Genomic DNA, 197,049 nt, shown 5'->3' on the forward strand with positions numbered 1-197,049 from the left:
AGTGTTTCGGCGGCCATAGCGTGAGGGAAACGCCCGGTCACATTCCGAACCCGGAAGCTAAGCCTCACAGCGCCGATGGTACTGCAGGGGGGACCCTGTGGGAGAGTAGGACACCGCCGGACTTCTTCTGTGAAAGAGCCACCCATCGTTGGGTGGCTCTTTTGCGTTAACGCCCGTGGAAAGCCCCGCGCTCGGGCGTCAGCGCCTGTCGAAGCCGAGCCGGCTTTCCAGCACACGGGCCGCCGCCTGGACGGCGGCGGTCGGGTCGGGGTCGAGATCGCCTTCCCACGTGACGGCGATGGAGGCCGCCGGCCATCCGGCATGGTCGAGCACGGGCGCCGCGACCGAGCGGAACCCCGCCGTCACCTCTCCGTCCTCGGTGGCCACGCCGTTCTGCCGCACCTGGCGCAGCAGTTCGCGCAGCTCCGCCGGCCGGCCCGGCCCCCGCCCGGTTCGGTTCGTGAATGCGGACGCATCCGGATAGAGCGCACGCACCTGGGTTCGGGGCAGGGCCGCCAGCATCGCTCTCCCCGTCGCGGTGAGGTGCGCCGGCAGCCGCACACCCACCTCCGTCACCAGGGCCGGACGTCTCGCCGCGCGCTCCTCGACGATGTAGAGCACGTCACGACCGCTCATCACGGCGAGATGTGCGCTTTCGCCGAGGCGGTCGGCGAGCGAGGCGACCAGCGGTCGTCCCAGCCGGGCCAGGGGCTCCTGTCTCGAGTATCCTCCTGCCAGCTCGAACGCGCTGGTGCCCAGCCCCCACCGCCGCTCCTGCGCAAGGTGCACCACGAATCCGTGTGATTGCAGCGTGCTGAGCAGGTGGTAGATCGTAGACCGCGGGATCCCCAGGTCGCGGGCCAGAGCCGACGCGGCGACCGGCGCAGGCCGCCGAGCCAGATGCCTCAGGATGCGCAGCGTCTGGTCCGCCGCGGGAACCTGCGCCCGCCGGTGCTCGTCCTGTGTCGCGCGCTCGTCTGGGATCACAGACACAGTCTGCCAGGATGCCGTACCGTCGGGCCGCTGCACGGTGTGGAATCGAAACATGCAGCATTCCTCTCCCGTCATCGTCGGCACCGCACCCCTCACTCCGGCGGAGGTCGTCGCCGTCGCGCGCCACTTCGCGAAGGTCGACATCGCGGACGCCGCGCTTGAACGCGTCGTGAAGGCGCGGGCGGTCGTCGACGGAATGGCGGCAGATCCCGAGCCGCATTACGGGGTGTCCACCGGGTTCGGTGCGCTGGCGACCACGTTCATCGCGCCGGAACGACGCCGCCAGCTGCAGCTGAGCCTGATCCGCTCGCACGCCGCGGGCACGGGCGCTGAGGTGGAGACCGAGGTCGTGCGCGCCCTTCAGCTGCTGCGCCTGCAGACTCTTGCATCCGGCCACACCGGCGTACGCCCTCAGGTCGTCGAGACCTATGCGGCGATGCTGAACGCCGGTATCACGCCGGTGGTGCGCGAGTACGGCTCCCTCGGATGCTCCGGCGACCTGGCGCCGCTCGCCCACGTCGCCCTGGCCGCCATGGGCGAGGGGGAAGTGCGTGTCATTGCCCCTGACGGTACGCCTTCGGAGAGACAGCCCGCCGCGGCAGCCCTCGCGCATGCCGGCATCGAGTCCCTCGCACTCGTCGAGAAGGAGGGCCTTGCGCTCATCAACGGAACCGACGGCATGCTCGGCATGCTCGTGCTGTCGCTGCATGACCTGGAGAACCTGGTCGGAACGGCCGACCTCGCCGCCGCGATGTCGATCGAGTCGCAGCTCGGCACCGACGCGGTCTTCGCCGCCGACCTCATGTCGCTGCGCCCGCAGACCGGGCAGGCGGCATCCGCCGGCAACCTCCGTGTCTTCCTCGGCAGCTCGCCGATGGTCGCGAGTCACAAAGGCCCCGAGGACGGACGCGTGCAGGACGCCTACTCTCTTCGCTGCGCTCCTCAGGTCCACGGAGCCGCGCGTGACACGATGTCGCACGCGCAACTCATCGCCGAGCGCGAGCTCGCAGCCGTCATCGACAACCCCGTCGTCACCTCTGACGGCCGCATCGAGTCGAACGGGAACTTCCACGGCGCGCCAGTCGCCGCCGTACTCGACTTCCTGGCGATCTCGGTCGCGGATGTGGCATCCGTCTCAGAGCGCCGCACCGACCGCGCCCTCGACCCTGCGCGCAGCCACGGGCTGCCTCCGTTCCTCGCGCATGAGGTGGGCGTCGACTCGGGCCTCATGATCGCACAGTACGCCGCCGCGGGGATCGTCTCGGAGCTCAAACGTCTCGCCGTCCCCGCATCCGTGGACTCCATCCCGTCCTCCGCCATGCAGGAGGACCACGTGTCGATGGGCTGGGCGGCGGCGCGCAAGCTCCGCCGTGCCATCGACGGCCTCACCAGGGTGCTCGCCATCGAGATCCTCACCGGTGCAAGGGCGCTCGACCTGCGCGCGCCGCTCGAGGCCGGGCCTGCCACCGGCGCGGTCCGCGACCTTGTGCGCACCGTGGCCGATGGCCCCGGGCCCGATCAGTTCCTCTCACCCGATATGGAGGCGGTCACCGAGCTCGTGCGCTCGGGCGCCGTCCTCGCCACTGCGAAGGAGCACGCGAATGTCTGACACCCTCACCGACAAGTCCGTCAGCGACAGCGATCGGCGGACCGTGCGAGCCGCCCGCGGCAGCGAGCGCACCGCGAAGAGCTGGGGCGCCGAGGCAGCCAAGCGGATGCTGATGAACAACCTCGATCCCGAGGTCGCAGAGCACCCCGAGGATCTCGTCGTCTACGGCGGTACCGGGCGGGCGGCGCGCAGCTGGGAGGCGTATGACGCGATCGTCCGCACTCTCGACGAGCTCGAGCCCGACGAGACGCTGCTCGTGCAGTCCGGCAAGCCCGTCGGGGTCTTCCGCACCCACGAGTGGGCGCCGCGCGTGCTCATCGCGAATTCCAACCTCGTCGGCGATTGGGCGAACTGGCCGGAGTTCCGCCGCCTCGAGGCGCTCGGGCTCACGATGTACGGCCAGATGACCGCGGGCTCGTGGATCTACATCGGCACCCAGGGGATTCTGCAGGGCACCTACGAGACCTTCGCGGCTGTCGCACGGTCCCTGGGGCGGGACTCGCTCGCAGGCACGCTGACCCTCACCGGCGGAGCCGGAGGCATGGGCGGAGCGCAGCCGCTCGCCGTGACGCTCAACGAGGGCGCGGTGCTGATCGTCGACGTGGATGAGTCGCGGCTGGCGCGGCGAGTGAACCACGGATACCTCGACGAGTACACCACCGACCTCGACACCGCCATCGCACGCGTCGTCGCAGCGAAGGATGCGGGGGACGCGCTCTCGGTCGGCGTGCTCGGCAACGCCGCGGAGGTGTTCCCCGAGCTGAAGCGGCGGGGAGTGCCGATCGACATCGTCACCGACCAGACGAGTGCGCACGATCCGCTCGCCTACCTGCCGAGCGGCATCGCGTTCGAGGACTGGAAGGCCGAGGCCGAGCGCGATCCCGAGGAGTTCACGCGTCGTTCGCGCGAGTCGATGGCCGTGCACGTCGCCGCGATGGTCGCCTTCCAGGACGACGGCGCAGCCGTGTTCGACTACGGCAACTCGATTCGTGCCGAAGCGCAGCTGGGAGGCTTCGACCGCGCCTTCGAGTTCCCCGGTTTCGTGCCGGCATACATCCGTCCGCAGTTCGAGGAGGGTCGCGGTCCGTTCCGCTGGGCAGCGCTGTCGGGCGACCCCGAGGACATCTACGCCACCGACCGCGCCATAGCCGAGCTGTTCCCCGAGGACAAGGCGCTGCACCGCTGGCTCGAGAAGGCCGGCGAGAAGGTGCACTTCGAGGGCCTACCAGCCCGCATCTGCTGGCTCGGCTACAAGGAGCGTCACCTCGCCGGGCTGAAGTTCAACGAGATGGTCGCCTCGGGCGAGCTCAAGGCGCCGATCGTGATCGGACGGGACCATCTCGATTCCGGGTCGGTCGCCTCGCCGTACCGTGAGACCGAGGCCATGAAGGACGGCTCCGACGCGATCGCCGACTGGCCGCTGCTGAACGCGCTGCTGAACACCGCCTCCGGCGCGAGCTGGGTGTCGCTGCACCACGGCGGAGGAGTCGGGATCGGCCGCAGCATCCACGCCGGTCAGGTCACGGTCGCAGACGGCTCGGAGCTCGCCGCACAGAAGCTGGAGCGAGTGCTCACCAACGACCCCGGCACCGGAGTGATGCGTCACGTCGATGCCGGTTACGAGCACGCCCGCGACATCGCTCGCGAGCGCGGTCTCAAGGTGCCGATGCTGTGACCGCCACGCTGATCACCAACATCGGCGAGCTGACGACGAACGCCGGCTCGTCCGAGGACCGCTTCGGCACGATGATCGATGCGGCTGTGCTCATCGAGCGCGACCGCATCGCCTGGACGGGCGCCACCGCGGACGCCCCCGATGCCGACGAGATCGTGGACGCCGCTGGACGCGCCGTCATCCCGGGATTCGTCGACAGCCACAGCCACATCATCTTCGGCGGCGACCGTGCCGCGGAGTTCGAGGCGCGCATGGCGGGACAGAGCTATGCCGCAGGCGGCATCCGATCGACCGTGGCGGCCACCCGCGCAGCGACCGACGAGGAACTGCGCACCCGTGTCCGCGGCATGGTCGACGAGATGCTCGCGCAGGGCACGACCACGATCGAGATCAAGAGCGGCTACGGGCTCGACGTCGCCGCCGAGGAACGGCTCGTGCGGCTCGCCGCCGAGGTCACCTCCGAGGTCACGTTCCTCGGTGCCCACGTCGTGCCGGCGGAATACGCGGGCCGTGCAGATGAGTACGTCGACCTCGTCACCGGGGAGATGCTCGACGCCTGCGCACCGCATGCGAAGTGGATCGACGTGTTCTGCGAGACCGGCGCCTTCACGGTCGAGCAGTCCCGGCGCGTCCTCGAGGCCGGCATCGCCCGCGGGCTGATGCCACGGGTGCACGCCAGCCAGCTCGGTCCAGGGGAGGGGGTGCGGCTCGCGATCGAACTCGGCGCGGCATCGGTCGACCACGGCACGTACCTGACGGCCCCCGACATGGAGGCGCTCGCCGCGTCCTCGACCGTGCTGACCCTGCTGCCAGGGGTGGAGTTCTCGACACGGCAGCCGTACCCCGACGCGCGCCATCTGATCGATTCAGGAGTGACGGTGGCGCTGGCCTGCGACACGAACCCGGGGTCGAGCTTCACCTCTTCGATGCCGTTCTGCATCGCGGTCGCCGTGCGCGACATGGGGATGACGCCGGCCGAGGCGATCTGGGCGGCCACCGCCGGGGGAGCCCGTGCCCTGCGCCGCGACGATGTCGGCGTCCTCGCGCCCGGCAAGCGCGCCGATCTGGTGCTGCTCGACGCGCCGACCCGAGTGCACCTGGCATACCGGCCGGGAGTTCCGCTGGTGCGTCAGGTGTGGAAGGACGGCGTGGCCATCCGCTGAACACCGAGCCGGGTGCCGTCCGCCGGGAGTAGCGTGGACGGATGGCACGGACACTCATCATCGGTGGCCACGGCAAGGTGGCCCTTCTGCTCGCTCCACTGCTCTCCGCTCGCGGCGACGAGGTCACCGCGGTGATCCGCGATCCGGACCAGCAGTCCGATGTGCGCGAGGCCGGCGGCTCACCCGTCGTCTTCGACATCGAGCGAGAGAACCGCGATTCACTGCAGCAGCTCATCGCGGGACACGACGCCGTGGTCTGGTCGGCGGGTGCCGGCGGCGGGAACCCCGCGCGCACGAGGGCCGTCGATCTGGAGGCGGCGACACGATCGATGGACGCGGCGGCGGAAGCCGGTGTGCGGCGATACGTGATGGTGTCGTACTACGGCTCGTCGGTCGACCACGGTATCGACCCGGCCGATCCCTTCTTCGCCTACGCGGAAGCGAAGGCCGAGGCAGACGAGCATCTGCGCTCGTCCGGGTTGGACTGGACGGTGCTGGGGCCCAGCAGGCTTACGCTCGGGCCCGCCACCGGCACGATCGACGTGGCAGCATCCGAATCCGGCGAGGTCTCGCGTGCCGACGTCGCGCAGGTGATCGCGCAGACCCTGATCGAACCGGCCACGATCCGCCGCACCATCCGGTTCAACGGCGGCGGGACGCCGATCGCTGAAGCGCTGAGAGGCTAGATCGCACTCACACCCGATCGGTCAGCTCGGTCTCGCCGGTCTGCCGCGCACAGTTCGCACAGCAGAAGATGCGGCCGTCCGCTTCGACCCCGTGGCCGATCACGCGGCATCCGCAGTGCTCGCACTCCGGAGCCATCGCGTGGATCGCGCACTCGAAGCTGTCGAAGGTGCCCACGGCGCCGCCGCGTGTCACCACGATCATCTTGTCGTAGACGTTCCCGCACACGTCGCAGACGCCCTTGGTCGTGCCGCTGTCGGTGGGTGCGATGCTCATGCGGCATCGCCTCCGACCTGAAGACGCTCCAGCAGCATCCGTTTGCCCTGCTCGCCCGCCTTCACGCTGTTGTGCTGGATCTTGCGGAACCACTCGGCGAGTTCGGCGTCACCGGCGGCATCCGCGTCGTCGATGTAGGTCTGCATCTGCCACGCATTGCGCAACGATGCCTCGACGACGCACACCAGGTTGTAGTCCTTGTCCTTCAACGGGCTGTTCGGACCGGTCATGTCTCCTCCTCTGTCGTGACCTGTCAGCATGCATGCCGGACCGCAATCGCGGGAGGGGGTGGCGCGGGCGAGCGGGGCGACGTAGCCTCGCGATGGATCCTGCGCACTACACGCCGCCGGGTTCGACGGGGAGCACCGCACGAGCAGTGCGATGGCCCGCCGGCGTCGTCAACTGCGCCGTCGGGACGCGAGTCCTGCGAGCAACTCCAGCACGCACAGCGCGGTCAGTCGCACAGTGCGATGATCGGCGGCATCGGCGGCGGCGTCGACCTCGACGAGGTCGGCGCTGACGACGCGGTGATCAGCGGCCACCGCGCGGGTCAGCGCACGCAGCTCCCATGCCTGCAGGCCGCCCGGGAGGCTCGCGGGACATCCGGGCGCCACCGAGCGATCCGCGACGTCGACGTCGACGTCGAGGTGGATGCGGGCCTCGCCGCCGCCACCGGCGATCTCGACTGCTTCGGCCACGACATCGTCGATGCCGCGTCGTCGCAGCTCGTCGAGGGCGATCACGCGGATGCCCCAGGCGGCGGCACGTGCCGCATAGGCGGCGGAGTTCGCGAAGTCGGCGATGCCGATCTGCACGATGCGGCGTGGATCGATGCGCTCGCTGAGCGGAGCATCCTCCACGAGGCGTCTGACCGGTGAGCCGTTGGAGACGCCGTCGCGCAGATCGAAGTGGGCATCGAAGGTGATGAGGCCCGTCGCACCCGCGCCCCGTGCGGCCGCGTAGGTGACGGAGTTGTCGCCGCCCAGCGCGATGACGAACGCCGGCGCCAGTTCCCGCACGCGCGCGACCACTGCTTCAACGCCGTCGGCGGTGTCAGGATCGGCGACGTCACCGGCATCGGCGATGCGAAGGACGCTGTCGAGCTCCACGACGGGCGGTCCCATCAGCGTGGCGCTGTAACGGCTCAGCGCGTCGCGCACCGCGGCAGGGGTGGCGTGCGCACCGGTGGGGGAGAGCGACGTGCGCCAGGCCGGGACGCCGAGCAGCACGGCATCGGCGGCGCCGTCGAAGGCGGGCCAGGAGCCGGCGCGGGGCCAGAGCGGGTCGTGGGACAGAGCCATTTCGGCCTCCAGTTCGTGGTCGGAATCAGATCCCGGGGATCAGCGCGTGCGCGACGGCGAAGATGGCCAGGCCGGCCATGGCGCCGACGACCGTGCCGTTCAGGCGGATGTACTGAAGGTCGCGTCCCACCATCAGCTCGATCTTCTCGGTCGTCTCGGCGGCATCCCACTTCTCCACCGTGTCGGTGATGATCGACGCGATGTCATGCCGGTAGCGGTCGACGAGGAAGACGGCGGCGTCGGTCACCCAGCCGTCCACGCGAGCCTGCAGCGCAGGTTCGCTCGCGAGGCGTTCGCCGATCTCGCTCAGGGCGGATGCGGCGCGCCGACGCAACCCGCTCTGCGGATCGGCGAGCGCGTTGAGCATTCCGGTTTTGGCGGTCTCCCAGGCCTGCGCTGCCAGCGCGATCACCCGCGGACTGTCGAACAGGGCGGACTTCGCCCCCTCGAAGCGGTCTCGTACGGCCGGATCGTGCTGCAGTCCCTCGGCGAGGCGCCCGAGGTAGCCGTCGAGTGCGAGGCGAGCGGGGTGCTGCGGGTCGGCCTGCACGGCGGCGACGAATCGCACGGCCTCGTGATACACAGTCTCGTCGACGAACCGGTGCGCGAGCTTGGGCACCCAACCGGGCAGCCGTCGCGAGACCAGCCCGCTGAAGGTGTGGGCGTTGGCGTCCAGCCAGCCGGCGATGCTGTCGACGGCCAGATCGACGGCACCCCGATGCGCGTCGGCCTCGACGATCCTCTGCAGCCACCCGCCGGCCGACGGGGCCCAATCGGGCTCGACGAGATGCTCGCGCGCGAGGTCGGCGATCAGGTCCTGCACGTCGTCGTCGCTGAGAGCGCGCAGCACCGCTGACGCCACCGTCGACGCCTCGGCGGCCACCCGCTCGGCGTGCGCCGGCTCGCGCAGCCACTCGCCGAATCGCCGTGAGACGGCAGCGGTGGACAGCTTGGCCCGTACGACGTCGCCGGACAGGAAGTTCGTCTCCACGAACTCTCCGAGCGTGCGGCCGATCTCGTCCTTGCGGTTCGGGATGATCGCGGTGTGCGGGATGGGCAGCCCCAGTGGCCGACGGAAGAGCGCGGTCACAGCGAACCAGTCGGCCAGCGCCCCGACCATGCCGCCTTCGGCGGCGGCGCGGACGTACTCGAGCCACGGATGCTGGTCACGCAGCCAGAAGGCGACGACGAACAGCGCGGCCATCAGGATCAGTGCGCCGAGGGCGACGGCCTTCATCCGGCGCAGGCCGCGCAGCCGCTCCTGATCGGCGGGCGAGAGCAGCGCCATGGGGGTACGCGACATGCCGACATCCTTTCACGCCGACTACGCTCGAAGCGTGATCGACGACATCAAGAAGCGCGCTCTGCATCGCACCAGCATCCTCGAAGGTCAGCTGCGCGGTATCGCGCGGATGATCGAGAGCGAGGAGTACTGCATGGACATCCTCACTCAGACCCGCGCCGTCCAGCGTTCCCTGGAATCGCTGAACCGGCTGCTGCTCGAGAACCACCTCCGCACGCACGTCGCGCACATGTTCGAGCACGGAGGCGAGCAGGGTGATCAGGCCGTCGACGAGCTGCTGAAGGCCTTCGACTTCGACCGCAAGTGACTCGCCGTCAGGCCTCGAGCGGTCCGAGCCATGCGCTCGCCGCGGTGGAGTGGGCGGACTCGGGATCGGAGGGGTGGAACATCCCGGCGAGGACGTCTCGGTACAGGCGCGACAGCTCGTTCGAACTGAAGTAGGACCCGCCGCCGGCGACCAGCATGGCCTCGTCGACCACCCGCTTCGCCATCACGACTGCGCGGTGCTTCACACCCGACAGCAGCGTGAACCAGCGGGAGCCGTGGTCGGTGAGTACATCGACGTCCCGCGCAAGCGTCGCGATCTGCGGCGGCAGGGCGTCGTATGCGAGCGCCATGTCGGCGATGCGCCACCGGATGTCCGGGTCCTGGCTGTATGCGGCGCCGCTCTTCTTCGACCGCCGTCGCTGAGCCGTGCTCACCGCCAGTTCCAGGCCACGGCGGGCGATGCCGGTGTAGACCGAGGCGAGAAGCAGCTCGAACACGCTGAAGATGCCGAACACGATCGGATCCGGGTTCGGGCCGGGATCGATGCGGCGCACCACGCGCTCAGGTGCGGCGACCGCGCCGTTCAACCGGGTCGTGCGGCTCTGCGTGGCACGCATGCCCAGCGTGTCCCAGTCGTCGCCGGTCGTGACGGCGTCCGTGCGATCGATGAAGGCGAAGACCAGCTTGGGGGCATCCGGACTGGTGGTGTCGAGCCCGTGCAGGCCGAGCATCGTCCACACCGGAGCGAGGGACGTGAAGATCTTCGTGCCGGTGAAGGCGTAACCGCCGTCGGTCTGCGGCGCTGCATCCGTGTCGCTGCCGAACAGCACCAGATCGTTGCCGCCCTCGCTGATGCCGAATGCGAACACCTCGCCTGCCGCGGCGCCGTCCTGCACGAACTCGAGCCCTGGTACGCCGCGGTCGGAGAACACCTTCGCGACGCCGGTCCAGACGAGATGCATGTTGATCGCCAGCGCCGTGGCCGGAGCAGCCGTCGCCAGCCGCTGCTGCAGTACGGCCGCCTGCTCCAGGCCGAGCCCTGCACCACCTCTCTCGACGGGCACGAGGATCGACAGGTAGCCCGCGTCGCGCAGCTCGTCGAGGTCCCGCTGGGGGAAGGTATTCTCGCGATCATGCTCTGACGCGCGCTCGCGGATGCGCGCGAGCAAGTCGTCCGGAAGGAATGCTGCGGGATCGAACGTGCTCATCTCAGGGCCTCCAGGATCTGACGGATGGTCTCTTCGGGCTTGTCGCGGTGCGGGGAGTGGCCCGCCCCCGCGACGGTCGACGTCGTGACGTGGGGGTTCTCGAGCACCGCCGTCGCCAGATCGCCCGTGAACAGGCTGTAGACCTTCGGATCGGCGCCGATGATGTGCGTGGGAACGGCGATGCGGGCCGCATCCGACCGCACGTCCCAGGGCTGGTTCTGCGCGCTGGTCTGCTCGACCGCCCACGCGCTCGCGCGGAGAACCGCGTCGACCTTCAGCTCGACATCCTGCGGATGCCATCCCGGATGCTCCGAGCGGACGGTCTCCACGGTCGGAGTCGCGAAGGCGCGCTCCTGGCTGCGCCGGATGATGCCGGCATCCCGACCGGCCACCTGGATGGCGGGGTCGATGAGCACGAGGCGCCTCGTCCAGCCGGCGGTGGACGCGGCCGCCACGACGCCGGCCGCACCGCCGAGGGAATGCCCGACCACCGCATCCCACGTCCCGCCGTCGTCTGGACGCGTCGCTGCGACATCCGCACCGTAGGCGGCGACCGAGTAGTCGAGAGCACGCGGGGCGCTTCCGTGCCCGCGCAGGTCGACCGCCGTCGCCCGCCAGCCGGCTTCGGCGAGCTCGGCACCGATGCGCCACATCAGTGCCGCGGATGAGCCGAGGCCGTGGATGAGCAGAACCTGACGAGACCCTTCGCCCCAGGTGAGGCGGGGGAGCGTGATGGGTGCGGACACGGATCCAGCCTATTCCGCGGTCCGCCGACCGTCTCAGGACGTGATCGCCTGCACGGGCTCGGTGTCAGGATGGGGGCTCGGATCGCGGTGGCGCAGATCGGGGAAGCCGCGGACGAAGACGATCGAGACGATGAGGCCCGCGAACGCGAAGAGAGCGGCGGCCAGGTACGCGCCGACAGGGCCGCCTGCGTCGATGAGGATGCCGGCGACAGCCGAGCCCGCGGCCGCGCCGATGAGCTGACCTGTGCCCGCCCATCCGAAGGCCTCGGCGGTCTCACTGAACTTCACGCTCGCGGTCGTGATCGCGAACAGCACGGCCAGGGCGGGGGCGATGCCGATGCCCGCGAGCAGCAGCGTGCCGCCGATCCAGTAGATGTTCAGCGTCACCATCGTCAGCGACAGTCCGATCGTCACGATCAGCAGCCGCCTCGCCATCGCCCACCTGCCGATCGGGATGTGCCCGAAGGCGAGTCCGCCGGCGAGGCTCCCCACCGAGAACACGGCGAGCACCAGGCCGGCCTCAAGCCCGCCATGTCCGAAGGTGGCCACCACTCCGACCTCGACCGCCGAGCAGGCGCCGATCAGGAGGAACCCGATCACGGTCGCGAGCATGACGGGCGGCTTGAGCACCACGCGACCGAAGGCGCGCCGGCTGCGGGGGATGCGCACGCGTCCGACCTCGGGGGAGAGGATGAACCACGTTCCGCCGACGATCAGGATCGCGGCGACCAGCAGCAGTCCCTGCATGGTGCCGACCTGAGTGGAGACGACGGTGATCACCACGGGGGCCAGGATCCAGATGATCTCCTGGAGAGAGGCGTCCAGGGAGAACAGCGGGGTGAGTTGGCCGGCGTTGACCAGCTTGGGGTAGATGGTGCGCACGGCGGCCTGCACCGGGGGAGTGGAGAGGCCCGCCAGCAGCGCGAACGCCATGTATCCGGCGAGATCGAGCGGAAGCAGGGCGAGACAGAGCACCGAGAGCACGCAGACGACGAGAGTGAGGCCGAGCACGCGGCGCATCCCCCATACGCCCATCCAGCGGCTCGTCACGGGGCCGGCCACGGCCTGGCCGACCGACGCCGCGGCTAGCACGATGCCCGCCGCGCCGTACGATCCGGTCTGCTGCTCGACATGGAGGAGGATCGCGAGGCTGGTCATGCCGTTGGGGAAGCGCGCCACCAGCTGCGCGGCGATCATCCGCCCGACGCCCGGTGTGCGAAGAAGGTCCCGATATCCCGCCACCAGAGAACTGTATCCGTGGTCACCGACGGGCGCGACGGGCGGGATGCCGCGACACGCCGCGACACGCCGAGCGAGGTTCTCCACAGGAAATCCGATGTCGGAGGGCGGGCGTACCGTCGCGCCTGTGGATGGATCCGGCGGGCGGCTCCGGAACCCGCGGGAACACGCGGCTCGCGAGGCGTCGGATGGTCTCGCGATCTGTGGAAGGAATCGTGGACAACATGTGTTTAACCAGTGGAGAGCGGTGGAAAACTACACGGATGTAACTACTATCCCTAGTGGTCGGTCGCAATGTCCGTCCCTATATGTAGTATTGAAGTCCCGGCGGGGGTCTGTCCGGGAAAACCTGAGATCTGAGGGGAAGAAGACGGGAATCATGTCGATCACGGTCTACACCAAGCCTTCGTGCGTGCAGTGCAATGCGACCTACCGTGCCCTCGATGCCAAGGGCATCGAGTACGAGATCCACGACCTCTCCGAAGACGCCTCGGCGCTCGAGCAGGTCAAGGCCCTCGGGTACATGCAGGCGCCGGTCGTCGTCACCGACGAGGACCACTGGTCGGGCTTCCGTCCCGACAAGATCGACGAGCTCGCGGCCCGTCTGGCGTGAGGTGAGCGGCCATGAGCGCAGTCGCGACCACCGCGCCGCTCCTGGTCTACTTCTCGAGCGTCTCGGGCAACACCGCACGCTTCATCGAGAAGCTCGGGCTTCCCGCCCGCCGCATCCCTCTGCACCGCAGCGACGAGCAGCTCGTCATCGATGAGCCGTTCGTGCTCGTCACCCCCACTTACGGGGGCGGTCAGGGACGCGGCGAGGAGAAGGGGGCCGTTCCCAAGCAGGTGATCCGGTTCCTCAATGACGAGCGCAACCGTCGTCACATCCGCGGAGTCATCTCCGCGGGGAACACCAATTTCGGCGAGGCGTTCTGCCTGGCCGGAGAGATCATCAGCCGCAAGTGCCACGTGCCGCACTTGTACAGGCTCGAGGTATTCGGCACGCCGGATGATGTCGATCGCGTGAGCGACGGATTGGAACGATGGTGGACATTGCAGTTGAGCATGCAGAGCATGACGCGGTGACGGAGCAGGCGGACTTCAAGATCAACCCCGCGTACGAAGGGCTCGATTATCACGCCCTGAACGCGATGCTGAACCTGTACGACGCGAACGGGAAGATCCAGTTCGAGGCCGACAAGCGCGCCGCGCGGGAGTACTTCCTGCAGCACGTGAACCAGAACACGGTGTTCTTCCACTCCCTCAAGGAGCGCCTCGACTACCTGGTCGAGAAGCAGTACTACGAGGGCGCCGTCATCGACAAGTACTCGTTCGAGTTCGTGCAGAAGCTCAACGACCTCGCCTACTCCAAGAAGTTCCGCTTCGAGACCTTCCTCGGCGCGTTCAAGTACTACACCAGCTACACGCTGAAGACGTTCGACGGCAAGCGCTACCTCGAGCGCTTCGAGGACCGTGTCGTGATGACCGCCCTCGCCCTCGCCGATGGCGATGAGAAGCTCGCCGTGAACATGGTCGAGGAGATCATCTCCGGCCGCTTCCAGCCCGCGACACCCACCTTCCTCAATGCAGGCAAGGCGCAGCGCGGGGAGCTCGTCAGCTGCTTCCTGCTGCGCATCGAAGACAACATGGAGTCGATCGCCCGCGGCATCAACTCCGCTCTGCAGCTGTCGAAGCGCGGCGGCGGCGTCGCGCTGTCGCTGTCGAACATCCGCGAGGCCGGCGCGCCGATCAAGCAGATCGAGAACCAGTCCTCCGGCATCATCCCCGTCATGAAGCTGCTCGAAGACAGCTTCAGCTACGCCAACCAGCTCGGCGCGCGTCAGGGCGCCGGCGCGGTGTACCTGTCGGCGCACCACCCCGACATCATGCGCTTCCTCGACACCAAGCGTGAGAACGCCGACGAGAAGATCCGCATCAAGACGCTTTCGCTGGGTGTCGTCGTGCCCGACATCACGTTCGAGCTGGCGAAGAACGATGAGGACATGTACCTGTTCTCGCCGTACGACGTGGAGCGCGTCTACGGTGTGCCCTTCGGCGACATCTCTGTCACCGAGAAGTACCGCGAGATGGTCGACGACTCGCGCATCAAGAAGACGAAGATCAACGCGCGCGAGTTCTTCCAGACCATCGCCGAGATCCAGTTCGAGTCGGGTTACCCGTACATCATGTTCGAGGACACGGTGAACAAGGCCAACCCGATCAAGGGCCGCATCAACATGTCGAACCTGTGCAGCGAGATCCTTCAGGTCAACACCCCGACCACCTACAACGACGACCTGTCGTACAAGGAGATCGGCAAGGACATCTCCTGCAACCTCGGCTCGATGAACATCGCCCTGTCGATGGACGCCGACGACCTCGGCCAGACCGTCGAGACCGCCATCCGCGCGCTCACCGCCGTCAGCGACCAGAGCCACATCGGCTCCGTGCGCTCGATCGAGGACGGCAACGACCGCTCGCACGCGATCGGTCTGGGGCAGATGAACCTGCACGGCTACCTGGCTCGCGAGCACGTGTACTACGGCTCCGAAGAGGGCATCGACTTCACGAACATCTACTTCTACACGGTGCTGTTCCACGCGCTGCGCGCTTCGAACAGGATCGCGATCGAGCGCGGCGAGACCTTCGACGGCTTCGAGGACTCGAAGTACGCCTCTGGCGAGTTCTTCGACAAGTACATCGACCAGGCCTGGCTGCCTGCGACCGAGAAGGTCAAGGAGCTCTTCGCCGGCAAGCACATCCCGACCCAGCAGGACTGGATCGAGCTGAAGGAGAGCATCCAGAAGCACGGCATCTACAACCAGAACCTGCAGGCCGTGCCGCCGACCGGCTCGATCTCCTACATCAACAACTCGACCTCGTCGATCCACCCGATCGCGTCGAAGATCGAGATCCGCAAGGAGGGCAAGCTCGGCCGGGTCTACTACCCGGCGGCGTTCATGACGAACGACAACCTGGAGTACTACCAGGACGCCTACGAGATCGGCTACGAGAAGGTCATCGACACCTACGCGGCGGCCACCCAGCACGTCGACCAGGGTCTTTCGCTGACGCTGTTCTTCAAGGACACCGCCACCACGCGCGACATCAACAAGGCGCAGATCTACGCGTGGCGCAAGGGCATCAAGACGATCTACTACATCCGTCTGCGGCAGCTGGCGCTGGAGGGCACCGACATGACCGAGTGCGTCTCCTGCATGCTCTGAGCCGCCGCCGGAATCTTCGAGAAGGAACGAGATGACCCCCGAGCAGATCAAGCTTGCGACCCAGGTGCAGGCGATCAACTGGAACCGTATCCAGGACGACAAGGACCTCGAGGTCTGGAACCGTCTGGTGAACAACTTCTGGCTGCCCGAGAAGGTGCCGCTGTCGAACGACATCCAGTCGTGGAACACGCTCACCGCCGAGGAGCAGACCCTCACCATGCGCGTGTTCACCGGCCTGACCCTGCTGGACACCATTCAGGGCACGGTCGGCGCCGTCTCGCTGCTGCCCGACGCGCTGACCCCGCACGAGGAGGCGGTGTACACCAACATCGCGTTCATGGAGTCGGTGCACGCGAAGAGCTACTCGTCGATCTTCTCGACGCTGTGCTCGACGAAGGAGATCGACGAGGCGTTCCGCTGGTCGGTGGAGAACGAGAACCTTCAGAAGAAGGCGCAGATCGTGCTGCACGATTACCGGGGTGACGAGCCCCTGAAGCGCAAGATCGCGTCCACGCTGCTGGAGTCGTTCCTGTTCTATTCCGGCTTCTACCTGCCGATGCACTGGTCGAGCCGGGCGAAGCTCACCAACACCGCCGACCTGATCCGCCTCATCATCCGCGACGAGGCCGTGCACGGCTACTACATCGGCTACAAGTACCAGCGCGGGCTGGAGCAGGTCGATCAGGCCAAGCGGGACGAGCTGAAGGACTACACATTCTCGCTGCTGTACGAGCTCTACGACAACGAGGTGCAGTACACGCAGGACCTCTACGACTCGGTCGGCCTGTCGGAGGACGTCAAGAAGTTCCTGCACTACAACGCCAACAAGGCCCTGATGAACCTGGGCTATGAGGCGATGTTCCCGTCGAGCGTGACGAACGTGAACCCGGCGATCCTCTCGGCTCTGTCGCCGAACGCCGACGAGAACCACGACTTCTTCTCTGGCTCCGGCTCCTCGTACGTCATCGGCAAGGCCGAGGCCACCGAAGACGACGACTGGGACTTCTGACAAGCGCAGGTCAGGCTCGAAGTCTGGCCGAACGCAGGCCCCCGGCTACTGCTCATCGCGAGCAGAGAGACGGGGGCCTTCGCCATGTCGGCCACGTTCACGCAGAAGCAAGCCAGGTTTGTCATACTATTACAGACATAGTATGTTGATTGTAGTAAACAAGGAGATGAGCCATGTCGATCAGTGCTGACGCGATTCGCGGGTACGTCGATCTCATGGTGCTGTCTCTGCTGCGCACCGATCCGTCGTACGCGTACGAGCTCGCCCAGCGGATCACTGCGATCAGCGGCAGCGACTACGCGATCAAGCAGACCACCCTCTACTCCGCCGTGAAGCGGCTCGAGATCAGCGGCTTCGTCAGCTCGTTCGCCGGCCTCTCGCCCTCCGGTAAGGCGCGCACCTACTACCGCATCACCGAGGCCGGGCGCACGCATCTCGACGCCAAGGTCGAGGAATGGCTCAGCACCAAGAATGTCGTCGACAGATTCATCAACGGAACCCTTGAAGGGGGCACCACGTGAACGTGATCACCGCCTACCTGGACACGATGTTCAGTGCTCACCCGCAGACCCCTCGGATGCTCGAAGCGAAGGCTGAGCTGCAGGCGATGATGGAGGACGCCTACGCGAGCCTGATCGCCGCGGGTCGCTCCGAGAACGAGGCGGTCGGACAGGTGATCAGCGATTTCGGCAACATCGACGAGGTCGCGCCGGTGCTGGGCATCTCTTCCGATGTCGCAGTCGCGGCCGGAGGCACCGACCGGGGGAGCGTTCCCGCGACCGCCGCGCACCCGCCCGTCACCCTGGACGAGGCGCACCTCTTCGCCGACGCGCACCAGCGCACTCGCTTTCGCTTGACCGCGGCGGTGATCCTCCTTGCGCTCTCACCGGCCGCAGTCGTCTTCCTGCCCGCCGCCGCTCGCGCGGGGATTCTGCCGTTCGAAGAGGACGCCGCCGTGTTCACCGGGACACTGGTCGTGCTGCTGCTCGCCGCGATCGGCCTGCTGCTGTTCATCTCTGCAGCGCGCATCCACGCGAGCCCCCGGCGCATCGCCGAGGGACGCTTCTCCACCAACCCTGCCGTGAGTCGATGGGCGGAGGCGCTGGCCGAACGGCATGAGCACGGCCGCATCCGCGCACTGCAGCTCGCCGTGCTGCTCAGCATCCTCTCGCCGCTCCCGCTCATCGGGGTGGTGCTCTTCTGGGGCGACTCGCCGCAGCACGAACTCTGGATCGCGATCGGGGTCGTGATCATCCTGTTCGTCGTCGCGGTCGCGCTGGGTATGCTGCTTCCGCGGGCCTGGGCGCACACCGTCGCCGATACGCTCACGCGAGGCGCTTACGGTCGAAAGAGGAGCGCGCCGACCCGGCGAAAGTAGCTCAGCTCACTGCTGCTGCGCGCTGTAGTCGGGCAGCTCTTGGAGCGTCCAGCTGTTGCCGTCGGGGTCGTCGAAGGTGACGAACCGGCCCCAGGCGAGCTCATCGACACCCTGCGCCTCCACGCCGAGGTCCTGCAGATGCGCGAGTGCCTCGTCGGCGTCGGGCACGACCACCTGGATGGTGTTCTGCTGGCCAGGCTCGAGGTCGATGCGGAGTCCGGTGCCGAAGGCGATCGAGCACGCCGATCCCGGCGGCGTCATCTGCACGAAGCGCAGTTCCTCGTTGACCTGCTGGTCATGGTCGGCGTTGAAGCCGATCTTCACGTAGAAGTCCTTCGCCCGGTCGACATCGGTCACCGGCACGAAGATGAGCTCGATCTTCCAGTCCATGTTCCTGCGCCTTTCTCGAGATCACGAGAGCGGCCGCTCCCGCGGTCACGCTACACCCGGGCGCCGACAAACCGGCAGGCTCCCGGACACATGCCGTCGGTCGTATATCGACCCGCGTAGCCTGGAGAACAGCGATCGGCATCCGCCCTTGGCTTCCATGGCTCAAGGGCTCCCGATCAGCAGGAGAAGATCATCACTCTCAATCAGATCGACACTCAGGTCGACACCACCACGGCGACCCTCGGGCCGGTCCGCCAGACCTACTCCGGAACCGCCGAGTTCCCGCCGATGGCGCACGCCTACAAGCAGGTGTCGCAGGTCGTCCGCGAGACAGGGCTGCTGCAGCGCGCCTCGTGGTTCTACATCTTCGTCGCCTCGGGCATCGCGCTCGCGTTCCTGGGCTGCGTCGCCGGCTTCATCCTCCTGGGCGACAGCTGGTTCCAGCTGCTCATCGCGGGTGCGCTCGGCATCGTCTTCACCCAGGTCGCATTCCTCGCCCACGAGGCCGCCCACCGCCAGATCCTCAGCGCGGGACCGGCGAATTTCCGGCTCGCACGCATCCTCGCCGGCATCGTCGGCATGAGCTATTCATGGTGGGACTCCAAGCACACCAAGCACCACGGCAACCCGAACCGCGTCGGCAAGGACCCCGACATCGAGGTCGACACGATCTCCTTCCTCGACGCGGACGCCGCACAGTCCCGCGGCATCGTCCGCCTGATCACCCGTAAGCAGGGCTGGCTGTTCTTCCCCCTGCTCACCCTCGAGGGCCTGAACCTGCACTACCTCAGCGTGAAGCACCTCGTGTCGCAGCGCGGGGTGAAGGGACGCTGGACGGAACTCGGCATCATCGCGCTGCGCTTCGCTGTCATCCTGTTGCCGGTCTTCCTGATGCTCCCGCTGGGCATGGCGTTCGCCTTCATGGGCGTGATGCTCGCCGTCTTCGGCGTGTACATGGGCGCCTCGTTCGCCCCGAACCACAAGGGCATGCCGATCATCCACCCCGACGCCAAGCTGGACTTCTTCTCCAAGCAGGTCCGCACCTCGCGCAACATCTCAGGCGGCTGGTGGGCGACCTGGCTGATGGGAGGCCTGAACTATCAGGTCGAGCACCACCTGTTCCCGAACATGCCGCGGCCGCACCTGTCCAAGGCGCGCGCGATCGTTCGCGAGTACTGCAACGCCAACAGCGTGCCGTACACCGAGACCAGCCTGGGGCGTTCCTACGCGATCGTCATCGAGTACCTGAACCGCGTCGGCCTCGCCGCGCGCGACCCGTTCGACTGCCCGGCCGCCTCCCAGTTCCGCCGCGCCTGATCCCCGCTCAGGCGGCGGGGTACCCCTGCTGCTTGAGCAGCCGCGCCAGATGAGCAGCGTTGGCCGCTGCCGTGGCGGTCGCCTGCGCCACCTTCTCCGGCGTCTCGGGCAGGTCCTTGTAGTCGGTGGCCTGCATCGCCTCGCCGTTCCAGTAGATCGATGCCTGCGCGGGAAGCGTGAACCCGACATCGTTCAGTGCCTGGAACAGCACCGCTGAGATGTGGTGCGCACCATCCTCGTTGCCGACCACGACCGCCAGCGCGACCTTGTCGAAGAGGATCGGGCGGCCCTGCTCGTCTGTCTCGGAGAGCTCGGCGTCCAGCCGTTCGAGCACCCGCTGCGCCACGCTGGAGTGCTGACCGAGCCAGGTGGGAGTGGCGAAGACGATGATGTCGGCGGCCAGCACACGAGCTCGGAGTTCGGGCCATTCGTCGCCAGCGCCCATGTCGGTCTGCACGCCGGGAAGGATGCGGTGGTCGACGGCGCGGATACGATCGGCCGTCACGCCGTGCTCCGCCAAGGCGCTGAGGACCTGTTCGCCCAGCACGTGGGTGCTGGAACCGGCCGGTGACGGCTTCAGAGTGCAGTTGATCAGAAGTGCGCTGAGCTGTTCGTCCATGTCCGCACGGTAACCACACCGCACGGCCCCGCCGGAGGGGGTTCCGCGCGCCGGAAGGATGCGCTACCCGCGAGCGATCAGAGTCCGCGGCGCCGAGCCCACCGCTCGGCCGCTGCCGTCGCAGCCCCGGGGATGGGCACGTCAGCCCTGGCGGTTCGCGTGATAGTAAGCCAGCAGCGCCTTCGTGGAAGCATCCTGCGCAGCCACGGCATCCTCGTCGCCCTCGATCGCGGGCGCGATCTGCAGGGCGAGCTGCTTACCGAGCTCGACACCCCACTGGTCGAAGGAGTTGATGCCCCAGACCACGCCCTGCGTGAACGTGATGTGCTCGTACAGGGCGATCAGCTGGCCCAGTACGGCGGGGGTGAGCGCGGGCGCGAAGATCGACGTGGTCGGTCGATTGCCGCTGAACGTGCGCGCTGCGATGAGGGCGCCGGTGGTGCCCTCCGCCTCGACCTCGTCCGCAGTCTTGCCGAACGCCAGCGCCTTGGTCTGTGCCAGGAAGTTCGCCAGGAACAGGCCGTGGACGTCTCGGCCGTCGTCGCGCAGCGGATACGCGGGGTTCACGAAGGCGATGAAGTCGGCGGGGATGAGCCGTGTGCCCTGATGGATGAGCTGGTAGAACGCGTGCTGGCCGTTGGTGCCCGGTTCGCCCCAGAACACCTCGCCGGTGTCGGTCGTCACGGGGGAGCCGTCCCACCGGACCGATTTGCCGTTGGATTCCATGGTGAGCTGCTGGAGGTAGGCGGCGAAGCGGCTGAGCTGTTGCGCGTAGGGCAGCACTGCGTGCGACTGCGCGCCGAGGAAGTTCACGTACCAGACGTTCAGCAGACCCATCAGCACGGGGACGTTCTGCGCCAGAGGCGTCAGGCGAACGTGCTCGTCGACGGCGTGGAAGCCCGCGAGGAGCTCACGGAACCGCGAGGGGCCGAACACGATCGCGAGAGAGAGGCCGATTGCCGAGTCGACGGAATAGCGACCGCCCACCCAGTCCCAGAAGCCGAAGGCGTTCTGAGGATCGATGCCGAACTGCTCGACCTTGTCCAGGGCCGTGGAGACCGCGACGAAGTGGTGTGCCACGGCACCCGTGCGGCTGGCGTCGTCGTCGCCGATCGCGCCGGATGCGGTGAGCCCCGCCCACAGCCAGTCCCGTGCCAGGCGCGCGTTGGTCAGCGTCTCCAGGGTGGTGAAGGTCTTCGAGGCGACGACGAACAGCGTCGTCTCCGGGTCGAGATCGGCAGTCGTCTGCGCGAGATCGGTGGGGTCGATGTTCGACACGAAGCGGGCTTCCACCCCGGCATCCGCATAGGGCTTGAGCGCCTCGTAGACCATCACCGGTCCGAGGTCGGACCCGCCGATGCCGATGTTCACGACGTGCGTGACCTTCCTGCCGGTGACGCCCAGCCAGTCACCCGAGCGCACGCGGTCGGCGAACGCCGACAGCGCGTCGAGAACCGACTGCACATCGGCATCCACGTCCTGCCCGTCGACGACCAGCCCGGGGGAGGCGTCCGCCGGGCGGCGCAGCGCGGTGTGCAGCACGGCGCGATCCTCGGTGGTGTTGATGTGAGCGCCCTCGAGCATGGCGGCGTAGCGCTCGGCGACGCCGGTCTGCTCTGCGAGCCGGACGAGCGCTGCGAGGATCTCGTCGGTGACGAGGTTCTTCGACAGGTCGACGTGCAGGTCGGCGAGCGGAAGGCTCAAGCGCTCGACGCGGCCGGCCTCGGCCGCGAACCAGCCGCGCAGATCGGGGGTGAAAGTCTCGCGCAGCGCGGTGAGCTCGGCCCAGGCGGGGGTGGTCGTCGCATCGATCGGAGCGGTCATGCCCCCACGTTAGCGCGGTGGGTGCTCAGGAGCGTTTCGTGAGTCGCATCTCGAGATTCGCCTTGACCGCCGGCCATTCCGGTTCGATCACCGAGTACTCGACGCTGTCTCGCAGAGCGCCGTTGCGGTAGCGGCTCATCGCTCGCATCACGCCGTCCTGCTTGGCCCCGAGGCGCTCGATGGCGGAGCGGGACTGGAAGTTCACCCACTGGGTGGTGAAGCCGACCCGGAAAGCGCCCAGCGTTTCGAAGGCATGCGTCATGAGCAGCAGCTTCGACTCGGGATTCGTGCCCGTGCCGTGCGCGGAAGGCCGGTTCCAGGTGTAGCCGATGTGCAGTCGCGGCACCTCAGGCCCGAAGTCGTACAGACTCGTCATCCCGAGGATGCGGCCGGTGACGTCCACGGCTGTGAACGGCACCATCTCGCCCTTCTCGAGCAGTGCGAGCCTGCGCTCGATCTCATCCGCCATGCCCTCGGGCGACGGCACCGAGGTGTACCAGGCATTCCTGTGCAGGTCGCCCTCTTCGACGGCTTCGATCAGGCCGTCGCGATGCTGCCGGCTCAGAGGGCGGAGCTCCACGAGCCGCCCGCTGAGCGTGACGGCGGACGGTGCGATGAGGAAGGCCATGCAGTCATTCAACCAGCCCGGTAGCGTGGGCTCGGACATCCAGGAGGATTCATGAAGACAGTGCCCTTCGGTGCAGAAGGCGCCCCCGCGGTGATCGCAGGGATGATGCGCATTCCCGACAAGACGGATGCCGAGGTGCGCGAGCTGTACGACACCGCGCGCGCCGCCGGCATCGACTTCTTCGACCACGCCGACATCTACGGCGGTGCGATGCACGTCTGCGAGGACCGGTTCGCCTCAGCCCTGCAGCTCAGTGCCGCCGAAAGGGCCGAGATCGTGCTGCAGACCAAGTGCGGCATCGTGCCGTCGGCGCAGATGTTCGACTTCTCGTACGAGCACATCGTGACGCAGGTCGAGGGGTCGCTCAGGGCGCTGCGGACGGAGTACATCGACGTGCTGCTGCTGCACCGCCCCGACGCGCTCGTCGAACCCGAGGAGGTCGCGCGCGCATTCGACGAGCTCTCCGCATCCGGCAAGGTGCGCGCCTTCGGCGTCTCCAATCACACCCCGCGGCAGATCGACCTGCTGCGCACCGCCGTGGTGCAGCCGCTCGTCGCCAACCAGCTGCAGCTGTCGATCACGCACGCGCCGATCATCGCGCAGGGCGTCGCCGCGAACATGGCCGGTGCCGAGCAGAGCGTGCAGCGCGACGGCGGTGGAATCGTGGAGTACTGCCGCATCAACGGCATCACCATCCAGGCCTGGTCGCCGTTCCAGGCTCGCTTCTTCGACGGCGTCTTCCTCGGGCACCCCGACTATGCGGAACTCAACGCGGTGACCGACCGGCTCGCGGCAGCGTACGGCGTGGAGCCGATCGCCATCGCCACCGCCTGGATCACCCGGCACCCCGCGCAGATGCAGGTGGTGCTCGGCACGACGACCCCGCAGCGCGTGGCGGATGCGGCGAAGGGCGCCGACGTCGTGCTCACCCGCTCGGAGTGGTACGAGTTGTTTCGCGCAGCAGGGCACATCGTTCCGTGAGCGCGCGGGACGGGAGAGCAGATGGGGGAGCGAACCCGCTGATCTCGGTCGCCGAGCTGCGCGACCGGCTCGACGAGGTGCGCGTGCTCGATGCGCGCTGGGAGCTCGGCCGGGACGACGGCCGCGAGCAGTACCTGGCCGGGCACATCCCCGGTGCTGTGTTCGTCGACGTCGAGAACGAGCTGTCGCGTCACGGCGAGCCTGCTGAGGGCCGGCACCCGCTGCCGGCCGATGCTGACCTGGCGACCGCCGCCCGCCGCTGGGGCATCCGCGGCGGTGTGCCGGTCGTGGTCTACGATGACCACCGGATGCTCGCGGCATCCCGTGCCTGGTGGGCGCTGCGCCGTGCCGGACTCGCCGACGTGCGCGTACTCGACGGCGGTTGGCCGGCGTGGCAGGCCGCCGGCGGCGCAGTCCAGACGGACGATGTCGTGCCGGAACCGGGAGACATCGCACTGGGATCACCGGGCGAGCGGGGAACGATCGACACATATGGCGCGGCTGCCTGGCCGGATAAAGGCGTGCTGCTCGACGTGCGCGCGGCGGAGCGGTATCGCGGCGAGACCGAGCCGTTCGACCCCGTGGCCGGACACATCCCCGGTGCGCGGAACCTGCCGATCGGGCGGCTGCTCACGGATGACGGTCGCTTCCGGCCTGCCACCGAGATCGCCGCCGCGTTCGCCGACGTCGGTGCCGGAGAGGGGGTCGCTGTCGCCGCCTATTGCGGGTCGGGGATCACGGCTGCGCAGCTCGCGCTCGCCGGCGCGCTCGTCGGGCGGGATGTCACGGTGTACCCGGGATCGTGGAGCGCCTGGTCGAACACGCCCGGCCGCCCCGTCGCGTCCGGCGACGCGTGAGTCGTTCCCGCGCCGCAACCCCTCGCGCCGCGCGCGGCGTCGTCTACCCTGAGACCATGCCGTTCCTGTTCTCGCTGATCGTCCTGGTGCTGATGGTGTTCTCGCTCGTCGACATCATCCGACGCGACGACTCTCAGGTGAAGCACATGCCGAAGTTCGTCTGGCTGCTGCTGGTGGTGCTGCTGCCTCTCGTGGGCAGCGTGCTGTGGTTCGCTATCGGGCGGGAATACCCCGAGAACGGCATCCAGCTGGGACGCGAACCCCGTCAGCGCACGGCGCCGTCATCGCAGCCCGCCGCGCCGCCGGCTCGCGTGGACACTCGCACCACCGAGGAGCAGATCGCCGATCTCGACCGGGAGATCGAGGAATGGCGGCTGCGTCAGGAGATCGAGAAGCGCAAACGCGATCGAGGCGAGGCGACCGACTCCGGAACCCACGCGGAGTAGGTCAGGCGCTCTCGAGCGCCGTGAACGAACCCCGCACCGCCTCCTCCAGCTCGGGGTGACGGAACTCGTAGCCGGCGTCGATCAGCTTCCCGGGCAGCGCCCACCTGCTCTTCAGGATGAGCTCCGTCTCGGTGCGCATGCCGATCGCGCCCAGCTCCAGCATCCATCTCGGCACCGGAGGTCCGACCCGCACGCCCAGCACGCGACGGACCGTCGCCATGAACGTGCGGTTGTCGCTCGGGTTCGGCGTCGCCGCGTTCACCGCACCGTCGAGCTCGGGATGCGTCTCGAGGAAGTCGATGATGCCCACGACGTCGTCGACGTGGATCCAGCTGAACCGCTGGCGCCCGCCGGAGGCCCCGGGAGCATGCGCCGTCCCGGCGGCGATGCGACGCCGGGAGACGGGCCACCATCCGTCGAGCTGCGCGCCGCCCAGGCCGAGTCGGGCGAGGGTGCGCACAGGTCCCAGCACTCCGCCGTCGCCGAGTACGATCGCCGTGCGAAGCGCCACCCGGCGGGTGAACGCCAGCTCGTTCTCGAACAGGGCGCGCTCCCAAGCCTTCGCGACCTCGACGGAGAACCCCGTGCCGAGTTCGCCGTCCGCTTCGGTCATCGGACGGTCCTCGGCATGCCGGTAGATGGTCGCGGTCGAGGAGTTCACCCACAGCGGCGGCGGAGACGAGGCTCGGCCGATCGCACCGGCGAGTGACGCGGTCGTCTCCAGGCGGGAGCGGAGGATCTCGTCGCGATTGCGGGCCGTGTAGCGGCAATTGACGCTCTTGCCCGCGAATCCGACGACCAGCGCCGCACCGTTCACGGCGGCGTCGATGCCGGCCTGATCGCGCCAGCTCAGATCGGCGCCGGAGCGCGAGATCGTCACGACCTCCCTGCCCCGCGCGCGGTACGTGCCCTGCAGATGTCGGCCGATGAAGCCGGTCGAGCCTCCGATCACGACTCTGCTCATACGCTCTCTCCGGTGCCGTCTGCGCTCTGTTCGACGCGGTATGCGAACGTGCCGTCGTACTCGTACACCCGGCCCAGCAGGGGCACGTCGACGCTCAGCTCCACTCGCTGACGCCGGGTCGCGTCGTCGAAGCTCTCACGCAGCCGGATGACCGGGGAGATCGCCTTCGGCATCCGGATCCGCAGGCGGCCGACGCGGATGCCGACGGCGGTGCTGCGCAGGAGGAGGGCGCCGGCCTCGACCCTCACCCGGAACGCCGCAGCCACCATCTGCGGCTCACCGAGCTGATCGACGACCGTGCCGTTCGCGCGCGCGCTCACGACATCCCTCATCACCCAGTCGCCCTCGGGAAGGTGGAAGGTGCGCCGGGCGACGGCACTGCCGTCGACGGTGCGGTTGCGCACGGTGAAGGGCACGTCCTCATGCCATCCGGCCAGCACCGCCCCGCGCGCCTGCAGCATCCGGTACACCGGCCACAGCCAGCGCCGCCGGGTTCCTGCCCGCTGGAACACGCCCTCGCCGATGCCGATGCCACCAGGCGGGACCGCCTCGAAATAGGTCGACAGATTCGGATGCAGGCCTGCGCGCCCCGTACCCAGCGCCCGGAGATACGGGGACGGAGCGGTGTCGGGCATGCCCCGATCCTATCCGCGGGGCGTGCGCTCGCCGACTACAGGCGGGGACCCCCGTAGAGCAGATAGGGACGGGTGTCGTCGACGAACTGCTTCAGCTCGGGCTGCCAGGCGGCGATGATCTCATCGGCCGAGGCGCCCGCCTCCAGCTGCTGCTGGAAACGGCCGGAACCGGTGAGAAGGCCGATCCATCGTCCCCCGTCACCGCGCCAGGCGAAGTCGTCGTAGAGTCTGCGGGCCTCGACCAGCATGTGCGTGGCGACCTCGATCGCGTCGACCTTCTCGGCATCCATGATGTGGATCTGCACGCCGGCGCACACCTGACCTGCGTTCTTCGAGAAGGTCGGGGTGAAGTACGCTTCGCGGAACTCGACTCCTGCCAGCCGCTTCTCGTTCAGCGCCGCCGCCCAGCGATGGTCGAGGTAGGGTGCGCCGATCAGCTCGAACGGGCGGGTGGTGCCGCGGCCCTCCGACCAGTCCGTCGCCTCGACCATTCCCGTTCCCGGATACAGCGTCGCCGTCTGGGGAGTGGGCATGTTGGGCGACGGGGGGATCCACCGGTCTGCCTGATCCGGCCCGACCATCTGCCGCCGCCAGCCCTCCGCCTTCACGACCTGAAGGTCGGACAGCTTCTGCTGGCCCGCGCGCTCCATGAACGTCGCGTTGAAGAACAGAGCCAGCTCGCCGACCGTCATGCCGTGCTGCTGTGAGATCTCCAGCAGACCGACGCCCGAGGTGAAACCCTGCTGCAGCACAGGCCCGCGAGCTCTGCCGCCCAGCGGATTCGGGCGGTCGAGCACCACGAAGCGGAGGTCGCCCGCGCTCGCCGCCGCCTGCATCGCGGTCCACATCGTCCAGATATAGGTGTAGAAGCGCACGCCGACATCGCGGATGTCGAACACGACCGTGTCCACACCGGATTCGGTGAAGAAGCCCGACAGTTTCGCGACCGTCGCGCCGTACGCGTCGTAAACGGTCACGCCGGTGCGCGGGTCGACGAAGGTCTCCTCGGCCTCGCCCGCCTGGGCGGTGCCACGGAATCCGTGCTCAGGACCGAAGACGGCCCCGACGTCCACGCCCGCGGCGACCATGGCGTCGACGATGCTCGTGAAATCCTCGAGCACGCCGGTCGGGTTGGTGATCACCCCGACCTTGCGCCCCGAGAACAGCCGCCACCGCTCCGCCGCTGCCACATCGGCGCCGGTGCGCAGCCGGCGGCCGTGACCGTTCGCGGCGACCGTGCTCGCGCTCGCCGCGGCGGCCTCGCCCGCGACGCCGATGCCGGCGGCTGTCGCCGCCGCCACACCGGCCGCCCGGAACACTCCACGCCTGCTGAGGGTCATCTCATTCTCCTTCCACGGCGCCGAGCGTCACCAGCTCAGCCCATGTCCGATCGGGTAGAGGATCTCGTCGGGGTTCTCCGTGGAACGGATGTCGACGGGCAGCGTGCCGCTCGGGCTGATCTCACCGGTGATGACCCTGGCGAGGGAGGCGAGCGCAGGAGCGGCGTACGAGTAGGTGGCTACGAAGCCGTCCACGTCACCCAGGCGGTTGATGTCGTACGGGTTGCGCACCGCTACGACGATCAGGTGCGTGTCGGTCGCATCCAGTGCGGCGACCAGCTGCCTCTGCGAGCTGGTGGCGGAGACGTTGTTCGTCAGCACGACCGTGACGTCGCTGTTCTGCGCAGCGGCGACGGCCTGATCGATCTGCGCCGCTGTCGGTGCCGTGCCGGTCGCGAACGCCGTCGCCTCGGCGCCCCGCGCGGTGAGCTCGCCGGCGAGCGTCTGACCCGTTGCCACGCCGTAGCCGGTGACCAGCACCGACTTCCCGTCGACGGCGACCGGCAGGGCGTCGTCGTCGTTGCGCACCACCGTGGTCGTGGCGTCGGTGATCTTCTCGGCGGCGCGCAGGTGCGAGCGCTTACCGACGGTCTTCATCACCCGGTCCACATCGACCATCGCCTCCTGCGTCACGCCCTGCTCGTGCTTCATGATCAGGATGCGGCGCACCGATTCGTCGATGCGGTCCTCGGTCAGCCGCCCCGACTCCAGTGCCTCGTCGATCGCGGCGTACGCCACCTGCGGCGCGGCCGGCAGCAGCAACTGGTCGACACCCGCCTCGATGGCGCGGACGGCCACCTCGCCATCGCCGTACTGCTGCCGCACGCCTGCCATCTCGAGGCCGTCCGTGACGATCACGCCCTCGAAGCCGAGAGCTTCTCGCAACTGACCGGTGACGATCTTCTTCGACAGGGTCGCAGGATCGCCGCTGTCGTCCAGCGCCGGTACGACGATGTGCGCGGTCATGATCGAGGCGACTCCAGCGTCGATCGCCGCCTGGAACGGCGGAGCGTCGATCTGCTGCCACTCCTCGAGCGTGTGCGTGATGACGGGCAGGCCGGTGTGGGAGTCGGTGGCGGTGTCGCCGTGACCGGGGAAGTGCTTGGCCGTCGCGATGATGCCCGCGTCGTCCTGGTAGCCGCGCACGGTGGCAGCCGTGAGCCTCGACACCAGATCGGGGTCGGAGGAGAAGCTGCGCACTCCGATCACCGGGTTGTCCGGATTGACGTTGACGTCGGCGTCGGGGGCGTTGTTCTGCTGGATGCCCATTGCGAGCAGCTCCTCGCCGGTGATCGCGGCCGCCTTGCGCGTGTCCTTCTCGCTCCTGCCCGCGCCGAGTGCCATGTTGCCGGGGAACAGCGTCGCCGGCGACCCGATCCTGGTCACCAGTCCCTGCTCCTGGTCGGTGCTGATGAGCAGGGGGATGCCGGCCCCGGCATCCTCGGCGGCCTCCTGCAGGCCGTTCGAGAGCGTCGCGACCTGCACGGGATCGGTGACGTTGTCGCGCGCGGAGAAGAGGATGAATCCGCCCGGCTCGTACTCCTCGATGATGTCGGCAGCGCTCGCCTCGCCGTACAGCGCCGTGTTGCGGGCGTCCTCGCCCTCGGCAGTGGGGCCGTAGGCGAACAGGATGAACATCTGCCCGACCTTCTGCTCGAGGGTCATCGACTCCAGCATCCGGTCGGCGTACTGCTCCGCCGAGCCGTTCGGTCCGCGCTGATCGGCGTGCCGCGCGGCGGCAGGTTCCGCCGCCGCGGCCATCATCGGGCTCGCACCGATCGCCAGGGCCAGCGCCGTCGCCACCGCCAGACGACGTCGGATAGGAGAGTTCTGCATGACGCACCGCCTCATCGAGATTCGTCCGAAGTCACCCCTCATCGGGCAACGGGGCCGAGCCTAACAACGCGGTGCGCGTTTTGGAAGGGGGGCTTACTTTCGCGGTGCGCCGTGCGAAGCGCGACCGTTCCGCACCGTCAGGACGAGCTCTCGCGCAGCCGGATCAGCCGCTCGTGCCCGGTCTCCTCGAGCTCGGCCAGGTCGTCGCGCGACTTGAGGAACTCCGAGAACGACCGGTAGCCGAGCGCCTTCTCGCTGAACGACGGATCCATCCGGCGCATCTGGGTCTTGACCGCGGAGCTGTGCAGCCATTCGTCGGCATCCGCCTTGTCGTGCCCAAGCCGCAGCGCCCGCTCGAGCAGCCTGGTCGCCTCGCCCTGGTCGTCGACCTTCGCAGCCGCCTTCGCCTTGCGGGTCGCGGCAGCGCTCTTGGCCGAGGGCTTCTCCTTCGCGGAGGACGCCTCCGGCTTCGCGGGACGCGCCACTCCGGGAAGCGAGTCGTACGACTCGAATTCGTCGCAGGCGGCGGCGAGGGACTTCGCCGTGGAACCCGCGACACCGACGCCGATCACGTAGCGCCCCAGCCGCTTGCAGCGCTGAGCCAACGGCACGTAGTCGCTGTCGCCCGCGACGATCACCACGTGCGTGAGGTCGGGGAGGCGGAACATGTCCTCGACGGCGTCGACCGCGAGCCGGATGTCTGCGCCGTTCTTGGCATATGCCGCCGCCGGGAAGAGCTGCACCAGGTCGACCGCTCGGGCGACCAGCTGGGTGCGGTACTCGGCGTTGACCGGCGACGACCAGTCCGCGTACGCGCGGGTGAGCACGAGCGTGCCGAACGACGAGGCGTAGTCGATGATCGCGCCGACCTCGATCATCGCCTGCTTCAGGCGTTCGGCGACCTCGGTGTCGTTCGGATCGTCGGTGATGCGCTGCCTGTCCTTGCCGTAGGCGTTGCGGCCGTGCACCCGGTCGTACCAGGAGATGACGATGTTGTCGAAGTCGAGGTAGACGGCGACGCGCGGATTCACGATGTCGACCATCGGGTCACTCCTCACCGGGGTACGTGACGCCGATCTGGCGGCGGATCTCGTCGAGGGTTCCCATGATGCCGACGCTCTCGGCGACCGGCAGTGGAAGCAGTTCGCCGCTGACGTCGCCGCGCTCGACCGCTCCCTCGGCGGCGAACGCCTGATACTGCATCCCGCGCCCAGGCACTTCGGATCGGTACTCCTCGATGACCGTGCCGTCCGGACCGACGACGCGGAACGACGTCGGGCTGTACCAGACCCGGTCGATCTCGACCCTCGCCTTCGTCCCGATCACGTACGCGGTGTTCGGACCGGCGGCACGCGAGGACGACAGGGTCGTGGAGATCGCGCCGCCCGCGTGGGTCATCACCGTGGCGACCTCGGCGTCGGCGCCGGTCTCGATGAGGCGGGCCGACGCTTGGATGCCCGTCGGTTCTCCGAGGACGTTCCACGCGAACGAGATGGGGTAGATGGCGAGGTCGAGCAGCGCCCCGCCGCCCAGCTCCATCGCGTTCAGCCGGTGCGCGGGATCGGTGGGCAGGCTCTGCGTGTGATCGGCCATGACGGCACGGATCTCGCCCAGCGTGCCCTCCTCGATGATCTCGCGCAGGCGCACCATGTGCGGCAGGTACCGCGTCCACATGGCCTCCATGACCAGCAGACCCTTCTCGGCGGCCAGCCGCTGCAGATCCCCCGCCTGCGCGCGGTTGATGGTGAACGCCTTCTCGACCAGCACGTGCTTGCCGTGCTCGAGGGCCAGCCTGGCGTTCTCGTGGTGCATCGGGTGCGGGGTCGAGACGTAGATGATGTCGACGTCGGGGTCTGCGGCGAGGGACTCGTACGAGGCGTGCGCTCTCGGGATGTCGAAGCGCGCAGCGAACGCGTCGGCCGACTGCTGCGATCGCGAGCCCACGGCGACGAGGTCGAGCCCTGCAGTGCGCAGGTCGGATGCGAATGCGGTGGCGATGCCGCCCGTGGCGAGGATGCCCCAACGAAGACCGGTCATGGTGATCAAGCGTAGTGGCGGACGTCCTCGCGATCAGCCGCGCTCCGCGTCGGGATGAGCGGCGCCAGTGCGCGGTCGAGGTCGGCGATCAGGTCGGCGGGGTCCTCGAGACCGACCGACACGCGGATGGTGCTCGGCGAGATGCCGGCGGCGGACAGCTGGCCGGAGCTCAGGTGCGAGTGGGTCATGGATGCCGGATGGGCGACGATGCTGCGCGCGTCTCCGATGTTCGCGACCAGGCGGAACACCTCCAGGCCGTCGATCACCTGTGCGACCCTGCCGATGTCGTCTGCGGCATCCGCGTCGTCCTGCGCGATGTCGAACGAGAACACCGACGGCACACCGCGAGGCAGGTACCGCTGCGCCAGCTCATGCCACTGGTTGCCGGTGAGACCGGGATGATGCACCTGCGCGACGGCCGGATGCTGCGCGAGGTGGCGCGCGATGGTGAGGGCGCTCGCGCTCTGCCTGCCGACGCGCAGATCGAGCGTCTCGATGCCCTGCAGGATCTGCCACGCGTTGAACGGCGACAGCGAGGGGCCCAGATCGTGGACGTACTTCGACTTCACCAGCACGGCGAACGCCAGCCCGATGCCGAAGCGCTCCCAGAGCACGAGGTCGCCGAAGCGCGGGAATGGCCGGGTGAACTGCGGCCACCGCTCCGGCTCCGCACCGAAGTCGAAACTGCCCTGATCGATCACCACGCCGCCGAGCGAGGTCCCGTGCCCGGCGAGGAACTTCGTGGCCGAGTGCACGACGAAGTCGGCGCCGTGCTCACCGGGGCGCACCAGGTAGGGGGTGCCCACCGTGTTGTCGATGACCAGCGGCACGCCCGCCTCGTGGGCGATGTCAGCGACGAGACGGATGTCGAGGACCTGGGCGATGGGGTTGGCCACCGACTCTGCGAAAAGCAGCCGGGTCTGCGGGGTGATCGCGGCGCGCCAGGCGTCGGCGTCGTCCTGGTCGACGAACGTCACCGAGATGCCGAAGTCGTCGAGAGTGTCCTGCAGCAGGTCCACGGTGCCGCCGTAGAGCTGGTTCGCGGCGACGACGTGCCCGCCGCGCCCGGCAAGGGCGAGGATCGTGACGGCGACCGCGGCCTGGCCCGAGGCCACGGCCACCGCCGAGGCGCCGCCTTCGAGCGCGGCGACACGCTCTTCGAGGATCGTCTGGGTGGGGCTCGCATTGCGGCTGTAGATGATGCCCGGCTTGCGGAGCGCGAACAGGTCGGCTGCCTCGGCCAGGCTGGCGAACTCGTAGGCGGCGGTCTGGTGGATCGCGGGCACGGCGGTGCGGTGGGCGGCGCCGGGGGTGAAGCCGTGCTGAACCTGGTTCGTCGCGAAACCGGCAGCGGGCGCCTCTGGCACGAGTCGGGAGGTCATCGACCCATCTTCCGGCGCGCGCCGGGAGGATGCCGGGATGTGTCGAACTGTTGCGTCCCCCGAGCCGCAGGGCGGTCCGGTCCCGGGGCTCAGGGGATCAGGACGATCTTCCCGTCGGCGGCGTGCTGCTCGATCAGCTGATGGGCGCGCGCAGCCTCGGCGAGCGGCAGCTCGGGGCCGAGCTCGATCTGGAAGTCGCCAGCCTCAATGAGGTTGATGGTCACCCCGACGGCTTCGCGCCGCCAGCCGAGCTCCTCCTCGGTGAGCGGCACCGGGTTCCCGCCCGAGAAGGCGCGGATGCCCAGCTCGGCCGCATCCGGTCCGCGCACGATCGTCGCGATCCGGTCGCGGTCGGCGACGAGCGCCTTGGAGACCTCGATCGCCTCGTCGGTGCCCGCACAGTCGAGCGCCACGGTGACACCGTCCGGCGCGGCCTCGCGCACCCGCTCCAGCAGACCGTCGCCGTAGGCGATCGGGATGGCGCCGAGCGCACGGACCTGGTCGTGCCGCGCGGGACTCGCGGTGGCGATGACGGTGGCGCCCCAGAGCGCGGCGAACTGCACGGCGGCCTGCCCGACCGAACCCGATCCGGCGTGTACCAGCAGCACGTCCCCCTTGCGCACCCCGAGCGAGCGCAGGCACTGGTAGGCGGTCCCGGCAGGGATGCCGATCGCGGCGCCCTCGGCGGAGGTCACGCCGTCGAGCATCCGGGCGATGTTGCGCACAGGCACCGCGAGCGACGTCGCGTACGTGCCGCGGGTGTCGTGGATCGCCACCCGGTCGCCGACGCCGAACCCTGTGACGCCGTCACCGAGCGAGGTGATGACGCCAGCTCCGTCGAAGCCGACATGGCGGGGCTCGACGATGGGCGGGAGCGGGCGGATGCCGGCACGCTGCTTGACGTCGATCGGATTCACACCGGCCGCCTCGATGCGTACGACGACTTCGCCGGGACCGGCGACCGGGTCCGGCACCTCGACGAGATGCAGGACGTCAGGGGATCCGAGTTCCGTGTGGACGATCGCGCGAGCCATGACCCCAGGCTAACCCGGGCCGGAGGGGAGCCGCGTACGGCGCCGGGTGAGCGGCTCAGCGCAGTTCGGCGAGCACCTTCTGGATGCGCTGGGGGGACACCGGCTGCGCAGTGCCCAGACGCTGCGCGAACACGCTGATGCGGTACTCCTCGAGCAGCCAACGCGCCTCGACGAGCGCGGGCGATGCGTCAGCCGGGAGCGGGATGCTGCCGCCCGCGTCCTCGTACGCCTTCGCCATCCGCTCGTACTCCGTCATGCGCGAGCGGTCCTTGCCAGGGTCGTTCGCGAGCGTGTTCAGGCGTTCGAGCATGCCGTCGAGATACCGCGGGAGATGCGCCAGCCGATCCACCCCGGTCGCCGAGATGAACCCCGGCCGGATGAGCCCGGCGAGCTGCGAACGGATGTCGTTGAGCGGGCCGAGCAGGGCGAGGGAGTTCTGCGACTTGAGGCCGCGCTCGACATCGCGACTCTTCGCCAGGATGCGTGACACCAGCGAGACGCAAGCGAACAGGCGGTCGACGAGGCCGGCGTTCACGGCATCCCGCACGCGCCGGAACTCCGCCTCGGTGTGAACGATCGCCCCGTCGGTCGTCTCGTCCATCATCTGCCGGACGACGGCCGTGCGGGCGTCCTCGATGAGCGCCGCCACGTTCTGGTACGGGGAGGCGGCCAACGCCAGCTTCTCGGGAGCGGTCAGATGGCTCTGCACGTACGACGCGGGGGAGGGGACGTTCAGCAGCACGAGGCGCAGCACGCCGTCGCGCGTCGCGGATGCCGCGGCGTCGGCAGTCGCCTCCAGCCGCACCGAGACCGTCCTGCCGCGGTCGACGATCGCGGGGTAGCCGCGCACGACGCCGCCTGCGACCCTGGTGTCGAGGACCTCGGGCAGATCGCCGAAGGTCCAGTCCGTGAGATCGTCGCGTTCGATGGGGCCTCGCGCGCTCGCCGCGGCCACAGCGGTGGCTTCAGGGCGACGCGTTCCGGCGTTGCGCTCGGGGCGCGCGATGGAACGCGCGACGCTCGCGCGGGAGCGGTCCGACAGCGAATCCTGCAGGGCGGCGAGGTCGCGATCCGAACCGGCGACCCTGCCGCGCTCGTCGACCGCGCGGAAGTTCATCCGCAGATGCCCTGGCACGCGCTCGTCATCGAAGTCGGCGGCTGTCACCGGCTGATTGGCCAGCGGCTGGATCAGCTTCGCGAGCGCCTCCTTCAGCGAGCGCTGCGGTAGGCCGGCGTGATGCTCAGGCCCCTCCTCGGCGAGCTGCTCGCCGAACTTCTCAGCCCAGTCCGCTGCGGGGACGACATGTCGGCGGATCGCCTTCGGCAGGGCGCGCAGCAGCGCCGTGATCAGCTCGGCCCGCAGCCCCGGCACCTGCCAGTCGAAGCCCGCGTCGCGGACCTGCTGCAGCAGTGCGAGAGGGATGACCGCGCTCACGCCGTCGTCGGGCGCGCCGGGCTCGAACCGGTAGGCCAGCCCGAGCACCTGGTCGGCCTGCGCCCAGCGGGTCGGGAACTCGGCCCGATCGGCCCTCTCCTCCTCGTCGACGAGGTCGCTCTCGCGCATCACCAGCAGCTTCGGCGTCTGCTGCAGCGCTTCACGCCACCAGGTCTCGAAGGAGCGCACGTCGAACACCTCGTGCGGGATGCGCTGATCGTAGAACGCGAAGACGGCCTCGTCGCCGGCGAGGATGTCGCGTCGTCGCTCGCGTTCCTCGAGCTTCTCCAGGCGCCGGCGCAGCTCGGCGTTCGCGCGCCAGAAGGCGCCGACCCGCCTGTCGATCCGCGACGGATCCCACTCGCCGTCGACGAGCGCGTGCCTGACGAACAGTTCGCGGGCGCCGGGGCGGTCGATGCGGGCGAACTGCACACGCCGCCTCGGGATGATCTCCACCCCGAACAGCGTGACCTTCTCGTAGGCGACCGCCGCACCCGCGTCCTTCGACCAGTGCGGCTCGGTGACCTGCCGCTTGGCAAGGTCGCCGGCGAGAGCCTCCGCCCAGGCGGGATCGATGGCGGCGACCGTGCGCGCGAAGGTGCGCGAGGTCTCCACGATCTCGGCGGCCATGACCGCCTGCGGTGACTTCTTGCGCAGCCCCGACCCGGGGAAGATGGAGAAGCGGATGCCGCGCGCCCCGCGGTACTCCGTGACCCTCCGCTTCTGCTCCTTCGACGGCGTCTTGTTCGCGCCCTTGGCGGCGGTGCGCTCGTCGAGAACACCGATCTGCGAGAGCAGGCCGGCGAGGATCGCCCGGTGGATCGCATCCGGATCGGATGCCGTCGCAGACGGCGTCTTCGGCGACTTGACCAGTGTGCGCAGCTGCCGGTGCACGTCGAACCATTCGCGCACGCGCACGTAGTTGAGGTGCTCGCTGCGGCACATGCGCCGGAACACGCTGGAACCCAATTCGGCCTGTTGCTGGCGCAGGTGGTTCCACAGCTTCAGCAGGCTCAGGAAGTCGCTGGTCGGGTCGGTGAAACGCGCGTGCATGCGCTCCGCTTCGTCCCGCACCGACTGGGGGGCGTCCGCCGAGGGGCGCTCGCGGACGTCCTGGATGGACAGGCCGGCCACGATCGGCATCACGGCGGCGAGGACGCCGGGGCCCGTGCGGGTGGCCTCGACGAGCATCCGCGCGAATCGCGGGTCCATCGGCATGCGCGAGATCTCGCGGCCGATGCGGGTCAGCCGGGGCTGCGCGCCGCGAGCCAGGTCGACCGCTCCGATCTCGGTGAGCAGCTCGAGGGCGGCCTTGACCCCTCGCGAGTCGGGAGGGGTGAGGAAGGGGAACTCGGCGATGTCGCCGAAGCCGAGAGACAGCATCTGCAGCACGACCGAGGCGAGGGAGGTGCGCAGGATCTCGGGCTCGGTGAACTCGGGGCGCTTGTCGAAGTCGTCTTCGCCGTACAGACGGATCGCGATGCCGTCGCTGGTGCGACCGGCACGGCCCGAGCGCTGGTTCGCCGAAGCCTGCGAAACGGCCTCGATGGGAAGCCGCTGCACCTTCGACCGCGCGCTGTACCGGGAGATGCGGGCGGTTCCGGTGTCGATCACGTACTTGATGCCGGGCACCGTCAAGCTCGTCTCGGCGACGTTCGTCGCGAGCACGACGCGGCGTCGCAGTCCTGCCACGGTGGATCGCTCGAACACGCGGTGCTGCTCGGCGGCGGACAGCCGGCCGTACAACGGCAGCACCTCCACAGGCGCGGTCGACGAACGATAGGCGGCGCGCACCGCATCGGCCGCATCGCGGATCTCCGCTTCGCCCGGCAGGAACACCAGAACATCGCCAGGGGCCTCCCTGTCGAGTTCGCGCAGCGCGGTGACGATCGCCGAGACCTCGTCCTCCGGCTCGGCGGCGGCGTCTTCCGTCGTCTCATCCATCAGCGGCCGGTAGCGGATCTCGACCGGGTAGGTGCGACCGGAGACCTCGACGATCGGCGCGGGTTCGCCCGACGCGTCGGCGAAGTGCGCGGCGAAGCTCTCGGGATCGATGGTCGCCGAGGTGATGATCACCTTCAGATCGGGGCGCTCGGGCAGGATGCGGCGCAGGTAACCGAGCAGGAAATCGACGTTGAGCGAGCGCTCGTGCGCCTCGTCGATGATGATCGTGTCGTAACGGCGCAGCAGCCTGTCACGGTGGATCTCGTTCAGCAGGATGCCGTCGGTCATCAGTGCGATGCGGGTGGCGTCCGACACCTGGTCGGTGAAGCGCACCTTGTAGCCGACCAGCCCGCCCAGTGCGACGTGCAGTTCCTCGGCGACGCGCTCGGCGATGGTGCGTGCCGCAAGTCGGCGCGGCTGCGTGTGAGCGATGCGCTCGCGGCCGAGTTCGAGGCAGATCTTGGGCAGCTGAGTGGTCTTGCCCGATCCCGTGGCGCCGGCGACGATCACGACCTGGTGGTCGCGGATCGCGTCGGCGATCTCGCCGCGGGCGGCGCTGACCGGCAGCTCGGGCGGATAGGAGATCACGGGCGAGGACATAGCCCTCCATCGTATTCCGTGCTCCGACGGCACTGGCGCCCGCGGAGCGTACCTGTCATCACAAGCCGTACGCTGGGGGCATGACGATCCCCACTCTGGAACTCAACGACGGAAACAGCATCCCCCAGCTCGGGTTCGGCGTCTTCCTCGTGCCGGCCGACGAGGCTGAGCGCGCGGTCAGCGAGGCGCTCGAAGCCGGCTACCGCCACATCGACACCGCGGCGATCTACGGCAACGAAGAGGGTGTCGGCGCAGCGATCGCCAAGAGCGGCATCGCTCGCGACGAGCTCTACATCACGACCAAGCTGTGGAACGACCGCCACGACGCAGACGAGCCCGACAAGGCCATCGAGGAGAGCCTCTCCAAGCTCGGGCTCGACGCGGTCGACCTTTACCTCGTGCACTGGCCGACGCCTGCGAAGGACAACTATGCCCACGCGTGGGAGAAGATGATCGGCATCCGCGAGCGCGGTCTCAGCCGGTCGATCGGCGTGTCGAACCACCTCGTGCCGCACCTCGAGCGCATCGTCGCCGAGACGGGCGTCACGCCCGCCGTCAACCAGATCGAGCTGCACCCCGCCTACCAGCAGCGCGACATCACCGCATGGGGCGCTGAGCACGGCGTGCTCATCGAGTCGTGGGGCCCGCTCGGCCAGGGCAAGTACGACCTGTTCGGCACCGAGGCCGTCGCATCGGCCGCATCCGAGACCGGCAAGACACCCGCCCAGGTCGTGCTGCGCTGGCACCTGCAGAAGGGCTTCATCGTGTTCCCGAAGTCGGTGCGCCCCGAGCGCATGCGCGAGAACATCGACGTCTTCGGCTTCGAGCTCAGCGACGCCCAGATGGCCGCGATCGACGCCCTCGACCCGCTCGACGGCTCGGGGCGTGTGGGCACGCACCCCAACGACATGAACTGAGCCGCCGCTCGCTGCCGAGACCGCCAGCTGCCGCCGGCACCCCGTGGTGCCGCGTGCGCAGCCGGGGGTCTCGGCGCGTAGGGGGCCTCGACGATGGATGGCGCGACGAGGCCGCCCGGTGCGGGGGACAGCGGCGTAGCGTGGAGACATGACCAACCGGCTCGCGGACACCCTCAGTCCCTACCTGCGCGCCCACGCCGACAATCCGGTGGACTGGCAGCCGTGGGGACAGGCCGCGTTCGACGAGGCGCGGAAGCGCGATGTGCCGCTGCTCATCTCCATCGGGTACTCGACCTGCCACTGGTGTCACGTCATGGCGCGTGAGTCGTTCGCCGACGCGGAGACCGCACGGCGGATGAACGAGGGCTTCGTCGCGGTCAAGGTCGACCGTGAGGAGCATCCCGACGTCGATGCCGCGTTCATGGCCGCAGCCTCGGCGTTCACGCAGAACCTCGGCTGGCCGCTCACTGTCTTCACCACGCCCGGGGGAAGCGCGTTCTACGCCGGGACGTACTGGCCGCCGGAGGCACGGGGTGGCATGCCAGGCTTCCGCGAGGTGCTCGCTGCCGTCGGTGAGGCGTGGACCGAGCGGCGGGCGGCTGTACTGGAGTCGGCCGACGCCGTCTCGGACGCCTTGCGGCAGGCCGCCCGTTCCGCTCCTGGCCGCCTGCCGGATCCGGCGGCTCTGCGCACGGCGGCGGAGAGGATCGTGGAGCGCGAGGACCGGCTGTTCGGAGGCTTCGGAGGAGCGCCGAAGTTCCCCATGGCCACGACGCTGCGGTTCCTGCAGCATCCGCTCGCTGGTGAGGCGGATGCCGCCACCCGGGCTCTCGACGCGATGGCCGCGTCAGAGCTGAGGGACGCCGTCGACGGCGGCTTCTTCCGCTACGCCACCCAGCGCGACTGGACCGTTCCGCACTACGAGCGGATGCTCACCGACAATGCGCAGCTCCTCGAGGTGGCGCTGGACGCCGGGCGAGAGGAGGTGGCGCGAGGCATTGCGGGATTCCTCCTCAGCGTGCTGCGCCGCGAGGGCGGAGCGTTCGGCGCCGCGCAGGACTCCGAGTCGTGGATCGACGGGGAGCGCAGCGAGGGCGGCTACTACCGGCGCCCGCCCGCGGAACGCCGCGCACTCGAGCCGCCCGCAGTGGACGGTAAGGTGCTGACCGGCTGGAACGGGCTGGCGATCGGCGCGCTCGCACGCGCAGGGGCGGTGCTCGGCGAGTCAGGCTGGGTGGAGGGCGCGGCCACCGCGGCCGGACACGTGCTGTCGGTCAACCGGGGCCCGCGCGGGGAGCTCGTCCGATCGTCGCTCGACGGCGTCGCCGCTGCGGCGGTGGCGACCGCGGGGGACGTCGGCCTGCTCGCCGAGGGCCTGTTCGCGCTGGCGCTCGCCGCGGGCGATGTCGCCTGGGCCGTGCATGCGATCGAGGTGCTCGGCGCTCCGGTCATCGCCGACCCCGTGCTGTCGGCGCAGGGCATCGTGCCGGCCGGTGACGACGGAGACGGCGACCTGCCCTCCGGCCCGGCCGCGCTGGCCTCCGCCCACCTCACAGCGTGGCTGCTGGGGGCAGGAGAGGAGCACCGCTCGCGCGCCGAGACCCTGGTGTCCGACGTCACGGCGCGCGCGGCGCAGCATCCCCTCGCCCACGGCTCACTGCTGAGGGTGGCGGCGGGTCTGGCGCGGCCGCCGCGGCAGGTCGTCGCCGTGGTGAAGCGGCACGACGGGCCGCTCGCACTTGCCGCGCGCCGGGTCGATGCCGACGTCGTGGCCGTGCTGAGCCCGGAGCGGGCGCAGGCGTTCGCCGACGCGGGCTTCTCACTGTTCGAGGGAAAGGGTGCGTCGTCCGACCTTGCGTACGACTGCCGCGATTTCGTGTGCCGGCTGCCGACCGCTGACCCGGAGGCGATCTCGCGCTCGCGCTGAGCAGAGTGGTTGGTGATGCCAGCCTTTGAGGTGCCGGGCTGCGCAAGGTGCACGATCACCCCGCACCACATTGCATCGGGCAGTTCGGCCATCTAGTGTTTCGCATCGGTGCTGGCAGCCTTCGGCGCAGCATCCCGCCGCAATCCGGACGAGGAGGTCCGCTCGATGACCGAAGTGCCGACGATCACCACGACGACGAGGGGCCTGCATCAGGGGCTCACTCGCCGGCAGATCTCGATGATGGGCCTCGGCGGCGCGATCGGCGCCGGACTCTTCGTCGGCTCCGGACAGGCGATCAGCATCGCGGGCCCCGCCGTGCTCGTGTCGTACCTCGTGGCAGGCACCATCGTCATCCTGGTCATGACCATGCTCGCCGAGATGGTCGCCGCGCGGCCCAGCTCCGGCGCGTTCAGCTCGTATGCCCAGCGCGCGATGGGCCGAAGCGCCGGCAGCGCCGTCGGCTGGCTGTACTGGATTCAGCTGGTCGTCGTGATCGCCGCGGAGGCGACAGGGGCCGCTGGCATCATCGAGGGATGGGTCCCCGGCATCCCGGCCTGGGCCTGGGTGCTGATCTTCGTCGTCGCGCTCACCGCCGTGAACCTTTTCGGCGTGCGCAACTACGGTCGGTTCGAGTTCTGGTTCGCCGCGATCAAGGTGTTCGCCATCGTCGCGTTCCTCGTGGTGGGCGTCTGCGCCATCGTCGGACTGATCCCCGGTGTGCCGGCGACCGGCATCGGCAACCTCGTCGCGCACGGCGGATTCGCCCCGCACGGCGTCACGGGAGTCGCCGCAGCGCTCCTCGCCGTCGTGTTCGCGTTCGGCGGCACCGAGGTCGTAGCCATCGCCGCTGCGGAATCCGACGATCCGTCGCACAACATCCGCCGGATCGTGCGCGAGGTGATGGTGCGCATCCTGGTGTTCTACCTGGGCTCGATCTTCGTCATCGTGGCGGTGCTGCCCTGGAACGACGCGGCGGTGACCGAGGGACCGTTCTCGGCCGTCCTCGCCACGCTGCGCGTGCCAGGCGTCGACCTCGTGATGTCGCTCATCGTCGTCATCGCTCTGCTCTCGGCGATGAACGCCAACATCTACGGCGCCTCGCGCATGGCCTACTCGCTGGGCGAGCGCGGTCTCGCTCCCACCGCGTCCATCCGCACCAGCGAGAAGGGCGTGCCCTATGTCGCGGTGCTCGCGTCGGTGGCGTTCGGGTTCGTGACCGTCGGGCTGAACTGGGCCTTCCCCGGAGTGGTGCTGGGCGCGCTGCTCAACGTCGTCGGTTCTACGGTGCTCGTCATCTGGACGTCCACCGCGATCGCACAGATCATCCTGCGTCGCCGGGCCGACCGCGACGGCACGACCCTGCCGATGCGCATGTGGGGCTTCCCCTGGCTGTCATGGCTCTGCCTGGCGCTGCTGGCCGGCGTGATCGCCCTGGCGATGACCGATGCAACCGCGCGCACGCAGCTGCTGCTGACGCTCGGGCTCACCGCAGCGCTGCTCATCGGCGCCCGGCTCACCCGCGGGGTGTCGCGACCTGGTGTGCTGAAGGAGCCGATCGACCCGCGCGCCTAGTAGCGTTGTCCCCCGGAGCGCGGTTGCCGATCGCGCGAGGGAGGAAACCGCATGTCTGTTGGTCTGCTGGCCGTCGTAGACGACATCCTCAGCGCCGCCATGAAGGCCTCCGCGAAGGCGGCGGGCGTCGTCATCGACGATGCGGCCGTCACCCCGCAGTACGTACAGGGGCTGACTCCGGCGCGGGAACTGCCTGTGGTCGCCAAGATCGCACTCGGCTCGATCGCCAACAAGTTCGTCATCATCATCCCGATCGCCCTGCTGCTGACGGCGTTCGCCCCGTGGGTGCTGCCGTACCTGCTGATCCTCGGCGGCGGATACCTCTGCTTCGAGGGCGCCGAGAAGGTATTGGAGTGGTTCGGATTCGGCCACGGCCACGCTGATGAGGGCGAGCGCAACGAGAACAGATTGGTGTGGGGTGCCATCCGCACCGATCTCATCCTGTCGACGGAGATCATGCTCATCTCGCTCGCGAATCTCGAAGCGGGGATGGGCATCTGGCAGACACTGCTCGTGCTCGCCGTGATCGCCGTGGTGATGACCGGCGTCGTCTACGGCGCCGTGGCGCTGCTGGTGAAGATCGACGACATCGGTCTCGGCATGGCGAAGAGCCCGGTGCGCCGGGTCCGGCACACGGGTACGCGCATCGTGCGCTCCATGCCCGCCGTGTTCCGGGTGATCAGCGTGATCGGCACCGTGGCGATGCTGTGGGTCGGCGGTCACCTGGTGATCGTGAACCTCGGAGAGATCGGCTGGCATGTCCTCTCGGATCTGCTGCACGGCGTCGAACACCTGCTCGAGCCGCTGGGCGGAGTGGTCGTCTGGGTGGGCGACACGGCGGTCTCGGCCGTCGCCGGCCTGATCGCGGGACTCATCATCGTCGGGGTCGTGCTCGGCATCAGCCGACTGCTGGGCAAGCAGCCGAGCTTCGACGAAGGCCACCAGAAGGTTCCCGGTACCCAGCACTGACCTTCACGCCCCGCGCTGAGCGCTCCCGGCGGGCTCAGATCCAGCCGGGCATCCAGTTGTGGATGAGCCAGAACGGGTAGGGCACGCTCCAGCCCGTCCACACGGGGTAGTAGAACGCAGAGACGCCGACGACGAACACGAGGAACACCACCACGGTGCGCTGGCCCGCCTGCCGGCGGCACAGCGCGTCGTCGGCCGCGCCGGCGATCGCGCGCAGCGCGACGACCAGTGCGAGGATCAGGAACGGCGCCATCACGACTGTGTAGAACTGGAAGATCGTGCGCTGGGGGATCAGCAGCCACGGAACGTAGGTGGCGAGCAGTCCGACGAGCGGGTAGGTGACCGCCGGGGAGGCGGGGGCGCGGTCGATCAGGCCCCGGACGAACAGGTAGAGAAGGAAGACGACCGCAGCCACGCCGCCGTACCAGATCAGCGGATTCGGCACCGACGAGGTCACGGCGATGCAATGGCCGGTGCCGCACGGCGCCGGGTCGTCGGCCACCCAGATCGCAGTGGGGCGCAGCAGCAATGGCCACTGCCAGGCGGGGCTGGCGTACGGGTGCCCGCTGACCAGGCCGACGTGGAAGCCGAACATCGCCTCGTGGTAGTTCCACAGCGCCGCCAGGGGGTTGGCGTCGGAGCCCCGGTCGTAGCCTCCTGAGGTCGCCAGCCAGCCGGTCCAGCTGGCCAGGTACGTGAGCAGCGCCGGGCCCACCAGCAGCAGGAAGGAGACCGGACCCTGGCGGAAGGCGGCATCCGTCGGCCACAGCACGATGCCGGCGCGGCGTCGTGCCAGCGCATCCGTCACGACCGCGTACACACCGAGAACGGCCAGCGCGTAGAGGCCGGACCATTTCACGGCGGATGCTGCGCCGAGCGCGACGCCTGCGGCGATCAGCCACGGTCGCGCCCACAGCACCGGGCCCGCGAGCGGATCGACCTCCCCGGCACGCGCCGTCTCGAGCAGCGGTATGGTGCGCTCGCGATCGATCAGCACGAACAGGAATCCGAGCAGCAGGAAGAACGTCAGGATGCCATCCAGCAGTGCGATCCGGCTCATCACGATGCCGAGTCCGTCGATGGCCAGCAGCCCGCCGGCGATCGTGGCGTAACCGCGTGAGCCGGTCAGCCGCAGCGCGATCAGGTACACCAGCAGCACGGTCAGCGTGCCCAGCAGGGCGGTGGTGAACCGCCAGCCGAAACTCGATCCCGGGCCCGCGATCGCCATGCCGAGCGCGATGATCCACTTGCCGAGCGGAGGATGCACGACGAACGAGCCCGCCGTCTGCAGGGCGGAGGTGTCGCCTTGCGGCAGCTGCGCGTCGGCGTCATCCCCCCATTTCGCCTCGTAGCCGAGCGACCACAGCGACCAGGCGTCCTTCACGTAGTACGTCTCGTCGAACATGATCTCGTGCGGATGCCCGAGGTTCGTCAGCCGCAGCACGGCAGCGAGCAGCGTCACCACTGCCGGTGCGAGCCAGCCGAGCATCCGGTGCAGCACCGGGTCGGCCGCGGCTCGCGCGCGTGCCCTCTCGAGCCAGGTGCGCCGCGCGTCGAGCGGCGGCAGCAGCGGGGCGGGAGAGGTCACCCGATCAGCCTATGGGCTCCTGGCGGGGATGCCCGGGAGACCTAAGCTGGGCGGATGATCATCCTCGCGGCGACCCCGATCGGCAATCTCGGCGACGCGTCACGCCGCCTGGTCGAGGTTCTCGAGAACGCTGAGATCGTGGCCGCGGAGGACACCCGGACGACGCAGCGGCTCCTGCAGGCGCTGCAGATCGAGAACCGGCCGCGGCTCATCGCACTGCACGACCACAACGAGAAGCAGAAGGCCGGCGAGCTCGCCGAGCTCGCCGAAGAGCACGACATCGTCGTGGTGAGCGACGCCGGGATGCCTGCGGTGAGCGATCCGGGATACGGGCTGGTGGCCGCGGCGGTGGAGCGCGGGGTGACGGTCACCGCGATCCCCGGCCCCAGCGCCGTGCTGATGGCGCTCGCGATCTCGGGCCTGCCCACCGACCGGTTCACCTTCGAGGGGTTCCTTCCGCGCAAGCCCGGGGAGCGCAGGCAGACACTGGGTCTGCTCGCGTCCGAATCGCGCACCATGGTCTTCTTCGAATCCCCGTCGCGGCTGGCCGCGTCGTTGGCAGATCTCGGCTCGGCGTTCGGCGACCGCCGCCGCATCGCCGTGTGCCGCGAGCTCACCAAGCTCTACGAGGAGGTGCGTCGGGGAACCGCCTCCGAGCTGGAGGAATGGGCCGCGGCGGGAGTGAAGGGCGAGATCGTCATCGTCGTAGAGGGCGCGCCGCCCGTGGAGGTCTCGGCGGAGGACGCCCTGGCGCAGGTGCAGACGCTCGTGGCATCCGGCGCCCGGCTGAAGGAGGCCTGCGCCGAGGTCGCCGCTGCCACCGGCCTCAGCTCCCGCGACCTCTATCAGGCGGCGCTGGCCGCGCGATGACGGAGGCCGGTGTCGCGCACGCGTACGACGCGCGGGCCGCGGAGTACATCGCGCTCCTCGGCGAAGTGGATCGACTGGCGGCGCAGGACCGCGAGGAGATCGGCGCGTGGGCCGATGCCGCAGCGGGACGGATGCTGGATGCCGGCTGCGGGCCCGGCCTGTGGACGCGCTTCCTGCACGACCGGGGGCATGACGTGCTCGGCGTCGACCTGTCGCAGCGGTTCGTGGCGCACGCGAGGACGCAGCATTCGCATCTCGAGTTCGTGCACGGCAGTTTCGCGGAGCTTCCGCTGCCCGACGGCTCGCTCGGCGGCATCCTCGCCTGGTACTCGCTGATCCACACACCGCCGGACGACGTCCCGTCGGTTCTCGCGGAGTTCGCGCGCGTGCTCGCGCCCGGCGGCAGCATCCTGTTCGGGTACTTCGACGGCCCGGCGCGCGAGCCCTTCGCTCACGCCGTCACGACCGCGTACTTCTGGACTCTGGATGCCCTGGCACCCCTGCTCGCCGACGCGGGCTTCACCGTCGCCGCCGTCGAGCGTCGCGATCGCACTCCCGACGAGCCCAGCACCCGCCCGCACGCCTCCCTGACCGCCGTCCGCCGCTGATCCACCGACCCTCCCACCTCCGCGCGCCGAGGAGATGGCGCGCCTCGGCGCACAGGAGGGCGGAGGACGTTCCCGGAGCGAGCATCGGGAGGGGCCCGCGCAGCGGGAGGGAACCCGCTCTGCGAGCCCAGGGAAGGTCCGCAGCCCGCCCCGACAGCAAGAGTCACGAAACAAACCCGCCCCCGCTTCCCGCCTAGAATCGATGCCATGCCCGCAGGCGACTCGTTCTACATCACCACGCCCATCTACTACCCGTCCGACGTGCCGCACATCGGACACGGGTACACGACGGTGGCGGTCGACACGCTCGCCCGCTGGCACCGCCAGGCCGGCGATGACACCTGGATGCTCACGGGCACCGACGAGCACGGCCAGAAGATGCTGCGTGCGGCGGCTGCGAACGACGTCACCCCGCAGGAGTGGGTCGACAAGCTCGTCGGCGAGAGCTGGTTCCCGCTGCTGAAGACGCTCGACGTCGCGAACGACGACTTCATCCGCACGACCCAGGAGCGGCACGAGAAGAACGTGCAGGTGTTCTTCCAGAAGCTGTACGACGCGGGCTACATCTACGCCGGCGAGTACGAGGCGCTCTACTGCGTGGGCTGCGAGGAGTTCAAGCCCGAATCCGAGATCGTCGACGGCACCGGTCCCTTCGAGGGACTCAAGGTGTGCGCGATCCACTCCAAGCCGCTCGAACTGCTGCAGGAGAAGAACTACTTCTTCAAGCTGAGCGAGTTCCAGGGCCGGCTGCTCGAACTGTACCGCACGCAGCCCGATTTCGTGCGTCCTGATTCGGCGCGCAACGAGGTGGTCTCGTTCGTCAGCCAGGGGCTGAAGGATCTCTCGATCTCGCGGTCCACGTTCGACTGGGGCATCCCGCTGCCGTGGGACGAGTCGCACGTGATCTACGTGTGGGTCGACGCGCTGCTCAACTACGCCACAGCCATCGGCTACGGTGCCGACCAGGAGACGTTCGACCGCCGGTGGCCCGGCTACCACGTCGTCGGCAAGGACATCCTGCGCTTCCACGCCGTGATCTGGCCGGCAATGCTGATGGCCGCGGGCCTCGAGGTGCCCAAGGGCGTCTTCGCGCACGGCTGGCTGCTGGTGGGCGGCGAGAAGATGTCGAAGTCGAAGCTCACCGGCATCGCGCCGACCGAGATCACCGACGTATTCGGCTCTGACGCGTACCGGTTCTACTTCCTGTCGGCGATCGCCTTCGGCCAGGACGGCTCGTTCTCGTGGGAGGACCTCTCGGCCCGCTACCAGGCCGAGCTCGCGAACGGCTTCGGCAACCTCGCCTCGCGCACGGTCGCGATGATCGAGAAGTACTTCGGCGGCGTCGTGCCCGAGGCGGCCGAGTACACGGAGGCCGACCTCGCCATCCAGCAGACGGTGGCGGATGCCGCATCAGCGGCGGACGCGGCTGTGGACAGTTTCCGCCTCGACGAGGCCATCGATGCGATCTGGACCATCGTCGACGCCCTGAACGGCTACATCACCGAGAACGAGCCGTGGGCGCTGGCCAGGGACGACGAGAAGCGCTCCCGCCTCGGCACTGTGCTGTACACCTGCGCCGAGGGCCTGCGGGCGCTCGCCGTGCTGCTTTCGCCGGTGATGCCGCAGGCGACCGCGAAGCTGTGGGAGGCGCTCGGAGCCGAGCAGTCGCTCGGTGCGCTCACCGACCAGCCGCTGCGAGAGGCCGGTGCGTGGGGCATCCTGCAGCCGGGCACGACGGTGGCCGCACTGGCGCCGCTGTTCCCGCGCGTGGAGCAGACCGCTTAGCGACATGGCGGAGACGTACGTGCAGGCGCGATCCAGCGAAGGCCGCAAGGATCTGCGCTACCCGTCGGCGCCCGAGCCGCTCGCGGTCGCGGTGTACGACAACCACGCGCACCTCGAGATCACCGACGGCATCGAGCCGCTGAGCCTCGGCGAGCAACTCGACCGTGCGCAGGCTGTCGGCATCGCCGGGGTCGTTCAGGCGTCGGGCGACATCGAGTCCTCACGCTGGGCTGTGGATGCGGCGGCATCCGACCGGCGTGTGCTCGCCGCCGTCGCGATCCACCCGAACGACGCCCCCGCATACGCTGCGGAGGGCCGACTGGGTGAGGCGATCGCCGTCATCGACGAGCTCGCCGCGCACCCGCGCACGCGGGCGATCGGCGAGACGGGCCTCGACTACTTCCGCACCGACGAGCCCCGCCGACCCGCTCAGCACGAGTCCTTCGAGGCGCACATCGCGCTGGCGAAGAAGCACGGAATCGCCATGCAGATCCACGACCGCGATGCGCACGACGACGTCCTCGAGACGTTGCGGCGTGTCGGCGCACCGGAGCGCACGGTGTTCCACTGCTTCTCGGGCGATGAGGCGATGGCGCGGATCGCGGCCGACGCCGGCTACCACCTCTCGTTCGCAGGCAACGTCACCTTCAAGAACGCACAGAGCCTTCGCGACGCCCTCAAGGTCACGCCGCTCGACCGCATTCTCGTCGAGACGGATGCGCCGTTCCTCACGCCGGTGCCGCTGCGCGGCCGGCCGAACGCTCCCTACCTCGTGCCGATCACGGTGCGCTTCATGGCGGCGGAGCTCGGCATGGACGTCGACGAGCTGTGCGCGCAGCTCGCGGCGAACACCCTGGCCGTCTACGGCGCGTTCGACTGAGAGTCCTCTGCACGCGCTTCGTCCCCTGCGACGGCGACGGAGCCGGTCTCCGTCAGCACGGGCCGCGCACTGACGATGTGCGAGATCGGGCGCCACACCAGCACCAGGGTGAGCGCCGCCCCGGCGAACGCGAACCACCACGGCGCCGTCAGCCCCCAGGTCTGGGCGATCACGCCGCCGAGAGCCTGCCCGATCACCATGCCGCCGAACACGCCGACCATGTTCACCGATGACACCCGGCCCTGCAGCTCGTGCGGCACGAGCCGTTGGCGCACCGTGGTGGAGATCGTGCCCCAGACGAAGGCGTAGAAGCCGAAGCACACCATGATCACCAGCGCCACCCACCCGGTGGTCGTGAGCGCGAAGGCAAGGTGCATGAGCACTTCCAGCGACAGGCACACGCGCATCAGCGTCGCGAACGAGACATGCCGCTCCAGCCATCCGAAGCTCATGGTGGCCAGCAGGCCCCCCGCGGCGGATGCCGTGGTCAGTGCGCCGTAGCCGATCGCGCCCATCTGCAGATGCTCGGTGGCGTACAGGACGAGGACGCCCCACGGGGCTGCCCAGGTGATGTTGAACAGCAGGATGATGAGCACGAGCATCCGCACAGGCGGGTTTCGCCACAGCCAGCGGATGCCATCGGCGATGTCTGTGTGCACCGGTGTGCGCACATCGGTCTCGGCGCGGGCCGGCACCGGAGTCGCGGCCATGCGCGAGACGAGCACGATCGCGAGGAGCACGCAGAGCACCTCGAGCAGGAACGGCCATGCAGCGCCGGCGGCGAACAGGAACGCCCCGAGCGGAGGGCCGGCGAACTGATTCGCGACGAGGTAGCCGGCCTGGAGCCGAGCGTTGCCGATACCCAGGTCGGCGGGTTTGACGAGCATGGGAAGCAACGTGCTGGCGGCCGTGTCGACGAACACCTCGGCCGTGCCGTAGAGGAAGGCGACGGCGAGCACGATCCAGATGTTCGCGGTGCCCGTGACCAGGAAGGCGCACAGCGCGATGAGCACGACGGCGCGTGCGGCGTTGGCGAACATCACCATGCGGCGCCGGTCGAAGCGGTCGGCGATCGCGCCCGCGTGCAGACCGAAGAGCAGCCAGGGCAGGAACTGCAGCACCGCACCCGACGCGACCAGGATCGGCGATGAGGTCATCGAGGCGATCAGCAGCGGAGCGGCCGCCAGAGCCACGCCGTCGCCGACGTTGCTCGTCCAGGAAGAGGCCAGCAGCCAGCGGAAATCGCGCCCCATGCGGCGCGGCGCCATGAGCTCTCCGAGTGCGGTCACCCGGTCGAGCATAGGGCCATCACCGGACATGCGTGAGAATGGGGGGATGACCGTCTCTCTGCTCGGCGCGACCGAGATCCGCCGTCTTGCCGCCGAGCTCGACGTGACGCCGACGAAGAAGCTCGGTCAGAACTTCGTCGTCGACGCGAACACGGTGCGCAAGATCGTGCAGGCGGCGTCCGTGCGGCCGGGCGAGAGGGTCGTCGAGATCGGGCCGGGGCTCGGTTCGCTCACGCTCGCGATCCTCGAGACGGGAGCCGCGGTCACGGCCGTGGAGATCGATCACCGTCTGGCCGCTCGCCTGCCGCAGACGGCCGCTGAGCACGGCGTGCCGGATGGTGCGCTCACGGTGGTGGATGCCGATGCCATGCGCGTCACCGAGCTGCCCGGAGAGCCGACGGTGCTCGTCGCCAACCTGCCCTACAACGTCTCGGTTCCCGTGCTGCTGCACTTTCTCGAGACCTTCCCCGCGCTCGAGCGCGGGGTGGTGATGGTTCAGGCCGAGGTGGCGGAACGGCTCGCCGCGAAGCCGGGCTCGAAGATCTACGGCGCCCCCAGCGTCAAGGCCGCCTGGTACGGTCCATGGCGTCTCACCGGCAACGTCTCGCGGCAGGTCTTCTGGCCGGTGCCGAACGTCGACAGTCTGCTGGTGGGCTTCCACCGCGACGCCGATCCGCGCGGGGATGAGATCGAGCGTCGGCGCACCTTCGAGATCGTGGATGCCGCGTTCAACCAGCGCCGCAAGATGCTGCGCCAGGCGCTGTCTGGCGTCTTCGGCGGATCCGCCGCCGCGTCCGAGGCGCTCGAGGCCGCCGGCGTGGCACCCACGGCTCGCGGGGAGGATCTCACGGTGGATGACTATCACCGCATCGCGCGCGTCGCCCCCGTCGCGGCCTGACTCGCAGAGGGCGGGCATGGCCGTATCCGGATAGCCTGTCAACGTGACCGAACCGCGCTACCGTCCCGACGTTCCCGAGCTCCACCGGCCTTACACCGCCGCTCCCGGTCGCTACCAGCGCTACGGATATCGTCAGGTGGGATCCTCCGGGCTGTACCTGCCGCCGATCTCCCTCGGGCTGTGGTGGAACTTCGGAGACAACATCCCGCTCGACAACCAGCGCGCTCTGCTGCGGCATGCCTTCGACAGCGGCATCACGCACTTCGACCTCGCCAACAACTACGGCCCACCCTATGGTTCCGCAGAGAAGAACTTCGGCCGCATCCTCGCCGAGGACCTGCGTGCCTATCGTGACGAGCTGATCATCTCGTCGAAAGCCGGCTGGGACATGTGGCCTGGCCCGTACGGCGACCTCGGCAGCCGAAAGTACATCCTCGCCAGCGCCGAGCAGTCTCTGACCCGAATGGGCCTCGACTACGTCGACATCTTCTACTCGCACCGCGTCGACCCGGTCACCCCGGTGGAGGAGACGATCGGAGCGCTGGACGCGCTCGTTCGTCAGGGCAAGGCGCTGTACGTCGGGATCTCGTCGTACAGTGCGGAGCGCACGGCGGAGGCGGTCGCCGTCGCCCGTGACCTCGGCACCCCGCTGGTGATCCATCAGCCCTCGTACTCGATCCTCAACCGCTGGATCGAGGACGGCTTGACCGACACGCTGCGCGCCGAGGGGCTCGGGGCGATCGCCTTCACGCCGCTGGCACAGGGCCTGCTCAGCGGGAAGTACCTCGCCGACGGCAGAGCCGACCGTGCGCAGAAGCGCCGTTCCCTGCCTGATGCGCCGGTGTCGGAGGAGGGACTCGCGGTCCTGCGCGGGCTGAACGACATCGCCGCCGACCGCGGGCAGTCGCTGGCGCAGCTCGCGCTGCAGTGGACGCTGCGGGATCCGGTGGTCGCCTCGGCGCTGATCGGTGCGTCGCGGCCGGAGCAGCTCGACGAGAACCTCGCGGCCGTGGACGGCCCGGAGTTCAGCGACGAGGAGCTCACGGCGATCGACGCGCTCGCGCACGGGATAGATGTGAACCTGTGGGCGACCTCCTCGGAGCTGTGAGCGCACGATGACCATGGCGCATCGATCGGATGCCGTGCACGTGCGCGCACCGGGGAAGATCAACGTCTACCTCGGCGTCGGGCCCCGGCACGACGACGGGTATCACGCGCTCGCGACGGTCTTCCAGGCGGTGTCGCTGTATGAGGACGTCTACGCACACCCGTCCGACGGATTCTCGATCGAGGTCATCGGCGATGTGAACGTCGCCGACGTGCCCACAGACGACCGGAACCTCGCGATGCGCGCCGCCAAGCTGCTCGCCCACACCGCCGGAGTCGCCGATGGTGTGCACCTGATGATCCGAAAGGGCGTTCCGGTGGCCGGCGGGATGGGCGGCGGCTCGGCGGATGCGGCGGCTGCTCTCGTCGCATGCGACGCGCTGTGGGGCACAGACCTCGGTCCGCACCGGCTGCATGAGCTGGCCGCGCGGCTCGGCGCCGACGTGCCGTTCGCCCTGCACGGAGGCACCGCCGTCGGAACCGGTCGCGGCGATCAGCTGACGCCGGCGCTCGCGCGCGGACGCTTCGACTGGGTGCTCGTTCTGAGCGATGAAGGCCTGTCGACGCCTGTCGTCTATGGGCGGCTGGACGAGATGCGCAGTCAGGGGGAGGGGCTGGCGGACGACGCGGCGCCGACGCTGGAGGTGCCCGTCGCGATGCTGCACGCTCTGCGCGTCGGCGATGCGCAGGAGCTCGCTCCTGTGATGATGAACGACCTCGAGCCGGCGGCGATCTCCGACCGCGCCGACCTCGCGCTCGCGCTGGCCGACGGCTTGCGCTTCGGCGCCCTGACGGGGATCGTATCGGGGTCTGGCCCGACTCTCGCGTTCCTCTGCGCGGGTCCGGAGGTGGCGCGCACGGTTCAGGACGAACTGCGCGCGACGGGCCGCGATGCGCTGCACGTGCACGGCCCTGTTCCAGGGGCGCGGATCATCCCTTGACCGACGCCGCGACCGGTCCGCGGATGCGGGCCGCGGCGGCAGCATGCCATGATGGAAGCGCTGATGTGAACGTGCACATGCGAGGAGGCATGCAGTGACCGCCGCCTCCGAACGTGCCAGGACGCCGAGCATCCGCGACGTGGCGCGTCTCGCCGGCGTCTCGCATCAGACCGTCTCGCGCGTGCTGAACGACCACCCCAGCATCCGCCCCGAGACCAAGGCCAAGGTGCTCGACGCGATCTCCGTGCTCGACTACCGCCCCAACCTCGCCGCCAGAGCGCTCGTCACCAGCAGATCGAACACGCTCGGAATCCTGTCCGCGACGATCGGCGAGTTCGGACCGACCTCTTCGATCGCCGCGATCGAGGAGGCCGCCCGTGACGAGGGCTACTCGGTGTCGACGCTGAACCTCACCGAGACGACTCCCGAAGCGATCGGCGCCGCTGTGCGCCAGCTCGGACGTGAGCACGTCGACGGCATCGTCGTGCTCGCGCCGCAGGTGCGCGTGTTCAACGTGCTCCGTGGAATGGCGGCATCCGTCCCCTACGTCAGCCTGCAGACGGCCTCCGGCTCGGATGGGGTGACCCTCTCGGCCGACCAGGTGTCCGGAGCGCGCATCGCCACCGAGCATCTGATCTCCCTGGGGCACTCGGACATCCTGCACCTTGCCGGACCGCAGGACTGGATCGAGGCCGAGTCGCGCATGCGCGGCTACCTCGACGCGCTGCGTGACGCCGACCTGCCCACGTTCCCGCCGATCCGCGGAGACTGGACCGCCGACTTCGGCTACTTCGCCGGGCAGGAGCTCTCGAGGCGGCCGGACTTCACCGCCGTCTTCGCCGCCAACGACCTGATGGCCATCGGCCTGATGCACGGCTTCCGTGACGCCGGCCTTCGAGTGCCGGACGACATCAGCGTCGTCGGCTTCGACGACATCCCCGTCGCCGCCCATGTGTCGCCCACGCTCACCACCGTGCACCAGGACTTCACCGAGGTGGGCCGACGCGCGGTGCACATCCTGCTGGCGCAGATCCGCGGGGAGCGGGTGCCGGTCTTCGGCGCCCTCGAGCCGGAGCTGCGGCTGCGCGAATCCTCCTCGTCACGGTGAGATCGCGAATACCTCGCATCCACTTGACACCGCGGGCGGCGCGATGCACCATGGGTTAGCCAATGTGAACGGTCACATTGGTGCATGCGGGAGCATGACGCCTGTATCGAGGAAGATTCGTGAGCATCACCACATCGCAGCCGGCGGTCTCGGGCCCGATCCTCGAGATGCGTCGCATCACCAAGGAGTTCCCCGGGGTAAAGGCGCTCTCGGACGTGTCGATCACGGTGCGCACCGGTGAGGTGCACGCCATCTGCGGCGAGAACGGCGCAGGCAAGTCCACGCTCATGAAGGTGCTCTCGGGCGTCTACCCGTACGGCACCTACGAAGGGGACATCGTGCTGTTCGGCGAGGAGCAGCGCTTCAGGGACATCGCTGCCAGCGAGGCCGCCGGCATCGCGATCATCCATCAGGAGCTCGCACTGATCCCAGAGCTGTCGGTCACGGAGAACATCTTCCTCGGCAATGAGATCCGCCGCCTCGGCGCGATCGACTGGCGTGCCCAGAAACAGCGTGCGGTCGAGCTGCTCGCCCGCGTAGGGCTCGACGAGGACCCTGACATCGCGATCAAGCACCTCGGCGTCGGCAAGCAGCAGCTGATCGAGATCGCCAAGGCGCTCAACAAGGACGTCAAGCTGCTCATCCTCGACGAGCCGACGGCAGCCCTGAACGAGAACGACTCGCAGCATCTGCTCGACCTGATCCTCGGCCTGAAGGGCAAGGGGATCACGTCGATCATCATCAGCCACAAGCTCAACGAGATCGAGCAGATCGCCGATGAGATCACGATCATCCGTGATGGCCGCACGATCGAGACCCTCGACATCTCGCGCGGCGAGATCAACGAGGATCGCATCATCCGCGGCATGGTCGGCCGTTCCCTGGAGAGCCGCTACCCCGACCGCACGCCCGAGATCGGCGAGGTGTTCTTCGAGGTCAAGGACTGGTGGGTGCAGCACCCGACCGTCTCCGAGCGGATGGTGGTGAAGGGCTCCAGCATCGACGTTCGTCGCGGCGAGGTGGTCGGCATCGCCGGTCTGATGGGCGCCGGTCGCACCGAGTTCGCCATGAGCATCTTCGGCCGCTCTTACGGGCTGTTCCAGTCGGGCACGCTCATCAAGGACGGGCAGGAGATCTTGCTGCCGGATGTCGCAGCCGCGATCAAGCACGGGCTCGCCTACGTGAGCGAGGACCGCAAGGTGCTCGGCCTCAACCTGCTCGACACCATCAAGCGCTCCATCGTGGCGGCGAAGCTGTCGAAGATCGCCAAGCGCGGGGTCGTCGACGATCGCCAGGAGTTCGCGGTGGCCGAGCGCTACCGCAAGGCGCTGCGCATCAAGACGCCGAGCGTTGAGGAGGGCGTGGGCAAGCTGTCGGGCGGAAATCAGCAGAAGGTCGTACTGGCGAAGTGGATGTTCACCGACCCCGATCTGCTGATCCTCGACGAGCCCACCCGCGGCATCGATGTCGGAGCCAAGTACGAGATCTACTCGATCATCAACGAGCTGGCTTCGCAGGGCAAGGGCGTGATCGTCATCTCCAGTGAGCTGCCCGAGCTGCTCGGCATCTCGGACCGCATCTACACCGTCTTCGAGGGGCGCGTCACCGACTGCATACCCTCCTCCCAGGCCACTCCGGAGGCGCTCATGCGCAGCATGACCTCCGCTAACCAGAAAGCGAACGCATGAGCACCGACACGACACCGGCGCGCGAGGGCTTCCACTTCGGCGACATCAAGAAGATGTTCGGCGGGGGAGGCCGCTCGGCGCTTCGCCAGTTCGGAATCCTCGGCAGCCTGATCGTCATCCTGATCGTGTTCCAGCTGTGGACCTTCCTCGAGAAGGGCCAGGGGCTGACGCTGTCTCCCGGCAACCTGATCAACGTCGTCAACCAGTACTCCTACATCCTGATCCTCGCGATCGGAATGGTGATGGTCATCATCATGGGGCACATCGACCTGTCGGTCGGGTCGGTCGCCGCGTTCACGGGAATCATCGTGGCGAAGGCCATGGCCGAATGGAACGTGCCGTGGTGGGGCGGCGTCCTGATCGGCCTCGGGGTCGGCGTGCTGGTCGGGGCGTGGCACGGCGTGTGGGTGGCGTACGTCGGGGTGCCGGCATTCATCGTGACGCTGGCCGGCATGCTGTTCTTCCGCGGCGCCAACCAGTGGATCGGGCAGTCGACGACGGTCGCCGTGCCGAGGGAGTTCACCTACATCGGCGCCGGATACCTGCCCGAGGTCGCCCTGCCCCTTCCGTTCAACGTGCCGACCATGATCCTCGCCATCGCCGGCATCGCGTGGATCGTCTTCCACGAGGTCTGGACCCGCCGTGCTCAGCGGCGGATGGGATCGGAGATGGCGCCGGGCTGGGTGAGCGCGACGAAGGTGGCGCTGCTGTCGGTGATCATCCTTCTCGCCGGCTGGCAGTTCGCCACCGGCCGCGAGGGCACCAGCTTCCCCGTCTCGGGCATCATCCTGCTCGTGCTGGTGATCCTGTACAGCTTCGTCACGAACAACACCGTGTTCGGTCGCCACATCTACGCGGTCGGCGGCAACAGGCAGGCTGCACGCCTCTCCGGCGTGAAGGACAGGTGGGTCGACTTCTTCGTCATCATGAACATGTCGGTGCTGGCGTCGCTGGCCGGCATGCTCTACGTGGCCCGCGCGACCGCCTCCGGTCCGCAGGACGGCAACGGCTGGGAGCTGGACGCCATCGCGTCGGTGTTCATCGGTGGCGCGGCCGTCTCGGGCGGCATCGGCACCGTGATCGGGTCGATCATCGGTGGTTTCGTGATGGCGTTCCTGAACAACGGCCTCGCACTGCTCGGCTTCGGCGCCGACGTCGTCGCGATGATCAAGGGTCTCGTGCTGCTGGTCGCCGTCGGAATCGACGTCTGGAACAAGCAGCAGGGCCGCCCGTCGGTGATCGGGTTCCTCACCCGCCGCTTCTCGAGACGCGATCCCGATCCCTTCCCGGCGCTCGCCTCCGAGCTCGACGACGCGAAGAAGCGCGAAGTCGTCAAGAAGTAGGCGCCCGCGCACGGACGCCTCGCATCCCGACCGCCAGCGGTCATCACACCAGAGAGAGAAGATCACATGAAGAAGATGCTTCTGACGGCGACAGCGATCGTCGCCGTGGGCGCGTTCGCACTGACCGGATGCTCGTCCGAGCGCGGTGGCGGAACCGGAGGCGAGGGCGGCGCAGGCGGCTCCGGCGAAGAGGCCAAGGGCTTCGCGGCCGACGCCACCATCGGCGTGGCCCTTCCCGACAAGACCAGTGAGAACTGGGTGCTCGCGGGCAAGCTGTTCACCGACGGTCTCGAGGAGGCCGGTTTCCAGGCCGACGTGCAGTACGCGCCGGCGTCCAACACCGTCGCCGAGCAGCAGAACCAGATCCAGGCCATGGTGACCGGCGGCGCGAAGGTGATCATCATCGGCGCCAAGGACGGCAAGCAGCTTTCGACGCAGGTCGAGGCGGCGAAGGATGCGGGTGCCTACGTCATCGCCTACGACCGCCTGATCGAGAACACCGAGGCGGTCGACTACTACGTCGCATTCGACAACTTCAAGGTCGGTCAGCTGCAGGGTCAGGCCCTCCTCGACGGGTTGGCGGAGCGCGCCGACCACGAGGCGCCGTACAACATCGAGCTGTTCTCGGGCTCGCCCGACGACGCGAACTCGGCGGTGTTCTTCAACGGTGCGATGGACGTGCTGCAGCCGAAGATCGACGACGGCACGCTGAAGGTGCTCTCGGGCCAGACCGAGATCGCGCAGACCGCGACCGACGGCTGGAAGGCCGAGAACGCCCAGCGCAGGATGGACTCCATCCTCACCTCGACCTACAGCTCCGAGACGATCGACGGCGTGCTCTCGCCGAACGACACGCTCGCGCGCGCGATCATCACCTCGGCGCAGCAGGCCGGAAAGCCCGTGCCGGTCGTGACCGGTCAGGACTCCGAGGTCGAGTCGGTCAAGTCGATCATGGAGGGCGTGCAGTACTCCACCATCAACAAGGACACCGTGCTCCTCGTCGAGCAGGCCATCAAGATGGTCGGCCAGCTGCAGAAGGGCGAGGACGTCGAGGTGAACGACACCGAGCAGTACGACAACGGCAAGAAGGTCGTTCCGGCGTACCTGCTCGACCCGGTGATCGTCACGAAGGACAACGCTGAGGAGGCGTACGCGAACGTGCCGAGCCTGCTCGAGATCGTGCAGTCCTACAAGTAATCACTGCGCAACCCGCGGGCCGCTCCGGATGCTCCGGAGCGGCCCGCTCGCATGCACACAGGGCGCCCTCCGCCGTTCACCTCCCGTCAGCGATGATGTCGGACGAGACGCCTACGGTCGAAGCATGGCACCCGGAAGCGATCCCCAACTCCGCAACGACGCCGACCTCCGTCAGGACGCCGAGCTCGGATACGATTCCGGCTTCCTCGCCGTAGTCGTGCCGCTCCCCGTGTCGTCTGCGCCCCCGGCCCCTGAGGCGGTGACACTCGATTACGTGCACTTCACGGTCGTGCTCGACCGCCGTCGTCGCCTCGCACGGCTGACCGCCGTGAACATCGACGGCGCGGCGCTCGTCGATGTGGAACGTGGCGACGATTGGCGTCTCGACGACAGGATCCCCGCCGACTGGCAGGCAGGTCCGGAGGTGTACGCGCGGAACGACCTCGACCGCGGCCACCTCGTGCGCCGACGTGATCCCGTGTGGGGCTCCAGGGCACGAGAGGCCAACAGCGACACCTTCCACTACACGAACGCCGCGCCGCAGGCCTCCGCCTTCAATCAGTCCGCCGAGCTCTGGGTGGGCCTGGAAGACCATGTGCTGCAGTTCGCGGACGCGCACGATCATCGCGTCTCGGTCTTCACGGCTCCGGTGCTCGGTGCGGCTGATCCGCCGTACCGCGGCATCCGCATCCCGCTCCGCTTCTTCAAGATCGCGGCCTGGGAGCGCGATGGGGTGCTCAGAGCGGCCGGTTTCGTCCTCGACCAGACGCCTGCGCTGGACGCCGAGGAGATCGAGCGGGGGGCCGCAGGCGGACGTACTCCCGACCTCGGTCCGTTCCGCACGTTCCAGGCACCCATCTCCGACATCGCCGCGCTCGCCGGGATCGGCTTCGACCAGCTCTCGGCCGCCAACGTGCTGCCCGAGACGGCCGCGGCCGAGCCGTGGCGGCGTCTGCGCACCTTCGCCGACATCCGCCTCTGAACCTGGCTCCACCGCGTCCGCACGTCGCCTAGCCTTGAGAGGACATGGCACACCTCCTCGGAGCCGAAGGGCTCCACCTCGAATACCCCACCCGCGTCGTCTTCGACTCCGTCACCCTCGGCATCGAGGAGGGCGACCGCATCGGCATCGTGGGCCGCAACGGCGACGGCAAATCCAGCCTGCTGGCGATGCTCGCGGGGCGGAAGGAGCCGGATGCCGGACGCGTCACCATGCGCGGCGGCACCACGATCGGAGTCCTCGACCAGGCGGACACTCTCGACGACGATCTCACCGTCGGCGGTGCGGTCGTGGGGGACACCCCCGAGCATGAGTGGGCGGGAGACGCCAGGGTGCGCGACGTGATCGCCGGCCTGGTCGCCGACCTCGACTGGGACGCGTCGGTCTCCTCGCTCAGCGGCGGGCAGCGCAGGCGGGTCGCACTGGCGAGGCTGCTCGCAGAGGAGTGGGACGTCATCGCCCTCGACGAGCCCACCAACCACCTCGACGTCGAAGCGATCACCTGGCTCGCCGGTCACCTGAAGACGCGCTGGCCGAAGAACGCCGGAGCACTGCTCGTGGTCACGCACGACCGCTGGTTCCTCGATGAGATCTGCACGGCGACGTGGGAAGTGCACGACCGCATCGTCGAGCCGTTCGAGGGCGGCTACGCCGCGTACATCCTGCAGCGCGTCGAGCGGGATCGGATGGCGGCCGCATCCGAGGCGAAGCGGCAGAACCTGGCGCGCAAGGAGCTCGCCTGGCTGCGCCGGGGCGCGCCCGCCCGCACCAGCAAGCCGAAGTTCCGGATCGACGCGGCCAATGCCCTGATCGCCGACGTGCCGCCTATCCGCGACACCGTGTCGCTGCAGTCGCTCGCGGTCGCCCGCCTCGGCAAGGACGTCGTCGACCTCCTCGACGCGGGGGTCGAGTACGGCGACCGGGAGGTGCTGAAGGATGTCGAGTGGCGCATCGCTCCCGGCGAGCGCACCGGCATCCTCGGCGTCAACGGCGCGGGCAAGTCGACCCTCCTGGGGTTGATCGCAGGCACCGTCCAGCCGACCAGCGGCAGGGTCAAGCGGGGCAAGACCGTCCAGGTGCGCACGTTGACTCAGCGCATCGACGAGCTGGCGCAGCACTGGAACGACCCCGTGCGCACCGTGATCAACGGACTGCGCACCTCGTACACGTTCGGCGCCGGATCGAAGGCGCAGGACCTGACGCCGGGTCAGCTGCTCGAACGCCTCGGATTCACGTCCGCGCAGCTTTCCACTCCCGTGAAGGACCTCTCCGGTGGTCAGCAGCGCCGCCTGCAGCTGCTGCTGGTGCTTCTCGACCAGCCGAACGTGCTGATCCTCGACGAGCCCACCAACGACATGGACACCGACATGCTCGCCGCGATCGAGGATCTGCTCGATTCCTGGCCGGGAACCCTCCTCGTGGTCAGTCACGACCGGTACTTCCTCGAGCGTGTCACCGACCAGCAGTTCGCGATCCTCGACAGGCACCTGCGGCATCTGCCGGGAGGGGTCGACGAGTACCTGCGGCTGCGGTCCCTGGAGCAGAAGACGGGGGCCGCCGCATCCGCCTCCCGTGTCTCGACCGCGGCAACCGAGCCCGAGCTGGACGGCGCGGCCCGCAGGGCCGCCGAGAAGGAGCTCTCCGCGCTGGAGCGGAAGATGCAGAAGCTGAACGACCAGATCGACCGTGCCAAGCACGCCCTGGCCGATCACGACCAGTCCGACTACGCCGGCCTCGGCGAGAAGATGAAGGAGATCCAGGCGCAGCAGGGCGAGGTGGAGGAGCTGGAGCTGCGCTGGTTCGAGCTCACCGAGCAGCTCGACTGAGCGGCGTCTGCCGCCTTCGGATCGCTCTGTCGCGCGACGCGTGACGGTGAGATCCTTCTCTTGGAAGAGAGGACGCGGCCATGGGTCAGGGGATGTTCCACGCTGCAGACGGATACGACCGTCTGATCGGCCGTTTCCTGCCTTCTCTGGCGCCGGCGTTCGCGGACTTCGCCGAGGTGCGGGCGGGAAGCGTGCTCGATGTCGGATGCGGCCCGGGCGGGCTCACCGCCGAACTTGCTCGGCGTGTCGGCGCGGGGAACGTCTCGGCGATCGATCCCTCTCCGCCCTTCGTCGTGGCCTGCCGCGAGCGTGTTCCTGGTGTGCAGGTGGTGGAGGGCGTAGCCGAGGGGCTGCCCTTCCCTGACGGATCCTTCGACGCGGCGCTGTCATCGCTGGTGGTCGGCTTCATGTCCGATGCGCAGCAGGGCGTCCGGGAGATGGTTCGCGTGACCCGACCCGGCGGAACGGTCGCGCTCTGCTTCTGGGATCACAGCCGGATGCAGAGCATCGCACGCTTCTGGCGGGCCGCGCATCGCGCGATCGGGGCTGAGCCTGCCGGTGATCGGCTGCTGGGCACGCAGCAGGGCGATCTGGCCCAGCTCCTCGAAGGCGCAGCGCTGCGCGACATCCGCGTCACCGAGCTCGTGGCCACGGGCGGCTATCGCGATGTCGACGACCTGTGGTCCGGATACACCGCCGGGATCGGGCCGATCGGACAGTACATGCAGGGACTCGATCAGGATGAGATCGAAGCGGTGCGTGGTGCCGTCCGCGAGGATCTCGACACTCCAGACCGTCCGTTCACCCTCTCGGCCGTTGCCTGGGCGGCACGTGCCACCACCTGATCGGGGTGGCACGCTACCGACGGCAGCCGATCCTCACGCGGTCCTCATCGCGAACAGGATCAGCAGCAGGGTGACGACGAACCCGCAGGCGTAGTTGATCCAGAGGAAGTGCCGCCAGCCGCGGTTCGCGCGGGCGGAGTCGGCATCCGTCACGCGCGCATATGGCGCGGCCGCGACCAGGTAGGGCACCGCGAGCAGCGCCGCGAATGCTCCGGGCAGGCCGATGGTGAGCACGAGCAGCCCTGCGATGGTCCAGCAGGCGAGGGCGAGGCGCACCGTGTTGGCGGCACCGAAGACCGTGGCGATCGATGAGATCCCGCCCTCACGGTCGGGCACGACGTCCTGCACCGCCCCGAACGCGTGGCTGGCGACGCCCCACAGGAAGAACGCCGCCAACACGGCGATCAGCCCAGGGGTCGGCGATCCACCGGCCAGAGCGATGCCGTAGACAGCGGGGCTCACGAAATGCACGCTCGATGTGAGTGAGTCGAGGACGGGGATCTCCTTGAACCGGAAGGGAGGCGCCGAGTAGGCCACGACGGCGAACAAGCCGATCGCGAGCACGATCCACGATGCGCCGCCGCCCAGGAGGACCAGCGCGATGACGAACGGCAGAGATGTGAAGACCGCAGCGAGCAGGACGCTCCGATGACGCTCCGGCGCCAGCACCGCGCCCTCCATGCCTCCCTTGCGCGGGTTGGCGAGATCCGAGGCGTAGTCGAAGACATCGTTCACGCCGTACATCGCGAGGTTGTTCGGGATGAGGAAGAACAGTGTGCCGACGATCAGCGCGACGTCCACCTCGCGGGCGGACAGGAGATAGGCGGCGGCGAACGGGTACGCGGTGTTCACCCAGCTCAGCGGCCGGGAAGCGGTCAGCAGGTCAGCGATCATCACGCCGCCTCATCCGGCTCCAGAGGGCGGGGAGAAGAATCACCGCGGCGAGCGGATAGGCGAAGTCCTCGATGGGGGCGGTGCCGATGCGCAGACCGGAGACGTGTGCGTCGGAGTAGGCGAAGAGTCCGGCGGAGATCATGAGGTTGTCGAACAGTGCGGTCAGCAGCAAGAGTGCGGCGGCCGCGATCGCCAGCGCAGCCGGCGATGATCCTCCCGGCCGGCGCAGAACGAGAGCGGCGACTCCGGCGGCCATCAGGAACGCCGCACACAGCAGCAGATAGGTCACCGTCGCTCCTTCCGTCGATGCGTGAGCAGGCGCTCCGCGCCGCAGACGAGCACCATGGTGAGCTCGCACAGGAAGAGCAGGAAGACCGGCTCTTCGAGCGGAAGCTCGGGTGCGAGCAGGATGCCGGTGGCGAAGGGTCCGTCGGCCCTGAAGAAGATACCCAGTCCGATGCCGGCGAGATCCCACAGCAGGAAGAAGGCGACCCCGATGGCCAGCACCGCCAGGGCGCTGCGCGGATCGCGGCCGAGGAACAGCCGGTGACGCACGTCGAGAGCGGTCACCCCGGCGAGCGAGATGAGCAGGAACGTCAGGTAGATGATGCTCACAGCGGCTCCGGCAGCGGTCCGGCCGATCGGTCGCCGCGCAGTCGTTTGACGACCAGCTCGGCGCTGATGAGGCACATCGGAAGACCGATCCCCGGGATGGTCGTCGCCCCGGCGAACAGCAGCCCGTTCACTTTGGACGAGGCGTTCGATCCGCGCAGGAGTGCGCTCTGACGCAGCGTGTGAGCCGGTCCCAGAGCGCCGCCCCGCCATGCCCCGTACTCCCGTTCGAAGTCGGCAGGGCCGATGCTGCGCCGAACGACGATCCGATCCGCGAGGTCGGGGATGCCGCACCAGGTCGAGATCTGAGCGATCGCGGCGTCGACTGCGCGCTCCACGGCGGTGGAGCCCTTGCCGTCCACGCCGCCGACGCCGATGGCCGTGTCGGCGGGCACGGGAATCAGCACGAAGAGGTTCTCGTGGCCGTCGGGGGCGACGTCGTCGGTGGCGCTGGGGCGGCACACGTAGATCGACGCGGGGTCGGGGATGCGTGGCCGATCGCCGTAGATGGCCTGGAACCCCGCCTCCCACTCCCGCGTGAAGAACAGCGTGTGGTGCGCCAGCTGGGGCAGTTCGCCGCGAACGCCGAGCAACGCGAGCACCGCCCCTGGCCCGGGGTCGCGCGACCTCCACCAGCGCTCGTCCCTGCTGCGGTGCTCCCGGTCGAGCAGCTCATGTTCGGTGACGTGCAGGTCTGCGGTCGACACCACGACGTCTGCCGGCAGGTGCTCCCTGGTGCCGGCCGGTCCCTCGACCTCGACGCCGACCACTGCTCCGTCCTGCACGGCGATCCGCTGCGCGCGGCATCGGGTGCGTATGCTCACCCCCCGCTGCGCGGCGAGTCCGGCGATCGCGTCGATCACCGCGGAGAACCCACCGCGCGGGTACAGCACGCCCTGGCCGATGTCGAGGTGGCTCATCAGGTGGTACATGCCGGGCGCCGCGGATGGGGAGGTGCCGAGGAAGACCGCGGGGTAGCCGAGCACCTGCTGCACACGAAGGTCACGAGAGTGGCGGCGGATGCGGCGGTCGAGCGGCTCGCTCAGCAGCCGGGCGAGCCGGGGGAGTCCGCGCAGGGTGTCGCGCGTGAAGAGGGGGCGCAGCGACTCGTAGGTGCTGTAAAGGAAGCGCGAGGTGGCGAGTTCGTACGTCTCTGCGGCCGAGGCGAGGTAGGAGTCCAACTGGTCGGAGGCCGCCGGGTCGAGTGACACGAGAGCATCCCGTGCTCCTTCAGCCGGCAGATCGAACGGCTCGTCCTCATCCTCGAAGTACACGCGGTACGCGGGGTCGAGGCGCACGAGGTCGAGCTGCTCGGCGGCCGACGTTCCCAGGAGCCGGAAGAAGTGGTCGAACACCTCGGGCATGAGGTACCAGGACGGGCCCGTGTCGAAGCTGAAACCGTCGGATCGCCAGCACCCCGCTCGTCCGCCGAGTTCATCGCGCGCTTCGACGAGGGTGACATCGGCGCCTTCGCTCGCCAGGAGCGCGGCCGTGGCCAGCCCCGAGATGCCGCCGCCGATCACCACGGTGCGCGAAGCCGCGGTCATGTGTGCACCCGGCCCAGTGCAGCTCCGGCGAGCAGCCGCAGTTTCACCGCGGTGGGCACCGAGACACGGCTTCGCCGGAGCTCCGCCGCCGGAGTGGCGCGCAGCTGCTCATTGAGCCGGCCGAAGAGTGCGGCCGCGGCGGCGGTCGCGCGGCGCGAGCCGCGCGGGAGCCGTGTGATCGCGACCCAGGCGGATGTCAGGTCGTCCGCGATCTCGTCGACCACTGCGTCCTTCTGGGCGTCGGTGAGGGTGCCGGCGGTGATCCCCGGGATGTACGACCTGCCCAGGCGACCGGCGTCCTCGGAGAGATCGCGCAGGAAGTTCACCTTCTGGAACGCGGCCCCCAGCCGGCGAGCGCCCTCCTCCATCTCGGCATCCAGTTCCAGACCCGGACTCTCGAGAGTGAGGACCCGCAGGCACATGGAGCCGACGACTTCGGCGGAACCGTGGATGTACCGGCGGTAATCCTCGCGATCGAGGTGCACGTCGCCTGCGTCCATCCGCATGGAGGCGAAGAACGGACGCACCAGCGACGCGTCGATGCCGGTCGCCCTCGCCGTGGTCGCGAAGGCGTGCACGACGAGATTGGCACTGAAACCCCTGGCGAGTGCCGCCAGGGTCTCCTGCTCGAGGTCATCGAGAAGCTCTCGTGTCGCAGCGGCTCCCATGCCGGCCTCGGACGCGGGTCCGTCGACGATCTCGTCTGCCACTCGAACGAGGGCGTACACGTCGGCGATGCCGGCTCGCACCTCTGCCGGCAGCAGCCTGCTGGCCAGACCGAACGACGTGGAGTAGGCGCGGATCACTCGAGAGGAGGATGCGCGCGCCGTGCGCGTGTAGAGCGCGAGCCCCGTGCGTCGGGTCATGCGTCCCGCTCCACGCATTCGGTGGCGATGCGCGTCAGCTCATCGCACAGCGGACCCGGCAGCTCCGACTCGGCGATCGCGTCTCGCACGTGGTCGCCGTGCGCGGAGATGGTCGCCTGCATCCGCTCTGTCGCCCCCGAGGTCACCAGTGCGGCCCGGAGCCGCTCGGCGTCGTTCTCGTCGAGCGACGCGCGCCCGAACAGGTGCTGCACCTCGGGCCAGTCCGCGCTGTCCTCCGCGAAGGCGACCAGCAGAGTGCGCTTGCCCTCGCGCAGATCGCCGATCACGGTCTTGCCGGTGCGACTCTCCGTGCCGAACACCCCGATGACGTCGTCGCGCATCTGGTACAGCAGCCCGAGGCCGGCGCCGATCCGGGCGAGAGATTCGAGCGTCTGCGACGAGGCGCCGGCCAGCATCGCCCCGGCCTGAAGGGGTGCGGCGAAGGAATAGCAGGCCGTCTTCTGCTCCATCATGCGCAGGATAGCGGCCTCGTCGGAGGAGATCACGCCCAGTGCGAGACCGACGTCCGCATGCTCTCCCGCTGCGGTCACAGCGAGGCAGTCGTCCACGAGGGCGTGCAGCGCGGCACGGGCGGGATGCTCGACGCGGGCGAGCAGAGCGTGCACGCCGCTGATCAGCACGTCGCCTGCGAGGATGGCGGAGGCTGCGCCCCACGCCATAGCCGCGCCCGCCGCGGAGCCGTGCTCGATGGCGTCGGCAGCGAAGCGGCCGGCCAGATTAGGTCGCCCGCGGCGCACGAGGTCGCCGTCGAGCACATCGTCGTGCATCAACAGGGCGGTGTGCAACACCTCCAGCGCCGCCGCCACGGTATCCGCATCGACGCGGTGCTCTCCGCCGAGGTGCTCGTGCGCGAGGTGAAGCAGGCGCGGGCGCAGCCGCTTTCCTCCGTCAGCGGCCTCCGCCGCCCGCCGCCACAGATCGGCATGCGGCTGTCCGAGGCGCTCGCCGCGCGCGATCCTCTCGGCGAAGAAGTCGCCGATCGTTCGTTCGACGCCCTGGCCGGCGGTCGTCGCAAGGCCCGTCACGCGGCCGCCCGCCACGCCTCCGGGCGGATCTCGCCGCCTGCCCCCGACATCTGCTCGGCCTGCATGACCAGCCAGGGGCTGAAAGCCCACGGAGCAGAGGTGAGTGCGCCGGCGAGGTCGGCGGGCTCGACCCAGCGATGCTCCATAGCCTCCGAAGGGTCGGGGTGTACTTCGCCTGCCGCCACCGCCGTATACACAGGACAGACCTCGTTCTCGACGATGCCGGACGCGTCGACCGCGCGATAGCGGAAGTCGGGCAGTGCGAGCCGGATGCCGCGAAGCGCCAGGCCGAGCTCCTGGTGTGCCCTCCGGGTGACGGCGTCGGGGATGTGCTCGAACGGCTGCGGGTGACCGCAGAACGCGTTGGTCCAGGTGCCGGGCCACGTCACCTTCCCGAGTGCCCGACGCGTCAGCAGGATGCGTCCGCGCTCGTCGATGACATGACAGGAGAACGCCAGATGCAGGGGAGTGTCGGCGTGATGCACACCTTCTTTCGGTGCGACACCGCGCGGGCTGCCGTCTTCGTCCAGCAGGATCACGCGTTCTTCGTGGTCCATCCTCTGTCTCCTCAATCGCTAGCTAAGCTAGATACATGCTAAATATATATCTTTGCCTTCGATAGGGTGTCATCATGGCCAAGCGGAATGCGCCTGGGCAGGAGCGCGTGGTCCTCCACGACCCGGTCACGATGGATCCCGACGAAGAGATCGTGCGGCGATCGCACCTGTCGGATGACGAGCTCGCCGGCGTCATACGCGTGCTCGACGCCATGCAGCGCTGGCGTGAGACGGAACGCAGAATGAGCGAGGCGTCCCGCCGCTACATGAAGCTCGGCGACACGGACATGCGTGCCTTGCGCCTGCTGATCGCCGCGCAGCGACAGGGGATGGTGGTTACGCCCGGGTTCATCGCCGGTCACCTCGGCATCTCCACCGCGTCCACGACGAAGCTGCTCGACCGTCTCGAGGCCGGGCGGCACATCACCAGGACGCCGCACCCGAGCGACCGGCGCAGCCTCGCGATCGAGGTAACTGAGGAGACCCGTCGCGTCGCGCGTGAGAGCGTCGGGCGCGCACACGCACTCCGGTTCGACGTGGTCGCCGCACTGACCGATCAGGAGCGTCGTACGGTCGCCGACTTCTTCGACGCGATGACGGCGACGGCCGTTCCGGAGGCGCGTGGTTCCGCCGAGAGCCCGGGCACAACGGACGGCTCGGTTCACTGACGTCGTTGTGACGCTGTGTGTCGGGCTGATTGGGACGCTGCGGAGACTCGCGCGTAACGTGACGGAGTCCACCACGAGAGGAACCCGTACCACCATGTCCCGCCGCACCACCTCTGTCATCGCCGCGCTCGCGGCTGTGCCCCTCTTCGTCGCCCTCGCAGGGTGCGCCTCCTCGCCCGCGTCCGACGGCTCCGGTGAAGGCGGCGGTGCCGCAGGCGAGACGGTCCGCATCGGCGTGGTGGGCAAGAGCGACCCGCAGTGGCCGGCGTTCGTCGAGGCCGCCAAGGAGGAGGGCATCGATGTCGAGCTGGTCGACTTCGCCTCCTACGAGCAGCCGAACCCCGCCCTGAGCGCGGGGGAGCTCGACCTCAACCAGTTCCAGCACATCGTGTACCTCGCCGGTTACAACGTCGCCTCGGGCGACGACCTCGTGCCCATCGGCTCGACCGGCATCTACCCGCTCGGGCTGTACTCGCAGAAGGTCGACGACGTCGATGAGATCGAGAAGGGCGAGACGGTCGCCGTGCCCGACGACGCCTCCAACCAGGCACGCGCCCTGCTCGTGCTGCAGTCGGCCGGCCTCATCGAGCTGAAGAGCGGCGGCACCATCTTCTCGGACCTCGCCGACGTCGACGAGGCGAAGTCGAAGGTCAAGGTCACCGCGCTCGAGGCAGCGCTCATCCCGAACTCCCTGCCCGACGTCGCCGCGGCGATCATCAACAACGACTTCGTCACACAGGCCGGGCTCAAGTTCGAGGATGCCATCGCCCAGGACGACCCGAGCGATCCGAACGCGCTGCCCTACGTGAACATCTTCGCCGCCCGCGCCGAGGACAAGGACAACGAGACGTACCTCGCCCTGGTCGACATCTTCCAGAACGACCCTGAGGTGCAGGCCGGCCTCGCCGAGGCATCCGGCAACACCATCGTGCCGCTGAAGACCCCCATCGCAGACCTTGAGACTTCGCTGCAGAAGGTTGAGAAGGACACCCAGGAACAGGGCTGAGCCTGCCGATCAGACGAGTGCGAGAGAATCGGGCGGTGCGCTTTCGCGCCGCCCGATTCCCGCGTTCACAGGGAGAGAAGACATGACAGCGATCGTGACCCTCACCGATGTCACGAAGACGTACCCTCCGGCAGCGAAGGGCGACGACGTCGTCACCGCGGTCGACGGCGTCGACCTCGAGATCGAGCGTGGTGACGTGTTCGGCATCATCGGGTACTCCGGCGCGGGAAAGTCCACCCTCGTCCGGCTGATCAACGCGCTCGAGCCTGCCACAAGCGGATCGATCCATGTCGACGGCGTCGACATCACCGCGCTGCGGGAGCGCGAACTGCGCAGGGTGCGCGGCGGCATCGGCATGATCTTCCAGCAGTTCAACCTCTTCTCAGCGAAGACCGTGAAGGCCAACATCGCCTACCCCCTCAAGCTCGCCGGGTGGTCGAAGGCCGACATCGACGAGCGGGTCGCAGAACTGCTGCGCTTCGTCGGGCTGAGCGACAAGGCGAAGGCGTACCCCGAGCAGCTGTCCGGCGGGCAGAAGCAGCGCGTGGGCATCGCCAGGGCGCTCGCCACGCGCCCGGCCATCCTGCTGGCCGACGAGGCCACCAGCGCGCTCGACCCGCAGACCACGCACGAGGTGCTGGCATTGCTCAAGCGCGTGAACGAGGAGCAGGGCGTCACGATCGTGGTGATCACCCACGAGATGGATGTCATCCAGACGATCGCCACGAAGGTCGCCGTCATGGAGCAGGGGCGCGTCATCGAGCAGGGTGACGTCTTCCAGGTGTTCTCCGACCCGCAGAATCCCGCATCGCAGCGGTTCGTCGGTACCGTCATCAAGGGCATTCCGTCCCCGGCCGAGGCGGCCGCACTGCGCGCCAGGCACGAGGGCAGGCTGGTGACCTTCTCGTTCCGGGACGGCGATTCGTCCCAGGCGCAGGTGTTCCTCGATCTGGCCGAGGCGGGTATCGGATTCGAACTGGTCTACGGCGGAATCAACGACATCCGGGGCCGAGCCTTCGGCCACCTCACACTCGCGCTGCGCGGATCGGATGCGGCCGTCAACAGCGCCCTGGACAGGATCCGCGTGCATGCCACGGTCACCGAGATCGAGCGGGAAGGGGCGCTCTGATGGATCGGCTCAACGAACTGTGGCCCGAGTTCTGGGATGCCGCGATCGAGACGCTCTACATGACCAGCTTCGCGCTGGTGCTCGCCGGCGTGCTCGGCACGGTCATCGGCGTCGGCCTGTACGTCACCCGGCCCAGCGGGCTGATGCAGAACCGGGTGGTCAATGCGATCCTCGAACTGCTGGTCAACTTCTTCCGGCCCATCCCGTTCGTGATCTTCATCGCCGTGCTGCAGCCGGTGACACGCGCTGTGGTCGGCATCGGCATCGGCACCACCGCAGGCGCCTTCGCGATCGGAATCGCGGCCGCGTTCGCGATCGGGCGCATCGTCGAACAGCACCTCGTCTCGGTCTCACCCGGTGTCATCGAGGCTGCGCGTTCGATGGGTGCCGGTCCGTGGCGCATCCTCTTCACGGTGGCGATCCCCGAGTCTCTCGGGCCGCTCATCCTCGGCTACACCTTCATCGTCGTCGCGCTGATCGACATGACGGCCATGGCCGGGATGGTCGGCGGCGGCGGGCTGGGCGCGTTCGCGCAGATCTACGGCTTCCGCCGCTTCGAGCCCATCGTGATGTGGGCCGCGATCATCCTCATCGTCGTGTTCGTGCACCTCGTGCAGTCGCTGGGCACCCGCCTCGCCCGGGTCATCATGCGACGCTGACCTCAGCGGGCCGGCGCCTCCTGCAGTATGCGCCTGGTGCGGAACTCCCGCTGCTCGCCGGTGAGCGGATCGGTGAAGCGCAGCTCGCGCGCCAGCAGCTGCAGGGGCTTGCCGAAGTCGTCGGGCGCCTCCGGCAGAAGCTCCGGGTAGAACCCGTCGTTTAGGATGCCGGCGCCCAACGCCGCCAGGTGCACCCGCAGCTGGTGCATGCGCCCGGAGTGCGGGCGCAGCAGCGTGTGCAGCACCCGGTCATCGTGACCGATCAGCTCGATCAGCGTCTCGGAGTTCGGTTCGCGATCGGCATCCGCCCGCACGCACACGTGCGCGCGGAGCTTCTCGATGTGGTTGCGGTACACGATCGGGAACGGCCGGCCGTCGAGGGCAGGGGATGCCGCATCCCAGCCCGCAGGCAACGCCGAGACGGCCTCGTACACCTTCTCGACCCGGCGGTTCTCGAACAGCAGCTGATAGGCGCCTCGGGTGGCGGGACGCACCGAGAACATCAGCAGGCCGGCGGTCGCGCGGTCCAGCCGATGGATCGGCGTGAGCTCGGGGATGCCGAGCAGATTGCGCAGCCGCACGAGCGCGGAGTTCTGCAGATACTTGCCGCCCGGCGTGGTCGGCAGGAAGTGGGGTTTGTCGGCGACGACCAGGTCGCGGTCCTGGTGCAGCACCTCGATCTCGAACGGGATGGCTGTCTCGACGGGCGGCTCACGGTAGTACCAGACGAACTCATGGTCGCCCAGAGGCGTCTCCCTCGTGAGCGCCGTGCCGTCGAGCGCCACGATCTCGCCGCGGTCGAAGCGGCGCATCAGACGCTCCGGGTCGAGATGGAAGAAGCGCTCGGCCATGTACGCGCCGACCGTCGGCCACGGGCCGGTCATCGGCAGGTGCAGGCGCGTCGCGCCGACGCCGTCGCGCACCGGCAGCGGAGAGCGCATCGCCATCAGGTCCGCCCGCCGGTCAGCCGGGGCCTCATGAGTCGAAGCTCAGGCTGAGTTTGCGCAGCAGGCCGGCAAGGCGGTCGCGATCGCCGCGGGGGAGGGCGCGGAGCAGTTCCGCCTCGGCGTCGACCAGTCGCGTGATCGCGGCGTCGACGCGCACCCTGCCGTCGTCGGTCAGCGTCACCAGCACGCTGCGCCCGTCGCCGGGGTCGGCTTCGCGGCGCACGAAGCGCCGGCCGACGAGGCGATCGATGCGGTTGGTCATGGTGCCGCTGGACACGAGCGTCTGCTGCAGCAGCTGCTTGGGGCTCAGCTGGAAGGGGTCGCCGGCGCGGCGCAGCGCCGAGAGCACGTCCCACTCCCACGGTTCGATGTCGCTGCGTCGGAACACCTCGCGACGCGCGCGGTCGAGGTGACGCGAGAGCCGGTCCATGCGCGAGAGCACCTCGAGGGGCGAGAAGTCCAGGTCGGGGCGCTGGGTGTTCCAGGCGCCGACGATCCGATCGACCTCATCCGCCTGGCTCATGCCCCCATTATCCCGCTTCAGCGTGCCGCCGCTCGGCGGGTTCACGGCCTCGCGCGTGGCAGACTTGTCAGGCGGCCGACGCTCGACAACGAGCAGGGGTCGCGGTCCGCCGTGGTGTAATGGCAGCACGACAGCCTTTGGAGCTGTTAGGTCCAGGTTCGAGTCCTGGCGGCGGAGCATGACGGAGAACACCGCGTCCACCCCCGGCAAGCTCGCCATCATCGTCCTCGCCGCCGGCCAGGGAACCCGTATGAAATCGCGGCGGCCGAAGGTGCTGCACGAGATCGGCGGCCGAAGCCTCGTCGGGCACGTGCTCACCACCGCCCATGCCCTCGGCGCCGATCACATCGAGGTCGTCGTGCGGCACGAGCGCGACCAGGTCGTCGCCGCCCTCGCGGAGCAGCACCCCGACGCGGTGATCGTCGACCAGGACGAGATCCCCGGCACCGGCCGCGCCGTGCAGGTCGCCCTCGACCGGCTGCCCGATGATTTCGACGGCGATGTGCTCGTGCTCTCCGGTGACGTGCCGCTGCTGCAGGCCGACACGCTGCGGACGCTGCTCGAAGGTCACCGTGCCGCATCCGCCGCGGCGACGGTGCTGAGCGCGTATCTCGACGATCCGACCGGTTACGGCCGCGTGATCCGCGGGGCCGACGGCGTCGTCGAACGCATCGTGGAGCAGAAGGACGCCACCGACGACGAGCGTGCGGTCACCGAGATCAACGCCGGCGTCTACGTCTTCCGCGCCACCGCCCTTCGCACCTTCATCACTCGCATCGGACAGGACAACGCCCAGGGCGAGATGTACCTGACCGATGTGATCGGTCTGCTCAGGGCGGCATCCGAGCCGGTCGCAGCGGAGCCGGCATCCGATGTGGCCTCCACGTTCGGCGTGAACGACCGCGCCCAGCTCGCGGAGGCAGGGCGGGTGCTCAATCAACGCATCGTGCGCAACTGGCAGCGCGAGGGCGTCACCATCGTCGATCCCGCCACGACGTGGATCGACGACGACGCCAAGCTCGCGGCCGACGTCACGATCCTGCCGAACACGCAGATCCTGCGCGCCACGGTGATCGGACCCGGGGCCACGATCGGCCCCGACACCACCCTCGTCGACTGCGAGGTGGGTGAGGACGCCGTGGTGCGCCGCTCCGACGCGACTCTCGCCGTGATCGGCGCGAACGCGACCGTCGGCCCCTTCTCGTTCCTGCGCCCTGGCACGGTGCTGGGCGAGGGGGGCAAGATCGGCGCCTACGTCGAGACGAAGAACGCTCAGATCGGCGAGGGAAGCAAGGTGCCGCACCTGTCGTACGTGGGGGACGCGACCATCGGCCGCGGCGTGAACCTGGGCGCGAGCACCATCACCGCGAACTACGACGACGTGAACAAGCACCGCACCGAGATCGGCGACGAGGTGCACACCGGCTCGCACACGGTGCTCGTCGCGCCCGTTAGGCTGGGTGCTGGTGCGAAGACCGGTGCAGGCGCCGTCGTCCGCAAGGACGTCCCCGCTGGTGCCCTGGCCATGAGCGTCGCCCCCCAGCGCAACATCGAGGGGTGGGTCGAGAAGAACAGAGCAGGTACTGGTGCGGCGGATGCTGCCGCCCGGGAACGATCGGCGGAATAGGCGGACCGATGGGGCGCAAGAAGAAGACCGTGGAACTGGATCGGGACAACGGCGTCGCCCCCGGCCTGATCGCGAAGACCAAGAAGCGGCTCGTCGTCGCCGGCGGGCGCTCCCACCCGCAGCTCACCGCCGAAGTCGCCAAGGCGCTCGGCACCGAGATCGCCCCCGTCGAGCACCGAACGTTCGCCTCGGGTGAGATCTACGCCCGCTTCGAGGTGTCGATCCGCGGCTGCGACCTGTTCATCGTGCAGTCCTTCGGTGAGCCGGTGAACGAGTGGCTCATGGAGACGCTGATCATGCTGGATGCCGCCAAGCGCGCGTCGGCCAAGCGCATCACCGTCGTCGCCCCGTACTACCCGTACTCGCGTCAGGACAAGAAGGGCCGCGGTCGCGAGCCGATCAGCGCCCGCCTGGTCGCCGACATGCTGAAGACCGCCGGCGCCGATCGCGTCATGAGCGTCGACCTGCACGCCGCACAGATCCAGGGCTTCTTCGACGGTCCGGTCGACCACCTGTTCGCCAAGCCGGTGCTGCTCGAGCACTTCCGCAGCTCGCTCACGGCGGAGGACCGCGAAACCCTCACGATCGTCTCGCCCGACATGGGCCGGGTGCGCGTCGCCGACACCTGGTCCGACAGCCTCGGCGCACCGCTCGCCATCATCCACAAGCGCCGCGACCCGAAGGTCGCCAACCAGGTATCCGTGCATGAAATCGTGGGCGCCGTCGAGGGACGCACCTGCCTGCTCGTCGATGACATGATCGACACCGGCGGCACGATCGTGAAGGCCGCTCAGGCGCTCAAGGCGAACGGCGCACGTCGTGTGATCGTCGCGGCGACGCATGCGATCTTCAGCGATCCGGCATCCGAGCGCCTGCAGGATCCGTCGATCGACGAGGTGGTCATCACCGACACCATCCCGCTGACCGAGTCGCGCCGCTGGGAGACGCTGACCATCCTGCCCATCGCGCCGCTGCTGGCCACAGCCATCCGACAGGTGTTCGAGGACGGCTCGGTCACGAGCATGTTCGGCGGCGACGCCTGAGCATTCGCGGGTTCCTCATAGGACGATGACGAATGCTGGGGACATGACCGCGCATCCCGCCATCCGCACCGCACACGCCCTGCGCACGGGAACGGCCCTCGCCGGCCTGGCCGGTGCGCTCGTGCTGACAGCCTGCTCCGGTGCCGCCGACGCCGAGGATCGCCCGCAGCAGGACGGTACGGCCTCCGACGCAGCGGCGCCCTACAAGGACGGCGAGTACACCGCCGAAGGCTCGTACCAGACGCCCGAGACCGTCGAGACGATCTCGGTGACCCTCACGCTGAACGACGACGTCGTCACCGAAGTGGCGGTCACCGGCGAGCCGCAGGCGCCCGAGACCGAGCGCCTCCAGGGCCAATTCATCGACGGTGTCGCCGACGTCGTCGTCGGCAAGAAGCTCGACGAGCTGCAGGTCGACAGAGTGGCCGGATCGTCGCTGACCAGCGGCGGGTTCAATCAGGCCGTCGAGGCCATCAAGACCCTCGCGGCGGAGTGAGTCCCGTCCACGGGGCAGCGGATGCGGTGAGCGTATGGCGCTTCGACGCGATCGGCACACCGTGGGAGATCGAGTCCGAAGCCCCCTTGCCTGCGGCGGCACGATGCGCTGTCGAGGCGGTGATCGAGCGGTTCGACGCGGACTGGTCGCGTTTCAGGGCCGACTCGCTGGTCTCCGCACTGCGTTTGGGCGGCAGCGCCCCGGCCCCACCGGACACCCGGGCGATGCTCGACGCCTACCGCGAGCTGGCGGCTGCGACCCACGGTGCCGTCAACCCGCTGGTCGGTGCGGGACTGGAGGCACTCGGCTACGACGCCGCCATCTCGCAGCGTCCCGCTGAGCCGCGTCCCGCGCCGGCGGAGTGGACCACGACGCTGCGCTGGACGGCATCCGAGTTGACCCTCGACGCTCCTGCGGTGATCGACGTCGGGGCGCTGGGGAAGGGCCGTCTTGTCGACCTCGTGCTCGCCGCGCTCTCGGACGTGCCGGGAAGGGTGGTCATCGACGCGAGCGGCGACCTGCGGGTCCGCGGCGGCGCGATCCGCGTCGGGCTGGAGCATCCGTACGACGCGTCGCGGGCGATCGGGGTCGTCGAGGTCGGTGACGGCGCCCTCTGCGCCTCGGCTGTCAACCGCCGCGCCTGGGGCGACGGACTGCACCACGTGCTCGACGCTCGCACCGGGGTGCCGGTGCGCCGCTGGGCGGCGACGTGGGCGGTCGCCGGCGAGGCCATGCGTGCGGATGCCGTCGCCACGGCATTGTTCTTCGAAGGAGGAGAGCGCCTCGCCGCGCACTGGGGCGTGCAGTGGGTGCGGATGACCACCGACGGGCGGGTGCAGCGATCGCCGGAGTTCGGCGGCGAGGTTTTCACCGGTGATCGAGCCCGCTGATCTCCGCGTGCGGAAGAGTAGAGGTGTGACAAGCTTCCTCACGGCGCCGCGGCAGCGAGTGCTCGCCGTCCTCGGCGCGATATCGATGTACCGACTCGTCCTGTTCGCCTTGCTGACTTTGGCGGTGATCTCCCTCGCGCTGTCGACCGCCGGTCTGATCGGGCCGGCGCCGCTGGAGATCCTGGCCTCCTTCGCGGTGCTCGCGGTGGTCATCTCGGTCGTGGACGCCATGGCTCAGCGCATACTCCGGCTGCCGTGGCGGGTGGAGTCCTCGCTCGTGACATCGCTCATCCTGCTGTTCGTGCTGCAGCCCTCGCTCACCGCAGCGGGGCTGTCGGGCACCGCACTCGCCGGTGCGCTGGCGAGCCTTTCGAAGTACCTGATCGCCTGGCGCGGGCGACACATCCTCAACCCTGCCGCCTTCGGCGCCGCTGTGGTGACGATTCTCGGGCTCGGGTCGTTCTCATCGTGGTGGGTGGGGACGCCGGCGCTCGCCGTACCGGTGGCGGTGCTCGGACTCGCGGTGCTGTGGCGCACCGAGAAGGTGCGCATCGTGCTGGTCTTCCTGATCGCGGCGATCGGCGTCTCGCTGGTGCGCCAGGCAGCGCAGGCGCAGCTTGCGGGCCTCGAGTTCGCCGTGCCGGACGCCCTGCTGTTCGCCGTGGCGCAGTCGCCCTTCCTGTTCCTCGGTGCGTTCATGCTGTCCGAGCCGCTCACCCTTCCACCGCGCCGCTGGCAGCAGTTCAGCGTCGCCGCGCTGGTCGGAGTGCTCGCCGGCTGGCCGATCTCGGTCGCCGGGCTGTTCACGCTGGGGCAGGAGCGGGCGCTGCTGATCGGCAACCTCCTCGCCTTCGCCTTCGCCGTGCGCGGCTCGGTACGCCTCGTGCTCGAGAAGCGGCAGTTCGTCACACCCACCGCCCAGGAGCTCACCTTCCGGGTGAAGAGCCGGCTGAGCTTCATCGCCGGGCAGTACCTCGAACTCGACGTGCCGCATCGCCGGCCCGATGCGCGTGGCACCCGTCGTGAGTTCAGCATCCTGTCGGCCCCCGCCGACCTGCCCACACTGCGGATCGCCTACAAGGACGGCGACCAGAAGCATCCCTCCAGCTACAAGCGCGCACTGGCCGCCGCCGAGCCGGGCGCCGTGCTGGCCGTGACCGGAACCTGGGGCGATTTCGTGCTGCCCCGCGGCGGAACACCCGTGCTCATGGTGGCCGCGGGCATCGGCGTGACGCCGTTCGTGTCGCAGCTGCGTCAGCTGCGCGCCACCGGCGCGGACCGCGACGTCGTGCTGGTCTACGTGGCGTCCGAGGCAGCAGAGCTCGCGTTCCGCGACGAGCTCGCCGCGACGGGAGTGCGGGTGGCCGTCTTCACGCGCGACGAGCCCGCCGACCTGCCGGCGCACTGGACGTGGGGTGGAGGCGCCCGTCTGGATGCCGCCGGCCTAGAGAGCGCGGTGCCCGATCTCGGAGCGCGGCACGCATTCATCTCCGGTCCGCCCCGGCTGATCGCCGATCTCGCCCCCGCCCTGCAGAGGGCGAGGTCGCTCACCACTGACGCGTTCGCCGGTTACTGATCCCTGCCCCCGTCCTCGCCACGGCTCTGGGGGGCGGCGGAGTCGCCCGGCAACCGCACCGTGAAGGTGGTGTTCCCGGGTTCGCTGGCGACGGAGATCGTGCCGCCGTGCCCCTCGACGATCGCCTTCGCGATCGCCAGGCCGAGGCCCGTGCCTCCAGTCTGCCTCGCCCGGGAGACGTCGCCCCTGGCGAAGCGCGCGAACAGCTCCTCGCGCACCTTCGGGTCGATGCCAGGACCGTCGTCGTGCACGCGCAGCTCGGCGCCGTCCCCCACAGCCGCGACCGCGAGGGTGATCGAGGTGCCCGGCGGGGTGTGCGTGCGGGCGTTCGCGAGCAGGTTGGTCACCACCTGGTGCAGACGCCCCGCGTCGCCCGTGACGCGCACCGGATGCTCCGGCACGTCGATCTGCCAGGAATGATCGAGCGCGGTGGGCTGTGCGTCGGCGATCGCCTCGACGGCGAGCTGGGTGAGATCGACGGGGCCGCGCACGAGCTCGCGCCCCTCGTCGAGCCTGGCCAGCAGCAGCAGGTCCTCGACGAGACGGGTCATGCGCACCGACTGAGCCTGGATGCGCTCCAGCGCCGATGTCGTGTTCTGCAGGGTCTCGGCACTCTGGCCCTGTCCGAGAGCCTTGAGCGACAGTTCGGAGTACCCGCGGATCGAGGCCAGAGGTGTGCGCAGCTCGTGACTGGCGTCGGCGACGAAGCGCCGCATCCGCTCCTCGTTGCGCTGACGCGCGGCGAGCGAGGTGTCGACGTGGTCGAGGAGCGTGTTCAGTGCGGCTCCGACGAGTCCCGTCTCGGTGCGCGGATCCGCCTCGGTCTCCGGCACGCGCTCTGTGATAGAGACCTCTCCACGATCCAGCGGCTGGTTGGCCACTCTCGTGGCGGTGGCGGCGACCGCGCGCAGCGGGCGCAGGCCGACGCTGATCGTGACGGCGGTGGTGAGGGCGAGCAGCACGAGCCCGCCGAGGGTCGCCAGGGCGATGACGGTGAACAGCGATCCCAGAGTCCGCTGCACCTCTGCCCGCGACATGCCCGTGACGACGATCGTGCCGTTCTCTGTCTGCGCGATGTTCACGCGGAACGACCCGTGGTCGGAGAGTGACACCGTCGCGTCCCTGGCGTCCCTGAGCGCCTCGGTGAGTTCGAACAGCTCGCCGTTGTCGAGCGTCCGGCCCCGGGTGGTGGTGACGATGATGCCGGTGGCCGACCTGTCAGGCGGCTGGATCGCGAGCAGCAGACCCGGCGGAACCCTCTCGCCGATGAGTACGCTCTCCGCGGTGAGGTCGGCACCCGTGCGAAGAGAGACGTCCTCCGCCTCCGCCACCAGGCGCCTCGTCGCCGCCGAATAGGAGTTCAGCTGCTCCTGGACCCGCTCCTCGAGGGCGGCGCCGAGGGTCGCGCTGGTGATGATCGCGACGATCACCAGGATGAGCGAGACGAACCCGATCACCGCGGCCATGAGCCTGGCCTGCAGGCTCAGGGGTCGGGGGAGCATCACGACGCCCTACTGCGGGGACTTGATCATGTAGCCCACACCACGCACCGTGTGCAGCAGGGGCGTGCGGCCGGCATCGATCTTCTTGCGCAAGTACGAGATGTACAGCTCAACGACGGAGGACTTGCCTCCGAAGTCGTAGCTCCACACGCGGTCGAGGATCTGCGCCTTCGACAGCACGCGCCGCTCGTTGCGCATCAGGAAGCGCAGCAGCTCGAACTCCGTCGCGGTCAGCTCGATCTCGTCGTCCCCGCGCATGACCTCGTGGCTGTCCTCGTTGAGCGACAGGTCGGCCACCCGCAGGATGGCCTGTTCGTCGTCGGCGCGCACCTGCCCGGCGCGGCGGATCACCGCACGCAGCCGTGCGATGACCTCCTCGAGGCTGAACGGCTTGGTGACGTAGTCGTCTCCGCCGGCGGTGAGTCCGGCGATGCGGTCGGCGACGGCGTCCTTCGCGGTGAGGAACACGACGGGCACGAGGTTGCCCGATTCGCGCAGCCGGCGAAGCACGCTCATACCGTCGAGGTCTGGCATCATCACATCGAGCACCAGCGCATCGGGCTCGAAGTCGCGTGCCACCTGCAGCGCCTCCAGGCCCGATGCCGCGGTGCGTACCTCCCAGCCCTCCATGCGCAGTGCCATGGCGAGCAGGTCGGTCAGCATGGGCTCATCGTCGACGGCGAGGATGCGCAGGGGCGAACCGTCCGGGCGGCGCAGATCGGGATGCTCGGTGCTCATGCGTCCATTGTGCGCGTCCAGGCGCCGGAGAACCTAGGGGAACCCTATGAGCAGTCTGTGAGGTTGGCGTTCGTCTCGGTCCGGACGCCGATCACATGGCCGACCTGTCGCAACGTCGGTCCTCGGCGCTACCGTGTGCGTCATGGAATCAGATCAGACACTGCGGCCCCGGACCGCAGAAGACGTCGCCGCCCTCGTGCGGCGCGCGCAGGCGGGCGCTCAGCCCGTCACCGTGATCGCGGGCGGTCACGGCCCCTGGTCGCACGCCGCAGCGGACGGCGTGCGCATCGATCTCTCCGCCCTCACCGAGATCCGCGTGACCGGCTCCCGGGTGAGCATCGGCGGCGGTGCCACGTGGGGTGCGGTGGCGGACGCACTCGCCGAGCACGCGCTCGCCATCAGCTCCGGTGATACCCGCAGCGTCGGCGTCGGCGGGCTCACACTCGGCGGGGGAATCGGATTGATGGTGCGCGCCTGGGGACTCGCCGCCGACCAGCTCGTCGGCGCCCAGGTCGTCACGGCGGACGGGGCCATCGTCGAGACCTCCGAGACGGCGAATCTTGAGCTGTTCTGGGCGATGCGCGGCGGCGGGGGCAATTTCGGCGTGGTCACCCGCTTCGACTTCGAGGCGCATGCGCTGACGCGCGTCGCGCTGGGGGAGTTCCTCGTCGGCGACGGTGCCGACCGTAGCGCGGTGCTGCGAGCGATGCGCGACATCCTGAGCGACGCACCGCAGGAGCTGACCGTGACCTACATGGACGTACCGGCGATGGATCCCAGTGCACCGGCAGGGGCCCGTCTCGTCGCGGTCTGGGCCGATGACGACCCGGACGCGCTCAGCCGCGTGCTGGCTCCCGTCGCCGACCTGGAGGGCGTCGTGGGCGACGTGTCCTCGACCGCGTACCCGGACATCCTGATGGAGCTGCCGCAACCTGCCGATCCGGACGCGGCACCCCCGCGTCTGCTCGGGGGCAACGGCCTGTTCCGCGAGCTCGACGATGCCCTCATCGACAGGCTCGTGGCGTTCCGGTCGGCGTACCCCGCTTCGGTCGTGTTCCTGCGTTCGCTCGGTGGGGCCTTCGGCGACGTCCCGCAGGACGCGTCGCCGTTCCCCGCCCGTGATGCGACCTGGTTCGTGATGGCTGGGGGATTCGATGTGCCGGGGATGCTCGACGACGATGCGCGTGCGGCGATACTCAGCGACAGCGGAGCGATCACCGCGGGGAGGCTCGCTGAGTACGGCAACTTCGCCGATTCGGAGCGCCCCGACGCGGTGGCGGGCATGTTCACGGAGGCGGCGTACCGGCGGCTGCGTGAGCTGAAGACGCGGTGGGATCCGCAGAACACCTTCCGGCGCAATCACAACATCGTCTGACCGTGGATATGGCGAAGGGCCCGGTCTCCCGGGCCCTTCGTCATGAGAACGGTGCGGAACTCAGTGGGTGTCTTCGGCTTCGATCTCGGAGCGGTCGCCTGACCACAGCGTGTGGAAGGTGCCCTCCTTGTCGACGCGCCGGTAGGTGTGTGCGCCGAAGAAGTCGCGCTGTCCCTGGATGAGCGCGGCGGGCAGGCGGTCGGCACGGATGCCGTCGTAGTACGACAGCGATGACGAGAACGCCGGGGCAGGGATGCCGGCCTGCGCGGCAGCAACGACGACGCGCCGCCACGAGACCTGTGCGCGCGTGAGCGCCTCGGCGAAGTACGGCGCCGCCATGAGCACGGGCAGGTCGGGGGTCTCGTCGTACGCGTCGGCGATGCGGTTGAGGAACTGTGCACGGATGATGCAGCCGCCGCGCCAGATCTTCGAGATGGCGCCGAGATCGATGTTCCAGTCGTACTCGGCCGCGCCAGCGCGGATCTCGTCGAAGCCCTGGGAGTACGCGACGATCTTCGAGGCGTACAGCGCCAGGCGCACGTCTTCGATGAACGCATCCACCTCGTCCGCTGGCACGGCGAAGACATCGTCCGGGCCGGGGAGGTCGGCGGCCACGACACGCTGCTCGGGGTGCGAGGACAGCGAGCGGGCGAAGGTCGCCTCGGCGATGCCAGAGACCGGCACCCCCAGCCCCAGCGCGGTCTGCACGGTCCAGGCGCCGGTGCCCTTGGCGCCGGCCTGGTCGAGGATGACGTCGACCAGCGGCTTGCCGGTCTCGGCATCCACCTGGCGCAGCACCTCGGCGGTGATCTCGATCAGGTACGACTCGAGCTCGCCGCGGTTCCACTCGGCGAAGATCTCGGCGATCTCAGCGGGCGACTTGCCGGTGCCGCGGCGGATGAGGTCGTACGCCTCGGCGATGAGCTGCATGTCGGCGTACTCGATGCCGTTGTGCACCATCTTCACGAAGTGGCCGGCACCGTCGTGACCGACGTGCGTCACGCAGGGCTCGCCCTCGGCGACGGCCGCGATCGACTTGAGAATCGGCCCGAGCGTGACCCACGACTCGTCCGATCCGCCGGGCATGATCGACGGGCCGGTGAGCGCGCCCTCCTCGCCGCCCGAGATTCCGGCACCGACGAAGTTGATTCCCGTTTCGCGCACCTGCTTCTCGCGCCGGATGGTGTCGGGGAAGTATGCGTTGCCGCCGTCGACGATGATGTCGCCTGGTTCGAACACGCGCGCCAGCTGGTCGATCACGGCATCCGTGCCCACCCCGGCCTTGACCATGATGATCGCCGTGCGCGGCTTCTGCAGGCTGGCGGCGAACTCCTCGTATGAGAACGCGGGAACGAAACCCGCCTCGGGGTGCGCGGCGATCAGCTCATCCGTCTTCGCGCGGCTCCGGTTGAACACCGCGACGGTGTTCCCCTCGCGGCTGGCGAGATTGCGGGCCAGGTTCGAACCCATGACGGCGAGTCCGACGACTCCGATGTTGGCTGATGCTTCGGGCACTGAGAGCTCCTCGATGGCAGCGGGTGGGACGGCTTTCAGCGTACCGTCGCCCGTTCAGCCGGAGCGCATCTGTGTCGGCGTCAGTCCTTGCGATAGCCCGAGCGGCCCATCGCGAACATCGCGGCGAATGACGAGACGACGCCGCAGACGGCGATCGCGCCGATGACCCAGAGGACGACGTGGGAGAGGAATGCACCATCGAGCATGGCAACAGCCTACCGGCGATTCGGGTACCATGGAGGAGTTCCTCGGCGAGGGGTGGCGCGCGTGCGCGTTCATCCGTTATCGACGCGGCGATGTGAGCCCAGTGGTCAGTTGAGCATCATGGCTTCGCCTCCTCGTGTCCGCTCCGAGGCGCCGAGACCCCACGACCACCGCGCGGCCCATCCCGCGCGTCCTTAAGGAGAACCACATGTCCGACGACAACAAGGTCAGCGCCGAGCTGCGCACCGAGTTCGGCAAGGGCTTCGCCCGCCGCCTTCGCGCGGCAGGCAAGATCCCCGCCGTCATCTACGGCCACGGCACCGAGCCCGTGCACGTCGCGCTGCCCGGACACCAGACCGCGCTGATCATCCGCCGCGCCAACGCGCTGCTCGACCTCGACATCGAGGGCCGCAGCGAGCTCGCCCTGGTCAAGGACGTGCAGAAGGACCCGGTGCACCAGATCATCGAGCACATCGACCTGCTGGTCGTGAAGAAGGGCGAGAAGGTTTCGATCGACCTCCCCGTCGTGCTCGTCGGTGAGTCGTTCGCCGGCACCATCGCCAACCTCGACGCCACCACCCTCGCGGTGGAGGCCGAGGCCACGCACATCCCCGAGCACGTCGAGGTCTCGGTCGAGGGCCTCGAGGAGGGCGCTCACATCACCGCCGCCGACGTGAAGCTTCCCAAGGGCGTCACCCTGGTCGCCGACCCGGAGACGCTGATCGTCGCCATCTCGGTGCCGGCCGTCGCCGCCGAGCCCGAGTCCGAAGAGGGCGCCGCCGATGAGGCTGCTGCCGAGTCTTCGGCCGAGGAGGCCGCCGCGGAGTGATCCGCAGCAAGCGGATGGAGGGGGCGCGAGCTGATCGCGCCCCCTTCTTCGTACTCGCACGAGAGGAGAGGCCATGGCGACCACCTGGCTCATCGTGGGACTCGGCAACCCCGGGCCCCGCTACGAGACGACTCGCCACAACATCGGGCAGATGGTGCTCGACGAGCTCGCGCAGCGGCGCGGTGAGCGCTTCCGGGAGCACAAGGCCGGCGCGCGAGTGATCGAGACCTGGCTGCGCCCGGGCGCCGAGAAGATCGTGCTCGCCAAGCCGAACACGTACATGAACACCTCCGGTACGCCCGTCGCCGCGCTCGCCCGGTTCTACTCGGTCGATCCCCAGCACGTCGTCGTCATCCACGACGAGCTCGACATCCCGTTCGACAGCATCCGTCTGAAGATCGGCGGGGGACACGGCGGCCACAACGGCGTCCGCGACATCGCCCGCGCTCTGGCCACCCCCGAGTTCCCGCGGGTGCGGGCGGGCATCGGCCGTCCACCCGGCCGCCAGGACCCGGCGGACTGGGTGCTCTCGCCGTTCGGCACGGCCGAGCGCGACACCCTGCCGATCTTCGTCTCCGACGTGGCCGACGCGGTCGAGCAGCTCGTGGACGAGGGGCTGCTCGCCGCACAGCAGAAGCACCATTCGCGCGGCTGACCGTCCGTGCGGGATGCGCGCCGCTCACGGCGCGGGATGCTCAGGGCGCGGGATGCTCAGGCGGCAGGGAGCACGCTGGCGGCGGCACCGACGCCGAACAGCACGAACGTCGCGGCGAAGAACAGCACAGGACCGAGACCCGCGAGCACGATGGCCGTGATGCCCTGGCCCCGACCGCGGCGCTTCACGGCGGCGACGATGCCGAGGGCGATGGCCGCCACTCCGAGCACGGTGCCGACCCAGAACGCGATCTCCGCCCACAGCACCTGCGTGCGCGCCGGACTGAGGAAGGAAAGGTCGCTCCTGGCCGTGTCAGCGAGGTCTGCCGCCGGAACGAGCGCGCCGATCTGATACCCGAGCACTCCGCCGATGACAGGGACGACGAGAGCGGCGACGAAGGCCGCGATGAGGGCCAAGACACCCATGGCCGCGGACGCCGGCGGAGCGGTCGGCGGCACGCTGTACCCGCCGGCGGGTGCCTGGTAGCCGCCGACCGGAACCGCGTACGCGCCAGGAGGTGCCTGATAGCCGGGAACCGGCGTACCGGTACCGTCGTGGGCGAGACGATCCGGTGAGCCCGGTGCGGGAGGGGGCGGCGGAACCGCCCCATACGGCGGAACGGGTGGCGGGCTCGGCTCGGTCACGTCACCCATCCTACGGCGGCGCCGTCACGGGGACCGTGCTGTCAGACGCGGCGCAGCAGACCCACCTTGTCGTACACATCGGCCAGGGTCACGTCGGCGACGGCATCCGCCTTCGCGGCGTTCACGGCCAGGAGCCGGTCGAGCTCCGCGGGGTCGGAGAGCAGCTCGTTGGCGCGCTCGCGCACGGGACCGAACTCGTTCACCACCACGTCCGCGAGACCCTTCTTGAAGTCGCCGTAGCCGCGTCCGGCGTACTCGTCCTCGATGGAACCGACCTGGCGCCCTGTGAGCGCGGCGTAGATGGTGAGCAGGTTCGAGACGCCGGGCTTGTTCTCACGGTCGTAGCGCACCGATCCCTCGGCGTCGGTGACCGCGCGCATGATCTTCTTCGCCGACTTCGCCGGGTCGTCGAGAAGCCACAGCACACCTGCGTCGCTCTCCGCCGACTTCGACATCTTCGACGTCGGATTCTGCAGATCGTAGATCCGGGCGGTCTCCTTCTGGATCACCGGCTTCGGGATGGTGAACGCCTCTCCGAAGCGCTTGTTGAACCGCTCCGCCAGATCGCGGGTCAGCTCGACGTGCTGCTTCTGGTCATCACCGACGGGCACGAGCTCGCTCTGGTACAGCAGGATGTCGGCGGCCATGAGCACGGGATAGGTGAACAGCCCCACCGACGTGGAGTCCTGCCCGTATCGCGCCGACTTGTCCTTGAACTGGGTCATCCGCCCGGCCTCTCCGAAGCCGGTGATGGTGCTGAGGATCCAGGCGAGCTCCGCGTGCGCGCGAACATGCGACTGCACGTACAGGGTCGAACGGGACGGCTCGATGCCCGCAGCGATGTACTGCGCCGCGGTCCGTCGGGTCTTCTCACGCAGTTCTTCGGGCTTCTGTGGAACCGTGATGGCGTGCAGGTCGACGACCGAGAAGAACGCGTCGTACGACGCCTGCATGTCACGCCACTGCAGCAGTGCGCCGATGTAGTTGCCGGCCTGGAGGGAGTCGGCGGAGGGCTGCATTCCTGAGTAGAGGCGTGGTTTCGTCACGACGACAATCCTATGGGCACGCCGGCGAACGACTCACCCGCGCATCCTCTACGCTGGCGTCATGGGGGAGCGGGTCCGACGTTCGGCACGGAGCGCCGTCGGCTCGCGGCGTGCACTGTACGTCGAGATCCTCATCGACGCGCCGCTCGAGACCGTGTGGGAGCTCACCCAGACACCCGAGCAGCACGTGCGGTGGGACGCGAGGTTCACCGCGATCGTCCCCACCGCCCTGCGCGACGACGGCGCTCAGGAGTTCCGGTACGAACTCGACCTCGGCATCCACACCATCCGCGGCACCGGTGTCTCGCTGGGCGAGCGCCGCGGGCGGGATGGGGAGCGCACCTCCGCCCTCGTGTTCGACACCGCTGACGCGCTGTCTCCGATCGGCGCCGGTCGCGGTTACTGGCGCTACATTCCGACGGCGCGCGGCGTGCGCTTCCTGACGGGCTACGACTACGCACCGGGATGGGGACCTGTCGGGCGGATGCTCGACCCTGTGGTGACCCGCCCCTTCATCTGGTGGCTGACCGCCAGGAGCTTCGATCGGCTGCGGATCTGGGCCGAGGACGGCGTGCCGCCGGAGAAGACCGCATGGTGGCGATCCCTGCTGCCGGGCTCGCACCCGCGCGCCCGCGCGAGTCGCTGCCTGTCCCGCCCATCCCATGCCGGCCGTGATTCCGTGATGCGCGACGCCCCCGCGTCGCTGGCGGAGCTGCGGCCGTGAGCGCGGAGCAGGGCGTCTTCCAGCGCGCGCTCGGCGCGGACTTCGCGCGCCTGCACCCACAGCTGCAGCGGCGCTTCGGCGTCGGTGTGGCGGCCGGTTACGCCTGCGTGGGGCGCGGCGTCATGACCGAGATCCGGCGCGGACCGTGGTGGACGCTGCCGTTCCTCGCGATCGGCACGCTGCGCAACATCATGTTCCCGGAGAAGGGCAGGCAGGTGCCCTTCCAGATCGACAATTACGCGTACGTGGACAGCCTGGGCCGGGAGACCGTCACGTTCGTGCGCACCATGACCCTCCGTCCCGGTCGCCGGCGCCGGTTCGACGCGACCATGATCTACAGCGACACCCGGAGAAAGGTCGTCGACTATCTCGGGACGCACCAGCATCTTGCCGTTGACCTCGACCTCGCTGTCACCGACGACGGAGCGCTGCGGCTCACGTCAGGGGAGCAGCGCTTCTACGAGGGACCCATCGCCTTCCGCTTCCCGATGCTGTTCAGTGGCCGGGCGCACCTGGTCGAACGCTTCGACGACGAACAGGGTCATTACACGATCGACCTCGAGGTGCGCAACGACCTGCTGGGACTGCTGTTCGGCTACCGCGGCATGTTCGAATGCGAGTTCCTGCCGGGCGAGGATGCGCCTGCGGCGGTGAAGCCCTATCGCGAGGAGGCTCGCGAGTGACTGCTCGCGGCGAGGTGTTCCTGCTTGCGCTCGGTGAGGATGCGCACCGTCTTCATCCGCAGGTGCTCGCGCGGCTGCGGGCGCCCGCCCGCGAAGGACGTGCCGAAGGGGTCTTCGAGGTCGTCGGCGGCCGCTTCGGTCGGTTGGCCGCGTTGGCCCGGCCGCTGACCGGCCCGCGGATCATCCTCACACGCCTCGCGCACGAGGTCCCCTTCACGCTGGTGACCCGTGCGGGACGGAGCGACGACGGACGCCCCGTCCTCGACGCCGTGCGGGAGGTGCGGTATCCGCGATCGTCGCAGTGGGTGTCGGACCGGGTGACCGCCGGGGTCGCACCACGCACCGTGGAAGGCACGCTCGGAACCAGAGGCCGGATCGAGCTGCTCAGCGACTGCAGCGTGGACGCGGGAGGGGCGCTGCGCATGCGCTCACGACACGTCGCACTGCGGCTGGGCCGATGGCGCGTCAGGCTGCGGGGCATGTTCTCGCTGCGAGTGACCGTCGACGACGGCTGGGATGCTGCCCGCGGTCGCAGCACCATCGACATGCGCGCCGTCAGCCCGCTGCTCGGGACGGTCATGGAGTACCGCGGCTGGTACAGCGAGGCTCGAGTCGTAGGCGGTCCGCACCGCCGCGAGGACAGAGCGGATCAGTAGGTGTAGTCCACGATCACCGGTGCGTGATCGCTCCAGCGCTCGGCATAGGTCGCCGCACGGGCGATGGTGTAGCCGGTCGCCCTGGCGGCGAGGGCCGGCGTGGCGAGGTGATAGTCGATCCGCCAGCCGCTGTCGTTGTCGAACGCCTTGCCGCGCATCGACCACCAGGTATACGGGCCGTCGACCTCACCGTGGTGCGTGCGCCCGATGTCGACCCACCCGAGCCCGGGACCGGTCGAGCCGTCGACGCCCGTGATCTGGGCACCGGCCTCACCGAGGAAGCGGTCGAAGTACGCGCGTTCGCGCGGAAGGAAGCCGGCCTTGGTGCGGTTACCGCGCCAGTTCCTGATGTCCAGCTCGCGGTGGCCGACGTTCAGATCGCCGGTGACCAGTGCCAGCGCGCCGTCCGCCGCCAGCTCACCGAGGCGCACCGTCATGGCGTCGAGGAACTTCCACTTCTCGTCCTGCTTGGGCGTGTCGGCTTCACCGCTGTGCACGTACGCGCTCACGACGGTCAGCGGCTGCCCGCCGATCTCGAAGTCGGCCTCGATCCAGCGGCCCGCGGAGTCGAAATCGTCGGCCCCCAGCACCGTGCGCGACACCGTGGCCGGCTCGCGACTGAGGATCGCGACGCCGGCGCGGCCCTTCGCCGTGGCCTCGTGATGCGCGATGGACCAGTCGGGGAACGCGGCCTCCAGATGCTCGTCCTGCCCCCGCACCTCCTGCAGGGTGAGGATGTCGACGTCGGCGGCGTCCAACCAAGTGCGCATCCCGTTGCGCACGGCGGCGCGGATGCCGTTGACGTTGATCGAGGCGATACGCAAATGGGGCATGGTTCCAGCCTAATGACGACTGCCGACATCGGCGGACCTGCGGAGCCGGCCGGCCCGCCGCGTGCGCCGGGAACGACGAAGCGCCCGGCCGAACAACAGATCGACCGGGCGCCCAGACGGGGAGAGGTGTCAGCGACCGCCGCGCAGGACGGCCTGCTTCACCTCCGCGATGGCCTTGGTGACCTCGATGCCGCGAGGGCACGCCTCCGTGCAGTTGAAGGTCGTGCGGCAGCGCCAGACGCCTTCCTTGTCGTTGAGGATGTGGAGGCGCACGTCGCCCGCATCGTCGCGCGAGTCGAAGATGAAGCGGTGGGCGTTCACGATGGCGGCAGGACCGAAGTACTGGCCGTCCGTCCAGAACACCGGGCACGACGAGGTGCACGCCGCGCACAGGATGCACTTGGTGGTGTCGTCGAAGATCGCGCGGTCGGCGATCGACTGCACCCGCTCCTTGCCCTTCTCGGGCGCGGAGTTCGCGATGAGGAAGGGCTGCACCTCGCGGTAGGAGGCGAAGAACGGCTCCATGTCGACGATGAGGTCCTTCTCGAGCGGCAGGCCCTTGATCGCCTCGACGTAGATCGGCTTCGAGATGTCGAGGTCCTTGATCAGGGTCTTGCACGCCAGCCGGTTGCGGCCGTTGATGCGCATGGCGTCGGAGCCGCAGATGCCGTGCGCACAGGAGCGGCGGAACGACAGCGAACCGTCGACCTCCCACTTGATCTTGTGCAGGGCGTCGAGCACGCGATCGGTGGAGTACAGCTCCACGTCGTAGTCGACCCACCTCGGCTCGGCGTCGACCTCGGGGTCGAAGCGGCGGATGATGAAGGTCACCAGGAAGGACTGCACACCCGTGTCGGCGGTGGGTGCCTCTGCGACGGCGTTCGACATGCTCAGTACTTCCTCTCCATCGGCGGGTACCGCAACTCGCCGTTCTCGTTCTTCGCGAACACCACCGGCTTCGTGTCGAGCTTGATGTGATCGCTCGGGTCGGACGAGTGCGCGTCTCCGGTGAGATACGCCATCGTGTGCTTCATCCAGTTCTCGTCGTCGCGGTTCGGGAAGTCGTCGCGCATGTGGCCGCCGCGGCTCTCCTCGCGGTTCTGAGCGGCGTAGACGACGACCTCGGCGATGTCGAGCAGGAAGCCCAGCTCGACCGCCTCGAGCAGGTCGGTGTTGAAACGGTGGCCCTTGTCGTCGACGTGGATGTTCTTGTAGCGCTCGCGCAGCTCCGCGATGACGCCGAGCACGTGCTGCAGCGACTCCTGGGTGCGGAACACCTGAGCCCCCCTGTCCATCTCGTCCTGCAGCGTCTTGCGCAGCACCGCGATGCGCTCGGTGCCCTGGCCGTTGCGCAGGCCCTCGATCATGTCCGAGACGAAGGCGGCGGGGTTATCGGGCAGCGGCACGAAGTCGGCGGTCTTCACGTACTCGACGGCGTTGCGGCCGGCGCGCTTGCCGAAGACGTTGATGTCGAGCAGCGAGTTGGTGCCCAGACGGTTCGAGCCGTGCACCGACACGCAGGCGCACTCGCCGGCCGCGTACAGGCCCGGCACGACGGTGTCGTTGTCGGAGAGCACCTCGGCGTTGTTGTTCGTCGGGATGCCGCCCATCGCATAGTGCGCCGTCGGCATGACCGGCACCGGCTCGACGACGGGGTCGACACCCAGATACGTGCGGGCGAACTCGGTGATGTCGGGAAGCTTCGTCTCGAGGATCTCGGCACCGAGGTGGGTGCAGTCCAGCAGCACGTAGTCCTTGTGCGGCCCGGCGCCCCGCCCGTCGAGCACCTCCTGCACCATGGATCGTGCCACGATGTCGCGCGGGGCGAGGTCCTTGATCGTGGGGGCGTAGCGCTCCATGAACCGTTCACCCGAGGCGTTGCGGAGGATCGCGCCCTCACCGCGGGCGCCTTCCGTCAGCAGGATGCCGAGGCCGGCGAGGCCGGTCGGGTGGAACTGGAAGAACTCCATGTCCTCGAGAGGCAGGCCCTTGCGCCACACGATCCCGACGCCGTCACCGGTGAGGGTGTGCGCGTTGGAGGTGGTCTTGAAGATCTTGCCGAAGCCGCCGGTCGCGAAGACCACGGCCTTGGAGTGGAACACGTGCAGCTCGCCCGTGGACAGGTCATAGGCGACGACACCGGCGATCTGCGTGGCGCCTGCGGCATCCTTCACGGTGATCAGATCGAGCACGTAGAACTCGTTGAAGAAGTTGATGCCGAGTTTGACGCAGTTCTGGAACAGCGTCTGCAGGATCATGTGGCCGGTGCGGTCAGCGGCGTAGCAGGCGCGACGGACGGGCGTCTTGCCGTGCTCGGCGGTGTGCCCGCCGAACCGGCGCTGGTCGATCTTGCCGTCCGGGGTGCGGTTGAAAGGCAGACCCATGTTCTCGAGGTCGATGACGGCGTCGATGGCCTCCTTGGCGAGGATCTCGGCGGCGTCCTGGTCGACGAGGTAGTCGCCGCCCTTGATCGTGTCGAAGGTGTGCCACTCCCAGCTGTCCTCCTCGACGTTGGCGAGCGCAGCCGCCATGCCGCCCTGTGCCGCACCGGTGTGCGAACGGGTGGGGTACAGCTTCGAGATGACCGCGGTCCTCGCGCCGGGGCCTGCCTCGATCGCGGCTCGCATCCCGGCGCCTCCGGCGCCCACGATGACGATGTCGAACTGGTGGTAGTGCACACCGTCGCGGACGACGGAATCCTGGGTCTGCGTGGTCACTCGTATGCCTCTTCTTCGTTACTTGCCCAGAGCCTGGCAGGTCTCCCACATGGCGCCGTCCTCGAGGACGCCGCCGCACGGGTCGAACGTGAACACCACGAGGGTGCCCAGGATGATCAGCAGGGCCGCGGCGAGACCGAGGGCCCACACCAGCGCCTTGCGCGCCTTCTCGTTGGTCACGTAGTCGTTGACGATCGTGCGCATGCCGTTGGCGCCGTGGATGAGGGCCAGCCAGAGCATCAGCACGTCCCACCACTGCCAGAACGGATTGGCGAACTTGCCTGCGACGAAGGCGAAGTCGAGGGCGTGGATGCCCTGGCCGACCATGAGGTTCACGAACAGGTGGCCGAAGATGAGCACGACGAGCAGCACCCCGGAGGCGCGCATGAACAGCCAGCCCCACTTCTCGAGGTTGAACCCGCGCTGACGGCGAGCGGCGGGTGCGACGGTCTGCGCCGACATCAGTGTCCTCCTCCGAATCCGGCGAACGCGAGGGCGAGGTGGCGTGGCACGAAGCCGGCCATGATGACCGCCCACACGCCGATCACGATCCAGAACAGCTGGCGCTGGTACTTCGCGCCCTTCGCCCAGAAGTCCACGAGGATGATCCGCAGGCCGTTCATCGCGTGGAACGCGATGCCGGCCACGAGCACCACCTCGCCGAACGCCATGATGGGGTTCTTGTAGGTGCCGATGACCGCGTCGTACGCCTCGGGCGAGACGCGGATGAGCGCCGTGTCGAGCACATGCACCAGGAGGAAGAAGAAGATCGCGACTCCGGTGATGCGGTGAAGCACCCACGACCACATGCCTTCGCGGCCCCGATAGAGGGTTCCGCGCGGCGTCTTCGATGTGGTTTCCGAAATCGACGGTGTCAAGCGAGTGCTCGTGGACACGGTCGTCCTCCCTGATCGATGCGATGCCGGGCGCGCGCACCGAGGGCGGGCCCGATCCCCAACATCCTATTCCTGCAGGAACACCGGGTGCGACGAAGGCGACCCTAAGGCGGCCGGCTGTCATTCGGATCCCGCATCGTCTCCATGTCGAGCGCCTATCGTGAGCTCCCGGTGCCGCGCGGGCGACGGATAGGTTAGGGGGCATGGGGCGAATCGACGACTTCTACGCAGTGATCCCGGCGGGCGGCATCGGCAGCAGGCTGTGGCCGCTCTCGCGTGCGGATGCGCCGAAGTTCCTGCACGATCTGACCGGGTCCGGCAAGTCGCTGCTGCGCGACACGTGGGACCGGCTCGAGCCCCTCACAGGTCCTGATCGGATCGCCGTCGTCACCGGGCGGGCGCACCGCGCCGCGGTCGAGGAGCAGCTGCCGGGCATCGCCGACCTCAACGTCTTCCTCGAGTCGGAGCCACGTGATTCCGCCGCCGCCATCGGACTCGCTGCGGCGATCCTGCATCGCAGGGAGCCCGACGTGATCATCGGCTCCTTCAGCGCCGACCACGTCATCCGCGGCACCCGGGTGTTCGAGTTCGCCGTCCGCGACGCCGTGGAGGTGGCGCGCGAGGGATACATCTGCACGATCGGCATCTCGCCCACCGAGCCTGCGGTCGGCTTCGGCTACATCAAGCGCGGACCCGAGCTGATCATCGAGGGAGCGCGCGAGGCGGCGCTCGTCGAGCGCTTCGTCGAGAAGCCCGACCTCGAGACGGCGAAGTCCTATCTGGCCGAGCGCACCTACCTGTGGAACGCGGGCATGTTCATCGCGAAGGCGAGCGTGCTGCTCGATGAGCTCGCGGTCAACGAGCCCGAGCTGCACGCGGGCCTGCTCGAGCTCGCCGAGGCCTGGGAAGATCGTGATCGCCGCGGACCGGCCGTCGATCGCATCTGGCCGAGGCTGAAGAAGATCGCCATCGACTACGCCGTCGCCGAGCCCGCCGCCGAGCGGGGCAGGCTCGCCGTCGTGCCAGGACATTTCGACTGGGACGACGTGGGGGACTTCGCATCGCTCACCAAGCTCATCACCCACGGCCGCAAGAACGATCTCGCGGTGCTGGGGCCGAAGGCGCGGGTGCTCACGGATGCGGCGAGCGGGATCCTCGTCAGCCAGACCTCGCGCGTGATCAGCCTCGTCGGCGTGCAGGACATCGTGGTGGTCGACACGGAGGACGCGCTTCTGGTCACCACGGTCGAACACGCCCAGCGGGTCAAGGGCGTCGTCGAGTCGCTCAAGCTCACCGGGCGCGGCGACGTGCTCTGACGCCGTCCGCCGCGACTGTGGCCGGTGGCCAAGCGCTCCGCGCGGCCATCATTGCAGGTTTGTAACCTTTCGCCAGCACAACGGGGGCGAGCGTGCACTGTTCGCGTAACCGTAGGTAACTTATATCGATCCGCGATGTCCGCGGGAATCTCTTCAGGGGAGGCAAGAGTGCCCATCTCTACGACCAGGAAGCTGCTCGGCGCGACCATCGCCGCCGGCGTCATCTTCGCGCTCGCCGGCTGCGGCCAGGCGCCGACCGAGAACAACCCCGGTGGCGGGGGCGACGCCGCTTCCGACTTCCAGACCTGCATCGTCTCCGACTTCGGCGGCTTCGAGGACAAGTCCTTCAACCAGCTCTCGCTCGAAGGCACCGAGAAGGCCGCCGAGGAGATCGGCGTGCCCGCCAAGACGGCGCAGTCGAACACCGAGACCGAGTACGGCCCGAACATGGACAACATGGTCAGCGCCGGCTGCAACGCCGTCGTCGCCGTCGGCTTCGCGCTCTCGCAGGCGACCGTGGACGCCGCGACCGCCAACCCCGACACCGACTTCGTCCTCGTCGACGACGCCGGTGGCGAGAACAAGCCCGACAACGTCAAGCCGCTGCTCTACAACACCGCTGAGGCGGCGTTCCTGGCCGGCTATCTGTCGGCCGGCTACTCCGAGTCGGGCAAGGTCGGCACCTTCGGCGGCATGGAGTTCCCGACGGTCACCATCTTCATGGACGGCTTCAAGCAGGGCGTCGACCACTACAACGAGCAGAACGGCACCTCCGTTCAGGTCGTCGGGTGGGACGGCACGACCGGCTCGTTCACCGGTGGCTTCGAGGCCAACCAGGAGGCGAAGACCGTCGCGAAGAACGTCATCGACCAGGGCGTGGACGTGCTCTTCCCCGTCGGCGGACCGATCTACCAGTCGGGCCTGCAGGCCATCAAGGAGTCCGGCAAGGACATCGCGCTGATCGGCGCCGACGCCGACCTGTTCGAGACCGACCCGACCACGGCCGACTTCGTGCTCACCTCGGTGCTGAAGGCGATGGACCTCTCGGTGTACGAGGCCCTGATGTCGGCCGCCGAGGGCGAGTTCAGCGGCGAGCCGTACGTCGGCACGCTCGAGAACGAGGGTGTCGGCATCGCGCCGCTGCACAACTTCGAGGACAAGGTCGACGCCGAGCTCATGGAGCAGGTCGACCAGATCAAGCAGGACATCATCGCCGGCGAGATCACCGTCACCTCGTACCTGAGCGAGTAACGACAACACGCAACGGGGAGGCCGGCCGAGCCGGCCTCCCCGCTGTCGTCTGCTCGGGCGATCCCTGGGAGACGCAGCATGTCACGAATAGGATCGGACACATGAAGCTCGAGCTGCGCGGCATAACGAAGAGGTTCGGCGCACTGACGGCCAACGACCACATCGATCTGGTCGTGGAGCCGGGGGAGATCCACTGTCTCCTGGGGGAGAACGGCGCGGGGAAGTCCACGCTGATGAACGTCCTCTACGGCCTGTACCAGGCCGACGAGGGGCAGATCCTCATCGACGACGAGGTGCAGCACTTCGCCGGCCCCGGCGATGCGATGAACGCGGGTATCGGCATGGTGCACCAGCACTTCATGCTGGTGCCGGTCTTCACCGTCGCCGAGAACGTGATGCTCGGCCACGAGCAGACCACGTTCGGCGGCCGTCTGGATCTGGCGGCGGCGCGTCGGCGAGTGAAGGAGATCTCCGACCGGTTCGGGTTCGACGTGAACCCCGATGCCGTCGTGGAGGACCTTCCGGTCGGCGTGCAGCAGCGGGTCGAGATCATCAAGGCGCTGTCGCGCGATGCGAGCATCCTCGTCTTCGACGAGCCGACGGCGGTGCTGACGCCACAGGAGACCGACGAGCTGATGGCGACCATGCGCCAGCTGCGCGAGCAGGGCACAGCGATCGTCTTCATCACGCACAAGCTGCGTGAAGTGCGCGAAGTGGCCGACCGCATCACCGTGATCCGGCTCGGCAAGGTGGTCGGTGAGGCGGAGCCGACGGCCTCCAACGCCGAGCTCGCGTCGCTGATGGTCGGCCGCGCGGTCGAGCTGACCGTGCACAAGGACGCCCCGCAGTACAGCGGTAACTCGCTGGTCGTGCAGGACCTCACCGTGACGGATGCCGCCGGCACCGTGCTTGTCGACGCGGCCTCGTTCGAGGTTCGCGGGGGAGAGATCCTCGCCGTCGCCGGTGTGCAGGGCAACGGACAGACCGAGCTCACCGAGGCGCTGCTGGGGCTGCAGGATAAGGTGCGCGGCAGCATCCGCCTGAACGGGCAGGAACTGGTCGGGCGCAGCGTCAGGCACATCCTCGACGCCGGTGTCGGGTTCGTGCCCGAGGACCGCGGCGTCGACGGCCTTGTGAAGGAGTTCTCGATCGCAGAGAACCTCATGCTCGATCGCTCCAACGGCGCGCCCTTCGTGAAGGCAGGAGCCCTGCAGCTGGGGCTGCTGGACGAGTTCGCGAAGGAGAAGATCGCCGAGTTCGACATCCGCACGCAGGGGCCGTCGCAGGCAGCGGGCCGTCTGTCCGGCGGCAATCAGCAGAAGGTGGTGCTCGCTCGCGAGCTGAGCCGTGACCTGTCGCTCTTCGTCGCCGCGCAGCCCACCCGCGGTGTGGACGTCGGCTCGATCGAGTTCATCCACAAGCGCATCGTCGAGACGCGCGATGCGGGCGTGCCCGTGATCGTCATCTCCACCGAGCTGGACGAGGTCTCGGCGCTGGCCGACCGCATTCTCGTGATGTACCACGGCAAGATCGTCGGGATCGTGCCCGGCGACACCCCGCGCGAGCAGCTCGGCCTGATGATGGCCGGCGCCGTGAACGAAGGAGCCTCCGCATGACCGCCGCTGAGACGCAGACCGTCGCGCCGCAGCAGGCGCCTCCGCCCTCGCGCGCCCGGCAGGCGCTGATGCGTGTGGTGACGGGGAACTTCACCATCTCGCTTCTCGCCGTCATCGCCGCCGTGATCGTCGGATCCCTCATGATCGCGGTGACGGACAAAGAGGTGCAGACCGCTGCCGGTTACTTCTTCCAGCGCCCCGGTGACACCTTCCAGGCCCTGGGCAGCGCCATCGGCGGCGCCTACGCGGCGCTGTTCCGCGGCTCGATCTATAACTTCAACGCCGACTCGTTCGCGATCGGCATCCGTCCCCTCACCGAGACGCTGAAGTTCGCCACGCCGCTGATCGCCGCGGGGCTCGGCGTCGGGCTCGCCTTCCGCGCCGGCCTGTTCAACATCGGCGGGCAGGGCCAGATGCTCATGGCCGCCGCCGCGGCGGGGTACGTCGCCACCTCCTGGCAGCTGCCGTTCCCGCTGCACATGCTCGCCGCGCTCGCAGCCGGGCTCGTCGCCGGAGCCGTCTGGGCCGGCATCGCCGGACTGCTCAAGGCGCGCACGGGGGCCCATGAGGTGATCGTCACGATCATGCTCAACCACATCGCGGTCTATCTGCTGGCGTGGATGCTCGCGACGCAGGGGATCCTGCAGGCGCCTGGTTCGAGCAACCCGAAGACCGAGCCGATGGCCGACAGCGCTGTGCTGCCGCAGATCCTCGGACCGATGTACAAGCTGCACCTCGGCTTCCTCTTCGCTCTGATCGCGGTCGCGATCACCTGGTGGCTGCTGGAGCGCTCCAGCCTCGGCTACCGGTTCCGGGCGGTCGGCGAGAACCCTGCCGCTGCTCGTACCGCGGGCATCTCGGTGGGGCGGATGTACTTCCTCGTGATGGTCATCGCCGGCGCACTCGTCGGCCTCGCCGGCGTCAGCCAGGTGCTCGGCACCGAGCCCAAGGGCTTCGGCGGCGGCATCGACGCCGGAATCGGCTTCGATGCGATCACCGTCGCGCTGCTGGGACGCTCGCGCCCACTCGGCATCCTGTTCGCAGGACTGCTGTTCGGCGCCTTCAAGACGGGCGGCTTCACGATGCAGGTCGCGGAGGGCGTGCCGATCGAGATCGTGCTCGTCGTCCAGTCGCTGATCGTGCTGTTCATCGCCGCCCCGCCGCTGGTGCGCGCCATGTTCGGCCTGCCGCAGCCGGGACGGCTCTCGCGACGGCAGCGTCGCGCTGCCGAGCGTCGTTCCGAATCCACCGAAGGAAGGAAGGTGGAGGCATGAGCGCCCAGACTCTCGAGGCGGAGCCCCGCACCGTCGCCGTCGTCTCCTGGAAGACGCCGATCATCCTCGGGATGATCACCGTGCTGGTCGCGATGCTGCCGCTCTTCGTTCCGCGCGCAGGCGACGCGGTATTCCGCTTCGCCGCTGGCAGGGAGATCATCGGCGTGCCCGACCTCGTCGTCCCCGGTACGGCCACCGCCTGGATCGGCGTCGCCGTCGGCGCGGTCATCACCGTGGTGGCGGCGCTCCGATCGGCTGCGCGCCGGACCGTACCGCTCTGGATGATCGCGGTCTACGCTGTCGCCCTGATCGTCGGCTTCCTCGCGTGGGCGGCCGCGGGCAGCTCGGGAACCCTGCCGATGATCAGCCTCCTCAGCGGGGCGCTGGCGCTGGCCACCCCGCTGATCTTCGGCGCCCTCGGCGGTGTCATCGGCGAACGGGCTGGTGTGGTGAACATCGCGATCGAGGCGCAGCTGCTGGCGGGCGCCTTCACCGCGGCGGTCGTCGCCTCCCTGGTCGGCACGCCCTGGGCTGGGCTCGTCGCCGCGATGGCGGCGGGAGTGCTCGTCGCGCTCGTGCTGGGCGTGTTCGCCATCACCTACTACGTCGACCAGGTCATCGTCGGTGTGGTGCTGAACGTGCTCGTCATCGGGCTGACGACGTTCCTGTTCCGCCAGGTGCTCTCACCCAACGAGCAGACCATGAACACCGTCGAGCCGTTCCGCGAGATCGCGATCCCGCTGCTCAGCGACATCCCGGTGATCGGTCCCATCCTGTTCCGCCAGACGATCGTCGTGTACCTGATGTACGTCATCGTCTTCGTGGTCTGGTACGGCATGTACCGCACCCGGTGGGGCCTGCGCATGCGGGCGGTGGGCGAGCACCCGCAGGCCGCCGACACCGTGGGCATCAACGTCGCACGCACCCGCTACATGAACGTGCTGATCGCAGGCGCGATCGCCGGCATGGGCGGAGCCTTCTACACGCTGGTCTCCGTTCCCCGGTTCAACCCCGAGATGACGGCGGGAGCGGGCTTCATCGCGCTCGCCGCTGTCATCTTCGGAAAGTGGGACCCGATCCGCGCGACGCTGGCCGCACTGCTGTTCGGCTTCGCGACCAACCTGCAGAGCGTGCTGAGCGTGATCGGCTCGCCGGTGCCCAGCCAGTTCATGCTCATGCTGCCGTACATCGTGACGATCTTCGCGGTCGCCGGTCTGGTCGGACGCTCCCGCGCTCCGGCCGCAGACGGCGAGCCGTACATCAAGTCCTGATACCACCCGAGGAGCAGAAACGTGACCGACATCGACTGGGACGAACTGCGTCAGGTCGCCACCGACGCGATGCGCAGGGCCTACGCGCCGTATTCGCAGTACAAGGTCGGGGCGGCCGCACTGGTCGACGACGGCCGCATCGTCGCGGGGTGCAACATCGAGAATGCGTCGTACGGGGTCACGCTGTGCGCGGAGTGCGCCCTGGTCGGCGACCTGTTCATGTCGGGGGGCGGCCGCCTTGTGGCCTTCAGCTGCGTGAACGGCGACGGCGAGACGATCATGCCGTGCGGCCGCTGCCGTCAGCTGCTGTTCGAGCACGCGAGCCCGGGCATGCTGCTCGAGACCGTATCGGGAGTGCGCACCATCGACGAGGTGCTGCCGGACGCCTTCGGGCCGTACGATCTGCGCCACTCGGCCGCGCGGGAGGCCGCACGATGAGCATCGAGCCCTTCGACGCCGTCGACGTCATCCGCGCGAAGCGCGACGGGGGAGCGGTGGCCGAACCGGCGCTGCGCTGGATGGTCGACGCGTACACCCGCGGTTACGTGTCTGACGCGCAGATGGCGTCGTTCGCGATGGCGGTCTTCCAACGCGGCATGCAGCGAGACGAGATCCGCGTGCTCACCGACGCGATGATCGCGTCGGGAGAGCGCATGGACTTCCGCGGGCTGGGCAAGCGGACGGTCGACAAGCACTCCACCGGTGGTGTCGGCGACAAGATCACCCTGCCGCTGGCCCCGCTCGTCGCCGTGTTCGGCGTCGCCGTACCGCAGCTGAGCGGTCGCGGCCTCGGCCACACCGGTGGCACGCTCGACAAGCTCGAGTCGATCCCGGGATGGCGCGCGGCGCTGTCGAACGACGAGATGTTCGCGCAGATGAAGGGGGATGTCGGTGCGGTGATCTGCGCGGCCGGTTCGGGACTGGCCCCCGCGGACAAGAAGCTCTACGCGCTGCGCGACGTCACCGGCACGGTCGAGGCGATCCCGCTGATCGCATCGAGCATCATGTCCAAGAAGATCGCCGAAGGCACGGATGCTCTGGTGCTGGACGTGAAGTTCGGAAACGGCGCCTTCATGCAGGACATCGACAGGGCGCGGGAGCTCGCGCGCACGATGGTCGCGCTCGGCACCGATTCGGGAGTGGCCACCACCGCCCTGCTGACCGACATGAACACGCCGCTCGGTCTCGCGATCGGCAACGCGAACGAGGTGCGTGAATCGGTCGAGGTGCTCGCCGGCGGCGGCCCTGCCGACGTGCGCGAGCTCACCGTCGCTCTCGCCCGTGAGATGCTCGCTCTCGCCGGACAGCCGGACGCCGATGTGGAGCAGGCGCTGGACGACGGCCGCGCGATGGACTCGTGGCGTGCGATGATCCGCGCCCAGGACGGGGATCCGGATGCGGCGCTTCCCATCGCCCGTGAGACCCACGTGGTGCGCGCGGCCGTCGACGGCGTCGTGTCGCGCATGGACGCGCTGCCGTTCGGTATCGCGGCGTGGCGTCTGGGCGCAGGGCGCGCCCGCGCCGAGGATCCCGTGATCCACGCGGCGGGTATCGATCTGCACGCCAAGCCCGGCCAGCGGGTGAGCGCCGGTCAGCCGCTGTTCACGCTGTCTGCCGACGACGACGCACGCTTCGCCCGCGCGCTGCAGGCTCTCGACGGCGCGTACGAGGTCGGACAGACCGCACCGCCGGCGACATCGCTCGTGCGCGAACGCATCACCGCCGAGAGCTGAGACGAGGAACACCATGAGCATCGATCAGAACGCCGACCGGAAGGTCCAGGGTGTCTCGCTGCGATCCCTGCCGAAGGTGTCGCTGCACGACCACCTGGACGGCGCGGTGCGCCCCGCCACCATCATCGAGCTCGCGGACCAGGTGGGCGTGCAGACACCGGCTCATGACGCCGAGGCGCTGCGGCGCTGGTTCGCCGAGAACTGCGATTCGGGTTCGCTGGTCGAGTACCTGAAGACCTTCGACGTCACCAGCTCGGTCATGCAGACCGAGCAGGCGCTCATCCGCGTGACACGGGAGTTCGTCGCCGATCTCGCGGCCGACGGCGTGATCTACGGTGAGGTGCGCTGGGCGCCGGAGCTGCACCTCGCGGGAGGGCTGAGCCCTCAGCAGGCGGTGAACGCGGTCCAGCGCGGTATCGAAGAGGGCGAGGACGAGGCGGACGCCGCCGGCCACAGCATCCGGATGGGACAGATCCTCTCCGCGCTGCGGCACACCGACCGCTCGCTCGAGATCGCGCGCCTGGCGGTGGCCAACCGCGAACGCGGTGTGGTCGGCTTCGACATCGCAGGTCCCGAGGACGGCTTCCCGGCCTCCGGACACCGTGCGGCCTTCGACCATCTCGCCGCGGAATTCATGCCCGTGACGGTGCACGCCGGTGAGGCGGCGGGCGCCGCATCCATCCGCTCCGCCCTCCTCGACGGCCGCGCGCTTCGCCTCGGTCACGGCGTGCGCATCGCCGAGGATCTGCAGATCGTGGAGCGTGAGGGCGACGAGGTGCAGGTGCAGTTCGGTGACCTGGCACGCTGGGTGCGAGACCGTGAGATCCCGCTCGAGCTCTCGCCGTCGTCGAACCTGCAGACCGGTGCGATCGCACAGTGGGGCGATGAGCTCGCCGACCACCCGTTCGACCTGCTGTACCAGCTCGGCTTCGCGGTCACCGTGAACGTCGACAACCGCACCATGAGCGCCACCTCGCTGACTCGTGAACTGGGCCTGCTCGTCGACGCGTTCGACTACGACCTCGACGACCTCGAGACCTTCCAGTTCAACGCCGCGTCTGCAGCCTTCCTCCCCGTCGAGGAGCGCGAGGAGCTGGTCGAGATGATCTCCGAGGGCTTCGGGCGCTGAGGCGCCGATCGGATACAGCGGAACCGCGCATGTCGTCGATCGCCGTCGTCGGGGCCGTGTCGTGGAACACGCTCGTCCTGCTGGACGCTCTCCCGGACCCGGTGCCGCACATGCGTTTCGCACGCGATGACTGGCAGACGCTCGGCGGCACGAGCGCGGGCAAGGCGCTCGCTCTGACGGCTCTGGGCCGGCGAGTGCGACTACGCGCACGCGTCGGGGCCGATGCCGCCGGATCTCGAGTGCGCGCCGCGCTCCGCGACGCCGGGGTCAGCCTGGACGACCTCGTCCCCACTCGCACGTCCGAGCGGCATCTCAACCTGATGGCCCCGCTGGGCGAGCGCGTCTCGCTGTATCTGTCGACGCCTGAGGCTCCGGCGGCAGGGGCGGCGGCGGGCCTCGAGGGACTTCTCTCCGACGCGGATGCGATCGTGCTCGATCTCTCGGACGAGGGTCTGGCGGCGATTCCCGCGGCGCGCGCCGCAGGGCGGCCGATCTGGGTCGACCTGCACGACTACGACGGTGTGCAGGAATTCCACCGCCCCTTCCTCGACGCCGCGCACGTCGTGCTGTGCAGCGCGGATCGGCTCGACGATCCCGAGTCCTTCCTGCGCTCGTGCATCTCGGGCGGTGCGACCCTGGCGGTGTGCACGAGGGGAGCGGACGGCGCCATCGCGGTGGATGCGGCAGGGGAGCTCCACTCCGTCGCTGCGGAGCCCGTCGACGTGGTCGACACGAACGGCGCCGGCGACGCGTTCTTCGCGGGCATGCTCGACGCAGCGCTGCGAGGTGCCGCGGTGGATGCTGCGCTGTCGGCCGGCGCCCGCTCCGCCGTGTCGGCGCTGCGCTCGCGGCATCTGCATCCGCTGCTGGACGACGTCGTCGTCTGAGCCGCACCCGCAGTGCGATGGCGGGCGGGTCGGCGTGATCAGCCGAGGAGCGCGACGGTCGCCCTGACCAGCACCACCAGCGTCCCCGCCCACGCGCACAGCAGCATCACGCGCCGGGCGAGCGCGACGGGGACCCTGCGCGCGACGAACGCTCCGGCGAGGATGCCGGCGGCCGTGCATGCTCCCAGCACGATCAGCTCGAGCGGCGGCGTGGCGGGAAGACCGCGCAAGGCGACCGAGACGGCTCCGTACCCGAGGAAGATGACCTGAGCGCTCGCAGCGAATCGCCTCTGCGGCCAGTCGTCGCCCATTGCGTAGGCGGCCAGCGCCGGCCCGGAGAGACCGCTGGACGCGTGCATGAACCCCGCCAGGGCTCCGGCCCCGATCGCACCTCCACGGCCGCGCAGGTGCCGTGCCACCCTGCCGAGTCGCTGCGCGCTGAGCGCGATGACCCCCATCACGCCGATGAGCAGGAGCAGCGCGGGCTCGGGGAGGGTCAGCGACACGAGAGCGCCGAGAGGCGCTGCGACCAGTCCGGCGGCCAGCAGCCAGAGGGTGCGCGGCCATTCGATCTCGCGCCACGCGCCCGGCACCGCGAAGAGCGAGGCGATGACCGCGAGGAAGACGGCGACGGTGACTCCCTCGACCGGGCCGTAAGCCAGCACGACAGGGCCGATCAGCACCAGGACGAACGCGAGCCCGGTCACTCGCTGGATGACGGCGGCGATCAGGGTCGCCGCGACGGTGAACGCCAGCATGCCTCAGCGCACCCGGACGGGCGGCGCGGTGCATGCGTGCAGCATTGAGTCTCCTCGGCCCGGCGGATCCGGGCATCCCACGATCCTAGGCGCTCGCGACCTCCTTCGAGCGCCGCACGAAGCACTCGCGCACGGCGGCGAAGAGCGGATGCTGCGCATCCAGCCCCGTCACCTCGGCTGCGAGTTCCACAGGGTCGCCCGTGCGCAGCCGGCTCTGCAGTTCCACGGACTGCTCGTCATCAGGATCGTCGAACGCGACGGCGGCGGCGATCGCGGTGATCAGCGCTTCGACCGGGAGCCCGCGTTCCGCGGCCTCGGCGGCGGGACCGATGAACCGCTCGTGCCGGGAGAGCTTGCGCAGCGGCTGGCGCCCCACTCGCCATACCGTGTCAGGCAGCGCAGGGTTGGCGAAGCGCTTCAGGATGGTCGCCCTGTACCGGGACAGCTCATGCGGATCGAGGCCGTGCTTCGCCGCGAGCAGTGCGGAGGTCTCCTCCAGTGCTGCGGCGACGTGCCCGGCGATCCGCTCGTCCGCGAGAGCATCCGAGATGCGCTCGATCCCTGCCTGCGCGCCCAGGTAGGCGGTGGTGGCGTGACCGGTGTTCACGGTGAAGAGCTTGCGTTCGATGTACGGTCCGAGGTCTTCGACGAAGTGCGCACCGGGTATCCGCGGCAGTTCGCCGCCGAACGGCAGACGTTCGATGGCCCACTCGTAGAATGGCTCGACCGTGACGTCGATTCCGCCGCCGGCCGGCTGCCCCGGCACGATGCGATCCACGGCGGTGTTCGCGAACACCGCCCGGCCGGCGAGGAGCTCCCACTCCTCGCCGGCGCGCGCGATGATCTCCTGCTTCAGCAGGTCGGTGGCACCGATCGCGTTCTCGCAGGCCATGACCTGCAGTGGAGCGGATGCGGCATCCCTCCGCCGCAGTGCCTCCAGGATGGGGGCGGCGACGAACGGCAGCACCGTCGGACCGACCGCCGTGGTGACCACGTCCGCATCCGCGATCTCGGCGATCAACGCGTCCGGGGCCTGTGCGCTGTTGATCGCGCGGAAGCCGGTGACGACGGTGTCGACGCCGCCCTCGCCCACCTCGTGCACCGTATAGCTGTCGGCGGCGTTGATCGCGTCCACGAGGTCGGCGGCGACGTCGGAGAAGACGAGCTCGTAGCCGCCCTGGTGAAGCAGCAGGCCGACGAATCCGCGGCCGATGTTGCCGGCGCCGAAGTGGACGGCCTTCATGCCTCGTTCACCGCCGCCAGCAGGTCGTAGAGCTCCTCGGGTGAGGTCGCGGCGTTGAGGCGGGCCACGTCGTCCTCGTCGGAGAACAGCTCGGCGATCTGCGAGAGGATCTGCAAATGATCGCCGTCCTTGCCCGCGATGCCGATCACGAAGGTCGCACGGTCGCCGTCCCAGTCGACGCCGCCGTCGTAGCGCACGACGCTCAGCGCCGATCCGAGCACGGCGTCCTTCGCGTCGTTGGTGCCGTGCGGGATCGCCAGGCCGTTGCCCATGAACGTCGAGACCGACTTCTCGCGCTCGTGCATCGCCTGCAGATAGTCCGGGGTGACCGCACCGGCGGCGACGAGCGCATCGGCCGCTTCCTTGAGCGCCTCGTCACGGGTCGCGGAGCCTGCATGGATGCGCACCCGGTCGAGGCTGAGCACACCCGTCCCTGTCGCAGGGGCGGTGGTCTGCTCGACCGCTGCCGTCGCGGGTTCCCGGGTCTGCGCCTCAGCCTGAGCCTGCACCATCTGCACGACCTCGTCGTACTTGGGCGAGTTCATGAAGTTGTCGACGGAGATGTGCATCGCGTCCGGTGACGCGTTCCTGGCGCGGTCGGTCAGCTGCTGCTGGGTGATCACGAGGTCGGCCGAGCCGTCGAGGTTGGCGATCGCCTGGTTGGTGACCGAGACCCCCTCGACGCCGGCCTGCTTGATCTTGTTGCGCAGCACGCTCGCGCCCATCGCGGAGGAACCCATGCCTGCGTCGCATGCGAACACGATGCTGCGGATGGGGCCCTCGGCCGTGACCGTGGTGGCGCCCGACCCGGCGGTGGCCGTCGCGGCTCCCGTGCCGAGGGTGCCGAGGACGCTGGACTTCTTGCCCTTGTTGGCCTCGGTCCGGCTGATGGCCGCGCCGAACGTGCCGGCTCCCGCCTCTTCGGCGGCGAGATCGCGCTTGCGCGAGGCCCGCAGGATCACAGCGGTGATGACGAAGGTCACTGCGGCTGCGATCACCACCGACAGGTAGACGACCAGCAGGTTCGCGATTCCGGGTCCGACGGCTGCGGCGGTGACGGCGATGATGCTGCCGGGCGCTGCGGGGAACGCCAGGCCTCCGCCGAGGAGCATGTTGGTGGTGACGCCCGCAGCGCCGCCGGCGATCAGCGCGAGGATCGTGGTCGGCTTGCTCAGGGCGTACGGGAAGTAGATCTCGTGGATGCCGCCGAAGAACTGGATCACCGCTGCTCCGGGAGCCGAGGCCTTCGCCGCGCCGACACCGAAGAACGTGAACGCGAGCAGCAGTCCGATGCCTGGTCCGGGGTTCGCCTCGATGAGGAAGAGGAGCGACTTGCCCGTCTCGGTGGCCTGCTCGATGCCCAGCGGAGTGAAGACGCCGTGGTTGATGGCGTTGTTGAGGAACAGCACCTTCGCCGGCTCGACGATGATCGAGACGATCGGCAGAAGCTGAAGCGACACCAGCCAATCGACCGCCGCGCCGAGGACCGTGCTGATGCCCAGCATCACAGGGCCGAACGCGAAGAAGCCGACGATCGCGAGGATCATACCGAGGATGCCCGCCGAGAAGTTGTTCACGAGCATCTCGAAGCCGGGGCGGATCTTGCCGTCCCAGATGCGGTCCATCTTCTTCGTCAGCCAAGCGGCGATCGGGCCCATGATCATGGCCCCGAGGAACATCGGGATGTTGGTGCCCACGATGACACCCATGGTGGCGATCGTCGCGACCACGCCGCCGCGCTCGCCGTAGACCATGCGACCGGCGGTGTTCGCGATGAGCAGCGGGAGCAGGTAGGTGACCATCGGGCCGACCAAGCCGACGTAGCCGAGGAAGTTCCCGCCCTCGCCCTCCGCCAGTGCCGTCATCGCGCCCTGCCAGCCGATGGCGGCGGAGTCGCCTCCACCGCCGATGATCTCGGCGACGGGGGCCCAGTGCCAGCCGAACGGGCTGTCGGCGCCGAAGAACCCGGCGGGGATGAACAGCATCGTGATAAAGCCCCACGCGATGAACGCGGCGATGTTCGGCATGATCATGCCGGAGAGGAATGTGCCGAATCTCTGCACGCGCACGCGTGCGCCACCCATGGCAGGGGCGGCGGTGGACGTCGTCGTCATGATGTCGTCTCTTTCTGATGAGGGTGTCGGGTTACTGCGAGAACGAGGGCTCTGCGGCATCACGCGCCGCGTCGCGCGCGCCCGCCGCGTCATCCGCGGTGAGCGCGGCATCGGCGATGCGCCGCGCGTCGTCGAGGGTGTGCGCGGCGAGCGAGCGGCGCACGTCGGCGAGCGCCGACGGTGCCATGGACAGGCTTGTGGCGCCGAGGCCGACCAGCACGACTGCGAGCAGGGGATCCGCAGCGGACTCGCCGCAGATGCCCACCGGCTTGCCGAGTCGGGCCCCCGCCGAGCCGACCTCGCGTACCAGGCGGAGCACCGCCGGATGCCAGGGGTCCTGGAACGAGGCGACCGAGCCGAGCAGGCGGTCGGCGGCCATCGTGTACTGCGTGAGGTCGTTCGTGCCGATGGAGGCGAAGTCCGCGTGTGCGAGCACGCGGTCGGCCAGCAGCGCGCTGGCGGGCACCTCCACCATCACCCCGGCCGTCTTGAGTCCGTACTCCTTGGCGAGCGCGGTGAAGTACGCCGTCTCCTCCACGGTCGTCACCATCGGAGCCATCACCCACAGGTCGGATGCGGTGGCGGCATCCGCCTCGGCGAGGGCGGTGAGCTGCTCGCGCAGGATGTCCTCGCTGGCGCGCAGCGCGCGAAGCCCGCGCAGCCCCAGCGCCGGGTTGTCCTCGTGCGCGTCGTTCAGGAACGCCAGCGGCTTGTCTGCACCAGCGTCCAGCAGGCGCACGACGACCTTCTTCCTCTCGAACGCCGTGAGCAGCTCGATGTACGCCGCGCGCTGCTGCTCGATCGTCGGCGCCTGGGCGGAGGACAGGAACAGGAACTCGGTGCGGAACAGCCCGACGCCCTCGGCGCCGCGCGCGACCGCGTCCGCCGCATCCGCGGGCTTGCCGAGGTTCGCGAGCAGGCTGACCGGCGTGCCGTCCGCGAGCGCGCCGGGAGCGGGCGGTGCAGCGTCCTCGGCGGTGCGTGCGGCGATGCGTTCGGCGACGGCGGCGATCTCGGCTTCCGTGGGGGCGGCGTTGACCGTTCCCGCGGCGGCGTCCACCACCACCGTCTGCCCGTCGGCGAGCGTGACGGCGTCGGCGGCGCCCACGAGCGCGACGATCCCCTTCTCGCGGGCGAGGATCGCGGTGTGCGAAGTCGGACCGCCGTCGGTGGTGACCAGCGCGAGCACCTGCTCCAGATTCAGCAGCGCCGTGTCGGCGGGGGCGAGGTCGCGCGCCACGAGCACGAACGGGTGTCCAGGGTCCGGAACCCCCGGCGCGGGTACCCCGCGCAGGCGGGCGAGCACCCGCTGGGCGATGTCGTCGAGGTCGGCAGCGCGCTCGCCGAGGTAGCCGCCCACGGCCTCGAGAGTGGCACGGAAGCCGGCGAAGGCGTCGTGCACGGCCCATTCGGCGGTGCTGCCCTCGTCGATGCGGCTGTCGACCTCATCCTGAAGGGTCGGGTCCTCGGCGATCATCGCCTGGGCCTCCAGAACCTCCCTGGCAGCGCCCCCTGCTGCGTCCGCGCGCTGTTGCAGCTCCGCCGCGACCGAAGCGACGGCTTCGCGAGCGCGAGCCCGCTCGGCGTCCGCGCCGATCGCGCTGGTCTGCTTCTCGGGGGCGGGGAGGGCCTCGGCCATGCGCACGACGGTGCCGGTCGCCACGCCCTGTCCGATACCGACACCGCGCAGGATGCTCATGCGTCCTCGTCGTGATCGGTGGTGAGCAGCTCGGTGAGGGTGTCGAGCACGCTCTCCGCGTCCTCCCCGTCCGCGCTGATCACGACGTGATCTCCGAAGTCGATGCCGAGGGCGATCACGCTGAGGATGCTGGCGGCGTTGACGGCCTTTCCGGAGTCCTTGGCGATGGTCACCGGGATGCCGGCATCCTTCGCCGCCTGTGCGAAGAGCTTCGCGGGTCGGGCGTGCAGTCCGTGCGACGATCCGACGCGAACGGTGCGGGAGGAGGCGGTCATGGGTTTTCCTTCCGGTCGTGCGGCGCGGCCATCGCGTCGCGGACGAGGTGCAGCGTGCGGCTGCCGTCGAGGTCGGTGAAGGCGTCGTCGGGGAGCGGAACGACGAGCGAGCGCCCTGCGAGGGCCGCGCGGATGTCGTCGGCCCGGTCGGCGAGGTGCGGTCCGAGCAGCACCAGGTCCACTCCGGCGGCTGAGAGCGCGCTGCTCTCGGTGCCAGCTTCCGTCGCCCACGGCAGTCCGGCGGACACCGCCGCACGCTGCAGTCGCTGTGCGACGAACGTGCTGGACGCACCCGCCCCGCACACCACCAGGATCCGCATCGATGCCCCTTTCCAGCATCAGTGTGCCCTTCGCTCCCAGCGGTCTTCCAGCAGGCTTCCTTCCGCCCCCGCGGAACGTCGGTTTCCGCCCGCCCGGTTGGGGGGACTGGCATCATGGAGGCGCACGGGTCGTCGACGAGGAAGGCGGGAGATGTCGCGTCAGCGCCAGGACCAGCTCCTCTCCGCACTCCTCAGCCACGACGGCTGGGCGACGGCGGCGAGCCTGGCCGATCAGCTCGGCGTGACCCCGCGCAGCATCCGCACCTATGTGGCCGCGCTCAACGCCCGCACACCGGGTGCGGACGCGGTCGAGTCCGGGCCCGCCGGGTACCGTTCAGGGCCGGGTGCACTCGACGCGCTCGGCGCCGCCGCCGCGCACGACACACCCCGCGCCCGGCTGCACCGGCTCATCCGCACACTCGTCGACGAGGCCTCCGGTATCGACGTGTACGAGACGGCCCTTGCGCTGCACGTCAGCGAGACCACGCTTGAGAACGATCTGGCCAGGGTGCGTGCACTGCTCGAGGGCGGCGCGGTCAGGCTGGAACGCGATCACGATCGCGTGCGCCTGCGCGGCGACGAACAGGCGCTGCGGCGCCTCCTGAGCAGGCTCGCGCAGGACGAGATGGACGCGGGGCCCCTTCGAGCGGACGCGCTGCAGCGCGCTCTCGCACCGGAAGCGGTGCCGGCACGGGCCGTCGGTCCGTTCAAGACCGCCCTGGTCGGAGAGCTCGGAGCCCTCGGCTACTACGTCAACGAGCTGGCCATCAGCGACGTGCTGCTGCACATCACCATCGCCGCCGAGCGCGTCGCCGTCGGTCGTGCACTGGAGAGCGCCGCGGATGCCGCGGATGCGGCGGTCGCCGCGGTCGGCGAGACGATCGCCCGGCTCGCGGGCGAGCACTTCGGCGTCACCCTCGGTCGCGGCGATCAGGAGCACCTCGCGAACCTCGTGCTCACGCGAGTGGTCACCCCGGGGCAGGATGCGCAGCGCCGGGTGCCGCGCAGCACCGACCCGGACGTGGAGCGGGCGGTCCGCGCCGAGATCGAACAGGCCGCGCACGACTATCAGGTCGATCTGGTCGATGATGTCTTCATCGTGCGACTCGCGCTGCACGTGCAGAACCTGCTGCGGCGGTCTCGGGAGCAGGCCTGGACCCGCAACCCGCTCACCCGGTCGCTGAAGTCGTCGTATCCGATGATCTTCGAGGTGGCGGTGTCGATAGCCAGCGGCCTGCACGACCGCCTCGGCGTGCCCCTGCAGGAAGACGAGATCGCCTACATCGCCATGCACGTCGGCGGTCGGCTCGAGCGCAGCCGCGCCGCGGACGCGATCTTGACCGCGACGATCGTGTGCCCCGGCTATCAAGAGCTGCAGGAGCTGCTGCGCTCCAGCGTCGATCGTTCACTCGGCCGGCTGATCGAGGTCGTTAGGGTCGACACGAGCGTCGATCCGGATTGGGGAGAGCTCGACACCGATCTCGTGCTGAGCACGATCCCCGTCGCCGGCGCCGATGAGCGCATCGTGCGCATCCAGCCCTTCCTCGGCGAGGCCGACATCGAGCGCGTGCAGCAGGCCGCCGCGCGTGTCCGGCGCTCGAGGCGGCTGCGACGGCTGCGCGAAGAACTGCAGCGCTACTTCTCGGCCGACGCGTTCCTCGCACCGCTCCCTGATGCGGGGGAGGAGGAGATCATCCGCCGGCTCGGAGGGCTGCTCGCCGCATCCGGCCTCATCGGCGAGGACTACGTCGAGAACACCATCGCCAGAGAGCGGATGTCGTCGACGGCGTTCACCGACGCGCTCGCGGTGCCCCACGCCCTTCAGATGACCGCACGGCGCACCGCGATCGCGATCGGCATCGCCGACGGCTCGGTCGCCTGGGGGAACGGCCGGGTGCAGGTGGTCGCACTCGCCGCGTTCAGTGAGAGCGACCGCGACGCGTTCCAGACCGTGTTCGAGCAGTTCGTCGAGGTGTTCAGCGAGCGCGATAGCGTGCAGCGGATCCTGCGACGCGCGACGAGCTTCGAGACCTTCCTCGACGAGCTGGTCGCGGTCATCGAGGGCTGACGAGCGTGCTCGGTCGCGACCCGCTCCGCAAGTCAGCGCGGCGCGATCACGGCCGTCAGCGAGTCGAGCAGATCGGCCGCGCCCGGGGAGTCGGCGACCTCGAAGGTCACCTCGTCCCCCGGCAGCAGTCCCAGATCCATCAGTGCGAGCACGCTGGTCAGCTCGACACGCGCACCGTCGGCCGTCGACAGCGTCACCGCATCGGGATGCGCCTGAGCGAGCCGCACCAGCTCCGCGACGGGCCGCGCGTGCACCCCGTCGTGGACGGCGATCGCGACCCGCCTGCGGAGCGTGGTCATCGGCGCTCCGCGAGCAGCTCCCGAACAGCGCTCTCCAGCTCGACGACAGCGGCTCGCGCCGTATCGGCCGTCTCCCCTCGGGCGTCGATGTAGACCTTGAGCTTCGGCTCGGTGCCGCTGGGGCGCACGATGACGCGCGAGCCATCGGCGAGCGTGTACCGCAGCACGTCGCTCGGAGGCAGCCCTTCCGCACCTTGCGCGAGATCCTCCGCCTTCGCGACGGCGCGCGCCCCGAACGCCGCGGGTGCGTCCGCACGCAGCGACAGCATCAGCCGGCTGATCACAGAGAGGTCGTCGACTCGGATGGAGACCTGGCCGCTCGCGAAGTGCCCGATCTCGGCACCGAGCTCGTCGAGCAGGCCGGCGATGGTCGTGTCGCGGCCGCGCGCCTCTGCGGCGAGGCTCAGCATCGCCACGGCTGCCGAGATTCCGTCCTTGTCACGGACCGTCTCGGGATTCACCAGATAGCCCAGCGCTTCCTCGTAGCCGAACACCATCCCCGGGGCGCGCGAGATCCATTTGAAGCCGGTGAGCGTCTCATGGAAACCGAGTCCGTACTTCTCGGCGATCGCGCCGAGCCCGGGCGACGAGACCAGCGAGCACGCCAGCGACGCGCCTTGTCCGGCCTCCGCGGGGGCGACCTGGGCGGCCTTCGCGGCGCGCCAGCCCAGCAGCAGACCCACCTCGTTGCCGGTGAGGCGGCGCCAGCCCCCCTCGGCCGCGGCATCCGGTATCGCGACGGCGAGCCGGTCGGCGTCGGGGTCGTTCGCGATCACGAACTCCGCATCGGCGGCGCGGCCGCGCGCGAAGGCGAGGTCCATCGCCCCCGGCTCCTCCGGGTTCGGGAACGCCACGGTCCGGAACGTGGCGTCCGGGTCGCGCTGCTCGTCGACCACCCGCGGAGCGGGGTAGCCGGCCGTCTTCACGACCCGCGAAAGCGTCTCCCAGCCCACACCGTGCATCGCGGTGTACACCCAGCGCATCTCCTGCACGCCGAACGGTGCGGGGGCGAGCGCGGCGGTCGCGGCGACGTAGGCGTCGATCACGTCCTCTCCGGCTGTCTCGTACGCGTCGGAGCGGGGAAGCACGCCGATGTCGCCGGCGTCCGCCACACGCTGGATGTGCGCGGCGATCTGCGCGTCCACCGGCGACACGATCTGCGCGCCCTGGTCTGCGCCGCCCAGATACACCTTGTAGCCGTTGTCGTTCGGAGGGTTGTGGCTGGCTGTCACCATCACCCCGGCATCCGCGCTCAGATGGCGCACCGCGAACGCGAGCACGGGGGTCGGCAGCAGGCGGGGAAGCAGGATCGCGCGAAGCCCCGCACCGGCGAACAGCTCGGCCGAGTCGAGTGCGAAGCGCCGCGAGTTTCGCCTGCCGTCATAGCCGATCACCACGGTCGGCGTGCCGGAGGCGCGCTGCAGCAGGTAGCCGGCGAACCCGGCGGCCGCCTGGGCGACCAGCACCCTGTTCATCCGGTTGCTGCCGGCGCCCAGTGCGCCGCGCAGACCAGCCGTGCCGAACGCCAGGCGTGAGCCGAAGCGATCGTCGAGGTCGGCGAGGGCGGCGGTGTCGCCGCCTGCTGCACGGGTGATGACACCGGCGAGCTCGTCGCGCGTCTCGGCGTCCGGATCCTGACGCAGCCAGGCGCGCGCCTGGGTGAGCCGGTCGACGGCGTTCACAGCGCCTCGATCACTCTGGCCAGCAGGGCCGAGATGACAGGCTCCGCCTCGCGGCCGGCCTCGATGACCTCCTCGTGGCTGAGCGGGGTCTTCTGGATCCCGGCGGCGAGGTTCGTGATGAGCGAGAAGCCGAGGATCTCCATTCCGGCCTCACGCGCCGCGATGGCCTCCAGCGCGGTCGACATGCCGACGATGTGTCCGCCGATGGCCTTGGCCATCTGCACCTCTGCCGGGGTCTCGTAGTGCGGGCCCCGGAACTGGGTGTACACGCCCTCGTCAAGCGTGGCGTCGACGGTCCTGGCGATGTCGCGCAGGCGCTTGGAGTACAGGTCGGTGAGGTCGATGAAGGTGGCGCCCTCGAGCGGCGAGTCGGCGGTGAGGTTGATGTGGTCGCTGATCAGCACCGGCTGACCCGGCGTCCACGTCTCGCGCACGCCGCCGGCGCCGTTGGTGAGCACCATGATCCCGGCACCGGTGGCTGCCGCCGTGCGCACGCTGTGCACGACTCGGCGCACGCCGTGGCCCTCGTAGTAGTGGGTGCGGGCGCCGATGACGAGCACGTTCTTGCCGCCGGGGGTGCGGATGCTGCGCAGGGTGCCGACGTGGCCCTCCAGGGCCGGCTTGGAGAACCCGGTGACCTCGGTGGCGGGGATGCTGGCGACGGTCTCGCCGATGAGTTCGGCCGCCTTACCCCAGCCGGAGCCGAGGGTCAGGGCGATGTCGTGGTGATCGACCCCTGTCAGCCGCGCGATGTCGGCGGCGGCTTGCGCTGCGACCTCGAACGGATTCGCGTTCGGGGCGTCGAGGGGGTGCATGGACGTTTCTGGCATGAGTCCACTCTAGGAACGTGCAGGTCGCACTGCCAGGATTGCGGAAGAATGGAGACCATGTCACAGACTCCCTTCGCGAACAGGCAGAGTGTGGCCGTCCTCGGTGGCGGCCCGGGTGGGTATGAAGCAGCTCTGGCCGCCGCGCAGCTGGGAGCCGAGGTCACGCTCGTCGAGCGGGTGGGTGTGGGCGGGTCCGCCGTGCTGACCGACGTGGTGCCGTCGAAGAGCCTGATCGCCACGGCCGACGCCGCCGTCGCGATCTCGGAGGCATCCGACCTGGGTGTGCAGTTCTACGCCAAGGGTGCGAACGGCAAGCCCCTCAAGCCTGAGATCGCCATCAACCTCGCCGCCGTCAACAAACGACTGCTCGCCCTCGCCGGCCAGCAGTCGGAGGACATGCGTTCGACGCTGCTCGAAGCGGGTGTGCGCATCCTCTCGGGCCACGGCCGTCTCGAGGGACCGAACGCCATCGTCGTCTCGACCTCGCCTGGCGGCACCGACTTCGACCGCGTCGAGGCCGACACAGTCGTCGTTTCGGTGGGCGCGTCGCCACGTGAACTCGACTCCGCCAAGCCCGACGGCACGCGCATCCTCACCTGGACGCAGCTTTACGACATGAAGCAGCTGCCCGAACACCTCATCGTGGTCGGGTCGGGCGTGACCGGCGCCGAGTTCGCGTCGGCGTACATGAATCTGGGCGCGAAGGTGACCCTGGTGTCGAGCCGCGACCAGGTCCTCCCTGGTGAGGACAAGGATGCGGCGAAGGTGCTCGAGAAGGTGTTCAAGCGCGGTGGCATGCAGGTGCTGTCCAAGGCACGGGCCGAGAAGGTCGAGCGCACCGAAGACGGCGTGAAGGTGAGCCTCGTCGACGGGCGCACGGTCGAGGGCAGCCATTGCCTGATGGCGGTCGGCTCCGTCCCGAACACCCACGACATCGGCCTGGAGGAGGCGGGCGTCGAGCTCACCGAGTCGGGGCACGTCCGCGTGAACCGGGTCGCGCGCACCTCGGTGCCCAACGTCTACGCCGTGGGCGACTGCACGAACTTCTTCCCGCTCGCCTCCGTGGCGTCCATGCAGGGGCGCACCGCGGTCTTCCACGCCCTCGGCGACATCGTGATCCCGCTGGAGCAGCGCAAGATCACCGCGAACATCTTCACCGCCCCCGAGATCGCCACAGTGGGCCATTCCGAGCAGGACGTCGAGAACGGACTCGCCGACGGAATCGTGCACAAGCTGCCACTGGCCGCCAACCCGCGCGCGAAGATGATGGGCATCAAGGACGGCTTCGTGAAGATCATCGCCCGCAAGGGTTCGGGCACGGTGATCGGCGGGGTGATCGTGGCGCCGAAGGCATCAGAGCTGATCTACCCCCTCGCCGTCGCCGTCGAGCGTCGTCTCACCGTCGATCAGGTGTCGCGCGTGTTCGCCGCGTACCCCTCGCTGTCGACGAGCATCACCGACGCGAGCCGCGCGATGCACCTGGTGAACATCTCCTGAGATCCGCCTCCGGATACGCGGAAGGCGCGCCCACCCGAACGGGGAGCGCGCCTTCCGCGTGTGCGTTCCGGTCAGCTGATGGTGAGCAGCTGGTGACCGGCTGAGACCGTCGCACCGGCGTCCGCGTTGATGTTGCCGATGACGCCGTCCTTGTGCGCCTGGAGGGGCTGCTCCATCTTCATGGCCTCGAGCACGACGACCAGATCGCCCTTGACGACCTGCTGGCCCTCCTCGACGGCGACCTTGACGACGGTGGCCTGCATGGGCGACTTGACCGCGTCACCCGCGGCGCCTGCATTCGCGACGGTCGCGTGGCTGCGGCGCGACGGCGGCACGACGGCCGGCCTGCCGGCAGTGCCCGCGACGGGCGCGGCGACGCGATCGGGAAGGCTGACCTCGAGCCGCTTGCCGCCGACCTCGACGGTCACGGTGTGCCTGCCCGGCGCCGAGGCCGGATCCTCCAGCTCGCCGTCCCACGCGGGGATGTCGTTGACGAACTCGGTCTCGATCCAGCGGGTGTAAACGCCGAACTCGCCGTTCTCGGCGGTGAACGCCGGGTCGCGCACGACCTTGCGGTGGAAGGGCAGCACGGTCGGAAGACCCGACACCTCGAACTCGTCGAGGGCGCGACGCGAGCGCTCCAGCGCCTCGGCGCGGTCACGCCCGGTGATGATGATCTTCGCCAGCAGCGAATCGAACGCACCCGAGACCGCGTCGCCGGCGGTGACGCCGGAGTCCAGTCGCGTGCCGGGGCCCCCGAACGTCTTGAACACGTGGATCGGGCCGGGCTGGGGGAGGAAGCCGCGACCGGGGTCCTCGCCGTTGATGCGGAACTCGATCGAGTGCCCCTGCGGCTGCGGATCGTCGTAGTCGATGATGCCGCCGGCGGCGATGCGGAACTGCTCGCGTACCAGGTCGATGCCGGTGACCTCCTCGGAGACCGGGTGCTCGACCTGCAGGCGGGTGTTCACCTCGAGGAACGAGACGGTGCCGTCGGCGCCGATGAGGAACTCGCAGGTGCCGGCTCCCACGTAGCCGACCTCCTTCAGGATGGCCTTCGACGCCTCGTACAGTGCCCGGTTCTGCTCCTCGGTGAGGAACGGAGCCGGTGCCTCCTCCACGAGCTTCTGGTGGCGGCGCTGCAGCGAGCAGTCGCGGGTCGAGATGACGACCACGTTGCCGGCGGCGTCCGCGAGGCACTGGGTCTCGACGTGACGCGGCTTGTCGAGGTACTTCTCGACGAAGCACTCTCCGCGGCCGAACGCCGCGACGGCCTCCCGGGTGGCCGATTCGAACAGCTCGGTGACCTCGTCGAGCTCACGGGCGACCTTCAGGCCGCGTCCGCCGCCGCCGTACGCGGCCTTGATGGCGATCGGCAGGCCGACCTTCTCGGCGAACGCGACGACCTCTGCGGCATCCGCGACCGGCCCCGGGGTTCCCGGCGCGAGGGGCGCGCCGACCTTCTCGGCGACGTGGCGCGCGGTCACCTTGTCGCCCAGGGCCTCGATCGCCTCGGGCGAGGGGCCGATCCAGATCATGCCGGCACCGATGACCGCACGGGCGAAGTCGGCGTTCTCGGCCAGGAAGCCGTAGCCGGGGTGCACGGCATCGGCGCCCGAGCGACGGGCGACGGAGAGGATCTTGTCGATCTGCAGGTAGGTGTCGGCGCTGGTGGCGCCGTCGAGGGCGTAGGCCTCGTCCGCGAGTCGCGCGTGCATCGCATCGCGATCCTGGTCGGCGTACACGGCGACAGAGGAGATCCCGGAATCCCGGGCGGCGCGGATGATGCGTACGGCGATCTCGCCGCGGTTCGCGATGAGCACCTTGGCGATATCAGGCATGACTGTCAGCCTAGCGAGTGCGCGCCCGATCTTTTTGACGACTCCCCACAAGAAATCCGCGGAACCGTCGTGCGCGGCTCACTGTGCCGTGGGGGACGCCGCGAGTGCACCGGCGTTCCAGAGGTCCGTCCAGGTCAGGCCCAGCTCGCCCGTCAGGCGCCGCAGGGTCGACAGCGACATGCCGACGACGGTCGATGGGTCGCCTTCCACCCTGGTGATGAACGCGCCGCCGAGGCTGTCCACGGTGAAGGCGCCTGCGACGTGCAGGGGCTCGCCGCTGGCGATGTAGGTGTCGAGCTCGGCATCCGTGACGTCGTCGGCGAAGGTCACGGACGCCTCGGCGATCGCGGTGGCCTCCACAGGTTCGGCGTCGGGCCGGATGCGGAAGACGGAGTGCCCGGAGAACAGTACCCCGGTGGCTCCCCGCATCCGCCGCCACCGTTCGCGGGCGGCGGCGGGCGTGTACGGCTTGCCGTAGACCTGCCCGTCGAGGGCGAACATGGAGTCGCCTCCGATGACGATCCCGTCGAAGCGCGGATGCTCCGCAGGCAGGCGACGGGCCACGTCGGCGGCTTTCGCCCTGGCGAGCAGCAGCACGAGCTCTCCAGGCGTCAGCGGCGCGCCGCGCTGCGCTTCGGCGGCCGCGGCGACCGCGTCCTCGTCAACGTCGGGTGCGACGATGAGCGGCTCGATCCCGGCCTGCCGCAGCAGCATCAGACGAGCAGGGGACGTGGAGGCCAGGCAGACGCGCATGGTTCCACGGTAACCGGGAAGAACGCCACATGATCTGAGAAGATCGAAGGATGACCTCTTCCGCGGGCGACGTGCTCGATCTCGACATCACCGGCATCGCTCACGGCGGCACCTTCATCGCCCGCCACGAGGGACGCGTCGTGTTCGTCGCGGACGCGATACCGGGGGAGCGGGTGCGCGCCCGAATCTCGGATGCGGGTAAGGCGTCGTTCTGGCGAGCCGAGACTCTCGAGGTGCTCGAGGCCTCGCCGCACCGCAGGGAGCACGTCTGGACGGAGGCGGACGTCTCGCGCGCACCGGAAGACCGCGTCGGCGGAGCGGACCTCGGGCACATCGCGCTCGATGAGCAGCGGGCGCTCAAGCGCCGCGTGCTTCAGGAGGCGCTGGACAAGTTCGCAGGAGCCGGGCTGGATGCTCCGGAGGTGCGGGCGGTGGACGCCGGCGACGGCACCGGATGGCGCACCAGGGTGTCGCTGCACGTCGACGACGACGGCCGCATCGGCCCGTTCGCCGCGCGCAGCCACCGGGTGATCGACGTCGCTTCGATGCCCCTCGCGCGTGCCGCGGTCGCCGAGGCAGCCCTTGCGCTGCACGGCCACCGTCCGGGGCGGGTCGACCTGGTGGAGCCGGGGGACGGCAGGGTGCGTGTCCTGCCTCGTCCCGAGGGGCGCCGCGAGCGACGCCCCCGGCCCGAGGTCGTCTTCGAACGCGTCGGCGACCGGGAGTTCGCGCTCGATGCCGGCGGCTTCTGGCAGGTGCATCCGCAGGCGGCCTCGACGCTGCACGCCGCGGTCGGGGAAGCGCTCGCGGGCCGGGTCGATCCGGAGTCGACGCATTTCGACCTGTACGGCGGCGTGGGGCTGTTCGCCTCGACGCTCGCCGAGCACGGCGCGATCGACCTCGTGACGGTCGAGTCGGATCGCCGCGCCACCGAGCATGCCGCGCGCAACCTCGAGCGCTTCGGCGCGCAGGCGGTCACTGCCCGCGTCGACCGGTTCCTGGACCGTCTTCCCGACGACATCCGCGCCGGAGCTGTCGTCCTCGATCCGCCTCGAGCGGGCGCGGGACGCGGTGTCGTGGAGTCGATCCATGCGCTCGACCCGCAGGCCGTCGTGTACGTCGCGTGCGATCCGGTGGCGCTGGCTCGGGATCTGGGCACCTTCCGCGGGCTGGGCTGGGAAGTGGAGTCGCTGCGGGCGTTCGACCTGTTCCCGCACTCGCATCACTTCGAAGCGGTCGCTCTGCTGGCCCGCTGAGCCGCGCAGACCACTGGATAAGCTGACACCATGAGCACCGTCGCCCTCATCGACGACCACGAATCGGTCCGCCTCGGCCTGGAGGCCGCCTGTCTGCGCGACGGCGAGCAGGACGTGGTCTTCTCAGGCGCGACGGTGAAGGAGTACCTCGCGTGGCGCTCCTCGACGGTGGCGCCGCCGGTCGATGTCGTCGTGCTCGATCTCACCCTCGGCGACGGCACCACGGTGACCGAGAACGTGGCGACCCTCGTCGCCGACGGTGCGAGCGTGGTGATCCACAGCGTCGCCGACCGCCCGGCCGCGGTGCGAGAGGCGCTGGTCGCAGGGGCGTCCGGTGTGGTTAGCAAGTCATCCGCGCTGGACGACGTCCTCGATGCGATCCGCACTGTCGCACGCGGTGAGGCGCTGAACAACGTGGAGTGGGCGAGCGCCGTCGACGGCGACCGGGAGTTCGCCGACGCCCAGCTGTCCACCCGTGAGCGCGAGGTGCTGCGCCTGTACGCCACCGGCCTGCCGCTGAAGGCGGTGGCCGAGCGTCTGGGGGTCGCGTATTCCACCGCCAAGGAGAACATCACCCGCATCCGCGTGAAGTACGTCGAGGTGGGCCGCCCGGCTCCGACCAAGGTGGATCTGCTGCGGCGCGCCATGGAGGACGGGATCGTCGCCCCGGACGGGGTCACGAGTGGCGGTTGACGCCCGCACCATCCGCGAGGCGTGGGGCAGCATCCCTTCTCCCGGCCTCGTCGGGGCGGGGATGGAGCGATTCACAGGACAGCGCATGGAGCGCATCCTTGCGATCGTCGCCGCGATCGGCTCCGCCGCGCTCGGCGTGCAGGCGCTGCTGGCGGCGATCACCAGACTGCAGGTGCTCGACGCGCCGCATCTGGCCATGATGATCCTGGTCTTCCTGCCGCTGCTGTGGATGATCCTCGCTTGCCTGACCGGGCAGTGGGCGAAGCAGGCGTGCGGTGCGTTCGCGGTCATGTACGTGCTGGCGCTGCTGCTGTGGCCGGTGGTGGTCGACCGCACTATCCGCACGCCCGAGAGTCAGCCGTGGATCTTCTTCCTGGTGAACATCGGCGTGGTCGCTGCCCTGCTGGCGTTCCCCCCGCGACTGCAGTTCGCGTGGGCGATCGGACTGCCCTTCGTCTACGGGTGGGTGCGGCTCGCACAGGGCGATTTCACGCAGAGCTTCTGGATCACGACCGCGTTCGACGTGTCGTTCACGCTGATCCTGGGGCTTGTGATCGTCTCACTCGGCTGGATGTTCCGGCAGGTCGCGAACGGCGTCGACGATGCGCGTTCGCGTGCGGTGCAGTCGTACGCGTCCGCGGCCGGAGCGACGGCGGCCGAGGAGGAGCGCGTGGCGATGGCGGCGCTCATGCACGACAGCGTGCTGGCGGCGTTGATCGCCGCCGAGCGCGCAGACAGCGAACGTGAGAGAACCCTGGCGGTGGCGATGGCCCGCGAAGCGCTCACCCGCCTCGCGAACACCGAAGCGTCGATCGCGCAGGAGGGCAACGACGAACCGGTGTCCAGAGGGCAGATCGTCGCCGAGCTCCGGCGCACGCTCTCGGAGCATGGAGCGGATGCGGTCGTGGAGGAGCGGGGTGCGCCTGCCGCCGTGCCGGGCAGGGTGGCGCGCGCCATCGTCCTCGCGGCGCGGCAGGCGATCGGCAACGCTCTCGCGCACGCCGGCGGGCGCGGCCTGCACGTCGTCGCCGAGTCGGACGCGGCGGACCGCCTCACCGTGATCGTCGTCGACTCCGGGCCCGGTTTCGATCCCGATGCGATCGGCGAGGACAGGCTGGGCATTCGCGCGTCGATCGTGGCGCGCATGGCGGCGGTGGCGGGCAGTTCGGAGATCGAGACGGATGCCGAGGGCACGACGGTGCGGCTCAGCTGGGAGGCGTCATGAGGCGCACCGTCCGCAGCATGGCCACTGCGCTGGCCCTCGGATTCGCGGTGTACTTCGCCGCGCGGGCCATCTGGTGGATCGAGCAGCCGGCCGCACCGCTGCTGATGGTCGCGGCCATCGCGCTCTACCTCGGCACGGTGCTGACAGCGGTGCTCGTGGAATCCGCGAACGCGGTGCGCATGCCACTGTGGCCTGCCATCCTGTCTCTGTTCGCCGGGGCGGTCGTGCCGGCGCTGGTGAGCCTGTCGTTGGAGCCGACGACGCGCGGAGCGCCGTTCGCCACCTGGTACATCGGGGCGACCGGCCTGCTCGCGGTCGTCTGCATCGTGCGCAGGCGGCTGATCCTCGGCTGGACGATCCTGCTGATCCTGGTGGTCGAGGCGTGCGTGTTCATGGGGGTCGGCGAGGCCTTCATGCTCGGACTGGTCGGCTCGATCACGTGGGTGGTGGTGGCGCAGCTGCTGGTGCTGTTCTGGGATCGCGCGGTGCAGGACACCGAGCGGCTCGCCGACATACAGCGCGCGGTCTCGGCGTGGCATGCGACGCAGCTCGTGCGGCAGCGTGAGCGGCGGGTTCGCGCGCAGCGGGCGCTCGCCGTGGCGGGGCCGGTGCTGAGCCGTACCGTGGCGGCGCACGGCATGCTCACCGAGCAGGAGCGGCTCGAGGCACGACTGGCCGAGGGGACGCTGCGGGACGAGCTGCGCGGTGCGCGGCTGCTGAACGACGCCGTGCGCGAGGCGATCAGCGGCGCGCGGGCCAGGGGCACTCTCGTGACCGTGTTCGACGAGGGCGGCCTCGACGGCCTCGAGGAGGCGCGGGTGGACGAGATCCGCGATGAGCTGGCCGAGGTGCTGGCGGAGGTGCGGTCCAACCGAGTGATCGTCAGGGCCGGTCGCGACGAGGTGCTGGCGGTCACGGTCGTGGGGCGTTCGGCCGGTGGCTCCCGCGACGATGATGCGGTGGAGCTCTGGCACGAGATCCCGCGCGTGGCACGCTGACCGGACGCGGCGGTCGCCGCATCCGCTGAGGAAGAGAGTGGGCGAGGGGCGGCGAAGCCGCCCGCCCCTCGCCAGTGCGGACCAGCTACCCGAAAACTGTCCGCAAGGGGGCGGTGATGCGTCTGTCTACCCTGGGACAGAGCAGCCGCCTAACGCGAAGCGTTGATACCAGTCTGCTGATGTGCAAGAGGTCTGTCTGTAGGTATTTCGGGGGACAAAATCGGGGAACGGTTCCAGCGGGCGCGCGGACCGTCTGCGGCATCGGTCAGCCTGAGAAGCGTCCCCACGGGATGTCTCGCCGCAGCGGAGCGCGCATGGTTCGCTGCGTACGCTGCCACACCGAGACCCGCGGCTCTTCGGCGACGGCATCCTGGGCTTCGCGGACGTACGCCTCGCTCACCACGGCGATGAGGGCGGCGAGCTCCTCTTCGCTGGGAGTGCCGCGCACGATCTCGACGTGCGGCGGCTCGGCCGCCGGCTCGGACTCGTGCATCGTGCTCACAGCGGGATGTTCCCGTGCTTCTTGGGGGGCAGTTCGGCCCGCTTGCCCTTCAGTGCACGCAGCGCCTTCGCGATGGCGACGCGGGTGTTCGCCGGCTCGATGATGCCGTCGATCTCACCGCGCTCGGCCGCGAGGAAGGGAGAGGTGACGCTGTAGGTGTACTCGTTGGCGAGGCGGGTGCGCACGGCGGCGACGTCTTCGCCGTTCTCCTCCGCCTTCTTGATCTCGTTGCGGTAGAGGATGTTCACCGCTCCCTGCCCGCCCATGACCGCGATCTCGGCGGTCGGCCAGGCGAGGTTGACGTCGGCGCCGAGCTGCTTGGAGCCCATCACGATGTAGGCGCCGCCGTACGCCTTGCGGAGGATGACGGTGACGAGAGGCACCGTGGCCTCGGCGTATGCGTAGATGAGCTTCGCGCCACGGCGGATGACGCCGGTCCACTCCTGGTCGGTGCCAGGCAGGTAGCCGGGCACGTCGACGAGCGTGACGATCGGGATCGAGAAGGCGTCGCAGAAGCGCACGAAGCGGCTGGCCTTCTCGCCGGCTTCGATGTTCAGGGTGCCGGCCATCTGGGACGGCTGGTTGGCGATGATGCCCACCGAGCGGCCCTCGATCCGCCCGAAGCCGATGACGATGTTCGGGGCGAACAGCGGCTGCACCTCGAGGAAGTCGCCGTCGTCGACGACGTGCTCGATGACGGTGTGGATGTCGTAGGGCTGGTTGGGGGAGTCGGGGATGATCGTGTTCAGCCGCTGATCGGCATCCGTCGTCTCGAACTCGAATGCGGCCTCGTAGCTGGGCAGCTCGGCCATGTTGTTGTCGGGCAGGAAGCCGAGCAGCGTCCGTGCGTAGTCGATCGCGTCGTCTTCGTCCTCTGCGAGGTAGTGCGCGACGCCGGAGCGCGTGTTGTGCGTGTACGCGCCGCCGAGTTCCTCCATGCCGACGTCCTCGCCGGTGACGGTCTTGATCACGTCGGGGCCGGTGACGAACATCTGGCTGGTCTTGTCGACCATGATGACGAAGTCGGTGAGGGCGGGGCCGTACACGGCGCCGCCGGCGGCGGGGCCCATGATGATGGAGATCTGCGGGATGACGCCCGAGGAGCGCGTGTTCATCTTGAAGATCTCGCCGTACTTGCTCAGCGCCAGCACGCCCTCCTGGATGCGGGCGCCACCCGAATCGAGGATGCCGATGACCGGCATGCCGCTGGTGAGGGCGAACTCCATGATCTTGATGATCTTGTCGCCGGAGACCTCGCCGAGCGAGCCGCCGAAGGTGGTGAAGTCCTGCGAGTAGACCGCGACGGTGCGCCCGTGGATGGTGCCGATGCCGGTGACGACCGAGTCGCCGTAGGGGCGGTTGCGGTCCATGCCGAACGCGGTGGTGCGGTGACGAACGTACTCGTCGAACTCGACGAAGCTGCCGTTGTCGACGAGGAGGTCGATGCGCTCGCGGGCGGTCATCTTGCCCTTGGCGTGCTGCTTCTCGCGGGCGATCTTCTCTGGATCGACGATCGCCTCGTCATAGCGGGCGCGGAGGTCCGCGATCTTGGCGGCCGTTGTGGAGAGGTCAGGCGTGTCCGTCACGGATTCAACCCTAGCGCCGGGCGCCGCTGAGGCGTTGGATGCTCGCCACAACGGGTTCGGCGATCATTTGGCGGACGACGTCAGCAGCCGGGTGCGTCGGGCTTCTCGGTGCAGGTGTGAGCGACGAGTGCGGTGTGGGCCTCGTAGATGCGGATGCTCTGGTCCGGGCCGGTCGTCGTGAGTCGTCCCGAGACCGGGAACCAGCCGACGCCGAGGTCGATCTCGGCCGAGTAGGATACGTCGACCCTGGCGGTGTAGGTGCCGCGTTCCGCGTAGGTATGGCTGGTGTCGGTCGGGGCGAACTGCGGGAGGTCGAGGTCATCCCAGCTGCGCCCGCCGGTGGCGCTGGTGAGGGAGTCGCCGTCGCCGAAGTGGAAGGTGAAGGATGCGGGGGTGAATCGCACGCTGATCGGGAACCCGAACAGTTCGCCGTTCTGACTGTGGGTGTCGGCAGTGGCGACGAAGTTCGCCGGGAGCCCCACGACGCCGAGGTTGCCTGGCTCGGCCGTGAGGGTGCTGGGCTCGGGGGCGAACGTCGCGAGGTCGGTGATCGTGATGGGAGGGATCGCGGGGGTGGGATCGTCGGTTTCGTCTTCTGCCTCTGCGCGGTTGAGCGCTTCGACGCAACGGATCATCAGATTCCAGTCGTCGCGACACTGCGTGAACGGGTCGGGACGGGGCTCGACGTTCACGCGCGCCACGGGCTGCGAGCCGCCGGGGACGGTGTGTGGACTACTTTCGATACCGTTGCCGTGACCTCGGCCACCGGGCTTGTTCACGACGCCTGATACGTCGAGTCGACCTTGATTGCCAGTGGGCACTTCAGCCCAAACTTGATCTGCACCAACTTGGTTTGGTGGCGGTGGAGGCGTCGCCGCGCTCGAGAACAGCGCAGAGATCAAAAGGGTGCTTGCGCCAAGATGACTCAACATTGGAAGTCCTCGGCGATCGTGTTGGATCGGATCACGAGCCCGGTTGGGGAGTCGCCAGGTACCATTTCGAGTTCGATCGGTTGACGTGCTTCTCTGTCCGGCGAAACAATTGAAACGCCATCCGCGTTCAGTAGGTCGACTTCCGAAACGTCGAGGCACACACGAGTGATTACGAGCTCACCCTCATACGACACTGGAGTGAAAGTGTCGAAGGTGGTCGTTCCCGTACGGGTCACCGATTCAGCTTTGTACAGACTGTAGTTCTCGCGACTCGCAGCTTCGGCCGGATCGGTGAGTAGCGCGTACACGGGTTCGATGCTCCTGGGGTCCGAAAGATCGGTGCCGTTAACCGCATCCGTGTACGCCCGATACGTCTCCTCCGCAGCGGCGAACGCCTCCTCCTCGGATGCGAACAGAGCCGTTTCGGTCGGCTCTGGCTGTGGTGCTGGTGTGCAGCCGGCCAGGACTCCGAGCGCGAGCATCCCGGCGGTCAACGCGCTGCCGGTGCGCGCGGAGAAGGTCGTGATCGTCACCCGGCCACGGTAACCCGAAGGCGTGAGCGTCTGCAGAAGTTATCCACAGCGTGCCAGACACCCCGCTCCACCGATCAGAAGGGCGCCTTGAGCGCCACATCGACTGCGATGTCGGTTTCCGCCCAGACCGATTCGTCGCGCGCCGGTGGTCGGGACGGTACGAACATCACTCGCCGTGGTGGTTTGTCGGGGTAGGTGCGGCCGAGGGGGCTGGTCCATTCGATGGTCCAGTCGGGAAGCTGCCTGGCCGTCCACCGGTGCGCCTCGGGAATGTCGGGATGTTTCAGGACGTGATGCGCTCTGCAGAAGTGCGCGAGATTGCACAGAGCCGTGGGCCCGCCGAGAGCGTGGTCGTGATTATGGTCGATGTCGCAACGGTGGACGGGCATCCGGCATCCGGGGAAGCGGCAGTGTTCGTCTCGTGCGCGGAGGAACCGACGCATGGGTTCTGTCGGTGCGTAGGTGTCGGTTTCGGTGACGAGCCCATGGGGGTCGAGGAACAGGCGCGTCCAGCCGGTGTTGCGTCCGGCCAGGGCGCGGGCAATGTCGGGATGCAGAGCACCGTGACCGTCGAGCTGCGCCGGATCGTCGTCGACATCCGCGAGCGTGGTGGCGGCGACGGTGACCTGCACGCGCGCGGTGATGTTCTCGAGCCCGGCCCCCTGTACCTCGGAAGGCTCGGAGCCGAGAAGCAGGTCGGTGAGCAGGTCTGCACGGATCTGGTCGATCGTGCGAGCATCCCCGGGCAGGTGCACGATCTGCGGGCCGGCGGCCAGCGCGCGATCGATGCTCGCCCAGTGCGACTCGGCGCACTGAGTGTCGTCGGCCGGCACCGGCTCCGGAAGCCAATTGCGTGCGTGGGGTGGTTCGTACGGTGCGAACGGGTCGACGGTGAAGGTGTCGGCGATGCCGAAGATCGCGTCGTGAGCGCAAGAAGCGTCATCGGCGGAACCTTCGGATGTGGAGTCGATATGGGCGAACGTGGGTTCGCGGTCTTCGACATGAGACTTCTGATGGCGCGCCAGCTGGGTCAGTCGATCCATGATGCCCTCAGCCAGATGCTCGGGAAGAACCGCCTGCAGCAGCGCCAACCCGTCGCCGACGGACCTGACGCTCACGCACCGCTCGGATTCGGCCGCGCGGTGTCGGTCGAGAACTGTCTGACCGGCGAGAGCGGCGGCGATCTCGCGCACATGCGCTCGTGTTCGGGCCGGCGCCTCGGTCTCGGCGAACTCGACGGCGGCCGCCTCGTACAGGGCAAGAGCGGCGGGCTCCAGGGCGCCGTCGGCGATCGCCTGCGTGACCGGGAATGCCGCCCGGATCACCTCGCGGACGTGCGCGGGCGAGATCAGCCCCGCCTCGAATGAGGCGCGCAATCCGGGGAGATCCGTGGCGAGGACACGCGCGTCGGCGAAAGCGTGCTCGACGGCGCCCTTCGCCATCCGTCCGGCGGCGGAGTACTCGGCGACCATCGAGCGCCAGATGCTCTCGCGGTGCAGCGGCGCTTCTGCGATGTCGTGCTCCAGGAGCTCGGCGCGCTGGGCCAGCAATCCGGCGGCCTTGGCCTCCCAGGCGGCGGCCTGCCGACGCGCTTCGACCCACTCGTCGAGCAACGTCGCCCGCCGTTCGAAGTGGGGAAGCACGTCTTCGCTCATGACTCCAGTATAGAACAAAGATTCGAATTACGGAAGGTCCCGGGCCCAGATGACAACCGCCAGACGTACTCCAATCCGTGCACGGCCGTCGGCGTAGGTATGGAGAACGCGCGCGACGTCCACCGGCTCGCGCCAGGCGTTGACGACCATGGATGCGCCGGAACGCGCATGATGAGCCACGACACGCGGTAGGCGACCGGGGGAGGGGCCCCTGAGTGGCAGCCTGTTCCCCGCACGTGGAGAACTCGGTCCTACCCCTCGCGCGTGGAGGATGATCCGTCGGCGGGGGCTCCACCGCCATCCAGAGCACGAACACTGTCAGCGCCGCCTGCATCCGTATCTCCGCGTCGCCGCAGCATCCCTCCCGCGCGGCGGGCGACGTCGCCGATGCTCCTCCCCGCCTCGCGACTCGCCGATCCGATCCCGCGGCCCGCGGCTCCGATGCCGCGGCCGACGGATCCGGCCACGCCGCCGACACCGCCGCCGACGGCGCGGGCTCCGTCCAGCATCCGCCGCTCGATGCGCTCGCTGCCCGGCACCGGCTCGAGTTCCGGCGGCAGGGCCGTGGGGGCTGCGCCGAAGGCGCGCCGGGAGGTGGTGAGCACACGTCGGCCCAGCAGGTGGTTGCCCGCTCCACCGACCACGGCGCCGACGCCGAAGGGCAGCGCCTTGCCGAGAACCGACGCGCCACCACGCGAAGCGAACTGGCGCACGAATGCCGACTTCAGCCGGTCGACCAGCGGCCCCACGGCAGCGCGGGGCAGTGACTTGGTGACCATCTCGCCCCAGTAGGAAGATCTGCTTCCGCCCTTGCCGCTGGCCTGTCGTGCCAGCTGCGAGACGAGATCGACGCCTTCCTTCCCGAGCATGAGCGTCATCACCAGCGCCCGTGCGCGTTCGGGGTTGTCTATCGCGATCCCGTGCACCTCGGCCACGGACTGTGCGAACAGTGCCGTCGACTCCATGAAGCCCACGGTCTCGACCCCGGACAGCGCCAGCGTGACGCCTGTGCCGATGCCGGGGATCACCGCGGTCGCGCCGACCGCCGCACCGCCGGTCGTGACCGCGGTGAGGTAACGATTCTCGAGCATCCGCACGATCTGCTCCGGCGTCGCGTCGGGGTGGCGCAGCCGGATGCTGCGGATGTGGGCGATCACGAGCGGACGCTGCACCGAGAGCACACGGTCGAGTCCGCGCACGGCCAGCGGATGCTCCGGCGAGCCCATCGGGGGTACCGCACTGTCCCACGGCGCATCGTCGGAGAGGGAGTGGATCTTGTGCACCTTGTCGCGCATACGGCGATCCTAAGTACTCACCGCCGCAAGAATGCCGAAAGCTCCGGCCCTTGCGGGACGGAGCTTTCTGTGCACGGGGGAGCTCACACGAACTGGTTCGCGCGCTCCAGGTCCTCGGCGAAGTCGATCTCGACCGCGTACAGGTCCGAGACGTCCATGGGCTCGAGCAGCAGGCCGTCTTCGGCGATCGCCAGCTCGAGGCCGCGCTCGAAGTAGTCCTGGTCGTCGACCCGCTGCAGCTGGCGCATGAACGCCTTCTTGTCACGCGCCGAGATGTAGTTGATGCCGACAGCCTCGCCGAGACCGCCCTTGACGGTCTTCGACAGCTCCTTGATGTACCCCTCGGCGGTGACGGTGTACTTGACCTCTTCGTCGCTGACCTTGGAGGTGTTGACCGTGACGAAGGACTGGTCGCGCTCGATGTATTCGATCGCGCGGCCCAGGATGCGGGGGTCGAACACGACATCGCCATTCATCCAGAGCACGCCGCCCTTGCCCGTGGCCGAGAGGGCTCGCAGCAGGCTCTTGGACGTGTTGGTCACGTCGTAGCGCTCGTTGTGCACGTAGTTCGCTCGGGGGAACGCCTCGATGATGGTCTCAGCGCGGTACCCGACCACAGCGGTGATGCGGGCGTCGCTGCCGAACGCGGCACGGATGTTCTCGTGCTGCTGCTGCATGATGGTGCGGCCGTCGCTGAGCTCGGTCAGCGGCTTGGGAAGTGCGCGGCCAAGGCGCGAGCCCATGCCCGCTGCGAGGATGACGGTCTGAAGAGTCACGATGTCTCCTAGAAAGAACTGTGTTCACGATCGGTTAACCGACGGGACACCTCTTCGTGCCTAGGCAATGCTAGCCATGTCACCTGGGAACACCCGGGGCCGAGGATGCGACGTTGCCGTTTCGTGATCGATTGCACACCCGCCTCACAGATTGTCTCGAGACCGGAATGTCGCGGGATTCCGCCCCCGGCGCTCATTGATCCGATTGCTATCGTAGTGCGCGTGACTGCTTCCCCCGATTCCGGAGACGACCCAGTGGACGCCGCGAACGGCGAGGGGACGGATGCCGTCGCGTCGACCGCTGCCGGCGGCGGACGCGAGGGGACGGATGCTTCCACGCAGGCCACTGCCGCGAAGAGGACTGCCGCGAAGCCCGCTGCCGCGAAGACGGCTGCAGCGAAGCCCGCTGCCGCGAAGACGGCTGCCGCCCGGAAGCCTTCCGCCAGGAGCGCATCAGTGAAGAAGGCGCCGGCGAAGTCGACCGTGGCGAAGCCGAGTGCCGCCGGGAAGTCCAAGGCGTCGGCGCCCACGGGAGCGAACGAGGAGGCCGCTGAGGCGACGCCGCCGGCCGCTGCGACGTCGGCGGCCGCCAAGACGACGCCGACCGCCAAGGCGACACCGGCCGACAAGACCAAAGCGGCCCGCACGGCTGCGGCCAAGAAGGCCTCGACGAGCGCGGCTGCCACGAAGGCCGCGTCGGCCAAGCGGACGGCCGCTGCGCAGGCGGAGAAGACCGCCGCGGTGAAGAGGGCGGCATCGAGCAGCGCGGCCGCGAAGGCGACGACCAAGACAGCTGCCGCGAAGACCGCTGCCGCGAAGACCGCTGCCGCCAAGACCGCTGCCGCGAAGACCGCGGCTGCCAAGACCGCCGCGGCGAAGGCGCAGGCCGCCGCCAAGGCGCAGACGGACGCGAAGAAGCAGGCCGCGAAGGCCCCCGCAGAGGCGCCGGGCGACGAGGCGCCGAACTCGCCGAGCGGCACCGGGGACGCCGCAGTCAAGCGCACGACTGTGAAGCGACCGTCGTCGGCTAAGGCGACCAAGAAGCCGGCGTCCAAGACGGGCGCACGCAAGACTGCGACGGTGTCGAAGGCAGGCGCCGGGAGCAACGCGAGCACCGACGAGCCGCAGGCCTCGCCGAAGAGCGAGGCGAGCGGAACTCCCGCGAACGTCTACACGGGCGAACAGGACGGCGCCGCATCGGCAGACGCCATCGAGCTGGTCGTCGCCGAGGAGACGACGCGCCGCCTGACCGCGGCATCCAACAGCGCCCCCGATGTCGCAGAGGCGCACCCTCCGCGCAGGCGCGAGAACGCCGGCACCGCACCCGCGCCGCCGGTCACGACCGACACGGCCGAGTCCGACTCCGCTGCCGCAGGCGACGCGGAAGCCGTCGATTCCGCTGGAGCGGTCGAGACCGGCAGCCCCGCGGCATCCGATGCCGAGGCACCTGAGGCGGCGCCGGCGTCCGCCCCCGATGCCGATACCGCGGGGGAGACGCCGGCCGACACTGTCGCAGCCGCTGAAGACACCGCAGACATTGCCGGCTCGGCCTCCGACGACTCCGACTCCGGCTCCGCCTCCGCCGGCGTCGATCCCGCACCGCACACCGGCGCGGCAGTGACCGACGCGGCAGCGGCCGACGCGGCAGTGACCGACGCGATCCGCATCCGCGGCCTGGTCAAACGGTTCGGCGACCAGAGGGCGGTGGACGGCATCGACCTCACTGTTCCCGCCGGCTCCTTCTACGGCCTGGTCGGGCCGAACGGCGCCGGAAAGACCACGACCCTCTCGATCATCGCGGGACTGCTGCGGCCGGACGCCGGTGAGGTGCGCATCAGCGGCATCGACCAGCGTGCTCAGCCGCTCGCCGCGAAGCGCATGATGGGTGTGCTGCCCGACCGCCTGCGCACCTTCGACCGGCTCACCGGACGTCAGCTGCTGCACTACTACGGCCAGCTGCGCGGGCTCAAGCGCACGGTGATCGAGAAGCGCACCGCGGACCTGGCTCGCGCATTCGATCTCACCGAGGCGCTCAGCCGCGTGGTCTCGGACTACTCCGCCGGCATGACGAAGAAGGTCATGCTCGCCGGCGCGCTGATCCACTCACCGCGGGTGCTGGTGCTCGACGAGCCCTTCGAGGCCGTCGACCCGGTCTCCTCCGGGGTGATCCTCGACATCCTGCGCTCGTACGTCTCGCACGGCGGAACCGTGATCCTCTCCAGCCACGGCATGGACCTCGTCGAGCGGGTGTGCACCCGCGTCGCGGTGATCGTCGGCGGCGAGGTGCTCGCCGAAGGCACGATCGACGAGGTGCGAGCGGGTCAGACGCTCGAGGCGCGTTTCGTCGAGCTGTCAGGCACCGGCGGCGAAGTGGAGGGGCTCGAGTGGTTGCACACGTTCTCCGACTGAGGCTTGCCCTTCTCGCCGGCTCGCTGCGCGGAGATCGTGTCTGGCGCAGCGCGCTGACGATGCTCGCGGCGATCGCCGTGACGGTCATGGTGTGCATGGCGACGCTCGGACTGGGCAGCGCGCCCGAGGCCACCGCCCGCACCGTCATCGTCCTCGGTGGGGCCGCCACCTTCCTCGCGTTCCTCCTCGGTCCGATGCTCACCGGCACACCCGACCAGCTCGACCCACGTCGCTTCGGCCCGTTCGGTGTCGACGAACGACGGATGCCGTGGACTCTCACGCTCGCCGCACTCGTGAGCATCCCGAGTCTCGTGCTCCTGGCGGTCGGAGCGTGCGTGGTCACCGTGGCCGTCGCGCACGGTGTCGCCTGGCCGGCCGCCGTGCTCTCCGTCGTGATCAGCGTGCTCTGCACCGCGCTGGCCGCGCGAATCGGAATGGCGGTCAGCGCGATCCTGCTGCCCGAGCGGCGTTCACGCGAGCTGACCGTGCTGTTCACCATCCCGGTGATCGTCATCGCCTTCCCCTTCGCCGCCTACTTCGCGTCGATGGAATGGGACGGAAACGTGCCAGGCGGCGTCGCCGCAGCCACCTCGATCGTCGGATACACGCCGCTCGCCGCCCCCCAGGCATTCCTCTTCCACCTCGCCGCGGGTGAGACGGCGGCCGCGTGGGGCAGCGGTCTGATCGCCCTGACGTCGCTCGCCGCCCTCGCCGCCCTCTGGGCCTATCTGGTGCGCCATCTGCTCACCACCACGGAGCGGCCGGTGGCAGCGCGCGAGCGCAGCGGACTGGGCTGGTTCGGTCCGCTGCCCGACAATGCCTTCGGAGCGGTCGCCGCGCGCAGCCTGGTGTACTGGCTGCGGGATCGTCGCTACATCGTCAACGTGATCGTCGTTCCTATAGCGGGCGTGCTGACCGTGTTCCCGCTGCTGGTCGCCGGAGTGCCGCTGAGTATCGCCGCCCTCGTGCCGGTTCCGCTGATGGCCCTGTTCTTCGGCTGGCTGCCGCACAATGACGTCGCCTACGACTCCACGGCCGTGTGGATCCACATCGCCAGCGGCATGCGCGGGCTGCCCGACCGGCTGGGGCGCCTCGTGCCGGTGTTGCTGGTGGCGGTTCCGGTGCTGGCGATCGGGGTCTCGGTGACCCTCGCCGTCATCTCGCACTGGGCGCTGCTGATGCCGATGATCGGCCTCACCGTGGCACTGCTGTTCACGGGCTTCGGCATGTCGAGCATCCTCTCCGTCGTCGCGCCGTATGCGGTGTCGCGGCCGGGAGACAGCCCGTTCCAGCAGCCGCAGCGGTCGTCCTCGCACGGATCGTACGGTGCTGCCGGGACCTTCCTCGGTGCTCTGCTGTTCAGCGCTCCGACGATCTGGCTGTTCTGGCTGACGATCGTCGAAGGGGGGCAGCACGCACCGGCGACGTTCTGGGTCGGCGTCGTCACCGGCGCCGTCGTGCTGCTCGGGGGCGCTGTACTGGGTGGCCGGATCTTCGAGCACAGCGGCGAGCGGCTGATGGAGTTCGCCGAGACAACCTGAGCGCGGGACGTCGTGCCGGATGCCCCTGCGGCAGGCGATCTCCGCACGACGCGGATGCGGTCGGCACCCGAACCCACGGGCACGGCGGCGGGCTAGAATCACGGGATGAGTACTCCGCTGGACAGCCCCGATCAGGGTGGCGTGGCAACGCTCGATCGCGAACTCGAAGAACTCCTTCGCGAGGAGAATCTCGAGCCCGGCGACCACGAGCGCTTCTCCCACTACGTGAAGAAAGAGAAGATCCTCGAGTCGGCGATCACCGGCAAGCCGGTGCGCGCGCTGTGCGGTAAGAAGTGGACGCCAGGGCGCGACCCGGAGAAGTTCCCGATCTGCCCGACCTGCAAGGAGATCTACGAGAGCATGGTCGCCTGACAGGGCGCCCCGCGGCTCGGAGTGGGCGCGGGATCAGTCCGCGTCCACGAACAGGGTCGGGATCGCCGGGTCCGATTTGCTCAGGGCGAGGGCGCGCACCGGCAGCTCTTCGCGCACACGCAGGTGATGCTCACGAGCGGAGGCCGTGCCCGCGGCGCCCTCATAGGACGAGTCGATCTCGCCGTCCTGGACGAGCGTGACCTGCAAGTCCCGGCTTCCCGGGTGCTCGGCGACCGTGTCGACCTCTTCGAAACCATCAGAGACGGCGATCGTCTCTGATGTCGCGACGCCGTCCTCGAGGCTCCGGAACGCCGCTTTGCGGCCGCCGCGCGACCCCTTGTCGGTCGATGCCTTGGCGACCGCGACCCAGCTGCCGGCGGAATCCCGCCGCGCCACAAGTTTGTAAACCATGCCGGCCGTGGGGTAGCCGGAACCGGTGACCACGGAAGTGCCCACGCCGTACGAGTCGACCGGTGACGCCGCGAGGGCGGCGATCGCGTACTCGTCGAGATCGCTGGTGACCGTGATCTTGGTGCCCGTCGCACCCAGCTCGTCGAGCTGGGCGCGCACTTCCGCCGCGACGAGCGGAAGATCCCCGGAGTCGATGCGCACCCCGCCCAGGCCGGTGCCCGCCACGCGGATCGCGGTCTCCACGCCGGTGCGGATGTCGTAGGTGTCGACGAGCAGCGTCGTGTCGGTGCCGAGGCTGTCGACCTGCGCGCGGAAGGCATCCTCTTCGGTGTCATGCAGCAGCGTCCACGAGTGCGCGGCAGTGCCCATCGTGGGGATGCCCCACCGGCGCCCGGCCTCGAGGTTGCTGGTCGCACCGAAGCCGGCGATGTACGCGGCCCGAGCGGCGGCGACGGCCGAGTGCTCGGCGGCGCGGCGCGAGCCCATCTCGGCCAGCGGCCGTTCACCGGCGGCGATGCTCATCCGGGAGGCGGCGGTCGCGACCGCGGAGTCGTGGTTCAGCACGCTCAGCGCCAGAGTCTCGAGCACCACGGCATCCGCGAACGTGCCCTCCACCGTCAGAATCGGCGAACCGGGGAAGTACAGCTCGCCCTCCCGGTACCCGCGTATGGTGCCCGTGAAGCGATAGTCCTCCAGATAGCGCACGGCCTCGGCATCCACCACGTCGTTGTCGCGCAGGTATCGCAGCTCGTCGTCGCCGAAATGGAACTCGCGCAGGAGCGTGAGCAGGCGTCCTGTGCCGGCGACCACACCGAAGCGGCGACCGCCGGACAGCCGCCGCGAGAACAGCTCGAAGACGCTCCACCGCTGTGCGGTGCCGTCGCGCAGCGACGCGGCGAGCATGGTCAGTTCGTAGCGGTCGGTGAGGAACGCGGAGCTCATCCGCTCAGTGTATCCAGCACGCCGATCGGGAATACTGATCTGCGGGCCGGTGTCCGTCCGGTCCGCTCCGAGCAGACGAGGACCCGCGGTGAACGATGACGACCAGCTGACCCGCCTGGCCAACAGCGTCCTCTGGCCGGGATTCCTCGGCACGACGGTCCCGGGCTGGCTGGCGGAAGCCCTGCAGAATGACCTCGCCGGGGTCGTCTACTTCGCGCAGAACCTGGGGCCGGATCTCGCGGCGCTGAGCGAGCAGATCCATCTTCTCGGCCCGCACGCGCTCATCGGAGTCGACGAAGAGGGCGGCAGCGTCACTCGGCTGGAGGCGGCCACCGGCTCCACCGTGCCGGGGGCCGCGCAACTGGGCGCGCTCGATGACCTGGAAGCCACGCGCGCGACCGGAGCGGAGATCGGACGGCGAGCCGCGCGGGTCGGCGCCGATGTCGTGATCGGCCCGGTCGCCGATGTCAATACCGATCCGCGCAATCCCGTGATCGGCGTGCGCGCGTTCGGGAATGAGCCCGGGCTGGTCTCGCGGCACGTCGCCGCCGCGGTGCAGGGCATACAGCAGGCAGGCGTCGCCGCGTGCGCCAAGCACTACCCTGGCCACGGCGACACCCACCTCGACTCCCATCACGACCTGCCGAGGCTCGCCCTGACGCAGGACGAGATCGAACGGGTGCACCTGCCGCCGTTCCAGGCCGCCATCGACGCCGGCGTGCGCTCGATCATGACGGCGCACATCTGCGCGGATCACTGGGGAGACCTGCCTGCCACGCTGAACCGCGACGTGCTGGGCCGTCTGCGCGAGACCGGATTCGACGGCGTGATCATCACTGACGCGCTCGACATGGCAGCCATTCGCGAGAACCACGGCATCGGCGGCGGGGCGGTGCTCGCGCTCGCCGCGGGCGCGGACCTGCTCTGCATCGGCAACCCCACGAACCCCGGCGACGCGATGCTCGCCGATCAGGACGAGCGGGACTACCTCGCTGCGCGGGATGCGATCGTCGCCGCCCTGCGCAGTGGAAAGCTGTCACGCACCCGCGTCGCGGAGGCGGCTGGGCGGGTGCGGCGCATGGCCGATGCCGTGCGCGCCCGACCCGGCACCGTGACGGAGACGGCCTTCGACGGCGAGGACATCGCCGACAGGGCGCTCGACGTTCGCGGGCAGCTGCCGCGCTTCAGCGACATCCCCACCCTGGTCGTCGACCTGCGCAGGCCCTCGAGCCTGGCGGTCGACAGCGCCGCCTCGCACGTCGCCGTGGCGCTCGCCGCGGACGGCGACATCGTACGACTGAGCGCCGAGGACGCCGTGGACGCCGACATCGAAGCGGTCGCCGAGCGCGCCGCAGGCGTGCAGACCGTGCTGCTGGTCGACCGCATCGACGAGGGCGCCCCGCAGCGGCTCGTGCTCGACCGCATCCGCTCCGCCGGACCCGGCATCGTGGCGGTCAACGTCGGCCTCGCCGCCGCCTCGCCGGGCGAGGGACCGGTCATCGATGTGCGCGACGCCGGGCTGCTCGCAGCCCGCACCGCTCGACGCGCCCTGCTCGCACCGAACCGTAAGGAAGCCTGACATGGACGACCGCGAAGAACTCCGCTCCACCCTCGAGACCCTCTCCACCGAACGCGTCGACCCCGCCTTCGCGAAGCTCGACACGCTCGCCACCGCCGATCAGGTCGCGCTGATGGCCGAGCAGGGCATCGTGGCGGCGACCGCGGTCGCGGCGGAGCGCGAGAGCATCGCCAGGGCAGTGGACGGGATCGTCGAGCGCCTCGGCCGGGGCGGACGTCTGGTGTACGTCGGCGCCGGCACGGCCGGGCGCATGGGAGTGCTCGACGCCAGCGAGATCCCGCCCACCTACGGCACCGACCCCTCGCTCGTCACCGGCCACATAGCCGGCGGGGAGCATGCGCTGCGCAACGCCGTCGAGAACGCCGAAGACGACGAGCAGGCGGGCGCCGCCGTCGGGGCCTCGCTGGGCCGCGATGATGCGATCGTCGGCATCTCCGCATCCGGGCGCACCCCGTACGTCGCCGGGGCTCTGCGCGCGGCACGCGAACGGGGCGCCTTCACCGTGAGTCTCGCCTGCAACCGCGACTCAGAAATCTCGCACGGCGTCGACGTTGCGATCGAGGTCGTGGTCGGTCCCGAGGTCGTCGCGGGGTCCACCCGGCTCAAGGCAGGAACGGCGCAGAAGCTGGTGCTGAACACGCTCTCCACTCTCGCGATGGTGCAGTCGGGCAAGGTCTACGGGAACCTCATGGTCGACGTGCAGTCCACCAACGAGAAGCTGCGCGCCCGCGCGGAGCGCACGGTCATGCACGCCACAGGCTGCACGCCGGTCGAAGCCGCCACGGCTCTGAGCCAGGCTGGGGGATCGGTCAAACTCGCGATCGCCATCGTCGAGACCGGTGCGGATGCCGGCACCGCCCGCGCAGCGCTGGAGAAGGCCGGCGGGCACCTGCGCGCCGCGCTCGCCGCGACCCGGGGTGCAGAGCACGCGGACTAGGCTGGGTGATCATGAACGACGCGCCGATCGGGATCTTCGACTCCGGAGTCGGCGGACTCACAGTGGCGAGGGCGATCCGCGCGCAGCTGCCGCAGGAATCGCTCGTCTACGTCGGTGACACCGCCCACTCGCCCTACGGGCCCAAGCCCATCGCCGACGTCCGCCGGTACGGCCTCGAGGTGCTCGACGCCCTCGTCGAGCAGGGCGTGAAGATGCTCGTGATCGCCTGCAACACGGCATCCGCCGCACTTCTGCGCGACGCCCGCGAACGCTACGACGTGCCCGTCGTCGAGGTGATCGGTCCCGCCGTGCGCCGCGCCGTGTCGACGACCCGCAACAACCGCGTCGGCGTGATCGGCACCGTAGGCACCATCGGCTCGCGCGCCTATCAGGACATGCTCGAGGTGAATGAGCGGCTCGAGGTCTTCACGGCGGCGTGCCCGCGCTTCGTGGAGTTCGTCGAGGCGGGCATCACCGGGACGCCGGAGGTGCTCGCCACCGCCGAGAGCTACCTGGCGCCACTGCGCGAAGCCGAGGTCGACACACTCGTGCTCGGCTGCACGCACTACCCGTTCCTGCGCGGCGCGATCAGCTATGTGATGGGCGACGGTGTGGCGCTCGTCTCCAGTGACGACGAGACCGCCGCCGACGTCTACCGCCAGCTCGTCCGCGGCGATCTTCTCGCGCCGCAGGATGCGGTGCCGTCGTACGTGTACGAGGCCACCGGCGATTCCGCAGACGACTTCACCGCGCTCGCGAACCGGCTCATGGGCCGGGAGGTGCGCGACGTGCAGCTCGTGCAGACCGGCGTGATCGCGCTTCCCGACCTGTCGGGCGCGGCACAGGACTGAACCGATCCGAGAGGACACCATGACAGACAACGCCCCCGCCCAGTCCGGCTCCGTGCAGACCACGGTGCGCGCCGACGGCCGCGCCCCCGACCAGCTGCGCGAGATCACCATCGAGCGGGGCTGGTCGAGCCACGCAGAGGGGTCGGCGCTGATCAGCTTCGGCGGCACCAAGGTGCTGTGCACGGCCTCGTTCACCAACGGCGTGCCTCGCTGGCTCACCGGCAAGGGAAAGGGCTGGGTCACCGCCGAGTACGCGATGCTTCCGCGTGCCACGAACAGCCGCAACGACCGTGAGAGCGTGAAGGGACGTGTCGGCGGTCGCACGCACGAGATCTCACGGCTCATCGGCAGGGCACTGCGCGCAGTGGTCGACACGAAGGCGCTCGGCGAGAACACCATCGTGATCGACTGCGACGTGCTGCAGGCCGACGGCGGTACCCGCACCGCCGCCATCACGGGTGCCTACGTCGCGCTTGCCGATGCCATCGAGTGGGGCAGGGCGAAGAAGTTCATCGGCAAGAACGCCACCCCGCTGCTCGACTCGGTCGCGGCTGTGTCGGTGGGCATCATCGACGGGGAGCCCATGCTCGATCTGGCATACGTGGAGGATGTCCGCGCCGAGACCGACATGAACGTCGTCGTCACGGGGCGGGGGCTGTTCGTCGAGGTGCAGGGAACCGCAGAGGGGGCGCCGTTCGACAAGCGCGAGCTCGACGCCCTGCTCGACCTCGGCGTGAACGGCTGCGCCACACTGAAGGAGCAGCAGCTCGCCGCCCTGGCGGCCGAGCGATGAGGATCGTCCTCGCCACCCACAATCCGCACAAAGTGGTGGAGTTCCAGCAGATCGTGGCGAGTACCCGCCCCGATCTCGAGGTGATCGGCTACGACGGCCCGGAACCGGTCGAGGACGGGGTGACCTTCGCCGAGAACGCACTCCTCAAAGCCCGCGCCGCGTGGGCGCACACCGGACTGCCTGCGCTCGCCGATGACTCCGGCATCTGCGTCGACGTGCTCGGCGGCTCGCCAGGAGTCTTCTCGGCGTACTGGGCAGGGCAGAAGAAGGATTCCGTGGCGAACCTCGAACTGCTGCTCGACCAGCTGCGCGACATCGCCGATCCGCACCGGGCCGCGCAGTTCCGCTCCACCATCGCCCTCGTCGCCGCGGACGGCGCCGAGCACGTCGTCGAGGGCGTCTGGCCCGGACGGCTCGCCCACACCCCGGCGGGGGCGGGCGGGTTCGGTTACGATCCCGTCTTCATCCCCGATGGCCAGGACGCCGCCGCCGAGCGCACGGTGGGCCAGTTCACGGATGCCGAGAAGCAGGCCCAGTCGCACCGGGCGCGAGCGTTCCAGGCGCTGATCCCGCTGTTGGCCGACCTCTAGTCGCGAGCACCGACCGTGTCGTCCACCGGATCTGCGGCCGCGGGCCCGTTCAGCCCGTGCCGCTTCCGGCGGCGCAGTCTGCGCAGGCGGCCGGCGACGAACCAGAGCACCAGCAGTGCGATGACCACCAGCACCGCGTTGGAGATCGCGCCGCTCCACTCCTCCAGCATGGGCGCGATGGCCGGACCGAAGACGAAGCCGAGCCCGATCCAGATGCCGTTCCAGAGCCCGGATCCGATCAGCGTGTAACCGGTGAACTTCAGCAGCGGCATCCGTTCGATGCCAGCGGGAATCGAGATGAACGAACGCACCAGAGGGACGCAGCGTCCGAACAGCACGGCGACGCCGCCCCAGCGCAGGAAGAACGCCTCCGCCTTGTCGAAGTCGTCGGTGTCCATCAGCGGGATGCGGGCGACCAGCCGCCTGGTGCGACCCCTGCCCAGCGCCGCTCCTATCGCGTACCAGATCAGCGCGCCGGCCACGACACCGAGCGTCGCCGCCAGCCATGCGCCCCAGAAGCTCATCCGCCCGTCATAGGCGAGGAATCCCGCACCCGGAAGCAGCGCCTCCGAAGGGGTCGGCGGGACGAACGTCTCGATCAGCACCGCGACGCCGACCCCGACCTCGCCGAGCGTCTGCATGAGAGAGAGCACCCATCCGATGAAGCCGTCGTACTCGGCGTCTGCGGCTGCCTTCGCCCCGAGCGCAGGTGTGATCATCGGCTTCGCCCCCTCCGGTTCGGCCATCGACGTCGTGGTCCATCGTGCCATCCGCGCACTGCGCCGACCTGGGTGGGGTCTGGATGCGGCGGTGACGCGAGTGAGAACCGTTACCGTTCCCGAGTTCGGCGAAACGGCGCGGTGCCGTGAACGCCAGGCCTAGCCTGGAGACATGCACGATCACGCCCATGCTCACGGTGGCATCCGCTCCGCCGGCAACCGGCGGCTGCTCACCGTCTCGCTGAGTCTGACGGCCACGGTGATGGTCGTGCAGATCGTCGGAGCGCTCCTGTCGGGCTCATTGGCGCTGCTGGCTGACGCGGCGCACATGTTCACCGACTCGTCGGCGCTGGTGGTCGCGCTGATCGCCAGTGCGGTCGCCGCGCGTCCGGCCGATGACCGGCGCACCTTCGGGTATCAGCGGGCTGAGGTCTTCGGCGCGCTGATCAACGCGATCATTCTGATCGTGCTGATGGTGGTCGTCGCGGTGCAGGGGGTGAACCGGCTGATCGACCCTGGCGAGGTCGAGGTCGCCGGTCCGCTGATGCTGGCCGTCGCGGTGGTCGGCATGCTGGCCAACGCGTTCTCGATGTGGCTGCTCAGCTCGGCGCAGAAGACGAGCATCAATGTGCACGGTGCGTACCTCGAGGTCATGGGCGATCTGATCGGCTCGGTCATGGTGATCGCTGCCGCCGTCGTCATCGTCACCACGGGCTGGATGCCGGCTGATGCGATCGCCTCGCTGCTCATCGCCGCGATGATCCTGCCACGTGCGATCTCGCTGCTGCGCGAGGTCTTCTCTGTTCTGGCGGAGTCCGCCCCCAAGGGCACGGCCGTCAGCGAGATCCGCTCGCACCTGGAGGGCTACCGGGGCGTCGTCGGCGTGCACGACGTGCACGTGTGGCAGTTGACGCGGGGCGCGCCGGTGTTCACCGCTCACGTCGCCGTCGATCCGGCGGTGCTGGCGGAGGGGCGCTCGGCCGATCTGCTGCAGGAGCTGCAGGGATGCCTGGCGGAGCACTTCGACGTGGAGCACTCCACGTTCCAGCTCGAGCCGGCCGACCACACCGACTGCGAGGCGGCGCACGCCTGAGCCCTCCCATATCCTGTGATGATGGGCGACCGCCGCACACGACTGAACCTTCGCCCGTTGAGGAGCAGCATGGGATCGTTGCTGCTGGCGCTTCTGCTCGTCGTGGATGCCGCGGTGATCGCACTGCACCTCGCCTACACGCTGCTCGGCGTCCCCGCAGGCGTGCACTTCGACCTCGGAGTCGACCGTTCATACGGCGAGTTCCTGCTGTACATCAAGTTCGGCTGGATCGCCCTGCTGTGCGCGCTGCTGGCCCGTCGACGCAGGTCGGCCGCCTTCGCCGCCGTCGCCGCGGGAAGCTTGATGCTGTTGCTGGAAGACGCGCTCATCCTGCACGAGCGCGTCGGCTGGGCTCTCGAGCCCGTCGTCCTCCGCGCGGCACCGGGCCTCGCCGGTCTCGGCATCCTCTCGGTGCAGGTCGGAGAGCTGCTGTGGCTGGCGACGCTCGCGCTCACCATCAGCACCGTCTTCCTGATCTCCTGGCGTCGTGCCGGCGCTCGGGACCGCCGCGACGCGCTGAGCATCGTCGTGTTCTTCGCGGTGATGGGCTTCTTCGCGGTGGTGGTCGACACCGCGCACAGCCCGTTCGCGCTCGGCTCCGCCGGTGACATGATCTTCACGGTGCTCGAGGACGGGGGCGAGATCGTCGCGCTGACACCGGCGGTGGCTCTGGCGTTCAGTCTCGCGCTGACGTCGCTGAACGCGGTTCAGGGTTCGACGGTCACGTCGCCGACTTCCTTGTCGGGCCTCAGCCCGCGCCATCTCGAGTGACGCAGGATGCCGCCGGGTGACCAGTTGCCGAACTCGACCTCGCCGACGAGTTCGGGTCGCACCCACAGTGCGTCGCGTGACTCGGGTCGCGGCACGCCCTCGAGCGGAGGGTGATCGGTGCGCAGCGCCTCGAGCCGGGATGACAGATCGCGCAGCATCCGGCCGGTGAAACCGGTGCCGACCTTGCCGACGTAGCGCAGCGTTCGTTCGTCATCGGGCACGGCGAGCAGCAGCGAGCCGATCGTGCCGCTGCGCCCGCCCTGGCCGGGGCGGATGCCGACGATCACGACCTCCTGGGTGTGGGTGTTCTTCAGCTTCACCCACGACGATGAGCGCGCTCCGGAGCGGTAGGAGGATTCCGGGTCTTTGGCGACGACGCCTTCGAGACCGTGCTGTCTGCTCATCTCCAGTGCCGCGTCGAGGTCCTGGAACACCGGGGGCACCCGCACGGGCGCATCGAGGTCGTCGGCGAGGCGCTCGAGCAGCTCGCGCCGCTCGCGCAGCGGCACGCGGGTGAGGTCGTGGCCGTCGAGGCGCATGAGGTCGAAGAGCATGTAGACGACCGGGGTGCGCACGACCTCTCGCTCGATGTCGCGCCCCTTGGTCAGGTGCATACGGTTCTGCAGACGGGCGAAGCTCGGTCGGCCCTGGGCGTCGAAGGCGACGATCTCACCGTCGACGACGGCGTCCGAGGCGGGGAAGCGGGGTGCGCCGTCGGCGGTGAGCTCGGGATAGCGCGCCGTGATGTCGGTGCCGCTGCGCGCCCGCAACGTGAACCTCCCGTCGCGCCAGGTGCCGATGGCGCGGATGCCGTCCCACTTGATCTCGGCCCACTCGCGGGAGCGCCGAGCGAGTCCTGGTGTGCCGGACTCCGCGAGCATCGGCCGGAGATCCTCCGGCCGTTGCTCCGACTCCGGGCGCACCGGTGCGGCCGGAGCGGGCGCGTCGTCGCCGCCGGAGCGTGATTCGCGTGCGGGCTCGGAAACCTTCGCTCGGGCCGTCGCCGGTCGCCTGCGTTCGGCAGCGGGCGCCGCGGGCGAGAGTGTGGCAGGGGCACCCGCATCCTTCATGCGGTGCAGCAGCCACTGCGACTTCTCGCCGTCGCCCTCCGTGCGGATCAGGGCGAGCCGGGCCGAGCCCAGCCTCCCGCCCGCCTGGCCGGTGAAGGTGCCGATGACCTCGTCGTCGCGCCACTTCTCCAGCGCGACCGTGCCGGTGTCCCACACGGTCATGGATCCCGCGCCGTACTCGCCGCGCGGGATCTCACCCTCGAAGGCCAGGTACTCGAGGGGATGGGGTTCGGTCATGACGGCGAGGTGGTTGCGCTCCGGCGTCTCAGGCACGCCCTTGGGCACGGCCCAGCTGATCAGCACACCGTCGCGCTCGATGCGCAGGTCGTAGTGCAGCCGGCTGGCGTGGTGCTCCTGGATCACGAAGCGCGGTGCGCCCGCCGCGCCCGCGTATGCCGAGCCGGGCATGGGCTCGGGGGTCCGTGACGCGTCGCGCTTGGCGAGGTACGCAGCCAGAGCGGGGCTCGGCGGCGCGAGCGAGGCGAGCGGGTCGACGCCCTCATCCACCCGGGCGAGCACCTCATGGAACTCCAGATGCCGCAGCCCCGGGTCGTCCAGCTCCTCCCAACCGCGGGGAGCGGCGACCCAGGGGCGGGCGCGACCGCGCAGCGAGTACGGAGCGATCGTCGTCTTGGAGGCGCTGTTCTGGCTCCAGTCGATGAACACTTTCCCACCGCGGGCCGATTTGGCCATCGTGTGCGTCGCCAGCTCGGGATGGTCTGCCTCGATCAGCCGCGCAAGCTCCTTCGCGACCGCCGAGACCTCGTCGCTGGTCTGCCTGCCCGTGCCGTCCTCGGTCGTCGGCAGCCGTGCGTACAGATGGATGCCCTTGCTGCCGCTCGTCACCGGCATCGGCTCCAGACCCATCCCGCCGAGGATGCCGCGGGCTATACGCGCGACCTCCGCGCACTGGGCGAGGTCGGCACCGGGGCCAGGATCGAGGTCGAGCACGAGCCTGTCGGGTCGTCCCCTGCCGCCCGAGTGCGTGAAGCGCCACTGCGGCACGTGCAGTTCGAGCGCGGCGATCTGCGCGAGCCACACCAAGGTCGCCATGTCGTCGGCCAGGGGGTAGTCCTTCGGGCCGTCGGAGTGCTCGATCGGCATCCGCCGCACCCACTCAGGCGCCCCCTGCTCGAGCTGCTTCGTGAAGAAGCTCTCGGCCGGAGCATCCGCCGTGCCGACGCCGTCGACCCAGCGCTTGCGGGTGACAGGACGCCCGCGCACGTGCGGCAGCATCACGGGCGCGATCCGGGAGTAGTAGGCGATGACCTCGCCCTTCGTGGTTCCCGTCTCGGGATACACGACCTTGTCGAGATTGGTGACGCGCAGCCGACGGCCGTCTACCTGCACGACCTGCCCGCTCGCTGCCATGGGGCAAGATTAGCCCGCGGAGCGCAAGCCCCTGGCCGTGAAGGCTGTGACTCGTGATACTGGTGTGATGAGAAGCATCTGGAAGGGCGCCTTGACCTTCGGACTCGTGAACGTGCCCGTGAAGGTGTACTCCGCGACCGAGGATCACGACGTGTCGCTGCACCAGGTGCACGACGAGGACGGTGGCCGCATCCGCTACCAGCGCACGTGCGAGGTGTGCGGCAAGGTCATCGCGTACAGCGACATCGACCGCGCCTACGTGGACGACGACGGCCGCACCATCGTGCTCACCAAGGACGACCTCGCCGCGCTGCCGGCCGAGAAGAGCCGTGAGATCGACGTCGTCGAGTTCGTGCCCAGCGACCAGGTCGACCTGCTCACGCTGGACAGGGCGTACTACCTGGAGCCCGATTCGAAGTCGCCCAAGGCGTACGTGCTGCTGCGCAAGACGCTGGAGCAGACCGATCGCACCGCGATCGTGCGCTTCACGCTGCGGCAGAAGACCCGGCTGGCAGCGCTTCGCGTGCGTGGAGATGTGCTCGTGCTGCAGACGCTGCTGTGGTCTGACGAGGTGCGCGAGGCCTCGTTCTCGTCGCTCGACGAGGACGTGAAGATCAGCGACAAGGAGCTTCAGCTCTCGTCGTCACTGGTCGACAGCTATTCGAGCGACTTCGACCCCGAGGAGTACGTCGACGAATACCAGAAGGAGCTGCGCACGCTCATCGAGGCGAAGATCGAGGCCGGAGAGGGCTTCGACGTGTCGGAGACCTTCGCCGAAGAGGAGGGCGAGGGCGGCGAGGTCATCGACCTCATGGAGGCGCTGCGCGCCAGCGTCGAGAAGTCCAAGGCGGCGAAGAAGGACTCCGGGTCGAGGGATACCGGTTCCAAGGACTCCGGCTCGAAGAAGAAGGCTTCCAGCAAGAAGAAGGCCGGCTGACCGGAGCCGACGACGCGGCCCGGATGCTCGTGCGGAGCATCCGGGCCGCGATCATGCCGGGATCAGTGCTTGCCGTCGCCGTCGATGTCGGGGGCGCGGTCGAAGACCTCGGCATCCAGCTTCAGCTCCTGAGCCTCGGTCGCGTCGGTGACGACGTCGGCTCCGGCGGCCGCGGCCTTCTTCGCCTTGTGGCGCTCGCTCAGGTAGTGCCACAGGGTGACGAGGGCCGTGCCGCCGACGGCGGCGAGCAGGATGAGGTCGATGTAGTGCTCGACGAAATCGGCGACGGGCGGGATGAACCCGATCACGTAGCCGAACATCGTCAGGCCGAAGCCCCAGAGGACCGCGCCGATGAGGTTGTAGAGGGTGTACTTGCCCTTGTGCATGTGGCCGACACCCGCCGCGACGGGAGCGAAGGTGCGCACGATCGGCACGAAGCGGGCGAGGATGATCGTGATGCCGCCGAAGCGCTCGAAGAACGCGTTGGTTCGCTCGACGTTCTTGCGGCTGAAGAGCCCGGATTCCTTGCGCTCGAAGACCGCAGGGCCGCCCTTGTGCCCGATGAGGTAGCCGACCTCGCCGCCGACGAACGCGGCCAGGCCGATCAGCAGCGCGACCCACCAGACGCTGATGCCGAAGACTCCGTTCACGGCGTACGACTGCGAGTGCGACAGGAGCCCTGCGATGATCAGCAGCGTGTCGCCGGGGAGCAGGAAGCCGACCAGCAGGCCGGTCTCGGCGAACACGATGAAGCACACCACCAACAGCGCCCAGGGGCCTGCGGCGCCGATGATCGTCGCAGGGTCGAGCCAGGGGATGAGCGCGGTCGGCGCCTGCAGGGCGGTCTCAATCATGATGTCCCGTCGTCGATGGTTCGGCGGATCGTGCTGCTGCGTCGGCGATGCGGACGGCATCGCTCGGTGCGGAAGGTGGGACTTGAACCCACACGCCCTGAGGCACAGGAACCTAAATCCTGCGTGTCTGCCAATTCCACCACTCCCGCGGGCTGCGTTCAGTCTACTGATCGCCGCCCGCGACCCCACCGGGAAATCCGTAGGAAAGCGTGCTGTGGATAACTTTCCCGGCCGGATCGCTGAATCTGTCAAGATGCCCGCGTGACCCAACCGTCCCTCGTCGTCGCGGAACGCGTGCGCCGCCGTCTGCGTCTGGAGCACACCGACCCGTCTTCCCACCCGGAGGAGGCGCGCAGGATCGCGCAGACCGAGGTGCGCCGCCACAACGACCTGGCCCTTCAGCGCGGCATGGCGCTGATCGACGATGAGGCCGCCCTGGTGCGCGATGTGCTGGCGTCGGTCTCGGGGTTCGGGGTGCTGCAGCCGCTGCTGGACGATCCCGAGATCGAGGAGATCTGGATCAACCGCCCCGATCGCGTCTTCGTGGCGCGAGGAGGCAGCACCGAGCGTGTGGATCTGGAGCTGACCGACGCCGGGCTGCGCGACCTGGTCGAGCGGATGCTGCAGTCCACCGGCCGCCGCGTCGACATCAGTCAGCCCTTCGTGGACGCATCCCTGCCCGATGGCTCACGACTTCACGTGGCGATCGCCGACGTGGTCCGCGGTTCGTGGGCGGTGAACATCCGGAAGTTCCTGCCACAGCATCGTTCACTGGAATCGCTCGTCGCGCAGGGATCCGTCCCCGCCGAGATCGCCGAGATGCTTCACCGCGCCCTGCTCGACGGTCGCAGCATCATCGTCTCCGGTGCCACCCACGCAGGCAAGACCACGCTGCTGGGAGCACTGCTGGCGTCGTGCGCGGACGCGCAGCGCATCATCACGGTCGAGGAGACGTTCGAGCTCGCGGTGGACGGACCCGACGTGGTCGCGCTGCAGGGCCGGCAGGCGAGCCTGGAGGGCACGGGCGAGATCACCTTGCGCCGGCTCGTGAAGGAGGCGTTGCGAATGCGGCCGGAGCGGCTCGTCGTCGGCGAGGTGCGCGACGCCGAGGCGCTGGATCTGGTGCTCGCCCTGAACACCGGCGTGCCGGCCGCCGGTACCGTGCACGCCAACAGCGCGGCGGAGGCGCTCGAGAAACTCGCCCTGCTGCCGCTGCTCGCCGGCCGCAACATCGATCGGGCGTTCATCGCGCCGGCGCTCGCCGCGTCGATCTCGCTTGTGGTGCACTGCCGTCGCCTCGCCGACGGCTCACGTCGCGTCGAGGAGATCATCGCGCCGACGGGCGAGGTGAGCGAAGGTCGTATCGTCAGCGCCAAGGTCTACAGCGCGGAGGGAGGGCGATGACGCTGCTCCTGGGCGCACTCCTCGGCACGGGCCTGCTGTTGTGCGCATCGCCGTGGCTGTGGCCCCCCGGAGAACGCGCACCGGTCAAGGCGCGACGCGGCAGACTCGTGCGCCTCGTCGAGGAGGCCGGGTATGGGCGCACCGCCGTGCGAACGATCGTCGTGATCATGATCGCCTCCGCGCTCGTCGCGGCCTCGGCCGCCTGGGTGATCACGGCGCTGCCCGTGCTGGCGCTGCTGGCCGGCCTCGCCGGCGCTGTGACACCCGTGCTGTTCCTCAGCGGCAGGCGCCTGAGACTGCGCAAGGCGCGGCGCCAACTGTGGCCGGACGTGTGCGATCTGCTGGTCGCCGCCATCCGCGTCGGTCTGTCGCTGCCCGACGCGGTGGCCAGTCTGGCGGACTCCGCCCCGCCCGCCGTGCGCCCTGCGTTCGCCGTGTTCGCGAGGGATCTGCGGGCCACGGGGCGTTTCGAGTCGAGCATCGACAGGCTCAAGGACACGCTGGCCGACCCCATCGCCGATCGCATCGTCGAGACGTTGCGGATGGCGAGGCAGGTCGGCGGCACGGAACTCACCGGCGTCCTGCGAGCCCTGTCGTCGTCGGTCCGGGCGGATGCCGCGCTTCGCGGCGAGGTCGAGGCGCGTCAGTCGTGGATCCGCGGAGCGGCGGCGCTGGGCGCCGCAGCGCCCTGGGTGATCCTCGGCCTGCTGGCGATGCGACCGGAGGGCCGGGAGGCGTACGCCTCCGCCGAAGGCGTGCTGGTGATCGTCGTCGGCGCCGCCGTCTCCCTGGTCGCGTACCGGATCATGCTGCGCATCGGCAGGCTGCCGGAACCCGAGCGGTGGTTCGGATGACTGCGGTGACCGACCTCGCCTTCGCCGTTCTGATCGGCGGAGCGTTCGCGATCGGGGTGCTCGGCATCCTCTCAGCCCTGCCGCGCTGGGGCGCACAGCCACTCGATCGCCGTATCGCTCCATACGTGCGAGATGTCGTCCCCGATGAGCTTCTCCCGTCCGGAGTGCTACCGCGCGCCGGCGTCCTGCCCGTGCAGGGGAGGCGTCTCTGGGAGGTGCTGCACGCCGGTTTCGAACGGATGCTGGGCGGCGGCGACAATCTGCGGCTGCGCCTGTCGCAGGCGGGTGTCGATCTGACGCCGGCGCTGTTCCGGGGAAGGCAGCTCGCCTGGGCGATCGCAGGACTGCTCGGCGGGTCGGTGCTGGTGATCGTGCTGGCGATCACAGGCCGGTTGACGCCCCCGGCTGTGCTCCTGCCCCTCATCGCGGCGGCGGTGGGAGCGGTCGGCAACGACATGTTGCTCACCGCGCGCGCCCGTTCGCGCCGGGCGCGGCTGGCAGAGGAGCTGCCCACTCTGCTGGAGTTCCTGGCGTTGTGTCTTTCCGCGGGGGAATCGCTGCTCGACGCGCTGCGGCGGGTATCGTCCATCGGCACAGGAGAGCTGACCGCGGAGCTGCGACAGACCGTGCTGGCAGTGCACACCGGATCGCCGCTCGCCGACGCGCTCGGCGAGACAGCCACCCGGCTGCAGCTGCCGGGGCTGACCCGCGCCGTCGACCAGATCGGCGCCGCGCTCGAACACGGTGCACCCCTGGCCGGTGTACTGCACTCCCAGGCGGCCGATGCCCGCGACGAGGCCAAGCGCTCGCTCATCGAGCAGGCGGGACACAAGGAGATCCTGATGCTCCTGCCGCTGGTCTTCCTGATCCTGCCGCTCAGCGTCCTCTTCGCCGTCTACCCGGGGCTCTTCATCCTCAGACTCGGCCTGGGGTGACGAGAGACGACCTGCACATTGAAACCACCGACACGAGGAATCATCATGACGACACTGAGACGCTGGACCGCCGCCGCGAAGCACAGGGCGCGGGGACTGATCACAGACGAACGCGGAGACGTTCCCGGCTGGGTTCTCGTGACGCTGATGACCGCGGCATTGGTCGTCGTGATCTGGGCTGTCGCGGGCCCCGCGCTGGTCGATCTGTTCGAGCAGGCCATCTCGCGCGTCTCCGGCATCTGACGCTCGATGCGCACGCCCCGATCTTCGGCTCTCGAGGATGAGCGCGGCTCCAGCCCCGTCGAGTTCGTGCTCGTCGGCGCGCTGCTGACCGCTCTCACCCTCGCCGTGCTGCAGCTGGCGTTCGCGATGTACGTGCGCAATGTCGTGCACGACGCCGCCGTCGAGGGCGCGCACTACGCGGCGCTGGCCGACACGACGCCGGCAGAGGGAAGACATCGCACGCAGGCGGTGATCACGCGCGCGATCGGCGCCGACTACGCCGAGGATGTTGCGATCGGCGAGGACTCGAGCCTCGGTCACCGCACGATGCTGGTGCGGGTGCGCACCACGCTGCCGGTGATCGGACTGATCGGGGTCCCGTACGGATTGGAGGTGGAGGCGCGTGCACCTGTGGAGTCGTTCGGTGAAGAATGATCTGGTCGACGACGAGGGCTCGGCCGCGCTCGAGTTCGTCGTGGTGGGCGTGCTGCTGCTCGTTCCCCTCGTCTACCTCGTGCTCACCCTCGGAGCGGTGCAGGAGCAGACCCTCGGCGCCGAGGCGGCGGCGCGGCACACCGCACGGGTGATCGGCCAGGCTGAGAGCGCCCAGGCTGCGTCGGCGAGCGGCGATGCCGTGCTGGCGAATGTGATGCGCGAGTACGGCATGGACGCCGACGCCGTGCAGGTCGGCATCGCGTGCTCGCCCGCGACGACGTCGTGCCCCTCCGCCGGGGCGACGGTCGTCGTCACGGTCCGCACCCGCGTCTCCCTGCCCTTCATGCCGCCGATCTTCGGGCTCGACGACCTGGCGGCCATCCCGGTCGAGGCTCAGGCCGCGCAGAAGGTGTCGCGCCTGTGGGGGAGCGGATGAGCGCGCCGCGGCGGCTCCGCGCGCTCGCGGACGACGAGGACGGCAGCATCCTGCCGCTGATCCTCGGCTACGTCCTGCTGGCCATCGCAGTGGTGATGGTGTGCGTGTGCGCCACCGACCTGTACATCGCTCAGAAGCGCCTGGACTCCCTCGCCGACGCCGCTGCACTCGCCGGAGCCGACGGGTTCACGATCGAGGCGCGCGACGACGCCGTCTTCGCCCAGCTGACAGATGCGGGTGTGCGCGAGCAGGCGGATGCCGTGGTTTCGGCGATGTCGACCCAGGCGCGCGTGCTGTCGGCCGGCACACCGGACGGCGTCTCGGCGCGGGTCACCGTGGCCGCGCCATGGCATCCGCCGCTCTTCTCGCCGTTCGTGCCCGACGGCGTGCCGCTCGAGGCCACCGCGACCACGCGCACCGCCCTGCGCTAGGCGTGAGCGCACGGAGGGTCAGTCGCGCTGACGGGGGATGAACCTCGGGATCCAGCGAAGGAACCCCGCCGCGCCGAGTAGCGCGATCACGCCCATCACTCCGGCCGCGAGCGACAGCGAGACCAGAGCGGTGATCGCCGACACCAGCAGAGGGGCGGCGGCGCCGCCGGCATCCGTCAGCGTGCGCCACGAACCCAGGAACGTCGCCGGCTCCCGTTCCGGCGCGAGATCGGCGCCGACGGTGAGCAGGATGCCGCTGGAGAGGCCGTTGCCGACGCCGAGCACCGCCGCGAGAGCGCCGTACCAGAGCATCGCCGAGTCCAGTTCGTGGGTGAGCGACAGGCTGATGAACCCCAGGCCCATCAGGAGCATCGCCGGCATGGCGGCCCAGACCCGGCCGAATCTGTCCATCACCTGACCGCTCGCGTAGAACAGCGCGAAGTCGATCGCACCGGTCACGCCGACGACCAGCGCGATCGTCCCGGAATCGAGCCCGAGCGAGACGCCCCACAGCGGCAGGATGACCTGCCGGGCGGCGCGCACCGCCGACAGTGCCGCGGCAGCCATCCCGAGTCTCGACAGCACCGCGCGGTACGCCCAGATGGTGCGGAGCACTCCGCGCTGGTCGACCGTGGGGATGGAGCCGGTGACGACCTCGCCCGTGTCCTCGGCGACTGCCGCGCCGGTCGGCTTGAGCAGCGCAGGGCTGCTCTTCTCCGGGTCGGGCCCCACCAGCACCAGCACCGTCATCACGCCGACGCAGCCGATCAGGAACCAGATCGTGGCGTGCTCGCTGCCGGTCAGGCGGATGAGCCCCGCTGCGACGAAGGGGCCGATGAACACACCGAAGCGGAAGCATCCGCCCAGCAGCGACAGCGCCCGCGCACGGACGCGCGTCGGCACGCGCGTCGTCATGAACGCGTGTCTGGCCAGGCCGAAGGCCGCAGCGCAGAAGCCGAGCAGGAACACGGCCGCGGCGAACAGCGCCAGCGACTCGGCCAACAGCATGCCGACACCTGCCAGAGCGGAGACGACGCCGGCGATCACCATGGTGAAGCGCTCGCCGATCTTCGCCACCGTCCACCCGGCCGGGATGTTGCCGCAGAGCTGACCGACGACCAGGGCGGATGCGACCAGGGCGGCCGTCGGCACGTCCGCACCCAGCTGGGTCGCCAGTACGGGGATCAGAGGGATGACGGCGCCCTCACCCAGGGCGAACAGCACCGTCGGCAGGTAGACCATCGGCCCGAATCGCCTCAGGACCACCGCCGCACTGTCGCTCACATGCCCACGGTAACCGGCCGGCGCAGCCCCCGTGCGCAGACATTCCTGGGGCGCTCGGAACCGGGCGTGCGGCGCGATAGGCTGGACTGCCATGTTCGAACTCGATCTCTCCGCCGATCTCCAGGCCCTGCGACAGACATTCGGCGACATCCGCGAGGTCGTCGACATCCCCTCCCTGCGCGACGACATCGCGCGGCTCAGCGAAGAGGCCGGAGCGCCCGATCTCTGGGACGACCCCGAGAAGGCCCAGAAGGTCACCAGCGCGCTCAGCCACAAGCAGGCCGAGCTCAAGCGCATCACCGAGGTCGAGCAGCGACTCGACGACCTGGAGGTGCTCGCCGACCTCGCCAACGAGATGCAGGACGAGGACTCGGCCGACGAGGTGCGCAAGGAGCTCGCCTCGCTCACCGAAACCATCAACCAGCTCGAAGTCCAGACGCTCCTCGACGGCGAGTACGACGACCGCTCCGCCATCATCACCATCCGCTCCGGCGCGGGTGGCGACGACGCGACCGACTTCGCCGAGATGCTCATGCGCATGTACCTGCGCTGGGCCGAGCAGCACGGGTACCCCGTGAAGGTCATGGACACGTCCTACGCCGAGGGCGCCGGTATCAAGTCGGCCACGTTCGAGATCGACGCGCCCTACGCCTTCGGCACGCTCTCGGTCGAGGCCGGCACCCACCGTCTCGCCCGCATCAGCCCGTTCGGCTCCGCCGACAAGCGGCAGACCTCCTTCGCGGCCGTCGAGGTGATCCCGCTGATGGAGGAGGCGACTGAGGTCGACATCCCCGAGAACGACATCCGCGTGGACGTGTTCCGCTCGTCCGGCCCCGGCGGCCAGTCGGTGAACACCACGGACTCCGCCGTGCGCATCACCCACCTGCCGACCGGCATCGTCGTCTCGATGCAGAACGAGAAGTCGCAGATCCAGAACCGCGCAGCCGCGATGCGCGTGCTGCAGACCCGCCTGCTGCTGCTGCAGAAGGAGGAGGAGGCGGCCAAGAAGAAAGAGCTCGCCGGCAACATCACCGCCAGCTGGGGCGACCAGATGCGCTCCTACTTCCTCTACGGTCAGCAGCTGGTGAAGGACCTGCGCACCGGCTGCGAGTCGGGCAACCCCGCCACGGTGTTCGACGGCGACCTCGACGGCTTCATCTCGGCCGGCATCCGCTGGCGCAAACGCAAGGATGAGGACTGATCCTCAGCCGCATGCGTCGAGGGCCCGGGGAGCGATGCTCCCCGGGCCCTCGACGCTTCAGCTGCGCAGTCGCGTCACTGAGCCGCACACTCGACGATGGCGTCGGCGGTCACGTTCTGCACCGTCTGGCCTTCGGCGCCGTACACGTCCTCGCCGCCGGCGATCGTCTGCAGCGTCTCGTCGCTGAGCTCCGAGTCGTACATGAACTGCCCCACGCACGCCGAGACCTCAGGGTCGTCGAAGTCGGTGATGTCGGCCTCGTGGAGCACCTCGAGGAATCCGGCGGCGATCTCGTCCGGCGACGGACGACCGGTGGCGCTGGGCTCGTCGGAGGTGTCGTCCGATGATCCTTCGCTCGTGATGGACGTCGGGAAGTCGCTCGGGAACTCCTCGGCCATCGTGTTCGCGAAGTTCACGAAGTAGACGACCACCAGCACGCCACCGACGATGCCGCCGACCACAGACAGCGCCAGACCGACGATCGCCGGCCATTTCTTGGTCTTCATGAAGATCGCGATCAGCGACACCACGAACGCGGCGAAAAGCAGGAAGAACCCGAAGCCGGTGAGCACCGGCGGGATGCAGGCGAGGATCGTGCCGACCACGGCGAGGCCGAGGCCTATGAAGCCGAGGATCGGGGGCTTCACCGCGGCGGGCTGCTCGGCGCCGTACGCAGGTGCACCGTAGGCGGGTGCGCCGTACGGCCGGGCGCCGCCCGGGTACCCGGCTGCGGGGTAGGCGGACGTGGCGCTCGGGTCCCCGTAGGCGGGAGTAGCGGGCGCCGCGTATCCCGGTGCGGCCGGAGGTGCGAAGGCCGCGGTCTCGGGGGCTGCCGGAGCGGGATACGACGCGTTCTCCGCGGCCGTGGGAGCGCCGTGAACGTCAGCGGAGCGCTCGAAGGCGTCCTGCGACACGGTGTCCGGCGTGATGTCCTCGCCGGCGGGAGCCGATTCTGCAGACCGGCTCACCTCTGTGGCGGCGGGAGCATCCGAGAGCGCGTCGGCAGCGGCCGGCTGCACATCCTCGCGGCGGACGGTGGCGTCGAGGTCCTCCTCGTAGGCGCCCGCTGCATCCGAGTCCTGCGGCGCGCTCATCTCAGTCGGCGTCTCAGTCGGCGTCTCGGGCTGCACCGGCGCGAAGTGCTCGGTCCATCGCTCGCCGTCCCACCAGCGCTGGCGTCCTGAGCCGTCGTCGTACCAACCAGCGGGAACGCTCATGGCACCCTCCTCATCTCGTGTCTCGTCTTCGCGGGTGCCGGTGCACGCACGATCCCCTGCCGGCGCGGAAGGCGCCCATACGTGTATACCAGCACGGCCAGACGCGGGCGGCGGGGAGAGGTCCCCAACTCGTCGGGCCCGAGGGGTGTCGCTGGGCGCTGACACGCGCCGCGCGCTTAGGCTCGTATGGCCATGATCCGGTTCGAGAACGTCACCAAACGCTATCGCGGCACCAAGAGACCAGCGCTCTCCGCGGTCGACTTCGAAGTCCAGGCGGGGGAGTTCGTCTTCCTCGTCGGCGCTTCAGGCTCCGGCAAGTCGACGTGCCTCCGACTCATCCTGCGCGAGGATGTGCCGACTTCGGGCCGCGTCGCCGTACTCGGCCGCGACCTGCGCTCGCTCGCCAACCGCAAGGTGCCCTACTTCCGCCGGCACATCGGCTCGGTGTTCCAGGACTTCCGCCTGCTGCCGTCGAAGACCGTGCATCAGAACGTCGCCTTCTCCCTGCAGGTGATCGGCGCCTCACGGGGCTTCATCCAGCAGGCCGTCCCCGAGGCTCTCGCGCTGGTGGGGCTCGAGGGCAAGGGCAAGCGGATGCCGCACGAGCTCTCCGGCGGCGAGCAGCAGCGGGTCGCGATCGCCCGCGCGATCGTCAACCGGCCCAAGGTGCTGCTCGCTGACGAGCCGACCGGAAACCTCGATCCGGCCACCTCCGTCGGCATCATGCAGCTGTTGACGCGCATCAACGCCGGAGGCACGACCGTCGTGATGGCGACCCACGAGGCGGCCTTCGTCGACCAGATGCAGCGCCGCGTGATCGAACTGAAGAACGGCGAGATGGTGCGCGACGAACTCGGCGGCGGCTATGGCGACACCTCGAACATCCCCCGGCTGACGCCCGAAGCCGTGCGCGGCGCCGCAGCGGCGGCCGCGCTCACCGCTGTACAGGAGGTGCAGCGCGAGACCAGCGCCGTGCCCGTGCTGCGCCCCGACGCCGACTCCGGCTCGGCATCGCAATCGGCTGCACCCGCTGCGGCGACATCCGCGCCCGCAGCATCCGCGCCCGCAGCATCCTCGCCCGCAGCGCCTCCAGCCGCCGCTCCGGTGGCGCCCACCGAGCCGCACACCGCGGCGGCACCGCCCGAGGAGCCGCCAGGCGTCGGACCCCGCACGAATCCGATCATCATCCCGGAGGTGGAGGTCGCCGAGCTCGGCGTCGCCGACCGCCTCGGCCTGTCGGATGCGGACGACGACGAGGAAGTGGGTCCGACCACATGAACTTCGGGCTCATCGTCGGCGAGGCCCTGCTCGGCCTGCGCCGCAACATCTCCATGGTCATCTCGGTGGTGCTGGTCACCTTCGTCTCACTCACGTTCGTCGGCGCTGCGATCCTCATGCAGGCGCAGATCGGAACCATGCGCGGGTTCTGGGGGGAGCGCGCCGAGGTGACCATCTACATGTGCTCGCCGCTCTCGGTCAAACCGAACTGCGTGGGTGGTGAGGCCACCGAGGAGCAGATCGACAAGGTCAGGCAGACACTTGCGGGCGACGCCCTCGCGCCCCTGATCAGCGAGGTGCGGTTCGAGACGAAGGAGGAGGCGTACCAGGACTTCGTCGACAACTTCGGCGAGGAGCAGGCGAACGTCGTCGGCCTTGAGCAGATGTCGGTCGCCTTCCGGGTGACCATGGTCAACCCGCAGCAGTCCGAGGTGCTGAGCGAGGCGTTCTCGGGGGAGCAGGGCGTCGACGAGGTGAACGACCAGCGCAAACTGCTCGATCCGCTGTTCTCGGCGCTCACGGTCGCCACCTACATCGCCGTCGGCATCGCCGCGTTGATGCTCATCGCGGCCGTACTGCTGATCGCGACGACGATCAGGCTCTCCGCCTACGCGCGACGCAAGGAGATCGGCATCATGCGCCTGGTCGGCGCCTCGAACCGCTCGATCCAGACCCCGTTCGTGCTCGAGGGCGTGTTCGCGGCGTTCCTCGGCTCGGTTCTCGCCAGTGGGGCGGTGCTGGCGGGCGTGCATTTCGGGGTGGAGGGCTATCTCGCCGAACGGGTGCCGTTCATGCGGCCGCTGGTGGGAATGCAGGACGCCGTGTTCGTGGTGCCGGTGATCATCGGCATCGGCATCGTGCTTGCCGCGCTCTCGGCGGGTTTCGCGATCCGGCGCTGGCTGCGCACCTGATCCGACACGTTTTCGGGCGCGGCGGGTCGCATGCGTCACCCGCGCGAACGTATAGACTGGCGGGCTGGTCCGTCGTCAGGAGAAGAACATGCCCAGGGAACGCGGTGAGAAGGTCATCGCGACCAACCGTCGCGCGCGTCACGACTACAACCTCGAGAAGTCGTACGAAGCAGGCCTCGTGCTCACCGGCACCGAGGTGAAATCGCTGCGCCAGGGTCGCGCGAACCTCACAGACGGGTACGCGTACATCAAGGGCGGACAGGCGTATCTCGACGCCGTGCACATCCCCGAGTACTCGCAGGGCCACTGGACGAACCACTCCGCGAAGCGCATCCGGAAACTGCTGCTGCACCGCGAGGAGATCGTCAAGCTCGAGCACGCCGTCTCGGCGGGCGGTTACACGCTCATCCCGCTGCGACTGTACTTCTCCGACGGACGCGCAAAGGTCGAGATCGCGCTGGCGAAGGGCAAGCGCGAGTTCGACAAGCGCCAGACGCTGCGGGAGCGGCAGGACAAGCGCGAGGCCGAGCGGGCCATGCGGACGCGCAACAGGATGGGCGAGTAGCCCGCCCCGCTACAGCCGAGGCTCGAAGCCGAACACGCCGCCGAGGAAGGTCAGCTCGGTCTCGAGTGAGGAGATGATCGTCTCCGCACGACGGAAGCCGTGGCCCTCGCCTTCGTACAGCACGTATTCGTGCGGCACGCCGCGCGCGACCAGGGCATCGCGAATGGCTTCGGCCTGCGACGGCGGCACCACCCGGTCCTCCTCACCCTGCTCCAGCAGCACCGGAACCGAGATGCGGTCAGCATGCGACAGCGGTGAGCGTGCGATGTACACGTCCTCCGCTTCGGGAAGGGGACCGACCAGGCCATCGAGGTAGCGCGCTTCGAAGTCGTGCGTCTCCGCGGCCAGCATCCGCAGATCGGCGACGCCGTACCGGGAGATGCCGGCCGAGAACGTGCCCCCTCGCACCAGGGCGCAGAGCACGGTCCACCCTCCGGCCGAGCCGCCGCGGATGGCGATGCGCCGAGGATCGGCGAGGCCCGCATCCGCCAGGCCCTGGGCGGCCGCCGTGACATCATCCACATCGACGACGCCCCACTGACCGTTCAACCGGTCGCGGTAGGCGCGGCCGTAGCCGGTGGACCCGCCGTAGTTCACGTCGAGCACTCCGATGCCACGGCTGGTCCAGTATGCGTACGCGGTGGATGCCGCACCCGAGACGTGCGAGGTCGGGCCGCCGTGAACCATCACGATGTAGGGCGGCAGCTCGCCTTCGGGTGCCGTGACATCGGGGTGGGTGGGCCGGTAGTCGAAGGCATGAACGGGCCCATGCGGTCCGTCGAACGTCACCGGCGTGCCGTGCGGGATCCAGGCGGGGTCGGTTCCGTGGCCCCCGGTCACCAGGGTCATCGTGGCCGTGCCGAGGTCCACGCACCACAGCCCCTGGCCCACCTGCGCCCCCGACCCGGAGACGAGCACCCTGGCGCCCGCGGCGTCGTCGATGCTCGCCCCGGCCGTGACGGGCAGGTCGACGGGTTCCACACGCTCGCCGTCGGGAGAGATCCGCACGATGCGGTCGGAGCCGTGCGTGCGCGCCGCGACGATCCCGCCGTCGTCCAGCAGCCGATACCAGCGGTTTCCGAGCACCCACAGGGCGCCGCCGGTGTCCGCATCGACCGGAGGAGTCGCCGGCCGCGTCGAGAGCGGGCCGTGCGCGTCGATCGTCGTCCGCATGACGCTCCAGCGGCCCCCCTCCTCGTCGAGCAGGAGCAGCTCGTCGGCGCCTCGCCACTCGGGCTGCAGAGCAGCGCGAGTGGGGATGACCGCGACGTCGCCGTCCTGCAGCGAGAGCACCCGTAGGCCGGACTCGTCCCACGGCATCCGGTCCGCAGCCCACGTCACGTACGCGAGCCGCTCGCCGTCGGGCGAGAGAGCCGGATGCGCGAAGAAACCGGCGCCCTGCGCGTGAACGATCACCGCAGCCTCGTCGTCGGCGGCGCTGCCGTCCACCGGGATCTCGACGATCGCGCGCACGTGCTGCGCAGGTCGCAGATCCTCGCGCACCGCGAACAGCCGGCCGTGCTGGAACGTGAGCCCGCCGTACGCGGGCCCTGGCGCGGTGAGAGGCTCAGGCGCGCCGCCCCGTGGAGCCCGATGCACGCGCTGATCCGACGCGTTGACGAAGAACAGGGTGCCCTCGGCATCCGCGGTCCAGGCGCCACCGCCGTACTCGTGCACCTTCGAGCGCGCGTTCCACGGTTCGGGCAGCAGTTCGGAGCCCGACGAGCTGCGCACGGTCACCCGGCCGCCCTGCGCGGGAACCGACTCACCCCACCAGATCTCGTCGCCGACGAACCGGGCGCCCTCGATGCGCGGGGAGGATGCGGAGATGTCTGCCGCGCTGAACGGCGAGGGCCAGGAACCGTACGCAGAAGTCATCTCCCGAGCCTATCCGTGCACCTCGTGACACACGGCGTCACACACGTGCGGCCTTGATCGAGGCTGCTCTACCGTGCTGAAGACACGCAATCGACGCCAGTGAGGAGAATGCCGTGAGTCGCGTCCCGTTCTCCTTCGAGCTGTATCCGCCGCGTTCAGCCGACTCCGCCTCCGCGCTGCACGCGACGATCGACCGGCTCGCCGACGCCGGCCCCGACTTCCTCTCCGTGACGTACGGCGCGGGTGGGTCGACGGGCGGGCGTTCCCTCGACGTGCTGCGCTACATCCGCAGTCGCACCTCGGTCGAGCCTCTCGCCCACCTCACCTGTGTGGGAAACACCTACGCGGGGGCGGCACGTCTCATCCGCGAGTTCCTGGACGCCGGCATCCTCAGCTTCCTCGCCCTGCGCGGCGACCCGCCCGCGGGTCACGACGAGGGTGAGCCCTTCCTTGGCGACCTGGAGAGCTCGGCGCAGCTGGTCCAGCTGATCGACCGCGTGCAGGCCGAGCGCGCTCCTTATGAGGAGTCGCCGGTGCCGGGCAATCCCGGCGCGGTCCGCGTCGCACCGCGGCGCAAGGTGAGCATCGCCGTGGCGGCGTTCCCGAACGGGCACCCCCGCTCGGCGTACAGCAGTCAGCACGTCGACGCCCTGCTCGCCAAGCAGGCCGCCGGCGCCACTCTCGCGATCACGCAGCTGTTCTTCCACCCCGACCACTATCTGGCGTTCGTGGAGCGCGCGCGTCGCGCGGGCGTGACCATCCCGATCCTGCCCGGCATCATGCCCATCACCTCTCCTGCCCGGCTCGCGCGTGTGCTCGACCTCACGGGTGAGGAGCTGCCGGGCGAGCTGTCCATAGCGCTCGAGGTGGAGCCGACACCCGAGGGGCGCAGGCAGATCGGGATCGAGTGGGCTGCCGACCTCGCACGGGACGTCGTCGACGGCGGCGCCCCCGGCGTGCACCTGTACGCCTTCAACCAGCACGACACCGTGCTCGACGTGCTCGCTCGGGCCGGGATCATCCCCGAGCGCGAGCTCTCCTCCGCAGTGAAAGGAAACCCATGACCGCTTTCCCCGCCGGGACGATCCTCGGCTATCCCCGGATCGGCCGTCGCCGTGAGCTGAAGAAGGTCGTCGAGGCGTTCTGGGCCGGCCGAATCGACGAGAGCGCCCTCGAGGCATCCGCAGCAGAGCTGCGAGCGGCGAACCGTGCGCGCCTCGCCGAGCTGGGCCTCGGACGTGAGGACTCCTCGATCCCCGAGTCGTTCTCGTACTACGACCAGGTGCTCGACGCCGCCGTAACCGTCGGGGCTGTTCCCGCCCGCTTCGAAGACCTGCGTTCGAGCGACGGAACCATCGGGCTGCCCGCCTACTTCACGATCGCCCGGGGCGAAGGCGACCGGGCGCCGCTGGAGATGACCAAGTGGTTCGACTCCAACTACCACTACCTCGTACCCGAGATCGGCCCAGAGACGGTGTTCTCGCTCTCCAGCGACCGGCTCGTGCGTGAGGTCGTCGAGGCCGCGGATGCCGGTTACCGCACCCGCCCCGTCATCGTCGGACCGGTCACGCTCCTCGCACTGGCCAAGGCGTCGGATGCCGCCCCCGTTGGCTTCGATCCTCTGTCCCGTCTGGACGACGTGGTCGCCGTGTACGTCGAGCTGCTCGCGAAGCTGAAGGCAGCAGGAGCGGCGTGGGTGCAGCTCGACGAGCCCGCGCTGGTCAGCGAGTCGCTGCCGGCGTCGACGACGGAGCTCGCCGATGCGGCTCAACGCGCCCTGGCCGTGCTCGGCGGTAGGGCGGAGCGCCCGTCGATCTTCGTCTCCGCTCCCTATGCGGCACTCGGCGAGGTGCTCGAGGTGCTCGCCACCGCGCCCATCGAGGCGATCGGCGTCGACCTGGTCCGCGGGTCGGTGCCGGCGAAGCTCCCCGAGCTGGGCGGCAAGACGCTCGTCGGCGGTGTGGTAGACGGCCACAACATCTGGCGCGGCGACCTCGACGGTGCCTTCGCGAAGCTCGAGGCGCTGCGCGACCTCGGTGCGGCGTCCGTCTCGGCGTCGACGTCCACCTCGCTTCTTCACGTGCCGCACGACGTTCAGGATGAAACCAAGCTCGATCCACGTCTGGTGTCGTGGCTGGCGTTCGCCGATCAGAAGGTCGGTCAGATCGTCACGCTGGCCGACGGCCTCGGAGCGGGACGAGATGCGATCGCCGAGGAACTCGACGCCGCGACCGCCGCGCTCGCCGACCGGCACGGTGCGCCGGGTGTGCGAGACGGCGCCGTGCGCCGGCGCGAGCTGGCGGAGGCTGACTTCTCACGTGTCACCTACGAGGAGCGTGAGGCCGCGCAGGAGTCCCTGGCGCTGCCGTCCCTGCCGTTGACGACGATCGGATCCTTCCCGCAGACGGGCGACATCCGTCGTGCCCGCGCGCAGTTCACCCGCGGCGAGCTTCCGCAGGACGACTACGAGGCCTTCCTCAAGGCTGAGATCGATCGCGTCGTCGCGCTGCAGGAGGACCTCGGCCTCGACGTGCTCGTGCACGGCGAGCCCGAGCGCAACGACATGGTGCAGTACTTCGCGGAGAACCTCGACGGCTTCGCGGTGACCGAGAACGGCTGGGTGCAGTCCTACGGCTCCCGCGCCACTCGTCCCTCGATCCTGTGGGGCGACGTCTCGCGGCCCGCGCCGATCACGGTGTCCTGGGCGTCGTACGCCCAGTCGCTGAGCGTGAAGCCGGTCAAGGGCATGCTCACCGGCCCGGTGACGATCCTCGCCTGGTCGTTCGTGCGCGATGACCAGCCGCTCGGAGAGACCGCCAATCAGGTGGCCCTCGCCCTGCGCGACGAGATCGCCGATCTCGAGGCAGCAGGCATCGCGATCATCCAGGTCGACGAGCCGGCGCTGCGCGAGCTCCTTCCGTTGAAGAAGGCCGACCAGCCCGCCTACCTCGACTGGTCGGTGCGCTCCTTCCGTCTCGCCACCGGCGGGGCCGAGGCGGCGACGCAGGTGCACACGCACCTCTGTTACTCGGAGTTCGGCGTCGTCATCGACGCGATCCGCGCGCTGGATGCCGACGTCACCTCGATCGAGGCGGCGCGCAGCCGCATGGAGGTGGTTGCCGAGGTCGCCGCCGCGGGCTTCGACCACGGCATCGGACCCGGTGTCTACGACATCCACTCGCCACGTGTGCCGAGCGTCGAAGAGATCGAGTCGCTTCTTCGCAGGGCCGTCGACGAGCTCCCGCTGCACCAGCTGTGGGTCAACCCGGACTGCGGGCTGAAGACGCGCGGCTACGACGAGACCGTGGCATCGCTGCGGAACATCGTCGAGGCGACCCGACGAGTGCGCGAGGACGCGGTCGTCCCGGCCTGAGCCACGAGATGAAGAACGTCCCGCACGGATGCTCCGTGCGGGACGTTCTTCGTGTCGGAGTCAGACGGCGCGCAGCACCGCCACCACCTTCCCGAGCACCACGGCGTCATCGCCGAGGATGGGCTCGAACGAGGAGTTGCGGGGCAGCAGCCAGGTGTGGCCGTCGCGCTGACGGAATGTCTTCACCGTCGCCTCGCCGTCCAGCATGGCGGCGACGATCTCGCCGTTCTCGGCGGTGTTCTGCGTGCGGATCACGACCCAGTCGCCGTCGCAGATCGCCGCGTCGATCATGGAATCGCCGTTCACCTTGAGCATGAACAGCTCGCCCTTGCCCACCAGCTGCCGGGGGAGCGGGAAGATCTCCTCGACCTGCTGCTCGGCCGTGATCGGCACGCCTGCCGCGATCTGTCCCACCAGCGGCACCAGCGCGGCGTCACCGACCGAGGGTGCGCTGTCGGCCGGATTCTCGGTGCTCGCGCCGGGCAGGTCGATGAGCACCTCCATCGCGCGGGTCTTGCCGGGGTCGCGGCGCAGATAGCCGCTCAGCTCGAGCTGACCGAGCTGATGCGTGACGCTCGACAGCGACTTGAGGCCGACGGCGTCGCCGATCTCACGCATGCTGGGCGGGTAGCCGTGACGTGCGATCGAGGTCTGGATGACCTCGAGGATCGCCATCTGCTTGGCGCTCAGATTCTTGCGCCGGCGCGTGCGCGGCGCCTCGGATGCCGGGGCCGGGTTCTCGCTCATGCTGGTCCTCCATGCGCTCTGTCGACGCGTCCGGTTCGAATGTCGGTGGCCCGTGATGGGCTGTGGTTATCGAAACCGTATCCGAGATTTCGCCGGATTCGGAAGATCTGTTCGAGCGTGTCGGGCGAATCCGGAACGGAAGTTCGAAGAATTCTTGACAGATGTTCGATATCGAAGATAGGTTCGGAACACAGCTTCGCATCCGGCATTCCCGGCCGAATGCCGGATGCGAAAGCTTCCCGCCGTCGAAGTGGGAGAGAAGAGGAGCAGCTCATGAGCACCACCACCAGCGTTCAGCAGCCGATGACCGCACCCGTTCGGGCGACGCGGCTTCGCCTGACGGCTCGTGGCCGTCGCGTGCTCCTCGCGGTCGCCTCGGCGCCGCTCGCGGCCGGCGTCGTCTTCTCCGCGCTGGCGGGCGGCTCCGCGATCGCGTCCGGCGAGCAAGCGCCGGCGACGTCCTTCGAGACGGTCACGGTGATGCCGGGTGACACGCTCTGGTCGATCGCCGCAGATGCGGCGCCCGACGCCGATCCGCGCGAGGTCATCGACGACATCATGCGTCTCAACAGTCTCCCCAGCGGCATGGTCCAAACGGGCACCACGCTCGCACTTCCGGCCGAGTACACGGACTGAGGCGTGTGACGTCACGCGCGGAGCACGTCGAACGACGCGCTCTACCATGGGAAGGGTGACTTCTCTTGACGATCTGCCCCTCCGCGAAGATCTTCGCGGGCTGATTCCGTATGGCGCGCCGCAGGCGCCGCTGCCGGTCGCGCTGAACGTGAACGAGAACACCCATCCTGTGCCGGACGAGGTGGCCGACGACATCCTCGACGGCATCGCCAGGGCGCTGCGGGACGTGAACCGCTATCCGGACCGGGAGTTCACCTCACTGCGAGAGGGTTTCGCCGACTATCTCGGGCACGGTCTGACCGCTGACCGCATCTGGGCGGGCAACGGCTCCAACGAAGTGCTGCAGCACATCCTGCAGGCATTCGCCGGACCGGGGCGCACGGTCTTCGGATTCGGGCCGACCTATTCGATGTACCCGCTGCTCGCGCAGGGCACGGGCGCTCGATGGGTGGTCGGGGACCGTGACGACGACTATTCGATATCTGCGGAGGACGCCGCACGGCAGGTGCGTGCGGCAGACCCCGACGTGGTGCTACTGTGCTCGCCCAACAACCCGACCGGCACTCCGCTCGGGCTCGAAGTGGTCGAGGCCGTCTATGACGCCGCCCGCGGCGTGGTGGTCGTCGACGAGGCGTATCACGAGTTCGCACCCCACGACGCGCCTTCCGCTCTCACACTGCTCGAGGGGCGCCCGAGACTCGCCGTGTCGCGCACGATGAGCAAGGCCTTCGCGTTCGCCGGCGCGAGAGTCGGCTACCTCGCCGCGGACGCCGCGTTCGTCGATGCGCTGCGCCTCGTTCGCCTGCCTTACCACCTCAGCGCGCTCACGCAGGCGGCCGCCATCGCCGCACTGCGCAGCTCGTCGACGATGCTGCGGATGGTCGACGAGATCGTCGAGCAGCGTGACCGCATCTCGGCCACCCTCGTGGCGCTCGGCTACAAGCCGCACGAGTCGTGGTCGAACTTCGTGCTGTTCGGCGGCGTCGACGACCCGAGGGCCGTGTGGCAGGGACTCTACGAGCGAGGCGTGCTGATCCGCGACGTCGGCATCCCCGGTCACCTTCGCGTGACCGCCGGCACCGAGGCGGAGACCACCGCGTTCCTCGAGGCGCTGGCCTCGATCGCCGATCCCGCGCCGACAGCCTCGATAGGATCGGCGTCATGAGCGCACGCACCGCCCGTCGCACCCGCAGCACCTCGGAGTCGACCGTCGAGGTCGAGGTGAACCTCGACGGCACCGGCCGCAGCACCATCGACACCTCGGTGCCGTTCTTCGACCACATGCTTACTGCGTTCGCCAAGCACTCGCTGACCGACCTGACGGTGCGGGCCTCCGGCGACACGCACATCGACGCGCACCACACCGTCGAGGACACCTCGATCGTGCTGGGTCGGGCCATCCGCGATGCGCTCGGCGACAAGGCGGGCATCTCGCGGTACGGCGACGCCCTGGTGCCTTTGGACGAGGCCCTGGCCCAGGCTGTCGTGGATGTCTCGGGCCGGCCCTTCCTGGTGCACCAGGGCGAGCCGGACGGATTCGAGTTCCACCTGATCGGCGGCCACTTCACCGGTTCTCTGGTGCGTCACGCCTTCGAGGCGATCACCTTCCACGCCGGCCTCACCGTGCACGTGCGCGTCCTGGGCGGTCGCGACCCGCACCACATCGCCGAGGCGGAGTTCAAGGCGTTCGCTCGCGCCTTCCGGCAGGCCAAGGCCCTCGACCCGCTCGTCGAGGGCATTCCATCGACGAAGGGCGCACTGTGAATCGCAGACCCCGCGTCGCCGTCTTCGACTACGAGTCGGGCAACGTGCATTCCGCGGTGAAGGCGCTCGACGCCGCCGGCGCGGACGTCGAGCTGACCGGAGATCGCACCGCCGCACTGGAGGCGGACGGGCTCCTTGTCCCGGGCGTCGGCGCGTTCGCCGCGGTGCGGGAGGCGTTGCACGCGCGCGGCGGCGACGAGATCATCGAGCGCCGCCTCGCCGGAGGCCGCCCGGTGCTCGGCATCTGCGTCGGCATGCAGGTGATGTTCGAACGTGGAGTGGAACGCGGGCAGAACACGGACGGCCTGGGGGAGTGGCCGGGGTCGGTGACCGAGCTCGACTCCCCGGCCCTGCCCCACATGGGCTGGAACACCGTCGAGCCCGGAGAGGGCAGCGTCCTGTTCCGTGGCATCGAGCAGGAGCGCTTCTACTTCGTGCATTCGTTCGCGGCGAAGACCTGGGAGCTCGACGTGCTCCCGCCGTTCCCGCAGCCCGCCGTGACCTGGGCCACGCACGGGGAGCGTTTCCTCGCTGCGGTCGAGAACGGGCCGCTCTCGGCGACCCAGTTCCACCCCGAGAAGTCCGGCGATGCGGGCATTCGCCTGCTGCGCAACTGGGTCGAGTCGCTCTGATCAGCCAAGAGGGTTTGAGCGCGGCGCGCTGCGGGACTAGTCTCGTCTCTCGTGCCCGCAGAGGCATCCCGAATCCCCTCACTAGGACGTCATGAACGATTTCGCACAGTCACCCGCTCTGATCCTTCTGCCCGCGGTCGATGTCGCAGGCGGCAAGGCCGTGCGCCTCACGCAGGGCGAGGCCGGGACGGAGACCAGCTACGGCGACCCCGTCGATGCCGCCGGCGAGTGGGTCGACCAGGGCGCGCAGTGGATCCACCTCGTCGACCTGGATGCGGCGTTCGGGCGCGGGAGCAACGCGGGCATCCTGCGCAAGGTCATCAAGCAGTACCGCGGCGTGAACGTCGAGCTCTCCGGCGGCATCCGCGACGACGCGAGTCTCGAGGCCGCGCTCGAATCGGGTGCGAACCGCATCAACCTCGGCACCGCGGCGCTGGAGAATCCCGAGTGGGCGGCCGACGTCATCGGACGCTACGGTGAGGCCGTCGCCGTCGGGCTCGACGTGCGCGGCACCACCCTCGCCGCGCGCGGATGGACCAAGGACGGCGGCGACATCTGGGAGGTGCTCGAGCGTCTCGAGGAGGCCGGGTGCAGCCGCTACGTCGTCACCGACGTCACCAAGGACGGAACACTGCGCGGCCCGAACCTCGACCTGCTGCGGGAGATCACCTCGCGCACCCCGAAGCCGGTGATCGCCTCCGGCGGCATCTCGAGCCTGGACGACATCGCCGCGCTGCGCGAGCTCGTGCACCTCGGCGTCGAAGGCGCCATCGTCGGCAAGGCGCTGTACGCGGGCAAGTTCACCCTCGCCGAGGCGCTGGATGTCGCCGGCTTCTGACGGCTGCGATCACGACACGCCCCACTCGCACGGCGACGTCGGCGACTCGGCGGGAGTGCCGTGGGAGGGGCGCAGCTTCGAGTCCAACCCGCACGCCGCGGATGACGGCTCCGCAGACCCCGCGCTCCTTTCGGCCCTGCTGAGCTTCCGCGCGGGGGTAGGCAGCCAGGCCGAGGTCGTCGATGCGTTCCGTGACGCGCGAGTGCTCGTGCCCCTCGTCGCGGAGAAGGGCGAGGAGGGCGTGGGCCCGACCGGGCTGAAGGTCGACAAGACGCAGGAGCTCTCGATCGTCACGGTCGCCGCTCCCGACGGTCGCCGCGTGCAGCCCGTCTTCTCGTCGGTCGAGACGATGGCACGGTGGGATGCCACGGCGCGGCCGATCCCCGTCGAGGCCAAGCGTGTGGCCCTGTCGGCGTCAAGTGAGCAGACCGACCTGATCGTGCTCGACCCGGCGTCCGACACCGAATTCGTGCTCCGCCGGCCCGCGGTGTGGGCCATCGCCCAGGGTCAGCGGTGGGAACCGAGCTTCCTTTCGCCGGAGGTGTTCACGGCGCTCCAGCAGAGCGTCGCGCACGAGCTGGCGGTGATCGACGTGTCGGTGGGCGCGGGAGACCCCGACGCGCGCATGCGAGGCCCGGAGCTGATCGTCACCCTCGAGCTGGCGGACGGCCTCGAACGCGAGACGCTGGATGCGGTGCTCGCGCGTCTGGCTCAGCGCTGGGCGGCCGACGACCGCATCGCCGTGCTCGTCGACTCGCTGACCGTGAAGCTCACCAAGGCCGCCTGATCCCGTATCGCTAGAGTGCCGTCATGCGCAGAGTGCTCGCGGTGGTCGGCCTCGCCCTCGCAGGCCTGCTCGCTGCTGCGTGCTCGCCGGACACGCAAGTCTGCCCCGCGATCGGTTGGAACAACCACATCGAGGTGGACGCCACCGCCTTCGGTCAGGACGCGTTCGTGCAGCTGTGCACGGAGGCGGGCTGCTCTCCACAGCCCGGAGCGCACCGGACGCTCCCGACGGACCTCTCCGTTCCAAGTCCTGATGCCGGGGCGTTCAGCGTCGGGATGACGGCGCCGGAGTCCGTCACGATCCGCGTCTACGACGCGACGGGCGCTCTGCTGCATGAGTCCGAGCGCTCGGTCGACTGGACGCATTCACCCGGGCCCTGCGGTGGCCCCAGCACGGCCACTCCGATCGTCCTCGCCCCCTGACCCCGCCGATCCTTCCCCCCCCCCCAAGGTCAAGCAGCACGGAGCGGAGGCCGGGCGGTTCCCGGAGCGAGCATCGGGGAGGGACCCGCGCAGCGGGAGGGGCACCCGTTCTGCGAGCGCAGGGAACCTCCCGGCCGAAGCGGAATGAGGATTAGTTGACCGGCCCCGTCCACTTCTCGCCGGGCCCCTTGCCGATCGGATCGGGGATCACCGACGCCTCGCGGAACGCGAGCTGAAGTGAGCGAAGTCCATCGCGCAGTGAGCGAGCGTGCATATCGCTGATCTCCGGAGCCCCGGCCGTGATGAGACCCGCGAGCGCGTTGATGAGCTTGCGCGCCTCGTCGAGATCCAACTGGTTCTCGGGGTCGTCTGCGAGTCCGACCTTCACTGCCGCCGCGCTCATCAGGTGCACGGCCGTCGTGGTGATCACCTCGACGGCGGCGACATCCGCGATGTCCCTGGTGGCGGCTTCAGCCGCCTCCTCCTGCTTCTCCCAGCGCTCGTGGCGCTCGTCGTCTGCGGCATCCGATCCCGGAATCGTCACTTCGTGGTGCTTTCTGGTAGACTTCTGCGGGCTTCGGAGTGTCATGCTCCGATACGAAAGAGGATTCAATTCCCACCCGCGCTTGCCGTTCCAGGCTACCGGGTCTTGTGCTCCGCCGGCTTCACGCCGGTAGGCCGGTGCTCGCACCGGCGAACGGGCACGGAGCCGGCTTCTGAGACGCCGGCATGGGTGGGGTGACTTCTGTTTCGCCCGAGGCGCGGACCGCGTCCCGGTGGCCGAAACCACGTCTAAGGAGCTCCGCATCAGCGATCCCCGTACCAATGAGCGCATCCGCGTCCCCGAGGTCCGCCTCGTCGGCCCCGCGGGTGAGCAGATCGGCGTCGTCCGCATCGAGGCGGCGCTGCGTCTCGCACAGGAGGCAGATCTCGATCTCGTCGAGGTCGCCCCGAACTCCAAGCCGCCCGTGGTCAAGATCATGGACTACGGCAAGTTCAAGTACGAGGCCGCGCAGAAGGCCAAGGAAGCCCGCCGCAACCAGGCGAACACCATCCTCAAAGAGGTCCGCTTCCGCCTGAAGATCGAGGCTCACGACTACACGACCAAGCTCAAGCGCGCCGAGGGGTTCCTGAAGGCGGGCGACAAGGTCAAGGCGATGATCCTGTTCCGCGGCCGCGAGCAGTCACGCCCCGAGCAGGGTGTCCGGCTGCTGCGCAAGTTCGCCGAGGACGTCGCGGAGTTCGGCTCGGTCGAGTCGAACCCGACCATCGACGGTCGCAACATGGTGATGGTCATCGCCCCCATCAAGAACAAGTCCGAGGCGAAGGCCGAGCAGAACGCCGCGCGTGCTGCCAGCAAGCAGGCCGCTCGCGAGGCGAAGACCACCGGCCCGTCACCGGCCGCGGAGTGATCCGCCCCTAGTCTCCCGCTCCCAGCGGGTTACCCACCGTCGCCCTGCTGGGCGCCACACGAAGGAAGAGAAGATGCCGAAGCAGAAGACCCACTCGGGTGCGAAGAAGCGCTTCAAGATCACCGGAAGCGGCAAGCTGAAGAAGCAGCAGGCCGGAATGCGCCACAACCTCGAGCACAAGTCGAGCCGCCGCACCCGCCGCCTCAACCAGGACCAGGTGCTGTCGGCCAACGACACCAAGGTCGCGAAGAAGCTTCTCGGTCGCTGAGCGCCGAGCGCACGGATAGGAATACACGAAAATGGCAAGAGTCAAGCGCGCAGTCAACGCGCACAAGAAGCGTCGCGTCATCCTCGAGCGTGCCTCGGGTTACCGTGGCCAGCGTTCGCGTCTGTACCGCAAGGCGAAGGAGCAGGTCACCCACTCGCTCGTCTACGCGTACCGTGACCGTCGCAAGCGCAAGGGCGACTTCCGTCGTCTGTGGATCCAGCGCATCAACGCCGCTGCCCGCCAGAACGGCATCACCTACAACCGCTTCATGCAGGGCCTCGGCCTCGCCGGCGTGCAGGTCGACCGTCGCATGCTCGCCGAGCTCGCCGTGACCGACGCCGCCGCGTTCGCGTCGCTGGTCGAGACCGCGAAGAAGGCTCTGCCCTCGGACGTCAACGCTCCGAAGTCGGCTGCCTGATCGAATCGACGAGAAACGGGCGTCTCCCTTCGGGGAGGCGCCCGTTCGCGCATCCCGCACGGCCTAAGCTGATGTCGTGCTCGAGAACCCCCGATCGCCCCGTGTCCGCGCGGTCGCCAAGCTGACCAAGCGCAGCGCCCGCACCGAAACCGGTCTCTTCCTGCTCGAGGGCCCCCAGGCGGTCCGCGAGGCGCTCACCTACCTGCCCGACGCCATCGTCGAGCTCTTCGCGACGCCGACCGGGTGGGAGAAGCACGCCGACGTGCGAGCGCTGGCCGCGGATGCCGACGTCGAGGTCGAGTACGTCACCGAGGACGTGCTCTCCGCGATGGCCGACACGGTGACACCTCAGGGCATCGTCGCGGTCGCCAGGCAGACCCCGACCTCGGTCCGCGACATCTTCGGGGCATCCCCGCGTCTCGTCGCGATCTGCGAGGAGGTGCGCGATCCCGGCAACCTCGGCACGATCATCCGGGCCGCGGATGCGGCGGGTGCGGATGCCGTGGTGCTGACAGGGCGCACGGTCGATCCGTACAACCCCAAGGTCGTTCGTTCGACCACGGGGTCGCTGTTCCACCTGCCGCTCTCGGTCGGGGGAGACCTCTACGACGTCATCAGGCGCGCCCACAGCGCAGGCCTGCAGGTGCTCGCCGCCGACGTGAAGGGCGACGATCTCCTCGCCGCGCGCGCGGACGGCGTGCTGGACCGACCGACCGCCTGGCTGTTCGGCAACGAGGCGCGAGGCCTCGACGAGGACGCCCTCGGGCTCGCCGACCGCTCGCTGCGGCTTCCGATCTTCGGCCGTGCCGAGTCGCTGAACCTTGCCACCGCAGCGAGCGTCTGCCTCTACGAAAGCGCGTTCGCACAGCGCGCGAACGGCAGAACCGCGGTCACGAATCGGTAACCACGTGCACGCCGCTTCGCGGGCCCGGCCGGTTGCTCCTAGTCTGTTCTCATGGCAGAGAGCAGAGACGCCCTCGTGGTGGTCGAGAACGTGCAGAAGCACTACGGTGATTTTCAGGCTCTGAAGGACATCGACCTCACGGTCGACAAGGGCGAGGTCGTCGTCGTCATCGGGCCGTCCGGATCCGGGAAGTCGACGCTGTGCCGCACGATCAACCGGCTCGAGACCATCACGAGCGGAACCATCAGCATCGACGGCAAGCCCCTCCCCGCCGAGGGCAAGGGCCTCGCGCACCTGCGTGCCGAGGTGGGGATGGTGTTCCAGTCGTTCAACCTCTTCGCCCACCTGACGATCCTCGAGAACGTCACTCTCGGGCCGATCAAGGTGCGCGGCGTGAAGAAGGCCGACGCCGAGAAGGAGGCCATGGCGCTGCTCGAGCGCGTCGGCGTCGCCCAGCAGGCGTCGAAGCTGCCGGCGCAGCTGTCGGGCGGCCAGCAGCAGCGCGTCGCGATCGCGCGCGCCCTGGCCATGCATCCGAAGGTGATGCTGTTCGACGAGCCGACCAGCGCGCTCGACCCCGAGATGATCAACGAGGTGCTCGACGTGATGATCGGGCTCGCCAAGGACGGCATGACGATGATCGTCGTCACCCATGAGATGGGCTTCGCCCGCAAGGCGGCGAACCGCGTGGTCTTCATGGCCGACGGGCAGATCGTCGAGGAGGCGACTCCCGAGGAGTTCTTCACGAACCCGAAGAGCGACAGGGCCAAGGACTTCCTCTCGAAGCTGCTCACCCACTGACCTTCCCTCCGCAGAGATCCTGCGAACACAGCACACGAAGGAGACGCACATGCGACGCACCAAGACTCTGGCGGCGGTCGGCATCGCCACCACCGCCCTGCTCGCCCTGACCGCCTGCAACAGCGGCAGCCCGACGAGCCCGGGCGGCGGCGGAGAAGGCGGCGGCGAAGGAGACAAGCCGACGTACGAGGTCGCCCAGGACGTCACGCTCGAGGGCAGCCCGACCTACGATGCGATGGTCGAGCGCGGCGGCCCCGTGATCGGCGTCAAAGAGGACCAGCCCAACCTCGGCTACCTCGACGTGACGACCGGTGAGCGCAGCGGCTTCGACATCGAGATCGCCCGCTGGATCGCCGCCTCGCTCGGATTCGAAGAGGGCGACATCACGTACGAGCCGATCGCGTCGGCCAACCGCGAGCAGGCGCTCGTGAACGGCGACATCGACTACTACGTCGGCACCTACTCGATCACCGACTCGCGCAAGGAGCAGATCGACTTCGCGGGTCCCTACTTCGTCACCGGACAGGGCTTCCTCGTCTCCGCGGACAGCGAGATGACCGAGGTGAACGACGTCTCCGACTTCAACGGCATGACGGTCTGCTCGGCGACGGGCTCCACGCCGATCTCCAACATCAAGGAGAACTTCCCCGAGATCAAGACGCAGGAGTACGACATCTACTCGCAGTGTGTCGAGGACCTGCTGGCCGGCAAGGTCGATGCGGTCACCACGGACGCCGCCATCCTCATCGGCTACGCCGCGCAGAACCCCGACGAGCTGAAGGTGCTGGACGGCCTGTTCACCGAGGAGCGCTACGGCGTCGGCATCCCTAAGGGCGACACCGCTCTGCTGGAGCACATCAACACCCTGTTCACCGAGGGCGGCGACACCTGGCAGGCCATCTTCGACGCGACGCTCGGCCAGTCGGGCATCGAGGTCGAGCAGCCGGCAGTCGACGCGGTCGAGTAATCCTGATCGGTGGGAAGCACGCACCGCCGTGCTTCCCACCGTCATCTCAGAGAGGGAGGGCGCGTGGACGCCATCTTCGGCAACCTCGACCTGTGGCGCGAGGGGATCACGTACACCCTGCTGGTGTTCTTCTTCGGCGGCATCATCGCCCTGGTGCTCGGCACCATCGTGGGTGCCATGCGGGTCTCGCCGGTGCCCATCGCGCGCGCGGTCGGCACGGCGTACGTCACACTCGTGCGCAACACCCCGCTGACCCTCGTCTTCTTCTTCTTCGTCTTCGGGTACAGCGCCCTCGCGCTGCCCACACTGTCGAACACGGTGCTCGCCATCCTCGCTATCGGCGTGTACACCGCCACATACGTCGCCGAGACGCTGCGCGCCGGTATCAACACCGTCCCTGTCGGTCAGGCCGAAGCCGCGCGCGCCATCGGGCTGCCCTTCGGGCAGGTGATGACGCAGGTCGTGCTGCCGCAGGCGTTCCGGTCTGTCGTGCCGCCGATGATGAGCGTGTTCATCGCCCTGCTGAAGAACACCACGGTCGCCGCCGGCTTCTCGATCGCGGTGCTTCCGCAGTTGCAGTCCACGATCTCCAACTCGCACACGCGCCCCGGCAGCCCGATGGAGGTCCTGCTCTGGGTCGCCGTCATCTTCGTCGCGCTGGTGCTGCTGCTGACCTGGCTGCAGCGAACTCTCGAGAACCGGTGGAGGATCGCCCGATGAGCTCCGTCCTCTTCGACGTCCCAGGCCCCCGTGCCCGGCGCCGCAACATGATCCTTGCGATCGCGACCATCGTCGTGGTCGTCGCGATCATCGCCTTCCTCATCTGGCGCCTTTCGCTGACCAACCAGTTCAGCGCGGCCAAGTGGAACGTGTTCACCTATACAGCCGTGTGGTCGTCGATCGGCCAGATGCTGCTGAACACCCTGCGCGCCTTCGCACTGGCCGCCGTCCTGAGTCTCGCGCTGGGCTTCCTGCTCGCCATCGGGCGCGTCTCCGACCACGTGTGGGTTCGAGTGCCGGTGACGGTGGTCACCGAGGCGTTCCGCGCCGTGCCGGTGCTCGTCATGATGATGATCCTCTACTACGGCCTGCCGACGCTCGGCGTGAAGACCGACCCGTACTGGGCCGTCGTCATCGCACTCATGCTGTACAACGGATCGGTCCTCGCTGAGGCGCTGCGAGCCGGCATCGAGTCGCTGCCGCGCGGGCAGCGAGAGGCCGGCTATGCGATCGGCCTGCGCAAGAGCGGGGTGATGGCGCTGATCCTGCTGCCGCAGGCGGTCAGGGCCATGCTGCCGGTCATCGTGGCACAGCTGGTGGTGGCGATGAAGGACACCGCTCTCGGGTTCATCATCACCTACCAGGAGCTGCTGTACTACGCCAAGCTGCTCAGCTCGCAGCAGGGCCGGCCGATCCTGCAGGCCGCGCTGATCATCGGTGGCATCTACATCGTGATGTGCCTCATCCTTTCCGGCATCGCGAAGTGGCTCGAGATCCGCACTCGCCGGTCTCCGAAGCTGAAGGCGTACCCCCGTGACGAGGGCGACGACGATCCGCGCATCCACGGCGGCGGGACCGACACCGAGCTCATCGCGCTCCAGCGCGGAACCGGCGGCGCCGGCGGCGCACCCACTCCGTGAGGCGACCGGTCGGCATCGGAGGCGTCGTCCTGTGACGGGTGGCGTCCGGTGCCCCGGTAGACTCTGATGTCGTGTCCGACACTCCCGAAATCACGCCCGAGGCGGTGGAATCCGCGGTCGCCGCAGCGGTCGCCGCGATCGAGTCCGCAGCCGACACCGCCGAGCTGAAGGCCGTACGCGCCGCACATGTCGCCGAGGGCTCGCCCCTCGCGGTGCTGAACGCGTCCATGCGCCATGTCGCTCCCGAGCACAAGGCCACGTTCGGCAAGCTCATCGGACAGGGCCGCGGAAGGGTGACGCAGGCCCTCGCCGCGAAGGAAGAGGAGCTGGCTGCGGCCGAGACCGCCGCGCGCCTGGAGGCGGAGCGCGTGGACATCACCGCCGTAGCCTCCCGTTCGCGCGTCGGCGCCCGGCATCCGCTCACCCTGCTGCAGGAGCAGGTGTGCGATGTCTTCGTCGGCATGGGCTGGGAGATCGCGGAAGGCCCGGAGCTCGAGCACGAGTGGTTCAACTTCGACGCGCTGAACTTCGACGAGGACCACCCCGCGCGTCAGGAGCAGGACACGTTCTACGTCGACCCTGCCGCTCGTCACCTGGTCATGCGCACGCACACGAGCCCGGTGCAGGTGCGCTCGATGCTCGACCGCGAGCTGCCGATCTACGTGCTGTGCCCGGGGCGCACCTACCGGACCGACGAGTTCGACGCCACGCACCTTCCGGTGTTCAGCCAGTTCGAGGGGCTGGTCATCGACAAAGGCATCACGATGGCCCATCTGAAGGGCACGCTGGATCACTTCGCGCGGCAGATGTTCGGTCCCGAGGCCAAGACGCGGCTGCGAACCAACTACTTCCCGTTCACCGAGCCCTCCGCGGAGCTCGACCTGTGGCATCCCACCTTCAAGGGCGGTGCGCGCTGGATCGAGTGGGGCGGATGCGGCATGGTGAACCCGAACGTGCTGCGCGCCGCGGGGATCGATCCCGAGGAGTACAGCGGGTTCGCGTTCGGAATGGGGATCGAGCGGACCCTGATGTTCCGCAGCGATGTGAAGGACATGCGCGACATGGCCGAGGGCGATGTGCGCTTCAGTGAGCAGTTCGGGATGGTGGTGTGATGCGCGTCCCGCTTTCGTGGTTGCGTGAATACGTGGATGTGGCGCCCGGCGCTACTCCTGAGGACGTTCTGGCGTCGCTGGTGACGGTCGGCTTCGAGGAGGAGGACGTCCACCGCTTCGAGATCTCCGGTCCCGTCGTCGTCGGGCAGGTGCTCTCCTTCGAGGAGGAGCCGCAGAAGAACGGCAAGACCATCCGCTGGTGCCAGGTCGACGTGGGTGAGGCGAACGGCGGCGTGCGCGGCATCGTCTGCGGGGCGCACAACTTCGCGGCCGGCGACAAGATCGTCGCGACCCTGCCCGGCTCGGTGCTGCCCGGCCCGTTCCCGATCGCGGCCCGCAAGACCTACGGGCATGTCTCCGACGGCATGATCGCGTCGGCGCGCGAGTTGGGCCTGGGAGACGAGCACGACGGCATCCTGATCCTGTCCGAGATCGGCGTCGACGCCCCCGTTGGCGCCGACGCGATCGAGCTTCTGCACCTCGACGACGTCGCCGTGGAGATCAACGTCACGCCCGACCGCGGCTACGCCTTCTCGCTGCGAGGCGTCGCCCGCGAGTACTCGCATGCCACCGGCGGCGAGTTCCGCGATCCCGCGGAGCGCGACTTCGCCGAGCTTCAGCCGGGCTCCGGCTTCTCCGTCGTCGTCGACGACCGCAGTCCCATCCGCGGCCGGGTGGGTGCCGGCGAATTCGTCGCCAGGGTGGTGCGCGGCGTCGACCCGTCCCGCCCCACGCCACCCTGGATGATCGCGCGCCTGGCGCTGGCGGGCATGCGCTCACTGGGCGTGCTCATCGACATCACCAACTACGTGATGCTCGAGCTCGGCAACCCGATCCACGGCTACGACCTCGACAAGCTGAAGGGCGGCATCACGGTGCGCCGCGCGACGCCGGGGGAGCGGATGACCACACTCGACGGCCAGGAGCGGGAGCTGCACGTCGAGGACCTGCTCATCACCGACGAATCGGGGCCGATCGGCCTCGCCGGTGTCATGGGCGGCGGCGCCACCGAGATGAGCGACAGCACCCGCAACGTGCTCATCGAAGCGGCGATCTTCGACCAGGTCTCGATCGCCCGCACCGCCCGCAGGCACAAGCTGCCCAGCGAGGCTTCCAAGCGCTTCGAGCGCGGTGTCGATCCGCTCATCCCGTTCGCCGCGGCCCGTCGCGTGGCCGACCTCATGGTCGAGCTCGCGGGCGGTGAGCTCACCGACGAGGGCGGCGCGCTGTTCGCTGAGGTCCTCATCGAGGCCATCGACCTCCCCAGCGGGTTCGTATCCGGCCTCGTCGGGGTGGATTACACCGACGACGAGGTCGTCGGTGCGCTCGAGACGATCGGTGCGGAAGTCACCATGACGGATGCCGGGTGGCGGGTCATCCCGCCCAGCTGGCGGCCCGATCTGACCGACAAGTGGACGCTGGCCGAAGAGGTCGCGCGCATCCACGGACTCGACCGCATCCCTTCGGTGCTCCCGGTTCCGCCGTCCGGACGCGGCTACACCCTTCTTCAGCAGGGGCGCAAGCGCGTGGCCGATGCGCTCGCGGCGGCGGGCTTCGTGGAGACCCCGGCGTTCCCGTTCACCACCGAGGAGCAGAACGACCTGCACGGCTCGCCGTCGGGTGGGCATCTGCCGAGCATCCGTCTGGCCAACCCTCTCGACGGCCAGGCGCCGTTCCTGCGCCGTTCGCTGATCCCCGGGATGCTGCAGACCGCGCATCGCAACATCGCACGAGGGTTGACCGATCTCGCCATCTTCGAGACCGGCGTCGTCTTCACGCCGGCGGAGGGAGCCGAGTACGGCACCGATTTCATCCCCCCGCTCGGCGAGCGTCCGTCCGACGAGACGCTGGCGGCCCTGAACGCCGCGATCCCCCCGCAGCCGCGCCACCTCGCCGTGCTGATCACCGGCAACATCACACCGCGCCAGCCGGCCCGTCCTGCTGAGCCCGCCGGTCTCGCCGACGCGCTCGACGCCGTCAGAGTGATCGGTGCGGCCGCCGGTGCCGAGATCGATGTCGCGCAGACCCGGCGCGCAGCCCTGCACCCGGGACGCGCGGGTGTGCTGCGCGCGCACGGCGAGGAGATCGGGTACGTCGGCGAGCTGCATCCGCAGGTCTCTGCGGACGCGGATCTGCACGGCCGTGCCGTCGTCGTCGAGCTCGACCTCGATCGCCTTCTCACCCTCGCGGGCGAGCGCGTGGTCGTCGAGTCGCTGTCGACGTTCCCTGCAGCGACACAGGACGTCTCGCTCGTCGTCGGCGTCGAGGTTCCGGCGGCCGAGGTGGGCACCGCGCTCTCCGAAGGTGCCGGCGACCTGCTCGAATCGGTGCGTCTTGTCGACGACTACCGCGGCGAAGGGCTCGGCGAGGGGCAGAAGAGCCTCAGCTTCGCCCTTCGTTTCCGCGCGTCGGACCGCACCCTGACCGCCGCGGAGGCCACGGCGGCCAAGATGGCGGGCGTCGCCGTCGCGGCCCAGCGGTTCGGCGCGAGCATCCGCGACTGAGCACCGAAGCGCGACGAGGAGGAACGATGAGCGACTACCAGGTGACCGAGATCGGCGGACTCGACGCGTGGCGCGACCACTTCGGCGGCTTCGCTCCATCCCGTTCGAGGGACGGGCGGAGAGTCGTCGATCACGAGCTGACCATGCAGTACATCGGCATGACGGCCAACGCGCTGCAGCCGGGGGAGCAGGCCGGGTACTGGCACACGCACGACAAGATCGAGGAGCTCTACGTCTTCCTCGAAGGGCGAGGGCAGCTGGCACTGGACGACGACATGGTCGACGTCGGGCCCGGCACCGTCGTGCGGGTCGGACAGGGTGTCTGGCGCACCTGGCGCGCGAATCCGGACAGCCCGGGGGAGCTGCGTTGGCTGTGCATCCGCGCCGGCGGCGAGCAGCTGCCGCACCTGCCCGATGACAGCAGCCGCGATCCCGATCGTCCGGCGCCCTGGGTCGACGCCTGACAGGGACTCCGCCGACAGCGGAAACGCTTCCCTCGGCGACCGGATGCTGATGGTATTGGCGCATGACGAAGGTGCTCGTGCTCGGCGGTACAGGATGGCTCTCCGGTCGGATCGCGTCCCGGTGGAGGGACGCCGGCGCTGACGTGACCTGCCTCGCGCGTGGCGAGCGCGCGGCGCCGAACGGCACGGTGCTCGTGCGCGGGGATCGCGACGACGCCGAGGCGTACCGGCCGCTGGCCGAGCAGCGCTGGGACGAGGTCGTGGACATCTCGTCACGTGCACGTCACGTGCGCGAAGCCGTCGCGGCACTCGGCGACGTCGCCGACCACTGGACGTATGTCTCGTCGATGTCCGTCTACTCCGACGATCTCACCGGCGGCATGGACGAGTCCGGCCCCGTGTACGAACCGGCAGCGGACGGCGACGAGTACGACTACGGACGCGAGAAGGTGGCCGCCGAGCAGTCGGTGCGCGCACTGGGCGACCGCGCCTTCGTCGCGCGACCCGGGCTGATCGTCGGACCAGGCGATCCGAGCGATCGCTTCGGGTACTGGGCGGCGGCGTTCGATCGCGCCGGCCCCGAACCGGTGCTCACCCCGGTCACGCACGCCCGCTCCGCGCAGGTCATCGACGTGGACGACCTCGCGGCCTTCCTCGCGGCGCCGCCGCGCTCAGGAGTGGTCAATGCGATAGGCGATCCGCATCCGCTCGGCGAGATGCTCGCACGCATCCGCACGGCCACGGGGCACAGCGGCAAGGTGCTCGAGGCGACGGATGCCTGGCTCGAGGAGCAGGGCGTGCAGTACTGGATGGGGGAGCGCTCGCTGCCGCTCTGGCTTCCGGCCGACATGTCCGGCTTCATGACCCGCGACAACGCGGCGTACCGCGCGGCGGGAGGCACCTTCTCGCCTTTCGACGACACGATCCTCCGAGTGCTCGATGACGAGCGCGATCGCGGCGTCGACCGTGAAAGGCGGGCGGGCCTGTCGCGCGCAGAGGAGCGCGCACTGATCGACATGCTGCGCTGAACGGCGGCGACTCTCGCTAGACTGCCGAGCAGTGACACGGGGTGCCGCATCCGCGGCTGAGATCACACCCGTCGAACCTGATCTAGTTCGTACTAGCGAAGGGATGTCGCGAATGAGCGATCCTCTGCGTCCGTCCACCCGTACCGCGGCCGTCGCCGCCGACCTGCTGGGCAGGCTGCGCGAAGCGCCCCCTCTCACGCACTGCATCACGAACACCGTGGTGACCGGGTTCACCGCCAACGTGCTGCTCGCCATCGGGGCCGCGCCCGCCATGGTCGACATCGCCGGGGAGGCGCGGCTGTTCGCCGCCGCCGCATCCGGCCTGCTGGTGAACCTCGGCACGCCGACGCCGGAGCAGCGTGCGGCCGCGACGGAGGCGGTGGCGGGCGCCGACGCCGCCGGGACTCCGTGGGTGCTCGACCCCGTGGCGATCGGCGTCCTCCCCGTGCGGACCGCACTCGCGTACGATCTGCTCGCCCAGCGGCCCCCCGCGATCCGCGGCAACGCGTCGGAGATCCTCGCCCTCGCCGGCCTCAGTTCGGGCGGCAGGGGCGTCGACGCCACGGATGCACCCGAAGCGGCCCTGGGCGCCGCCGCGGACCTCGCGTCGACGTGGGGCAGCGTCGTCGCCGTCTCGGGAGCCGTCGATCTGATCACCGATGGCGAGAGCGTCGTCCGCATCGCGAACGGAGATCCGCTGCTCACTCGTGTGACCGGCGGTGGTTGCGCGCTCGGCGCCGTCATGGCCGCGTTCCTCGGGGCCGCCAGAGACAGCGAGACCGTCACCCACCTCGACGCCGTATCCTCGGCGACACTGGTCTACACCCTTGCCGCGGAGCACGCCTCCGCGACGGCATCCGGACCCGGTACCTTCGCCGTGGCTCTGCTGGACGCGTTGGCGGACATCGAGCCCGCCGAGATCGCGGCCGAGGCGCGCGTCACCGAGACCGCGCTCACCGCGGAGGCGGCGCGGTGAGCGCCGATCTCTCCCTGTATCTCGTCACCGACACGGCGCTCTGCGGCGCCAGGGGGGTGGTGCGCACCGTCCGCGAGGCCGTGGACGGCGGCGTCACGACGGTGCAGCTGCGTGAAAAGCACACCACCGAGGCCGAGACCGTCGACCTGCTTCTCGCGCTCTCGCAGGCGATCGACGGCCGCGCCACGCTGGTCGTCAACGATCGCATCGACGCCGCGGTCGAGGCGCGTCGCCGCGGTGCCCGCGTGGACGGAGTGCATCTCGGTCAGTCGGATGCATCCGTCGAGCGCGCTCGCGCACTTCTCGGCGGCGACGCGCTCATCGGTCTGACGGCGAACACCCCGGAGCATCTCGATGCAGTGCGCGCGCTTCCCCCAGGCACTGTGGACTACGTCGGTATCGGGGTCATCCGGCCCACCGCGACCAAGCCCGACCATCCGCCGGCGCTCGGGATCGACGGGTTCGCTGCGCTCGCCGCGTCCGCCCCGGTTCCGGCCGTGGCGATCGGGGGTGTGGGCATCGACCATGTCGTGGCACTGCGGGATGCGGGTGCCGCGGGCATAGCCGTGGTGTCGGCGCTGTGCTCGGCGGTCGATCCGCGGGCGGAGGCCGGTGCCTTCCGCCGGGCATGGCTGAGCAGGCGCATCCCGCGCGTGCTCAGCATCGCCGGCAGCGATCCGTCAGGCGGGGCCGGCATCCAGGCCGACCTCAAATCGATCGCGGCGAACGGCGGGTACGGCATGGCAGCGATCACCGCCCTCACCGTGCAGAACACGCAGGGAGTGCTCGACGTGCATGTGCCGTCGTCGGCATTCCTGCGCGCTCAGCTCGATGCCGTCGCCGCCGATATCGCGATCGACGCAGTGAAGATCGGGATGCTGGCCGACGCCGAGATCGTCCGTGAGGTGGAATCCTGGCTGGAGGCGCAGCGACCGGCGACAGTGGTGCTCGACCCGGTGATGATCTCGACCAGCGGACACCGACTGCTCGACGCGGCGGCGGAGGCGGCGCTTCTCGACCTCGCGACGAGGGCCGACCTGCTGACCCCCAATCTGCCGGAACTGGAGGTCCTCGCCGGCCGTCCGGTCGCGGACTGGGCGGACGCGCGCGAGGCAGCCCGAGAGGTGGCCGCGCGGACCGGAGCGATGGTGCTGGCGAAGGGCGGACACCTCGACGGCGATGAGACGCCGGATGCGCTGGTGGGTCCGCACGGTGTGATCGCCGAGTTCAGCGGGCCGCGCATCGTCACGACCAGCACGCACGGAACCGGGTGCTCGCTCTCCTCCGCTCTCGCCACAGCGCGTGCCGGTGGCCTCGACTGGCCCCAGGCGGTCGGCCGCAGCCGCGACTGGCTGCGGGAATCGCTGCGCGCCGCGCCCTCGCTAGACGTGGGGCGGGGGAACGGCCCGGTCAATCACTTCGCCGGTCTCTGGGAGAGAGGCGGGACGGAGACGCGGCCGACAGCGGCGCAGGTGCGCGAGGAGTGGTGGCAGAGCACCCAGGAGGTGCGACGCGCCATCGACGCCCTGCCGTTCATCCGCGCGCTCGCCGACGGCACTCTGCCCCGCGAGCGATTCCTCGAGTATCTCGCTCAGGACGCGCTCTACCTGCGTGAGTACGCGCGCGTGCTGGCCGAGGCCGCACGCCTCGCCCCGACCGCAGAGGAGCAGTCGTTCTGGGCGCGATCCGCTCACGGGTCGATCGCCGGCGAGCTCGAGCTGCACGCATCATGGCTGTCGCCGGAGGTGGGCGTCTCCGCCGACACTTTCGCCGCCGAGCCGTCCGCTGTGACGACCGCGTATCTCGATCACCTCAGAGCCGCAGCCTTCTCCGGCGACTACTCGGTGCTGATCGCCGCGATCCTGCCGTGCTTCTGGTTGTACACCGATCTCGGCGTGCGACTGCAGACGGGCGATTTCGGCGCGTACGCCACCGACCCCGAGCATCCGTACGCGTCGTGGCTCGCCACGTACGGCGATCCCGCGTTCGCGGATGCGACCCGGCAGGCGATCGCTCACGTCACCGCGGCCGCGGCGAACGCGGACGAGGGTCGCAGACGTCGCATGCTTCGCGCGTTCCTCGCGGCGTGCGAGCACGAGGCGGCGTTCTTCGACCTGTGATGCCGGGCGGTGTTGTCGCGGGGCTTCGCCGGCGTTCGGATTTGCGGATGCTCCGCCTTCGGCGCTACTGTCGCGTCATGCCTTCGGCCGCACCGCTCTCGCTGACGCTCGCTCCGAGCGTCGCTCCTGTGCGCCGACGCCGCGGCGGCCGCCGAGTCTAGGCGACCCCGCACTCCCGTCATGCAGCGACGGGCGCAGTGCCGGTGTCGCCGCCCCGGCCAGGCCCGTCATCGGGCGAACCCCGACCGTTAAGGTAGAAGCATGACGTATTCCGTCGCCGTCTCCGGCGCATCCGGCTATGCGGGAGGCGAGATCCTGCGGCTTCTCGCAGCCCATCCCGACATCGAGATCCGCACCGTCACGGCGCACTCGAACGCCGGCCAGCCACTCGTCGACCACCAGCCGCACCTGCGATCGCTGGCGCACCTGACTCTGCAGGACACCACCCCCGAGATCCTCGCCGGCCACGACGTCGTCTTCCTGGCCCTGCCGCACGGACAGTCGGGCCAGTACACCGACGCGCTGGCCGACGCGCCCCTCGTCATCGACGCCGGAGCCGATCACCGGCTCACCTCGCAGCACGCGTGGGACGCCTTCTACGGCGGCGCCTTCCACGAGCCGTGGACCTACGGCGTCCCCGAGCTGATCGTCGGCCACCAGGGAGACCAGCAGGATGCCCCCGTCAAGCAGCGCGAGCTCCTGCGCGACGCGACCCGCATCGCCGCCCCCGGCTGCAACGCCTCCACGGTCAGCCTCAGCCTCGCCCCCGGAGCCGCGGCCGGCGTCATCGATCCGTCCGACATCGTCAGCGTCCTCGCCGTCGGCCCATCCGGCGCCGGCAAGAGCCTGAAGCCGCACCTGCTCGGCAGTGAGATCCTCGGCACGGCGAACCCGTATGCCGTCGGCGGCACCCACCGGCACATCCCGGAGATCCGCCAGGCGCTCGCCGCAGCATCCGGTGCGGATCCCGACGGCATCCGCATCTCCTTCACCCCGGTGATCGTGCCGATGTCCAGGGGCATCCTCGCCACCTCCACCGCGCCGATCGCGGACGGGGTTAGCGACGAGCAGATCCGCGACGCCTGGCAGCGCGCCTACGGCGAGGAGACGTTCGTGCAGCTGCTGCCGGAGGGACGCTTCCCGCGCACGGCGGACGTGATCGGCGCCAACACAGCGCTCATGGGTCTCGCCGTCGACAGGTCGGCGAACCGCGTCATCGTGGTCACCGCCGTCGACAACCTCACCAAGGGCACTGCCGGCGCCGCCGTGCAGTCCATGAACATCGCGCTCGGTCTGCCCGAGGACCGCGCCCTCACCGTGAACGGAGTGGCCCCGTGACCGTCACCGCCCCGCAGGGATTCGAGGCGGCCGGCGTCGCCGCCGGGCTCAAGTCGACCGGCAAGCCCGATGTCGCCCTCGTCGTCAACAGGGGGCCCCGTAAGGTGGGCGCCGCGGTGTTCACCACCAACCGCGCCAAGGCGAACCCCATCCTGTGGTCGCAGCAGGTGATCGCCGACCGCGTCGTCGAGGCCGTCGTGCTCAACTCCGGGGGCGCGAACTGCTTCACCGGCGCGTTCGGGTTCCAGACCAGCCACCTCACCGCCGAGAAGGCCGCTGAGCTGCTCGACGTGAGTGCCGGCGACGTGCTGGTGTGCTCCACCGGTCTCATCGGCACGGGCGACGACGTCTTCCGTGCCAAGGTGCTGGACGGTGTCGAGCGCGGCGTCGTCGAGCTGAGCGCCGACGGCGGTCAGCAGGCCGCCGAGGCGATCATGACCACCGACACGGTCGCCAAGACCTCTGTGATCAGCAGGGACGGCTGGACCATCGGCGGAATGGCGAAGGGCGCCGGGATGCTGGCCCCCGGCCTCGCCACGATGCTCGTCGTCATCACCACCGACGCCGATCTCGAGGCGATCGAGGCGGACTCCGCGCTCCGCAGGGCCACTGCCGTGACCTTCGACCGCCTCGATTCCGACGGGTGCATGTCGACCAATGACCAGGTCACGCTGCTCGCCAATGGCGCCAGCGGCGTGAGGCCCGACCTCGACGTCTTCGCAGACGCACTGACCGAGCTGTGCCGGGAGCTCGCCGGCAAGCTGCAGCAGGACGCCGAGGGTGCCAGCCACGACATCACCATCGAGGTGAAGAACGCCGCCTCCGACGACGAGGCGGTCGAGGTCGGCCGGTCCGTGGCTCGGAACAACCTGTTCAAGGCAGCGGTCTTCGGCAACGACGCGAACTGGGGCCGGGTGCTCGCCGCGATCGGCACCACGACGGCGCAGTTCGACCCGTACGACGTGGACGTGTGGATGAACGGCGTGCGGGTGTGCGCGGCCGGCGGCCCCGACCGCCCGCGCGAGGAAGTGGACCTCACCCCTCGCGCCATGCACCTCGTGATCGATCTGAAGGTCGGCGAGGCCGGCGCCACGATCCTCACCAACGACCTGACCCACGACTACGTTCACGAGAACAGCGCCTACTCCTCATGACAGATCTGCAAGACACCGCCCCTGAGGAAGCGGCCGTCAAGGCGGCCACGCTCATCGAGTCGCTGCCCTGGCTGAAGAGGTTCCGCGACCAGATCGTCGTGGTCAAGTACGGCGGCAACGCCATGGTGTCCGATGAGCTGCAGGACGCCTTCGCACAGGACATCGCGTACCTGCGCTACGTCGGCGTTCAGCCGGTCGTCGTGCACGGCGGCGGCCCGCAGATCTCGAACATGCTCGACCGCCTCGCCATCCCCAGCGAGTTCAAGGGCGGCTACCGGGTCACCAACACCGAGGCGATCGGCGTGGTGCGCATGGTGCTCACCGGGCAGGTCAATCCGCAGCTCGTCGCCAAGATCAACTCGCACGGCCCGATCGCCACCGGGCTGAGCGGCGAGGACGCGGGGCTGTTCGGTGGTCGCCGTCGCGGCGTCGTCATCGACGGCGAGGAGGTCGACCTCGGCCGCGTCGGCGACGTCGTGCAGGTGGATCCGAAGCCAGTCCTCGATCACCTGGCCGCCGGCCGCATTCCGGTCGTGTCGTCGATCGCGCCGGACCTCGATCATCCCGGTCAGTCGCTGAACGTGAACGCGGATGCCGCGGCATCGGCCCTCGCCGTCGCGCTTGGTGCTCGAAAGCTGGTGATCCTCACCGACGTGCCGGGGCTGTACGCCGACTGGCCCAACCGCGACTCGCTCGTGTCGCACCTCACCTCGAGCGCGCTCATCGAGATGCTGCCGGGCCTGGAATCGGGCATGATCCCGAAGATGCGCGCCTGCCTCGACGCCGTCGAGGGCGGTGTGGATGCGGCCGCGATCATCGACGGCCGCGTGCCGCACTCGGTGCTCGTCGAGCTGTTCACCAGCAAGGGAATCGGAACGGAAGTGGTCGCAGGATGACGAACTGGCAGGATGACGCCTCGCGCGATCTGATGAGTCTCGGCGGCCGGCTCGCGCTGCTCACGCGCGGCGAAGGATCGTGGGTGTGGGATGCGGACGGCAGCCGCTACCTCGACTTCCTCGGTGGCATCGCGGTGAACTGCCTCGGGCACGCCCACCCCGTCTTCGTCGATGCGGTGTCGACTCAGGCAGCCACCCTCGCGCACGTGTCGAACTACTTCGCCAGCCCGGGGCAGCTCGAACTCGCCGCGCGCCTCAAGCGTCTCGCCGGCACCGGAGAGCAGGGCCGGGTGTTCCTGACCAACTCCGGCGCCGAGGCCAACGAGATGGCGATCAAGCTCGCCCGGCTGCATGGGAACAGGTCCGGACGCACCACGATCCTCGTGGTCGAGGGCGCCTTCCACGGCCGCACCATGGGCACGCTCTCGCTCACCCCCAAGCCGGCCTATCGCGACCCCTTCCAGCCGGCACTGCCCGGCATCCGCACCGTCGAGCGATCGATCGAGAGCCTCGAGGCGGCCTTCGACGACACGGTCGCCGCGATGATCGTCGAACCCATCCAGGGGGAGGCCGGCGTGGTCGAGCTGCCCGGGGGCTTCCTGACCAGGGCCCGGCAGCTGGCCACCGACCACGACGCGCTGCTGATCCTCGACGAGGTTCAGACCGGATCCGGGCGGACCGGTGAATGGTTCGCGTTCCAGGGCGCGGGCATCGTGCCGGATGCGGTGACGCTGGCGAAGAGCATCGGGGCGGGCTTCCCGCTCGGCGCGCTCATCACCTTCGGCGCAGCCAGCGAACTCTTCTACCCCGGCACGCACAACTCCACGTTCGGCGGCAACCCGCTGGCCAGCGCGGTCGCGAACGCCGTGCTCGGCCACATCGAGGACGCTCAGCTGCTCGACAACGTGAAGGCCCGCGGCGCGGCTATCCGCGAAGCCGTCGCAGCGCTCCCGCTCGTGGCGGCGACCAGCGGCGCAGGCCTGCTGATCGGCATCCGCCTCACCGCTCCCGTGGCGGCGCAGGTACGCGCGGCCGCCCACGACCGGGGGCTCATCGTCAATGCGCCCACGGACGACGTCATCCGCATCGCCCCGGCGTACACCATCGGCGATGCCGAGGTGACCGAGTTCCTCAGTCTGTTCGAGGCGGCCCTGACGGCCGTCGCCGAGTCCGTCCCCACCGCTTCGGAGATCCACGCATGACCCGCCACCTGCTTCGCGACGACGACCTGACCCCTGCCGAGCAGGCCGAGATCCTCGATCTCGCGCTTGAGCTGAAGAAGGACCGCTGGGCGAGCAAGGCGCTCGCGGGACCGCAGACCGTCGCCGTCATCTTCGACAAGTCCTCGACGCGCACCCGCGTCTCGTTCGCGGTGGGCATCGCCGATCTCGGCGGCTCCCCGCTGATCATCTCGACGGCGAACAGCCAGCTCGGCGGCAAGGAGACTCCGTCCGACACCGCGCGCGTGCTGGAGCGCCAGGTCGCGGCGATCGTGTGGCGCACGTACGCTCAGTCGGGTCTCGAGGAGATGGCACGGGGCACCAGGGTGCCGGTGGTGAACGCGCTCTCCGACGACTTCCACCCCTGCCAGCTGCTCGCCGACCTGCTCACCATCCGTGAGCACAAGGGCGACCTGAAGGGTCTCACCCTGACGTTCTACGGTGACGGCCGCAGCAACATGGCGCACTCCTACGTGCTCGCCGGCGTCACGGCGGGCATGCACGTGCGCATCGCATCGCCGGCAGCGTACGCGCCGCGCCCCGACGTCGTCGCGGATGCGGAGCGCCGGGCCGCCGAGACCGGGGGTTCGATCACCCTGCTCACTGACCAGCGCGAGGCGGCCGCGGGCGCCGACGTGATCGTCACCGACACCTGGGTCTCCATGGGCAAGGAGGAGGAGAAGATCACCCGCCTGCGCGACCTCGGCTCGTACAAGGTCACCACCGAGACCATGTCGCTCGCCGATCCTGAGGCGATCTTCATCCACTGCCTGCCCGCCGACCGCGGCTACGAAGTCGACTCCGAGGTCATCGACGGACCGCGGAGCGTGGTCTGGGATGAGGCGGAGAACCGCCTTCACGCGCAGAAGGCGCTGCTGGTGTGGCTGCTGGGCAAGAACGAAGAGGTCGCCCGATGAGCGGCGTCACGGGCGGATCCACCAACGAGGGCGCGCTCTGGGGCGCGAGGTTCGCCGGCGGGCCGTCCCCCGAACTGGCCGAGCTCAGCCGTTCCACGCATTTCGACTGGGTCCTGGCACCGTACGACATCGCCGGCTCGCATGCGCATGCGACCGCGCTGGAGGCTGCCGGCTATCTGGAACCCGATGAGGCGCGGGTGATGCACGCGGGCCTCGACACGCTGGCGGCCAGGATCGCGGACGGCACACTGCTGCCCGATCCCGGCGATGAAGACGTGCACGGTGCACTGGAGAAGGCGCTGATCGCAGAGGTCGGCGCCGAGGTGGGAGGGCGTCTTCGGGCGGGCCGCAGTCGCAACGACCAGATCGCGACGCTGGTGCGGATGTACCTCATCGACCACTCCAGGGTGATCGCGCGCGATCTGCTGCGGGTGATCGACGCCCTGGTGGCGCAGGCGGAGGCCCACCCGGCCGCGATCCTGCCGGGGCGTACGCATCTGCAGCACGCCCAGCCGGTGCTTCTCGCTCATCATCTGCAGGCGCACGCCTGGCCGCTGGTGCGCGAACTGGAGCGGCTGGTGGACTGGCGCCGGCGCGCCGGCGTCTCGCCGTACGGCGGGGGAGCGCTGGCCGGATCCACGCTGGGCCTCGACCCCGCCCTGGTCGCACGCGAACTCGGGCTCGACCGTCCGGCCGAGAACTCGCTCGACGGCACGGCCGCACGCGATGTGGTGGCCGAGTTCGCGTTCATCGCAGCGATGACCGGGATCGATCTGTCCCGCCTGAGTGAGGAGATCATCCTCTGGAACACGCGCGAGTTCGGATTCGTCACGCTCGATGACGCCTACTCGACCGGCTCGAGCATCATGCCGCAGAAGAAGAACCCCGACATCGCCGAGCTGGCGCGCGGCAAGTCGGGGCGCCTGATCGGGAACCTCTCGGGTCTCCTCGCGACGTTGAAGGGCCTCCCGCTCGCGTACAACCGCGATCTGCAGGAGGACAAGGAGCCGGTCTTCGACTCGGTGCAGACCCTCGAAGTCGTGCTTCCCGCGTTCGCCGGAATGATCGCGACGCTGCGCTTCGACACCGAGCGCATGGCAGCGCTTGCCCCGCAGGGGTTCTCGCTGGCGACCGATGTCGCTGAGTGGCTTGTCAAGCGTCGTGTGCCGTTCCGTGACGCGCACGAGATCTCGGGCGCGCTGGTGCGAGCCTGCGAGGAGCGCGGCATCGGTCTGGAGGATGCATCGGACGAGCTGCTCGCCGAGGTCTCCGAGCATCTGACGCCCGAGGTGCATGAGGTGCTGTCGATCGAGGGATCCGTGGCGTCGCGTTCGGGTGCAGGGGGCACGGCCCCCGTGCGTGTGACCGAGCAGCGTGCCGAGCTCGTGGCGCGGGCGCAGTCGGCTGCCCACGCACTCGGACTCTGACCGCACCCGGCGGGCCTGCCTCCCGTCGTCGACGATGCGGGTCAATGCAGCGCGGCGTCTGCTGTCCCGCGCGCCCACCGGGTGAAGCGCACCGCCAGGCCCCGCCGTGTCGGTGCGGCCAGGAACGGTCCGGCGGCCACGGCGCCTGCGGAGGCGAACGGCGCGACTCGCACGAGACGCCACTCCTCGGCACCCGCACGGGCCCGCACGATCACGGCGTCGGACCAGCGGCTCACGCGAACGGTGATGTCGGCATCCCGCCACTCGTCGACGAAGCCGATCGACCAGTCGCTGCGCACAGCCGTGACGACGGCCCCCAGGCCGAGATGCCCGTCCGCGTGCTCGACACCCGCCTTCACCCAGTGCTCCGCGCCGGCTCTGACGAACAGCCCGGCTTGATCGAACTGGCCGCGCCACGGTGCGCGGAAGCTCACCTCCATCGCCTCGCCGATCATCAGCGGTGCGAGCAGCGCGTGCTCCGAGTCGTGCACGAAGTCATAGGCCGTGTGCCGCCAGGCGTCGCTGCCCTCGATGGCTGTGACCACGAGGTGGCGGTCTTCGACGACGACATCGTGCGGGGGATGCGTCCAGGTTCCCTCCTGCCAGGGGATGTCGTTATCAGGCATACTCGCCAATCATTGCCAAATAGTGCATATCAATGGATTATTCGTGTTATGGTTATGTCATGGTCATAGCTGTGATCGCCGACATCGTCGGCTCCCGCCGACTCGAAGACCGCGCCTCCGCGCAGCGGATCCTCGACGAGACCATCGCGCGCGTCGAAGGCGATCGGCCGCTGGCGACACAGCGGCTGACGCCCACAGTAGGCGACGAGCAGCAGGGCGTCTACGCGCGGCTCGGCGACGCGCTGACCTCGCTGCTGATGCTGCAGCTCGCCCTGCCTGACGGCGTCTCCTTCCGATTCGGGCTCGGCATCGGCGACATCCGCCCCATCGAATCCGTGCACGGCCCGCTCTCCGACGGGCCGGGATGGTACGCCGCGCGCGACGCGATCGAGGCGGTTCAGGCGCGCTCGCAGCGCGCCATGCCGCACATGCGCACCTGGATCGTCGGAGCTCCGGGGCAGGATGAGGTCATGCACGGTGAGATCGCGGCATCCAACGCGTACCTGCTCACACGCGATGAGCTGGTCGGCTCGATGAGCGAGCGCGAGCGACGCCTGACATACGGCCGCCTGATCGGAGCGTCACAGGCACAGCTGGCCCGAGACGAGGGCGTCACGCAGCCGAGCGTCTCCAAATCGCTCCGCAGCGCCGGTGCCGCCGCGCTCATCGAAGGACTCGCACAGCTGAGGGGAGAGGGCTCATGATCCTGGCGGGATTCCTGCTGCTGTCGGTCGGGGCGGTCGATCTGGTGCGTCAGTTCGCCCCGCGGAGGTGGATCGGCTACCTCGCCGCGCTCATCGTGCTGCTCGTGCTCGGCAGCGTCTCGGCCGCCGTGCTGCCGATGCTCGCAGCCATCGCGGTCGGTGCCGCCTGGACCTGGGCGATGCCGGCCGACCGCGATCCGCGATTCGGATTCTGGCCCGCCGTCGTCCTCGCGGTGATCTCCGCGCTCGCCGTGGTCTGGCTGGGCGAGCGCACGGATGCCGGCATCATCGGCCGGAGCTGGACGCTCGACTCCCCGTTCGGACCGATCTCGTTCGATCTCGCCCTGCTGGTGGTGGGCGTTGTCGTCTTCCTGCTCGAGTCCGGCAACCTGATCGTGCGGGCGGCGCTCTCGAGCGAGCACAGCTGGCGGCCGGATGATGTGGACGACGTGCGACGCGCGGCACCGACTGGTGGAACCGCCCGCGACGAGAGCGCTCGCGCCGGTGACGCGTCCGCCGACCCCGAGACGGTGGCTGACGGAGTGCAGCTCGCCGCCCCCTCGCGCGGCGGGTTCAAGGGCGGCCGGTTGATCGGACCGCTCGAACGCGTCATCGTCTTCATGCTCACCCTCACCGCCGCCTACCCGCTGCTCGCGGCGACGTTGGCGGCGAAGGGCATCGTCCGCTTCCCCGAGATCTCCAAGGACGGCGAGACCGGCGCGCGAGCGGAGTACTTCCTAGTCGGCAGCCTGGTCAGCTGGGTGATCGCGCTGGGCGCTGCCTTCCTGGTGTGGTGGGGAGTGCACAGCTGAGCCTGGGCCCGCTGATAGCCTGGAACGCGTGTCGAATCTCGCTCTGACGACCGCCCCTGTGGCGCTCGACCCCGCGTTCGAGAACGTGTGGGACGAGCTGCTGTGGCGCGGCCTCGTCCACGTGTCCACCGATCAGGAGGCGCTGCGCGCCCTTCTCTCCGGGGACCCGATCACGTATTACTGCGGCTTCGACCCGACCGCGCCGAGCCTGCACCTGGGAAACCTCGTTCAGTTGCTGACGCTGCGCCGCATCCAGCTCGCCGGCCACAAGCCCCTCGGCCTCGTCGGCGGGTCGACCGGCCTCATCGGCGACCCGCGGCCGACAGCCGAGCGCACCCTGAACACCCGCGAGACGGTGGAGGAATGGGTGGGCCGCCTGCGTGCGCAGGTCGAACGGTTCCTGAGCTTCGAGGGCGAGAACGCCGCGCGGATCGTCAACAACCTGGACTGGACCGCGCCGATGAGCGCGATCGACTTCCTGCGTGAGATCGGCAAGCACTACCGTGTCGGCACGATGCTCAAGAAGGACGCGGTCGCTGCGCGCCTGAACTCGGATGCCGGAATCAGCTACACCGAGTTCAGCTACCAGATCCTGCAGGGCATGGACTTCCTCGAGCTGTACCGCTCCTACGACTGCGTGCTGCAGACCGGCGGCAGCGACCAGTGGGGCAACCTGACCAGCGGCACCGATCTCATCCACCGCGTCGAGGGCACGTCCGCGCACGCGATCGGAACCCCGCTGATCACGAACAGCGACGGCACCAAATTCGGCAAGAGCGAGGGCAACGCGATCTGGCTCGACGCCGACATGTGCAGCCCCTACCGGATGTACCAGTTCTGGCTCGGGACTGCGGATGCCGACGTGATCGACCGCCTGAAAGTGTTCACGTTCCTCACTCGAGCAGAGATCGAGGAGTACGCGGCGCTGGTCGAGAGCGAGCCGTTCCGTCGAGCCGCGCAGAAGCGCCTCGCCCTCGAGGTGTGCGCCACGGTGCATGGTCCGGAGGCCACGGCCGCGGTCATCGCCGCATCCGAGGCGCTGTTCGGCCAGGGCGACCTGTCGACTCTGGATGCCGCAACGCTCCGCACGGCCCTGGACGAACTTCCCAACGCGACCCTCGAGGGCGGCGTGCTCGTGACGGACGCACTGGTGGCGACCGGCCTGGTGCCGAGCGTCTCAGAGGCGCGCCGCGCCATCTCGCAGGGCGGTGTGACGCTCGACGGGGTGCGCGTGACCGACGACACGGCGACCGTGCAGGGCACGCTGCCGGGTGGTGTGTCGGTGCTGCGTCGCGGTAAGAAGACGCTCGCGGGCGTCTTCCTCGCGGGCTGACCCGCGCCGACCGGCCGACGGGAGAGGCGATGCCGTTCACACCCAGCCATGCGGTCATCGCCCTGCCGTTCGTGCGCACTCCGCTGGTGCCGGCGGCGATCGCCATCGGGGCGATGACCCCCGACCTGCCGCTGTTCCTGCGCGGTCTGGTGCCGTACGGCTTCACCCACGACACGCGCAACGTCGTCTGGACGACGCTGATCGCCTTAGGGCTGCTGGTGCTGTGGAGAGTCGCGCTTCGGCCCGGCCTCGTGGAGCTCGCTCCCGACGCAGTCGCAGTGCGCCTGCCTGGTGAATGGCGTGTCACCGGCAGGCGTGCCGCGGTCGAGCTCGTCGCGCCGCGCGAGCGGTTCGGCTACCCGCTGCTGCTGGTGCTCTCACTCCTCCTCGGAGTGCTCTCGCACATCGGCTGGGATCTGTTCACCCACGAAGGTCGGTGGGGTGTCGAGGCGTTCCCGGTATTGCAGCAGATGTGGGGCCCGCTGGCAGGCTACAGATGGCTGCAGCACGGCTCCAGCGTCGCGGGCCTGCTGGTGATCGTCGTCTTCGCGCTGGTCTGGTTGGGCGGACGACCGGTGGTGCCGGCGCCTCGCATGCTTCCGACGTGGGTCCGCTGGACCTGGATGCTCGCGCTGCCGGCGATCCTGGTCGCAGCCTGGGTGCTCGGCCTCTCCCTGTACGGACCGCTCACTCCGGGTTTCACGGTTCAGCATCTCGCCTATCGCACCCTTCCCGCTGCATCGGGGCTGTGGGGTGCGATGACCGTGGTCCTGTGCGTGACGATCGCCGTGATCGGGTCGCTCCGACCCCGCACGGACGACCAGCGGAACTGAAGCGTCGGGCGAGCGGATGCCGGCGAGTAGTCCCCGGTCGAGCTGAAGCTCGCGCAGCAGGAGGGCGAACAAGGCGGAATCACGAGGGTCTGCTCGCCCGTCAGCCCCGTGGACCAGGACTCGACACAACGTGCCGCGGCGACACGACACGCCCGGCGGGAGGGGTGGATTTGCCGGGTCTGCGGGATCCGCGTAAGTTATTACGTGTTCGCCCCAAGCGGTTGAGCGAGAGGCCGGAAGGCCTGGCTCCCCTCCAAGCAGCGAACCACCCACCTCCTTCACTCCTCGTGAGTGAGTCGATCCTCGGGTCGAGGAAGTGGTCGTCCCGCCGGGAACGTCGATTTGACAAGCCGGCCGAGACGGGTACGATGGAGAAGTTGCCCCCGGAGAGGGGCGCCCTTCCGCTCGGATCCTCACGGCCAGTCGATTTGACAGCCTGAGCGAGGCGGATAAGATTGTGAAGTTGCCCTGCGCGTCCTGCTTTGGTTGGTGGGTGTGTGGGTGCGTCCGATCCTTGAGAACTCAACAGCGTGCACTTGTCAAATGCCAAATTATCCTCGTCCGGTCTTTGGA

Annotated in this window: 188 protein-coding genes, 2 tRNA genes, 1 rRNA gene, 1 pseudogene and 1 riboswitch; of the genes and pseudogenes, 120 read left to right on the forward strand and 72 right to left on the reverse strand. The window is 69.2% G+C overall.

The window, feature by feature from the left end; translation table 11 throughout:
• Nucleotides 1-5 precede the first annotated feature (5 nt).
• Nucleotides 6-122, forward strand: a 5S ribosomal RNA gene (gene rrf, locus RIN43_RS10870).
• 76 nt (nucleotides 123-198) lie between these two features.
• Here the strand turns inward: rrf and RIN43_RS10875 are convergent.
• The gene (locus RIN43_RS10875) at nucleotides 199-1,047 is read right to left on the reverse strand and encodes an IclR family transcriptional regulator (protein WP_309128945.1); all 849 of its coding nucleotides are present in this window, start codon (nucleotides 1,045-1,047) and stop codon (nucleotides 199-201) included.
• On the opposite strand from RIN43_RS10875, the gene hutH reads away from it, so the two are divergent.
• From hutH to RIN43_RS10895, 4 genes are read left to right on the forward strand one after another with little or no spacing between them, the layout of a single operon-like run.
• A complete protein-coding gene (hutH, locus tag RIN43_RS10880; protein ID WP_309128946.1) occupies nucleotides 1,046-2,602 on the forward strand; it encodes a histidine ammonia-lyase in 1,557 nt (518 codons plus the stop codon). The genes RIN43_RS10875 and hutH overlap by 2 nt on opposite strands.
• Nucleotides 2,595-4,277 carry a urocanate hydratase gene (hutU, locus tag RIN43_RS10885; RefSeq protein ID WP_309128947.1) on the forward strand — a complete coding sequence of 561 codons (1,683 nt, stop codon included), beginning with the start codon at nucleotides 2,595-2,597 and terminating at the stop codon, nucleotides 4,275-4,277. Before hutH ends, hutU begins: the two co-directional genes overlap by 8 nt.
• Nucleotides 4,274-5,440 carry an imidazolonepropionase gene (gene hutI / locus RIN43_RS10890; RefSeq protein ID WP_309128948.1) on the forward strand — a complete coding sequence of 389 codons (1,167 nt, stop codon included), beginning with the start codon at nucleotides 4,274-4,276 and terminating at the stop codon, nucleotides 5,438-5,440. The genes hutU and hutI overlap by 4 nt, the downstream gene beginning before the upstream one ends.
• Before the next feature lie 41 nt (nucleotides 5,441-5,481).
• Nucleotides 5,482-6,126, forward strand: a complete 645-nt coding sequence (locus RIN43_RS10895) for an SDR family oxidoreductase (protein WP_309128949.1) — start codon at nucleotides 5,482-5,484, stop codon at nucleotides 6,124-6,126.
• A 7-nt stretch (nucleotides 6,127-6,133) separates the two neighbouring features.
• Here the strand turns inward: RIN43_RS10895 and RIN43_RS10900 are convergent, their stop codons facing one another.
• The 4 genes from RIN43_RS10900 to RIN43_RS10915 form a co-directional block, all read right to left on the reverse strand.
• A complete protein-coding gene (locus RIN43_RS10900; protein WP_309128950.1) occupies nucleotides 6,134-6,400 on the reverse strand; it encodes a hypothetical protein in 267 nt (88 codons plus the stop codon).
• Nucleotides 6,397-6,630, reverse strand: coding sequence for a hypothetical protein (locus RIN43_RS10905; RefSeq protein WP_309128951.1), 234 nt, complete (start codon nucleotides 6,628-6,630; stop codon nucleotides 6,397-6,399). Before RIN43_RS10905 ends, RIN43_RS10900 begins: the two co-directional genes overlap by 4 nt.
• A 168-nt stretch (nucleotides 6,631-6,798) precedes the next feature.
• A complete protein-coding gene (locus RIN43_RS10910) occupies nucleotides 6,799-7,701 on the reverse strand; it encodes an arginase family protein (protein WP_309128952.1) in 903 nt (300 codons plus the stop codon).
• Between the two features lie 25 nt (nucleotides 7,702-7,726).
• Nucleotides 7,727-9,004, reverse strand: a complete 1,278-nt coding sequence (locus RIN43_RS10915; protein ID WP_309128953.1) for a DUF445 domain-containing protein — start codon at nucleotides 9,002-9,004, stop codon at nucleotides 7,727-7,729.
• A gap of 34 nt (nucleotides 9,005-9,038) precedes the next feature.
• On the opposite strand from RIN43_RS10915, the gene RIN43_RS10920 reads away from it, so the two are divergent.
• Nucleotides 9,039-9,311 (forward strand): metal-sensitive transcriptional regulator, encoded by a 273-nt coding sequence (locus RIN43_RS10920; RefSeq protein WP_309128954.1) that lies wholly within the window; start codon nucleotides 9,039-9,041, stop codon nucleotides 9,309-9,311.
• A gap of 7 nt (nucleotides 9,312-9,318) precedes the next feature.
• On the opposite strand, the gene RIN43_RS10925 is transcribed toward RIN43_RS10920, so the two are convergent.
• The 3 genes from RIN43_RS10925 to RIN43_RS10935 are packed head-to-tail and all read right to left on the reverse strand — an operon-like array spanning nucleotide 9,319 to nucleotide 12,467.
• Nucleotides 9,319-10,479: an acyl-CoA dehydrogenase family protein gene (locus RIN43_RS10925; protein ID WP_309128955.1), complete on the reverse strand. Its 1,161-nt coding sequence runs from the start codon at nucleotides 10,477-10,479 to the stop codon at nucleotides 9,319-9,321.
• The gene (locus RIN43_RS10930) at nucleotides 10,476-11,225 is read right to left on the reverse strand and encodes an alpha/beta hydrolase (protein ID WP_309128956.1); all 750 of its coding nucleotides are present in this window, start codon (nucleotides 11,223-11,225) and stop codon (nucleotides 10,476-10,478) included. Before RIN43_RS10930 ends, RIN43_RS10925 begins: the two co-directional genes overlap by 4 nt.
• A gap of 33 nt (nucleotides 11,226-11,258) precedes the next feature.
• Entirely contained in the window at nucleotides 11,259-12,467 is a 1,209-nt protein-coding gene (locus tag RIN43_RS10935) for an MFS transporter (RefSeq protein ID WP_309128957.1), read from the reverse strand.
• Between the two features lie 376 nt (nucleotides 12,468-12,843).
• On the opposite strand from RIN43_RS10935, the gene nrdH reads away from it, so the two are divergent.
• The 6 genes from nrdH (at nucleotide 12,844) to RIN43_RS10965 (ending at nucleotide 18,075) form a co-directional block, all read left to right on the forward strand.
• Entirely contained in the window at nucleotides 12,844-13,077 is a 234-nt protein-coding gene (nrdH, locus tag RIN43_RS10940; protein ID WP_182253815.1) for a glutaredoxin-like protein NrdH, read from the forward strand.
• A gap of 11 nt (nucleotides 13,078-13,088) precedes the next feature.
• Nucleotides 13,089-13,547, forward strand: coding sequence for a class Ib ribonucleoside-diphosphate reductase assembly flavoprotein NrdI (gene nrdI, locus RIN43_RS10945; RefSeq protein WP_309128958.1), 459 nt, complete (start codon nucleotides 13,089-13,091; stop codon nucleotides 13,545-13,547).
• Nucleotides 13,544-15,688: a class 1b ribonucleoside-diphosphate reductase subunit alpha gene (nrdE, locus tag RIN43_RS10950; RefSeq protein ID WP_309128959.1), complete on the forward strand. Its 2,145-nt coding sequence runs from the start codon at nucleotides 13,544-13,546 to the stop codon at nucleotides 15,686-15,688. Before nrdI ends, nrdE begins: the two co-directional genes overlap by 4 nt.
• 31 nt (nucleotides 15,689-15,719) lie before the next feature.
• Nucleotides 15,720-16,697: a class 1b ribonucleoside-diphosphate reductase subunit beta gene (nrdF, locus tag RIN43_RS10955; protein ID WP_309128960.1), complete on the forward strand. Its 978-nt coding sequence runs from the start codon at nucleotides 15,720-15,722 to the stop codon at nucleotides 16,695-16,697.
• A 173-nt stretch (nucleotides 16,698-16,870) separates the two neighbouring features.
• Nucleotides 16,871-17,218: a helix-turn-helix transcriptional regulator gene (locus tag RIN43_RS10960; protein ID WP_309128961.1), complete on the forward strand. Its 348-nt coding sequence runs from the start codon at nucleotides 16,871-16,873 to the stop codon at nucleotides 17,216-17,218.
• Nucleotides 17,215-18,075 (forward strand): permease prefix domain 1-containing protein, encoded by an 861-nt coding sequence (locus RIN43_RS10965; RefSeq protein ID WP_309128962.1) that lies wholly within the window; start codon nucleotides 17,215-17,217, stop codon nucleotides 18,073-18,075. Before RIN43_RS10960 ends, RIN43_RS10965 begins: the two co-directional genes overlap by 4 nt.
• Nucleotides 18,076-18,081: 6 nt before the next feature.
• Here RIN43_RS10965 and RIN43_RS10970 read toward each other — a convergent pair whose 3' ends face one another.
• Complete coding sequence (locus RIN43_RS10970) at nucleotides 18,082-18,465, reverse strand: VOC family protein (RefSeq protein ID WP_309128963.1); 384 nt, start codon at nucleotides 18,463-18,465, stop codon at nucleotides 18,082-18,084.
• Between the two features lie 134 nt (nucleotides 18,466-18,599).
• On the opposite strand from RIN43_RS10970, the pseudogene RIN43_RS10975 reads away from it, so the two are divergent.
• A pseudogene (locus tag RIN43_RS10975) lies at nucleotides 18,600-19,782 on the forward strand (fatty acid desaturase family protein).
• Nucleotides 19,783-19,789: 7 nt separating this feature from the next.
• Here RIN43_RS10975 and RIN43_RS10980 read toward each other — a convergent pair.
• The 3 genes from RIN43_RS10980 to RIN43_RS10990 form a co-directional block, all read right to left on the reverse strand.
• A complete protein-coding gene (locus RIN43_RS10980; RefSeq protein WP_309128964.1) occupies nucleotides 19,790-20,401 on the reverse strand; it encodes an NAD(P)H-dependent oxidoreductase in 612 nt (203 codons plus the stop codon).
• 141 nt (nucleotides 20,402-20,542) lie between these two features.
• The gene (gene pgi / locus RIN43_RS10985) at nucleotides 20,543-22,225 is read right to left on the reverse strand and encodes a glucose-6-phosphate isomerase (RefSeq protein WP_309128965.1); all 1,683 of its coding nucleotides are present in this window, start codon (nucleotides 22,223-22,225) and stop codon (nucleotides 20,543-20,545) included.
• Between the two features lie 25 nt (nucleotides 22,226-22,250).
• Nucleotides 22,251-22,853 (reverse strand): GNAT family N-acetyltransferase, encoded by a 603-nt coding sequence (locus tag RIN43_RS10990; RefSeq protein ID WP_309128966.1) that lies wholly within the window; start codon nucleotides 22,851-22,853, stop codon nucleotides 22,251-22,253.
• Nucleotides 22,854-22,904: 51 nt separating this feature from the next.
• On the opposite strand from RIN43_RS10990, the gene RIN43_RS10995 reads away from it, so the two are divergent.
• Genes RIN43_RS10995 through RIN43_RS11005 form a run of 3 tightly spaced genes read left to right on the forward strand, consistent with a single transcriptional unit; the run spans nucleotide 22,905 to nucleotide 25,137 of the window.
• Nucleotides 22,905-23,834 carry an aldo/keto reductase gene (locus RIN43_RS10995; RefSeq protein WP_309128967.1) on the forward strand — a complete coding sequence of 310 codons (930 nt, stop codon included), beginning with the start codon at nucleotides 22,905-22,907 and terminating at the stop codon, nucleotides 23,832-23,834.
• Nucleotides 23,831-24,691, forward strand: coding sequence for a sulfurtransferase (locus tag RIN43_RS11000; protein ID WP_309128968.1), 861 nt, complete (start codon nucleotides 23,831-23,833; stop codon nucleotides 24,689-24,691). The genes RIN43_RS10995 and RIN43_RS11000 overlap by 4 nt, the downstream gene beginning before the upstream one ends.
• A 56-nt stretch (nucleotides 24,692-24,747) precedes the next feature.
• A complete protein-coding gene (locus RIN43_RS11005; protein ID WP_309128969.1) occupies nucleotides 24,748-25,137 on the forward strand; it encodes a PLDc N-terminal domain-containing protein in 390 nt (129 codons plus the stop codon).
• 1 nt (nucleotide 25,138) lies between these two features.
• Here the strand turns inward: RIN43_RS11005 and RIN43_RS11010 are convergent, their stop codons facing one another.
• From RIN43_RS11010 to hrpA, 9 genes are all read right to left on the reverse strand, one after another.
• A complete protein-coding gene (locus tag RIN43_RS11010) occupies nucleotides 25,139-26,101 on the reverse strand; it encodes a DUF1731 domain-containing protein (RefSeq protein ID WP_309128970.1) in 963 nt (320 codons plus the stop codon).
• Nucleotides 26,098-26,736, reverse strand: a complete 639-nt coding sequence (locus RIN43_RS11015; RefSeq protein ID WP_309128971.1) for a DUF4166 domain-containing protein — start codon at nucleotides 26,734-26,736, stop codon at nucleotides 26,098-26,100. The genes RIN43_RS11010 and RIN43_RS11015 overlap by 4 nt, the downstream gene beginning before the upstream one ends.
• A gap of 35 nt (nucleotides 26,737-26,771) precedes the next feature.
• A complete protein-coding gene (locus RIN43_RS11020; RefSeq protein WP_309128972.1) occupies nucleotides 26,772-28,076 on the reverse strand; it encodes a DUF1343 domain-containing protein in 1,305 nt (434 codons plus the stop codon).
• A 27-nt stretch (nucleotides 28,077-28,103) separates the two neighbouring features.
• Nucleotides 28,104-29,912, reverse strand: a complete 1,809-nt coding sequence (locus RIN43_RS11025) for a glycoside hydrolase family 3 protein (RefSeq protein ID WP_309128973.1) — start codon at nucleotides 29,910-29,912, stop codon at nucleotides 28,104-28,106.
• A gap of 137 nt (nucleotides 29,913-30,049) precedes the next feature.
• Entirely contained in the window at nucleotides 30,050-30,955 is a 906-nt protein-coding gene (locus RIN43_RS11030; RefSeq protein WP_309128974.1) for an NYN domain-containing protein, read from the reverse strand.
• Between the two features lie 4 nt (nucleotides 30,956-30,959).
• Nucleotides 30,960-31,949: a Gfo/Idh/MocA family oxidoreductase gene (locus RIN43_RS11035; RefSeq protein WP_309128975.1), complete on the reverse strand. Its 990-nt coding sequence runs from the start codon at nucleotides 31,947-31,949 to the stop codon at nucleotides 30,960-30,962.
• Between the two features lie 5 nt (nucleotides 31,950-31,954).
• Nucleotides 31,955-33,331: an aminotransferase class I/II-fold pyridoxal phosphate-dependent enzyme gene (locus RIN43_RS11040; protein WP_309128976.1), complete on the reverse strand. Its 1,377-nt coding sequence runs from the start codon at nucleotides 33,329-33,331 to the stop codon at nucleotides 31,955-31,957.
• A gap of 89 nt (nucleotides 33,332-33,420) precedes the next feature.
• Nucleotides 33,421-34,365 (reverse strand): NADP-dependent oxidoreductase, encoded by a 945-nt coding sequence (locus tag RIN43_RS11045; RefSeq protein WP_309128977.1) that lies wholly within the window; start codon nucleotides 34,363-34,365, stop codon nucleotides 33,421-33,423.
• Nucleotides 34,366-34,420: 55 nt separating this feature from the next.
• On the reverse strand, nucleotides 34,421-38,344 hold the full coding sequence (hrpA, locus tag RIN43_RS11050) for an ATP-dependent RNA helicase HrpA (protein ID WP_375163740.1): 3,924 nt from the start codon (nucleotides 38,342-38,344) through the stop codon (nucleotides 34,421-34,423).
• An 80-nt stretch (nucleotides 38,345-38,424) separates the two neighbouring features.
• On the opposite strand from hrpA, the gene RIN43_RS11055 reads away from it, so the two are divergent.
• The 4 genes from RIN43_RS11055 (at nucleotide 38,425) to RIN43_RS11070 (ending at nucleotide 43,729) form a co-directional block, all read left to right on the forward strand.
• Nucleotides 38,425-39,261, forward strand: coding sequence for an aldo/keto reductase (locus RIN43_RS11055; protein WP_309128978.1), 837 nt, complete (start codon nucleotides 38,425-38,427; stop codon nucleotides 39,259-39,261).
• Between the two features lie 148 nt (nucleotides 39,262-39,409).
• Nucleotides 39,410-41,188, forward strand: a complete 1,779-nt coding sequence (locus RIN43_RS11060) for a DUF255 domain-containing protein (protein ID WP_309128979.1) — start codon at nucleotides 39,410-39,412, stop codon at nucleotides 41,186-41,188.
• 165 nt (nucleotides 41,189-41,353) lie between these two features.
• Nucleotides 41,354-42,760, forward strand: coding sequence for an amino acid permease (locus tag RIN43_RS11065; RefSeq protein ID WP_309128980.1), 1,407 nt, complete (start codon nucleotides 41,354-41,356; stop codon nucleotides 42,758-42,760).
• Between the two features lie 51 nt (nucleotides 42,761-42,811).
• Nucleotides 42,812-43,729, forward strand: a complete 918-nt coding sequence (locus tag RIN43_RS11070; RefSeq protein WP_309128981.1) for a DUF808 domain-containing protein — start codon at nucleotides 42,812-42,814, stop codon at nucleotides 43,727-43,729.
• Between the two features lie 34 nt (nucleotides 43,730-43,763).
• Here the strand turns inward: RIN43_RS11070 and RIN43_RS11075 are convergent, their stop codons facing one another.
• Nucleotides 43,764-45,317, reverse strand: a complete 1,554-nt coding sequence (locus RIN43_RS11075) for a phospholipid carrier-dependent glycosyltransferase (protein WP_309128982.1) — start codon at nucleotides 45,315-45,317, stop codon at nucleotides 43,764-43,766.
• Nucleotides 45,318-45,371: 54 nt separating this feature from the next.
• On the opposite strand from RIN43_RS11075, the gene rsmI reads away from it, so the two are divergent.
• The 4 genes from rsmI (at nucleotide 45,372) to RIN43_RS11095 (ending at nucleotide 49,460) form a co-directional block, all read left to right on the forward strand.
• Complete coding sequence (gene rsmI / locus RIN43_RS11080; protein WP_309128983.1) at nucleotides 45,372-46,187, forward strand: 16S rRNA (cytidine(1402)-2'-O)-methyltransferase; 816 nt, start codon at nucleotides 45,372-45,374, stop codon at nucleotides 46,185-46,187.
• Nucleotides 46,184-46,795 (forward strand): class I SAM-dependent methyltransferase, encoded by a 612-nt coding sequence (locus tag RIN43_RS11085; RefSeq protein WP_309128984.1) that lies wholly within the window; start codon nucleotides 46,184-46,186, stop codon nucleotides 46,793-46,795. The genes rsmI and RIN43_RS11085 overlap by 4 nt, the downstream gene beginning before the upstream one ends.
• A 207-nt stretch (nucleotides 46,796-47,002) precedes the next feature.
• Complete coding sequence (metG, locus tag RIN43_RS11090) at nucleotides 47,003-48,580, forward strand: methionine--tRNA ligase (protein WP_309128985.1); 1,578 nt, start codon at nucleotides 47,003-47,005, stop codon at nucleotides 48,578-48,580.
• Nucleotides 48,581-48,584: 4 nt separating this feature from the next.
• Nucleotides 48,585-49,460: a TatD family hydrolase gene (locus RIN43_RS11095; RefSeq protein ID WP_309128986.1), complete on the forward strand. Its 876-nt coding sequence runs from the start codon at nucleotides 48,585-48,587 to the stop codon at nucleotides 49,458-49,460.
• On the opposite strand, the gene RIN43_RS11100 is transcribed toward RIN43_RS11095, so the two are convergent.
• Nucleotides 49,442-50,713: an MFS transporter gene (locus RIN43_RS11100; protein ID WP_375163741.1), complete on the reverse strand. Its 1,272-nt coding sequence runs from the start codon at nucleotides 50,711-50,713 to the stop codon at nucleotides 49,442-49,444. The genes RIN43_RS11095 and RIN43_RS11100 overlap by 19 nt on opposite strands.
• A gap of 82 nt (nucleotides 50,714-50,795) precedes the next feature.
• Here RIN43_RS11100 and rsmA point away from each other — a divergent pair, with 82 nt between their 5' ends.
• The 10 genes from rsmA to RIN43_RS11150 all read left to right on the forward strand — a co-directional run bounded on the left by rsmA (nucleotide 50,796) and on the right by RIN43_RS11150 (nucleotide 62,702).
• Nucleotides 50,796-51,647, forward strand: a complete 852-nt coding sequence (gene rsmA / locus RIN43_RS11105) for a 16S rRNA (adenine(1518)-N(6)/adenine(1519)-N(6))-dimethyltransferase RsmA (RefSeq protein ID WP_309128988.1) — start codon at nucleotides 50,796-50,798, stop codon at nucleotides 51,645-51,647.
• A gap of 43 nt (nucleotides 51,648-51,690) precedes the next feature.
• Complete coding sequence (gene mgrA / locus RIN43_RS11110) at nucleotides 51,691-52,755, forward strand: L-glyceraldehyde 3-phosphate reductase (RefSeq protein WP_309128989.1); 1,065 nt, start codon at nucleotides 51,691-51,693, stop codon at nucleotides 52,753-52,755.
• Between the two features lie 7 nt (nucleotides 52,756-52,762).
• Nucleotides 52,763-53,695 (forward strand): 4-(cytidine 5'-diphospho)-2-C-methyl-D-erythritol kinase, encoded by a 933-nt coding sequence (locus RIN43_RS11115; protein ID WP_309128990.1) that lies wholly within the window; start codon nucleotides 52,763-52,765, stop codon nucleotides 53,693-53,695.
• Between the two features lie 94 nt (nucleotides 53,696-53,789).
• Nucleotides 53,790-54,803 carry a LacI family DNA-binding transcriptional regulator gene (locus RIN43_RS11120; protein WP_309128991.1) on the forward strand — a complete coding sequence of 338 codons (1,014 nt, stop codon included), beginning with the start codon at nucleotides 53,790-53,792 and terminating at the stop codon, nucleotides 54,801-54,803.
• Nucleotides 54,804-54,970: 167 nt separating this feature from the next.
• A complete protein-coding gene (mmsA, locus tag RIN43_RS11125) occupies nucleotides 54,971-56,491 on the forward strand; it encodes a multiple monosaccharide ABC transporter ATP-binding protein (RefSeq protein ID WP_309129128.1) in 1,521 nt (506 codons plus the stop codon).
• A complete protein-coding gene (locus RIN43_RS11130) occupies nucleotides 56,488-57,834 on the forward strand; it encodes a sugar ABC transporter permease (RefSeq protein ID WP_309128992.1) in 1,347 nt (448 codons plus the stop codon). Before mmsA ends, RIN43_RS11130 begins: the two co-directional genes overlap by 4 nt.
• A gap of 66 nt (nucleotides 57,835-57,900) precedes the next feature.
• Nucleotides 57,901-59,031, forward strand: a complete 1,131-nt coding sequence (locus RIN43_RS11135) for a substrate-binding domain-containing protein (protein WP_309128993.1) — start codon at nucleotides 57,901-57,903, stop codon at nucleotides 59,029-59,031.
• 124 nt (nucleotides 59,032-59,155) lie between these two features.
• Nucleotides 59,156-60,013, forward strand: coding sequence for a DNA/RNA non-specific endonuclease (locus tag RIN43_RS11140; protein WP_309128994.1), 858 nt, complete (start codon nucleotides 59,156-59,158; stop codon nucleotides 60,011-60,013).
• Nucleotides 60,014-60,057: 44 nt separating this feature from the next.
• Nucleotides 60,058-61,857 carry an ABC-F family ATP-binding cassette domain-containing protein gene (locus RIN43_RS11145; RefSeq protein WP_309128995.1) on the forward strand — a complete coding sequence of 600 codons (1,800 nt, stop codon included), beginning with the start codon at nucleotides 60,058-60,060 and terminating at the stop codon, nucleotides 61,855-61,857.
• Between the two features lie 80 nt (nucleotides 61,858-61,937).
• Nucleotides 61,938-62,702, forward strand: a complete 765-nt coding sequence (locus tag RIN43_RS11150) for a class I SAM-dependent methyltransferase (protein WP_309128996.1) — start codon at nucleotides 61,938-61,940, stop codon at nucleotides 62,700-62,702.
• Nucleotides 62,703-62,735: 33 nt separating this feature from the next.
• On the opposite strand, the gene RIN43_RS11155 is transcribed toward RIN43_RS11150, so the two are convergent.
• From RIN43_RS11155 to idi, 7 genes are read right to left on the reverse strand one after another with little or no spacing between them, the layout of a single operon-like run.
• Nucleotides 62,736-63,596, reverse strand: coding sequence for a prenyltransferase (locus RIN43_RS11155; protein ID WP_309129129.1), 861 nt, complete (start codon nucleotides 63,594-63,596; stop codon nucleotides 62,736-62,738).
• Nucleotides 63,586-63,885, reverse strand: coding sequence for a lycopene cyclase domain-containing protein (locus RIN43_RS11160; protein ID WP_309128997.1), 300 nt, complete (start codon nucleotides 63,883-63,885; stop codon nucleotides 63,586-63,588). The genes RIN43_RS11155 and RIN43_RS11160 overlap by 11 nt, the downstream gene beginning before the upstream one ends.
• Nucleotides 63,882-64,211, reverse strand: a complete 330-nt coding sequence (locus tag RIN43_RS11165; RefSeq protein ID WP_309128998.1) for a lycopene cyclase domain-containing protein — start codon at nucleotides 64,209-64,211, stop codon at nucleotides 63,882-63,884. The genes RIN43_RS11160 and RIN43_RS11165 overlap by 4 nt, the downstream gene beginning before the upstream one ends.
• Nucleotides 64,208-65,755 carry a phytoene desaturase family protein gene (crtI, locus tag RIN43_RS11170; RefSeq protein ID WP_309128999.1) on the reverse strand — a complete coding sequence of 516 codons (1,548 nt, stop codon included), beginning with the start codon at nucleotides 65,753-65,755 and terminating at the stop codon, nucleotides 64,208-64,210. The genes RIN43_RS11165 and crtI overlap by 4 nt, the downstream gene beginning before the upstream one ends.
• Nucleotides 65,752-66,621 (reverse strand): phytoene/squalene synthase family protein, encoded by an 870-nt coding sequence (locus RIN43_RS11175; RefSeq protein WP_309129000.1) that lies wholly within the window; start codon nucleotides 66,619-66,621, stop codon nucleotides 65,752-65,754. Before RIN43_RS11175 ends, crtI begins: the two co-directional genes overlap by 4 nt.
• Nucleotides 66,618-67,667 (reverse strand): polyprenyl synthetase family protein, encoded by a 1,050-nt coding sequence (locus RIN43_RS11180; protein ID WP_309129001.1) that lies wholly within the window; start codon nucleotides 67,665-67,667, stop codon nucleotides 66,618-66,620. Before RIN43_RS11180 ends, RIN43_RS11175 begins: the two co-directional genes overlap by 4 nt.
• Nucleotides 67,664-68,224: an isopentenyl-diphosphate Delta-isomerase gene (idi, locus tag RIN43_RS11185; protein WP_309129002.1), complete on the reverse strand. Its 561-nt coding sequence runs from the start codon at nucleotides 68,222-68,224 to the stop codon at nucleotides 67,664-67,666. The genes RIN43_RS11180 and idi overlap by 4 nt, the downstream gene beginning before the upstream one ends.
• A 74-nt stretch (nucleotides 68,225-68,298) precedes the next feature.
• Here idi and RIN43_RS11190 point away from each other — a divergent pair, with 74 nt between their 5' ends.
• From RIN43_RS11190 to RIN43_RS11205, 4 genes are all read left to right on the forward strand, one after another.
• Complete coding sequence (locus RIN43_RS11190; protein WP_309129003.1) at nucleotides 68,299-68,892, forward strand: MarR family transcriptional regulator; 594 nt, start codon at nucleotides 68,299-68,301, stop codon at nucleotides 68,890-68,892.
• A gap of 94 nt (nucleotides 68,893-68,986) precedes the next feature.
• Nucleotides 68,987-69,898 (forward strand): MetQ/NlpA family ABC transporter substrate-binding protein, encoded by a 912-nt coding sequence (locus tag RIN43_RS11195; RefSeq protein ID WP_309129004.1) that lies wholly within the window; start codon nucleotides 68,987-68,989, stop codon nucleotides 69,896-69,898.
• Nucleotides 69,899-69,980: 82 nt separating this feature from the next.
• Nucleotides 69,981-71,027, forward strand: a complete 1,047-nt coding sequence (locus RIN43_RS11200) for a methionine ABC transporter ATP-binding protein (protein WP_309129005.1) — start codon at nucleotides 69,981-69,983, stop codon at nucleotides 71,025-71,027.
• Nucleotides 71,027-71,686: a methionine ABC transporter permease gene (locus RIN43_RS11205; protein WP_309129006.1), complete on the forward strand. Its 660-nt coding sequence runs from the start codon at nucleotides 71,027-71,029 to the stop codon at nucleotides 71,684-71,686. The genes RIN43_RS11200 and RIN43_RS11205 overlap by 1 nt, the downstream gene beginning before the upstream one ends.
• 2 nt (nucleotides 71,687-71,688) lie before the next feature.
• Here the strand turns inward: RIN43_RS11205 and RIN43_RS11210 are convergent, their stop codons facing one another.
• Both RIN43_RS11210 and RIN43_RS11215 read right to left on the reverse strand, forming a co-directional pair.
• Complete coding sequence (locus RIN43_RS11210) at nucleotides 71,689-72,627, reverse strand: pseudouridine synthase (protein WP_309129130.1); 939 nt, start codon at nucleotides 72,625-72,627, stop codon at nucleotides 71,689-71,691.
• A gap of 34 nt (nucleotides 72,628-72,661) precedes the next feature.
• Nucleotides 72,662-73,156 carry a MarR family transcriptional regulator gene (locus RIN43_RS11215; protein ID WP_309129007.1) on the reverse strand — a complete coding sequence of 165 codons (495 nt, stop codon included), beginning with the start codon at nucleotides 73,154-73,156 and terminating at the stop codon, nucleotides 72,662-72,664.
• 105 nt (nucleotides 73,157-73,261) lie between these two features.
• On the opposite strand from RIN43_RS11215, the gene RIN43_RS11220 reads away from it, so the two are divergent.
• From RIN43_RS11220 to RIN43_RS11245, 6 genes are all read left to right on the forward strand, one after another.
• Nucleotides 73,262-73,333: transfer RNA gene (locus RIN43_RS11220), tRNA-Gln, on the forward strand.
• 1 nt (nucleotide 73,334) lies between these two features.
• Nucleotides 73,335-74,783: a bifunctional UDP-N-acetylglucosamine diphosphorylase/glucosamine-1-phosphate N-acetyltransferase GlmU gene (gene glmU / locus RIN43_RS11225; RefSeq protein ID WP_309129008.1), complete on the forward strand. Its 1,449-nt coding sequence runs from the start codon at nucleotides 73,335-73,337 to the stop codon at nucleotides 74,781-74,783.
• Between the two features lie 8 nt (nucleotides 74,784-74,791).
• Nucleotides 74,792-75,826 (forward strand): ribose-phosphate diphosphokinase, encoded by a 1,035-nt coding sequence (locus tag RIN43_RS11230; protein WP_309129009.1) that lies wholly within the window; start codon nucleotides 74,792-74,794, stop codon nucleotides 75,824-75,826.
• 43 nt (nucleotides 75,827-75,869) lie between these two features.
• Nucleotides 75,870-76,322, forward strand: coding sequence for an FMN-binding protein (locus tag RIN43_RS11235; protein ID WP_309129010.1), 453 nt, complete (start codon nucleotides 75,870-75,872; stop codon nucleotides 76,320-76,322).
• On the forward strand, nucleotides 76,319-77,212 hold the full coding sequence (locus RIN43_RS11240) for an FAD:protein FMN transferase (RefSeq protein ID WP_309129011.1): 894 nt from the start codon (nucleotides 76,319-76,321) through the stop codon (nucleotides 77,210-77,212). The genes RIN43_RS11235 and RIN43_RS11240 overlap by 4 nt, the downstream gene beginning before the upstream one ends.
• 25 nt (nucleotides 77,213-77,237) lie before the next feature.
• Nucleotides 77,238-78,788, forward strand: coding sequence for a flavodoxin reductase (locus RIN43_RS11245; RefSeq protein WP_309129012.1), 1,551 nt, complete (start codon nucleotides 77,238-77,240; stop codon nucleotides 78,786-78,788).
• Here the strand turns inward: RIN43_RS11245 and RIN43_RS11250 are convergent.
• Together RIN43_RS11250 and RIN43_RS11255 are read right to left on the reverse strand one after the other, a co-directional pair.
• A complete protein-coding gene (locus RIN43_RS11250) occupies nucleotides 78,782-80,290 on the reverse strand; it encodes an ATP-binding protein (RefSeq protein WP_309129013.1) in 1,509 nt (502 codons plus the stop codon). The two genes, RIN43_RS11245 and RIN43_RS11250, sit on opposite strands and share 7 nt — an antisense overlap.
• Before the next feature lie 9 nt (nucleotides 80,291-80,299).
• Nucleotides 80,300-81,028, reverse strand: a complete 729-nt coding sequence (locus RIN43_RS11255) for a response regulator transcription factor (RefSeq protein WP_309129014.1) — start codon at nucleotides 81,026-81,028, stop codon at nucleotides 80,300-80,302.
• 142 nt (nucleotides 81,029-81,170) lie between these two features.
• On the opposite strand from RIN43_RS11255, the gene RIN43_RS11260 reads away from it, so the two are divergent.
• Nucleotides 81,171-82,403, forward strand: coding sequence for an FAD-binding protein (locus tag RIN43_RS11260; protein ID WP_309129015.1), 1,233 nt, complete (start codon nucleotides 81,171-81,173; stop codon nucleotides 82,401-82,403).
• 60 nt (nucleotides 82,404-82,463) lie between these two features.
• Here RIN43_RS11260 and gndA read toward each other — a convergent pair whose 3' ends face one another.
• Together gndA and RIN43_RS11270 are read right to left on the reverse strand one after the other, a co-directional pair.
• The gene (gene gndA, locus RIN43_RS11265; protein WP_309129016.1) at nucleotides 82,464-83,918 is read right to left on the reverse strand and encodes an NADP-dependent phosphogluconate dehydrogenase; all 1,455 of its coding nucleotides are present in this window, start codon (nucleotides 83,916-83,918) and stop codon (nucleotides 82,464-82,466) included.
• 80 nt (nucleotides 83,919-83,998) lie between these two features.
• Nucleotides 83,999-84,124, reverse strand: coding sequence for a hypothetical protein (locus RIN43_RS11270; protein ID WP_309129017.1), 126 nt, complete (start codon nucleotides 84,122-84,124; stop codon nucleotides 83,999-84,001).
• Nucleotides 84,125-84,330: 206 nt separating this feature from the next.
• Here RIN43_RS11270 and RIN43_RS11275 point away from each other — a divergent pair, with 206 nt between their 5' ends.
• Complete coding sequence (locus RIN43_RS11275) at nucleotides 84,331-84,951, forward strand: 50S ribosomal protein L25/general stress protein Ctc (protein ID WP_309129018.1); 621 nt, start codon at nucleotides 84,331-84,333, stop codon at nucleotides 84,949-84,951.
• Nucleotides 84,952-85,024: 73 nt separating this feature from the next.
• Nucleotides 85,025-85,606 (forward strand): aminoacyl-tRNA hydrolase, encoded by a 582-nt coding sequence (gene pth, locus RIN43_RS11280; RefSeq protein ID WP_309129019.1) that lies wholly within the window; start codon nucleotides 85,025-85,027, stop codon nucleotides 85,604-85,606.
• A 56-nt stretch (nucleotides 85,607-85,662) separates the two neighbouring features.
• On the opposite strand, the gene RIN43_RS11285 is transcribed toward pth, so the two are convergent.
• Complete coding sequence (locus RIN43_RS11285) at nucleotides 85,663-86,250, reverse strand: hypothetical protein (protein ID WP_309129020.1); 588 nt, start codon at nucleotides 86,248-86,250, stop codon at nucleotides 85,663-85,665.
• A gap of 41 nt (nucleotides 86,251-86,291) precedes the next feature.
• The gene (trpS, locus tag RIN43_RS11290; protein WP_309129021.1) at nucleotides 86,292-87,296 is read right to left on the reverse strand and encodes a tryptophan--tRNA ligase; all 1,005 of its coding nucleotides are present in this window, start codon (nucleotides 87,294-87,296) and stop codon (nucleotides 86,292-86,294) included.
• Nucleotides 87,297-87,357: 61 nt separating this feature from the next.
• On the opposite strand from trpS, the gene RIN43_RS11295 reads away from it, so the two are divergent.
• Genes RIN43_RS11295 through RIN43_RS11305 form a run of 3 tightly spaced genes read left to right on the forward strand, consistent with a single transcriptional unit; the run spans nucleotide 87,358 to nucleotide 89,359 of the window.
• On the forward strand, nucleotides 87,358-88,020 hold the full coding sequence (locus RIN43_RS11295; RefSeq protein WP_309129022.1) for an SRPBCC family protein: 663 nt from the start codon (nucleotides 87,358-87,360) through the stop codon (nucleotides 88,018-88,020).
• The gene (locus RIN43_RS11300; protein ID WP_309129023.1) at nucleotides 88,017-88,703 is read left to right on the forward strand and encodes a DUF4166 domain-containing protein; all 687 of its coding nucleotides are present in this window, start codon (nucleotides 88,017-88,019) and stop codon (nucleotides 88,701-88,703) included. The genes RIN43_RS11295 and RIN43_RS11300 overlap by 4 nt, the downstream gene beginning before the upstream one ends.
• Nucleotides 88,700-89,359 (forward strand): DUF4166 domain-containing protein, encoded by a 660-nt coding sequence (locus tag RIN43_RS11305; protein ID WP_309129024.1) that lies wholly within the window; start codon nucleotides 88,700-88,702, stop codon nucleotides 89,357-89,359. The genes RIN43_RS11300 and RIN43_RS11305 overlap by 4 nt, the downstream gene beginning before the upstream one ends.
• On the opposite strand, the gene RIN43_RS11310 is transcribed toward RIN43_RS11305, so the two are convergent.
• The 5 genes from RIN43_RS11310 to sdhC form a co-directional block, all read right to left on the reverse strand.
• Complete coding sequence (locus RIN43_RS11310) at nucleotides 89,353-90,192, reverse strand: exodeoxyribonuclease III (protein ID WP_309129025.1); 840 nt, start codon at nucleotides 90,190-90,192, stop codon at nucleotides 89,353-89,355. The genes RIN43_RS11305 and RIN43_RS11310 overlap by 7 nt on opposite strands.
• A 129-nt stretch (nucleotides 90,193-90,321) precedes the next feature.
• Nucleotides 90,322-91,080 carry a succinate dehydrogenase iron-sulfur subunit gene (locus RIN43_RS11315; protein WP_309129026.1) on the reverse strand — a complete coding sequence of 253 codons (759 nt, stop codon included), beginning with the start codon at nucleotides 91,078-91,080 and terminating at the stop codon, nucleotides 90,322-90,324.
• A 2-nt stretch (nucleotides 91,081-91,082) separates the two neighbouring features.
• Nucleotides 91,083-92,909, reverse strand: a complete 1,827-nt coding sequence (sdhA, locus tag RIN43_RS11320) for a succinate dehydrogenase flavoprotein subunit (protein ID WP_309129027.1) — start codon at nucleotides 92,907-92,909, stop codon at nucleotides 91,083-91,085.
• An 18-nt stretch (nucleotides 92,910-92,927) separates the two neighbouring features.
• Nucleotides 92,928-93,371: a succinate dehydrogenase, hydrophobic membrane anchor protein gene (sdhD, locus tag RIN43_RS11325; protein WP_309129028.1), complete on the reverse strand. Its 444-nt coding sequence runs from the start codon at nucleotides 93,369-93,371 to the stop codon at nucleotides 92,928-92,930.
• Entirely contained in the window at nucleotides 93,371-93,805 is a 435-nt protein-coding gene (gene sdhC / locus RIN43_RS11330; RefSeq protein WP_309129029.1) for a succinate dehydrogenase, cytochrome b556 subunit, read from the reverse strand. Before sdhC ends, sdhD begins: the two co-directional genes overlap by 1 nt.
• Before the next feature lie 203 nt (nucleotides 93,806-94,008).
• Here sdhC and RIN43_RS11335 point away from each other — a divergent pair, with 203 nt between their 5' ends.
• The 9 genes from RIN43_RS11335 (at nucleotide 94,009) to RIN43_RS11375 (ending at nucleotide 104,282) form a co-directional block, all read left to right on the forward strand.
• Entirely contained in the window at nucleotides 94,009-95,121 is a 1,113-nt protein-coding gene (locus RIN43_RS11335; protein WP_309129030.1) for a mannose-1-phosphate guanylyltransferase, read from the forward strand.
• Nucleotides 95,122-95,289: 168 nt separating this feature from the next.
• Nucleotides 95,290-96,372 carry a BMP family ABC transporter substrate-binding protein gene (locus tag RIN43_RS11340; RefSeq protein ID WP_309129031.1) on the forward strand — a complete coding sequence of 361 codons (1,083 nt, stop codon included), beginning with the start codon at nucleotides 95,290-95,292 and terminating at the stop codon, nucleotides 96,370-96,372.
• 101 nt (nucleotides 96,373-96,473) lie between these two features.
• Nucleotides 96,474-97,988 carry an ABC transporter ATP-binding protein gene (locus tag RIN43_RS11345; RefSeq protein WP_309129032.1) on the forward strand — a complete coding sequence of 505 codons (1,515 nt, stop codon included), beginning with the start codon at nucleotides 96,474-96,476 and terminating at the stop codon, nucleotides 97,986-97,988.
• Nucleotides 97,985-99,262: an ABC transporter permease gene (locus RIN43_RS11350; RefSeq protein ID WP_309129033.1), complete on the forward strand. Its 1,278-nt coding sequence runs from the start codon at nucleotides 97,985-97,987 to the stop codon at nucleotides 99,260-99,262. Before RIN43_RS11345 ends, RIN43_RS11350 begins: the two co-directional genes overlap by 4 nt.
• Entirely contained in the window at nucleotides 99,259-100,533 is a 1,275-nt protein-coding gene (locus tag RIN43_RS11355; protein ID WP_309129034.1) for an ABC transporter permease, read from the forward strand. Before RIN43_RS11350 ends, RIN43_RS11355 begins: the two co-directional genes overlap by 4 nt.
• 21 nt (nucleotides 100,534-100,554) lie before the next feature.
• Entirely contained in the window at nucleotides 100,555-100,971 is a 417-nt protein-coding gene (locus RIN43_RS11360; RefSeq protein WP_309129035.1) for a cytidine deaminase, read from the forward strand.
• The gene (locus RIN43_RS11365) at nucleotides 100,968-102,266 is read left to right on the forward strand and encodes a thymidine phosphorylase (protein WP_309129036.1); all 1,299 of its coding nucleotides are present in this window, start codon (nucleotides 100,968-100,970) and stop codon (nucleotides 102,264-102,266) included. Before RIN43_RS11360 ends, RIN43_RS11365 begins: the two co-directional genes overlap by 4 nt.
• Before the next feature lie 13 nt (nucleotides 102,267-102,279).
• Nucleotides 102,280-103,395, forward strand: a complete 1,116-nt coding sequence (locus RIN43_RS11370) for an adenosine deaminase (protein ID WP_309129037.1) — start codon at nucleotides 102,280-102,282, stop codon at nucleotides 103,393-103,395.
• Between the two features lie 29 nt (nucleotides 103,396-103,424).
• Nucleotides 103,425-104,282 (forward strand): carbohydrate kinase family protein, encoded by an 858-nt coding sequence (locus tag RIN43_RS11375; RefSeq protein WP_309129038.1) that lies wholly within the window; start codon nucleotides 103,425-103,427, stop codon nucleotides 104,280-104,282.
• A gap of 38 nt (nucleotides 104,283-104,320) precedes the next feature.
• Here RIN43_RS11375 and RIN43_RS11380 read toward each other — a convergent pair whose 3' ends face one another.
• The 6 genes from RIN43_RS11380 to RIN43_RS11405 all read right to left on the reverse strand — a co-directional run bounded on the left by RIN43_RS11380 (nucleotide 104,321) and on the right by RIN43_RS11405 (nucleotide 110,691).
• On the reverse strand, nucleotides 104,321-105,040 hold the full coding sequence (locus tag RIN43_RS11380) for a sulfite exporter TauE/SafE family protein (RefSeq protein ID WP_309129039.1): 720 nt from the start codon (nucleotides 105,038-105,040) through the stop codon (nucleotides 104,321-104,323).
• An 85-nt stretch (nucleotides 105,041-105,125) separates the two neighbouring features.
• The gene (locus tag RIN43_RS11385) at nucleotides 105,126-106,283 is read right to left on the reverse strand and encodes a mannitol-1-phosphate 5-dehydrogenase (protein ID WP_309129040.1); all 1,158 of its coding nucleotides are present in this window, start codon (nucleotides 106,281-106,283) and stop codon (nucleotides 105,126-105,128) included.
• On the reverse strand, nucleotides 106,280-108,397 hold the full coding sequence (locus RIN43_RS11390) for a PTS mannitol transporter subunit IICBA (RefSeq protein ID WP_309129041.1): 2,118 nt from the start codon (nucleotides 108,395-108,397) through the stop codon (nucleotides 106,280-106,282). The genes RIN43_RS11385 and RIN43_RS11390 overlap by 4 nt, the downstream gene beginning before the upstream one ends.
• A gap of 31 nt (nucleotides 108,398-108,428) precedes the next feature.
• Entirely contained in the window at nucleotides 108,429-110,096 is a 1,668-nt protein-coding gene (ptsP, locus tag RIN43_RS11395) for a phosphoenolpyruvate--protein phosphotransferase (protein ID WP_309129042.1), read from the reverse strand.
• Nucleotides 110,093-110,371, reverse strand: coding sequence for an HPr family phosphocarrier protein (locus tag RIN43_RS11400; RefSeq protein WP_309129043.1), 279 nt, complete (start codon nucleotides 110,369-110,371; stop codon nucleotides 110,093-110,095). Before RIN43_RS11400 ends, ptsP begins: the two co-directional genes overlap by 4 nt.
• Nucleotides 110,368-110,691: a hypothetical protein gene (locus RIN43_RS11405; protein ID WP_309129044.1), complete on the reverse strand. Its 324-nt coding sequence runs from the start codon at nucleotides 110,689-110,691 to the stop codon at nucleotides 110,368-110,370. The genes RIN43_RS11400 and RIN43_RS11405 overlap by 4 nt, the downstream gene beginning before the upstream one ends.
• Nucleotides 110,692-110,842: 151 nt before the next feature.
• Between RIN43_RS11405 and RIN43_RS11410 the strand changes: the two genes are divergently transcribed.
• A complete protein-coding gene (locus RIN43_RS11410) occupies nucleotides 110,843-112,759 on the forward strand; it encodes a PTS sugar transporter subunit IIA (RefSeq protein WP_309129045.1) in 1,917 nt (638 codons plus the stop codon).
• 32 nt (nucleotides 112,760-112,791) lie between these two features.
• Here RIN43_RS11410 and RIN43_RS11415 read toward each other — a convergent pair whose 3' ends face one another.
• The 3 genes from RIN43_RS11415 to RIN43_RS11425 are packed head-to-tail and all read right to left on the reverse strand — an operon-like array spanning nucleotide 112,792 to nucleotide 115,570.
• Nucleotides 112,792-113,058 (reverse strand): HPr family phosphocarrier protein, encoded by a 267-nt coding sequence (locus tag RIN43_RS11415; protein WP_309129046.1) that lies wholly within the window; start codon nucleotides 113,056-113,058, stop codon nucleotides 112,792-112,794.
• Complete coding sequence (locus tag RIN43_RS11420) at nucleotides 113,055-114,740, reverse strand: phospho-sugar mutase (RefSeq protein WP_309129047.1); 1,686 nt, start codon at nucleotides 114,738-114,740, stop codon at nucleotides 113,055-113,057. Before RIN43_RS11420 ends, RIN43_RS11415 begins: the two co-directional genes overlap by 4 nt.
• Nucleotides 114,737-115,570 (reverse strand): purine-nucleoside phosphorylase, encoded by an 834-nt coding sequence (locus RIN43_RS11425; RefSeq protein WP_309129048.1) that lies wholly within the window; start codon nucleotides 115,568-115,570, stop codon nucleotides 114,737-114,739. Before RIN43_RS11425 ends, RIN43_RS11420 begins: the two co-directional genes overlap by 4 nt.
• 48 nt (nucleotides 115,571-115,618) lie before the next feature.
• On the opposite strand from RIN43_RS11425, the gene RIN43_RS11430 reads away from it, so the two are divergent.
• The gene (locus RIN43_RS11430; RefSeq protein ID WP_309129049.1) at nucleotides 115,619-117,067 is read left to right on the forward strand and encodes an NAD(P)H-quinone dehydrogenase; all 1,449 of its coding nucleotides are present in this window, start codon (nucleotides 115,619-115,621) and stop codon (nucleotides 117,065-117,067) included.
• A 71-nt stretch (nucleotides 117,068-117,138) separates the two neighbouring features.
• On the opposite strand, the gene RIN43_RS11435 is transcribed toward RIN43_RS11430, so the two are convergent.
• Together RIN43_RS11435 and RIN43_RS11440 are read right to left on the reverse strand one after the other, a co-directional pair.
• Nucleotides 117,139-118,908, reverse strand: a complete 1,770-nt coding sequence (locus tag RIN43_RS11435; protein WP_309129050.1) for a biotin carboxylase N-terminal domain-containing protein — start codon at nucleotides 118,906-118,908, stop codon at nucleotides 117,139-117,141.
• Nucleotides 118,909-118,986: 78 nt separating this feature from the next.
• Nucleotides 118,987-119,661, reverse strand: coding sequence for a nucleoside triphosphate pyrophosphatase (locus RIN43_RS11440; RefSeq protein ID WP_309129051.1), 675 nt, complete (start codon nucleotides 119,659-119,661; stop codon nucleotides 118,987-118,989).
• 50 nt (nucleotides 119,662-119,711) lie between these two features.
• On the opposite strand from RIN43_RS11440, the gene RIN43_RS11445 reads away from it, so the two are divergent.
• Genes RIN43_RS11445 through RIN43_RS11460 form a run of 4 tightly spaced genes read left to right on the forward strand, consistent with a single transcriptional unit; the run spans nucleotide 119,712 to nucleotide 123,833 of the window.
• Nucleotides 119,712-120,917, forward strand: a complete 1,206-nt coding sequence (locus RIN43_RS11445) for a TRAM domain-containing protein (RefSeq protein WP_309129052.1) — start codon at nucleotides 119,712-119,714, stop codon at nucleotides 120,915-120,917.
• A 30-nt stretch (nucleotides 120,918-120,947) separates the two neighbouring features.
• Nucleotides 120,948-121,610, forward strand: coding sequence for a response regulator transcription factor (locus RIN43_RS11450; RefSeq protein WP_309129053.1), 663 nt, complete (start codon nucleotides 120,948-120,950; stop codon nucleotides 121,608-121,610).
• Entirely contained in the window at nucleotides 121,600-122,835 is a 1,236-nt protein-coding gene (locus RIN43_RS11455) for an ATP-binding protein (protein WP_309129054.1), read from the forward strand. Before RIN43_RS11450 ends, RIN43_RS11455 begins: the two co-directional genes overlap by 11 nt.
• Nucleotides 122,832-123,833 carry a hypothetical protein gene (locus RIN43_RS11460; protein WP_309129055.1) on the forward strand — a complete coding sequence of 334 codons (1,002 nt, stop codon included), beginning with the start codon at nucleotides 122,832-122,834 and terminating at the stop codon, nucleotides 123,831-123,833. Before RIN43_RS11455 ends, RIN43_RS11460 begins: the two co-directional genes overlap by 4 nt.
• A 265-nt stretch (nucleotides 123,834-124,098) precedes the next feature.
• Here the strand turns inward: RIN43_RS11460 and RIN43_RS11465 are convergent, their stop codons facing one another.
• From RIN43_RS11465 to RIN43_RS11495, 7 genes are all read right to left on the reverse strand, one after another.
• Nucleotides 124,099-124,326, reverse strand: a complete 228-nt coding sequence (locus RIN43_RS11465; RefSeq protein WP_309129131.1) for an acyl-CoA carboxylase subunit epsilon — start codon at nucleotides 124,324-124,326, stop codon at nucleotides 124,099-124,101.
• 5 nt (nucleotides 124,327-124,331) lie between these two features.
• Nucleotides 124,332-125,921, reverse strand: a complete 1,590-nt coding sequence (locus RIN43_RS11470) for an acyl-CoA carboxylase subunit beta (protein ID WP_309129056.1) — start codon at nucleotides 125,919-125,921, stop codon at nucleotides 124,332-124,334.
• 80 nt (nucleotides 125,922-126,001) lie between these two features.
• Nucleotides 126,002-126,622: a PKD domain-containing protein gene (locus RIN43_RS11475; RefSeq protein WP_309129057.1), complete on the reverse strand. Its 621-nt coding sequence runs from the start codon at nucleotides 126,620-126,622 to the stop codon at nucleotides 126,002-126,004.
• Between the two features lie 224 nt (nucleotides 126,623-126,846).
• Nucleotides 126,847-127,386, reverse strand: coding sequence for a hypothetical protein (locus tag RIN43_RS11480; protein WP_309129058.1), 540 nt, complete (start codon nucleotides 127,384-127,386; stop codon nucleotides 126,847-126,849).
• A gap of 74 nt (nucleotides 127,387-127,460) precedes the next feature.
• Nucleotides 127,461-129,041, reverse strand: a complete 1,581-nt coding sequence (locus RIN43_RS11485) for a DUF222 domain-containing protein (protein WP_309129059.1) — start codon at nucleotides 129,039-129,041, stop codon at nucleotides 127,461-127,463.
• A gap of 251 nt (nucleotides 129,042-129,292) precedes the next feature.
• Nucleotides 129,293-130,336: a hypothetical protein gene (locus tag RIN43_RS11490; RefSeq protein ID WP_309129060.1), complete on the reverse strand. Its 1,044-nt coding sequence runs from the start codon at nucleotides 130,334-130,336 to the stop codon at nucleotides 129,293-129,295.
• An 83-nt stretch (nucleotides 130,337-130,419) separates the two neighbouring features.
• Nucleotides 130,420-131,112 carry a phosphocholine cytidylyltransferase family protein gene (locus tag RIN43_RS11495; protein WP_309129061.1) on the reverse strand — a complete coding sequence of 231 codons (693 nt, stop codon included), beginning with the start codon at nucleotides 131,110-131,112 and terminating at the stop codon, nucleotides 130,420-130,422.
• Between the two features lie 222 nt (nucleotides 131,113-131,334).
• Between RIN43_RS11495 and RIN43_RS11500 the strand changes: the two genes are divergently transcribed.
• The 3 genes from RIN43_RS11500 to RIN43_RS11510 all read left to right on the forward strand — a co-directional run bounded on the left by RIN43_RS11500 (nucleotide 131,335) and on the right by RIN43_RS11510 (nucleotide 135,434).
• Nucleotides 131,335-133,521: an ABC transporter ATP-binding protein gene (locus RIN43_RS11500; RefSeq protein WP_309129062.1), complete on the forward strand. Its 2,187-nt coding sequence runs from the start codon at nucleotides 131,335-131,337 to the stop codon at nucleotides 133,519-133,521.
• Complete coding sequence (locus tag RIN43_RS11505) at nucleotides 133,497-135,062, forward strand: hypothetical protein (RefSeq protein WP_309129063.1); 1,566 nt, start codon at nucleotides 133,497-133,499, stop codon at nucleotides 135,060-135,062. The genes RIN43_RS11500 and RIN43_RS11505 overlap by 25 nt, the downstream gene beginning before the upstream one ends.
• A 105-nt stretch (nucleotides 135,063-135,167) precedes the next feature.
• On the forward strand, nucleotides 135,168-135,434 hold the full coding sequence (locus RIN43_RS11510; protein WP_309129064.1) for a DUF3039 domain-containing protein: 267 nt from the start codon (nucleotides 135,168-135,170) through the stop codon (nucleotides 135,432-135,434).
• Between the two features lie 33 nt (nucleotides 135,435-135,467).
• Here RIN43_RS11510 and RIN43_RS11515 read toward each other — a convergent pair whose 3' ends face one another.
• The gene (locus tag RIN43_RS11515; protein ID WP_309129065.1) at nucleotides 135,468-136,787 is read right to left on the reverse strand and encodes a nicotinate phosphoribosyltransferase; all 1,320 of its coding nucleotides are present in this window, start codon (nucleotides 136,785-136,787) and stop codon (nucleotides 135,468-135,470) included.
• 88 nt (nucleotides 136,788-136,875) lie between these two features.
• On the opposite strand from RIN43_RS11515, the gene RIN43_RS11520 reads away from it, so the two are divergent.
• From RIN43_RS11520 to rdgB, 5 genes are read left to right on the forward strand one after another with little or no spacing between them, the layout of a single operon-like run.
• Complete coding sequence (locus RIN43_RS11520) at nucleotides 136,876-138,366, forward strand: glycoside hydrolase family 3 N-terminal domain-containing protein (protein ID WP_309129066.1); 1,491 nt, start codon at nucleotides 136,876-136,878, stop codon at nucleotides 138,364-138,366.
• A gap of 1 nt (nucleotide 138,367) precedes the next feature.
• Entirely contained in the window at nucleotides 138,368-139,303 is a 936-nt protein-coding gene (murQ, locus tag RIN43_RS11525) for an N-acetylmuramic acid 6-phosphate etherase (protein WP_309129067.1), read from the forward strand.
• An 11-nt stretch (nucleotides 139,304-139,314) separates the two neighbouring features.
• Nucleotides 139,315-140,154: a glutamate racemase gene (gene murI / locus RIN43_RS11530; RefSeq protein ID WP_309129068.1), complete on the forward strand. Its 840-nt coding sequence runs from the start codon at nucleotides 139,315-139,317 to the stop codon at nucleotides 140,152-140,154.
• A 19-nt stretch (nucleotides 140,155-140,173) separates the two neighbouring features.
• Complete coding sequence (gene rph, locus RIN43_RS11535; RefSeq protein ID WP_309129069.1) at nucleotides 140,174-140,947, forward strand: ribonuclease PH; 774 nt, start codon at nucleotides 140,174-140,176, stop codon at nucleotides 140,945-140,947.
• On the forward strand, nucleotides 140,944-141,537 hold the full coding sequence (gene rdgB, locus RIN43_RS11540) for an RdgB/HAM1 family non-canonical purine NTP pyrophosphatase (RefSeq protein WP_309129070.1): 594 nt from the start codon (nucleotides 140,944-140,946) through the stop codon (nucleotides 141,535-141,537). The genes rph and rdgB overlap by 4 nt, the downstream gene beginning before the upstream one ends.
• Here rdgB and RIN43_RS11545 read toward each other — a convergent pair.
• Nucleotides 141,534-142,307, reverse strand: a complete 774-nt coding sequence (locus RIN43_RS11545) for a DedA family protein (protein ID WP_309129071.1) — start codon at nucleotides 142,305-142,307, stop codon at nucleotides 141,534-141,536. The two genes, rdgB and RIN43_RS11545, sit on opposite strands and share 4 nt — an antisense overlap.
• 121 nt (nucleotides 142,308-142,428) lie before the next feature.
• On the opposite strand from RIN43_RS11545, the gene RIN43_RS11550 reads away from it, so the two are divergent.
• A complete protein-coding gene (locus tag RIN43_RS11550; protein WP_309129072.1) occupies nucleotides 142,429-143,349 on the forward strand; it encodes a cation diffusion facilitator family transporter in 921 nt (306 codons plus the stop codon).
• A gap of 69 nt (nucleotides 143,350-143,418) precedes the next feature.
• On the forward strand, nucleotides 143,419-144,120 hold the full coding sequence (locus RIN43_RS11555; protein ID WP_309129073.1) for a hypothetical protein: 702 nt from the start codon (nucleotides 143,419-143,421) through the stop codon (nucleotides 144,118-144,120).
• On the opposite strand, the gene RIN43_RS11560 is transcribed toward RIN43_RS11555, so the two are convergent.
• The gene (locus RIN43_RS11560) at nucleotides 144,057-146,561 is read right to left on the reverse strand and encodes an ATP-dependent DNA ligase (protein ID WP_309129074.1); all 2,505 of its coding nucleotides are present in this window, start codon (nucleotides 146,559-146,561) and stop codon (nucleotides 144,057-144,059) included. The two genes, RIN43_RS11555 and RIN43_RS11560, sit on opposite strands and share 64 nt — an antisense overlap.
• Before the next feature lie 67 nt (nucleotides 146,562-146,628).
• Between RIN43_RS11560 and RIN43_RS11565 the strand changes: the two genes are divergently transcribed.
• Nucleotides 146,629-147,498, forward strand: a complete 870-nt coding sequence (locus RIN43_RS11565) for a Ku protein (protein WP_309129075.1) — start codon at nucleotides 146,629-146,631, stop codon at nucleotides 147,496-147,498.
• 62 nt (nucleotides 147,499-147,560) lie between these two features.
• Here RIN43_RS11565 and RIN43_RS11570 read toward each other — a convergent pair whose 3' ends face one another.
• Together RIN43_RS11570 and RIN43_RS11575 are read right to left on the reverse strand one after the other, a co-directional pair.
• On the reverse strand, nucleotides 147,561-148,352 hold the full coding sequence (locus RIN43_RS11570) for a VTT domain-containing protein (protein ID WP_309129076.1): 792 nt from the start codon (nucleotides 148,350-148,352) through the stop codon (nucleotides 147,561-147,563).
• A gap of 67 nt (nucleotides 148,353-148,419) precedes the next feature.
• Nucleotides 148,420-148,501 (reverse strand) — tRNA-Leu (locus RIN43_RS11575).
• Nucleotides 148,502-148,613: 112 nt separating this feature from the next.
• Here RIN43_RS11575 and RIN43_RS11580 point away from each other — a divergent pair.
• Genes RIN43_RS11580 through RIN43_RS11610 form a run of 7 tightly spaced genes read left to right on the forward strand, consistent with a single transcriptional unit; the run spans nucleotide 148,614 to nucleotide 153,069 of the window.
• On the forward strand, nucleotides 148,614-149,756 hold the full coding sequence (locus tag RIN43_RS11580) for an ATPase, T2SS/T4P/T4SS family (RefSeq protein ID WP_309129077.1): 1,143 nt from the start codon (nucleotides 148,614-148,616) through the stop codon (nucleotides 149,754-149,756).
• Nucleotides 149,753-150,610, forward strand: a complete 858-nt coding sequence (locus tag RIN43_RS11585; RefSeq protein WP_309129078.1) for a type II secretion system F family protein — start codon at nucleotides 149,753-149,755, stop codon at nucleotides 150,608-150,610. Before RIN43_RS11580 ends, RIN43_RS11585 begins: the two co-directional genes overlap by 4 nt.
• Nucleotides 150,607-151,545, forward strand: a complete 939-nt coding sequence (locus tag RIN43_RS11590; protein ID WP_309129079.1) for a type II secretion system F family protein — start codon at nucleotides 150,607-150,609, stop codon at nucleotides 151,543-151,545. Before RIN43_RS11585 ends, RIN43_RS11590 begins: the two co-directional genes overlap by 4 nt.
• 45 nt (nucleotides 151,546-151,590) lie before the next feature.
• Nucleotides 151,591-151,788, forward strand: a complete 198-nt coding sequence (locus tag RIN43_RS11595) for a hypothetical protein (RefSeq protein ID WP_309129080.1) — start codon at nucleotides 151,591-151,593, stop codon at nucleotides 151,786-151,788.
• A gap of 6 nt (nucleotides 151,789-151,794) precedes the next feature.
• Entirely contained in the window at nucleotides 151,795-152,202 is a 408-nt protein-coding gene (locus RIN43_RS11600) for a TadE/TadG family type IV pilus assembly protein (protein WP_309129081.1), read from the forward strand.
• A complete protein-coding gene (locus RIN43_RS11605; protein ID WP_309129082.1) occupies nucleotides 152,192-152,638 on the forward strand; it encodes a TadE family protein in 447 nt (148 codons plus the stop codon). Before RIN43_RS11600 ends, RIN43_RS11605 begins: the two co-directional genes overlap by 11 nt.
• On the forward strand, nucleotides 152,635-153,069 hold the full coding sequence (locus RIN43_RS11610; RefSeq protein ID WP_309129083.1) for a pilus assembly protein TadG-related protein: 435 nt from the start codon (nucleotides 152,635-152,637) through the stop codon (nucleotides 153,067-153,069). Before RIN43_RS11605 ends, RIN43_RS11610 begins: the two co-directional genes overlap by 4 nt.
• A gap of 18 nt (nucleotides 153,070-153,087) precedes the next feature.
• On the opposite strand, the gene RIN43_RS11615 is transcribed toward RIN43_RS11610, so the two are convergent.
• Nucleotides 153,088-154,311 carry an MFS transporter gene (locus RIN43_RS11615; protein ID WP_309129132.1) on the reverse strand — a complete coding sequence of 408 codons (1,224 nt, stop codon included), beginning with the start codon at nucleotides 154,309-154,311 and terminating at the stop codon, nucleotides 153,088-153,090.
• 133 nt (nucleotides 154,312-154,444) lie between these two features.
• Here RIN43_RS11615 and prfB point away from each other — a divergent pair, with 133 nt between their 5' ends.
• Nucleotides 154,445-155,554, forward strand: a complete 1,110-nt coding sequence (gene prfB / locus RIN43_RS11620; RefSeq protein WP_309129084.1) for a peptide chain release factor 2 — start codon at nucleotides 154,445-154,447, stop codon at nucleotides 155,552-155,554.
• 74 nt (nucleotides 155,555-155,628) lie between these two features.
• On the opposite strand, the gene RIN43_RS11625 is transcribed toward prfB, so the two are convergent.
• A complete protein-coding gene (locus RIN43_RS11625) occupies nucleotides 155,629-156,771 on the reverse strand; it encodes a DUF2510 domain-containing protein (protein ID WP_309129085.1) in 1,143 nt (380 codons plus the stop codon).
• A 192-nt stretch (nucleotides 156,772-156,963) separates the two neighbouring features.
• On the opposite strand from RIN43_RS11625, the gene ftsE reads away from it, so the two are divergent.
• From ftsE to smpB, 3 genes are all read left to right on the forward strand, one after another.
• Nucleotides 156,964-158,049, forward strand: a complete 1,086-nt coding sequence (gene ftsE, locus RIN43_RS11630; protein WP_309129086.1) for a cell division ATP-binding protein FtsE — start codon at nucleotides 156,964-156,966, stop codon at nucleotides 158,047-158,049.
• Nucleotides 158,046-158,960: a permease-like cell division protein FtsX gene (gene ftsX / locus RIN43_RS11635; protein ID WP_309129087.1), complete on the forward strand. Its 915-nt coding sequence runs from the start codon at nucleotides 158,046-158,048 to the stop codon at nucleotides 158,958-158,960. The genes ftsE and ftsX overlap by 4 nt, the downstream gene beginning before the upstream one ends.
• A gap of 88 nt (nucleotides 158,961-159,048) precedes the next feature.
• Nucleotides 159,049-159,525 (forward strand): SsrA-binding protein SmpB, encoded by a 477-nt coding sequence (smpB, locus tag RIN43_RS11640; RefSeq protein WP_309129088.1) that lies wholly within the window; start codon nucleotides 159,049-159,051, stop codon nucleotides 159,523-159,525.
• Nucleotides 159,526-159,534: 9 nt separating this feature from the next.
• Here smpB and RIN43_RS11645 read toward each other — a convergent pair whose 3' ends face one another.
• Complete coding sequence (locus RIN43_RS11645) at nucleotides 159,535-161,403, reverse strand: prolyl oligopeptidase family serine peptidase (protein ID WP_309129089.1); 1,869 nt, start codon at nucleotides 161,401-161,403, stop codon at nucleotides 159,535-159,537.
• A 113-nt stretch (nucleotides 161,404-161,516) separates the two neighbouring features.
• On the opposite strand from RIN43_RS11645, the gene RIN43_RS11650 reads away from it, so the two are divergent.
• Both RIN43_RS11650 and metE read left to right on the forward strand, forming a co-directional pair.
• Nucleotides 161,517-162,467: a methylenetetrahydrofolate reductase gene (locus RIN43_RS11650; RefSeq protein ID WP_309129090.1), complete on the forward strand. Its 951-nt coding sequence runs from the start codon at nucleotides 161,517-161,519 to the stop codon at nucleotides 162,465-162,467.
• Entirely contained in the window at nucleotides 162,464-164,776 is a 2,313-nt protein-coding gene (gene metE, locus RIN43_RS11655; RefSeq protein WP_309129091.1) for a 5-methyltetrahydropteroyltriglutamate--homocysteine S-methyltransferase, read from the forward strand. Before RIN43_RS11650 ends, metE begins: the two co-directional genes overlap by 4 nt.
• Nucleotides 164,777-164,836: 60 nt before the next feature.
• Here metE and lexA read toward each other — a convergent pair whose 3' ends face one another.
• Complete coding sequence (gene lexA / locus RIN43_RS11660) at nucleotides 164,837-165,523, reverse strand: transcriptional repressor LexA (protein ID WP_309129092.1); 687 nt, start codon at nucleotides 165,521-165,523, stop codon at nucleotides 164,837-164,839.
• 273 nt (nucleotides 165,524-165,796) lie between these two features.
• On the opposite strand from lexA, the gene RIN43_RS11665 reads away from it, so the two are divergent.
• From RIN43_RS11665 to RIN43_RS11695, 7 genes are all read left to right on the forward strand, one after another.
• Nucleotides 165,797-166,159, forward strand: a complete 363-nt coding sequence (locus tag RIN43_RS11665) for a LysM peptidoglycan-binding domain-containing protein (RefSeq protein WP_309129093.1) — start codon at nucleotides 165,797-165,799, stop codon at nucleotides 166,157-166,159.
• Nucleotides 166,160-166,205: 46 nt separating this feature from the next.
• Nucleotides 166,206-167,324: a histidinol-phosphate transaminase gene (locus RIN43_RS11670; RefSeq protein WP_309129094.1), complete on the forward strand. Its 1,119-nt coding sequence runs from the start codon at nucleotides 166,206-166,208 to the stop codon at nucleotides 167,322-167,324.
• Nucleotides 167,321-167,923 carry an imidazoleglycerol-phosphate dehydratase HisB gene (gene hisB / locus RIN43_RS11675; RefSeq protein ID WP_309129095.1) on the forward strand — a complete coding sequence of 201 codons (603 nt, stop codon included), beginning with the start codon at nucleotides 167,321-167,323 and terminating at the stop codon, nucleotides 167,921-167,923. The genes RIN43_RS11670 and hisB overlap by 4 nt, the downstream gene beginning before the upstream one ends.
• Nucleotides 167,920-168,555 carry an imidazole glycerol phosphate synthase subunit HisH gene (gene hisH / locus RIN43_RS11680; protein WP_309129096.1) on the forward strand — a complete coding sequence of 212 codons (636 nt, stop codon included), beginning with the start codon at nucleotides 167,920-167,922 and terminating at the stop codon, nucleotides 168,553-168,555. Before hisB ends, hisH begins: the two co-directional genes overlap by 4 nt.
• A gap of 91 nt (nucleotides 168,556-168,646) precedes the next feature.
• On the forward strand, nucleotides 168,647-169,393 hold the full coding sequence (gene priA, locus RIN43_RS11685) for a bifunctional 1-(5-phosphoribosyl)-5-((5-phosphoribosylamino)methylideneamino)imidazole-4-carboxamide isomerase/phosphoribosylanthranilate isomerase PriA (RefSeq protein ID WP_309129097.1): 747 nt from the start codon (nucleotides 168,647-168,649) through the stop codon (nucleotides 169,391-169,393).
• Entirely contained in the window at nucleotides 169,377-170,180 is an 804-nt protein-coding gene (locus RIN43_RS11690) for an SseB family protein (RefSeq protein ID WP_309129098.1), read from the forward strand. Before priA ends, RIN43_RS11690 begins: the two co-directional genes overlap by 17 nt.
• A 23-nt stretch (nucleotides 170,181-170,203) precedes the next feature.
• The gene (locus tag RIN43_RS11695; RefSeq protein WP_309129099.1) at nucleotides 170,204-170,602 is read left to right on the forward strand and encodes a hypothetical protein; all 399 of its coding nucleotides are present in this window, start codon (nucleotides 170,204-170,206) and stop codon (nucleotides 170,600-170,602) included.
• A 151-nt stretch (nucleotides 170,603-170,753) separates the two neighbouring features.
• On the opposite strand, the gene RIN43_RS11700 is transcribed toward RIN43_RS11695, so the two are convergent.
• Nucleotides 170,754-171,140: a DUF1844 domain-containing protein gene (locus RIN43_RS11700; RefSeq protein WP_375163742.1), complete on the reverse strand. Its 387-nt coding sequence runs from the start codon at nucleotides 171,138-171,140 to the stop codon at nucleotides 170,754-170,756.
• A 238-nt stretch (nucleotides 171,141-171,378) separates the two neighbouring features.
• Here RIN43_RS11700 and infC point away from each other — a divergent pair, with 238 nt between their 5' ends.
• The 20 genes from infC (at nucleotide 171,379) to argH (ending at nucleotide 192,168) form a co-directional block, all read left to right on the forward strand.
• Entirely contained in the window at nucleotides 171,379-172,014 is a 636-nt protein-coding gene (infC, locus tag RIN43_RS11705) for a translation initiation factor IF-3 (protein ID WP_309129101.1), read from the forward strand.
• A 73-nt stretch (nucleotides 172,015-172,087) separates the two neighbouring features.
• On the forward strand, nucleotides 172,088-172,282 hold the full coding sequence (gene rpmI / locus RIN43_RS11710) for a 50S ribosomal protein L35 (RefSeq protein WP_309129102.1): 195 nt from the start codon (nucleotides 172,088-172,090) through the stop codon (nucleotides 172,280-172,282).
• A 31-nt stretch (nucleotides 172,283-172,313) separates the two neighbouring features.
• A complete protein-coding gene (gene rplT, locus RIN43_RS11715) occupies nucleotides 172,314-172,700 on the forward strand; it encodes a 50S ribosomal protein L20 (protein ID WP_309129103.1) in 387 nt (128 codons plus the stop codon).
• A gap of 76 nt (nucleotides 172,701-172,776) precedes the next feature.
• A complete protein-coding gene (locus RIN43_RS11720) occupies nucleotides 172,777-173,604 on the forward strand; it encodes an RNA methyltransferase (RefSeq protein WP_309129104.1) in 828 nt (275 codons plus the stop codon).
• Nucleotides 173,605-173,655: 51 nt separating this feature from the next.
• Nucleotides 173,656-174,405 carry an amino acid ABC transporter ATP-binding protein gene (locus RIN43_RS11725; RefSeq protein WP_309129105.1) on the forward strand — a complete coding sequence of 250 codons (750 nt, stop codon included), beginning with the start codon at nucleotides 173,656-173,658 and terminating at the stop codon, nucleotides 174,403-174,405.
• A gap of 49 nt (nucleotides 174,406-174,454) precedes the next feature.
• Nucleotides 174,455-175,372: a glutamate ABC transporter substrate-binding protein gene (locus RIN43_RS11730; RefSeq protein WP_309129106.1), complete on the forward strand. Its 918-nt coding sequence runs from the start codon at nucleotides 174,455-174,457 to the stop codon at nucleotides 175,370-175,372.
• Nucleotides 175,373-175,435: 63 nt separating this feature from the next.
• Complete coding sequence (locus RIN43_RS11735) at nucleotides 175,436-176,092, forward strand: amino acid ABC transporter permease (RefSeq protein WP_309129107.1); 657 nt, start codon at nucleotides 175,436-175,438, stop codon at nucleotides 176,090-176,092.
• Nucleotides 176,089-177,012 carry an amino acid ABC transporter permease gene (locus RIN43_RS11740; RefSeq protein ID WP_309129108.1) on the forward strand — a complete coding sequence of 308 codons (924 nt, stop codon included), beginning with the start codon at nucleotides 176,089-176,091 and terminating at the stop codon, nucleotides 177,010-177,012. The genes RIN43_RS11735 and RIN43_RS11740 overlap by 4 nt, the downstream gene beginning before the upstream one ends.
• Nucleotides 177,013-177,083: 71 nt before the next feature.
• Nucleotides 177,084-178,124: a phenylalanine--tRNA ligase subunit alpha gene (gene pheS / locus RIN43_RS11745; protein WP_309129109.1), complete on the forward strand. Its 1,041-nt coding sequence runs from the start codon at nucleotides 177,084-177,086 to the stop codon at nucleotides 178,122-178,124.
• On the forward strand, nucleotides 178,124-180,628 hold the full coding sequence (gene pheT / locus RIN43_RS11750; protein ID WP_309129110.1) for a phenylalanine--tRNA ligase subunit beta: 2,505 nt from the start codon (nucleotides 178,124-178,126) through the stop codon (nucleotides 180,626-180,628). Before pheS ends, pheT begins: the two co-directional genes overlap by 1 nt.
• 26 nt (nucleotides 180,629-180,654) lie before the next feature.
• A complete protein-coding gene (locus RIN43_RS11755; protein WP_309129111.1) occupies nucleotides 180,655-181,092 on the forward strand; it encodes a cupin domain-containing protein in 438 nt (145 codons plus the stop codon).
• Nucleotides 181,093-181,154: 62 nt separating this feature from the next.
• Nucleotides 181,155-182,120 carry an NAD-dependent epimerase/dehydratase family protein gene (locus tag RIN43_RS11760; protein WP_309129112.1) on the forward strand — a complete coding sequence of 322 codons (966 nt, stop codon included), beginning with the start codon at nucleotides 181,155-181,157 and terminating at the stop codon, nucleotides 182,118-182,120.
• Nucleotides 182,121-182,147: 27 nt separating this feature from the next.
• A riboswitch (TPP riboswitch) is annotated at nucleotides 182,148-182,241 on the forward strand.
• On the forward strand, nucleotides 182,233-183,096 hold the full coding sequence (thiM, locus tag RIN43_RS11765) for a hydroxyethylthiazole kinase (protein ID WP_309129113.1): 864 nt from the start codon (nucleotides 182,233-182,235) through the stop codon (nucleotides 183,094-183,096). It overlaps the preceding riboswitch by 9 nt.
• The gene (locus RIN43_RS11770) at nucleotides 183,093-185,216 is read left to right on the forward strand and encodes a bifunctional hydroxymethylpyrimidine kinase/phosphomethylpyrimidine kinase (protein ID WP_309129114.1); all 2,124 of its coding nucleotides are present in this window, start codon (nucleotides 183,093-183,095) and stop codon (nucleotides 185,214-185,216) included. The genes thiM and RIN43_RS11770 overlap by 4 nt, the downstream gene beginning before the upstream one ends.
• A gap of 261 nt (nucleotides 185,217-185,477) precedes the next feature.
• On the forward strand, nucleotides 185,478-186,554 hold the full coding sequence (argC, locus tag RIN43_RS11775) for an N-acetyl-gamma-glutamyl-phosphate reductase (protein ID WP_309129115.1): 1,077 nt from the start codon (nucleotides 185,478-185,480) through the stop codon (nucleotides 186,552-186,554).
• Complete coding sequence (gene argJ / locus RIN43_RS11780) at nucleotides 186,551-187,708, forward strand: bifunctional glutamate N-acetyltransferase/amino-acid acetyltransferase ArgJ (protein WP_309129116.1); 1,158 nt, start codon at nucleotides 186,551-186,553, stop codon at nucleotides 187,706-187,708. Before argC ends, argJ begins: the two co-directional genes overlap by 4 nt.
• Nucleotides 187,705-188,604 carry an acetylglutamate kinase gene (argB, locus tag RIN43_RS11785; protein ID WP_309129117.1) on the forward strand — a complete coding sequence of 300 codons (900 nt, stop codon included), beginning with the start codon at nucleotides 187,705-187,707 and terminating at the stop codon, nucleotides 188,602-188,604. The genes argJ and argB overlap by 4 nt, the downstream gene beginning before the upstream one ends.
• Nucleotides 188,601-189,806 (forward strand): acetylornithine transaminase, encoded by a 1,206-nt coding sequence (locus tag RIN43_RS11790; protein ID WP_309129118.1) that lies wholly within the window; start codon nucleotides 188,601-188,603, stop codon nucleotides 189,804-189,806. The genes argB and RIN43_RS11790 overlap by 4 nt, the downstream gene beginning before the upstream one ends.
• Entirely contained in the window at nucleotides 189,803-190,741 is a 939-nt protein-coding gene (gene argF / locus RIN43_RS11795; RefSeq protein ID WP_309129119.1) for an ornithine carbamoyltransferase, read from the forward strand. The genes RIN43_RS11790 and argF overlap by 4 nt, the downstream gene beginning before the upstream one ends.
• The gene (gene argH / locus RIN43_RS11800; protein WP_309129120.1) at nucleotides 190,738-192,168 is read left to right on the forward strand and encodes an argininosuccinate lyase; all 1,431 of its coding nucleotides are present in this window, start codon (nucleotides 190,738-190,740) and stop codon (nucleotides 192,166-192,168) included. Before argF ends, argH begins: the two co-directional genes overlap by 4 nt.
• Before the next feature lie 41 nt (nucleotides 192,169-192,209).
• Here the strand turns inward: argH and RIN43_RS11805 are convergent, their stop codons facing one another.
• Nucleotides 192,210-192,794, reverse strand: coding sequence for a DUF1349 domain-containing protein (locus tag RIN43_RS11805; RefSeq protein WP_309129121.1), 585 nt, complete (start codon nucleotides 192,792-192,794; stop codon nucleotides 192,210-192,212).
• Between the two features lie 59 nt (nucleotides 192,795-192,853).
• Between RIN43_RS11805 and RIN43_RS11810 the strand changes: the two genes are divergently transcribed.
• The 4 genes from RIN43_RS11810 to RIN43_RS11825 are packed head-to-tail and all read left to right on the forward strand — an operon-like array spanning nucleotide 192,854 to nucleotide 196,476.
• The gene (locus tag RIN43_RS11810; protein WP_309129122.1) at nucleotides 192,854-193,498 is read left to right on the forward strand and encodes a SatD family protein; all 645 of its coding nucleotides are present in this window, start codon (nucleotides 192,854-192,856) and stop codon (nucleotides 193,496-193,498) included.
• Nucleotides 193,495-194,310 carry a hypothetical protein gene (locus tag RIN43_RS11815; RefSeq protein WP_309129123.1) on the forward strand — a complete coding sequence of 272 codons (816 nt, stop codon included), beginning with the start codon at nucleotides 193,495-193,497 and terminating at the stop codon, nucleotides 194,308-194,310. Before RIN43_RS11810 ends, RIN43_RS11815 begins: the two co-directional genes overlap by 4 nt.
• A 28-nt stretch (nucleotides 194,311-194,338) precedes the next feature.
• The gene (tyrS, locus tag RIN43_RS11820) at nucleotides 194,339-195,643 is read left to right on the forward strand and encodes a tyrosine--tRNA ligase (RefSeq protein ID WP_309129124.1); all 1,305 of its coding nucleotides are present in this window, start codon (nucleotides 194,339-194,341) and stop codon (nucleotides 195,641-195,643) included.
• Between the two features lie 29 nt (nucleotides 195,644-195,672).
• Nucleotides 195,673-196,476, forward strand: coding sequence for a DUF4184 family protein (locus tag RIN43_RS11825; protein WP_309129125.1), 804 nt, complete (start codon nucleotides 195,673-195,675; stop codon nucleotides 196,474-196,476).
• Nucleotides 196,477-197,049 lie beyond the last annotated feature (573 nt).

It is taken from the genome of Microbacterium sp. (genome assembly GCF_031178445.1).
Lineage (GTDB): Bacteria > Actinomycetota > Actinomycetes > Actinomycetales > Microbacteriaceae > Microbacterium.

Bases quoted from the DNA above. Each gene is read 5' to 3' on its own strand.
- hutH (WP_309128946.1), top strand. From the start codon at position 1,046: ATGCAGCATTCCTCTCCCGTCATCGTCGGCACCGCACCCCTCACTCCG.
- RIN43_RS10875 (WP_309128945.1), bottom strand. From the start codon at position 1,047: ATGTTTCGATTCCACACCGTGCAGCGGCCCGACGGTACGGCATCCTGG.
- hutU (WP_309128947.1), top strand. From the start codon at position 2,595: ATGTCTGACACCCTCACCGACAAGTCCGTCAGCGACAGCGATCGGCGG.
- RIN43_RS10895 (WP_309128949.1), top strand. From the start codon at position 5,482: ATGGCACGGACACTCATCATCGGTGGCCACGGCAAGGTGGCCCTTCTG.
- RIN43_RS10900 (WP_309128950.1), bottom strand. From the start codon at position 6,400: ATGAGCATCGCACCCACCGACAGCGGCACGACCAAGGGCGTCTGCGAC.
- RIN43_RS10905 (WP_309128951.1), bottom strand. From the start codon at position 6,630: ATGACCGGTCCGAACAGCCCGTTGAAGGACAAGGACTACAACCTGGTG.
- RIN43_RS10910 (WP_309128952.1), bottom strand. From the start codon at position 7,701: ATGGCTCTGTCCCACGACCCGCTCTGGCCCCGCGCCGGCTCCTGGCCC.
- RIN43_RS10915 (WP_309128953.1), bottom strand. From the start codon at position 9,004: ATGTCGCGTACCCCCATGGCGCTGCTCTCGCCCGCCGATCAGGAGCGG.
- RIN43_RS10925 (WP_309128955.1), bottom strand. From the start codon at position 10,479: ATGAGCACGTTCGATCCCGCAGCATTCCTTCCGGACGACTTGCTCGCG.
- nrdH (WP_182253815.1), top strand. From the start codon at position 12,844: ATGTCGATCACGGTCTACACCAAGCCTTCGTGCGTGCAGTGCAATGCG.
- nrdI (WP_309128958.1), top strand. From the start codon at position 13,089: ATGAGCGCAGTCGCGACCACCGCGCCGCTCCTGGTCTACTTCTCGAGC.
- nrdF (WP_309128960.1), top strand. From the start codon at position 15,720: ATGACCCCCGAGCAGATCAAGCTTGCGACCCAGGTGCAGGCGATCAAC.
- RIN43_RS10960 (WP_309128961.1), top strand. From the start codon at position 16,871: ATGTCGATCAGTGCTGACGCGATTCGCGGGTACGTCGATCTCATGGTG.
- RIN43_RS10970 (WP_309128963.1), bottom strand. From the start codon at position 18,465: ATGGACTGGAAGATCGAGCTCATCTTCGTGCCGGTGACCGATGTCGAC.
- RIN43_RS10980 (WP_309128964.1), bottom strand. From the start codon at position 20,401: ATGGACGAACAGCTCAGCGCACTTCTGATCAACTGCACTCTGAAGCCG.
- pgi (WP_309128965.1), bottom strand. From the start codon at position 22,225: ATGACCGCTCCGATCGATGCGACGACCACCCCCGCCTGGGCCGAGCTC.
- RIN43_RS10990 (WP_309128966.1), bottom strand. From the start codon at position 22,853: ATGGCCTTCCTCATCGCACCGTCCGCCGTCACGCTCAGCGGGCGGCTC.
- RIN43_RS10995 (WP_309128967.1), top strand. From the start codon at position 22,905: ATGAAGACAGTGCCCTTCGGTGCAGAAGGCGCCCCCGCGGTGATCGCA.
- RIN43_RS11005 (WP_309128969.1), top strand. From the start codon at position 24,748: ATGCCGTTCCTGTTCTCGCTGATCGTCCTGGTGCTGATGGTGTTCTCG.
- RIN43_RS11010 (WP_309128970.1), bottom strand. From the start codon at position 26,101: ATGAGCAGAGTCGTGATCGGAGGCTCGACCGGCTTCATCGGCCGACAT.
- RIN43_RS11015 (WP_309128971.1), bottom strand. From the start codon at position 26,736: ATGCCCGACACCGCTCCGTCCCCGTATCTCCGGGCGCTGGGTACGGGG.
- RIN43_RS11020 (WP_309128972.1), bottom strand. From the start codon at position 28,076: ATGACCCTCAGCAGGCGTGGAGTGTTCCGGGCGGCCGGTGTGGCGGCG.
- RIN43_RS11025 (WP_309128973.1), bottom strand. From the start codon at position 29,912: ATGCAGAACTCTCCTATCCGACGTCGTCTGGCGGTGGCGACGGCGCTG.
- RIN43_RS11030 (WP_309128974.1), bottom strand. From the start codon at position 30,955: ATGGTCGACATCGTGAATCCGCGCGTCGCCGTCTACCTCGACTTCGAC.
- RIN43_RS11035 (WP_309128975.1), bottom strand. From the start codon at position 31,949: ATGACCGGTCTTCGTTGGGGCATCCTCGCCACGGGCGGCATCGCCACC.
- RIN43_RS11040 (WP_309128976.1), bottom strand. From the start codon at position 33,331: ATGACCTCCCGACTCGTGCCAGAGGCGCCCGCTGCCGGTTTCGCGACG.
- RIN43_RS11045 (WP_309128977.1), bottom strand. From the start codon at position 34,365: ATGGCTCGCGCGATCGTCCACACGGAACTCGGATCCCCTGACGTCCTG.
- hrpA (WP_375163740.1), bottom strand. From the start codon at position 38,344: ATGTCCTCGCCCGTGATCTCCTATCCGCCCGAGCTGCCGGTCAGCGCC.
- RIN43_RS11055 (WP_309128978.1), top strand. From the start codon at position 38,425: ATGACGATCCCCACTCTGGAACTCAACGACGGAAACAGCATCCCCCAG.
- RIN43_RS11060 (WP_309128979.1), top strand. From the start codon at position 39,410: ATGACCAACCGGCTCGCGGACACCCTCAGTCCCTACCTGCGCGCCCAC.
- RIN43_RS11065 (WP_309128980.1), top strand. From the start codon at position 41,354: ATGACCGAAGTGCCGACGATCACCACGACGACGAGGGGCCTGCATCAG.
- RIN43_RS11070 (WP_309128981.1), top strand. From the start codon at position 42,812: ATGTCTGTTGGTCTGCTGGCCGTCGTAGACGACATCCTCAGCGCCGCC.
- rsmI (WP_309128983.1), top strand. From the start codon at position 45,372: ATGATCATCCTCGCGGCGACCCCGATCGGCAATCTCGGCGACGCGTCA.
- RIN43_RS11085 (WP_309128984.1), top strand. From the start codon at position 46,184: ATGACGGAGGCCGGTGTCGCGCACGCGTACGACGCGCGGGCCGCGGAG.
- metG (WP_309128985.1), top strand. From the start codon at position 47,003: ATGCCCGCAGGCGACTCGTTCTACATCACCACGCCCATCTACTACCCG.
- RIN43_RS11095 (WP_309128986.1), top strand. From the start codon at position 48,585: ATGGCGGAGACGTACGTGCAGGCGCGATCCAGCGAAGGCCGCAAGGAT.
- RIN43_RS11100 (WP_375163741.1), bottom strand. From the start codon at position 50,713: ATGGGGCGCGATTTCCGCTGGCTGCTGGCCTCTTCCTGGACGAGCAAC.
- rsmA (WP_309128988.1), top strand. From the start codon at position 50,796: ATGACCGTCTCTCTGCTCGGCGCGACCGAGATCCGCCGTCTTGCCGCC.
- RIN43_RS11115 (WP_309128990.1), top strand. From the start codon at position 52,763: ATGACCATGGCGCATCGATCGGATGCCGTGCACGTGCGCGCACCGGGG.
- mmsA (WP_309129128.1), top strand. From the start codon at position 54,971: ATGCGTCGCATCACCAAGGAGTTCCCCGGGGTAAAGGCGCTCTCGGAC.
- RIN43_RS11130 (WP_309128992.1), top strand. From the start codon at position 56,488: ATGAGCACCGACACGACACCGGCGCGCGAGGGCTTCCACTTCGGCGAC.
- RIN43_RS11135 (WP_309128993.1), top strand. From the start codon at position 57,901: ATGAAGAAGATGCTTCTGACGGCGACAGCGATCGTCGCCGTGGGCGCG.
- RIN43_RS11140 (WP_309128994.1), top strand. From the start codon at position 59,156: ATGGCACCCGGAAGCGATCCCCAACTCCGCAACGACGCCGACCTCCGT.
- RIN43_RS11145 (WP_309128995.1), top strand. From the start codon at position 60,058: ATGGCACACCTCCTCGGAGCCGAAGGGCTCCACCTCGAATACCCCACC.
- RIN43_RS11150 (WP_309128996.1), top strand. From the start codon at position 61,938: ATGGGTCAGGGGATGTTCCACGCTGCAGACGGATACGACCGTCTGATC.
- RIN43_RS11155 (WP_309129129.1), bottom strand. From the start codon at position 63,596: ATGATCGCTGACCTGCTGACCGCTTCCCGGCCGCTGAGCTGGGTGAAC.
- crtI (WP_309128999.1), bottom strand. From the start codon at position 65,755: ATGACCGCGGCTTCGCGCACCGTGGTGATCGGCGGCGGCATCTCGGGG.
- RIN43_RS11175 (WP_309129000.1), bottom strand. From the start codon at position 66,621: ATGACCCGACGCACGGGGCTCGCGCTCTACACGCGCACGGCGCGCGCA.
- idi (WP_309129002.1), bottom strand. From the start codon at position 68,224: ATGGACCACGAAGAACGCGTGATCCTGCTGGACGAAGACGGCAGCCCG.
- RIN43_RS11190 (WP_309129003.1), top strand. From the start codon at position 68,299: ATGGCCAAGCGGAATGCGCCTGGGCAGGAGCGCGTGGTCCTCCACGAC.
- RIN43_RS11195 (WP_309129004.1), top strand. From the start codon at position 68,987: ATGTCCCGCCGCACCACCTCTGTCATCGCCGCGCTCGCGGCTGTGCCC.
- RIN43_RS11200 (WP_309129005.1), top strand. From the start codon at position 69,981: ATGACAGCGATCGTGACCCTCACCGATGTCACGAAGACGTACCCTCCG.
- RIN43_RS11205 (WP_309129006.1), top strand. From the start codon at position 71,027: ATGGATCGGCTCAACGAACTGTGGCCCGAGTTCTGGGATGCCGCGATC.
- RIN43_RS11210 (WP_309129130.1), bottom strand. From the start codon at position 72,627: ATGCGCTCTCCGCTGCCGGTGCGCGACGGCGTCGGCGCGACGCGCCTG.
- RIN43_RS11215 (WP_309129007.1), bottom strand. From the start codon at position 73,156: ATGAGCCAGGCGGATGAGGTCGATCGGATCGTCGGCGCCTGGAACACC.
- glmU (WP_309129008.1), top strand. From the start codon at position 73,335: ATGACGGAGAACACCGCGTCCACCCCCGGCAAGCTCGCCATCATCGTC.
- RIN43_RS11230 (WP_309129009.1), top strand. From the start codon at position 74,792: ATGGGGCGCAAGAAGAAGACCGTGGAACTGGATCGGGACAACGGCGTC.
- RIN43_RS11235 (WP_309129010.1), top strand. From the start codon at position 75,870: ATGACCGCGCATCCCGCCATCCGCACCGCACACGCCCTGCGCACGGGA.
- RIN43_RS11250 (WP_309129013.1), bottom strand. From the start codon at position 80,290: ATGCTCCCCCGACCCCTGAGCCTGCAGGCCAGGCTCATGGCCGCGGTG.
- RIN43_RS11255 (WP_309129014.1), bottom strand. From the start codon at position 81,028: ATGAGCACCGAGCATCCCGATCTGCGCCGCCCGGACGGTTCGCCCCTG.
- RIN43_RS11260 (WP_309129015.1), top strand. From the start codon at position 81,171: ATGGAATCAGATCAGACACTGCGGCCCCGGACCGCAGAAGACGTCGCC.
- RIN43_RS11270 (WP_309129017.1), bottom strand. From the start codon at position 84,124: ATGCTCGATGGTGCATTCCTCTCCCACGTCGTCCTCTGGGTCATCGGC.
- RIN43_RS11275 (WP_309129018.1), top strand. From the start codon at position 84,331: ATGTCCGACGACAACAAGGTCAGCGCCGAGCTGCGCACCGAGTTCGGC.
- pth (WP_309129019.1), top strand. From the start codon at position 85,025: ATGGCGACCACCTGGCTCATCGTGGGACTCGGCAACCCCGGGCCCCGC.
- RIN43_RS11295 (WP_309129022.1), top strand. From the start codon at position 87,358: ATGGGGGAGCGGGTCCGACGTTCGGCACGGAGCGCCGTCGGCTCGCGG.
- RIN43_RS11310 (WP_309129025.1), bottom strand. From the start codon at position 90,192: ATGCCCCATTTGCGTATCGCCTCGATCAACGTCAACGGCATCCGCGCC.
- RIN43_RS11315 (WP_309129026.1), bottom strand. From the start codon at position 91,080: ATGTCGAACGCCGTCGCAGAGGCACCCACCGCCGACACGGGTGTGCAG.
- sdhD (WP_309129028.1), bottom strand. From the start codon at position 93,371: ATGTCGGCGCAGACCGTCGCACCCGCCGCTCGCCGTCAGCGCGGGTTC.
- RIN43_RS11335 (WP_309129030.1), top strand. From the start codon at position 94,009: ATGGGGCGAATCGACGACTTCTACGCAGTGATCCCGGCGGGCGGCATC.
- RIN43_RS11345 (WP_309129032.1), top strand. From the start codon at position 96,474: ATGAAGCTCGAGCTGCGCGGCATAACGAAGAGGTTCGGCGCACTGACG.
- RIN43_RS11350 (WP_309129033.1), top strand. From the start codon at position 97,985: ATGACCGCCGCTGAGACGCAGACCGTCGCGCCGCAGCAGGCGCCTCCG.
- RIN43_RS11355 (WP_309129034.1), top strand. From the start codon at position 99,259: ATGAGCGCCCAGACTCTCGAGGCGGAGCCCCGCACCGTCGCCGTCGTC.
- RIN43_RS11365 (WP_309129036.1), top strand. From the start codon at position 100,968: ATGAGCATCGAGCCCTTCGACGCCGTCGACGTCATCCGCGCGAAGCGC.
- RIN43_RS11370 (WP_309129037.1), top strand. From the start codon at position 102,280: ATGAGCATCGATCAGAACGCCGACCGGAAGGTCCAGGGTGTCTCGCTG.
- RIN43_RS11375 (WP_309129038.1), top strand. From the start codon at position 103,425: ATGTCGTCGATCGCCGTCGTCGGGGCCGTGTCGTGGAACACGCTCGTC.
- RIN43_RS11380 (WP_309129039.1), bottom strand. From the start codon at position 105,040: ATGCTGGCGTTCACCGTCGCGGCGACCCTGATCGCCGCCGTCATCCAG.
- RIN43_RS11385 (WP_309129040.1), bottom strand. From the start codon at position 106,283: ATGAAGGCCGTCCACTTCGGCGCCGGCAACATCGGCCGCGGATTCGTC.
- RIN43_RS11390 (WP_309129041.1), bottom strand. From the start codon at position 108,397: ATGACGACGACGTCCACCGCCGCCCCTGCCATGGGTGGCGCACGCGTG.
- ptsP (WP_309129042.1), bottom strand. From the start codon at position 110,096: ATGAGCATCCTGCGCGGTGTCGGTATCGGACAGGGCGTGGCGACCGGC.
- RIN43_RS11400 (WP_309129043.1), bottom strand. From the start codon at position 110,371: ATGACCGCCTCCTCCCGCACCGTTCGCGTCGGATCGTCGCACGGACTG.
- RIN43_RS11405 (WP_309129044.1), bottom strand. From the start codon at position 110,691: ATGCGGATCCTGGTGGTGTGCGGGGCGGGTGCGTCCAGCACGTTCGTC.
- RIN43_RS11410 (WP_309129045.1), top strand. From the start codon at position 110,843: ATGTCGCGTCAGCGCCAGGACCAGCTCCTCTCCGCACTCCTCAGCCAC.
- RIN43_RS11415 (WP_309129046.1), bottom strand. From the start codon at position 113,058: ATGACCACGCTCCGCAGGCGGGTCGCGATCGCCGTCCACGACGGGGTG.
- RIN43_RS11425 (WP_309129048.1), bottom strand. From the start codon at position 115,570: ATGCCAGAAACGTCCATGCACCCCCTCGACGCCCCGAACGCGAATCCG.
- RIN43_RS11430 (WP_309129049.1), top strand. From the start codon at position 115,619: ATGGAGACCATGTCACAGACTCCCTTCGCGAACAGGCAGAGTGTGGCC.
- RIN43_RS11435 (WP_309129050.1), bottom strand. From the start codon at position 118,908: ATGCCTGATATCGCCAAGGTGCTCATCGCGAACCGCGGCGAGATCGCC.
- RIN43_RS11440 (WP_309129051.1), bottom strand. From the start codon at position 119,661: ATGCGCGTCTGCCTGGCCTCCACGTCCCCTGCTCGTCTGATGCTGCTG.
- RIN43_RS11445 (WP_309129052.1), top strand. From the start codon at position 119,712: ATGACCTCTTCCGCGGGCGACGTGCTCGATCTCGACATCACCGGCATC.
- RIN43_RS11450 (WP_309129053.1), top strand. From the start codon at position 120,948: ATGAGCACCGTCGCCCTCATCGACGACCACGAATCGGTCCGCCTCGGC.
- RIN43_RS11460 (WP_309129055.1), top strand. From the start codon at position 122,832: ATGAGGCGCACCGTCCGCAGCATGGCCACTGCGCTGGCCCTCGGATTC.
- RIN43_RS11465 (WP_309129131.1), bottom strand. From the start codon at position 124,326: ATGCACGAGTCCGAGCCGGCGGCCGAGCCGCCGCACGTCGAGATCGTG.
- RIN43_RS11485 (WP_309129059.1), bottom strand. From the start codon at position 129,041: ATGAGCGAAGACGTGCTTCCCCACTTCGAACGGCGGGCGACGTTGCTC.
- RIN43_RS11490 (WP_309129060.1), bottom strand. From the start codon at position 130,336: ATGCGCGACAAGGTGCACAAGATCCACTCCCTCTCCGACGATGCGCCG.
- RIN43_RS11510 (WP_309129064.1), top strand. From the start codon at position 135,168: ATGAGTACTCCGCTGGACAGCCCCGATCAGGGTGGCGTGGCAACGCTC.
- RIN43_RS11515 (WP_309129065.1), bottom strand. From the start codon at position 136,787: ATGAGCTCCGCGTTCCTCACCGACCGCTACGAACTGACCATGCTCGCC.
- murQ (WP_309129067.1), top strand. From the start codon at position 138,368: ATGGACGACCGCGAAGAACTCCGCTCCACCCTCGAGACCCTCTCCACC.
- murI (WP_309129068.1), top strand. From the start codon at position 139,315: ATGAACGACGCGCCGATCGGGATCTTCGACTCCGGAGTCGGCGGACTC.
- rph (WP_309129069.1), top strand. From the start codon at position 140,174: ATGACAGACAACGCCCCCGCCCAGTCCGGCTCCGTGCAGACCACGGTG.
- rdgB (WP_309129070.1), top strand. From the start codon at position 140,944: ATGAGGATCGTCCTCGCCACCCACAATCCGCACAAAGTGGTGGAGTTC.
- RIN43_RS11545 (WP_309129071.1), bottom strand. From the start codon at position 142,307: ATGGCACGATGGACCACGACGTCGATGGCCGAACCGGAGGGGGCGAAG.
- RIN43_RS11550 (WP_309129072.1), top strand. From the start codon at position 142,429: ATGCACGATCACGCCCATGCTCACGGTGGCATCCGCTCCGCCGGCAAC.
- RIN43_RS11555 (WP_309129073.1), top strand. From the start codon at position 143,419: ATGGGATCGTTGCTGCTGGCGCTTCTGCTCGTCGTGGATGCCGCGGTG.
- RIN43_RS11560 (WP_309129074.1), bottom strand. From the start codon at position 146,561: ATGGCAGCGAGCGGGCAGGTCGTGCAGGTAGACGGCCGTCGGCTGCGC.
- RIN43_RS11565 (WP_309129075.1), top strand. From the start codon at position 146,629: ATGAGAAGCATCTGGAAGGGCGCCTTGACCTTCGGACTCGTGAACGTG.
- RIN43_RS11570 (WP_309129076.1), bottom strand. From the start codon at position 148,352: ATGATTGAGACCGCCCTGCAGGCGCCGACCGCGCTCATCCCCTGGCTC.
- RIN43_RS11585 (WP_309129078.1), top strand. From the start codon at position 149,753: ATGACGCTGCTCCTGGGCGCACTCCTCGGCACGGGCCTGCTGTTGTGC.
- RIN43_RS11590 (WP_309129079.1), top strand. From the start codon at position 150,607: ATGACTGCGGTGACCGACCTCGCCTTCGCCGTTCTGATCGGCGGAGCG.
- RIN43_RS11595 (WP_309129080.1), top strand. From the start codon at position 151,591: ATGACGACACTGAGACGCTGGACCGCCGCCGCGAAGCACAGGGCGCGG.
- RIN43_RS11600 (WP_309129081.1), top strand. From the start codon at position 151,795: ATGCGCACGCCCCGATCTTCGGCTCTCGAGGATGAGCGCGGCTCCAGC.
- RIN43_RS11610 (WP_309129083.1), top strand. From the start codon at position 152,635: ATGAGCGCGCCGCGGCGGCTCCGCGCGCTCGCGGACGACGAGGACGGC.
- RIN43_RS11615 (WP_309129132.1), bottom strand. From the start codon at position 154,311: ATGGTCTACCTGCCGACGGTGCTGTTCGCCCTGGGTGAGGGCGCCGTC.
- prfB (WP_309129084.1), top strand. From the start codon at position 154,445: ATGTTCGAACTCGATCTCTCCGCCGATCTCCAGGCCCTGCGACAGACA.
- RIN43_RS11625 (WP_309129085.1), bottom strand. From the start codon at position 156,771: ATGAGCGTTCCCGCTGGTTGGTACGACGACGGCTCAGGACGCCAGCGC.
- ftsE (WP_309129086.1), top strand. From the start codon at position 156,964: ATGATCCGGTTCGAGAACGTCACCAAACGCTATCGCGGCACCAAGAGA.
- ftsX (WP_309129087.1), top strand. From the start codon at position 158,046: ATGAACTTCGGGCTCATCGTCGGCGAGGCCCTGCTCGGCCTGCGCCGC.
- smpB (WP_309129088.1), top strand. From the start codon at position 159,049: ATGCCCAGGGAACGCGGTGAGAAGGTCATCGCGACCAACCGTCGCGCG.
- RIN43_RS11645 (WP_309129089.1), bottom strand. From the start codon at position 161,403: ATGACTTCTGCGTACGGTTCCTGGCCCTCGCCGTTCAGCGCGGCAGAC.
- metE (WP_309129091.1), top strand. From the start codon at position 162,464: ATGACCGCTTTCCCCGCCGGGACGATCCTCGGCTATCCCCGGATCGGC.
- lexA (WP_309129092.1), bottom strand. From the start codon at position 165,523: ATGAGCGAGAACCCGGCCCCGGCATCCGAGGCGCCGCGCACGCGCCGG.
- RIN43_RS11665 (WP_309129093.1), top strand. From the start codon at position 165,797: ATGAGCACCACCACCAGCGTTCAGCAGCCGATGACCGCACCCGTTCGG.
- RIN43_RS11670 (WP_309129094.1), top strand. From the start codon at position 166,206: ATGGGAAGGGTGACTTCTCTTGACGATCTGCCCCTCCGCGAAGATCTT.
- hisB (WP_309129095.1), top strand. From the start codon at position 167,321: ATGAGCGCACGCACCGCCCGTCGCACCCGCAGCACCTCGGAGTCGACC.
- priA (WP_309129097.1), top strand. From the start codon at position 168,647: ATGAACGATTTCGCACAGTCACCCGCTCTGATCCTTCTGCCCGCGGTC.
- RIN43_RS11690 (WP_309129098.1), top strand. From the start codon at position 169,377: ATGTCGCCGGCTTCTGACGGCTGCGATCACGACACGCCCCACTCGCAC.
- RIN43_RS11695 (WP_309129099.1), top strand. From the start codon at position 170,204: ATGCGCAGAGTGCTCGCGGTGGTCGGCCTCGCCCTCGCAGGCCTGCTC.
- rpmI (WP_309129102.1), top strand. From the start codon at position 172,088: ATGCCGAAGCAGAAGACCCACTCGGGTGCGAAGAAGCGCTTCAAGATC.
- rplT (WP_309129103.1), top strand. From the start codon at position 172,314: ATGGCAAGAGTCAAGCGCGCAGTCAACGCGCACAAGAAGCGTCGCGTC.
- RIN43_RS11725 (WP_309129105.1), top strand. From the start codon at position 173,656: ATGGCAGAGAGCAGAGACGCCCTCGTGGTGGTCGAGAACGTGCAGAAG.
- RIN43_RS11730 (WP_309129106.1), top strand. From the start codon at position 174,455: ATGCGACGCACCAAGACTCTGGCGGCGGTCGGCATCGCCACCACCGCC.
- RIN43_RS11740 (WP_309129108.1), top strand. From the start codon at position 176,089: ATGAGCTCCGTCCTCTTCGACGTCCCAGGCCCCCGTGCCCGGCGCCGC.
- pheT (WP_309129110.1), top strand. From the start codon at position 178,124: ATGCGCGTCCCGCTTTCGTGGTTGCGTGAATACGTGGATGTGGCGCCC.
- RIN43_RS11755 (WP_309129111.1), top strand. From the start codon at position 180,655: ATGAGCGACTACCAGGTGACCGAGATCGGCGGACTCGACGCGTGGCGC.
- RIN43_RS11760 (WP_309129112.1), top strand. From the start codon at position 181,155: ATGACGAAGGTGCTCGTGCTCGGCGGTACAGGATGGCTCTCCGGTCGG.
- thiM (WP_309129113.1), top strand. From the start codon at position 182,233: ATGAGCGATCCTCTGCGTCCGTCCACCCGTACCGCGGCCGTCGCCGCC.
- argC (WP_309129115.1), top strand. From the start codon at position 185,478: ATGACGTATTCCGTCGCCGTCTCCGGCGCATCCGGCTATGCGGGAGGC.
- argB (WP_309129117.1), top strand. From the start codon at position 187,705: ATGACAGATCTGCAAGACACCGCCCCTGAGGAAGCGGCCGTCAAGGCG.
- RIN43_RS11790 (WP_309129118.1), top strand. From the start codon at position 188,601: ATGACGAACTGGCAGGATGACGCCTCGCGCGATCTGATGAGTCTCGGC.
- argF (WP_309129119.1), top strand. From the start codon at position 189,803: ATGACCCGCCACCTGCTTCGCGACGACGACCTGACCCCTGCCGAGCAG.
- argH (WP_309129120.1), top strand. From the start codon at position 190,738: ATGAGCGGCGTCACGGGCGGATCCACCAACGAGGGCGCGCTCTGGGGC.
- RIN43_RS11805 (WP_309129121.1), bottom strand. From the start codon at position 192,794: ATGCCTGATAACGACATCCCCTGGCAGGAGGGAACCTGGACGCATCCC.
- RIN43_RS11810 (WP_309129122.1), top strand. From the start codon at position 192,854: ATGGTCATAGCTGTGATCGCCGACATCGTCGGCTCCCGCCGACTCGAA.
- RIN43_RS11815 (WP_309129123.1), top strand. From the start codon at position 193,495: ATGATCCTGGCGGGATTCCTGCTGCTGTCGGTCGGGGCGGTCGATCTG.
- RIN43_RS11825 (WP_309129125.1), top strand. From the start codon at position 195,673: ATGCCGTTCACACCCAGCCATGCGGTCATCGCCCTGCCGTTCGTGCGC.